Here is a 228,350-nt window from a genome sequence, read left to right as displayed (position 1 = left end):
CTACATTGCCGCCTGCCGCGATCTGTTCCCACGTCGCGCGTTCATCACCACCGCCAGCGGGAAGGGGCTGACGGCGTTGGCGGGCGTGGTGGAGCAACTGAATCCTTCACCCCTGCCGTTGAAAACGGGGCGTCTGGAGCTGCCGTATCCTACGGCGCGGGTGATGGATATGGCGTTGTTTCAGTATGGGCTTGGGTTGTAAGCCTTGTGTGGAAAACGCAGAAATAGGGGCAGACCATCATTATTGAAAACGTGGTCTGACCCCCGGCACCTGACCCCCGGCACCGTAGACATCTCCAGCCTATGATTGAATGGTCCCTAGTCTCCTAGACACCTATGAGCAGCTGCTTTTAGCCGTTTTCTGCCTCTCGCCAAGGGCAGCGATCGGCCAGAAGCTGACGGTGGCTACAGGCAGAAATCGACCCAAAGCGGCCCTTCACGGAAAGCAATTAATAGCCAATTCCGTCGAGATGGGCAGCAAATGCCCAATAGTAGACAGGGTGCGGTCAGGCAGATTCGTCAATGTTTTTGGAGGCTCTGGCATTAAGGACGATGCAGCCCCGTAGCATCCCGCCAGTACAATGTTTCTTCAAACTGGAAGCTTATCAGGAAGAGGGACGAGCACACCTGAGCGATGGATTGGGCTATTTTGTCCAGATCTTCCATAGCAGACTGCCCCTCCGGCTCAGGGCCTTTGATTCTGATGGTACAACGCATAGCGACACTGAAGTCGACACCCTTCATATCCTCAGCGTAAATCATAGAGTCAGCGATTACGCCATCGGTACTCAGCATTAGTCCCGAGATAAAGGCAGCTTCCAAACCGCCGCCAACTGCGTTGATTTCCCAGGCGCCAGCATTCTGTAAGGCTTTTCCCAGTATCGGGGCTGTGAGCGCATTATCAGCTTCCAGGTACAGATCAAGACTCATTTGAAACCCTTCTTCCTGCGGGAGCATTTGCACTAAAAGTTTTGAGTACGATTGTCGCGGCAGTGTATTGGTCAGCGGTTCGAATGTCTGCTCCTGGCCGAAAGCAGACCCGGAACTTCATCGGTAAAGTCGAAGGCTTAGCCCGGCTCCGGAATTGATCAATTTCATGGGTAGCAAAGTCGCCGAATCATAACTGCCGCATACGACGATTCGGCGAGCACTCAGCTAGTGGCTGGAATTTGTGTTATTCAACGAAGGCACGGTTCTTCGCGGTCGAGGAGTCTTGCCGTCATGAGCACACCCAATTCGCTCAGTTGGTGAATCGCCAGTGCAATGTCACGGTGCTTACCGCTGAGGTCTTCCGAGAGATCGAGCAGAAGAGTGCTAACCGAGCTAAAGGTCTCGTAGCTATTGGTAATGAGGCTTTCAGTACTGGCGTCGGAACTGACGGTAAAGAGGATGGTTGGGTCAGATGAGGCTTTGCACATATTCGTAATTCCCTAGTTTGGCCGTCACCCCATCGCTACTAAACGAGAGGGTGGCAGCTGTACGCAGGTTAGTAGACCGGGGAATTACGCAAAGCCGGCGCGCCCGAGGGCGCCCTACGCACAGCCACCATCAAGCACAGACAGGAACGTCAGATGGATGAAGCTTGTGCACTCAACGTAATTGAACCATCAGGCTACTAAACCCGATCACCGAGAAATTCAGCGACCGCGCCACCTTAGTTTCGACCATCCCAGCGCACAAGCCGGCGGATTCTGACCCACGCGTAGGCAATCGGGCAAGCCACTGCCCAGCTTTGGGAATTGTCCTAGGACACCGCCCTCACACCGTCACCACGATTTTCCCCACCTGCTGGTTCGCCTCCAAAAACCGATGCGCCTCCTGCACCTCATCCAACGCAAATGTCTTCGCAATCACCGGCGCCAACGCGCCCGACGCCAGCCCGTCCAGAATGAACGCCTTGGCCCGCGTCAACGCCGCCGGGTCGGCGACGATTTCGGCGTACAGATACCCTTTGAGCGTCAAGCATTTGCCCAACACGGTAAACAACGGAAACGGCGTCGGCTCCGAGCTCAGCGCGCCGTACTCCAGCAAGATGCCGCCTCGGGCCATGCTCTGGGTGAGGGCTTCGAAGCCCGGCCCGCCGATGGGGTCGAACACCACGCGGGCGCCTTGGTCGTGGGTGAGTTGCATCACGCGTTCGGCCAGGTTTTCTTCGTCGCTGACGATGACGTGCGCTGCGCCGGCATCCAGCAGCGCCTGTTTTTTTGCACGGGTGCGGGTCACGCCGATGGCGGTGGCGCCGACGCTGCGGGCGATCTGGAAGGCGGCGAGGGCGACGCTGCTGGAGGCGGCGGTGACCAGCACGGTGTCGCCCTGGGTCAGTTTGGCCTGTTCCACCAGGGCGCCCCAGGCGGTGACGTATTGCATCCAGCATGCGGCGGCTTGCACAAAGCTGATGCTTTGCGGGTGTTTAACGGTGAGGTGGGCGGGCACGTTGGCGACTTCGCCATAGGTGCCCCAGCGGGCGATGTCCAGCGGTGGGATGACGCTGACGGCGTCGCCCACCTGCAGGTCGGTGACACCGGTGCCGACCGCTATCACCACACCGGCCGCTTCGTAGCCCAGGCGGCTGGGGAATTCGGCTTCCTGCAGGTAGGCGTGGTTGCGGAACATCACTTCGGCACGGTTGAGGCCGAAGGCTTTGACGTCGATTTGGACCTCATCGGCGGCGGGGGCGGGGACGTCTACGTCTTCGAGTTTCAAGACGCTGGCGTCGCCGTAGGCGTGAATCCGGACGATGCGTGCCATGGGGGCTGACCTCGGGGTTGATCGATAAGGCGTTCAATGTAGGCCGCAGGCGGGTGGAGATAAAGCACAAACGCCTGCCCGTGCCTCAAGCCTTGGCCAACCTGCGCGCCTCAATCCGCTCAAACAGCCACATCCCCAGCGCCATCGCCAACACGAACACCCCCACCTGCCATTGCCCGGTCAGCAACAACGCCACCGCCGGGCCGGGGCACAGCCCGGCGATCCCCCAGCCGACACCAAACACCACACTGCCGAGCACCAGCCGCCGGTCGAGGGTGCGCCTGGTCGGCATCTGTATCGGCGCGCCCATCAACGCGGTGCGGCGCTGCCTGGCGACGTAGAAGAACACGCTGCTGACGGCGAGCGCGCCGAGCATGACCAGCGCCAGGGACGGGTCCCATTCGCCGGCCAGGTCGAGAAACCCGAGCACCTTGGCCGGGTTGGTCATGCCGCTGAGGTACAGCCCCAGGCCGAAGAGCAGGCCGGCGATCAAGGCGGTCAGTTTGCGCACGCTCAGGCTCCCATCAGATGGCGGATGATGTAGACAGTGGCAAACCCGCTGCCCATGAAGCACGCCACCGCCACCAGCGAGCGCAGCGACAGGCGTGACAGCCCGCAGATCCCGTGCCCACTGGTGCAGCCGGCGCCGTAGCGGGTGCCGAGGCCCACCAGCAGCCCCGCCAGCACCAGCGCGGCGCCACCGGCCTGGATCGACGCGCCGGGCAAGGTGGCGAACAGTGACCACAGCCAGGGCGAGGCGAGCAGGCCTAGCAGGAACAGGGCTTTTTCGGCGCGGCCTTCAGCGTGTTTGGCCAGCAGGCTGCCGAGCAGGCCGCTGATACCGGCGATGCGCCCGTTGAGCAGGATGAACAGGCCGGCGCTGAGGCCGATCAGTGTGCCGCCGAGCAGGGAGGCCCAGGGGGTGAAGTCGGGGGAGAGCGTCATGGTGCAGGGCCTGCGGGGCGGGTGGGGGATCCAGCTTAGCGCTATCACGGTGTTGTGGGGCAGTGTCATGAAAAAAGGCCGCTCGGTGAGCGCGATATGCGCAAAAGCCGCGCCTTTCTGTGCCAGCCGGTCTACCATGCCACCCCGGCAGTGGTTCCACGCGCTACCGAATTCTCTCTTTTAAGGTATCGCCCATGTCCATCGACCAGATCAGCCTGCCCAAGGGCGTCGGCCCCCACGCCACCAAGCTGTTCGACGCCATCACCGGCGCCGCCACCCCTGAGGAACTCAATCGCGCCGGCGGCAAGGCCGAGGGTTTTGTGCTGGGCCTCGAGTCCACCAAGGCCATCAAGAGCCAGGTCGCCGAGTCGTTGTATGTGGTTTACGACGACGCGGCGGCGCATCGGGCTAGTGAGTTGAAGGGCTGAGATCAGAAGCCCTGGCTGACGCTGATCCCGCGTGAGATCGAAAAGCGCGGGTCGATCAACTGCAACCCTGGTTCACCCTTCACCCGGCCGACGGTCACGTGGTAGGTCTTTGGCGCTTCGGAGAGGTTTTCCGGGTGGCGCGTGAGTTTCTCAATCGCCGGGTTTTTCGCCCACGGGGCGACGGGCTTCTGGCGGATGTCCACGGTCACCTGCCAGGATTTTTCCACGGCCGGTCCCATCTGGTCAGTGTTGACCTCGGTGCTCTGGACCCTGGCGATTTCATAGCCCTGGGCGTAGCAGAACCCGGAGGCCTGGGGCACGTGGGCGGCTTTACCTGGTTCGGTGAGGGTGTAGGTCTGGTCGCTCTTGACCAACAGGCCTGCATCGACCAGCGCATCGAAGGCCGGTGCGTTGCCCTTGGACACGCTGCGGGTGAAGCTGTCGCCCAGGGTTACGGGGAAGTCTTTGAACATCGGCGCGCTGATGCAGGAAGCCCCTTCCAGGCGGGGTTGCAGGGCGGCTTGAATGTCGGTGTCGGAAGGGCTCTCGCTGCAGGCGGTTAGCAACAGGCTGCTGGTGGCAACGAGGGCCATGGTGGTGATTCGCATCGTTTTATCCTTGACGATTGGGGCCGGTTTTTAGCCCGCGGCAAAGTGTATAGAAATCCTGCTGTCACGAAACCCTCCACACCGTGGTGTAACCTCTGCCGTTCGAGCGCGTCACGGATAACGGAGAGCCCATGACATTGACTGTCGAAACCTTGCTCAACCTGGCCATGGCCAACCCCATCAACGCCGAAATCACCGCGCGCCTGCCCGACCTGGGTGTGGACCAGTGCTTTCTCACGGCGGGCTGCCTGTTCCAGGCGGTGTGGAATCATCAGTCGAATTTGCCGGCGGCCCATGGCGTAAAGGACTACGACGTTTTCTACTTCGATACCGACCTGTCCTACGAGGCTGAAGACGCAGTGATCCGTGCGGCCGAGCGCTTGTTCCAGGACCTGGGCGTCAACGTCGAGGTGAAGAACCAGGCGCGGGTGCATCTGTGGTACGGCGAGCGCTTTGGCCGGCCTTACCCGCAGTTGCACACGGCCAGGCAGGGGATTGACCGTTACCTGGTGGCGGGCACGTGCATCGGCCTGGAGATTGCCACGGGCGAGGTGTATGCGCCTTATGGCTTGGAAGATGTGGAGCAGGGCGTGTTGCGCATCAACCCACTGCATCCTGAGCGGGCGTTGTTTGTGCAGAAGGCCCGCAGTTATCAGGCGCGCTGGCCTTGGCTGAACATCGTGATGCCCTGAATCGCAGTGAACTTTTACCCGCGTCCTACGCGTCAAAGTTGAAATACCCAGCCAAGGACCGTCCATGACCTTCTTCATCTTCCTGCTCGCCTGCGCCGCCGCTGCCAGTACCGGCATTATCTTCAAGCCGGGAGCCTGGTACGAATCCCTGGTCAAACCCAGCTTCACCCCACCCAACTGGCTGTTCCCGGTGGCCTGGACGATCATCTATCTCTTACTGGCCTGGGCCGGTTACCGCCTCAGCCTCATCCCGGGCAGCCAAATGGTGCTGGCCTTGTGGGCCGCGCAGATTGCGTTGAACACCTTGTGGACGCCGGTGTTCTTCGGCGCCCATCGCATCCTGGCCGGGATGGTGATTATTGCGGTGCTGTGGCTGACCGTGGCGACCATGGTGGTACTGGCGGTGCAACTGGATTTGATCACCGGCTTGATCCTGTTCCCCTACCTGGCGTGGCTGTGCGTGGCAGCGGCGCTGAACTTTTCGATCCTGCGGAATAACCGCTGATGGCCCACAGAATCTGGCCCGCCAGTGACCCGGAACTGGCCGAGATGCGCCGCTTCAACCAGAAGCTGGCCTGGATGCCGCGCTTCAAGATCCGTAATCGCGTCACACCGCGCCTGATCCAGGCGCTGTTGCGCACCAGCCAAATGCTTAAGAAAGCGCCGGCTGCTGAATGCAAACTGGTCGACTCCGTACCCGTGCGCATCCTGCGGCCGAGCGGCAAGCCCAAGGGCGTGGTGCTGGATATCCACGGTGGCGGTTGGGTGATCGGCAATGCGCAGATGGATGACGACCTCAACCTGGGCATGGTCAACGCCTGCGAGGTGGCGGTGGTGTCGGTGGATTATCGGCTGGCGGTGGACACGCCGGTGCAAGGGCTGATGGATGACTGTCTGGCGGCGGCGCGTTGGTTGCTCACGGCCGATGAATTTGTCGGCCTGCCGGTGTTCGTGGTCGGCGAATCGGCCGGCGGGCACTTGGCGGCGGCGACATTGCTGGCGTTGAAGCAATGGCCGCAACTGCTCCAGCGCGTATGCGGGGCGGTGTTGTATTACGGCGTCTACGACCTTACCGGCACCCCAAGCGTGCGCGCGGCGGGGCCGGACACCTTGTTGCTGGACGGCCCGGGCATGGTCGAGGCGCTTCGCATGCTGACCCCGGGGTTGAGTGATGACGAGCGTCGGCAGCCGCCGTTGTCACCGTTGTATGGCGACTTCGAGGGCCTGCCGCCTGCGTTGATGTTTGTGGGGGAATTGGACCCGCTGAAGGATGACACGCTGTTGATCGCGGAGCGGTGGCCGGGGGCTGAGGCGCATTTGTTGCCGGAGGCGGCGCATGGGTTTATTCATTTTCCGGTGGTGATGGGGGGCGAGGTGCTGGAATATAGTCGCCGGTGGATTACGGCACAGATGGATGGCCTGAGTTCGCGGAACCGATTGGAAGACTAAAGTACGCGCAGAGGCTGTTGAAATGGGGAACATCGAACTATCAGGGATTGAGCTCGACGTCGATGAGCTAAGCGTGCTGTGGGATAGAGTGGTTGTCGATTTTTTGAAAGCGCCACGTTCACGCACGTTTTTGAACTGCTATATCCAACATCCGCAGTTGGCAGAACATACAGTAAAAGCCATACGTCGCTCGATTAGTATCACGGCTGAGCCGGGAAAGATTTTTTTGCGCGAGCTGAAGGATGAAACGCGTGACTTTTCACGCTATTACACAGACTACTTGTCCTGTCCGATTGCGTTCGTTTCATTTGAGATGTGGGCCATTATTCAAGTGGTGCAAGAAGCGGAGTTGGCATTTATAGAAGTTTGCTCCAAGAAGAACATTGAAGTTCAACTCTCCGGGCACTTGATCCAACTGCTGGCCTCCAAGGCTGACCTTGTGCAACTTCGGTATGAAAAATATTTTGCCGCATCGGGCGCTCAGCTTAATGTTCAAAAGCTGGAGCTGCAGGTCAAGAAAAGGGAGAAGAAAACCGGCGGGGATTTCGCATTGCTTTTCGAGTGGAAAGATGTGCAGGGCACGCTGAAGGTGTGCCCAGTGATTTTTCAGGCTAAAAGAACCGACGCCATAGACGTGGACATCAGCCAGTCAAATACCGAGTCGGGGCCGCAGGTGGCTGTCCTGGCGAAATCGAAATGCAATCCTTCGTTTATTTTTTATCATTGTGACTCGCAAAATGATTTGCCGGAGCCGCGATTCGCTACCGTAAAAAGTGTCGCAAGTGTTATGTCAGAAGGCTCGCTGTCCAAGACGAGTGCTGTGCATGATTCGTTGAGTTTGTCGGTGTTTATTCTCGATATCTTGAGTTCTGGAAATTACGTCGTTATGGATTCCAGAAAAGCGGCCCTTAATGCCATTTTGCCGTATGCCGAGTCGTCGGAGTTGTCCGAGATTATTACCTTTGGTAGCGACTCCACGGCCATTCTCGAGTACCAGCAGGAGTACAAGCGTTATTTGACTCGCCGAAAGCAGTTAACTTCCATGTTCGGGAATAACAAATGACGGCACTGGTATTGCGCCCGGCCCTAGTGACTGACCTCCCTTCGATCTACCGCGGCGAACTGGGCTACATCCAGCAATGGGAGCCGGCCCACCTAGTCGGATGGCGGCGCCAGATGGAGCGTCACCTGACCCGTTGGGTCGATAACTTTGAGCGTATGACCGTAGTGATGCGGGACGGGCAGTTCGCCGGATATTCGCTGTGGGCTGCGGAGGACGGTTTTGCCGAACTGAGCACGATCAATGTCGGCGCCGCATTCCGGCATCAGGGCATCGGCCGCGTGCTGTTGGACGCCTATGTGCTGGCAGCGGGGCGGGCGGGTTTTACCCGATGGCGTTTGAGCGTGCACCCGGATAATCCCGCCCGCAGGTTGTACGAGGGCGCGGGGTTCGTGTGTGTGGGCACTGACTCCAATGGCTACCTGCGTTATGAGCGAATGGTCGGATGATGGACGTTCAAGTGGTCACCGCCGGCGATATTCCCGACGTGCTGGATTTTGTTCTGCAGGCCCGTGCCGAACTCTTCCCCAAGCTCGGCACAACTGGTCTACCGGCTGATCTGGCGCAGTTTGAGGCCAGCTACCTTCACGGTGACGGACGTTTCTTGATTGTGCGCCAACAAGGCCAGGTCGTCGCGGCTATTGGCTATCTGCCCTATGACGGGCGTTTCCCTCAGCTGGATTACCAAGGCCGCAAGACGGTGGAAGTGGTGCGCTTGTTCGTAGCGCCAGGGTGTCGCCGTTTTGGCCTGGCGAGGCAGTTGTACCGCGCATTGGAAGCGCTGGCGCAGGCGGATGGGGTTGAGGTGATGTACCTGCATACCCACCCATTTTTGCCGGGGGCGATTGAGTTCTGGGTTCGGCAGGGGTTCGAGGTGGTGGATGTGGAAGCAGACCCGGTGTGGCGGACGACGCATATGCAGCGGTCCCTGTAGGCCTGTTGTGGCGAGCGGGCTTGCCCCGCGTTGGGCTGCGCAGCAGCCCTGAAACCCTGCGCCCCAGTTCGACCTGGAGGAATGCAGCGGCCTTATTGGGGCTGCTTCGCAGCCCAACGCGGGGCAAGCCCGCTCGCCACGATAAACCGCTATTCCAGTATCAAGCGGAACGCAGCCGCAGGATCTGCGCCCCATCAAACGGGTCCGTCAGGTAATGCGCCTGCACGCCGAATGTCTCGTGCAACCGCTGCGGCGTCAGCACTTGCAGCGGTTTGCCCAGCGCCACCAACCGCCCGCGATCCAACACTGCCAGGCGGTCACAGGTCAGTGCCTGGTTAAGGTCATGCAGCGCAATCAAGGTCGTCACGGGCAGCGCCTGCACACCCTTCAAGATCGCCAGCTGATGCTGGATATCCAGGTGATTGGTCGGCTCATCCAGCAACAGAATCTGCGGCCGTTGCGCCAAGGCGCGGGCGATGTGCACGCGCTGGCGTTCACCGCCCGAGAGGCTGCGCCAGGCGCGGTGGCTCAGGTGGGTGGCGTCGACGTCGTGCAGGGCCTGGCGCACGATGGCATCGTCCTCGCTGGACCACGGGCTCAGCGCCGACAACCATGGCGTACGGCCCAGCGCCACGGCGTCGAATACGCGGATGGCGTCGTCGGTGTCGGCCTGTTGCTCCACCACGGCCAGTTGCTGGGAGATGGCGCGGCGGGACAGCGTGCCCAGGCGCTGGCCGCCCAGCAGCACTTCGCCGGACGCTGGTGCACGTAGCCCGGCCAACAGCTTGAGCAAGGTGGATTTGCCGGAGCCATTTGGGCCGACGATGCCGAGGGTTTCACCCAACTGCACGTCCAGATGAACATCCCGCAGCAACTCGGCCTCGCGCACCTTGAAGCCCAACCCGCTGCAACTGAGTACCGTCATCGCGCATTCCTCCGGCCGATCAGGATCAGCGCAAACACCGGTGCACCGACCAGCGCGGTGACCACGCCGACCGGAATCACCTGGCCCTTGATCAGCGTGCGCGACAGCACATCCGCCGCAATCAGGAATAACGCGCCACCCAAGGCGCTGGCGGGCAACAGCCGCGAATGCCCGGTGCCAAGCAACAGGCGCACAGCATGGGGAATCACCAGCCCGACAAAGCCGATAGAGCCGACAATCGACACCATCACTGCCGTCACCAGCGCCGCGCAGCCCACCAGCACAAATTGCACGCGGCGCACCGGAATACCGAGTGACGCCGCCGAGTCGCTGCCAAAGGTAAACGCATCCAGCGCCCGGCGGTGCCACAGACACACGGCCAAGCCGGCGACCGCCACCGGCACCGCCAGCCACACCGAGGGCCAACGCACGCCGCTTAGATTGCCGAGCAGCCAGAACAGGATGCCGCGCGCCTGTTCGGAGCTGGCCGACTTGGTGATCAGGAACGCGGTGAGCGCATTGAACAATTGCGAGCCGGCAATACCGGCGAGGATGATCTGGCCGGTGCCACTGACCGAACCGCTGGCCCGCGCCAACAGGATCACCAGGGCAAACGCCGCCATCGCGCCGATAAACGCGCCCGCCGACAACGACACCAAGCCGCCGCCCACACCCATCAACGCCACCAGCACCGCACCGGTCGAAGCGCCGGCGCTGATGCCCAGCAAGTAGGGATCGGCCAGCGGGTTGCGCAACAGCGATTGCAAAATCACCCCGCAGGTGGCCAGCCCGGCACCGCAGGCGGCGGCGACCAGGGCGCGGGTGAGGCGGTAGTTCCACACCACGCCTTCATCGATGGGGTCGAGCACGTAGCCGGCGCCCCACAGTTTGTTGGCGAGTACCTGGAGCACCACCTGTGGCGAGATGGCGGTTTCACCAATGGCCACGCCGGCGAGGACGGCAACCAGGAGCAGGGCCAGGGCGAGCAGGGTGCGCATCATTTTGGCAGGTCGTAGCCGTCGATGGCCGTGGCCAGTTGTTCAAGGCCGTCGAACATGCGGATGCTGGCCTGCAACGCCAGGGCGTCGAGGATGATGATGCGGTTGTTTTTCACCGCGTCCATGTTGCGCGTTACCGGGTCGCTGCGCAGGAAGGCGAGTTTCTTTTCATGGTCGTCGGCCGGGTAGCGGCGGCGGTCCATGCGCGCGATGACGAGGAAGGTCGGGTTGGCCTTGGCGATGGTTTCCCAACCCACGGCGGGCCACTCTTCATCGGACTGCACCACGTTGGAAATGCCCAGGGTTTGCAGCATGAATTCGGGGATGCCCTTGTGGCCGGCCACGTATGGATCGCTGGCCATCTCGGCACTGGAGAACCACACCAGCGCGCTGGCCTGCTTGAGGCCTTTGCCCTGCACGGTGGCGACGGATTTGGCCAGGCGCGCCTTGAGTTCGTCGTTCAGCTGCTGGCCGCGCTCCTGCACGTCGAATATCTGCGCCAGTTGGCGGATGCTTTTATAGATAGTCTCGATGCGAAACGGCTCCAGCCGCGTGCCGTCGGCGCCCACCAGGTTGTCCTTGCCTTCGCAGTCGGAGGGCAGCAGGTAGGTGGGGATCTTCAGTTCATGGAACTGCTCGCGGGTGCCGACCACACCTTGCGCGCCGACCACCCATTCCAGCTCGGCGGCCACCAGTTGCGGGCGCTTGGCGATCACGGCTTCGAAGCTCGGTTCGTTGTTGGCCAGGCGCTCGATTTTATCGTTCTGTGCCTTGTACTGCGGCAATACACTGTTGAACCACAGCGAGGTGCCGACCACTTTATCGGCCACGCCCAGGGCATACAGCATCTCGGTGGCGGCCTGGCCGATGGTCACGCTGCGGGCGGGAGCTTGCGCAAAGGTGATCTGGCTGCCGCAGTTTTCCACCGTCAGCGGGTAGTGAGTGGGCGCGGCTTGGGCCAGGGCACAGAAGCCAACGCCTGTGAGCAGGGCGGTAACGCGTGGCAGCATGGGGCGATCTCCGAGTGAAGCGTACGTGCCATTCGGAAATTCACTCTCGGGCTCCGGGGGAGCGACAGGCAAGAATGTCCTTCCCGGACACCCCGCCGGTTAGTGATTGAGCTTGGGCCGGCAGGTCTCCTGACTGATGCGTCGTCGCCAGGCTCCAGCCTTCCCGGACGAGGTCCAGTGGCATCGAGGAGCAGGCTCGGCATCTACAGTTGCGGGGGCAGTTCCGGTTGGCGCGGGTGTACCGCGCCTCGGATTCCCTATTAGTCCCGTTTGGGAACCGGCGCGGTATGGTAGTTGATTAAGGCGGGGCGACATAGCCCACGGCGTGCCCGGTCAGAGACGAATGTCCTCGGGCCCCTGGATCAGCGCTTCGATGCGCGTGCCGGTGGCGCGTTCTTCGTTGCTGAAGCCGTCGTAGTCGGCCAGGTTGCCGAAGCGGATGCCGGTCAGGCGCTCGATCTGGATCACGCTGCGCTGGTAGGTGCGCAGTTGGCCGAATACCAGATCCAATTGGCCCAGTTCGCGGCTCTGATCGATCATGTAGGCGCTGGCCGAAGGCTTGCCGTCATCGCTCAGGTAGGCGACCACCTTCCAGAACGCCTTGGGGATCTGCACGCCCCGGTAAATGCGGTCGTCGTCGGCGAACACCGGGCCGCTGAACACCGTGGCCCGGGCTTTCCAGCGTTGGGTGTTGTCGAGGATGTAGTCTTCGAGTTCCAGCCAGGTCTTCTGGTTGAACCCGCTCATCTGCGGCGAGCAGTTGGTGAAGTGGAAGGTGTCGAGGTTGGCGGTTTGCGCCACGTCGCCCCAATTGGGGTCCTGGCGGCGCACCAGGTGGCCGCGGTCCAGGCCATTGCCGGCGTAGAGCGCTTCGCCGACTTGGGCGTCGACCGGCAGGCGGCCATCGTAGGCCCAGGTGTCGTTGCTGCGGATGATGTCCACATGCTGGCCGCCGTCGATGTTGACGCCCACATACAGCGCGAGGCGCTTGGCGCGTGACATCGTTATGGAGAAGTGCGTGTAGTCCAGGCGCTTCTGGGCATCGCTCGCCAATGCTTCTTCCAGTGTGGGCCAGGGCACCCCGAAGCTGCCGAGAAAGTCTTCTGCGTAGCCACTTCGGTCCTTCAAGTCTTTGGCCGGTGTGACGCGGGGTGTCGCTGCCCTGGCCTCCAGCAGCGTGGGGCTCGGCGCGATCAACGGGCGCAGGTCGGCGAGCCGGGGGCGGTAGGCGAGGTCGATTTTGGTTTTACGTGCGGGCATCGGTCAGTCCTCCTTGGATAAACACGACTGCAACATAGATTAATGACAATTGATCATACGCACTAACCCCTGGGGGCTATCCTCAAACGGTCACCCGGACGTTCAGCACACGCCAACAAGGAGCCAGCCCATGTGTGATCGCCATTACCGTAACCCGATTTTCTGCCTGATCCCGCCCTATATGCTCGACCAGATCGCGCGTAACGGTGACAAAGCGCAACGGGATGTCGCGCTGCGTACCCGCGCCAAGGACAGCACCTTCCGCTCGCTGCGCATGGTCGCGGTGCCCGCCAAGGGCCCGGCGCACCTGGCGCTGGCCATGGGCGCCGACAAGCGACGCTCGATCTACAGCGCCGAGGGCAGCGACAGCCTGCCGGGCAAACTCATCCGTGGCGAAGGCCAGCCCGTCAGTGGCGACGCGGCGGTGGACGAGGCCTATGATGGGCTGGGTGCCACCTTCGACTTTTTCGATCAGGTCTTCGACCGCAACTCCATCGACGATGCCGGCATGGCCCTGGACGCTACCGTGCACTTTGGCCAGAACTACAACAATGCGTTCTGGAACTCGACCCAGATGGTGTTCGGGGATGGGGACGGCGAGCTGTTCAACCGCTTCACGGTCGCCCTCGACGTGATTGGCCATGAGCTGGCCCACGGTGTGACCGAGGATGAGGCCAAGCTGATGTATTTCAATCAGTCCGGCGCGTTGAACGAGTCGTTGTCGGACGTGTTCGGTTCGTTGATCAAGCAATATTCGTTGAAACAAAAGGCCGAGGACGCCGATTGGCTGATCGGCAAAGGGCTGTTTACCAAGAAGATCAAAGGCACCGCGCTGCGCTCGATGAAAGCCCCCGGCACCGCGTTTGACGACAAGCTGCTGGGCAAGGACCCTCAGCCCGGACACATGGATGATTTTGTGCAGACCTACGAGGACAATGGCGGGGTGCATATCAATTCCGGTATTCCCAACCATGCGTTTTACCAGGTGGCGACGAAAATCGGCGGGTTTGCCTGGGAACGTGCCGGGCGCATCTGGTACGACGCGTTGCGTGATGCGCGGTTGCGGCCGAACTCAGGGTTTTTGCGCTTTGCACGCATTACCTACGATGTTGCCGGTCGCCTCTACGGCGCGAACAAGGATGAGCAGAAGGCGGTCAAGGAGGGCTGGAAGGCGGTCGGTATTTCAGTCTGACGTGAGGAGCAACCATGCAAATTTCGCTGAAGGAAAACGGCGGGCCTGCTTTTTTTCCGGGCCTGGCCAAGCCGCGTACGGTTGAGCTGGACAGCCTGCCCGAGCAGGACCAGCAGGAGTTGCGGCAGTTGGTCGAGGCGTGCGACTTCTTTCAACTGCCGCAAAGCAGTGAACCCGCACCCGGTAACCCGGGCCAGGTGCATTACACCCTGACGGTGAAGGAGGACCAGCGCGAACACACGGTCTGTGTGCTCGCGCCAGTGAAGTCGCAGGCGCTGGAGGGGTTGGTGCAGTGTGTGCGGCGGCATATTCGTGCATAAACAATTTCAGGCCACCGCATGCCTGTAGTGAGCCACAGGTCAGGCGCTGCTCTGATTTATGTGCGATCCAGCCACACGGTCTGCGCGTTGCAGAATTCGCGGACACCGAAGTGCGACAACTCGCGGCCGAACCCGCTTTTCTTGATCCCGCCAAACGCCACCCGAGGGTCGGAGACACTGAAGGCATTGACGAAGATGCCGCCGGTTTCCAGCTGATTGGCGATGTCCCGCGCCTTCGCCGGGTCGCGGGTGAAGATGCTCGCGGTGAGGCCGAACTCGCTGTCATTCGCCAGGGCCACGGCGTGGTCGGCGTCGCGGGCGGTGATGATCGAGGCCACGGGGCCGAACAGTTCCTGTTTGAACGAGGTCATCTGGTCGGTGACGTTGGCCAGTACGGTCGGCGCGTAGTAATTGCCGGTGCCGGGTACTTTATGGCCGCCCAGCAGCAGGGTCGCACCTTCTTCCAGGGTGGCCTGGACCTGGCCATGCAGCTCGTCGCGCAGGTCGAAGCGGGCCATCGGGCCGATGTAGGTGGTGGCTGAAGTCGGGTCGCCCATCACCAGGGCGCGGCTGGCTTCGAGGAATTTGGCGGTGAAGGCTTGCACCACGCCTTCCTCGATGATCAGGCGCTTGGCGGCGGCGCAGACCTGGCCACTGTTCTGGAAACGGCCGATCAGGGCGGCTTGTACGGCGGCATCGAGGTCGGCGTCGTTGAGCACGATGAACGGGTCGGAGCCGCCCAGTTCCAGCACGCATTTTTTCAATGCGGCACCGGCTTGGGAGCCGATGGCGATACCGGCGCGCACGCTGCCGGTGAGGGTGACGGCGGCGATGCGTGGGTCGGCGATGGCTTGGGAGACACCGTCGTTGGTCACGTTGACCACTTCAAACAGGCCTTTGGCAAAACCGGCGGTGTGGAACGCCTGCTGGATCAGGTAAGCGCTGCCCATCACGTTGGGTGCGTGTTTGAGCACGTAGGTGTTGCCGGCCAGCATGGTCGGCACGGCGCCGCGCAGCACTTGCCACACCGGGAAGTTCCACGGCATCACCGCGAAGATCGGACCCAGTGGGCGGTATTCGATCTGGGCGCTGCCGTTGTCCACCTGCGTCGGTTCCGGGGCGAGCATGGCCGGGCCGTGGGCGGCATACCACTCGCTGAGCTGCGCGCATTTTTCGATTTCGGCACGGGCCTGGGCGATGGGTTTGCCCATTTCCAGGGTGATCATCTGCGCCATGTCTTCGGCTTGTTCGCGCAGGGCGCTGGCCAGGCTCAGCAGCAACTCGGCGCGCTGGCTGACCGGCTGGCGGCGCCAGGTGCGGAAGGCGAGGGTGGCGCGCTCAAGGGCGGCATCCAGTTGCTGCGTGGTTTCATACGGGTAGCTGCCGACCGTTTCGCCGTTGGCCGGGTTGATCGAGAGGGCGTGGGTAGTCGCGTTCATGGCACCGTCCTGCTGAATGATGAGGTTGGGTTCAGCCTACGGGGCTATATCTTTTCTGGAAACTGAATAATATTAAGCAATATATTCACGATTGGAGAATGACTTGGACCTGGTGCAGCTGGAAATCTTCAAGGCCGTTGCCGAGCAAGGCAGCATCAGCGCCGCCGCGCAGTTGATTCACCGCGTGCCGTCGAACCTGACCACGCGCATCAAGCAACTGGAGCAGGACCTGGGCGTGCAATTGTTTATCCGCGAGAAAAGCCGCTTGCGTCTATCGCCGGCGGGCTGGAACTTCCTCGGCTATGCGCGGCGCATCCTCGACTTGGTGCAGGAGGCCCGTGCGACAGTGGCGGGGGAGGAGCCCCAGGGTGCGTTTGCCCTCGGTTCGCTGGAGAGCACGGCGGCGGTGCGTATCCCGGCGTTGCTCGCGGCGTACAACCAGAAACACACCAAGGTCGAGCTGGACCTGAGCACCGGGCCGTCGGGCACGATGATCGAAGGCGTGTTATCGGGGCGGTTGGCGGCGGCGTTTGTCGACGGGCCGGTGCTGCATGCCACCTTGGAAGGCGTGGCGGTATTCGAGGAAGAGATGGTAGTGATCGCGCCGCTGCATCACGCGCCGATCACCCGGGGGCAGGATGTGAATGGCGAGAACATCTACACCTTCCGCTCCAACTGCTCGTATCGGCACCATTTTGAGCGCTGGTTCTCACAGGATGGCGCGGTGCCGGGCAAGATCTTCGAGATTGAGTCGTACCACGGCATGCTCGCCTGCGTCAGTGCCGGCGCCGGGCTGGCGCTGATGCCGCGCAGCATGCTCGAGAGCATGCCGGGGTCGGCGGCGGTGAGTGTGTGGCCGCTGACGGACAACTTCCGGATTTTGAATACCTGGCTGATCTGGCGGCGCGGGACGGTGTCGCAGAGCCTCAACAGCTTTGTAAAGCTGTTGGAGGAACGCGATCTGGTTGCTTCCTAGATTGTGATTGGTATCAGCCGCCGAATTGCAGGGTGCCCATGGCCAGTTTTGCCATGATTGCAGTTGCGCCCAACTGCACCAGCCACAGCGCCAGGCCGCCAAGGAATACACCGAGCGCCACTTGCAGTACCAGGCTTTTCTGGCGCTTTGCTTGCGGTGCACGCGGGGGGAAGTGGTCCAGCTCGTCGCGGTCGGCACGCAGGTCTAGGTCGTCGTTTCTCATAAGGTACTCACAGCAAAGGGGCGGTCGAGGTTCAGTCTAGGGGCTGGAGACGAAAAAGGGGAAGCCATCGGCTTCCCCTTCTGGTGCAACGGCTACAGGTTTACAGCACCTGAACGATTGCCTTTGTGACTGCATCAATGTTCGACTGGTTCAACGCCGCCACACAGATACGACCGGTATCCAGTGCGTAGATGCCGAATTCGCTGCGCAGGCGGGTAACTTGCTCAACGGTCAGGCCGGAGTAGGAGAACATCCCGCGCTGGCGGCCGACGAAGCTGAAGTCGTGCTCCGGAGCAGCCTTGGCCAGGGTGGCGACCATCTGCTCACGCATGCCACGGATGCGCAGGCGCATTTCAGCCAGTTCGGTTTCCCACTGGGCGCGCAGCTCAGGGCTGTTCAGCACCGCTGCCACGATGGCCGCACCGTGGGTTGGCGGGTTGGAGTAGTTGGTGCGGATCACACGCTTGACCTGGGACAGGATGCGCGCGCTTTCTTCCTTGGACTCGCCGACGATGGACAGTGCGCCCACGCGTTCGCCGTACAGGGAGAACGACTTGGAGAACGAGCTGGACACAAAGAAGGTCAGGCCCGATTCAGCGAACAGGCGCACAGCGGCGGCGTCTTCGTGGATGCCGTCGCCAAAGCCCTGGTAGGCCATGTCGAGGAACGGCACCAGGTTCTTGGCCTTGACCACGTCCAGCACGTTCTGCCAGTCGGCCGGGCTCAGGTCGACGCCGGTCGGGTTGTGGCAGCAGGCGTGCAGCACCACGATGGATTGCGGCGGCAGGGCGTTGAGGTCTTCGAGCAGGCCGGCGCGGTTCACGTCATGGGTGGAGGCGTCGTAGTAGCGGTAGTTCTGCACCGGGAAGCCGGCGGTTTCGAACAGCGCGCGGTGGTTTTCCCAGCTCGGGTCGCTGATGGCGACGACGGCGTTGGGCAGCAGTTGCTTGAGGAAGTCAGCCCCCAGCTTCAGCGCGCCAGTGCCGCCGACCGCTTGTACGGTGGTGACGCGACCAGCGCTGAGCAGTGGCGATTCAGCGCCGAACAGCAGGGTTTGCACAGCCTTATCGTAGGCTGCGATGCCATCGATCGGCAGGTAGCCACGGGCGGCGTGTTGCGCCACGCGAATGGCTTCCGCTTCGGCAACGGCACGCAAGAGTGGAATCTTCCCCTCCTCGTTGCAGTAAACGCCCACGCCAAGGTTGACCTTGGTGGTTCGTGTATCGGCGTTGAATGCTTCGTTGAGGCCCAGGATAGGGTCGCGTGGTGCCATTTCGACAGCGGAGAACAGGCTCATTTTTGCGGCAGCTCTATGGGGGGTAGGAGGGACGTGTCGCGCTCCAGCCGAATGCACTAGAGCGGTGCACAAACGGGGAGCTAGTATAGAGGCCATCACCGTCGAGGGCGACAGCCGAAATGGCTTTTCGGCCAAGTTTTTCGGTTTATTTGCTGACCGTTAGTCTTATTGCAACATTGATCCGGCACGGCACGTAGGACGATGGTCTTGAAACCCGTCACATTCGGCACCACTTCTACAGCTATCATGGTTTTTTCCTGCAACCTGCGATGATCATTCGCGGGTTGCCGAGCTATTTCGTCCCTGGCGGTTTCGAGTCTGGGGTGACTTCACGAGGTACGTTATGTCGGATTTCCAACTCGTCACCCGTTTTGAACCCGCCGGCGATCAGCCGGAAGCCATTCGCCAGATGGTCGAAGGCATCGAGGCCGGCCTGGCCCACCAGACGCTGCTCGGGGTGACCGGTTCGGGCAAGACCTTCAGCATCGCCAACGTGATCGCGCAGATCAATCGTCCTACCCTGGTGCTGGCGCCGAACAAGACCCTGGCCGCGCAGCTCTATGGTGAGTTCAAGGCGTTCTTCCCGAACAACGCGGTGGAGTACTTCGTTTCCTACTACGACTACTACCAGCCCGAAGCCTACGTGCCGTCCTCCGATACCTTTATCGAGAAGGATGCGTCGATCAACGACCACATCGAGCAGATGCGATTGTCGGCGACCAAGGCGCTGCTGGAGCGCAAGGACGCGATCATCGTCACCACGGTGTCGTGCATCTACGGCCTGGGCAGCCCGGAAACCTATTTGAAGATGGTGCTGCACGTCGACCGCGGCGACAAACTCGACCAGCGCGAACTGTTGCGTCGCCTGGCCAGCCTGCAATACACGCGCAACGACATGGACTTTGCCCGCGCCACCTTCCGGGTGCGCGGCGATGTGATCGACATCTACCCGGCCGAATCCGACCTGGAAGCGATCCGCATCGAGTTGTTCGACGATGAGGTCGAGAGCCTGTCGGCCTTCGACCCGTTGACCGGCGAGGTGATCCGCAAGCTGCCGCGCTTCACGTTCTATCCGAAAAGCCACTACGTGACCCCGCGTGAAACCCTGATGGGCGCTATCGAAGGCATCAAGACCGAGTTGGCCGAGCGCCTGGAGTACCTGCGTTCCAACAACAAGCTGGTGGAAGCCCAGCGCCTGGAACAGCGCACCCGTTTCGACCTGGAGATGATCCTGGAGCTGGGCTACTGCAACGGCATCGAAAACTACTCGCGCTACCTGTCGGGGCGCGAGTCCGGGGCGCCGCCGCCGACGCTCTACGATTACCTGCCGCCGGATGCATTGCTGGTGATCGACGAATCCCACGTCAGCGTGCCGCAGGTCGGCGCGATGTATAAGGGCGACCGGTCGCGTAAGGAAACCTTGGTGGAATACGGTTTCCGCCTGCCGTCGGCGCTGGATAACCGGCCGATGCGCTTTGATGAGTGGGAAGCCATCAGCCCGCAGACTATTTTTGTGTCCGCCACGCCGGGCAACTATGAGGCCGAGCATGCCGGCCGTGTGATCGAGCAATTGGTGCGGCCGACCGGCCTGGTCGACCCGGAAATCGAAATCCGCCCGGCGTTGACCCAGGTCGACGACTTGCTGTCGGAAATCACCAAGCGCGTGGCCCTGGATGAGCGGGTGCTGGTCACCACGCTGACCAAGCGCATGTCCGAAGACTTGACCGACTACCTGGCCGACCACGGCGTGCGCGTGCGCTACCTGCACTCGGACATCGACACCGTGGAACGCGTGGAAATCATCCGCGACCTGCGCCTGGGCACCTTCGATGTGCTGGTGGGGATCAACCTGCTGCGCGAAGGCCTGGACATGCCGGAAGTGTCGCTGGTGGCGATCCTCGATGCGGACAAGGAGGGCTTCCTGCGTTCGGAGCGCTCGCTGATCCAGACCATCGGCCGTGCCGCGCGTAACCTCAATGGCCGGGCGATCCTGTACGCGGACCGCATCACCGGTTCCATGGAGCGGGCGATTGGCGAGACCCAGCGCCGTCGCGACAAGCAGATCGCGTTCAATCTGGAAAATGGCATCACGCCCAAAGGCGTGTTCAAGGACGTCGCCGACATCATGGAAGGCGCCACCGTGCCAGGCTCGCGCAGCAAGAAGCGCAAGGGCATGGCCAAGGCTGCCGAGGAGAGTGCCAAGTACGAGAACGAACTGCGCTCGCCGAGTGAGATCACCAAGCGGATTCGGCAACTGGAAGAGAAGATGTACCAGCTGGCGCGTGACCTGGAGTTCGAGGCGGCGGCGCAGACGCGGGATGAGATTGGCAAGTTGCGCGAGCGCTTGCTGGCCGTTTGATTGGTGGTGGTTTCATCGGGGGCAAGCCCCCTCCCACATTTGACGGTGTTCACATATCGACTGTGGGAGGGGGCTTGCCCCCGATAGCCGCGCCTCGGTTTTCCAGAAATCCCCCAGGCTGTTACCATTCGCCCCTTGTTTCAATTTTCAGTTTTATCGCCCATTCGAGACCTGCCATGACCACCGTCCGCACGCGCATCGCGCCATCGCCTACTGGGGATCCCCACGTCGGCACTGCTTACATCGCCTTGTTCAACTACTGCTTTGCCAAGCAGCACGGCGGTGAATTCATCCTGCGGATCGAAGACACCGACCAACTGCGCTCCACCCGTGAGTCGGAACAGCAGATTTTCGATGCCTTGCGCTGGCTGGGCATTACCTGGGCGGAAGGTCCGGACGTTGGCGGACCGCATGGCCCGTATCGCCAGAGCGAGCGTAGCGATATCTACAAGCAATACACCCAGCAACTGGTCGACATGGGCCATGCGTTCCCGTGCTTCTGCACCGCAGAAGAACTGGACCAGATGCGCGCCGAGCAACAGGCCCGCGGCGAAACCCCGCGCTACGATGGCCGCGCGCTGCTGCTGTCGAAAGAAGAAGTGGCCCGTCGCCTGGCCGCTGGCGAGCCTCACGTGATCCGCATGAAGGTGCCGAGCGAAGGCGTGTGCGTGGTGCCGGACATGCTGCGCGGTGACGTCGAGATCCCGTGGGACCGCATGGACATGCAGGTGCTGATGAAGACCGACGGCCTGCCGACGTACTTCCTGGCCAACGTGGTCGATGACCACCTGATGGGCATCACCCACGTATTGCGCGGCGAAGAATGGCTGCCGTCGGCGCCGAAGCTGATCCTGCTCTACGAGTACTTCGGCTGGGAACAACCGCAGCTGTGCTACATGCCGCTGTTGCGTAACCCGGACAAGAGCAAGCTGTCCAAGCGCAAGAACCCGACCTCGGTGACCTTCTACGAGCGCATGGGCTTCATGCCGGAAGCGATGCTCAACTACCTGGGCCGCATGGGCTGGTCGATGCCGGACGAGCGCGAGAAGTTCTCGCTGCAGGAAATGGTCGATAATTTCGACCTGTCCCGCGTGTCACTGGGCGGGCCGATCTTCGACATCGAGAAGCTGTCGTGGCTCAACGGCCAGTGGCTGCGTGATCTGCCGGTGGAAGAGTTCGCCAGCCGTGTGCAGCAGTGGGCGTTGAACCCCGAGTACATGATGAAGATCGCGCCGCTGGTGCAGGGCAGGGTGGAGACGTTCAGCCAGGTCGCACCGTTGGCCAACTTCTTCTTTGCCGGAGGCGTGAACCCGGATGCCAAGCTGTTTGAATCCAAGAAACTCTCGGGCGACCAGGTTCGCCAACTGATGCAGTTGATCCTGTGGAAGCTCGAAAGCCTGCGCCAGTGGGAGAAGGATGCGATCACTGCCACGATCCAGGCGGTGGTGGAGTCCCTGGAATTGAAATTGCGTGATGCCATGCCGCTGATGTTTGCCGCGATCACCGGGCAGGCCAGTTCCGTGTCGGTGCTTGATGCGATGGAAATCCTCGGCCCGGACCTGACCCGTTTCCGCCTGCGCCAAGCCCTTGATTTGCTTGGTGGTGTATCGAAGAAAGAAAACAAAGAGTGGGAAAAGCTGCTGGGCGCCATCGCCTGAGCACACGGTTGAAACGACGAAACCCCGGTTTTCCGGGGTTTCGCTGGTAAGTGATTGTTATCCCGGCAAAAAATTTTGGAAATTGTTGAAAATAAATTTGACACGTTTCCAAACCGCCATTAAGATTCGCCCCGTCCTCACCGATGAGGGGCTATAGCTCAGCTGGGAGAGCGCTTGCATGGCATGCAAGAGGTCAACGGTTCGATCCCGTTTAGCTCCACCAATTTACAGGTTCAAGGTCTGGCCACACCGTCCTTGAATCGATCAGTTCTCAGCGCTGATCAGATGTACAGAAGGTTTTGTCCCCTTCGTCTAGTGGCCTAGGACACCGCCCTTTCACGGCGGTAACAGGGGTTCGAGTCCCCTAGGGGACGCCAGTTTCACCAAGCAGTTCGAAAGGTCTGCTGCGTCGCGAGACGAAAAATCCGGGGCTATAGCTCAGCTGGGAGAGCGCTTGCATGGCATGCAAGAGGTCAACGGTTCGATCCCGTTTAGCTCCACCAATTTACAGTTCCAAGGTTCCGGCCACACCGTCCTTGGATCGATCAGTCTCAGCCTGATCAGTGTACAGAAGGTTTGTGTCCCCTTCGTCTAGTGGCCTAGGACACCGCCCTTTCACGGCGGTAACAGGGGTTCGAGTCCCCTAGGGGACGCCACGATTACCCGCTCTGCGGGATTTTTAAGGGTCATTCAATTATTGAATGGCCCTTTTGTTTGTCTGGCGTTTGGCCAATTCTTTTTCCTTTCCTACTTTTCTTCTGACCAGCGGTCATGCCCGTCGCTTGCCAAATATTATTATGGTAATAATATTCAACCCATGAACATCGGAGGCGATGATGAGCGATAAAAAAGCGCAAACCCGCGAACGCATTTTGCAGGCCGCCAGCGCCGCGCTGATCCAGCGTGGCCCGGCTGAACCGAGTGTGGGCGAAGTGATGGGCGCGGCGGGGCTGACCGTCGGTGGTTTCTACGCGCACTTCGAAAGCAAGGATGCGCTGATGCTGGAGGCCTTCACCCAGTTGCTGGCCAAGCGTCGAGCGTCGATTGATGACATGGACTCACAGCTGACCGGAGAGGAGCGCAGAAGCCTGGTGGCGGCGTTCTACCTGTCGCGCAAGCACCGCGACTCCACTGCCCAGGCTTGCCCGATTCCCGCCACGGTCGGCGAGATGAGCCGCCTGCCGGATGAGTTCCGCCAGGCGTTGAACGAGCACTGTGAGCTGATGGCTGCGCAGTTGGCTGCCAGCCCCGAAGACACCGACAAAGCCCTGGCTGACATGGCGCTGATGATCGGTGGTCTGGCCCTGGCCCGCGCCTTGGGGCCGGGTGAGTTGTCTGACCGTGTGCTGCGCGCCGCCAAGTCGGCCGTGCGCTAGAAGAGGGCTGCATGATGGGCACGCTTACCTGGGTTCGTCGCTTCAACAGCACGCTGGGCCACTTGGTACCGCAAACGGTGGCCAACCGCATGCGTCGCGCCTTCATGACGCCCCGCGACCTGCCGCCGCGTGACTGGGAACTGCCGCTGCTGGCGCAATCGGAGCGCATCACCCTGCGTTTCGGCTTGTCCGCGTTGCGCTGGGGCCAGGGGCCGGCGGTGTTGCTGATGCACGGTTGGGAAGGGCGTCCTACCCAATTTGCCAGCTTGATCAGCGCATTGGTCGACAACGGTTATTCCGTGATTGCCCTTGATGGTCCCGCCCATGGCCGTTCGCCGGGGCGTGAAGCCCATGTGCTGCTGTTTGCCCGCGCCATGCTTGAAGCTGCCGCCGAGTTGCCGCCGCTGCACGCCGTGATCGGCCATTCCATGGGCGGCGCCAGTGCGATGCTGGCGGTGCAGTTGGGGCTGCGCACCGAGGCGTTGGTGAGTATCGCCGCGCCGTCGCGCTTTCTGGATGTGCTGCGCGGCTTTACCAGGATGGTCGGTTTGCCAGCGCGGGCGCGTTCGGCGTTTATCCAGGAGGTCGAGTTGACTTTCGGAATGCCGCTCAAACACCTGGACGTGGCGCATTACCAGATGAATATTCCCGGCCTGATCGTGCACGCCGAAGATGACACCTTCGTTCCGGTCAAAGCCTCGCAAGCCATCCACGAAGCCTGGTTCGACAGCCGCTTGCTACGCCTGGAGCAGGGCGGTCACCAGAAAGTCCTGGCCGATCCGCGTGTGATCGACGCTGTACTGGCGTTGCTGGCCGGCTGTCGTCTACAGGAGCGGCAGAGCGCCTGATACACTCTCCTCGCCGACATTAATCGACTGGGAGCAAGGCATGGGCTGGGATTTGGCAACGCCATTCATCATCGATCTGCAGGTTGCGCCTGAAGACATCGACGGCCTGGGGCACGCCAATAACGCGGTGTACGTGTCCTGGCTGGAGCGCTGCGCCTGGCGCCACTCCCAGCGCCTGGGCCTGGACCTGACCGAATATCGGCGCCTGGACCGCGCCATGGCCGTGGTGCGTCATGAGATCGACTACCTGGCCGCCGGTTATGAAGGCGACGAGCTGCAACTGGCCACCTGGATCGTCGACTGGGACCAGCGCCTGAAAATGACCCGGCGCTTCCAACTGGTCCGCCCCCGTGACGGCGCGACCCTGTTGCGTGCGCAAACCACCTTCGTCTGCATTGAGCTGTCCACCGGCAAGCCCAAGCGCATGCCGGCTGAATTCCTCGACGGTTATGGCCCCGCCCTGACAGGGGGTTAACGGTTGCTGTGGGAAACCCAGTAAACTGCGCCACGATTTTTGTTGAGTGTTTTCCATGCAAATTGCTTTGGCGCCCATGGAGGGGTTGGTCGACAACATCCTGCGGGACGTGCTGACCCGTGTCGGTGGTATCGACTGGTGCGTGACCGAGTTCATCCGCGTCAACGACCGCCTGCTCACCCCGGCGTATTTCCACAAACTCGCCCCGGAACTGCTGCACGGTGCCCACACCGCTGCCGGTGTGCCGCTGCGCGTGCAATTGCTCGGCTCTGATCCGGTGTGCCTGGCGGAAAACGCTGCGCTGGCGTGTGAGCTCGGTTCGCAGGTCATCGACCTCAACTTCGGCTGCCCGGCCAAGACCGTCAACAAGTCCCGTGGCGGTGCGGTGCTGCTCAAGGAGCCGGAGTTGCTCAACCAGATCGTCGAGCACGTGCGGCGTGCTGTGCCGGCGCACATCCCGGTGACTGCCAAGATGCGCCTGGGTTTCGACAGCCCGGACGGCGCCCTGGTGTGCGCTACGGCCCTGGCGGAAGGCGGCGCGGCGCATATCGTGGTGCATGCGCGTACCAAGACCGACGGCTACAAGCCACCGGCGCACTGGGAGTGGATCCCGCGTGTGCAGGATGTGGTCAAGGTGCCGGTGTTCGCCAATGGCGATATCTGGAGTGTCGAAGACTGGAAGCGTTGCCGTGAAATCACCGGTGCCGAAGACATCATGCTGGGTCGGGGCCTGGTGGCGCGTCCGGACCTGGCGCGGCAGATCGCTGCCGCGCGGGCGGGTGAGGAGGTGGTCGAAATGACCTGGGCGCAGATGCAGCCCCTGCTCCAGGACTTCTGGACCCAGTCGGTGGCGCAACTGACCGAGCGACAGGCGCCAGGTCGATTGAAGCAGTGGCTGGCGATGCTCACGCGCAACTACCCGGAAGCGGTGGAGCTGTTTACGGCGATGCGTCGGGAAACCGAGCTGGCCCAAGTGAGCCGTTTGCTCGGTATGGTGCCGGTAGACAGTCAGTGAGTGACGGCGCTGAAAAATAGCGTTGATATTTAATAAGTTTTCAAATACATCGATAAATGGGCGCCCTTGGCGCCCTTTTTTTGGGCTGTGTTTAAGTGAAAGTTCCGGGTTGTCAGGGGTGCAGCATTAATGTTTATCGAGGGTGATAGCGCGTTCTGAATGTATGCAGTTATTTGATTGATACCTTGATTTTCAGGAAGAATACAGTTTAATTAACTTCTGGTACGCGCTTGTGCGCAATTAACATAAGTGTGAAATCTTTCCGGAGTAAATGGTTTCATTATTTTAGATTTGGGCTTGGTTGTTACCTTGTTTGTCCATGGAATACTCGCTGGTGCAGTGGATTTAGAGCGGTTTCTTGAATAGTCATAGGCTAAAACCTGATTCTTGATTTTGTTTGCCTTTTGTGAAGTTGGATTGTTGGAACTTGATTGCGTTTCGGTCCACGAAAATAGGGACTGCGAGATGATGATTGTTTCCAGTTTTACATTAATTGCTGTCCGGATTTCTAAATGCTTCGAGGCAGCACATAACTAATCATGAGGTTACAAGATGTCTAATGTATCGCTTGGCACTCCTAAGGCTTTTATTCCGGAACTCCCGTCGGCGAGCAAAAGTTCGACCGGTCTTGTGAAAGATGTTGAGCGCGTCGGCACGCTCGCTACGGATCTCGGTATTAAAGGGGTTGCACGAGACGTTAATCAAACTGTGACGGAGGCAAAGGAGATTTCCGTTAACTCCGATGCGCTGGAAAAATTATTTGAGATGTTTGATCTGGTCTTCAAAGCCATGCGCAGCCTGTTGTCCGGCAGGGGATTCAGTTCTCATGCCACGACAGTAGTACCGCATGCAGCCAAGGCGGAGAGTGGTGTTGAAGTGTCTGTGGAGGGTGGTTCGAATTCCCAAGGGAAGTCGTCACCTTTTGCCAGGAAAGGTGAACGGGTCTCCGGCGGCATTGCGGGCGTGACTATCAATGCAGACGGCTCCACGCAAATGAAGACTGTTGACGATAGTAAGAAATCGACAGTCACTGCGGATAAGGAAGCTAAAGTCAATGTTGGTACTGACGGCTCTGTGCAAGTGAAGACTGCTGGTGATGGTACTAAATCGACAGTCACCGCAGATAAGGGCGCTAAAGTCAATGTTGGTGCTGACGGCTCTGTGCAAGTGAAGACTGCTGGTGATGGTACTAAATCGACAGTCACCGCAGATAAGGACGCTAAAGTCAATATTGGTGCTGACGGCTCCGTGCAAGTGAAGACTGCTGGTGATGGTACTAAATCGACAGTCACCGCAGATAAGGACGCCAAAGTCAATGTTGGTGCTGACGGCTCTGTGCAAGTGAAGACTGCTGGTGATGGTACTAAATCGACAGTCACCGCAGATAAGGACGCCAAAGTCAATGTTGGTGCTGACGGCTCCGTGCAAGTGAAGACTGCTGGTGATGGTACTAAATCGACAGTCACCGCAGATAAGGACGCTAAAGTCAATGTTGGTGCTGACGGCTCCGTGCAAGTGAAGACTGCTGGTGATGGTACTAAATCGACAGTCACCGCAGATAAGGACGCTAAAGTCAATGTTGGTGCTGACGGCTCCGTGCAAGTGAAGACTGAGGTGATGGTACTAAATCGACAGTCACCGCAGATAAGGAAGCTAAAGTCAATGTTGGTGCTGACGGCTCCGTGCAAGTGAAGACTGCTGGTGATGGTACTAAATCGACAGTCACCGCAGATAAGGAAGCTAAAGTCAATGTTGGTGCTGACGGCTCCGTGCAAGTGAAGACTGCTGGTGATGGTACTAAATCGACAGTCACCGCAGATAAGGACGCCAAAGTCAATGTTGGTACTGACGGCTCTGTGCAAGTGAAGACTGCTGGTGATGGTACTAAATCGACAGTCACCGCAGATAAGGACGCTAAAGTCAATGTTGGTGCTGACGGCTCCGTGCAAGTTAAAACCACAGGCGATAATAAAGCGGCGACAGTCACTGTGGGCAAGGACGGCAATGTAAGCGTTGGTGCTGATGCCTCCATGGGAGTGAAGACTGCTAGCGATCATACTCAATCGCCGACAGTCACTGCGGGTAAGGACGCTCAAGTCAATGTTGATTCCAGCGGCGGTGCACACGTCAATACGGCGGGCGGTAAAAAATCGACCTCAGTGACTGCCGGCAAGGACGGTGATGTTAAAGCGAACGCGAGTGGCGGCAAGCAGATGAACATCACTGGTTTTAGCAATAGTTCGTCGGCGGAGACTGTCGGAAATAGCGTTCAGGGCAAAGTTGGCAGTGACGCGCAGGTGGGCACGTCGGGTAGTGATGCCCAAGTGCAGGTCATGCCAGATGGCAGTACGCAAGTGAGCCTTACACCTGAGGAAGGCAAACAATTCAGGGTGCGTGTGGAGGCCGGTGTCAACGTGCGGATCAGTTCGGAGGGTTGGGGGGAGAACCAACCAGTAAAAATCCGTGACATTACCCCGGGGCAGTCGACGCGTGTGTCGCTGGATACGCAGCCGGAGGCGGAAGTAAAGACCATTTCTCAGTTGAAGGCAGAGGCGAGAGTGGGGACTGAATCCAAGGTGAATGGCGAGTCGAACCCGGAGCAAAAGGTCGAGGTGAAGGTCGAGTCTGAACCCAAGGTACAGACGCCGCCTAATCCAGAGCAAAAACCTTCGGACAAGGTTGATGCAGGGCCAACTGTCGAAGTGAAAAACCCCACCGCCCCGCGCCGGGTCATGAATCCTCGACTGGAGGGGGTAAGGGCCTGATGTGCAGGCGAGCCTTGATAACACCCGGCTCGTCTTAAGGGTTTGATGAGGGATCCAGCCTCCCCGATCACAGGTGCGATTGGGGAGGGCTGGTTGGGGGGCAGCGTTTTTTCACTCATTCAATTTGGTTTCGGAGGGTTTATGACCTTTGCTGTCTTTGCTCCTCCTGTCGGCTGGGGAAATTCACCGGACTACAGGCACGTTACCCACGCTACGGAGCAGGCGGTTGCCAAACCGACCGCAAAGGGCGTTGGCTTTGAGGCTTCTCGGCGGCATTTTGGCGAGAACTTTGATACCAGCACCCTTGCGGCGGTCATCAAGATGATGATGGCAACCTTTGGGCCAAGACCTGAAGACATGTTTGCCTGGTTCGCACCGGCTGCCGGGGGGTATGCCTTCACCATGAAGGATGAGTTCAAGGGAAAGATTTCCCACCACGAACTCGAACAGACAAGGCGCGCCTCCCGTTTCACCGGCGCAGACAGCGACGCAGTCGACAGCGCCAACGTCGCGCTCGCCGCCTATGTTAAACGTAAGCAGGTGATGGGCGGCTATCACCGCTTTGAGGACGCTCTGGCTGACACTCTGCAGGGTGAGACGACGCTGCGAGGGCTGCAGGGCATGGGTGTGTACGGGCTGTCGCAATATGTTCCGGCACATCAGATGGTGGGTGATGGGGGGGCGGGTGTGCTCGAGACGCATAGCCGAGGCAGTGCGTTTGTTCTCGATGGCGTCAGGCACGACTGCAACGGTAGGCGCCGTGTTGACCGCGGGTACGGCTACCGGCTGTTCAACGACAAAGCCCAACCCGGCACGGCTTCGCCGAATGGCAGAAACACGGTTGTTTCACAGATGCCGGTCGGCATGAAACCCAAGAATATATGGAGCGGCTTTTATCAAGGTGCCGAAGGTAATTGTGTCGCGGTGTCGGCGATCAAAGCCGCGATGATGAGGTTTGGCCAGAATCCCGCGGGCATTTACAAAAGTCTCAGCGCTGTACCCGGTGGTTTTGAGGTGATCATGCGTGATGGCTACAAGGTGTTTCTCAGCCATGAAGAGCGGCGCAAGGCCGAGCATGGGGCAAACCTGGATGGTTCTGACCAGGCGCTCAAGGACGACGCTATTTTTTTGTATGCCGTGAGCGCCAAGCGTGCGCAAATGGAGAACAATGACATGCGTGCTGGCCGCAGTTTCGAGGACGCCATGCATTCGTTGAACGACGGAGAAGCGCCGGGCCAGGTGTTGCGCAGGTTGGGGTTGTCTGCCTACGTGCGGCAGAGCAGTCCACAAGAGTTGGCCAGAGGCGCCATTGGCACCCTCGCAGACCACTGGCATTCGGTTGTGGCCATAGGCGGCTCGGTGGACAACTACGGCCAAAAGCTCGGCTTGATGGCATCGGGGTGGTCCGATAGAGCAATGTGGGCATTGAAGCTGGTGTGAGGGGCTACTTCAACAGTTGCCGGAATCCCTCGATCGGCAAGGGTCGGCTATGCAAATAACCCTGGAACAAATGGCAGCCCAGTTTTTGCAGGAATGCCAGTTGCTCCGGGGTTTCCACGCCTTCGGCGATCACTTCCAGGTTCAGGCTGCGGGCCATTGCCACAATCGCACGGATGATTTCAGCGTCGTTGGGGTCATGGGTCGCGTCGCGCACAAAGGACTGGTCGATCTTCAGCGCATCCACCGGCAGCCGCTTGAGGTAAGTGAGCGATGAATAGCCGGTGCCGAAGTCGTCCATGGCAAAACTCACGCCGAGTTTTTTCAGGCGGCGCATTTTGCTGATGGTGTCGTCCAGATTCTGGATCACGATGCCTTCGGTGATCTCCAGTTTCAAAAGGCTGAACGGCAACTGATGTTGCTTGAGGCTGCGCTCCACCCGCTCCACGAAGTCGTTCTGGCGAAACTGCCGGGGGCTGATGTTCACGCACAGGCTGAAATTCAGTGGGTCTACCAAGCCTTCGTGGATCAGTTGTTGAAAGGCCGCGCAGGCTTCATCCAGGATCCAAGTGCCCACCTCAAGGATCAGGCCGCTGTCTTCCAGCACCTTGATGAATTCGGAAGGTGACTGAGCGCCCAATTGCGGGTGTTGCCAGCGTACCAGGGCCTCGGCGCCGACGATCTTGTTGCCCCGCGCGTCCACCTGGGGTTGGTAATGCACGCTGAACTCGCCACGTGATAAGGCCAGGCGCAAGTCTGTCTCCATGCGCAGGCGTTCGCTGGCGGTTTTTTGCATGCTGTTGTGAAACATCTGCGTGGTGTTGCGCCCTGAATCCTTGGCGCGATACAGGGCGATGTCGGCACGCTTGAGCAAGTCCGCTGGCGTGGAGCCGTGATCGGGAATCAATGCCACGCCAATGCTTGGCGTGACCTGCAGGCGATGACCGTCCAGGAACATCGGCTCCGAGAGCAACTCACGCAGGGTGTCGGCCAACTCCTGCACCTGGCCGCTGACTTCCATGCGCGAGCCTTCCAAGCCGCTGAGCAGCACCACAAACTCATCTCCCCCCAGGCGCGCCACGGTGTCTTCCATGCGCACGCTGGCTTCCAGGCGCGCGGTGACAATCTTCAACACCGTGTCACCCACCGGGTGGCCGAGGGAATCATTGATGTGCTTGAAGTGGTCGAGGTCGAGGAAAAGCAGTGCGCCGCGCAAATTGTGGCGCTTGAGCAAGGCGATCTGCTGGCTCAGGCGGTCCATCAGCAGGGCGCGGTTGGGCAGGTTGGTCAGCGGGTCGTGATAGGCCAGGTGGCGGATCTGCGCCTGGGCGTTTTTCAGCAGGCTCACATCGCGGGCGGTCAGCAACAGGCACGGGGTTTCATTCAGGGTGATGGGCTCCACCGAGACTTCCACCGCCAGCAACTCGCCGCGCTTGTTGTGCCAGAGCATTTCCAGGTGATGAATGCGGCCCTTGATCTGCAACTCGGCCAGCAGCGCGGCGCGCTGGTTTTCATCGGCCCAGATGCCGATCTGATACAGCGTCAGGCCAATGGCTTCCTCGGCGCGGTAGCCGGTCAGGCGGCAGAAGCCGTCGTTGACCTCCACATATCGACCGGTGTCGCGCTCAGTGATGGAAATGGCGTCGGGGCTGGAATGGAAGGCCTTGGCGAACTTCTCTTCGCTGGCCTTGAGCGCCGCTTCCGAGCGCTGCTGCTGGGTGATATCGCGCAGCGTGGTGACGATGCACGACTGGTCGCCCACCTTGATCAGACGGCTGGATATCACGCAGGTCAGGCTTTGGCCGCTCTTGTGATGCACCACGATCGCCACATTGTTCAATGCCTGCTCGCGGATCACCCGCTCGATACGCTGCAGGCGCTTGCTCGACTCGTCCCACAGGCCGATCTCTTCGGCGCTTTTGTCGATGACCTCGGCGGCCGTCCAGCCAAAGGTCTGGGTAAACGCGGGGTTGATCTCGATAAACGCGCCGCCCTCCAGGCAGGTGACGCAGATCGGGTCCGGGCTGGCCTGGAACAGGCTGGCAAATTTTTCTTCGGAAGCGGTCAGGCGTTGTTCGCGTTCCACCTGGTCGGTGATATCCAGCAGAGTGCCGGCCATACGCAGGGGCGCCCCGTGCTCATCGCGGTACAGGCGGGCGCGGCTTTCGAGGTAGCGTGAGCTGCCGTCTTCCATGGGCACGCGATACGTCAGCTGATAGTTGCCGGCCGGGCCTTCGCGTAGGGTGCGGTAGGCGTTGCGCATGCTATCGCGCTCTTCATCGGGCATGCCCTCGAAGAAGGCGTCGAAGGACTCATGGAATGGCTCCGGCGGCAGGCCGTGCAGTTGGGCGGCGCGCGCCGAGCCGTAGAGCATGCCGGTGGGAATGTGCCAGTCCCAGGTGCCCAGTTGCGCCGAGTCCAGGGCCAGGTCGAGGCGCTCCTGGCTGTCCTTGAGGGCCTGCTCGGCGTTTTTGCGCTCAGTGGTGTCGAGAAACGTACTGATCAGGTAGGCCTCGCCCTCCAGTTCGACTTTTTGTGCGCTGAGCGTGCCATCGTGGATTTGGCCGTTACTGGCGCAAAATTGCACCTCCATGGTGATGGGCTCGCCCTTGCGCTGGGTGGCCTTGACCAGCTGCGCGCGTTGCTCGGGGTGGCGCCACAGGCCCAGGTCCAGGGTGGTGCGGCCGATGGCATCGGCGACCGGCCAGCCGAAGAGCATCTCGAAATACTGGTTGGCTTCACTGATCAGTCCGTCGGACTGGCGCGTCAGCAAGACCATGTTGGGGCACAAGTGAAACAGCGTGGCGAAGCGCTTTTCGGAGTGGCTGAGGGCGCTTTCCCGCTCGCGTTGGTGGGTGATTTCGCGGATCACGCCGATCATGCGCCGGCGTCCGGCCTTGTCCGGTAACAGGCTGCCGTTGATTTCCAGCCAGTGGAAGCTGCCGTCGGGCCATTGGATACGGTGGTGCATGGCCTGCTCGAACGGCTCGCCCGCCAGCACCGCGTGAAAGGCCCGTACCACCCTGGCGCGATCCGCCGGTGCCAGCAGGTCCAGATAGTCCAGGTCCTTGGGCAGTGGCTGGCGCGGGTCAAAGCCGAACAGCGCCTGGGTGCCCCGCGACCAGCTTATCCTGCCGGTGTCGATTTCCCAGCACCAGGCGCCCAGCCGGGCAGCGTTGAGCGCGGCCAGCAGTTGCGGGGCACTGTCCCAGCTTTGTTCCGCCTCTTGGGGGTCCAGGGCGTAAATGCGGGGCAGGGGTGGCACGGAGTCGACGGGGTTGCGCATTATCAAAGGGCCTTGGCTCGATGGGCGTATGGCGCGGTACAGTTCAGACCTTGAGGCCGCACGGTTTCATGCCGGTATCCCTGGCAGATCGACCTGTGCATCCAATAGGCTCATGAAAGCCCGCGCAGCATTCGACAGCGTCCTTTCGGTGTGCACGATATAGCCTAGCTGGCGACTGAGCTGTATGCCCGGCAAAGCGATACTTGCCACCTGATCATCGAGCATGGTGCGCGGCAACACGCTCCAGGCCAGGCCGATCGACACCATCATCTTGATCGTTTCCAGGTAGTTGGTGCTCATCGCGATATTCGGCGTGAGGCCCTGGGCTTCGAACAACCGGCTGACGATATGGTGGGTGAAGGTGTTGCCGCCGGGAAACACTGCCGGGTGGCCGGCAATATCGGCCAGGTTGACGTGGCCGTTGCTGATCAGGCTGTGCTCTGGCGCCACCACGAAATCCAGTGGGTCGTCCCACACCGGGGTGGCGCGCACCAGGTTGTGGGGATCGGGCGCCAGGGTGATCACCGCCACTTCGGCGCGGCCGTGGAGGATTTCTTCGTAGGCCACTTCCGAATCGAGAAACTGAATATCCAGCGCCACATTCGGGTATGCCCGGGTGAAGGCGCGCAGCACCGGCGGCAGGCGATGCAGGCCGATATGGTGGCTGGTGGCCAGGGTCAGGCGCCCGCTGACTTCGCCGGTGAGGTTGGTGAGGGCGCGGCGCGTGTCGTCCAGCACGTTGAGGATCTGATAGGCGCGTGGCAGCAAGGCCCGTCCGGCCTCCGTCAGGCCGACTTCACGGCCCAGGCGATCGAACAGGCGCACCTTCAATTGTTGCTCCAGGCCGGCAATGCGCTTGCTGATGGCCGGCTGGGTCAGGTGCAGGCGCTCACCGGCGCCGGAGAAGCTGCCGGTCTCGGCGATGGCGATAAAGGCATTGAGGTTGGCCAGGTCCATGGTGTATTCCAGTTGGTAATCCAAAGCATAAAAAATATGAATTTGAGTTATTTAATGTAGCGCCATACCATCAGCCTCACAAGCCAAAGGGTTATTGAAAAGCCCGGCATAGAGAAACACCGCTGATGAGGACCGACTGATGGCCGGCAAAACGCTTTACGACAAGCTTTGGGATTCCCATGAAGTGAAACGGCGCGACGATGGTTCGTCGCTGATCTATATCGACCGCCACATCATCCATGAAGTGACCTCGCCCCAAGCGTTCGAAGGCCTGCGGCTGGCCGGGCGCAAGCCTTGGCGCGTCGACTCCATCATCGCCACCCCGGACCACAACGTGCCGACCACCCCTGAGCGCAAGGGCGGCATCGAAGCCATTGCCGACCAGGTGTCGCGTTTGCAGGTGCAGACCCTCGATGACTACTGCGACGAATATGGCATCACTGAATTCAAGATGAATGACGTGCGTCAAGGCATCGTGCACGTGATCGGCCCGGAGCAGGGCGCCACCTTGCCGGGCATGACCGTGGTGTGCGGCGACTCCCATACGTCCACCCACGGTGCGTTCGGCGCCTTGGCCCACGGCATCGGCACCTCCGAGGTGGAACATGTGTTCGCCACCCAGTGCCTGGTCGCCAAAAAGATGAAGAACATGTTGGTTAAAGTCGAAGGCCAGTTGCCGTTCGGCGTGACCGCCAAGGACATCGTGCTCGCCGTCATCGGCAAGATCGGCACCGCCGGCGGTAACGGCCATGCCATCGAGTTCGCCGGCAGCGCGATTCGCGACCTGTCCATCGAAGGCCGCATGACCATCTGCAACATGTCCATCGAAGCCGGTGCCCGCGTGGGCATGGTGGCGGCGGACGAAAAGACCGTTGAATACGTCAAGGGCCGTCCATTTGCCCCACAAGGCAAAGATTGGGACGCCGCTGTGCAAGCCTGGAAAGACCTGGTCTCCGATGCCGATGCGGTGTTTGACACCGTGGTCGAGCTCGACGCTGCCCAGATCAAGCCGCAAGTCAGCTGGGGTACCTCGCCGGAGATGGTCCTGGCTGTCGACCAGAACGTGCCGGACCCCGCGCAGGAAGCCGACCTGGTCAAGCGCGGCTCCATTGAGCGCGCCTTGAAGTACATGGGCTTGAAGGCCAACCAGGCGATTACCGACATTCAGTTGGATCGCGTGTTCATCGGTTCCTGCACCAACTCGCGGATCGAAGACCTGCGCGCCGCGGCGGTGATCGCCAAGGGCCGCAAAGTGGCTTCGACTATCAAGCAAGCCATCGTGGTGCCGGGCTCGGGCCTGGTCAAGGCGCAGGCTGAAGCCGAAGGCCTGGACAAGATTTTCCTCGAGGCCGGTTTTGAATGGCGTGAGCCGGGCTGCTCCATGTGCCTGGCGATGAACCCGGACCGCCTGGAGTCGGGTGAGCACTGCGCGTCTACCTCCAACCGTAACTTCGAAGGGCGTCAGGGCGCCGGTGGGCGTACCCACCTGGTCAGCCCGGCCATGGCCGCCGCCGCTGCCGTCAACGGTCGTTTCATCGACGTTCGCGAATTGATCTGAGGAATACCCGATGCGTGCTTTTACCCAACACACCGGCCTTGTCGCCCCTTTGGATCGCGCCAACGTCGACACCGACCAGATCATTCCCAAGCAGTTCTTGAAGTCGATCAAGCGCACCGGCTTCGGCCCGAACCTGTTCGACGAGTGGCGCTACCTGGATGTGGGCTACGCCTACCAGGACAACTCCAAGCGCCCGCTGAACAAGGACTTCGTGCTCAACGCCGAGCGTTACCAGGGCGCCAGCGTCTTGCTGGCCCGGGAAAACTTCGGCTGCGGTTCCAGCCGTGAACACGCGCCATGGGCCCTGGAAGAGTATGGCTTTCGCAGCATCATCGCGCCGAGCTATGCCGACATCTTCTTCAACAACAGCTTCAAGAACGGCCTGCTGCCGATCATCTTGAGCGATGCCGAAGTGGACGAGCTGTTCAAGCAGGTGGAAGCCGAAGAGGGCTACCAACTGACCGTCGACCTGGCCGCGCAGACTGTGACCCGTCCAGACGGCAAGGTGTATCACTTTGAAGTGGATGCGTTCCGTAAGCACTGCCTGATCAACGGCCTGGACGATATCGGCCTGACCTTGCAGGACGGCGATGCGATTGCCGCGTTTGAAGCCAAACACCGGGCGAGCCAGCCTTGGTTGTTTCGCGATGCCTGATTGGCGGTAACCGTGCGGGCCCCATCGCGGGCAAGCCCGACTCCTACATTGGAATGCATTCCAACTGTGGGAGCTGGCTTGCCTGCGATAGCGCCAGTACCAACACCCCAAAACCCAAGGAAACCACCATGACCACCACCGCCCACACCCAAGTTGTGCAAAAACAATTCGGCGAGCAAGCCTCCGCCTACCTGAGCAGTGCCGTGCACGCCCAGGGCACCGAATTCGCGCTGCTCCAGGCCGAACTGGCCGGGCAGGGCAGTGCGCGACTGCTGGACCTGGGCTGCGGTGCCGGTCATGTCAGCTTTCACGTCGCGCCGCTGGTCAATGAAGTGGTCGCCTACGACCTGTCCCAGCAGATGCTCGACGTGGTCGCCGCCGCTGCGACGGACCGTGGTCTGGACAATATCCGCACCGTGAACGGCGCCGCTGAGCGCCTGCCGTTCGCCGATGGCGAGTTCGACTTCGTGTTCAGCCGTTATTCGGCCCACCACTGGAGCGACCTCGGCCTGGCCCTGCGTGAAGTGCGTCGGGTGCTCAAGCCGGGTGGCGTGGCGGCCTTCGTCGATGTCTTGTCACCGGGCAGCCCGCTGTTGGACACTTACCTGCAAACCGTTGAAGTGCTGCGCGACACCAGCCACGTGCGCGATTACTCTGCCGCCGAGTGGATGCAGCAGCTCAGCGAATCCGGTCTGCATGTACGAACCAGCAGTCGCCAGCGCCTGCGCCTGGAATACACCTCGTGGGTCGAGCGCATGCGCACGCCGCAGGTGCTGCGCGCGGCGATCCTCGAGCTGCAACAGGCGATGGGTCAGGAAGTGCGCGATTATTACGAAATTCAGGCTGACGGCACCTTCAGCACCGACGTGCTGGTGGTCTTCGCCGAACGCTGATTGTTTTTTCCCGACCTGCCCACGGGCGGGTCGCTTGATGAAATGAGGAACGCATGAGCAAGCAGATTCTGATTCTCCCTGGCGACGGTATTGGTCCGGAAATCATGGCCGAAGCGGTCAAGGTGCTGGAACTCGCCAACAGCAAGTACAGCCTGGGTTTCGAGCTGAGCCACGATGTGATCGGCGGCGCGGCCATCGACTTGCATGGTGTACCGCTGGCCGATGAGACCCTGGAGCGTGCGCGTGCGGCCGACGCCGTACTGCTCGGCGCCGTGGGCGGCCCGAAATGGGACAAGATCGAACGTGACATCCGCCCTGAGCGCGGCCTGCTGAAAATCCGTGCGCAACTGGGCCTGTTCGGCAACCTGCGCCCGGCGATCCTCTACCCGCAACTGGCCGACGCCTCGAGCCTCAAGCCGGAAGTGGTCGCGGGCCTGGATATCCTGATCGTGCGTGAGCTGACCGGCGGTATCTACTTCGGCTCGCCACGCGGCGTGCGCGAGTTGGAAAATGGCGAGCGCCAGGCCTACGACACCCTGCCGTACAGCGAGAGTGAAATCCGCCGTATCGCCCGTGTCGGCTTCGACATGGCCCGCGTGCGTGGCAAGAAGGTCTGCTCGGTGGACAAGGCCAACGTACTGGCCTCCAGCCAACTGTGGCGCGAAATCGTCGAAGAAGTGGCCAAGGACTACCCGGACGTCGAACTGAGCCACATGTACGTCGACAACGCCGCCATGCAACTGGTGCGTGCGCCGAAGCAGTTCGACGTGATCGTCACCGACAACCTGTTCGGCGACATCCTGTCCGACCAGGCGTCGATGCTCACCGGTTCCATCGGCATGCTGCCGTCGGCGTCCCTGGACACCAACAACAAGGGCATGTACGAGCCTTGCCACGGTTCGGCGCCGGACATCGCGGGCCAGGGCATTGCCAACCCCCTGGCGACCATTTTGTCGGTGTCGATGATGCTGCGTTACAGCTTCAACCTGAGCGACGCGGCGGATGCCATCGAGAAGGCCGTGAGCCTGGTGCTGGATCAGGGGTTGCGCACCGGCGACATCTGGTCGCAGGGTTGCACCAAGGTCGGTACGCAAGAAATGGGCGACGCAGTAGTCGCCGCGCTGCGGAATCTGTAATCTCTCGGGCCCGCTTGCAGTTGTTGCTGCAAGGCGGCCCACTTTTTAACAAGGTGTAGTTGCGATGAAACGTGTAGGTCTGATCGGTTGGCGCGGTATGGTCGGTTCCGTGCTCATGCAGCGGATGCTGGAAGAGCAGGATTTCGATCTTATCGAGCCGGTGTTTTTCACCACTTCGAATGTGGGTGGCCAGGGGCCGTCCGTGGGCAAGGATATTGCTCCGCTCAAGGACGCCTACAACATTGAAGAGCTGAAAACCCTCGACGTGATTCTGACCTGTCAGGGTGGCGACTACACCAGCGAAGTCTTCCCCAAGCTGCGCGAAGCCGGCTGGCAGGGTTACTGGATCGACGCCGCCTCGAGCCTGCGCATGCAGGACGACGCGGTGATCATCCTCGACCCGGTGAACCGCAAGGTCATCGACCAGCAGTTGGATGCCGGCACCAAGAACTACGTCGGCGGCAACTGCACCGTCAGCCTGATGCTGATGGGCCTGGGCGGCTTGTTCGAAGCTGGCTTGGTCGAGTGGATGAGTGCCATGACCTATCAGGCGGCCTCTGGGGCCGGCGCGCAGAACATGCGTGAGCTGATCAAGCAGATGGGTGCGACCCACGCCGCGGTCGCCGATCAACTGGCCGACCCGGCCAGCGCGATCCTCGACATCGACCGCCGCGTGGCCGAAGCCATGCGCAGCGATGCCTACCCGACCGAAAACTTCGGCGTGCCGTTGGCCGGTAGCCTGATCCCATGGATCGACAAGGAACTGCCGAACGGCCAGAGCCGCGAAGAGTGGAAGGCCCAGGCCGAGACCAACAAGATCCTCGGCCGCTTCAAGAGCCCGATCCCGGTGGACGGCATCTGCGTGCGCATCGGCGCGATGCGCTGCCACAGCCAGGCGCTGACTATCAAGCTGAACAAAGACGTGCCGATCACCGATATCGAAGCGTTGATCAGCCAGCACAACCCGTGGGTCAAGCTGGTGCCGAACAACCGTGATATCAGCATGCAGGAACTGAGCCCGACCAAGGTCACCGGCACCCTGAATGTACCGGTGGGTCGTCTGCGCAAACTGAACATGGGCAGCCAGTTCCTCGGTGCGTTCACCGTGGGCGACCAGCTGCTGTGGGGCGCGGCCGAGCCGCTGCGCCGCATGTTGCGGATCTTGCTGGAGCGTTGATCGCGTGAAGCAATGATGGAAACCCGCGCTCTGGTGACAGGCGCGGGTTTTTTGTTGTTTGGTCGGGCCTCATCGGGGGCAAGCCCCCTCCCACATTTTGACCTGCGAACCCGTTCGAGTGTGGGAGGGGGCTTGCCCCCGATAAGGCCATCAGCCCTACCACAAATGCCAGCTTAATTGCCTCACCCCCCACCACCCGGTAAAGTGCCGCTCCCCCCCGCAATGCCCGAGGCAGCCCCCATGACCCAGACCTTTGAAATCGCCGTGATCGGCGCCACCGGCACCGTCGGCGAAACCCTGGTGCAGATCCTGGAAGAGTTGGATTTTCCGGTGGGCACTCTGTATTTGCTGGCGGGCAACAACTCGGCGGGCGCCTCCGTGCCCTTTCGTGGCAGGAATGTGCGGGTCAAGGAGGTCGACGAATTCGACTTCAGCAAGGCGCAGTTGGCGTTCTTTGCGGCGGGGCCGGCGGTCACCCTGAGTTTTGCGCCGCGTGCCACGGCGGCTGGGTGCTCGGTGATCGACTTGTCCGGCGCCTTGCCGGCCACGCAGGCTCCGCACGTGGTGCCGGAGGCCAATGCCCACGTGTTGGAGGGGCTGAAGAAGCCGTTCCAGCTCGGCAGCCCCAGCCCGTCGGCGACCAACCTGGCGGTGGTGCTGGCGCCTCTGCGGGGCTTGCTGGATATCCAGCGGGTGAACGTCACCGCCAGCCTGGCGATGTCGGCCCAAGGGCGTGAAGCCGTCAGCGAACTGGCCCGGCAAACCGCCGAGCTGCTGAATATGCGCCCGCTGGAGCCGAAGTTCTTTGATCGGCAGGTCGCCTTCAACCTGTTGGCGCAGGTTGGCACGCCAGACGCCCAGGGGCATACGGCCCTGGAAAAACGCCTGGTCCATGAGTTGCGTGCAGTGCTGGAATTACCTTTGCTAAAGATTTCCGCAACCTGCGTTCAAGCCCCGGTGTTTTTTGGCGATAGCCTGACAGTGTCCTTGCAACTGGGGGCGGCGGTCGATCTGGCGGCGGTGAGCCGCGCACTTGACGCTGCGCCGGGCATCGAGCTTGTGGATGAAGGGGATTTTCCTACAGCCGTCGGCGATGCAGTGGGCCAGGATGTGGTCTACGTCGGTCGCGTCAGGGCAGGTGTGGATGACCCGGCGGAACTAAATCTGTGGCTGACGTCAGATAACGTACGCAAAGGCGCCGCACTGAATGCCGTGCAGCTGGCGCAGTTGTTGATAAAAGGCCTTGCGTAAAAGATACTTGGCGGCAATTTGTAGATTGATTCTAGCCAGGCGCTATGCTTGGTCCCAGGCAGGAAAAGTTGCGCGTCGGTGACCTATCGGCTCGCCATGCCTTATGGCAGCGGTTACCAACCTTCTCGCAGGCCGGGGAGTGTTCAAACAAAGGATGAGGCTATGGTTCAAGTTCGCAAACTGGTGTTAGCAATAGCGGCCGCCTCGGCGCTGTCCTCCGGTATGGCGCAGGCGCTGCAGCTGGGGGAGATGACCCTCAAGTCGAAGTTGAACCAGCCGTTGGCGGTGGAAATCGAATTGCTCGATGTCGGTGGCCTCACGGCCTCCGAGATCACGCCAAGCCTGGCTTCGACCCAGGCATTTGTGGACGCGGGCGTTGATCGCCAGGCGTTTCTCGATGACCTGACGTTTACCCCGGTGGTCAATCCAAACGGCCGCAGCGTGGTGCGCGTCACCTCCAGCAAGCCGTTGCCTGATTCCTACGTGCGTTTCCTGTTGCAGGTGCAATGGCCTAATGGCCGTTTGATGCGTGACTACAGCGTGTTGCTCGACCCGGCCAAGTTCGAGCAGCCGGCACCCACCGCTGCCGCGCCTGCGCCGCGTCTGGCTGCGCCGACCAACGCCGCGCCCGCCGCGCCCGCCGCGAGCAAACCGGCACAGCACACCACCACCTCCCGCGACACCCTGTGGGAAATCGCCGCGAAGCACCGTAATGGCGGCTCCGTGCAGCAGACCATGCTGGCGATCCAGGCGCTGAACCCGGATGCGTTCATAGACGGCAATATCAACCGGCTGAAAACCGGCCAGGTCCTGCGTCTGCCGGATGCCGTACAAAGCACTGCACTGCCGCAACCCCAGGCAATTGCTGAGGTGAGCGCGCAAAATGCCGCCTGGCGCCAGGGCCGACGCGCCGCCACCAACCCGGCAGCGGGCAAGCAGCAACTGGACGCCACCAAGCGCACCCAGGCCGGTAACGCGCCCGCAAGTACCAACACCAAAGACAACCTGAGCCTGGTGTCGGCCGAGGCCGCCAAGAAGGGCGCCAAGGGCAAGGCGGGCGACAGCGCGGCACTCAGCGACAAGCTGGCGATGACCCAGGAGCAACTGGACACCACCCGTCGCGACAACGAAGAGCTGAAAAGCCGCGCGGCAGACCTGCAAAGCCAGTTGGACAAGCTGCAAAAACTGATTCAACTGAAAAACGATCAGCTCGCCCGCTTGCAGGCTGAAAAGGGTGTTCCGGCTGCTCCGGCGACTGCCGCGATGCCCGCGCAGTTGGCAGGCGAGCCATCCACTGCACCTGCTACGCCCGAGGTCGCCACCCCTGCACCCGTCGCGCCAGCGCCTGAGCCGGTCAAGGCGGACGCGGCACCGGCCAGCGCCGACGGCAAATTCAATGAACTGCTGACCAACCCGATTGTTCTCGGTGTGATCGGGGGGGCGGCGGGCCTGCTGGTGCTGCTGCTCCTGCTGTTGTGGGCGCGCCATCGCAATGCGCGCCGCGAAGAGGAAAAACACCTGCGCATGGCGCGGGCCCTGGCTGAAGAGCCGGAGTTCACCTCGAACCTTCATGACGACCTGCCGCCGAGCAGCTTCGAAGGCCTGGAGACGCCGCCGCCCAGCGTAAAGCTGGCCGCCGCACCGGCCCCGGCTCCGGTGGTTGAACCGGCGGTTGTTGTGCCGACTGTTGCTTCCGTACTTGCGCCGCTGGCGGTTGCCGTGGCCCCGGTGAATTCAAACGATGCGCTGGCCCAGGCTCAGTCTCATATCGATCGTGGCCACCTGAACCAGGCTGCCGACGTGCTGGAGCAAGCGATCAAGCATGAGCCCAAGCGCAGCGACCTGCGCTTGAAGTTGATGGAAGTCTACGGCCTGCAAAACGACAAGGACGGCTTCGTGACCCAGGAGCGTCAACTGGTGGCCAATGGTGAAAACCACGCCCAGGTCGAGCAGCTCAAGACTCGCTTCCCGGCCATGGCCGTGTTGGCGGCGGGTGTCAGTGCCGCGGTGGCGGCTGCTGCCCTGGATGCTCAATACGTCAAGGATTTGCTCGAAGACAAACCGGCGCCTGCGCAGCCGGAGGCCTTTGACACTGATTTCGATCTCAGCCTGGACGATCTTGAAGAAGCTTCCCCGGCTCAGATCAAGGACGATCAGCAGACCTTCGAGTCGCTGTTGCAGCAGCAGACCGAAGCCAAGGCCGCGACGGACGACTTGTCGGACTTCGATCTCGACCTGCAACTGGATGCCCCGGCTTCGGCACAATCCGACGACGACTTCCTCTCGGGCCTGGAAGAGCAGATGAAGGACGTGCCGGCCGTCGAGCCGCCGACCCTCACGCCTGCGGCGTTGGACGACTTCGACTTGCCGGAAGACTTCGACCTGTCCTTGGCCGATGAGCCGGAAGCGGCCGCCAAGCCCGATGCTTTCACGTCGGAACTGGATGATGTCAACGCCGAGCTGGATCGCCTGTCCCAGAGCCTGGAACATCCGTCCATCGAGCCGTCCTTTACCGCGGAAGACGCGGCGCTGGGCGATGATGAGCCGGAATTCGACTTCCTCTCCGGCACGGATGAGGTGGCTACCAAGCTCGACCTGGCCCAGGCCTATATCGACATGGGCGATGCGGACGGCGCGCGGGATATCCTTTCCGAAGTGTTGACCGAAGGCGATGAGGTTCAACGCGGCGAAGCCAAGGAAATGCTCGGTCGGTTGGCTTGACAGCCCGTTGTTCAAACAGCGGCGACCTTCGGGTCGCCGTTTTGCTTTTGTGGGCTCTCCTGCAAACCGGCATAATGGCCGCCTTCGCGCAACTCATCAGGCTCTCAGTTCTTGGCAAATATAGATAACCCGACCGCCGAAATGGCGGCCGCAGGCTTTTACCGCATCGCCTTGGGCGTGGAATACAAGGGCTCGCGCTATCGCGGCTGGCAGCGTCAGGCGTCCGGCGTGCTGACGGTGCAGGAGACCCTGGAGAACGCCCTGTCGAAAGTCGCCGATTCACCGGTATCGCTGATGTGCGCCGGGCGTACCGACGCCGGTGTGCATGCCTGTGGCCAAGTGGTGCATTTTGACACTCAGGCCGAGCGGTCAATGAAGGCCTGGGTGATGGGCGCAAATATCAATTTGCCCCATGACGTCAGCGTCAGTTGGGCCAAGGTCATGCCGGCGCATTTTCATGCGCGTTTCAAGGCCATCGCCCGGCGCTATCGCTATGTGATCTACAACGACCAGATCCGCCCGGCGCACCTCAACGAAGAAATTACCTGGAACCACCGCCCGCTGGATGCCGAGCGCATGGCCGAGGCCGCGCAGCACCTGGTGGGTGTGCATGATTTCAGCGCCTTCCGTGCCGGCCAGTGCCAGGCCAAGTCGCCGATCAAGGAGGTCCACCACCTGCGGGTGACTCGTCACGGCAAGATGATCGTGCTGGATATCCGTGCCGGTGCCTTCCTGCATCACATGGTGCGCAACATCGCCGGGGTGCTGATGACCATCGGCACTGGCGAGCGTCCGGTAGAGTGGGCCAGGGAAGTGCTGGAAAGCCGCGTTCGTCGCACGGGAGGGGTCACGGCACACCCGTTCGGCCTTTACCTGGTGGATGTGGAGTACCGCGACGAGTTCGAGTTGCCGGAGCGTTTCATCGGACCACACTTCCTCACAGGTTTCAGCGAACTTGGCGGCTGACGCCCGGAAAAGCTTTTGTTACCATCCGGGGCTTTCTCGGTCCAACCCTGGAGGTTTCCACGACATGTCAGCCGTTCGCAGCAAGATTTGCGGGATTACCCGCATAGAAGACGCGCTGGCGGCGGTCGAGGCAGGGGCGGATGCCATCGGTTTCGTGTTTTATGCCAAGAGCCCACGGGCGGTGAACGTGCTGCAGGCGCGAGCGATCATCGCCGCATTGCCGCCGTTCGTGACCACCGTGGGTCTGTTCGTCAATGCCAGTCGCTGCGAGCTCAACGAAACCCTGGATGCCGTAGCCTTGGACATGTTGCAGTTCCATGGCGACGAAACGCCTGAGGAATGTGAAAGTTACCAGCGGCCGTATATCAAGGCGCTGCGCGTCAAGGCCGGGGATGATATCGCGGCGGCGTGTTCCGCCTACGGCAGTGCCCGCGGGATTTTGCTGGACACCTATGTCGAAGGCGTACCCGGCGGTACTGGCGAAGCGTTCGACTGGTCGCTGATTCCCGCAGGCTTGAGCAAGCCGATCATCCTGGCCGGCGGGCTCAACCCCGCAAATGTCGGGGCGGCAATCGAACAGGTGCGGCCGTATGCCGTGGATGTCAGCGGTGGGGTGGAGCAGGGCAAGGGCATCAAGGATCACAGCAAGATTCGCGCATTCATGCAGGGTGTGCGCAACAGCAGGGGTGCAATGTGACGGCTGGCAGTCTGCCGCCGTCCATAACTACCACTGTGTAAAACAGCCCGGCGCCGCCTGTGGTGGCCCGGAAACGAAGTGGCAACCCTGCGCTGGCAGGTTGTCTGGAAGGCTGAGGATACAGGCAGGAAAAGGCCGGTCGAACGTCTGACCCCGTCCAGCCTGTGTCATCGCCACATATGAATTTAGCTCAAGGGCATACGCGGGGCTGTGTTCAGGCCACCGGTACTGGAGAAAGAAAGCATGAGCAACTGGTTAGTAGACAAACTGATCCCTTCGATCATGCGTTCCGAGGTGAAGAAAAGCTCGGTTCCTGAAGGTCTGTGGCACAAGTGCCCCTCCTGCGACGCGGTGCTGTACCGCCCGGAGCTGGAAAAGACCTTGGACGTTTGCCCCAAGTGCAACCACCACATGCGTATCGGCGCCCGCGCCCGCATCGACATCTTCCTCGACGCCGAAGGCCGTAACGAGTTGGGCGCCGACCTGGAGCCGGTTGACCGTCTGAAGTTCCGTGATGGCAAGAAGTACAAGGACCGCCTGACCGCTGCGCAAAAGCAGACCGGTGAGAAAGACGCCCTGATTTCCGTCAGCGGCAAGCTGCTGGGCATGCCGGTCGTGGTGTCGGCATTTGAGTTCTCCTTCATGGGTGGCTCCATGGGCGCCATCGTCGGTGAGCGCTTTGTCCGCGCCGCCAACTATGCCCTGGAAAACCGTTGCCCGATGATCTGCTTCGCGGCCTCCGGTGGTGCGCGCATGCAGGAAGCCCTGATCTCCCTGATGCAAATGGCCAAGACTTCTGCGGTCCTGGCACGCCTGCGTGAAGAAGGCATCCCGTTCATCTCCGTGCTGACCGACCCGGTCTACGGCGGCGTTTCCGCCAGCCTGGCGATGCTGGGTGACGTGATCGTCGGTGAGCCCAAGGCGCTGATCGGCTTTGCCGGCCCGCGCGTGATCGAGCAGACCGTGCGTGAAAAACTGCCGGAAGGTTTCCAGCGCAGCGAGTTTCTGCTGGAGCACGGTGCGATCGACCTGATCATCCCGCGCGGTGAGCTGCGTCCACGCCTGGGCAACCTGCTGGCGCAAATGATGGGCCTGCCGACTCCGGTGTACGTCGCGCCTAAAGTCGAGCCGATCGTCGTGCCGCCGGTGCCTGCAAACCTATGACCCAACGTACCCTGGGCGAGTGGCTCGCCTACCTTGAGCAGTTGCATCCGTCCGCCATCGACATGGGCCTGGAGCGCTCGCAACAGGTAGCGGCCCGCCTCGGGTTGGGCCGCCCGGCGCCGCGAGTGATCACGGTGACCGGCACCAACGGCAAAGGCTCTACCTGTGCCTTTGTCGCGGCGCTGCTGCAGGCCCAGGGGCTGAAAGTCGGCGTCTACAATTCCCCGCACCTGCTGCGTTATAACGAGCGGGTGCAGCTCAATGGTGTCGAAGCCACGGATAAGCAACTCTGCGAAGCCTTCGCCGCACTCGATGCGGGCCGGGGCGAGATCTCCCTGACTTACTTCGAGATGGGCACCCTGGCGGCGTTCTGGCTGTTCGAGCGTGCGCAACTGGATGTGGTCGTGCTGGAAGTCGGCTTGGGTGGGCGCCTGGATACGGTCAACGTGGTGGATGCCGATTTGGCGTTGATCACCAGTATTGGCGTGGACCACGCCGACTATCTTGGCAATACCCGTGAGTCCGTGGCCTATGAAAAGGCCGGGATCTTCCGCCAGGGCAAGCCGGCGTTATGTGGTGATATCGATCCTCCGCACACCTTGCTGGACAAGGTGCGTGAGCTGGATTGCCCATTTTTCCTGCGTGGCCGCGAATTCAATCTCCAGATCGGCGCCTTTGACTGGCAGTGGCGTGGGCGTGATGCCCGTGGCCAGGTCGTCGAGCTGAGCGGCCTGCCGCTGCTGAACCTACCGATGGAAAACGCCGCGCTCGCGCTGCAAGCCTATCTGCTGCTGGATCTGCCGTGGAATGCCGAACAGATCGCGGCCACCTTGCTGGCGACTCGCGTGGTAGGGCGTCTGGACCGACGTGAATTCGAATGGCAGGGCAAGCGCCTGAACCTGCTGCTGGACGTGGGGCATAACCCCCATGCGGCCGAGTACCTGGCGCAGCGTCTGTCACGTACGCCGCCGGTCGGTCGTCGCTTGGCCGTGTTCGGCCTGCTGGCCGACAAGGACCTGGAAGGTGTGGTCACGCCCTTGCTGGGCAGTGTCCAGGCCTGGGCCGTCGCGCCGCTGGATACACCGCGCAGCCGCCCGGCCGCCGAGCTGGAAGCGGCCTTGCAGAACCTTGCTGCGCCGGTGACGTCGTATGCAAGCGTGACCGATGCCCTTGAAGCACAGTGCGCCATTGCCACGCCCGACGATGAGATTCTGTTGTTCGGGTCATTTTATTGTGTTGCCGAGGCGCTTGAGTGGTTAGCCCGGCGCTCCACGGAGGAAGCTGCACATGGCATTACTGGATAGCGCATACAAGCAGCGAATGGTCGGTGCCCTGGTGCTGGTGGCATTGGCGGTGATCTTCCTGCCAATGCTGTTTTCTCGCCAGGATGAAGAGCGTCAGGTCGTTGTCGAGGCGCCGGCCGCGCCCCAGGCGCCCACGGTGCCTCAGGTGCAGGTTGAGCCAGTGGTGGTTCCAGAGCCTCAGGCCTTGCCGGAGGAGGAGCCGGTGCCGACTGAGGCTCAGGTAGCCGCACAGCAAGCGCCGTCGATGCCGGTGCAGCCGAGCGTGCCGGTGGTCAAGCCGGCGCCTGCGCCGACCGTAGCGGCCAAGCCTGCTGCGCCGGCACCTGCGCCCAAGCCGGTAGCGCCGCAGCCCGTCGCGCCGGGCAAGCCGGATGTCGGCCAGAGCCGCATCGATCCGAATGGCTTGCCGATCAGTTGGTCGATCCAGGTGGCCAGCCTGGGCAGCCGCGAGGGCGCCGACGCGTTGCAGAAGAAGCTGCGTAGCCAAGGCTACAACGCCTATATCCGTAGTGCCGATGGCAAGAACCGGGTGTTTATCGGGCCGCTGATCGAGCGTGCCGAGGCAGACCGCCTGCGGGATTTGCTGGATCGCCAGCAGAACCTCAAGGGTTTCGTGACCCGGTTCCAGCCTGAGCGGGGTTGAAAGCGGATTTGCTCACCCCAAACTACTGATTTGCAAGGCAGCCACAATCACAGCTTACCGACAGCCCGACGCTCTGCTAAAATGCGCCGCCTCATCTGTCCGTAGGCTCCAACGTGCCATTTACCTGGGTTGATTGGGCGATTGTTGCAATCGTCGCCATCTCCGCTTTGATCAGTCTAAGCCGCGGCTTCGTCAAAGAAGCACTGTCGTTGCTGACCTGGATCATCGCAGGAGTCGTAGCCTGGATGTTCGGTGGTTCATTGTCGGTCTACCTGGCCGGATACATCGAGACACCTTCGGCTCGCGTCATCGCGGGCTGCGCCATCATGTTCATCGCCACGCTGCTGGTGGGGGCAATGGTCAATTATCTTATTGGCGAGTTGATACGTGTCACCGGCCTCTCCGGGACCGATCGATTTCTCGGCATGGCCTTCGGCGCCGCGCGTGGCGCGTTGCTGGTGGTCGTGGCGGTCGGGCTCTTGAGCCTGGGGCCGGTACAGCAGGATTCGTGGTGGCAGGAGTCGGTACTCGTGCCAAAATTTCTATTGGTTGCAGACTGGTCCAAGAACCTCATTCTGGGGTGGAGCAGTCAGTGGCTGGCCAGCGGAATCAGCGTACCCGCTGATCTTCCGTTCAAGGAACACCTCTTGCCGGCCAAAACGCCTCAGTAAGTTGTGTTCAGTCAAGATTCATTAAGTAGGGGTTGCGTCGCATGTGTGGCATCGTCGGTATCGTCGGTAAGTCGAACGTCAATCAGGCGCTGTATGACGCGCTAACCGTCCTCCAGCACCGCGGCCAGGACGCTGCCGGTATTGTGACCAGCCACGACGGCCGGTTATTCCTGCGCAAGGACAATGGTCTGGTACGTGACGTGTTCCATCAGCGTCACATGCAGCGCCTGGTCGGGCATATGGGCATTGGCCATGTGCGTTATCCGACTGCCGGTAGCTCGACGTCGGCCGAAGCTCAACCTTTCTACGTCAACTCGCCTTACGGCATCACCCTGGCGCACAACGGCAACCTGACCAACGTTGAACAACTGGCCAAGGAGATCTACGAATCTGACCTGCGCCACGTCAACACCAGTTCCGACTCGGAAGTGCTGCTCAACGTGTTCGCCCACGAGCTGGCCCAGCGTGGCAAGCTGCAGCCGACCGAAGAAGACGTCTTCGCCGCCGTTACTGACGTGCATAACCGTTGCGTCGGTGGTTACGCGGTAGTGGCCATGGTCACCGGCTATGGCATCGTCGGTTTCCGTGACCCGCACGGCATCCGCCCGATCGTGTTCGGCCAGCGTCACACCGACGAAGGCGTCGAGTACATGATCGCTTCCGAAAGCGTGTCCCTGGACGTGCTGGGCTTCACCCTGATTCGCGATCTCGCGCCAGGCGAAGCGGTGTACATCACTGAAGACGGCAAGCTGCACACCCGTCAGTGCGCCGTGGCGCCGAAGCTCACCCCGTGCATCTTCGAACACGTCTACCTGGCGCGTCCGGATTCGATCATCGACGGCGTTTCGGTCTACAAGGCGCGCCTGCGCATGGGCGAGAAGCTGGCCGAGAAGATCCTGCGCGAGCGCCCAGAGCACGACATCGACGTAGTGATCCCGATCCCGGACACCAGCCGTACCGCTGCGCTGGAACTGGCCAACCACCTGGGCGTCAAGTTTCGCGAAGGCTTCGTGAAGAACCGCTACATCGGCCGCACCTTCATCATGCCGGGCCAGGCAGCGCGCAAGAAGTCGGTACGCCAGAAGCTCAATGCCATCGAGCTGGAGTTCCGCGGCAAGAACGTGATGCTGGTGGATGACTCCATCGTGCGCGGCACCACCTGCAAGCAGATCATCCAGATGGCCCGCGAAGCCGGTGCGAAGAACGTGTACTTCTGTTCCGCAGCGCCTGCCGTGCGTTACCCGAACGTGTACGGCATCGACATGCCGAGCGCCCACGAGCTGATCGCGCACAACCGTTCGACACAGGACGTGGCCGACCTGATCGGCGCCGACTGGTTGATCTACCAGGACCTGCCAGACCTGATCGAGGCGGTCGGCGGTGGCAAGATCAAGATCGAGCAGTTCGACTGCGCGGTGTTCGACGGCAAGTACGTGACCGGCGACGTCGACGAGGCCTACCTGAACAAGATCGAGCAGGCGCGCAACGACTCGTCGAAGATCAAGACCCAGGCGGTCAGCGCGATCATCGACCTGTACAACAACTGAGTGACAACCGGCCCTGAGGGGCCGGTTTTGTATCTTAAATAAAGAATTGAGTAAGGAGTGGCAGCATGAGTCAGGAATGGGATGCCGGTCGGTTGGACAGCGACCTCGATGGCGTAGCTTTCGATACCCTGGCTGTGCGCGCCGGCCAGCACCGCACCCCGGAAGGTGAGCACGGTGATCCGATGTTCTTCACCTCCAGCTACGTGTTCCGTACTGCGGCCGATGCCGCTGCGCGCTTTGCCGGCGAAGTGCCGGGCAACGTGTATTCGCGTTACACCAACCCGACCGTGCGTGCGTTCGAAGAGCGTATCGCGGCGCTGGAAGGCGCTGAGCAGGCGGTTGCAACGGCGACCGGCATGGCCGCCATCCTGGCGGTGGTGATGAGCCTGTGCAGCGCTGGCGACCATGTGCTGGTGTCGCGCAGCGTGTTCGGGTCGACCATCAGCCTGTTCGAGAAGTATTTCAAGCGTTTCGGCATCGAAGTCGATTACGTGCCCCTGGCGGATCTGTCCGGCTGGGATGGGGCGATCAAGGCCAACACCAAGCTGCTGTTCGTCGAGTCGCCGTCCAACCCTCTGGCCGAACTAGTGGATATCGCTGCGTTGTCCGAAGTGGCGCACGCCAAGGGCGCAATGCTGGTGGTGGACAACTGCTTCTGCACTCCGGCGTTGCAACAACCGTTGAAGCTGGGCGCGGATATCGTTGTGCACTCGGCCACCAAGTTCATCGATGGCCAGGGCCGTTGCATGGGCGGTGTGGTGGCGGGTCGCAGCGAACAGATGAAGGAAGTCGTCGGCTTCCTGCGCACCGCTGGCCCGACCTTGAGCCCGTTCAACGCCTGGATCTTCCTCAAAGGCCTGGAAACCCTGAGCCTGCGCATGAAGGCCCATTGCGCCAACGCCCAGGCCCTGGCCGAATGGCTGGAGCAACAGGACGGCATCGAGAAGGTGCACTACGCCGGCCTCAAGAGCCATCCGCAACACGAATTGGCTCAGCGTCAGCAGCGCGGTTTCGGTGCTGTGGTGAGTTTCGAAGTGAAGGGCGGCAAAGAGGGCGCCTGGCGCTTTATCGATGCGACACGCCTGATCTCCATCACCGCCAACCTGGGTGACAGCAAAACCACCATTACCCACCCGAGCACCACGTCTCACGGCCGCCTGGCGCCGCAGGAGCGTGAGGCTGCGGGCATTCGTGACAGTCTGATCCGCATTGCGGTAGGCCTGGAAGACGTGACGGACTTGCAGGCTGACCTGGCTCGCGGGCTGGCAGCCTTGTGATCGAGTGGTCCATGGAAGCCGCAGTTGCCAGTAACGGCCGTGTTGCGCTGGTCACCGGCGCGGCACGGGGCATTGGCCTCGGGATTGCCGCATGGCTGATCAGCGAAGGCTGGCAGGTGGTATTGACCGACCTGGACCGTGAGCGCGGTTCCAAGGTGTCCAAGGTGCTGGGTGAGAATGCCTGGTTTATCAGCATGGACGTGGCCGACGAGAAGCAAGTCGCCCAGGGGGTCGCCGAGGTGTTGGGGCAGTTCGGGCGCCTGGACGCGTTGGTCTGCAACGCGGCGGTGGCCGACCCGCGCAACATCACGCTGGAAAGCCTGGACCTCGCGTACTGGAATCGGGTGCTGGCGGTGAACCTCAGTGGGCCGATGTTGCTGGCCAAGCACTGTGCGCCGTATCTGCGCGCCCACGGCGGCGCTATCGTCAACCTGGCGTCGACGCGGGCTCGCCAATCGGAGCCGGACACCGAGGCCTATGCTGCGAGCAAGGGCGGCTTGCTGGCCCTGACACACGCCCTGGCGATGAGTCTGGGGCCGGAAGTGCGGGTCAACGCGGTCAGCCCCGGCTGGATCGATGCGCGTGACCCGGCGGCCCGGCGTGCCGAGCCGTTGAGTGACGCCGATCACGCCCAGCATCCTGCGGGCAGGGTAGGCACCGTGGAAGACGTGGCGGCAATGGTGGCGTGGCTGTTGTCGCGCCAGGCGGGGTTTGTTACCGGGCAAGAGTTTGTTGTGGATGGCGGCATGAGCAAGAAGATGATTTACAGCGAGTAGGGTGGATAGCTGTCTTGAAGCAATTTTGTCTTTTTCAGAAAAACTTCAAGCGGGCTATTGACTTAGGTCCGCTACCTGCGTAAATTTCGCGGCCTCAACGAAGCAAAGGGTGATTAGCTCAGCCGGGAGAGCATCTGCCTTACAAGCAGAGGGTCGGCGGTTCGATCCCGTCATCACCCACCACTTCTTGAGAGTTTTGCTTCAGGGCAAGACGCAACGTTAAAGGTTGCACCGACGCGCAGCGGTAGTTCAGTCGGTTAGAATACCGGCCTGTCACGCCGGGGGTCGCGGGTTCGAGTCCCGTCCGCTGCGCCATATTTTCCAGGTTCGATGTGTCGGACTTGAGATTGAACAGCCAAGGCTGATCGATCAGATGTTTAAAGACGGTTGAGTCCTTATGTTCAGCCGGTCAAGCGATACGCAGCGGTAGTTCAGTCGGTTAGAATACCGGCCTGTCACGCCGGGGGTCGCGGGTTCGAGTCCCGTCCGCTGCGCCATATCTGTCTCAAGGCCTACTGAACGCCTTGGAGCACAAAGCAAGCCTCTGGCTACTTTGATCCGATAGCAAAGACCCTGGTCGAAAGACCGGGGTTTTTTGTGCCTGTGATTTGATAAGTGCGACCTGTAGGAGCCTGCAAACGGGCTCCTACAGGTTCGAGTCAGAATCCCAATTTGTCGCGTAGCCCGTAGTACCAGGCACCCATTGCCGCAAATGGTGTGCGCAACAGTTGCCCACCCGGGAACGGGTAGTGCGGCAGGTCGGCAAACGCGTCAAAACGCTCTGCCTGGCCTCGCAGTGCCTCTGCCAGTACCTTGCCCGCCAGGTGCGTATACGTCACGCCATGGCCGCTGCAGCCCTGTGAGTAGTAGATGTTGTCGCCCAGGCGACCCACCTGCGGCAAACGCGACAGGGTCAGCAGGAAATTGCCGGTCCAGGCGTAGTCTATCTTCACGTCCTTGAGTTGCGGGAAGGCCTTGAGCATCTTCGGGCGGATGATCGCTTCGATATTCGCCGGGTCGCGCGCGCCATACACCACGCCGCCGCCGAAGATCAGGCGCTTGTCGCGGGTGAGGCGATAGTAGTCGAGCAGGTAGTTGCAGTCTTCGACGCAGTAATCCTGCGGCAGCAACGTTCTCGCCAGCTCATCGCCCAAGGGGGCGGTGGTGATCACTTGTGTGCCGCACGGCATGGACTTGGCGGCCAACTCCGGCACCAGGTTGCCCAGGTAGGCATTCCCCGCGACGATGATGAACTTGGCCCTGACCTTGCCCTCGGCGGTATGCACCACCGGGTTGGCGCCGCGCTCGATACGCACGGCAGCGGATTGCTCGTAGATCGTGCCGCCCAGGGACTCCACGGCGGCCGCTTCGCCGAGTGCCAGGTTGAGTGGGTGGATGTGCCCCCCGCTCATGTCCAGCAAGCCGCCGACGTAGTTGTCACAGGCTACTACTTCGCGAATACGGCGTTCGTCCAGCAGCTCCAGTTGGGTGTGGCCGTAGCGCTCCCATAGACGCTTCTGTGACTCCAGATGGCCCATGTGCTTACTGTTGAGCGCGGCGAAAACACCACCATCCTTCAGGTCGCACTGAATCTGATACTTGGCCACCCGCTCACGAATGATCTTGCCGCCTTCAAACGCCATCTGCCCCAGCAGTTGCGCCTGCCTGGGGCCGACACTGCGCTCGATTACATCAATATCACGGCTGTAGCTGTTGACGATCTGCCCGCCATTGCGGCCCGAGGCGCCAAACCCCACCTTGGCGGCTTCCAGCACCGTCACGCGAAAACCGCTCTCCAACAGGAACAGGGCGCTGGAGAGGCCGGTGTAGCCAGCGCCGATCACGCACACATCGGTTTCGACGTCGCCTTGCAGGACTGGGCGAGGTGGAGCTGCATTCGCGGAAGCGGCGTAATACGACTGGGGGTAGGGGGTGTTCGCCATCCTGGAACCTCTGTTTTATATTTTTTACGAGTGCGCCGATCCTACCTGAGTTGAAAATTGCCTGCCAGCCACCCGAAATCCGCAGGTGTACCCCACGCAAATAAAAAATTCGCATATTCATAGGGTTAGCTGCAAAAAAGATGTTGACACCCCTCCGGAATTCCGTAGAATGCCGCCTCACAGCAGGCACGTAGCTCAGTTGGTTAGAGCACCACCTTGACATGGTGGGGGTCGTTGGTTCGAGTCCAATCGCGCCTACCAAACAAAATCCGCTCTGCTGGGCGGTCTAGAAGGGCTCACCGAAAGGTGGGCCCTTTTTTGTTGCCTGCGATTTGAAAAACTTTTGCAAACCCTCTCTTCAGCCCGTATCTCCAAGAAAAATCTGCAGCAACACCAGTTCAACTACCGCCACCAGCAGTAAAAACATCACGAACCCGAGTGAGAACACGCGTTTTCGCCGTGGTGGGGTGTAGTCGCCTGCGAACTCAAGCAGCTTCCAGATGAATTCGAAAAACTCGCTCATGATGAGGGCTTACTTGGCCTTGGCGTTCTTGATATCGCTGATCATCTGTTTGGCAATCGCCTGCACCTGCTTCTGCGTCATGGCCGAGGCAATGCCTTCCCAGGCGGATGACGAGGTGTCGTAGGTGCGCGAGCCAATCGGCGTGCCGGATTTCAGGTCGAAGTAATCCGCGCGGGAGAACACCCAGGCGTTGCCTACCAGCGCACCGGCTACATACCGTGAGCCCGGCTCGATGTAACGAAACTTGCTCACATTGATCTTGATGCCGACACCCTCTTCACCACTTGGTGCTACCGCCGTGCTTTCGGTGACGTTGAAGCCGGCCTGTCGGGCTTCGACCTGAAGCGCGTTGTTCCAGTCGCGCTTGAGCAGGTTCCAGTCCGGGTTTTGCTCGACTTGGCCTTCGCCCTTGATGCTCACTACGAGGTTGTGTTTCGCGGAGTCCGGGATCGCCAGCGCTGCGCTGCTGCCACTTTTTACCTTGGCGGCGCAACCACCCAGCATGGACAGCGCAACTGCGCAGGAGAGGGCGATCAGGGCCTTTTGGGTTTTCATTGAATTTCCGTATCCACAGCAGTTAGGAGGGAGAGGCGTGCGCAGGCCATTCGCGCAGGCCTGTTAAATAAGCGGCGCCAAGATGCGCGAATCCCTGCGGGTCTGTCCACATCTCGTTACATGCAGGCTGTGCAATCACCCACAAAATTTATTGGTTCGCAGCAACAATTTTTCTTGTTGGACACCTCCCGCCCCCAGGCAGCAAAGTTGCCGCCACTGACGCTCGACCTTCTGGGTCAACAATAAAAAAACCGAGCCGACTGCACGCCACTTCCTGCTGTGAACCCTTTGTTCACATCCTGCTGTAATGGCGCCGCAGCGCGCACTTAAGGACCTCACCGCCATGCAAACTGTTGTGAACTTATGGCCGTTGATCGGCGTACTGGTGATCGTGGTTGGCTTTGTATTGCGTATCAACCCTCTGTTGGTGGTCACCGCCGCCGCTATCGCCACCGGGCTTGCCGCCCATTTCCCCCTGGAAAAAATCCTCGCCACCATGGGCGATGGCTTCCTTCAGACCCGTGCCCTGCAATTGATTCTGTTGCTGCCCTTGGCGGTCATTGGACTGCTGGAGCGGCATGGGCTGCGCCTGCATGCGCAGAATTGGATTGCACGGTTCGAGCGCGCCACGGTCGGGCGCTTGTTGATCATCTATCTGTTTGTGCGTGAATCCACGGCCGCCATGGGCTTGACCAGCCTGGGCGGGCATCCGCAGATGGTGCGTCCGCTGCTGGCGCCGATGGCTGAAGGTGCAGCGGAAAAACGCTACGGCAAACTTCCCGACAAACTGCGTCATAAAGTGCTAGCGATGTGCGCGGCAACTGACAATGTCGGCCTGTTTTTTGGTGAGGATATCTTTGTCGCCTTCGGTGCAATCGCCTTGATGCACACCTTCCTGCTGGGCTCGGGGATTGATGTGGAGCCGCTGCATATTGCGGTATGGGGGATTCCTACGGCGATCTGCGCCTTCATCATTCACGCGATCCGCCTGCATCGGTTTGACCGAAGGCTCACCCGAGAGATGACGCCGGCCGCTGCACCCGTGGAGGCCGCACAATGATTATTTCCATTCAATACCTGTATTGGCTGGCCGGGGTTCTGCTGCTGATCACGGCGGGCATGATCCTGATGGATCGCACCCATCCCAAACGCTGGACCAGTGCATTGTTCTGGCTGTTGTTCGCCATTCCATTCCTGATCGGTGAGCGTCTGCCGTCGGTGGCTATCGGGGTAGGCATAGTGGTCATGGCCTTGATAGCCGGCATGGGCGGCGTCGGCCGTGGCAAGCATGCCGAGCTGCACGACAAGGCATCCCGTGCCAGTGCTGGTCGCCTGGGGCACAAGCTGTTCATCCCGGCGTTGGCGATCCCGCTGACCACGGTGATCGGATCGGTGTTGCTCAAGCACACCGAGATCGGCGGAGTGCCGTTGCTGGACCCGAAAAACACGACCTTCGTTTCTCTCGGTATCGGCTGCCTGATCGCCCTTGGCTTGGCGTGTTGGTTGACCCGTGATACGCCGGTGCAGGCCTTGCGTGAATCCCGTCGCCTGACTGAAGCGCTGGGCTGGGCCATGGTGCTGCCGCAGATGCTGGCAATGCTGGGTTTACTGTTCAACGAAGCCGGGGTTGGTACGGCTGTCGCGCATGTCACCACTACCTATATCAACCTTGATTTCAAGTTGGTGGCGGTGATCGTCTATGTGCTGGGCATGGCGTTGTTTACGGTGATCATGGGGAATGGCTTTGCAGCTTTCCCTGTAATGACCGGCGGTGTCGGCGTGCCGGTGTTGGTGGGTATCTATGGCGGTAACCCCGCGGTGATGGCGGCGATCGGTATGTTCTCCGGCTACTGCGGTACCCTGATGACCCCGATGGCAGCCAACTTCAATATCGTCCCGGCGGCGTTGCTCGAGCTGCCGGACAAGAATGCGGTAATCAAGGCCCAGCTTCCGACCGCGTTGATGATGCTGGTGGTCAATATTGTGCTGCTTTATCTGTTGATGTGAGGCCGTGATGCAAATTGTACTGCTGACGGGTTTCGAGCCCTTTGATCAAGACCGGGTGAACCCCTCCTGGGAAGCCGTGCGCCAACTGGACGGCGTGCGACTGGGAAGCGATGTGCAGATTGTTGCGCGATTGCTGCCTTGCGCATTTGCCACGGCGGGCGCTTGCCTGACCGGGCTGATCGACGAGTTGCACCCGGCGATGGTGATTGCGACTGGCCTGGGGCCTGGGCGTAGCGATATCTCAGTCGAACGGGTGGCGATCAATATCAATGATGCACGCATCCCCGATAACCTCGGGGAGCAGCCTATCGATACGGCTGTCGTAGCCGGCGGCCCGGCGGCCTACTTCACGACCTTGCCGATCAAGGCGATGGTCAAGGCTGTGCGCGACGCGGGAGTCGCGGCCTCGGTATCGCAGACGGCTGGGACATTTGTGTGCAACCAGGTGTTTTATCTGTTGCAGCATGCGCTCGCAGGTTCTGGGGTACGCAGTGGGTTTATCCACGTACCTTTTCTGCCAGAGCAGGTGGCAGATTCACAGCGGCCCTCAATGGCGTTGGATACATTGGTTGCGGGGCTGCAGACAGCTGTGCTGGCGGCGTGGCAAACACCGGTGGATGCAGAGGAAGCGGGCGGGCAGGTCAGCTGATCGCCCCGACGCTCCTCAAATCGCAAACAGTCGGGTAAGCCCGAAGGTGATAGCGCAAGCCAGGCCTGTCATGGCGAATGCGGTTGCCACGTACCATTTGATAAGGTTCAGTTCAGTAGTTGCCAGGTCTGCCTTGGAAGCGAAGTGCTTGTCCATGGCGTCTGCCTTGCTCGAAACGGTGATCAGCTTCTCATTCATTTCAGCCAGCCCCTTTTCCAGTAAACCTAATCGCATTTCCATTTCAGGATCTCCATAATTTTACCGCTGCCGGCTCTCCCTTGAGCCCCTTGGGAAGCGAGACTAGTCTGGCTCGCGACCAGTGTTAAGAGACAAACCTTTGCAAAATAACACCGGGCGTTTGCGCTCAATCTTCCCGTCTAGGAAAGAACAACTCAAAACACGTCACACCTGCCTCACTGCTTACGCTGTACCGCCCGTTATGCAGTTGCATGATGGTTGCCACAATCGATAATCCCAACCCGTTGGACTGTGCAGAACGTTCCCGTGACTCATCCACCCGGTAAAACCGTTCGAACAGCCGCGGCAGATGCTCGGCGGCGATGGTCTCGCCCTGATTGCTGACCCTCAGGTGAATGCCATCGGCGCTTGGCACCGCGCGGATCTCCAGCTCGGTACGTGGCGCACCATATTTGATGGCGTTGGCGCACAGGTTCGCCAGCGCCCTGCGCAGCAGCATCGGCTCCGCCCAGATCACGCCTTCACCTTCGGCGTGAATGCTGATATCCGCATCACCCGCCAAGCCCTCAAAGTACTCGGCGATGCGCTCCACCTCGTCCCAGGCACTGAGTTCCTGGCGTTGCCGCAAAGCACTGGCCGGGTCGGTGCGCGCGAGGAACAGCATGTTATCGAGCATCCGCGCCAGGCGTTCAAGCTCTTCCACATTGGACGCCAACAACTGCTGATAACTTTCAATGCTGCGGTGCTGTTGAAGGGCGACCTGTGTTTCCCCCAGCAAATTGTTGATGGGGGTGCGCAGCTCGTGGGCCATGTCGGTGGACACCTGACCCAGTTGGACAAAGCCCTTGGCCAGCCGCTCAAGCATGGTATTGAATGAATCAATCATCGGCAGCAGTTCTTTAGGCGCACCGTGGCTGTCGAGGCGTTCAGCGAGGTTGCCGACGCCAATGCCTTGAGCGTGCCGGGCCAGGCGTCGCAACGGTAACAGCCCGCGATGAACCAGCAGGTAGCCGACCAGGGCCAGGATGAGTGCGGCAATGCTCGCCAGGATATAAACGCTCAGGCGATAGCTGGCGAGTACGCTGGTGCGCTCGGTCATCAGGCGCCCCGTGGTGACTTGCAGGCTGCCCAGGTCGCCGGAGTCGATGGACGCGGCGACGGTGGCGAAGGGTACGCCGTTGATGCTGGGAAAATGGTGTACGTCGGCGAGCGTCAGTTCGTGGTTCTTGGGGACCGGGGGTATGGAAGGCAGGTCGATATTGCCGGGATTGACCGTCAGCAATGGCTTCTGTCCTGGCGCGGCGATGCTCAGTACCGATTCGCGGTTGCCGAGCATGTTCTGGAACAACTCCGGCTTGGTCTTGATCAGGTCCAGGGTGTTGCTGTCATTGAGCAGGTTGCGCAACTGATCGATGCGGTAGATCAAGGCCGCGTCGTCACGCATGATCAATTCCCGCTCCAGTTCGCGATACAGCGCCACACCGAGGGTCGCCAGCAGGGCGAAGGCGAGGAGGGCGAAGATCAACGCCAGGCGCAGGGTCAGGGAGTAATGACGGCGTGTGTTCATGGCTGGGTATCGAAACGGTAGCCGATGCCACGCACGCTGTGGATCAGCTTGAGCTGGAACGGGTCGTCGATTTTCAGGCGCAGGCGCCGTACGGCCACGTCGACCACGTTGGTGTCGCTGTCGAAATTCATGTCCCACACCCGCGAGGCGATCAGCGAGCGGGACAGCACCTGGTCCTGATGAGTGGCGAACAGGTGCAGCAAGGCGAACTCTTTGTTGGTCAGGGTGATGCGGGTGCCGGCGCGGGTGACACGGCGTTTGAGCACGTCGATTTGCAGGTCGGCGATCTGCAGTTGTTCCTCTTCCCGGCTTGGGCCGCGACGGGTCAGGGTTCGTAAGCGTGCCACCAGTTCAGCGAAGGAAAAAGGCTTGATCAGGTAATCATCGGCACCCAGCTCCAGGCCCTTGATGCGGTCGGCAATGTCGTCGCGAGCCGTCAGGAAAAGTACCGGCGTATCGGCTTCCTTTCGCAGGCGGCGCAGCACCTCCCAGCCGTCCATTTTCGGCATCATCACATCCAGCACGATCACGTCGAACGCTGTTTCCAGGGCCTGATGCAAACCGTCCACGCCGTCACGGGCGAGGCTGACGGAGTAACCCAGTTCCTGCAGGCCGTTGAGCAGGTAATTGCCGGCCTTGGGTTCGTCTTCGACTACAAGAATGTTCATGGGAAGTGCCCTGTCTCAATGCGTGGCGCAAGTGTAGCCCGATCAATTGTCGCTGGCGCAACCGATGCCCTGGACCTGGTAGTCCAACACATGTTCGCGACCCTGGCTGTCCAGGTAGTCGAGGCGCGCCGGGACGATGCCGCATTGGCCGTAGGTGTCGGTGCTCGACAGCACTTTGGCCACATCCAGGTGCACGAAGAAGCCGGTTTTGTCATGGATCACAGGTTCTGCGGCAAGCACGGAACCGGTAGCGAGCAGAGCGGTAAAACCGAGGACAAACAGTTTCATGGTGGTATCTCTCTTAAAGGGTTGGCTGCCAGATCGTGACAGTGAGTTCACGGTAACCAGGCACCCCGAACAGCCAACCAACAGGATGATGACAAGTTTGTAATGCGCGGCTCAGGGCTGGCGGCCAGAGGCCTCGAGGATCAGGTCGGTGATTTCCTTGGCGTGGGACACCAGCGACAGGTGGCTCGAAGGCAGCTCGATGGTGGTGGCGTTCATGCGCTTGGCGAGGAAGCGCTCCAGGTCCGGATTGATGGTCTGGTCATTCGCCGACACTGCATACCAGGAAGGCTTGGTGTGCCAGGCGGCGTTGACGGTGCGACCGCTGAACAGGGTCTTGGCGATGGGCTGCTGCACGGCGTACAGCTCCATGGCCTTGGCATGCGGCACATCGCCGGCAAAGTATTTGAGGAAGGCCTCCTGGCTCAGGGTGAGGTAGCCGTCGTGGTCTTCAACGCCGGCCCGCACCGGCATGCTCGGATACTTTGCCGAGAGTGCGACAAAGTCTTCATTGGCGTCCGGCGCGCGGGCGGCCACGTACACCAGGGCGCTGACCTTCGGGTTGGCCCCGGCGTCGCTGACCACGGTGCCGGCGTAGGAGTGGCCGACCAGCACGGTGGGGCCGTCTTGCTGGTCCAGTACACGGTTGGTGGCGGCCACGTCGTCGGCCACCGAGGTCAGCGGGTTCTGCACGGCAGTGACATGCAGACCGGCGGCCTGGAGGCGGGTGATCACCTCGGACCAGCTCGAGCCGTCAGCCCAGGAACCATGCACCAGCACCACGTTATCGGCTTTGACTGGCGCCACGTTGCCGGCCATGGCGGTGCCCGTGCCCAGCATCAGCAGGCTGGCGGCGATCAGGCAGAGTTTGCTTGCAGGTTTCATGGGGGGACCCTTTTCATCAGTAGGAAGTGGCGTCATCCGGTGTGGGTGACTGACGATTCCACTGTATGAAGTGAGGGTGCTGGTAAGACTTACCGCTCCATTACAAACCTGTAATGCAATCTACGGATCACCTCGGTAGCGTTTACAAGCACCGAGGTGATCCGTAGATTGCATCGGCCTATCATTTTTCCGCCCATGAGGAATTCGCTCAGTGTCTATCCGAGCTTCAGCCGTGTTCAACCGCCGTTACCGTGCCTTTTTGTTTGATATGGATGGGACCTTGCTCAACTCCATTGCCGCTGCCGAGCGGGTGTGGAGCATCTGGGCTGAACGTCATGGGCTGGATGTGGCGGCTTTTTTGACGACTATTCACGGCGCCCGCGCGATCGACACCATTACGCGCCAGGCATTGCCGGGCGTCGATCCCGAGGTTGAAGCGCAGTGGATCACCGAGGCTGAAATCAATGATGTCGAAGGTGTTGTGGCGATTTCCGGCGCCGTGGCGTTTCTGAACCGTCTGCCGGGTGATCAATGGGCGTTGGTCACTTCTGCCCCCAGGGAGTTGGCGTTGCGCCGACTGCAAGCAGCGGGCATTGCGCCGCCGGCGGTATTGGTGACGGCTGAAGACGTGGCCGTCGGCAAGCCGAATCCGGCTTGTTACGTTTTGGGGGCGCAACGCCTGGGTGTGCCGGTGCAGGAATGCCTGGTGTTTGAAGATGCGGCGGTGGGTATTCGTGCGGGAGAGGCCGCAGGCGCGGATGTGATGGTCGTGACGTCGACGCATCACACGCCTGTGGCCACTGACCACCCTTCGATAGACGGGTACCAGCAGTTGGACGTACAGCGTGACGCAGACGGCTTGTTGTACTTGCAGAGTCGGGCGGGCTGATACGAAAAGGCCAAACTCGTGCTGTGACGCTGTTGATAGCGGTGCCTGCTAGCGATGAGCGCGATATCACTGACGCGTTTGCCGGCACAACCTGCGTTGCACGGACTTCTGGATAGGTTTGAGACAAAACAGGAACAAGTACCCGCAAAGCAGCAGCGCCAAGTCCAGCCCCGAATGAGGAGCGGCGGAGCCGGAGCCTTCGATTGCATACTTCAAACCATAGGCCAGCCCTGCGAAGACCCATCCTATCGATAAGGCGATCATCCAAGACGTGTAGGCAAATGGCGGTGGGGGCCTGGGCCGCATCGACATGCTCCTGAATGCACACGGATGGCTGAGTGTCAGTCAGAAGATTCGGCTGAGAATGAAACAACAAGTTCCGGGCGTGAAGACAGTTTCATCTTTCCATGAAGATGAACGCATTGGTGGCGTCAGTCACGCAGCAATGACAAGAGCGGTGTGAAGAGGTTTTCGCCAGCCATTACAGTGCACGAAAGGGCTGGCTACTGAGGGCGCTTCAAGGCGTCTGGTTTTTGTCCGGGGCAGTCAAACCGGCCTGGATGCGCTGGTAGATCTCCTCGCGATGCACGGCAACATCCTTGGGTGCGTTGATGCCGATTCTTACTTGCTGGCCGCTGACGCCCAGGATGGTGATCGTGATGTCATCACCGATGTTTATGCTTTCACCAACTTTGCGGGTGAGTATCAGCATGGACTTCTCCTTGATTACTTTTAAGGACACATGTTTCAGACAGGGCAGGTGTCGGATGTGTGTAGCTTACTGCTAAGCGCTTCCCTGTGACTGCCTCTTTTTAGGACGCATAGAGGCGACATTAATTCCCATGGCGGCATCATACAGGTCTGCGATACATGATTCGCATTGTTTAAGCCAACGTTTATGACGGCCAGAATAGACAGTGAATGATAAAGTCGCCTCTTTATCTTTAAAGGAGCAGGGCAGTGCGTAAAGTAGCGATGGCAATGGCGGTGTTGGCATTGGCCGGTTGCGGTGAGGGCAAACGCGTGGAGGCCCCCAGGAGCAAGCCTGTCGTGACCGAAAACCAGCCTCGAACCGGCGCGATTGCTGCCCAGGAATGGGATGTGTGGGTCGGGCCGCCGGACCACAAGCTACAGGCCATCACCGACCTTACGGCCTGGTTGCTGGAACATGGTTTCAACTTTTACATCGTGAAGGTTGACGGCAAGGACGAAGTCTTGCTGGGGCCGTTCGCGACCAAGGCTGAAGCGGAGGCCAAGCAGGCACTGCTCAACGAGAAAATGGCGCGCGCCAAGAAAACCGATACCGAATCGCAGGTTATCGAGCACAAGGCGGCACAGTAACGCGCCGGGTGGGCGGGAGTTTCGCCCATTTTCAACTACAGGCTTTCAGATTCACCGGGCCGACAAACTCATTGCCGCGCCCCATCACACACGCCACTGTCTGGTTACGCTGGCGCTCCCAGGCCTGCACCGGGTAGGTCTTGTTCCAGGCTTCGTACAACTGGCGATCCTGTTTCGACAGTCGCAAGCCGTACTGTTTGCTCATATAAAAATAGGTGCGGGCGATCATTCCCCGGATGGAAGGGCGCGGCATGACCTTCTTGGCCTTGAAATCCACTTGAGTCAGGCAAGACCCATACTGCCCGCTTTGTACCGGCAGCCAGCCAAAACTGAAGTTATTTCGGTCACCGTTGACCTCACCGATGCTGGGTACCAGGTTGTGCAGGTCCGCTTCGGCACGCTTGAACACGTCATCATGGCGCGTGCAGTTCTTACGCCCACCGTCCTGCCAGCATTGGCGCTGATGCCCGATCTGCCAGGCGGGAACAATGTGCTCCCATTCGATGCGTGCGGCACGATTGGCGTTTTTGCGGGGGATGTAGCCACAGGCTTTCAAGTCCACGCGATTGCCCGTGTACTTGCAACCGCAATAGAACTCGGTGGATTGTGGAGCGTAGAGCTTCCAGGCGATTTTCTTGGCTTCACTGAACGTGCGTGGCGCCTGGGCGTGGGCGGTGACAGCAAAAAACAGGCAGCACACCGCGATAAAACGGACACTCATTGAATCAATCTTCCTTCGGTACAACCCAGAAAATCTGTACGCCACCGTCGTCACGATAGGCGAGGGTGACGTTGTCGTTCTCTGCTATTTCCTCCAGCAAGCGCGCCCATTCATCCTCGGGCTCGTCCGGCAAACGGAAGATCAACGCTGCCTTGGCTTTCTGGGCGTTGGTTGAATTGATGATCTTTTGCACGCGAATAGCCAGGCGTTCGTAGGCATCAGGTGCGGTTGGCACTGCGGAAGAGGACTTTGCCACGGAGTATTCCTTAATAGGCTGTACGCACATACAGTATTTAACTGTAGGCGATTTCGCAACTACTTAAAATTCAAGAAGTTCGTCTTACAGCAATTCAGGCAATTGGGTGTAGGGCGGGGCGGGATGGTGCAGGAGCGAGCATGCTCGCTCCTGCAGGGGGACAGTCAGGAATCAGTATTCCCAGAACATGCGCTGCAGCTCTTTGCTGTCTTGGGTCTTGGTCAAGGCGACCATGGCCAGGATGCGGGCTTTCTGCGGGTTCAGGTCGAGTGCAGCCACCCAGTCGTATTTGTCGTCAGGCTGTTCGGCGTTGCGCAGAACCATGCCACCGGCATTCACGTGGGAAGAGCGAATGATCTGTACACCCTGTTTGCGCAGTTCCACCAGGGCAGGTACGACTTTGGAGGACACGGAGCCGTTGCCAGTGCCGGCGTGGATGATGGCTTTGGCGCCTGCTTGAGCCAGGGCCTTGTAGGCAGTGTCGCTCACGTTGCCGTAGCCATAGGCGATCTCGACGTCCGGCAGGCTCTTGATGTTCTTGATATCGAATTCCGAATCCATGGTGTGACGCTTGGCCGGCAAGCGGAACCAGTAGGATTTTCCTTCAACCACCATGCCCAGTGGGCCCCATGGGCTCTTGAACGCTTCGGTCTTGATATTGATCATCTTGCTGACGTCGCGACCCGACTGGATCTCGTCGTTCATGGTGACCAGCACGCCTTTGCCGCGTGCATCCTTGCTGCCGGCCACGGCCACAGCGTTGTACAGGTTGAGCATGCCGTCCGCCGACATGGCGGTGCCTGGTCGCATGGAGCCGACCACCACGATTGGCTTGTCGGTTTTCTCCACCAGGTTCAGGAAGTAGGCGGTTTCTTCCAGGGTGTCGGTACCGTGGGTGATCACGATGCCGTCCACATCCTTGCTGTCGGCCAGTTCGGCGACGCGGCGACCCAGTTGCAGCAGGTTGTCATTGTTGATGCTTTCGGACGCAATTTGCATCACTTGCTCGCCACGCACATTGGCGATCTGGCTAAGCTCAGGAACACCAGCGATCAATTGCTCGATACCGACTTTCGCTGCCTGGTAGGTGGCGCTGTTGGCTGCGCTGGCACCGGCGCCGGCAATGGTACCGCCGGTGGCGAGGATCACCACGTTGGACAGTTTGGTCTTGGTTTCAACTTCCTTTGCCTGGGCGGCAACGGGGAACAACAGCAGGAGGGCTAACGCGCCCGGAACAAAAGTCTTCAGTGCAGATTTCATTATTTTTCTCTCTGGTTTTTGATGAGTGCTGTAGCAGGTTCATCTAGAACACCCGTGCGGTTCTGAATGCCACGAGGTGATGAGGTAGAGCAGGATCTATACCAGGCTCAGCGTAAACGCTAAAACAATTTAAATTATTGATTTATAACAGTTAATATTGATTTTTCGAGCTTGTTGATCATGTGGGTGTCCGGCTTTCCGAACATCGCACTGCATTGCGTTCGGTTGTCCGAAAAAGTTGATCGCCTGGCTCTGGGGGATGCATGAATGGTGCGTTCCAGCCTGTCGTTTCAGACAACGATAGGAAGTGTGTGATGTTTAGCTGCATCTATGCCCAAGCGTGAGGGACGGCCTGGATGAAAGGCTGTTTTCAACCGTTGACAAATCTCGACAAGGTTCTCATAGTTTGAACAACGCAAACGTTTGCGAGATGTTTCACGGAGTACTCATTGAGTATCGTGACAGCTCGTATCAGTCCCCCGGGTGGGAAGGCTGCCGAAGGGGTCTTCGGTGCAAGCGTTGCTCACAATAATCATAAGATCGGAGTGAACCCATGAAGCTGCCATTCGCTGGACGTCTTCTTGCTGTCGCTGTGCTTGCCGCCGCATCCGCTGCCCTGCCTCTCTCCTCTGCATTTGCCGATGACGCCGCCAAACCCAAGGTCGGCCTGGTCATGAAATCCCTCGCCAATGAATTCTTCGTCACCATGCAGGACGGTGCCAAGACGTATCAGAAAGAGCACGCCGCCGATTTCGACATGATCACCAACGGGATCAAGAACGAAACCGACACCAGCGCGCAGATTGATATCGTCAACCAGATGATCCTCGCCAAGGTCAACGCCATCGTGATCGCGCCTGCCGATTCGAAGGCACTGGTCACCGTGCTGAAGAAGGCCTCGGATGCCGGTATCAAGGTCGTCAACATCGATAACCGCCTCGACCCGGATGTGCTTAAAAGCAAGAACCTCGATATCCCGTTCGTAGGCCCGGACAACCGTAAAGGCTCGAAACTGGTGGGTGACTACCTGGCCAAGCAACTGGCCTCGGGTGACAAGGTCGGCATCATCGAAGGTGTGCCGACCACCACCAACGCCCAGCAACGTACCGCAGGCTACAAGGACGCGATGGACGCTGCCGGCATGAAGATTGTGTCCACTCAATCCGGCAACTGGGAAATCGACCAGGGCCAGAAAGTCGCGTCCGCCATGCTGAGCGAATACCCGGACCTCAAGGCCCTGCTGGCCGGTAACGACAACATGGCCCTGGGCGCGGTCTCCGCCGTGCGTGCGGCAGGCAAAGCCGGCAAGGTGCTGGTCGTAGGCTACGACAACATCGAAGCCATCAAGCCGATGCTGCAGGACGGTCGTGTGCTGGCGACCGCTGACCAGGCCGCTGCGCAGCAAGCCGTGTTCGGTATCCAGAATGCGCTCAAGCTGGTCAAGGGTGAGAAAGTCGATGCCAAGGACGGCGTGATCGAGACCCCGGTCGAACTCGTCCTCAAGAAGTAATTCCGGCAATACCCCAACAGCGCCCGCTCGTCCTGGGCGGGCGCCTGGAGATTTTCCTATGTCATCTTCCGCCCCGAACGCTGTCCTCTCGGTCAGCGGTATCGGCAAGACCTATGCCCAACCGGTTCTGTCCGACATCACCCTGACGCTCAATCGTGGGGAAGTGCTGGCGCTGACCGGTGAAAACGGCGCAGGCAAAAGTACCTTGTCGAAGATCATCGGCGGGCTGGTCACGCCGACCACCGGGCAGATGCAGTTCAACGGCCAGGATTATCGCCCTGGCAGCCGCACCCAGGCTGAAGAGCTGGGCGTGCGCATGGTCATGCAGGAACTCAACCTGCTGCCGACGCTGACCGTTGCCGAAAACCTGTTCCTGGATAACCTGCCCAGCCACTGCGGCTGGATCAGCCGCAAGCAACTGCGCAAGGCGGCGGTCGAGGCCATGGCCCAGGTCGGGCTGGACGCTATCGACCCTGACACTCTGGTTGGCAGCCTGGGCATTGGTCATCAGCAAATGGTCGAAATCGCACGCAACCTGATCGGCGATTGTCACGTACTGATCCTTGACGAACCCACGGCCATGCTCACGGCCCGTGAAGTCGAGATGCTGTTCGAACAGATCACCCGTCTGCAGGCCAGGGGCGTGGCGATCATCTATATTTCGCACCGGCTGGAAGAGCTGGCCCGTGTTGCCCAACGTATTGCGGTACTGCGCGACGGCAAGCTGGTCTGTGTCGAGCCGATGGCCAACTACAACAGCGAGCAACTGGTCACCTTGATGGTCGGTCGTGAGCTGGGCGAGCACATCGACCTGGGCCCGCGAACCATCGGGGGGCCGGCGCTGACCGTAAAAGGCCTGACCCGCTCGGACAAGGTCCGCGACGTGTCCTTTGAAGTGCGTGCGGGCGAGATCTATGGCATCTCCGGCCTGATCGGTGCCGGCCGTACTGAATTGTTGCGCCTGATCTTCGGCGCCGACCTGGCCGACAGCGGCACCGTGGCGCTCGGTTCGCCGGCCCAGGTGGTGAGCATCCGCTCGCCCGTGGACGCGGTAGGCCACGGCATTGCCCTGATCACCGAAGACCGCAAGGGTGAAGGGCTGCTGCTGACCCAGTCCATCAGCGCCAACATCGCTCTGGGCAATATGCCGGAAATCTCTGGCGGTGGGGTGGTCAACAGCCGCGACGAAACCGCCTTGGCCAAGCGTCAGATTGACGCCATGCGCATCCGCAGTTCCAGTCCGGCGCAGTTGGTCTCCGAACTGTCCGGCGGTAACCAGCAGAAGGTGGTGATTGGCCGCTGGCTGGAGCGCGACTGCTCGGTGATGCTGTTCGACGAGCCAACCCGCGGCATCGACGTGGGTGCCAAGTTCGATATTTATGCCTTGCTGGGCGAGTTGACCCGCCAGGGCAAAGCGCTGGTGGTGGTGTCCAGCGACCTGCGTGAGCTCATGCTGATCTGCGATCGCATCGGTGTATTGTCCGCCGGGCGCTTGATCGAGACGTTCGAGCGCGACAGCTGGACCCAGGATGAATTGCTCGCCGCCGCCTTCGCCGGCTATCAGAAACGTGATGCGCTGCTCAACGACGCAGTGCTTAGGGATACCCCATGAAAACCACAACTTCCCCTGGCAAGACCGGCGGCAACTTCTATGGCCTGGGTACCTACCTGGGTCTTGCGGGTGCCTTGCTGGCGATGATTGCGCTGTTCTCGGTGCTCAGCGATCACTTCCTGTCCTATGACACCTTCAGTACCCTGGCCAACCAGATTCCGGACCTCATGGTGCTGGCGGTGGGCATGACTTTCATCCTGATCATCGGCGGGATCGACCTGTCGGTGGGCTCGGTGCTGGCACTGGCTGCATCGGCCGTCAGCGTGGCGATCCTCGGCTGGGGCTGGAGCGTGTTGCCGGCTGCCGTACTGGGCATGGGCTGTGCGGCCTTGGCCGGCACCATCACCGGCTCGATCACCGTGGCCTGGCGCATTCCGTCGTTTATCGTCTCCCTCGGCGTGCTGGAAATGGCCCGGGGCGTCGCCTACCAGATGACCGGCTCGCGCACCGCCTACATCGGGGATTCGTTCGCCTGGCTGTCCAACCCGATTGCCTTTGGTATCTCGCCGTCGTTCATCATCGCGTTGCTGGTGATCATCGTCGCGCAGCTGGTGTTGACCCGTACTGTGTTTGGTCGTTACCTGATAGGTATCGGCACCAACGAAGAGGCCGTGCGCCTGGCGGGGATCAATCCAAAGCCCTACAAGATCCTGGTGTTCAGCCTCATGGGCCTGCTGGCCGGCGTGGCGGCGCTGTTCCAGATTTCGCGCCTGGAAGCGGCGGACCCGAACGCCGGCTCCGGCCTGGAGCTGCAAGTGATTGCGGCTGTGGTGATCGGCGGCACCAGCCTGATGGGCGGGCGCGGCTCGGTAATCAGTACTTTCTTTGGTGTGTTGATTATTTCGGTACTGGCGGCTGGCCTGGCGCAGATCGGTGCCACGGAACCGACCAAGCGCATCATCACCGGTGCCGTGATCGTGATTGCCGTGGTACTCGATACCTACCGCAGCCGGCGCGCCAGTCGGCGGGGTTGAACCATGGCAACCATCAAGGATGTGGCAGCGCTTGCGGGTATTTCCTACACCACGGTGTCCCATGTGGTGAACAAGACCCGCCCGGTCAGTGAGCCGGTGCGCATCAAGGTTGAAGCGGCGATCAAGCAGCTCGACTACGTGCCCAGTGCCGTCGCGCGCTCACTCAAGGCCAAGACCACGGCCACCATCGGTTTGCTGGTGCCCAACAGCCTCAACCCGTATTTTGCGGAGTTGGCTCGCGGCATCGAGGATTACTGCGAGCGTAACGGCTACTGCGTCATCCTGTGCAACTCCGACGACAACGCTGAAAAGCAGCGCAACTATTTGCGCGTGTTGCTGGAAAAGCGCATCGACGGCCTGATCGTCACATCGGTGGGCGGCGATGACAGTGGCCTCGCCGCCGGCTTGAGCGCAGTGCGCACGCCCATGGTGATCGTCGACCGGGCGCTGGATGGCATTGATGTGGACCTGGTGCGTATCGATCACGAGGAGGGCGCCTACCTGGCGACCCGGCACCTGCTCGAATTGGGCCATCGCGACATTGCTTGCATTGGCGGCCCTGCCCATACCCGTGTCGCGCAAATGCGTTTGGCGGGCTTTCACCGTGCGCTGCGCGAGGCCGGTGTCGAGGTGGCCGCCAACCGCACCCAGGAAAGCGATTTCACCAGCACGGGCGGTTATGCCGCCGCTGTGCAATTGCTGGCGCAAAACCCGCCCAGTGCGATTTTTGCCAGTAACGACATGATAGGTTTCGGCGTATTGCGTGCAGCGGCAGAGCGCAATATCCGCGTACCCGGCGAGCTGTCTGTGATCGGTTTCGATGACATTCAAATGAGCCGTTACGTCTACCCGGCGCTGACCACGGTCGGGCAGTCGATCGTGCAGCTGGGCGAGACGGCCGCCGAGCTTTTACTGCGAAGAATTGCAACACCCCAAATGCCATTCGATCAACGCATCGTGACGCCGAGCATCGTGTTGCGTGAGTCGACGACACCTGTCTCCGGTACGTTCGCCCAATACCGCTGAACCGAATTGATGAGTACTGATGTATGCCAGCAAAAGTAGTGGTAATAGGCAGCTTGAACATGGACCTGGTCACCCGTGCCAGCCGTTTGCCCCGTGCCGGTGAAACCTTGATCGGCCAGACATTCTCAACCGTACCTGGCGGCAAGGGTGCGAACCAGGCGGTAGCCTCCGCACGCTTGGGGGCCGATGTGTCGATGATCGGCTGTGTCGGCAGCGATGCCTATGGCATCCAGTTGCGCGATGCGTTGGTGGTGGAAGGCATCGATTGCCAGGCCGTCAGCACCGTGGACGGTTCCAGTGGCGTGGCCTTGATCGTGGTCGACGACAGCAGTCAGAACGCGATTGTGATCGTGGCGGGCAGTAACGGCGAACTGACGCCAGCCTCATTGCAGGCGTTTGATGCGGTGCTGCAGACGGCTGAGGTGATCGTCTGCCAGTTGGAAGTGCCGATGAATACGGTAGGCTATGCCCTCAAGCGCGGTCGTGAGCTGGGCAAGACGGTGATCCTCAACCCTGCACCGGCCAGCGCGCCGTTGCCGGCCGAGTGGTACGCCTCGATCGACTACCTGATCCCCAATGAAAGCGAAGCTGGCGCACTGAGTGGCGTGGCCGTCGACTCCATTGACAGTGCCAAGGCCGCGGCCACCCAACTGATCCAGGCGGGCGCCGGCAAAGTCATCGTCACCCTGGGTTCTCAGGGCGCACTGTTTACCGACGGCCAGAATTTCGAGCACCTGCATGCGCCCAAGGTCAAGGCGGTAGACACAACGGCAGCGGGTGATACGTTCGTCGGTGGCTTTGCTGCGGCGTTGGCCAACGGCAAGAGCGAGGCCGAGGCCATTCGTTTTGGCCAGGTCGCGGCGGCATTGTCGGTCACCCGCGCCGGTGCGCAGCCCTCTATTCCAACGCTGCATGACGTACAAGGTTTTGTGCCCTCATGAAAAAGACACCTCTGCTCAATATTGCCCTGTCGCGTGTGATCGCCTCCCTGGGGCACGGTGACATCCTCGTGATCGGTGACGCTGGCCTGCCGGTGCCGCCGGGTGTCGAGTTGATCGACCTGGCGTTGACCCAGGGCATTCCGGATTTCATCAGCACCTTGCGTATCGTGCTCAGCGAGATGCAGGTTGAACGCCATGTGCTGGCGGAAGAAATCCTGCTCAAGCAACCACCGGCGCTGGTCGAGCTCAATGCGCTCACAGAGCAGGCGGCCCTCGGTGAGCGGCGCCTGGTCAGCCATGACGAATTCAAGCAGCTCAGCCACAAGGCGCGCGCGGTGGTGCGCACTGGCGAATGCCAGCCTTACTGCAATATCGCGCTGGTGTCCGGCGTAACGTTCTAGCGTTCTCAACGACAAGGAGTGTTTTATGCAATATGGTCTTCCCACCCTGAAAAACCTGTTCCGGAGTGTTCTGCTTTTGTCTGCACTCACTGCTGCAAGCGCCCAGGCGGCGGAAAAAATCGACCTGATCATCGACACCGACCCAGGCGCCGATGATGTGGTGGCATTGTTGTTTGCCATGGCCTCCCAGGATGAGCTGAACATTCGCGCGCTCACCACCGTCGCCGGCAACGTGCGCCTGGACAAGACCTCCCGCAATGCACGCCTGGCCCGTGAATGGGCGGGGCGCGAGGACATCCCGGTGTACGCCGGTGCGCCCGCACCGCTGCTGCGCACGCCGATCTACGCCGAGAATATCCACGGTAAGGAGGGCATTTCCGGCGTCACCGTGCATGAGCCGAAAAAGGGCCTGGCGGACGGCAATGCCGTTGATTACCTGATCAATACCCTCAGCACTGCCAAGCCGCACAGCATCACCATCGCGATGCTCGGCCCGCAGACGAACCTGGCGCTGGCGCTGACCCAGGCACCGGAAATCACTCAGGGCATCAAGGAAGTGGTGGTAATGGGCGGCGCGCACTTCAACGGCGGCAATATCACGCCGGTGGCGGAGTTCAACCTGTTCGCCGACCCGGTCGCGGCTGAGATTGTGCTCAAGAGCGGTGTCAAGCTGACCTACCTGCCGCTGGACGTGACCCACAAGGTTCTGACCAGCGAAGCGCGCCTGAAAAAGATCGCCGACCTCAAGAACAACGCGAGCAAGGTGGTTGGCGATATTCTCAATGAATACGTCAAGGGCGACATGGAGCACTACGGTATTCCCGGCGGCCCGGTGCATGATGCAACCGTTATTGCCTACCTGCTCAAGCCTTCGCTGTTCAGCGGACGTGAGGTCAACGTGGTGGTGGACAGCCGTGAAGGCCCAACCTTCGGCCAGACCATCGTCGACTGGTACGACGGCCTGAAACAACCGAAGAACGCGTTCTGGGTGGAGAACGGTGATGCCCAGGGCTTCTTCGATCTGCTGACCGAGCGCCTGGCGCGTCTGAAGTAATGGGTTGACCGGTCCGGCCGGTTTTTATTCGCGCTCGGGGTTGTGTGCCCCCATGTGATCGGCCGGGTATTTCTCGAATATCTGGCCGATGAACGCTTGGGCTGCCTGCGTACCCAGTTCCTTGACCAGCAGGTCGATGCCGATGATTGCCAATTCCTCTGGGCTGCCGGGGCTGTAGGAGCTTTGTCCTTGGGGCCACTTGGCTTTGATATCGGCTTGGAGCGTTACGGTGGTCATGTAGGTCTCACGGGGCTGAAAGTACTGGGCAATGCGCTGGAACGCGGTTCTTACCGGGCCAGTTAACCATTTTGCATCGCGTTTGGCACTGATACTTAGGCATGAGTCGATTCGGCATGACGCTGCTGCTGTGCGACACTGTCCGCCTGTTTAATTGCCGGGGACACCACGTGCAGATCGATTTGAACAACCCCGAGAACCTGACGCTGGCGAATGTGCGCCAGCTCCTCGCCAGTGCCAGTGACGATGAACATGCTCAGTTGCGGGTGACCAAGGCCGGAATTGCCTATATCTCTTCAGGGAGGGTTGTCGGTGGCGTGGATATCGATGGGCTGCTGTTCCGGCTGGAGACTTGGGCCAAGGGTTCCGGATACGTAGGGAATGTGGCCGCCAGTGATGAAGTCTGGGTGACACAGATCTTCAATGCACTGAAGGAAAACTGGCCGAAGCCTGCGTTCGACTACATCGATATCTATTGAGCACATTCATATCCGGTCACGATTGAGCGGGCGAATGCCTGTCCCGACTCAGGCAAACTTGCCCGGTGGCGGTTTACGTCTTGAAACCAATCCGCACAATCGCTGTCGCACGATCTCTGTCCATTTTTATCATAGGAGGCTTCATGCCTTGGAAGCTCGCATCATTCGGTACTTTGTTGGCGGCACTTGCGTTGGCGGGTTGCAGCACCCCGGGTGCCTCTGAGCCAGCCAAAGACGCCACGGTGACCGACGCCGGTCATAGCCGCTGTGAGTCGAAGGCCGCCGAATTCACGATCGGCCAGAAAGCCTCGCCCCAGTTGCTGGAGCAGGCGCGTACCCGTGCCGGCGCGCAGAACGCGCGGATCCTCAAGCCGAATGACATGATCACCCTGGAATACCGCTCCGACCGCCTCAACCTGAACACCGATGACAACCTGGTGATCACGCGGGTCAATTGCGGCTAAGTCTCTCAAGGCTTTTGCAGTACCCATAAAAAACCCCGTCACATGGACGGGGTTTTTTTAGCTCAGCGGAGAATTACTCGCCGCGAACCTGTGCAGCTTGCATACCCTTTTGGCCTTTCTCAGCCACGAAGGAAACGGTTTGGCCTTCTTTCAGGCTTTTGAAACCGTCGCTTTCGATAGCTTTGAAGTGTACGAACAGGTCGTCACCGCCACCTTGAGGAGTGATGAAGCCGAAGCCTTTTTCATCGTTGAACCATTTAACGGTGCCGGTTTGGCGATTAGACATGGTGTATCTCCAAGAAACATATATTTTCAGTAGTGCTGTGCTGCTCAGGCCAACTGGGCACACCGGGCTATCATAGTCGAAATGTTCGGCTTGGGAGCCCCCCCAAGGCATTGTTTGCTAATCAATAGCGTTGCGTTTAGTCCCTGTTCCGGCTGAAAGCCCCGATCTACGGGGCTTGCGCCCGAAATATCAACTGGTAAAAAAAGCCGTAAAAGCTGCGTAATTTGTGAGAAATGGCAGTTTTACAGCCGTTTTACCGGTAAAAAAACCGTCTGATCTGTGGCAGATCTTACTTTTTCTTCACGACTTTGCAGGACGAAATAGCCGCGACTGCTTTGTTTTTAAGCTCCGGGCTGGCGTTCTGGTTGGTCATGAGCTCTTTGATTTCCGCAGTGCTCAATTCGGCGTTGATCTTGTCGGCGCCACATTCGCAGTGGGCTTTGGCAGTTTTGACGTCTACGTTCTGGCTGGCGGCTGCGCTGCAATCGCTGACGAAGCTGTCACGGGCACCGGCAGGCCAGTTGGACGGAGCGGCCGCCTGTGCACCGAGGGAAAGAAGGGTCAGGGAAGCGGCGAGAGCGAGGGTAGAGGTAAAACGCATCATGAGGATGCTCCTTTGGGTCGAGGACGAACGGCGATTCTCAGTGGGTTTGAGGCATTGCGTACAGCTCAAGTTCACTTTTGCAGCTATAAATGGCGGATTTTGTCGTAACGCAAGATAGCAGCGCCGCGATGACCGTTCATCTGTGCTAGCATCTTGCGCTTGGCTATTTCCAGGCGTGCTAATTGCCGCCTTGCCAGGTTCTTTTTAGCTCACTCCAGTCACTCTGGTTCGATTATCGGTTGGCCGAAAGGCTCCTGCCGCTGTAAGGCAGGCGTTCATCATTGAACGGCCTGGTGTTGGATCTTGTACTGGCTCATCCCAACCCACGTGACCTTTGGTAGGGGTCACCACTAGGAGAGGAGGCGCCATGCCAACTATTACTCTTCCCGACGGCAGTCAACGTTCATTCGATCATCCGGTTTCCGTAGCCGAGGTCGCCGCATCCATCGGTGCAGGCCTGGCCAAGGCCACTGTAGCCGGCAAGGTCGACGGCAAGCTGGTCGATGCCAGCGACCTGATCACCAGCGACGCCAGCCTGCAAATCATCACGCCCAAGGATCAAGAGGGGCTGGAGATCATTCGCCACTCTTGCGCGCACTTGATTGGCCATGCGGTCAAGCAGCTGTACCCCACCGCGAAGATGGTGATCGGCCCGGTCATTGAAGAAGGCTTCTATTACGACATTGCCTACGAGCGTCCTTTCACTCCGGACGACCTGGCTGCCATCGAACAACGCATGCACGCGCTGATCGAAAAAGACTACGACGTGATCAAGAAGGTCACGCCGCGCGCCGAAGTGATCGACGTGTTCACCGCCCGTGGCGAAGACTACAAACTGCGCCTGGTGGAAGACATGCCGGACGAGCAGGCCATGGGCCTGTACTACCACGAAGAATACGTCGACATGTGCCGTGGCCCGCACGTGCCGAACACACGCTTTCTCAAGTCCTTCAAGCTGACCAAGCTGTCCGGCGCCTACTGGCGTGGCGACGCGAAGAACGAGCAACTGCAGCGGATCTATGGCACTGCCTGGGCTGACAAGAAGCAACTGGCGGCCTACATCCAGCGCATCGAAGAAGCCGAGAAACGCGACCACCGCAAGATCGGCAAGCGCCTGAACCTGTTCCACCTCCAGGAAGAAGCGCCGGGCATGGTGTTCTGGCATCCGAACGGCTGGACCCTGTACCAGGTGCTCGAGCAATACATGCGCAAAGTTCAGCGCGAAAATGGCTACCTGGAGATCAAGACACCTCAGGTCGTTGACCGCAGCCTGTGGGAAAAGTCCGGGCACTGGGCCAACTACGCCGACAACATGTTCACCACCCAGTCGGAAAACCGCGACTACGCCATCAAGCCCATGAACTGCCCTTGCCACGTGCAGGTGTTCAACCAGGGCCTAAAGAGCTACCGCGAGTTGCCGATGCGCCTGGCCGAGTTCGGTGCCTGCCACCGTAACGAGCCATCGGGTGCGCTGCACGGCATCATGCGCGTGCGTGGTTTTACCCAGGACGACGCCCACATCTTCTGCACCGAGGAGCAGATGCAGGCCGAATCCGCCGCGTTCATCAAGCTGACCATGGACGTTTATCGTGATTTCGGCTTTACCGAAGTCGAGATGAAGCTGTCCACTCGTCCGGAAAAACGCGTCGGCTCCGACGAACTGTGGGACCGCGCCGAAGCGGCACTGGCCGCTGCGCTCGACAGTGCGGGCCTTGCGTACGACCTGCAACCGGGCGAGGGCGCTTTCTACGGTCCGAAGATCGAGTTCTCGCTGAAAGATTGCCTTGGCCGCGTCTGGCAGTGTGGTACCCTGCAGCTCGATTTTAACCTGCCGATCCGTCTGGGAGCCGAATACGTCTCCGAAGACAACAGCCGTAAGCACCCGGTTATGCTGCACCGGGCGATCCTTGGCTCGTTCGAACGGTTCGTCGGGATCCTGATCGAGCACTACGAGGGTGCATTCCCTGCGTGGCTGGCTCCGACCCAGGCAGTGATCATGAATATCACTGATAAACAGGCAGATTTTGCCGCTGAAGTTGAAAAAACACTCAACGAAAGCGGATTTCGTGCCAAGTCCGACTTGAGAAATGAAAAGATCGGCTTTAAAATCCGCGAGCATACTTTGCTCAAGGTTCCCTATCTTTTGGTTATCGGAGATCGGGAAGTCGAGATGCAGACTGTCGCTGTGCGTACTCGTGAAGGTGCTGACCTGGGCTCGATGCCCGTCGCCCAGTTCGCTGAGTTCCTCGCGCAAGCGGTTTCCCGGCGTGGTCGCCCAGATTCGGAGTAATTATTATTAAGCGTGAAATGAGACAAGATAAACGAGCTGCACCGAAAGCCCCGATCAACGAGAATATCTCGGCACGCGAGGTTCGGTTAATTGGCGCTGACGGCGAGCAGATTGGCATCGTCTCGATTGATGAAGCGCTTCGTATCGCTGAAGAGTCCAAACTGGACCTGGTGGAAATCTCCGCCGACGCAGTCCCGCCTGTTTGCCGGGTGATGGACTACGGCAAGTCGATCTTCGAAAAGAAGAAGCAGATTGCTGCGGCGAAGAAGAACCAGAAGCAGATTCAAGTAAAAGAAATCAAGTTTCGTCCAGGGACGGAGGAAGGGGATTACCAGGTAAAACTGCGCAACCTGGTACGTTTCCTGAGTGATGGGGACAGGGCCAAGGTATCCTTGCGATTCCGCGGCCGTGAGATGGCCCACCAGGAGCTGGGGATGGAACTCCTCAAGCGGGTTGAAGCTGACCTGCTCGAGTACGGTTCGGTCGAACAGCATCCTAAGATGGAAGGACGCCAGCTGATCATGGTCATCGCCCCGAAAAAGAAGAAGTAATCAACAGGGCACGGCAGGCCTTCTGATTATGTTTATCAACTGAATGCGGAGTATCCGAACATGCCAAAGATGAAGACTAAAAGTGGTGCTGCTAAGCGGTTTCTGAAAACTGCTAACGGTATCAAGCACAAGCACGCTTTCAAGAGCCACATCCTGACCAAAATGTCGACCAAGCGTAAGCGTCAACTGCGCGGTAGCAGCTTGCTGCATCCGTCTGACGTGGCAAAAGTCGAGCGCATGCTGCGCCTTCGTTAATTTTTGGATCAAGAATAGAGGAAGTAACTCATGGCTCGTGTAAAGCGTGGCGTCATTGCCCGTAAGCGTCACAAAAAAATTCTGAAACTTGCTAAAGGCTACTACGGCGCGCGTTCGCGCGTATTCCGTGTTGCCAAGCAAGCGGTAATCAAGGCAGGCCAATACGCCTACCGTGACCGTCGTCAGAAAAAACGTCAGTTCCGCGCTCTGTGGATCGCTCGTATCAACGCTGGTGCACGTGTTAACGGTCTGTCCTACAGCCGTTTCATCGCTGGCCTGAAAAAAGCGTCCATCGAGATCGACCGTAAGGTTCTGGCTGATCTGGCAGTGAACGAAAAAGCGGCGTTTGCTGCGATTGTCGAGAAAGCTAAAGCCACCTTGGCTTAAGTACCCCCGACAGTCACCCTGGGTTACGCTGTAGCCCAAGGTGTTAAACGTCATAAATAGGGGAAGAGCCTTCAAGCTCTTCCCCTATTTTGTATCTGGAGTCTGTACATGGAAAACCTGGACGCGCTCGTCGCTCAAGCCCTTGAGGCTGTGCAAAGCGCTGAAGATGTAAATGCCCTGGAGCAAATCCGGGTTCACTACCTTGGCAAGAAAGGTGAATTGACTCAGGTGATGAAGACCCTGGGGAATTTGCCGGCTGAAGAGCGCCCGCAAGTCGGTGCGCTGATCAACGTCGCCAAGGAGCGTGTCACAGAGGTGCTCAATGCGCGCAAGGCGTCGCTCGAGGAGGCCGATCTTGCGGCCAAGCTCGCCGCCGAGTCCATTGACGTAACCCTGCCTGGCCGTGGTCAGGCATCGGGCGGTCTGCATCCGATCACCCGGACTCTGGAACGTATCGAACAGTTCTTCACCCATATCGGCTACGGCATCGCCGAAGGCCCTGAGGTCGAAGACGATTATCACAACTTCGAGGCGCTCAACATCCCAGGCCACCACCCGGCCCGATCGATGCACGACACCTTCTATTTCAACGCGAACATGTTGTTGCGCACCCATACCTCGCCGGTACAGGTCCGCACCATGGAAGCGAACAAACCGCCGATCCGCATCGTCTGCCCAGGCCGTGTATACCGCAGCGACTCCGATATCACCCACTCGCCGATGTTTCACCAGGTCGAAGGCCTGCTGGTTGATCGCGATATCAACTTCGCCGACCTCAAGGGCACCATCGAAGAATTCCTGCGGGTGTTCTTCGAGAAGGAGCTGGCGGTACGTTTCCGTCCATCGTTCTTCCCGTTCACCGAGCCGTCCGCTGAAGTCGATATGGAATGCGTGATGTGCAGTGGTAAAGGCTGCCGCGTCTGCAAACAGACCGGCTGGCTGGAAGTGATGGGCTGCGGCATGGTTCACCCCAACGTGCTGCGCATGTCCGGCATCGATCCGGAAGAATTCTCGGGCTTTGCCTTCGGCATGGGTGTAGAGCGTCTGGCCATGCTGCGTTACGGCGTGAACGACTTGCGTCTGTTCTTCGACAACGACTTGCGGTTCCTCGCGCAATTTCGCTAGTCGTAACGAATCTTTAGGAGAGCAGGATGAAATTCAGTGAACAATGGCTGCGTGGCTGGGTAAGCCCGCAGGTTAGTCGCGACGAGCTGGTTGCGCGTCTGTCGATGGCCGGTCTTGAGGTCGATAGCGTTACGCCGGCCGCCGGTGTTTTCAGTGGGGTGGTGGTAGGCGAGGTGCTGAGCACCGAGCAACATCCCGACGCTGACAAGTTGCGCGTATGCCAGGTGAGCAATGGCGCGGAAACCTTCCAGGTCGTGTGCGGAGCGCCCAATGTGCGCCCGGGCCTGAAGATCCCGTTCGCCATGATCGGTGCCGAGTTGCCGGGCGACTTCAAGATCAAGAAGGCCAAGCTGCGTGGCGTTGAATCCAACGGCATGCTGTGTTCCCAGGCGGAGTTGCAGGTCGGCGAGGGCAATGATGGCCTGATGGAACTGCCGGCCGACGCGCCCGTGGGCCAGGACATCCGCGTTTACCTGGAACTGGAAGACGCCAGCATCGAGGTCGACCTGACCCCGAACCGTGGCGACTGCCTGTCCCTGGCCGGCCTGGCGCGTGAAGTGGGCGCTTTGTACAACGCCCCGGTCACTCGTCCGGTCGTTGCAGCTGTACTCGCTGTGCACGACGAAGTACGTCCGATCGACGTGCTGGCCCCCAACGCCTGCCCACGTTACCTGGGCCGGGTGATCCGCAACGTCGACCTGTCCAGGCCCACCCCGCTGTGGATGGTTGAACGCCTGCGCCGCGCTGACGTGCGCAGCATCGACGCTGCCGTCGACATCACCAACTACGTGATGCTGGAGCTGGGTCAACCGCTGCACGCGTTCGACCTTGCCGAAATCAACGGCGGCATCCGTGTGCGCATGGCGGAAGAAGGCGAGAAGCTGGTGTTGCTCGATGGTCAGGAAGTCAGCCTTCGCGCAGACACCCTGGTTATCGCCGACCACTCCCGCGCCCTGGCGATTGCCGGCGTGATGGGTGGCGAGCACAGCGGCGTATCCGCTACCACTCGCGACGTATTCCTCGAAAGCGCATTCTTCGACCAGATCGCTATCGCCGGCAAGGCCCGTTCCTATGGCCTGCACACCGACGCGTCGCACCGCTATGAGCGCGGCGTGGACTGGAACCTCGCCCGTGAAGCCATGGAGCGCGCCACTGGCCTGCTGCTGGAAATCACTGGCGGCGAAGCCGGCCCGATCACCGAAACCGTCAACAAGCAGTTCCTGCCATCGGTTGCGCCGATCACCCTGCGTGCCAAAAGTGTTGAGCAGATGCTTGGCCTGGTGATCGAACCGGCTGAAATCGAGCAACTGTTGTCCGCCCTCGGCCTGGGTATTTCCGCCGGTGGGGAAGGGCAGTGGAGCGTTGAAGTACCAAGCCATCGCTTCGATATCAGCCTGGAAGTCGACCTGATCGAAGAACTGGCCCGCCTCTACGGCTACAACCGCCTGCCGGTTCGTTACCCGCAAGCGCGCCTGGCGCCGCAACCCAAGGCCGAGGCGCGTGCGCACCTGCCTGAGCTGCGTCGCCTGCTGGTTGCCCGTGGCTACCAGGAAGCGGTGACCTACAGTTTCATCGATCCCAAGCAGTTCGAACTGTTCAACCCTGGCGTCGAGCCGCTGCTGTTGGCGAACCCGATCTCCAACGACATGGCGGCCATGCGTTCGTCCCTGTGGCCAGGCCTGGTGAAAGCACTTTCCCATAACCTGAATCGTCAGCAAGACCGCGTGCGCATGTTCGAGAGCGGCCTGCGTTTCGTTGGCCAGCTCGATGGCCTGAAACAAGAGCCAATGCTGGCTGGCGTGGTGTGCGGTAGTCGCCTGCCGGAAGGCTGGGCACAGGGCCGCGATGCCGTGGACTTCTTCGACGTCAAGGCTGACGTGGAAGCGGTGCTGGGCTTTGCCGGTGCACTGGACGCCTTCACCTTCGTACCAGGCAGCCATCCGGCGTTGCACCCAGGCCAGACAGCACGCATCGAGCGCGAAGGGCGTTTGGTAGGTTTCGTCGGCGCCCTTCACCCTGAACTGTCGAAAACCCTCGGTCTTGATCGTCCGGTGTTTGTGTTCGAACTGGTCCTGGCTGAAGTGGCTTCGGGCAAAATGCCTAAATTCAGCGAACTGTCGCGCTTCCCTGAAGTGCGCCGTGACCTGGCGCTGATTGCCGACCGTGACGTGGCTGCCACTGCCGTTCTGGATGTAATCCGTGAAAATGCAGGGGAATGGCTGACAGACCTCAGGCTATTTGACGTCTATCAGGGTAAAGGTATTGATCCGCATAGAAAAAGCCTTGCAGTTGGCTTGACCTGGCAGCATCCATCGCGCACTCTTAATGACGATGAGGTGAATGCCACGACACAAAATATACTCACCTCGCTCGAACAAAGGTTGAACGCCACGTTAAGGAAGTGACGTATGGGGGCTTTGACGAAAGCTGAGATGGCGGAACGTCTGTACGAAGAGTTGGGTCTGAACAAGCGCGAGGCCAAGGAATTGGTCGAGCTGTTTTTTGAAGAGATCAGACACGCTCTGGAAGACAACGAACAGGTCAAATTGTCCGGTTTCGGCAATTTTGACCTGCGGGACAAACGCCAGCGGCCTGGCCGCAATCCAAAAACGGGAGAAGAAATCCCGATCACGGCTCGCCGTGTGGTCACCTTTCGTCCAGGGCAGAAGTTGAAGGCCCGAGTTGAGGCTTATGCTGGAACCAAGTCATAACGACGAGCTACCCGTCATCCCAGGCAAACGCTACTTCACCATTGGTGAAGTCAGCGAGCTTTGTGCGGTAAAGCCGCATGTGCTGCGCTATTGGGAGCAGGAGTTTCCTCAGCTCAACCCCGTCAAACGCACCGGGAACCGTCGGTATTATCAGCGCCAGGATGTGCTGATGATCCGACAGATCCGAGCGTTGCTCTACGATCAGGGGTTTACCATCAGCGGCGCGCGCCAGCGTATGTCCGGTGATGAAGCCAAAGACGACACCACCCAATACAAACAAATGATCCGCCAGATGATCGCCGAACTCGAAGATGTGCTGGTGGTGCTGAAAAAGTAATTCCGGCTTTTAAAATACTTCCACATTTCAAAAGCTTGCGGTATATTCCGGTTCGCTTCGTCAAGAAGCAAACCCAGTAACACGCCTAGTCGGGGCGTAGCGCAGTCCGGTAGCGCACTAGCATGGGGTGCTAGGGGTCGAGTGTTCGAATCACTCCGTCCCGACCATATAATTCAAAGGGTTGCGAGATTTTATCTCGCGACCCTTTTTTATTTTCAGGTGTTTTTACCCCCACGAAACGCCCGGCTCTTGATGGACATTTCGATGTGATACCACTATCGGAGTTTGCCCAGTGGACTTCGATCCTTTTTCGATATTGAGCTGCGTCGGTCGTAATATGTGACGTTCGATGATGGGCAGAGAAACCAGTGACGACCAAAGGCACATTACGGCTGTCGCTATAAGAGATATCATCCCGCCATCAGCTCAATAGGAGCTCCCTGGCCGTTCAGTTTCGGCACTCCCTTGAGCATAACGACAAGGATTGTTGCGCATGGACGATATCGTTCAGCCCCTCACACCCCAAGAAGAAGCCCCGCCTAAGGAAGTAAAGGTCCTTGCCACCTTGGTAGCAAAGCTAAATCTTGCAGATTTCCAGAACGCTATCCCTGTGATTCGCGAGCTTCGTATCTCGAACGAAACGAGTAATCGTTTCGTCAATGCCACTCTTACGCTTAGCTCGGCCCCCGAGGTATTTAAGTCCAAGATCTGGCGGATCGACGAGATCGCTGCAGATAGCTTCCGGGTCATACCTGGGCTTGATCTTGTCTTGGACGGCCCGTTGTTGAGTCGCCTGACAGAGTCAGAAATGTCGACCTTTACATTTGTCCTCGAAGCCGATGACAAGGAGGCGGAGAGCGGTCGCAAGGAAGTTGCTCGGCTTGAACAGGTCGTAGACCTTTTGCCCAGAAACCAGTGGGGCGGATTGCGGCACTTACCAGATATGACTGCGGCTTTTGTTCAGCCGAATGATGCAGCGGTTGAGCGGTTGCTCAAACAGGCAGCCGAGTTGCTTCGTCTTAGCGATAAGCCGTCCGCACTTGACGGATATGAGGGTGGCCCCAAAAGAGCTTGGCAGTTGGCGTCGGCAGTGTGGGGCGCGGTGGCGCGCATGAAGCTCGACTATGCGTTGCCGCCGGCCAGCTTTGAACAATCAGGACAGAAGATTCGTAGCCCCAGTCAGCTTGCTGACTCCGGGTTGGCTACTTGTCTCGACCTGACTCTGCTTTTCTGCGCAGCATTGGAGCAGATTGGTCTTAACCCCGTGATCGTATTCACCCATGGTCATGCTTTTGCTGGTTTGTGGCTTAAGCCAGAAGAGTTTACGACTGCCGTGGTGGATGATGTCACTGCAGTACGTAAGCGGGTGAAGCTTCAGGAGCTCGTGCTGTTTGAGACCACTCTTATTACCCACGCCTCGATACCGCCATTCTCTTATGCGGTAGAGATGGGCACGAAACAGGTAGCCGAAGACGCTGAAAGTGTTTTCGAGATGCTGCTAGATATCCGTCGCGCCCGTTTGCAACGTATCAAACCGCTCGCCAGCTCAGAGGCTCAGATTGCACGTGTCGCCGTTGCTGAGTCTGATGAAGCCCCATCGCTTCTTGTGGAGGAAGGGATTGGCATCGCCGATGACAATATTAAGGTGCAGGTTGAGGATCTGTCTAAGCTCGACCCAGCAGATCGCCTCGGCCGGTGGCAGCGAAAGCTTCTGGATCTGTCGCTTCGAAATAACTTGCTCAATTTCAAAATGGGTAAGCGAGCGCTGAAGCTTGAATCTCCTGATCCCGGTGCTCTCGAGGACATTCTTGCAAGTGGACAGTCTCTGAAGCTGCTTACCAGGCCTGAACTGATGGATGGCGCAGATCCGCGTGAGCGCACACTCTATGAACAGCGTGAGCGAGAAGATGTTCGCCGTCGTCATGCTGAAGATGCTCTCAAGCGTAGGGAAGTATTCGTTGCGCTGACGTCCGCCGAAATGGATGTCCGGTTAACTGAGTTATATCGAAGCGCTCGTACTGCTTTGCAGGAAGGTGGCTCCAACACGCTTTTCCTGGCCATCGGTTTCCTTAGTTGGACGCGTGAGGATAGAGCTGGGCAGAAGTACAAAGCGCCACTGGTCTTGGTTCCTGTCACTTTGGAGCGTAAGAGCGCACGCTCCGGATTCACCATGGTGCTGCACGATGATGAGCCTCGTTTTAACCCGACTCTGATCGAGATGCTGCGTCAAGACTTTGAGCTGGGCTTAGGTTCGCTGGAGCAGGAGCTGCCTCGGGACGACTCCGGTCTGGATATCGTAGGCATTTGGAACAAAGTTGGTCATGCGATTAAGGACATCGCTGGCTGGGAGCTGAACGAGGACGTTGTGCTCTCGATGTTCTCGTTTGCCAAGTATCTTATGTGGAAGGATCTTGCCGAGAATGCAGAGCACCTTCGACAGAGCCCTGTAGTCCAGCACCTTCTGGATACGCCACGTGATTCGTTCATCTCCGATACCCCGTTTCCGGAGGCTGAGTCTCTGGACCGTGATTACGGCCCGACTGATGTGTTCTGCCCACTGCCATCTGATTCATCTCAGCTTGCGGCTGTGATGGCCGCAGCCAAGGGTAAAGACTTCGTTCTCATCGGCCCACCTGGCACGGGTAAAAGCCAAACGATTTCCAACATGATCGCCCAGTCGATCGCTCAAGGGCGCCGGGTGCTGTTCGTGTCTGAGAAAATTGCTGCCCTGGATGTCGTGTACCGGCGCTTGCGTGAAATCGGTCTGGGTGAGTTCTGCCTTGAACTTCACTCTAGCAAAGCTCGGAAAACGGATGTCCTTGCTCAGTTACAGTCGGCTTGGGAAGCGAAAGGGCAGGTAGATGCTGCCGCATGGGAGGTGGAAGCGCAGCGGCTCGCGTCCCTGCGTGACAGCCTCAATATTTATGTCGAGCGTCTGCATCGCCGGCACCGCAACGGCTACACCATCTACGATGCCATCGGGACGGTGACATCGGGTGTTGATGAGGCAGTAGCTCCACTTGGTTGGCCATCTCCGGAAACGCATGATCAGAAGGCCATGCTTGAACTTCGAGAGCTGGGCGACCGCCTTGAAGTGAACGCACAGGCTGTGGGTTACAGTCAGCTGGCAGGCAACGCTTTGTCCGGGGTAGGCCAAGCAGAGTGGTCGCCTCATTGGCAGCAACAATTCGTGCAGGCGGCTCGTGACGTGCTTCCCGCTGTGCTTGAAGTCCAGAGAGCTGCCGATCGCTTTGTTGAGCTGTCTGGGCTTCCTGTTACGGAGTACACCCCAACAGCGCTTGAGGGGCTATCGATCCTTTCTCGAGCACTTCCCGCTGCCGCTGGGCATGATTGGCGTTTCGCACTGCGCCCCGATGCTCGCTCGATTTCTAAACGTCTGAGTGACGGCTGCACTTGGGTCGACGAACACCGGGACATTAACTCCAGACTCTCATCCCTCTGGTCCTCTCGTATTATTGCTGAAGCTAAACAAGGCATTGATTTGCTGCAGCAACGCCGCGCTACGTTCGTTGATCTAGGCTCGGCCTGGCCAGAAAATGTCACTGACGTTCTCGGGCAAGCTGTCACATTGCTGTGTCAGATAGACGACCTCAAGCACCAGCTAACGGCGTCCTACGTTGATGCGATTGAAGTACTTGATACCGAACTCCTGCTGCGCGAGTGGAAAGACGCGGAGGAGTCTTTCTGGCCTAAGTCTTGGTTCGGAAAACGCCGCATTGCTGGGCTATTGGCTCCGACGCAGACGTCAACAGGTGAAGTCGACAATGGCAAGGATCTCGCTACTTGGGTAGAGATTCGGTCGGTGCGTCGAGCAATCGATGAGCTGGAGCCAGGTCATGAGTGTGTTGCTGTTTGGCAAGGTGCCAAATCCGAAGCAACGCATCTCGCGACAGCGATCAAGCTGCAAGAGGCTATGCGACTTCAGAAAAGTAATTCTGCCTGGATCGATGACGGCTTGCAGTTGGTTGAGCAGGGCCAGCTAGGTGATGGCCTGAAGGAGGAACTCCGCCGGCTGCGTGCGCTGACTCGTCTCGATGCTGGGTTAGATGAGCTGGTTGATCTCAGCTCAGCAACTAGCTCTCTCTGGAGCGGTTTGACCACGGATATTGACGTGCTGACTGCAGCTCTGCGCTTCCAGGCTGAACGACGTGGCATAGAAGAACGCGGTCGGCTTGTCGACGACCATCCTCATGTAGAGGAGGGGCGTTGTGGCTCGTCGTTAAAAGCTGATTTTGAGTTGCTCAAGAACAGAGCAGCAGTTGAGCGAGAGTTGGTGGATCTGGCCGATCTGCGAGAAATCGTTCCTGTCTGGAATGACTTGAAAACGAAAGTTGATGTCGTGCGTAGTGCGGCAGCGTTTCAGGGGGAGATGGCTACCGCGGTGGCGAAGCTGGCACTCAATCCTGAGCAGGTCGCGGCCTACAAAACACCGCTTCAAACTCTGTTGGGGGATGGTAACGCACTACTTGAACCGGAGGCTGCTATAGCCAATGCCGGTGTTGCTCTTCGAGAAAAGCTTGAGTTGCTACAGGCGCGAGCGGCGCACCTGACGGCTGTCGGTCATTTCACCGAAATGGGCGTCATCGAAACTGCTCACCTGGCGCTAAGTGATATCAAGACAAACTGCGAAACTGTCGTCTCGTCTGAATCGCGCCTTAAGGCATGGTGCGCTTGGCGGAAGGTTCGCGATGAAGCCTACGCTGTCGGCCTGGCGCCGATTGTTCAAGCGATGGAAGCAGGAGCTATCAGCTCTGGAAAAGTCCGGCGTGTATTGGAAGTAAATTATGCTCGCTGGTGGCTGAATACGACGGTCGACAACGAAGAGGTGATCCGGACGTTCGTCAGCGTGGAGCATGAGCAACGCATTCGCGATTTCCGCGCTTTGGACGACAAGTTCACCGAGTTGACCAAAGACTGGCTCCGAGCTCGGCTGTGTTCCGACCTACCAAGCCAAGACAGTGTAAGTCGCTCTTCAGAGTGGGGAGTCCTGCGACATGAGATGGGCAAGAAGACCAAGCACATTCCATTGCGGGAGCTGATGAGTCGTGCGCCAGAAGCGCTAACCAAGCTGACTCCATGCTTGCTCATGAGTCCTCTATCCATTGCTCAGTATCTGCCTCCTGCCTCAACGCCATTCGATCTCGTTATCTTCGATGAGGCATCTCAAATACCTGTCTGGGATGCCATCGGCGCCATGGCCCGAGGGAAGCAAGTGGTGATGGTGGGCGACCCCAAACAGCTCCCTCCAACTTCGTTCTTTAACCGCGCTGAGTCGACCGCTGAAGATGAGGATGTAGAGGCTGATCTCGAGAGTATTCTGGACGAGTGCATCAGTGCCAATCTGCCAATGCGTAATCTTAACTGGCACTACCGTAGCCGCCACGAAAGTCTGATCGCTTTCTCGAACCAGCGATACTACCAGTCGAAGCTGGTGACCTTCCCATCACCGTTTACGGCCGACAAAGCAGTACGGTTATGCCCAGTCCCGGGTGTATATGACAAGGGCGGGTCGCGAACAAACTTAATTGAAGCAAGATATTTAGTTGCTGATTTGGTTGCTCGCCTACAGTCTCCGGCCTTCCGCGAAAGCGGGCGGACCGTGGGGGTCGTAACCTTTAACGGCGAGCAACAGAAACTCATCATGGACATGCTGGATGAGGCTTGCCGGAAAGACCCATCACTCGATTCGTATTTCGCTGAGTCCGAGCTGGAGCCTGTGTTCGTCAAGAACCTTGAGAGCGTTCAAGGCGATGAGCGAGACATCATCTATTTCTCGACCACCTACGGAAAAGACGCTGCCGGTGTGCTGTCCATGAACTTCGGTCCGATGAACCGCCCTGGTGGTGAGCGTCGACTGAACGTGGCAATAACCCGTGCTCGCCAGGAGCTAGTGGTGTTTTCGACCTTGCGCCCAGAGCATATTGATCTAGCTCGTACGCAAGCGATCGGGGTTCGAGATCTTAAGCACTTCTTGGAGTTTGCAGAGCGTGGCCCACGGGCTCTCGCAGAGGCTGACTTTGGTAGCGTGGGTAGTTTCGACAGCCCATTCGAAGAGGCGGTTGCAGCGGCCTTGGCTAAAAAGGGATGGCAGATATTTACCCAGATTGGCGTTTCCTCCTTTCGGATAGACCTTGGAGTTGTTCACCCTGACGCACCTGGACGATACCTTGCCGGGATTGAATGCGACGGTGCTACCTATCACCGCAGTGCGACCGCTCGTGATCGTGACAAGCTCCGTGAGTTTGTACTGCGTGGACTTGGCTGGGAGATCGTTAGGATATGGTCGACGGACTGGTGGGTTGATGCAATTGGAACTGCCGAAAAGGTACATCAACGTCTGACCGAACTCCTTGCTGAGTCCCGAGCCAAGCAGGCTGTCATCGATGCCGCTCAAGAGGCAGAGCGACTAAAAATCGACGCAGCTATGGCTGAGGTCATTGAGGTAGTAAGTCAGGTTACTGTGGTCGCCACAGTGGATAGTGTGGGGTCATCCAATGACCCCTCAGGTGCATTCCCTGATTTGAAGTACGCCAAGGCTGCATCTATCAAACCAGATGAGGATGTCCTGGCTTTTGCTCGTCCCCTTGAATATTTGATTTATAAAGAATCCGACCCTCGTCAGGCTGTAGGGTTGGTCGATCCAGATCGGTTCTTTGAGGCGAGTTACACGGAAACGTTGGAGCAGATGATTGCTCATGTCGTGGCGGAAGAGGGACCGGTTCTGGACACGGCGCTTGCAAGGCGCATTGCACGTGCTCATGGCTGGGTACGAACCGGCTCACGGATACGTGATCGCGTTGACCAACTTGCCCGGGCTCGATTCCGCTCACATGAAGAGGAGCAGACAGGAGTCTTTTTCTGGCCTACTCATATCGAGTCGGACGCCAGTGTCGTCTTCCGTAAGCCCGGCGACGAAGACTCCACGAGAGGGCTATCTGAAATCTGCCTGCCAGAACTGCGTGCTTTGGTTGATGAGATGGTGCAACGGGGGCACGAAGGGGAGTCCTTGATATACGCGGTCGCGAAGGAAGCTGGTGTAAGCAAGCTTGCTCATGCAGGACGTCAGCGAATTGAGAAGGCCATACGTCAAACGGCGGAGTAGCGAGAAGAAAGGGGGGCCGTGAAGGTACCCCTTATTTGTGAATAAATGGCCCAGCCCTCGCTCTGTGATGCGTGGAGTACATATGCCCTCCTTCTGGGTTCCCTGGTATTTTCAGTTTCCAGGTGTTCAGGTGATTCAGGCAGATCCAGGAGCTATGTTAATGTGCCATCACATTAACGGTATGGAGAGTCGTGATGGGTTGGAAAGGGACTGTACGTTCGCTGCAAGCGTCTGCACGGCGATCAGAGCGCAACGCTCATCGCCGGCAGCGTGAACTTGAAAAACGACAGAAAGAGTACGCAAAGATGGAAGCGCTGGAACAAGCAGCGTATGAAGTTGAGGTGTACGAAAATCACATAGATATCCTCCTTTCGATGCACAAGGAGTGTGCAGAGCCTGTGAAATGGAAGCGGCTTCTCTCCAATCCTGAACCTAGACAGCCACTCAAGAGCAATACTCTTGAGCAAGAAGCTAAGCATGCTGCCGCTACGTATCACCCCAATTTCTGGGCTCGGCTCTTCAAGCTAGAGGCTCGTCAACGCGCAGTCCTGCTCGGCAAGATTGGCACCGCACAGGCGGAAGATGAAAGGCAGTATCAGGCTCAGCTTGATGAATGGAAGACTGCCAATACCGAGTGGGCAGAGGAGCGGGACATTGCGATCCGTATCCTTGATGGTGACCGTCAAGCCAAGCTCGATGCCATCGAAGCTTTTGAGTCGTTTGCAGAAATCTCGCACCTCGGCTCAGCCATTCAGATGATTGTTCATGAAGGTGGTGTCCTAGAAGCCAGACTCGCTATCCATGGCTCCGACGTGATTCCGACTGAAATCAAATCTCTACTCAAAAGCGGCAAGCTGTCGACTAAAGCTATGCCTGCTGGGCGGTTCAACGAGCTTCACCAGGACTACGTGTGCAGCTGCGCTCTGCGAGTAGGTCGAGAGTTGTTGGCAATCCTGCCGGATGACCTAGTCATCGTCACCGCTCTGGACAATTTGCTCAACAGCTCGACAGGTCATATGGAGGAGCAGCCAATTCTGAGTGCTGCGTTCTCTAGGCCAACTGTTGACGGACTTAACCTCGAAACCATCGACCCGTCTGATGCGATGAAGAATTTCGTCCATAACATGAGCTTCAAGAAGGGTGCTGGATTCTCGGCCGTTGCTGCTCTTGATGCTCAGCGTTTCGCCCTAACCGTATAACTGAATCATCTGAGAATCCAGAGAATGAAATGGCAAACATGAAACAAATTGGCTTGTACACAGGCATATCGGGAGCCTTGGCATCAGTGGCGGCGCTCGTCCTGCCGACCCAGGCGGTTTCGCACAGCTCCAGCGGTAACAACAGTCCGGTCATTTCTGGCAACGGCAACAACGTCAGCTATCAATCCGGGTTTCCCGATCTTGAAACGATAAGAGCCCAGCGTCCCAACATCAGTGACCAACAATACGCTGCAATTATGCCCGGCATGACATATGAACAGGTGCTGGATATCGTCAAGATTCCTGGTAAGGAGGCCTCCAGTGGCGGCAACGTGCAGATCTATACGTGGGGGACGGAGGTGTACGTATATATGGCGGTGACCTTGGTAAACGGCAAGGTTGAATCCAAGTCACATTGACACGGTTCCATGGTATTGCATCGCCAGGTAACGTCATGGATACCAGGCGACGCAGTTCAGCATTGATCTATTTGCCCCGAGGCTTACCCGCGTCACTCCGCTTGTCTCGAATTTGACCATCTTGATTTCGCGAGCGAGGCTGTTGGCCACCGCCGGGCTTCGGAACGGTCACATCTTTTGATAGGGCGTCGATCTGTCATCGTAAATCTCCTACGAGTGTGGGGTTTTTACACCTAATCTCCTAAGCTGACTTACACTAAAATACATCATGTTGTGGTTTGTGCTTGTCGTAAGCACAATATAGAGCGTTTCTTCACGTTGGCAATGACTGGTGTATGTTTGTGTTCTCGCGGGGGGATTTTGTCTACTTGCGCATGAAATGTCATGAGCCTGTTAAATGAGCGCTTGGACTTGGTTGTGTGCCTTGCGGATGTCCGTCAAGGATTGGCACTCCCAAGACTCGCGGGCGTACTCTTTGTTCTGCTTGCCCCACCGATAGCGATAGAAGAGGCTGATCGACACACTGTTCTTGCGGACTGAGATTCGACCGGCCAGATTGCCATCCTCTCGGAGGATTCGGCCGGCATCATTGGCGGTCAGCGACTCGAGTTCTTTATGGTGATTTTGGCGATGAAACGGACTCCCCCTACTTTTACCCCCACAAAAACGCCGGCTCTTGATGGACGTTACTGGAGTCTCGTAGAGCAGAACACCGCTGGAGCTCAAGTAAATACTAGCTTAGAAAAATCCAGAGCAGAATTTTCGAAGCTATCAAGAAGTGTAAAAAAGAAGATGGGGTGCTAGGGGTCGAGTGTTCGAATCACTCCGTGCCGACCATTATTCCTGAGTAAAATCAGACTCTTAAGCCGATCAGTTAGATCGGCTTTTTTGTGCCTGCACAAAACTTCTCGTTGATTTCGCTGATGTTCAGATCCGGAACTGCCTCGGACCAGATGATTTCCCCATGGGTCCCGCTGATAGTTCTTGGTCATGCCCTCAATTTGCGCCATGAGACGCCGATACGATAGGTATGACCCAAGAGGCGGTGTCCTATGTTCAATGCAAGCCTTAAGAAACAGCTTCAATCTCAGACCAGTGAACTGTTAGAGCTTCGCCAACTGCGCGATGGTCTGAACCGTGAAATGCTGACGTTGAGTATCGACTCGTCGTTTAACATCACGGCCTGCAACGAAAACTTTGGAAATACGCTGGGCTACGCTCCGGATCAGCTTGTCGGTCGCGCCATGGCCGAGATTGTTCCCTCGTATGTCTCCAAACTGCCGTGCTTTCATAACTTTCGAGCGGCGGTGGCCGCGGGTAAGTCAATCAGCGACGATTACAGATACCTTCATGCCAATGGTTCGTTGGTGTGGATTCATGCACATTGGCAGCCAATCATGGACGCGAGCGGCCAGTTGAGTCATGTCACTTGCTACGCGACGAACATTACCTCCCGAGTGGAAAAAGCCTCGGAAAACGCGTCGTTCATTGAGGCGTTATTACGTTCTACTGCGGTGATCGAGTTTGATCTCTCCGGGCATGTACTGATGGCGAATGATCAGTTTCTACAAGCCATGGGCTACAACCTGGGACAGGCAAAAGGGAGCCATCACCGGGTTTTCTGTAAACCGGAGCTGACTTCGTCCCAGGCGTACAAGGACTTCTGGGCAAAGCTGAACAGAGGTGAATTTGTTGCCGGCCGGTTCGAACGTATAGACAGTCGCGGCCAAACGGTGTGGCTGGAAGCGACCTACAACCCGGTTTACGACACCGAAGGCAATCTTTGCAAAGTGGTGAAGTTCGCCACGGTAGTGACCGATCAGGTGGCCCGTGAGCAAGAAGTGAGCGGGGCCGCCCAGACGGCATTTGAAATTTCTCAGCAAACGGATGTCAGCGCTCAACGAGGCGCAGTCGTCGTCAACGATACGATGCATACCATGCGTAAGATCGCCGTTGATATGCAGGCGGCCTCCGGGGGAGTAGAAGCGCTGGGCAAACAGTCATTGTTGATCAGCTCAATTATTCAGACGATCAGCAGCATCGCGCAGCAAACCAATCTTCTTGCTTTGAATGCTGCGATTGAAGCGGCTCGCGCAGGTGAACAAGGTCGAGGATTTGCCGTTGTGGCTGATGAGGTTCGACAATTGGCGGGCAGAACCAGCACGGCGACTGAAGAAATCGCGTCGGTTGTCTTGCAGAATCAGAAGTTGGTCGATGAGACCGTCGCTGAGATGGCCAACAGCAAGTCCCAAGCCGAGCAAGGCCTGGAACTTGCCACTCAGGCAGGCCAGGTGATTGTTGAAATCCAGGACGGTGCCAAGCAAGTAGTCGACGCCGTGGGCAGGTTTGCGACCCAGTTGGCTTAGGGAGCGAAAGGGCGCGCCAAAGCTGTCATCAAGGATGGGGCCTGGACACGGCCCTGCGCTGAAACGCCGGCCGGCTCAGCACAGGAACCATCCGCCCCTAAGTCATGTGTCGAGTGCGTGCTGTTTGGCTATTTCCTGGTTACGCAAAATAAACCGCTGCAACTTTCCACTCGGTGTCTTGGGTACTTGTTCGACGAATTCGATTTCCCGCGGGTAAGCATGTGCAGCCAGGCGCTCTCGCACGTGCAGGCGCAGGATTTCCGCCAATTCGGCGCTGGGCGAATACTGGCCATGCAATACGATAAACGCCTTGATCAGTTCAGTGCGCTGCGGGTCGGGTTTGCCGATCACCGCGGCCTCGACCACCGCCGGGTGTTCGATCAACGCGCTCTCGACATCGAAAGGCCCGACGCGATAGCCCGAGGTGGTGATCACATCGTCGTTACGGCCGACGAAGCTGATACTGCCGTCGTCATTCAACTCCACGATATCGCCGCTCAAGTAATAGCGGCTGACGAAGGCGTTGGTCAGCATCGCGAAGTAGCCGTTGAACCAGCACTGCGGCGAACGCTCGCGGTCCACCGCCAGCACGCCAGGCTGGCCAGTCGGCAATTCCCGGTGGGCGTCATCCAGCACGACAATCCGGTATCCCGGCACCGCATAGCCGGCCGAGCCCTCACGTACCGGGTGGCATAGCCCATGATGATTGCACAGCACCATGCCGATTTCGGTCTGGCCGTAATGGTCGTGGATGACCACGCCGAGCTGTTCGGCAAACCAACGGATGACTTGCGGGTTGAGCGGCTCGCCGGCGCTGCTGACGATACGCAGGTGGCCGCGCACGGCGTCGGCGAACTCGGCTCCTGCCGCGATCAGCAGGCGATAGGCTGTCGGCGAGCCGGCCAGGTTGCGGATGCCGTATTTGGCGATGATCCGGCAGGTACTCTCCACCGAAAACGGCCCGTCATAAAACAATGTGGCATGGCCACATGCCAATGGACCGGTCACTGCATAGTACAGGCCATACGCCCAGCCAGGGTCGGCGAGGTTCCAGAATGGCTCGTCCTCACGCAGGTCGATTGCATCACGCATATAGCCCTTGAAGGCCAGGAGGGCGCTTAAAGGCACTTCCAGCGGTTTGGCCGGCCCGGTGGTGCCCGAGGTGCACATCAGCAGAAAAGGCGCACTGGCATCCAGCAACTCGGGTGCGCATTCGGTGTGTTGATGATCCAGTGCACTCCAGAAATCGTAATCGCCTGGGGCCCGTGCATGGTCGCCGGTCACCAGGATGCCTGGGCAGTCCGGGATGTCATCCAGCTTGGAACGGTTGTGCGCGTCGGTCACGATCCAGCGTGCCTTGGAGCAGCCCAATCGCTGCTCGATCGCCTTGGGACCGAATGCGGTAAAAAGCGGCTGGTAGACCGCGCCGATACGCCAGGTGCCCAAGATGGCGATCAACAGTTCAACCGTGCGTGGCATCAGACCCGCGACACGCTCTCCGGGCTTGACTCCCTGTTCCCGCAGAAAGTTGCCGAAGCGCGCAGCATGGGCCTGCAGTTCGCTGAAGCGGTAATGCGTGGCACGGCCATCCCGCGTTTCGCAATACAACGCCACGGCATTTGCGTCGGCGTGGCGGTCGCAGCATTCGACGCAGGCATTCAAGGCATTCAGCTCGCCCTGCAAATCCTGCGCGGCCAGGCGTAAAAAATCGAAGGAGCTCACTGCTGAGTCGTAATCGCGCATAACGTACCTGATTGTTATTGTTGGATTAGGTGCTTTGCCCACGCCCATGGTGCGGGGGGGAGGTTGCCCCAGCGTGCAAGGCGGCCGACAGGGCCTGTGCGTCAAAGGCAGCCGCCCCCGGCAGGGCTCGCCAGGCCGACGGCCCGGCGGCGATTTCCTCGGCACTGAGCAGGCAGTGGTCGAGTTCACGCTGCAAAGCATGGGTGTCGAGATCCTGGCCGATGAACACCCACTCCTGCCGACAGTCACCGACGATGCTGTCCCACTTGGCCATGATGCTCTGCAACCGGTATTCATCCCGCGGCCACTGCGACTGCTCGATGAAGTTCCACCAGTGCCCGACGTAGTCCCACTGGAACTGCGCGCCGCTTTGCGCCAGCAGGCCGGTTTCCAAGTGTCGGCTGGCCAGCCAGAAATACCCTTTGCTGCGTAACAGGCGGCCGTTGCTCCAGGGCCGTTGGAGGAAATCGAGCAAGCGTTGTGGATGGAAGGGCGCGCGTTCGCGGTATACCCAGGACGTCACGCCATAGGTGTCCGACTCGGAGGCCGGAGCGTCTTCAACCTTCATTTTCCTCATCCAGCCCGGCGACGCCGCAAGGCTGGGCAAGTCAAACAGATGGGTGTCGAGGAGGCGGGTCAATTCGACCTGGCCGTGGGCCATCGGCATGATCCGGGCGGTCGGATTAAGGCTTGCGAGAATCGCCCGCACAGCCTGATAACCCGGCTCGTCGATCAGGTCCCGTTTGTTGACGAGAATGACGTTGGCGTATTCCACCTGCTCGATCAGCAGGTCCGCCAGAGGACGTGCAGGGGTGCTCTCCTGTGTGTCGTCGCGGGCCACGGTGTCCGGTGACGTGAGCAATGCCTGAAAACGGCTGCCATCGACCACCGTCACCAGGGTGTCGAGCCGTGCCAGTTCGCTGAGGCTGAAGCCTTCAGCGTCAAGGAAGGCGAACGTCTCGGCGACCGGCATTGGCTCCGAGATGCCCGTGGATTCGATGAGCAGGTAATCGAAACGCTGCTGACGCGCCAGGGCACTGATCTGTTCGAGCAGATCGGCGCGCAGCGTGCAGCAAATGCAGCCGTTGCTCATTTCGATGAGTTCATCGCGACCACGGTGCAGCGACACGTCGCGCTGCACCTCGGCGGCATCGATATTGACCTCGCTCATATCATTGACGATGACCGCCACCTTCAGGCCTTCGCGATTGCGCAGGATATGGTTGAGCAGGGTGGTCTTGCCGGCACCGAGGAAGCCGGAGAGCACCGTCACCGGCAGTCGGCCCGCCTGGGTGCCGTCCCTCATACGTTCACCGCTCGAGGGGCATCGACGCGGTCCAGGTAGCTTTCGAACAGATCGACCACCACGAAGCCGTCGTCTGCCGCATCGCCCCACAGATCTTTCACGGAAAACTCCACATGGTAGGTCGGCTGATGCGCCGCGCTTGTATCGCCGTGGCCGATCGCGTCCGGGAACGGCCATTTTTCCGACGTGCGATGCAACACCACGCCTTGCTTGCCGCGCACATAGGCCGGCATGCGGATATGCCCGGCCACGTACTCGTCGCGCACGACCACGCGGTCACCGACCTCAAACGGCGCTCGACCGGTGATCGCCGCACGACCTCCAGCCTGTGCCGGGTTTGCCAGCTTGAAGTGAGAACCCAAGGCCTGGTCGAGCTCCGCCTGGGTGATGACGCCCGTTTCGACCAGCAGGGTGGCGGTCGCGATGACGTAGCGTTCGTAGTACTGGGTGCCGACATGTTGGCGAACGTCCAGGCGTTCGACGGCATGACGCACTTCGTCCACGCTGAACTTCTTCAAATGATCGGCCCCGACGAACATCAAGCTGTAGGCCAGGTGCTCCCAGTCCTGCTTGAATACCTGTTTGTAGTCCAGGCTATTGATGGTGTGAGGGACTTTGCCAAAGCCTTGGAAACCGCCGAGATCGTGAAAGCCATCCATAATAGAAACTCCGGGAGTTGAACGATGATGCGTGGTTTTTCTCAGCCAACGCGGGGCAGGGCGACGCCGATCAGCACGTCTTTGGTCACGAGTGCCTGAAGCTGCTCCTCACTCATGTGCTCGGAACCTTCAGGCCTTACCGGCAACACCAGGTAGCGGGTCTCGGCGCTGGTATCCCAGACCTTGACCACCACGTCGGTTGGCAGCTCCGTCCCCAGTTCTTGCAGCACCGTGCGCCCCTCCCGGACCAGGCGTGCACGGAACTCGAAGCCCTTGTACCACTCGGGCGGCAGGCCGAGCACCGGCCAGTTGGTGCAGGAGCACAAGCTGCAGACAATGACGTTCTTCACCTGCGGCGTGTCTTCCAGCGCGACGATGTATTCGCCCTGCGGTCCGGTATAGCCGAACCGGGCACACGCAGCGGTGCCGTCCTTGAGCAACAGCGCCCGGAATTGCGGATCGACCCAGGCCTTGGCGACCACACGGGCGCCGTTCTCCGGGCTCCAGCCGTGCTCCATCAATTGCGTGAGCTGCTCGACGTAGCCCTCTGGGATAAGGTCCTTGCTCTTGAGGACTTGAAACAATGCCCAGGCTCGTTCACCCGGGGTTGAAGTGCCCGCAGGCGTGGAATTGGATGGACTCATGGGGTATCTCCTATCAGTCAACGCGGTTGTGGAGTGGTTGAAACGTGCCGGTGTTTCTTATTGTTTTCCAGGTTGGGCGCTCAGAGCGTGCGCCAGTCCACCGTGGCTTCGAACGCCGCCGCGGCCTGGTAGATCGTGCCTTCGCCGTAGTGCCTGGCGACCAGCATCAGCCCGACGGGCAGCCCGTCCACCAGGCCGCAGGGAATCGACATGGCCGGATGCCCGGTGATGTCTTGTGGCGCGATATTGCCGATCATTTCCAGGGCGCGGGCCACGTATTCAGTGATCGAACAGCCCGCTGGCGGGTGGGGCTGGGCGGTGATGGGCGTGGTCGGCATCACCAGCAGGTCATAGCTCTGCAAGGCCTTGTCATAGCCTTGCCGGGCGAAGCGGGCGAGGTTCTGGGCCTTGGCGTAATACCGCCCGTTGTAGTGGGTCAGGCCGTACTGGCCGACGAACATGCACAGCTTGAGCGACGCGGATAATTGGTCCGCCTGTTCGCGCCAACCGGCCTGTTTGTCCAGCAGGCCGACGTCGTACAGGCCTTTCCAGTTAAAGCCCGCACCGTTGCCGTGCATCATCTGCATGGTCAAGCCTTCGCAACCGATGGGATGCCACAACGAACCTGCCAGGTTGTGTTCGGGAACGGACACCGGCTCGACATGGGCGCCCAACGCTTCGAGACGGGCGATAGCGTCGCGCACCTTGTCCGCCACGCGCGGGTCCTGATTGGCCAGCGCGAACCCTTCCTGCAACACGCCGATTCTGAGCCCGCTCACGCCCCGCGCCAGGTAACTGCAATAGTCATCGACCTGGGGCGCCGCCTGGCGTGGGTCGAGGCCATCGGAACCGGCCATGGCCTGCAGCATCAGCGCGTTGTCGTGCACGTTGGCGGAAATGGGGCCGACATGATCGATCGTCGCTTCAATCGCCATGATGCCGGTGTAGGGCACCAGGCCATGGGTGGGTTTCATGCCGTAGGTGCCGCAGAAGGCCGACGGGATGCGGATGGAGCCGCCTTGATCGCCGCCCACGGCGATGTCGACTTCACCAGTGGCGACCAATGCCGCGCTGCCCGATGAAGACCCGCCGGCGGCATACCCGTGACGATGGGGGTTGTGTACCGGGGCTGGGTCAGAGGTATGGCTGCCGCCCGACAGACAGTAGTGCTCGCAAGTGGCTTTGCCGAGGATGGTCGCGCCGGCATCGAGCAAACGCGTGACCACGGTGGCATCGAAGCCCGGCACAAACCCTTCCAGCGGTGCGGCGCCGTTCATCATCGGGACGCCGGCCAGGGCGATGTTGTCTTTGAGCGCGACGGTTTTACCGGCCAGCAGGCCGCCACGGGCGCCATTTACTTCAGTCCGGTAGTACCAGGCGTTGAGCGGGTTTTCCTTGGCCGAGGGACGATAGCCTGAGCTGCGCTCGTAACGTATCGGCGGAACGAAATCACACAGTTCGTCGACCAGGTCGTATGCATCGAAACTCGGTTGCATCAGGTCCAGGTAGGACGCTGCCTGTTCGTGGGTCAGTTGCATGTTCAACTGGGCCGCAATGGCTAACAGCTGATCAAGCGTGGGACGAGTAATGGCCATGATTTTCCTGTCTTTTTATCGATTCAGTCCGGGTAGCAATGGACACCAAATTAGGCCTCTATCACTGTGTTCGCATGGTTGAGCAGGACACGCATTTGGCTGAAAAGGACAGCGGCACTCAGAACACTTTCAAGACGCGCAGATTCAGGCGTGCACCTTCCCTGAAGCCTTGCTCCACCTCGAGATCCCTGCCGAGCTGCGCCTGGACCTGCAAGGTTGGATCGATAAAGTGCGTGACCGTGAAACGTGCATAGGACGTCGATACGCCATCGTGCTGGTCAACGCCGTCGACGCTGGTTGCGGCCCCGATGACATAGCCTCCGCCGAGGGCGAACGTGGTGCTTGGGGTCCAGTTGTAGCGCACGGCGGCCTGGTACTCGTAGCGCGTGTTTTCTTCGAGTTTTGCGCTGCTGGCGCCGTAGTCGTGATTGGTCGAAACCCAGGACACGTCTGCTACGGTGTCCAATGCCCACTGCGCTGAGAAGTGGTGGATGTAGGCTGCTTGTAGCGTCGCCCGCCAGCGATTCTCGCCCAGGTTCAAGGCATCGTTTTTGTCGTAGCTGCCCACGGGGATGTACAGGTAGGGGGCCAGGGCAAATACATCTTTGTTGGCGGTGGGCAGTGTCCACTTGAGCGGGGCGGTGAGAATTGGGTCGCCCACGCCGTGGGCATCGCCCAGTGCGCCGACATCACCAGCGGCGTTCATGTAGCCGAACGGCAGCAATATCTGCGGTTCCCATGAAAGGTTTTCGCCGAGGCCTACGGCATGGATGTAACGCAGGATCCCTACATCGGAGCTGAGCTTGGCGTTGTCCGAGGTTCGATGGCCGTTCTGATACAGCTCGGACCGGTCGGTGTGCTGGTAGTAAAACAGCACCGCATCGGCCCCGGCGGGCAGCGGCTCGAAATCCCCCGGCGCGACTTCAAGGGCCTGGCTTTTGGCAAATGGCAACATCCCCAGCACCAGCACGAGTCGACTCACGTTCATGGCCGTTCTCCTTGTGCGGCAGCGGCATCGCGCAGCATTCCGGTGTGCGGATGGCAGTTGATGTACTCGAAGATCTGGCTGTTGGCGTCTGACACTGACACTTCGTGGTACAGCCGCAACTTTTTCAAACCGGCGGCCACGCGGAAGAACGTCACGAAAATACACAGGTGGGTCGGGTGGGATTCGGCCCAGCGCTCGAGTTTTTCCACCGAGCGCCAGTGGCCGATGTTGTAGCTGATGTCGAGAAAGTTGCCGTCCAGGTCGATATTGCGCACGAACCGATTGCTGTAGCAGCCCAGCGGCTGGCCGTTGTCACGCAGGAAGTCCATGCCGTCCTGCAAGGTTGGCAGAATTTCGTCGAGGTACAGCGCGCGCTCATCCGCCTCGGCGTCCGCCCAATCCTGGCCGGAACGAATCAGCGTGAGGTTGTCATGCCCCAGCACCACCACCCGTCCGCCCCTGGCAGGATCACCGCTGATCACTTGCAGCTCACTGGTAGGCTTCATCCAGTCGGTCTGGGAGATCGGAAAGCGGTCGCGCATCGAGCCCCAGTAACCGTGCTCTTCGATTTCGCCGCTGGTCTTGTCCATGACTGCGCCGACACCGGGCAGATTGTCCTGGAAGGCGTACAGCGTCTCGAACTGCTCCGCGCGCGGTGCGCTGATTTCACGAAAATAGCCCAGCCCGTCGTCGAGGCGATCCTGGGAGGCCCACCAGTCGTTGACCGGTGCGCAGCGTAACCAGCGGCAGTGAGCTGCCGGGTCTTTCCAGTAGCCGACCACCATCAGGTTATCGAAGCCGCTGTTGTCGGTGTGGTGGGTCACGTCATGGTTCTGCGGGCCATCGGCGAGGCTGAAGCTGCCGACGATGTGACGCATGGCCTGGAGCGCGGCTTCGCGCTGCGTCTCCCCTCGGTACTGCACGCCGAAGTAAGCCATCACCACCTGTTCCAATTGCTCGTCGGCGCGTGCAACCCACATGGCAAAGGGTGGCTGGTACTCTTCGGGCACACGGCGAGACAGGGTGCGTGGGCATTTGAGATGTGTGTCGATTGCAGATTCCATGTTGAGCTCCTCGTTATTTTCGTTCAGGCCTACGGGCGGGCATCAGTGCTGGGGCGACGGGTCGCGCTTGGCGGTCTGTCGTCGGCGCAGCAGCTTCATGGCCCCCCACTCAATCAACCAATAAGCCGACTCTTCAGGCACGAGGTCGCGCCTCTGCAAGAGCCAGGAGGCATCAGCCGAAGGGTGTGAACAGTGTCGATGCATGGCGTGCCTCATCAGCGGGGAGTTGAGCTGCTGTGAGGTGGAAATTAGGCGTGACGGCAAGGCGGCGCTTGGTTCGTCGAGACAACCGTTTGGCTGGAAGAGACAACTCCGGTGGGGACTGCCACGGGTGATCGGCGTTGGTGCGCCCGTGTCGAAAGCTCAGGCCTCTGTGCCTCTTATTGGGGACGACGAGGGCGTTGAAAGCCACGCTTGGGTGCAGGAAACCGATAGGCGTACGTGAGGGCGAGCGTCAATGTGCCTGGCCTGTTAATTGCTAGCGCTGAAAAGCCGGTAACACCTTTTCGAGCTCTTACTGCATCGCTGTACCGAGGTCAGTGCCATGAATCCAAGCACTCAGTATTCGACCCTTGCCGTTGCTGCACCACGTCGATTTGATTACTGGAAAGAAGTGGTCTGTCGCCATTGCTTGGCGGCCGATAGCAAACCCCTGTCCCAGAGCAGTTTCGATGGCGTTCTTGCGGTCAATTCCCTGGGCGCTCTCGATCTCTGTTCCCTGTCATCGCCCCTGCATTACTGGGAGCGTTCCGAGCAGCATCTGCGCAGCGGTCCGGCCGACGATCTATGGTTGGGGTTTGCCCGAAACGGTTATGGACAGATCGAACAGAGCGGAAGAAAAGCCAGCCTGGCAACGGGCAATTTGTTTCTTTATGACGCAACGCAACCGTTCCGATTCAGCCTTGGTGGTACCGAAAACCACCTGGTGCGTATTCCGCGGGCATTGCTGACCGAACGCCTGCCGCGTATTGCGGAGCACACCGCGATGGTCCTCGATGATCGGCGGCCTGGTGTGATTCCCTTGCGGGAAATGCTGCGCCAAGCAGCGATTACGCCGGCATCCTTACAGGATCAGGGCATCTCCAGTCGCTATTCAGGGGCGTTGCTCGACCTTCTGGTGATCAGCCTGGAACTCCAGGACCTGAAGGCCACTCACCAGGAACTGGACCTTTACGGCCGCATCATGCAGTACATCCAACGGCATCTGGCCGAGCCGGACCTGTCGATTGAGGTCATCGCCCAAGCCCACAATGTGTCCACCCGCACCGTCACGCGCGCCTTCGCGCGGCACCAGAAAACCCCCGCCGCAGAAATCTGGAGGGAACGCCTGAATGCCAGCCGTGAAGCGATCGAGCGCGGCCAGGTGCGCAGTATCTCGCAAGCCGCACTGGACTTCGGGTTTTCTGACTTCTCCCATTTCAGCCATGCGTTCCGCAAAGCGTTCGGCGTCGCGCCTAACACCCTGTTGCAGCGAAATTGAGAGGGCTTATCCAAGGAAATGAGCGGTCAATGCAATAGGGTCAAGCAGGGGGAGCGCTAGCCTGCGCTCCTGTTCCTGGACATATCAACCTCAAACGTTATCTCCTCTGCAAGCTGCTGTACGCTCGAGCTGTCTGCAAGCTTGGCCAGGTTGATACCCGTAGTGCAGAACATTGATTCAGTATCTGGCTGCCTGACAAAGACGGTAGCAGTCCAGCCATTGATCAGAACGCAATCGACCTTATGCCCCGGCAGACTCTGCTCCAGACCCTCGGTCAGCGATATTTTCTTCCAGCTGTGCATGATGACGTACTGACGTGGGTAGTGATGCACGGTTGACCTGCGCATCTTCAAGAAGTGCCACTAGGCCATCATTTTCAATCTGAACAACCTTTATACCTGATTGATCAAGACCCCGAATATTCCTGCTCGGCGCTTGCCAGCAGGTTGGCGCCAGTGCTCAGTGCCAGCACCGTGAACAACAGCACCAGGATCAGCGCTTTGTTCTTGAACAGCATGTTCGGATGACCTCACCTGAACCTGAAGGAAAGCGGCCGCAAGGGCCGCGATCGTCGACTTACCAGAGGGCAATGTCATAAGTGAGGTAAAGGCGGTTGCTGTCGCGGCCCCGGGAGAATTCAGAGCGATAGACATAGTTGCGCATGCGCACCCCCAGCCCCTTGAACGTGCCGGCCTGCACCACGTAGGCCAGCTCGGTATCACGCTCCCATTCCTTGACGGTGGTTGCGGACTTACCGTCATTGCCGCTCAGGTAGCGCGTTGAAAAGGTCAGGCCGGGCACGCCGACGGCGGCGAAGTTGTAGCCGTAGTTGAGCATCCAGGTCTTCTCGTCCTCCTCGATGAATTTGCCGATGCCGGCGTTGCTGAACGAGTAGACGGTGGCGCCGCTGATGTAGGGCAGACCGGCATCTCCGCGAAGGGTCTGGTAGCCGCCGCCGACGGTATGGCCTGCGATCACGTAGGACAGCTGGCCGCTGAACATGTCGTTGTCGATTTTGCCTGCGTAGGCAGAGCCGCTATCGACACTGTTGAAGTAGCGCAGGTCGCTGGTCAGCACACCACCGGCCAGTGGCAGGTCGTGTTGGATACCGGCGAAATTCTGTCGGTAGAAGTTCTCGAGTTCTCCATAGAAATAACTCAAGCGAAGGTTTTTGCCCCATTTGTACTCAGCCCCGGCGTAGTTGAAATCCCCCGATTTTTCCCCGCTGTAGCCATCGGGCACGATCGGCACGCTGTTGGTGGAGTCGCGTAACTTGAAGCGCTCCAGGTGCCCGCCGGTGACGGTCAGGTTGTCGATGTCGGTGCTGCTGACCTGAGTGCCCTGGTAGGTCTGGGGCAACAAGCGTGCATCGTTGTAAATCAGTACCGGCGTCTTGGGCAGCAAGGTGCCGTACTTGACGGTGGTTTTGGCGAACCTGGCCTTTGCGGTTGCGCCGGCGCTGGCGAACTCGTCGGCTGCTCGCCCATCGTCATGCACCGGCATGAGCCCGGTGCCACTGCGACCGCGCCCCGAATCGAGCTTTACGCCATAGAGCCCCAGGGCGTCCACACCAAAGCCAAGGGTGCCCGGCGTGAATCCGGACTGATAGTCCAGCAGAAATCCCTGGGCCCACTCGGTACGCTCGCTTTTTGCCGTTCTGGCGGCTCGCGCACTCAAGCCGTGCTCGTCGCGAAAGTTCTCGTTGAAATACACATTGCGCAGTTGCAGCTTGAGTTTGCTGTCGTCAATAAAACCTTCGGCGTTCGCACTTGCGACCGGTACCAGGGCAAACGCGCAAAACAACGCCCGATGGGCATACACATGGTTCATGGCAAATGACTCTTTGTTGTTATTTGGGGTGCAGGGCGACACGCGCCCCGTGAGCGAGGCGCGCTGAAAGACAGCGGAGGTTGTGGGTGGATCAGGTGAACAGGCTGATGGCCCCGGTCAACAAGGCCAGCGCGGTGACGACCAGCGAGGTCAGCACGGCCCATTTGACGGTGGCCTTCTGGAAGTCGCCGATATCGCGATCGACCATGCCCACCAGCAACAGGGTCGAGGCCACCAGCGGGCTCATGAGGTGGACGGGCTGCCCCAGGATCGAGGCGCGCGCGATTTCAACCGGGTCGATGCCATACGCCGCGGCGGCATTGGCCAGGATCGGCACCACGCCAAAATAGTAGGCGTCATTGGACAGCACGAACGTCAGCGGCATGCTGGTGATCGCCACCACCAATGGAAACAGGTGGCCCCAGGACGGCGGGATCCAGTCGACGAGGGTCTGCGCCAGGGCGTCCACCATCTTTGTGCCGGAAAAAATCCCGGCAAAGATCCCGGCGGCGAATACTAGCAACACCACGGTCATGGCGTTACCCGAGTGCGCCAGGATGCGTTCTTTCTGAATATCCAATTGCGGGTAGTTGATCATCAGCGCGAGCACAAAGCCGATCAGGAACAGGATCGCGGAGTGCATCAACCCCATCACCAGGGCCGCCATCACCGCAATGACCAGCACCAGGTTGACGTAGGCCAGTTTCGGACGCTTGTGGGGGGTGTCCTCAAGAATCGCGTTGATGTAGCAATCGCCGCCACCGCTCTGCAGTTGGACGTTGCCGATCCGCTTGCGCTCGGCACGCCCCAGCAGGAAGGCGGTGAAGATCACCCACAGGGCGCCGCCGATCATGGTCGGCAGCAACGGCACGAAGTATTCGCCGGCATCCAGGCCCAACGCGGCAATAGCCCGTGTCGCGGGGCCGCCCCAGGGGGTCATGCCGCTCATGATGCTCAGCGACAGCATGGAAATGGTCGCCAGGATCATCGGGTTCATGCCGATGCGCTTATACAGCGGCAGCATTGCCGCACAGGTGATCATGTAGGTCGTGGTGCCGTCGCCGTCGAGTGCGACCAGCAACGAGAGCAGGGCAGTGCCGACCGCGATCTTCATCGGGTCGCCATTGACCCGCTTGAGGATCTTGCGGATCAGCGGGTCGAACAAGCCTGCGTCGATCATCAGGCCAAAGAACAGGATCGCGAACAACAGCAGTGCGGCAGACGGTGCGACCATTTTCAGGCCGTCGAGCATCATCTTGCCGGTGGTGCCGCCGAAACCGCCAAGCACCGCGAAGACGATAGGTACAACGGTAAGCGCGACGATTGGCGACAAACGCTTCGTCATGATGAGGACGGTAAATACGACCACCATGGCCAGGCCAAGGAAAGCGAGCATAGGACGATTCTCTTGTTGTTATCGTAATAGTGGCTGACGCCGAGGCGCACGCGCCCTGATCCGCCGGGCGGCCGAAGGCGCCTGGCGGAGGAGGGGTCAAGTCAGGGAGGGGCGTTGCCCGGTTATTGTTAAGCGCGCTTGGGGACTTTCAAGTCTTCCCAGGCTTCTACCGGCGTCGCAGAGGGTTTTGCGTCGAGCATCCGGTGCAGCGTTTCGCGATGGCAGGCATTTTCCGATAGGGAAATCACTACCGTCGCGACGGCGTTGCTGGCCAGGCTGGTCAGGGCGCGCGCTTCGGACATGAAGCGGTCAACCCCGATCAGCAGCGCCAGGCCGGCCAACGGGATATCGTGAATGACCGTCAAGGTCGAAGCGAGCGCGACGAACCCGCTGCCCGTCACGCCGGCGGCACCTTTGGAGGACAACAGCATGATCGCCAGCATGGTGATGATTTGCGTCAGGCTCAGGTCAATGTTGCAGGCCTGGGCAATGAAAATCGCCGCCAACGACAGGTAAATAGCCGTGCCGTCCAGGTTGAACGAGTAGCCGGTGGGGAGTACCAGGCCTACGACGCCTTTCTTGCAGCCCAGCGCTTCGAGTTTTTCCAGCATGCGTGGCATGACCGGTTCCGTGGAGGACGTGCCCAGCACCACCAGGAATTCTTCGCGAAAGTAGCGCAACAGTTTCCACAGGCTGAAGCCGTTGCTACGGCAAATGCTGCCCAGGACCACGAACACGAAGAAGCCGCAGGCGATGTACAACGTCATGATCAACTTCGCCAGCGAACCCAGCGAAGTGATGCCGTACTGACCCACGGTGAACGCCAGGGCGCCGAAGGCACCGACCGGGGCAAAACGCATCAGGTACGCGAAGATCTTGAAGACCATCTGCGAAGCGGCTTCGAGTACGTCGAGTACCGGCTTGCCACGCTCGCCCAGGGATGACAAGGCAAACCCGGACAACACTGCAATAAAGAGCACCGGCAGCACTTCCCCCTTACTGAAGGCACCCACGAAGGTTTCGGGGATGATGTGCATGAAGAACTCCACAACCCCAAGCTTTGCCGCCGACTCGGTGTACTGGGCCAAGCCTTTGGTGCTCAGTTGGGTGGGATCAATGTTCATGCCGACGCCCGGCTGGAACACATACACCGCCACCAGGCCAATCACCAGGCTGATCACCGTAAGGCCAAAAAACAGCAGCATGGTCTTGCTGAGCAGGCGTCCAAGCGAGCGTTTGTCGCTCATTCCGGCAATGCCGGTGACGATGGTGCAGAACACCACGGGGGCAATCATCATCTTGATCAGCTTGATGAACGCATCACCCAGTGGTTTGAGCGCGATGGCCTGCTGAGCCCAGAAATGCCCGACCACAATGCCCAGCACCACGGCGCAGAGGATCTGGAAGTAGAGCGATTTAACAACTTTCATGGCATCACCCATTTTTAGAATTGTGCGGATGCAAAAATGCCAACGACCGCCGGAATTATCCGGCGAGGCGCTGTGACTCAGTGGCGTAGACGTAACCGGAGAAAAGCCTGCGCGCGGTGCGTACGACGGACGCTTGAATTGTCTCACCATTGCTGCCGGTGTAGGACAATACGACATCAATCCCGCCGCTTGGATGTTCGATACGCACCGCTTCACGACGCGGCGTGCTGACCCCGCCAAGCATCTGCGCGACGATACTGCCTTCTATCACGCACGCGGTGGCCAGACCAATCGAGCCGGTAATGGCGAGCGCGCGGTGGCAGTTGTGCGGCATGAAATAGCGAACCTGAATCGTACCGCCAGCTTTCGCGGGCGAGACCAGCACCGGCTTGGGAATCACTTTGCCGCTGACATCGCCCAGGCCCATGGCCAGGCCGGCCTGGAGCCGCAATGTCTCCAGGCGTCGCAGGAACTCCTTATCGGCGTCCAGTTCCGCTGGGCTCTCATCGCCTCGCTTGCCCAGTTGGCTGGCTTCGACGAGCACCATGGGCATCGCCATGTCGATACAGGTCACTGCAATGCCATCAAAGACGTCCTGCGTGTTGCCGGTGGGAAAGAGCTTGCCCGTCTTGCTGCCGGCTGCATCCAGGAAGGTCAGTTGCACCGGCGCCGCAGTACCGGGCACGCCATCAATGGCGGTATCGCCCTCATAACTGACTTTGCCATCCGGTGTGTACACCTGGGAATGGATGAAGGTCCCGGTGTTGACGTTGCGAATGCGCACGCGGGTGCGTCCGGGGGTGGCTTTGACCAGGCCCTGTTCGATGGCGAATGGGCCAACCGCACACAGCATGTTGCCGCAATTGGGTGCGCTGTCGACTCTGCGCTGAGACACCATCACTTGGACAAACAAGTAATCGACGTCCGCATCCGGGTGCAGCGAAGGGCTGACAATCGCAACCTTGCTGGTTTGCGGGCTGCCACCACCGATTCCGTCGATCTCCAGTTCATGACCGGAGCCCATCAGGTTGAGTAGCAGTTCGTCGCGGGCCTCGATGGACGACGGCAAATCCCAGTCGAGAAAAACCGGACCTTTGGAGGTACCACCGCGCATCAGCACACAGGGGATTCTTTGCATAATACTGACTCTTGTTGATCAATCGAGGTAATTGATGCTCTGTGAGCAAGAGTCTCAAGCTTTGAAAAATGTTTCCAATGCAAAAATTGACGTTATTATTGCGTTTGGCGAATGATGAATGTGCGCTAAACGACTTCCCAATTTCCTTGGCTGATGAGACTGGACATGGACTATGAGCTGAATGACATACGATCTTTCGTGAAAATCGCCGAATTGGGGAGCTTTCACGAAGCGGCCGATGCTTTGCATCTGTCTCAACCTGCACTCAGCCGGCGGATAAAAAAACTCGAAGAGGGGCTGGGCACGGCGTTGCTGGATCGCACCACCCGCAAAGTCAGCCTTACCAGCGTCGGGCGTGACTTTCTTCCCAAGGCGCGCCGGTTGCTGGATGACTTCGACGAGTCGATTCTTAATATCCGTGAACTGGCCGAACGCCAGATCGGCCGTGTAACCCTGGCGTGTATCCCTACCGCCGCGTTCTATTTCCTGCCTTCAGTGATCCGTCTGTACAACGAGCGCTACCCGAAAATCCGCATCCGTCTGCTGGATTTGAGTGCGAATGAGGGGCTTGAAGCGGTGCTGCGCGGGGAAGCCGACTTCGGTATCAACATGATGAGTGGGCAGCACCCGGACATTGAGTTCGTGCCATTGGTCAGTGAGCCCTTTGTATTGGCGTGCCGGCGTGATCACGAGCTGGCAGGGCGCAGTTCGGTCACCTGGTCTGAATTGAGCGATTACCGCCTTATCGGGGTAGGGCGTTTGAGCGGCAACCGCATGCTGCTCGACCACGCTTTGTCGGGCTTGAGTTGGCGGCCGCAATGGTTCTATGAAGTCCAGCACCTTTCGACTTCATTGGGCCTGGTGGAGGCCGGCCTGGGGGTTTCGGCGATGCCAAGCCTGGCCATGCCGGCTGATGATCATCCCACCCTGGTCAGCGTTCCATTGATCGAGCCCGTGGTGAACCGCTCTTTGGGCCTGGTTTACCGCCGAGGGTCATCGCTTTCGCCGGCGGCGGAAAAATTCGTCTCGATACTGCTTGAGCAATGGCCACAGTGACCGGCCGCGTGTTGCCGTTCGCCGGCGGTCATCGTCATGAATGCGAGGTGGGCATGCTCTGAGTTGTTACTTCTGCCCACTGAGGGGGCGTTTTCTGAGCGGTCTGGTAGCAAGCTTGTGCACGATCCCTTCACGGTTTCCGCTGATGCAATGGGCCTATTTCATTTGAATCAAGCGCTTGGATCATAGAGCCGTGATTTGGCATGCTTCCTGCTTTTTCGTATCCATGGATAATTGGATACAAAAATTCAAAAGGTGCTGCCGATGCAATTTGCCCCCGCTTACGTTGACCGCCAGCCCCTCACCGCCGAGGAGGAGGCCTACAACTTCCTGCTCGATGCCATTTGCGGCGGTCGTTACCGCAAAGGCGACCGTCTGATCGCCGAAGATATCGCCAGCGAAATCGGCATGAGCCGCATGCCGGTGCGCGAAGCCTTTCGCCGCCTGGACGCCCAGGGCCTGGTGACCTTGCGGCCCAATCGCGGCGCCATCGTCAGCGGCCTGGATATCGATGAACTGCACGAAGTGTTCGAAATGCGCAGCGCCCTCGAAGGCCTGGCGGTGCGCGTCGCGGTGGGGCGTATCGGCGAGCGCCAGTTGGCCGCGCTGGAGCGCTTGCTCGACGCGATGGACGACTACCGCGACGACAGCGCCGCCTGGGTCAGCCGGCACCGCGCTTTCCACGAATACCTGTGCAGCCTCAGTGGCCGCCCACGCCTGATGAAGCAGATTTCGGCGCTGTACTCACTGGTCGAAGCGCCCATGCGCCTGTGGTTGCAGCACGGCGAAAAACCCCTCAGTGCCCGCCAGGAACACGCGGTGATCCTCGACGCGATCCGTGCCGGTGACGCCGCCCGCGCCGAGGCCGTGGTGCGCGAACACATCGAAGGCACCGTGCCTGCACTGATCCAGTTCCTGCAAACCGAACAACAATAAGAAACACCTGCTGTGTGTTGACGTTGAGTCCTGCCCCGTTAATCAACGAACTGGAGTGTCTGGTCATGCATAAACACCGCGCCTTGCTGGTGGCTGTCTCCCTCGGCCTCTGTACCCAATGGGCCGTTGCCGCGCCCCAGGTGCCGGAGCGCCTGAAGAACGTCGACAAACTCATCTACTGCTCGGGGATGGATTCACCGCCGCTGGTGTCCTTCGATGAAGCACAGAAACCCCGCGGGCTCACCATCGACCTGGGCCTGGAGATCGCCAGGCGCCTGGGCGACAAGCAGGTGCAGTGGCGAGTGATTCCGTTCTCTGGCCTGGTGCCGGCATTGCTCGCCCAGCAGTGCGACATGATCGTCGACCAACTGTTCGACAAGCCTGAGCGACGCCAGGTGATCGACATCGTCAACTACATGTATTCCAGCCAATCGGTGGTGGTGCCCAAGGGCAACCCCAAGGGCATCAAGACCCTGGATGACTTGTCCGGACACAAGGTCGCGGTGCTCAACGGCTCCACCATCAAGACCCTGCTGGACGCGCAGAACGACAGCCTGGCCAAGGCCGGCAAACCGCCGATGAAACTGGTGGTGTACAACACCGACACCGACGCCTTCCAGGCCCTGCGCATCAGCCAGGTCGACGCCTACGGTACCACCGTGGAAACGGCCGGCTATTACGCCGCCATGGCCCCGGACCTGTTCCAGGAAGGCGTGCCAGCGTTCAGCCGCATCCTCACCGGTTTGGGCATGCGCAAGGACGACCCGCAACTCACCGCCGCCGTGCAGCAGGTGATCAGCGACATGCGCAGCGACGGCAGCTACGTCCAGTTGCTGAACAAATGGCATGTCAGCAGCGACACACTCGACTGAGGCATACCGGCGATGAATTTCAATTGGGATGTGTTCTGGCAGTACCTGTTGCAGCCGAGCGGGGTGTACCTCACCGGGCTGTGGCTGACCTGCCTGATCGCGGTGTCGGCGATGCTGCTGGGCTGCGTGCTGGGGCTGGCGGCGGCGCTGCTGCGCTTGTCGAAGAACCCGCTGTTGCACTTGCCGGTACGCTTTTATGTGTGGCTGATGCGTGGTACGCCGCTGCTGGTGCAGATCGTATTCCTGTACACCGCGCTGGCGGCGGGCGGGATTTTCCGTTTCGAGGACATCGCGCTGTTCGGCCTGGTCATCCCCGGCAATATCCAGGCGGCGATCATCGCGCTGGGCTTGAACGAAGGCGCGTACATGGCCGAGATCATCCGCGCCGGCATCGGCGCGGTGGACAAGGGCCAATACGAAGCCGGGCGTTCCCTGGGCATGGGCTTTGCCAAGCTGATGCGGCGCATCGTGCTGCCCCAGGCGTTTCGCGTGATCGTGCCGCCGCTGGGCAATGAGTTCAACGTGATGCTCAAGAACACCACCCTGGTCAGCGTGATCGGCGTGCAGGAATTGCTGCTGAGCACGCAGATGGTCACCTCGGCGACGTTCCGCGTGTTCGAGTTGTACCTGGTCGTGGCGATTTACTTTTTGATGCTTACCACGCTGTGGGGCTTTTTCCAGCGCTGGCTGGAGGCGCGCTTCGGCCAGTCCGACCGGCCATCCGCGCCGCCACCGGCGTCCAGCCGCATGTTCGGGCGCAGCACCTTGAAACTGCTGAGGGGACGATAACCATGGCGCACCAGAGTGAAGAACTGATCATCGAGGCGCTGGACATCCACAAGTCGTTCGGCACCCTGCAGATCCTCAAGGGCATCTCCCTGCAAGTGCGGCGCGGCGAAGTGGTGGTGCTGATCGGCGCCTCCGGCTCGGGCAAGACCACCTTTATCCGCTGCATCAACCTGCTGGAAGACATCCAGAGTGGGCGCATCCGCGTCAACGGTCGTGCCATGGGCTATCGCGAGCGCAGCGATGGCAGCCTGGTACGCGATTCGGAGCGCAACATCGCGCGCCAACGCCGCGACATCGGCATGGTGTTCCAGCGTTTCAACCTGTTCCCCCACATGACCGCGCTGGAAAACATCATCGAAGCGCCGATCCAGGTGCTCGGCACATCTCGCGCCGAAGCCTTGGAGCAAGCCCGTGGATTGCTGGCGCGGGTCGGCCTGGCGGACAAGGCCAGCCATTACCCGTCGATGCTTTCCGGCGGCCAGCAGCAGCGGGTGGCGATTGCCCGCGCCCTGGCGATGAAACCCCAGGCCATGCTGTTCGACGAACCCACCAGCGCCCTCGACCCGGAAACCGTCGGCGAGGTGCTGCAGGTGATGAAGGAGCTGGCCGAGGAGGGCATGACCATGGTGGTGGTCACCCACGAAATGGGCTTTGCCCGTGAAGTGGCCGACCGCGTGGTGGTGCTCGACCAGGGCGAACTCATCGAACAAGGGCCGCCGGAACAGATTTTCAGCCGCCCCAGCCATCCCCGTACCCGGGCCTTTCTCAGTCGTGTGTTGTGAGTCTTTCCATCACCCTGTGTTGACGAGTCTTAGCCATGTTGAAATTTTCTGCTCACGAGTACCCCTATCCCTCGCAGCGCCAAAGCGTGTTTGCCCGTCGCGGCATGGTTGCGGCGTCCCAGCCCCTGGCGGCCCAGGCCGGTATCCAGATCATGCAACAGGGCGGTAACGCCATTGATGCGGCGATTGCCACGGCGGCCGCGCTCACGGTGGTGGAGCCCACCGGCTGTGGCCTGGGCGGCGACGCGTTCGCGCTGGTCTGGTGCAAGGGCCGGCTGCACGGCCTGAACGGCAATGGCCACGCGCCGGCGGCCTTGAGTATCGAGGCGGTCAAGGCGGCGGGGCACGACCGGATGCCGCTGTATGGCTGGACACCGGTCACCGTGCCCGGTTGCCCATCGGCCTGGGCCGAGCTGTCCGAGCGCTTCGGCAAGTTGCCGTTTGCCGAGTTGCTGCAGCCCGCCATCAGCCTGGCGCGTGACGGCTTCCCGTTGTCGCCGGTGATCGCCCAGCTCTGGCAGGCCGCGCTGGATGAATTCGGCCCCCATCGTGACCCGGCCCTGGACGCCTGGTTCGACACGTTCCTGATCGACGGCCGTGCGCCCCGGGCGGGTGAGATATTCCGCAACCCGGCCCAGGCACGTACCTTGGAAGAACTCGCCGCTACCCGTTGCGAAAGCTTGTATCGCGGTGCCCTGGCCGAACGCCTGGATGTGCATTCCAGGGCCAGTGGCGGTTACCTGCGCGCCAGCGACCTCCAGGATTATCGCGCCCAATGGGTGGACCCTATCCACGTCAACTACCGAGGGGTGGACGTCTGGGAAATCCCGCCCAGCGGCCAGGGCCTGGTGGCGCTGATGGCGTTGAAAATCCTTGAAGGCTTCAGCTTCGATCACCGCGACAGCCAGCAGACCTGGCACCGCCAGTTGGAGGCGATGAAACTCGCCTACAGCGACGGCCTGCACCACATCACCGACCCGTTGCACATGCGCGTGGCCGTCGCCGACCTGCTCAGCGATGCCTACAGCACCCGCCGCCGTGGGCAGATCGGCGAACAGGCGCAGCCGCCCAAGCCCGGCGACCCCCATGCCAGCGGCACGGTGTACCTGGCCACGGCGGATGCCGAGGGCAATATGGTCTCGTTCATCCAGAGCAACTACCACGGCTTCGGCTCCGGCGTGGTGCTGCCCGACAGCGGCATCGCCCTGCAGAACCGTGGGCAGGAATTCAGCCTCGACCCAAGTCACGCCAACTGCCTGGCACCGGGCAAGAAAACCTTCCACACCATTATTCCCGGCTTCCTCACCAAGGACGGGCAGGCCCTCGGGCCATTCGGCGTGATGGGCGGCTACATGCAACCCCAGGGCCATGTGCAGATGGTGATGAACCTGGTGGACTTCGGCCTCAACCCGCAAGCGGCCCTGGACGCGCCGCGCTGGCAATGGCTGGGCGACATGAAGGTCGGCATCGAACACGGTGCCTCTAGTGACCTGGCCAATGCCCTGGCGCGACGCGGGCACCAGGTGCAGATCGCCAGCGACCTCACCGACTACGGGCGTGGCCAGATCATCCTGCGTGATCCGGTCAGTGGTGTATTGTGCGGTGGAACGGAGCCAAGGACGGATTCAACGATCGCAGTGTGGTAAGCGAAAAAAATTGGCTGAAGCCTGTCCCTTTTTTTCACCTCGCCTGTCATTCCAGGCAAGTGAACAATATCGAGAGCTTCCGCCAATGCCCGCAGTCCGCCCCTTGCTCAAACTGAGCCTGATGCTGAGCCTCAGCGCCAGCCCGTTTTTCGCCGCCGTCAGCTACGCCGAAGACACCGCCGCCCGGCGCAGCTACCAAGTGCCGGCGGGCAGCCTGAGCGCGGCGCTGACGCGTTTTGCCGGGCTGTCGGGGGTCAACCTGTCGGTGGACCCGGCGCTGGTCAGCGGGCGCAGCAGCACTGGCTTGTCCGGCGAATACGGCGTGGAGGAGGGCTTTGCCCGCCTGCTGCAAGGTTCCGGCCTGCAACTGCAAGCCATGGGCGAGCAGGCCTACATGCTGGTGCCGGTGCCGGAGGGCAGCAGCCTGGAACTGGCGCCCACGTCGATCCTTGGCACCACCGGCCTGTACGACGGCGACACCTACGCCGGTGGCCAGGTGGCGCGCCGCACGGCGCAGGGCTTGCTGGGCACGCGGGATTTCATGGAGACTCCGTTCAGCATCACCACCTACACCCAGGAGGCGGTGAAAAACCAGCAGGCACGCACCCTCGGCGACCTGATCGCCGCCGACCCCTCGGTGCGCGCCACCAACCCGGCCGGTGGGCGCTACGAGCAATTCACCATTCGCGGGTTCAGCCTGTTCAACAGTGACGTGGCCTACAACGGCTTGTACGGCGTGCTGCCGACGTACACCATCGACATGGAAATGGCCGACCGCGTCGACATCCTCAAAGGCCCGAGCCAGTTGATCAACGGCATCTCGCCGCGTGGCAGCGTGGGCGGCGGGATCAACGTGGTGCCCAAGCGCGCCACCGACAAGGACATCAACTCGTTTACCGGCAACTGGGCGTCCGACAGCCAGGCCGGCGGTGCGGTCGACATTGGCCGACGCTTTGGCGAGGACAACCAGTACGGCATTCGCTTCAACGGCGTGAAGCAATCCGGCGACACCGCCTGGGACCACCAGAGCGTCGACCGCGAAATGGCCGTGCTGGGCCTGGATTTTCGCGGCGAGCGCCTGCGCCTTTCCACCGATATCGGCCACACCGAGCGCGACACCGATGCCCCCCAGGAGCGCGTGCAGGTGGCGGCCGCTGCGCCGGTGCCGAGTGCCAGCGATGTGCGCCGCAACTATGCGCAGTCGTGGAGCAAGGCTCGCACCAATGACACCTTTGGTACGGTCAACGCCGAGTACGACCTCAGTGACAACGTGATGCTCTACGGTGGCGTGGGCGCGCGCAAAAGCAACCACGACTTCCTGCGCCACGCGGTTTCGGTGACCAATGCGGCCGGCGATTTCAGCGTGCAGCCGCGGGATTTCACCCGCGATGAAAACGTGCGCACCTACACCGCTGGCGTGCGCAACTGGTTCCATACCGGGCCGGTGAGCCATGAGGTCAACCTGGCCGCCAGCTACTTCGACATGGACTTCACCAACGGCGGTGCGCGGTATACGGCGCCGTCGAGCAATCTCTACAACCCTGTGCAGTCGCCGACGCCGTCACGGCCGACGCGCTTCGATCCCAAGGTCTACACCGAAAACAAATTCAGCGGCGTGGCCTTGTCCGACACCCTGGGTTTTTTCGACGACCGCCTGTTGCTCACCCTCGGTGCGCGCTGGCAGCGGGTCAAGGTGACTGACTGGAGCGACGGGATCAAAGGCGACACCGCCTATGACGAAGAAAAGGTATCGCCGTCGGGCGGCCTCCTGTTCAAGGCCACCGACAAGTTGTCGCTGTACGCCAACTACATGGAGGGCCTGAGCCAGGGCAAGATCGCGCCGTCGACCTCGAGAAACGAAGACGAGATCTTCCCGCCGTTCATCAGCCGCCAGGTGGAAGTGGGCGCCAAGTACGATGCCGGTGCCTTCGCGGTGACCGCCGCCGTGTTCCGCATCAAGCAACCGGCCTATGAAACCAATGCGACCACGCGGCTGTTTGGCCCCAACGGCAAGCGCGAGAATGCCGGTGTGGAATTGAGCGTGTTCGGCGAACCGCTCAAGGGCTTCCGCCTGCTGGGCGGGGTGATGTACATCGACAGCAAACTCAAAGACACCACCAATGGCACCTGGGACGGCAACCGTGCGCCGGCCACGCCCAAGTACAACGTCAACCTCGGCGCCGAATGGGACGTGCCGGGCCTGGAAGGCCTGACGTTGACCAGCCGTGGCATCTACTCCAGCTCGCAGTACCTGGACCAGTCCAATGTCAAGGAAATCGACGCCTGGAACCGCCTCGACGTCGGCGCACGCTATGGCTTCAAGGTGGATGACAAGCACATCACCCTGCGGGCGAATGTGGAGAACGTCGCCGATAAACGCTACTGGAGCTCGGCCGGTGCATCGGATGACAGCGAGCCGGGGCTGACCCTGTCGACACCGCGCACCTACCTGCTGTCGGCCACCGTCGACTTCTGACACTGGGCTGTGCAGGTTATAAATGAGAATGTTTTTTGATCACGCCGCGCCGATATGGAATAGTACCCGCCGTTTTCCCCGGCCTGCCTAGCCGGGGTGTTTTAACGCCGAGGTCCTTGTCATGCGAATGCTGCGTTCCATCCCCACCCTGGCCGCCTGTGTCCTGGCGTTCTCGTCCAGCCTGCTGAGCGCCGCCCCCATCGACCTCAACGACGGCCAGCACGCCGTGCATCTGCCCGATGCCCCCAAGCGCGTGGTGGTGCTGGAGTTTTCCTTTCTCGACAGCCTGGCCGCCGTTGACGTCACCCCGGTCGGCGCCGCCGATGATGGCGATGCCAACCGCGTGTTGCCCCGCGTACGCCAGGCCATCGGCCAATGGCAGTCGGTGGGCCTGCGCTCGCAGCCGAGCATCGAGGAGATCGCCCGGCTCAAGCCCGATCTGATCGTGGCCGACCTCAATCGCCACCAGGCGCTGTACAGCGACCTGGCGAGCATCGCGCCGACCTTGCTGCTGCCGTCCCGTGGCGAGGATTACCAGGGCAGCCTCAAATCCGCCGAACTGATTGGCAAGGCCCTCGGCAAGAGCGCGCAGATGGAGGCGCGCATCCAGAAGAACCGTGAAAACCTCAAGGCCATTGCGCAACAGATCCCGGCCGGCGCCAGCGTGTTGTTCGGTGTGGCGCGTGAGGACAGCTTCTCCGTGCATGGCCCGGACTCCTACGCCGGCAGCGTGCTTGAGGCCATCGGCCTGAAAGTCCCATCGGTACGCGCCAACGCCGCGCCCACCGAGTTCGTCAGCCTGGAACAGTTGCTGGCCCTCGACCCGGGTTGGTTGCTGGTCGGTCATTACCGTCGCCCCAGCATCGTCGACAGCTGGAGCAAGCAGCCGTTGTGGCAAGTGCTCGGCGCCGTGCGCAATAAGCATGTGGCCGAAGTGGATGGCGACAGCTGGGCGCGCAACCGTGGCGTGCTGGCGTCGGAGCAGATCGCCGAGGATGCGCTGGCGATTCTCAAGGGCGGTAAAGCCGTATTGAGCCAATAACCGTGCAACGCAGTTTCGCCGCCGTTGGCATTCTGCTGTCGGGTGCCGGGTTGTTCTGGCTGTCGCTGTACAGCTGGTCGCCATTTACCCTGACAGCGACGGATGCGTGGAATGGCCTGGTTCACCAGGGCCGCGTCGGCGGCAACATGGCCTATATCGTCGCCCAGTTACGTGTGCCACGGGCCGTGTGTGCCGCGTTGGTCGGTGCCTGCCTGGGCCTCGCGGGGGCGCTGATGCAGGGCATTACGCGCAACCGCCTGGCCTCGCCGTCGCTGTTTGGCGTGACGGCGGGCGCCGCGCTGGGACTGGCCCTGTTTTCCACCGGCCTGGTCGCGCCGCCCTTTGCCGGCGGTGCGCTGTTGATGACCTGCCTGGGCGGCGCGCTGGCCTGGTTCACCGTGTTCAGCCTGGGCGGTGCCTGGTCGCCGACCACGGCCCAGGGCCGTCTGGTTTTGGCTGGCGTGGCCGTGGCGGCGTTGTGCGCCGCGTTGACCCGGCTCACAGTGATCCTGGTCGAGGCCCAGGCGCAAAGCGTGCTCAACTGGCTGGCCGGTTCACTGGCCAATGTCGGCGCTGCGCAGGTGCAACTGCTCTGGCCATGCACCTTGATCGGCGGCCTGTGGGCACTCTGGTGTGCGCCGCGCCTGAACCTGATCAACCTTGGCGAAGACGCCGCACGCTCGCTGGGCGTCGGCATCGCCAGCCTGCGGCTGCAGGTGTTTGTCGCCAGTTTGCTGCTGGTGGGCGCCACCGTTTGTGCGGTGGGGCCGATCGGGTTTGTCGGGCTGATCGCGCCGAATATCCTGCGTCAGTTTCTGGGCAATGACTACCGCTGGCTGATCCCGCTGAGCGCCACATTGGGCGCGGTGATCGTGCTGGGGGCCGACCTGCTCAGCCGCGCCGTTGCCTTCCCGGTGGAAACGCCGGCGGGGGTGGTCACCGCGCTGATCGGCGCGCCGTTTTTCCTCTTTCTTGCCAGGCGCGCCCTATGATCCGCCCACGACTGCGCTTGTGGCTGCTGCTCGGCCTGTTGCTGCTGGCAACCGGGGTCAGCCTCAGCGCCGGCACCCTGTGGCTCACGCCGCACACCGTTTTCGAACGCCTGCTGGCCCACGACGTCCTTGACTTCGAAGTGTGGAACCACCGCCTGCCGCGCAGCCTGATCGCGATTCTTGCCGGTGCGGCCTTCGGCCTGGCCGGGGCGATTGTGCAGGGCGTGATCCGTAATCCGCTGGCCTCGCCGGAGATCCTCGGCGTAACCCAAGGCGCCGGGCTCGCGCTGACCGTGGCGATCATCAGTTGGCCACACCTGCCGATTGCGTGGCTGCCGCTGGTGGCTTGCCTGGGCGGGGCGGGTGGTGCGCTGTTATTGGCGCTGTACAACACCGGCGTGAGTTTTTCCGGGGTGCGCTTTGCGTTGTCCGGGGTGGCGATTGCGGTGACCTTGTCCAGTGTCACCGAGTTTCTGATTCTCTCTCACCCCTTGGATATCAACACCGCGCTGCTCGCGCTGACCGGCAGCCTGTGGAGCCGCAACTGGCACCATGTGGCGCTGGTGTTGCCGTTCCTCGTATTGATCCCCGTGGGCCTGTGCCTGGCCAAGCCGCTCAACCTGATCGCCTTGGGCGATGAGGCGGCCCACAGCCTGGGCACCGCGCTGAGCCGTACGCGTTGGTCGGCGATGGCCTGCGCGGTGTTGCTCACCAGCCTGGGCGTGGGGGTGATCGGTCCGATTGGCTTTATCGGCCTGGTCGCGCCGCACATGGCGCGCCGGCTGGTGGGCGGGCATCACCAGTACCTGCTGCCGGCGGCGATGCTGATCGGTGCGTTGCTGCTGGTGCTCGCCGATACGCTGGGGCGCACGCTGATCGCGCCCAGCGAAATCCCCGCCGGGGTGCTTACGGCGGTGATCGGCGCGCCGTATTTTCTTTGGTTGCTGGCACGGTTCAGGGGTTGATGACATGAGTATTCTCCAGGCACGTGAGCTGGACATCGGCTACGGCGCCACCCGTATCGTGCAAGGTCTGTCCTTTGCACCGCCCGCCGGCAAGGTCACCGCGTTGATCGGCCCCAATGGCTGCGGCAAGTCCACCTTGCTCAAGGCCTTCGCGCGCATCCTCAAGCCGACTCAGGGCGAGCTGACCCTGGATGGCCAGGCCTATGCCAGCCTGTCTGCCCGCCAGTTGGCCCGGCACATCGCATTCTTGCCGCAAGTGTTGCCGGTGCCGGAAGGCGTCAGCGTGCGCCAGTTGGTTGCCTATGGCCGCAGCCCGCATAACTCGCTGTGGGGACGCCTGAGCGGCAGTGATCAAGCTCACGTGAGTCAAGCCATGCAGCGCCTGGAACTGGACGTGCTGGCTGATCGCGCCCTGGCGGACCTGTCCGGCGGCCAGCGCCAGCGTGCCTGGCTGGCGATGGTGTTGGCGCAGAATGCGCCGGTGGTGCTGCTGGATGAACCCACCACTTACCTCGACATCAGCCATCAGGTCGAACTGCTCGACCTGATGGGCGAACTGGCTGCCGAGGGTAAAACCGTGATCACCGTGCTGCATGACATCAACCAGGCCTGCCGTTATGCCGATCACCTGGCGGTGATGCACGGCGGCAAACTGGTCGCTGATGGCACACCGGCGGAGGTGGTCAGTGCCGAGTTGATGCGGCGGGTATTTGAGGTGCAGGTGCAGGTGATGCAAGAGCCGGTCGCCGGCACGCCGATGTGCCTGGTTGAAAAAAGCACTCGGGCCAAGGCCTGATCAAGATCAAGACCGACTCGCTTCGCATCGTGGCTACGGTTTTCGTTCTGTGTAGCCGGCATGCTGTGGCGAGCGGGCTTGCCCCGCGTTGGGCTGCGAAGCAGCCCCAAAAACAGTCACGCAATCCAATCAGCGCGCTCCCACATTTCAACGCTCGATAATCCTGGTGAACGGCCACTCGAAAGTGCGAGTGTGCTCCGCGTCGCAGGTGAAGTAAGTCCTGTGAATTTATTGGGCTGCCGTTTAATTGTGGCAAAGCGCACAAGTGGCTAATTGCAACTAGCGAAGTAGTGGCTATTAGCTGCTAAGGCTCTGTCACGGGGTTCTTGGTCATTGTGTTTATTTTATTCCCCTCTTTCAGGAACTAGCGCTATAACTTCCAGTCGATAACCCCGGCTTGCTCTCGCTTGGGTTATGGCTAACTAATGGCATGTTTAAGTAGTTCCAAATAGCCATACTTTCTCGTAATACTAGATACCTCAACCTTATGTCGTCAGCGCCTATCGATGCCTGCCAGATGCAGATCCCGCACACCGACCAGGTGTGTGAGTGGTTGATGCAGCATGCTGGGCTGAAAACGGTAGACCTGGAGCGCGCCCGGCGCTTGCCGTCGGATGACCTGCTAAGCCTGCTGACCCGCCTGGGCCTGGTTTCCGATATCGAACTGGCCCGCGCCTGGGCGGCGTTGCTCGGTGCGCCGCTGTTGCTGGCGGACGCCGCGCCGCCGTTGCTCGATCCCTTGCCTGCCCTGACTGAACGCTTCATGCGCCATTACCAGGTCGCGCCCATGGGCTGGACCCAGGGTGGCCTGCGCGTGCTGGCCGCCAACCCGGCGCTGCGCTATCCGTTCCAGGCCCTGGCCTATGCATGCCAGGTGCCGGTGTGGCTGGCCATCGGTCCGCGCACTGAGGTCGATACACTGATCGAGCGCTACTACGGCCAGGGCCGTTCGGCCATGGGCACGCTGATCGAAAACCTCGATGAACAGGGCGGCGCCCAGGACGATATCGAACACCTCAAGGACCTGGCCTCCGAAGCGCCGGTGATCCGCCTGGTCAACCTGATCCTGCAACGCGCCGTGGAGCAACGTGCTTCGGACATCCACATCGAACCCTTCGAACACCAACTCAAGGTGCGCTACCGCATCGACGGTGTGCTGCATGACGCCGAAGCGCCGCCCGCCAGTTCCTCGGCGGCGGTGATTTCGCGGGTGAAGATCATGGCGCGGCTGGACATCGCCGAGCGCCGGTTGCCGCAGGACGGGCGCATCATGCTGCGTATCCAGGGCAAGGAACTGGACCTGCGGGTGTCCACGGTGCCCACCAGTTTCGGCGAGTCGGTGGTGCTGCGCCTGCTGGACCGGCAAACCGTGCAGTTCGACTTTCCCAGCCTGGGCTTCGACGGCCAGCGGCTGGCCGCCTTCCTCGACCTGCTGGAACGGCCCCACGGCATCCTGCTGGTCACCGGGCCCACCGGCTCCGGCAAGACCACCACGCTCTACACCGCGCTGTCGCGGCTCAACACCGCCGAGCGCAAGATCATCACCGTGGAAGACCCGGTGGAGTACCAGCTCGAAGGCATCAACCAGATCCAGGTCAAGCCCGCCATCGGCCTGGACTTCGCCGGGGCGTTGCGCTCCATCGTGCGCCAGGACCCGGACGTGATCATGATCGGCGAGATCCGCGACCTGGAAACCTGCCGCATCGCCATCCAATCTTCCCTTACCGGGCACCTGGTGCTCTCCACCCTGCACACCAACAGCGCCGCCGCGAGCATCACGCGGCTGCTGGACATGGGCGTGGAAAGCTACCTGATCGCCTCGACCGTCAGCGGCATCCTCGCCCAGCGCCTGGTGCGGCGCCTGGACCCGGCCACGCGTGTCGCTTTCGAAGCGCCGCCCGAACTGATCGCCGAACACGGCCTGGATCGCCTCACCGAACAACGCCCGATCCTGCTCTATCGCGGCGCCTATCACGGCCGCAGCGCCCTCACCGAACTGCTGGTGATGAACGACGAACTGCGCAGCCTGCTGATGCGCCACGCCGATGCCTCGACCCTGGAGCAGGCCGCGCGCCGCGCCGGTTTGCGTACCTTGTATGAAGAAGGTTTGCGCCAGGCACTGGCGGGGATTACTTCGCTGGAAGAAGTGCTGCGCGTGACCCGTGGAGAGGACGCGTGAGCCTGTTCAGATACCGCGCCCTGGACAGCCAGGGCACGCCGCAGAACGGTACGTTGGAGGCCACCGATCAAACCGCTGCGGTGGCGGCGCTGCACAAGCGCGGGTGGCTGCTGTTGCACATCGAACCGGCCGGCAGCCTTGGCCTGCGCACGGCACACAGGCCGTTGAAGGGCCAGGCGTTGGTGAGTTTTACCCAGCAATTGGCGACGCTGCTGGGAGCGGGCCAGCCGCTTGAGCGCTCGTTGAGCCTGCTACTCAAGCAGCCCGGCCCACCCCAGGTACGTGCGCTGATCGAGCGCCTGCGCGACCGCGTCAAGGCCGGCAAGCCATTGTCCGCCGCGCTGGAGGAAGAGGGTGCGGCGTTCTCGCCGTTGTACCTGAGCATGGTGCGCGCCGGTGAGGCCGGTGGCGCGCTGGAAGGAACCCTGCGCCAACTCAGTGATTACCTGGAACGCAGCCAATTGCTGCGTGGCGAAGTGATCAATGCGCTGATCTATCCGGCGTTCCTGGTGGTGGGCGTGCTGGGATCCCTGGCGTTGCTGCTGGCGTATGTGGTGCCGCAGTTCGTGCCGATCTTCCAGGACCTGGGCGTGCCGATTCCACTGATCACCGAGGTGATCCTGGCCCTTGGAACGTTTCTCGGCGCCTATGGCCTGGCGCTGTTGGCCGGGTTGATCGTGATCGTCTGGTTGGGGGCCGCGCGCTTGCGCGATCCGCTGTTTCGCGAGCATTGCGACCGGCGGCTGCTCGGTATTCGCGTGGTCGGCCCGTTGCTGCAACGCGTCGAGGCGGCGCGTCTGGCACGCACCCTCGGCACGCTGCTGAGCAATGGCGTGGCGTTGCTGCAGGCTTTAGTGATTGCGCGGCAAGTCTGCACCAACCACGCTTTACAGGCGCAGGTCGGGCGTGCGGCGGAATCGGTAAAAGGCGGCGGCACCCTCGCCAGCGCGTTCGGCAGCCAGCCGCTGTTGCCCGAACTGGCCCTGCAAATGATTGAAGTCGGCGAACAGGCCGGCGAACTCGACGGCATGTTGCTCAAGGTGGCCGACATCTTCGACGTCGAAGCCAAGCGCGGCATCGACCGCCTGCTGGCCGCGCTGGTGCCGTCCCTGACAGTGGTCATGGCGGTGCTGGTGGCGGTGATCATGCTGGCGATCATGCTGCCGCTGATGAGCCTGACCAGCAATCTATAAAGGAGCTGACCCCATGAGAAAACCACGCCGCCAAGGCGGTTTCACCCTGTTGGAAATGCTCGCGGTGATCGTGCTGCTGGGCATCGTCGCCACCATCGTCGTGCGCCAGGTCGGCGGCAATGTGGACAAGGGCAAGTACGGTGCGGGCAAGGCCCAGTTGGCCAGCCTGAGCATGAAGATCGACAGCTACGCCCTCGACGTCGGCGCACCGCCCACCAGCCTGCAACAGTTGGTGGACAGGCCCGGTGGCTATGCCAAGCCGTCGGACCTCAAGGACCCGTTCGGACACGCCTTCGGTTATCGCTTTCCCGGCGAACACGGCGCGTTCGATCTGATCTTCTATGGCCAGGACGGCCAGCCGGGCGGCGAAGGCTACAGCGCCGACCTGGGCAATTGGGAGTAGGGCCGCCATGTTGCAGCGCGGCTTCACTCTGCTGGAAATGCTGGTGGTGATCCTGCTGATCGGCCTGGCTGCCAGCGTGCTGGGGCTGGGCGTGCGCCAGGGCTTGCAGGTGGCGCAGGAACGCCGTGCGGTGGGGCAGATGGTGGAGGCGCTGCGTACCACGCGGGCGGGGGCGATTGTCAGCGGGCAGCCTGCGCGTACCGTATTCGATCTGAGCGACCGTACGTTCCAGGCGCCGGGGCGTGCGTTGCAACGGTGGCCGTCGCGGTTGCATGTCACGCTGCACACTGCCGAACAGATCGGCCCTGGCGTCGAGTTCTACCCCGACGGCAGCTCCACCGGCGGCAATCTTCTGGTGGCCAGCGGCGCCCGGCGTTGGCGTATCGATATCGGCTGGCTCACCGGCAGCGTGCAATCCAAGGCGCTGCCATGAAGCGCCAGGCCGGTTTCACCCTGCTGGAAATGCTCGCCGCCCTCACGCTGATGGCGGTGTGCAGCACGGTGCTGCTGGTTGCGTTTGGCCAGAGTGCGCGCTCGTTGTCCCAAGTGGCCCACAGCGACCGGTTGACCCACGCGGCGCTGACGATTTTCGACCAGGAAGCGGCGGGGCGCTTGAGCAACGGTGTCAGTCAGGGCGAACTCGACGGCATCCACTGGCAGTTGACCAGCACCCGGCAGCAGGCACGGATTGTGCGCCTCGACCTGGTCCTCAGCGAAGGCTCGCACCAGGCCCGCTTCAGCACCTTGAAGGCGCGCCTGTGAAGCGCCGTGAACAGGGCTTCACCTTGCTGGAAATCCTTGTGGTGCTCAGCTTGCTCGGCGTGTTGCTGGTGCTGGTCGGCGGTGCATTGCTGGGGGCCAATCGTGCCGTGTCCAAGGCCCAGGCATACACAGTGAACCTGGATGAAGTGCGTGCCGCCCAACAGTTCTTGCGCACGGCGATCAGCGAAGCGTTGCCGCTGGCGGTGGGCGAGGGCGATGGTTTCTTTGTCGGCACGGCGCAGCGCCTGGAGTTCGTCTCGACCTTGCCCGGCGTGCTCGGTGGCGGGATCCATCGGTTCAGCCTGCAATGGGTCGAACAGGCGTTGCAGGTGCGGTTTTCTCAACGTGAACCCCAGGTGCTGCTGAACAACATCGAGGCGTTGCAGTTCAGCTATCGCGGTGAGTCGCCGCTGGGCCAACCCACCGGCTGGGTGAGTGAATGGCCCTGGCCCAGGCGCTTGCCTTCGGCCGTGCGTATCGCTGCCAGCGTGGAGGGGCCGGTGCCCTGGGTCACCCAGGTGATTGCCCTGCGCCTGAACCTGTCCAGCGGAAGCGTTGAAGAATGAGGCGCCAACGCGGTGCTGCGTTGCTGCTGGTGCTGTGGGTACTGGCGCTGCTCAGTGTGTTGCTCGGCGGCCTGGCTGGCTGGGTACAGCTGGAAAGTCGCCAGGCCCTGTGGCTGCGCCAGCACACCCAGACCGTATTGGCCGCCGAAGCCGGCATCGCGCTGGTCATGGCCGAGCGGCACTGGGTTGCCGATGGCCGCGATATCCCCCTGAGCTTTGACGACGCCATCTTGCACGTGAGCCTGCGCAGCGAGCGCGGCAAGCTCTACCTGATCAACGCTGATGCCCAGGACTTCACGCGTCTGGCCCTGGCCTGTGGCGCTACGCCGGCCCAGGCCAGGCAACTGGCCACGGCCCTCGAAGCACGACGCAACCAGGGCCTGGCGCCGTTGCGGGTGCTGGAAGAAGTACGCCAGTTGCCCGGCATGACGCAAACCCTCTACAGCCGCTTGCTGCCCGAAATCACCTTGTGGAGCGACCTGGACCGCCCCGATCCCGCCTTCGCCAGCCCGCTGATGCGCAAGGCGCTGAACCTGCCGCGCCAGGACGCCGAAGGCGTGGACCCCGGCGAAGTGCTGGTGGTGGACAGCCGCGCCGAGCGGCCCGGCGGTTATCAGGCGCGGCTGCAAGTCACCGTTTTATTGAGCCCATCGGAGGACAGCGCACAACCCTACCGGGTGTTGCGTTGGCAAGAATGAATCGACTGGAACCCATCGCCCGGCACTGGCGCGGCAGCCTGCTGCAACAGGGTTGGCAGGCATGGATCGCGGAGTTGCGCGCCTGTGTACCTGCGTGGCTGGCGTGGCAAGAGCCGCCCGAGCAGATCCATCACTGGCCATTGAGCGCGCCGGTCGCAGCAGCCAGCACGCGCCAGGTGCTGATGCTCGGCGCCGACGCTGTGCTGGTGCAAACCGTACAACTGCCCCTGGCGGCCGCGCGCAACCTCAGCGCCGTGGTCGGTTATGAGCTGGACCGCTACACGCCATTCGAGGCGGACCAGCTCTACTTTGTGGCGCGTCAGGAGCGGCGCACGCCCACCCACCTTGAGGTGACAGTGGTGGCGATCCTGCGCGAGCGCCTGGACCGGATCCTTGCCGACTGTGCCACCCTCGGCCTGCATCCCCACCGCGTGGATGCGGCCGACCTCGGCGTTGATCTGCTGCCCGCGCCACTGCGCCCGCAGCGGCCCACCGGCATGGGCCTGCAACGCAGCCTGCCGTGGCTGTGCGGGGCGTTGCTGATCGCGGCGATGCTGCTCTGGCTCAACGACCGCCAGCGCGTTATCGACGTGATGCACGCCAGCGTCCAACGGCAAAAAGCCGAGGTCGCCGAGGTGCACGCGCTGCGCCAGCAACTGCTCAATACCCGCGGCGCCGCACAGTACCTCACCCGGCGCAAACTGGCGCAACCGCCACTGGCGGCGCTGCTCAACGACCTGACCACCTGCCTGCCCGCCGACACCTGGCTGGATCAACTGGACGTGAAGGATGGTGAAATTTCCATCTCCGGCCAGAGTGCCAAGGCCAGTGCGCTGATCACCCGCATCAAGGGCTGCCGCAGCCTGGAAAACGCCCAGTTCGAAGGGGTGATCCAGCCCGATGCGCGCACCGGCAAGGACCAGTTTGCCTTGCGCGCCCACCTACGCCAGGAGACCGCCGATGCGCCGACCCCTCACACCCCGTGAACGTCGCGGCGCGGCCTTGCTGCTACTGGCCGTGGTGGTCGGCGCGGCCTACTGGCTGTTGGTCGACAGCTGGTTTGCCGGCCCCTTGCGTGACATGGGCGAACAGGCCGAACAACTGCGCGAGCAACAGCAACGTTATGCCGGTGTGTTGCGCCAACGCGATGCGTTACGCCAACAGCTTGAGCAAGCCCGCCAGGACCCCGCCAGCAGCACCAGCCTGCTGCCGGGGGACGACCCGGACGTGGTCGCCGCCGATCTGATGCAGCGCCTCGCTGACCTGATCAATAGCCACGCCAACCTCGGCGGCGGGTGCAGCCTGACCCAGCGCAAGCCCATCACCGCGGAGCAGGACGATGGCGAGCCTTATCGCCAGGTCAAGGTCAGCCTGACACTCGATTGCGCCATCGAACCCCTGGAAGCGCTGCTGCATGAGCTGGAGTACCAGCCGCCGTTCCTGTTTGTGGATGAGCTGCGCATCCGCCGCAGTCAGCAGGCGCCGGCCAGTGGTGGTGCGGGCAAGCTGGTGGTGCACTTGCTGGTGCGCGGCTACCTGCAACCGTCGCGGGTGACGCCATGATGAGCCGGTTGCGCCCCGTGGAGTGGGGCTTGCTCGGCCTGTCGGGGTTGCTGGGCGTGTTGATGGCGGTGATCCTCAGCAGCCTCGGTGATGAACCGCAATGGCTGCCCGAAGCGCCTGTGCGCGCCCATCCCACTCCTCGAGTACAAGGGCTGCCCAGTGTGCAGTTGGACAACCTGGCCGCGACATGGCAAGCGCCGCTGTTCAGCCCGGATCGCAGCCCGGATCGTGTGGTGGGCAAGGCACAGGTCAGCAGCCTGGCCCATCTCACCCTCAGCGGCATCATGATCACCGGCAACCTGCAGATGGCCATGCTCAAGCAGGTCGACGGCCCGCTGCTGACCGTGCGCCTGGGCCAGACCCTGCCCAACGGCTGGCGCCTGGAACACCTCACTCCGCAATCCGCCCGTTTCAGCCTGGACGGCCGCACCCAGACCTTGAGCTTCTACGCCAAGCGCTTGCCGCCACCGTCCAAGCGCCCCCCCCTTACTTTGCCCCGCGAGCCCCTCCCTTGATCGACATGCGCACCTCCACGTTATGCCTGGCCACCGCCCTTGCCCTGGGCGGCTGTGGCAGCTTCCCCGACCGTCTCGAACCGGATGATGAGCTTCTGCATGAGGCCATGCAGGGCACTGGCTCGCAACGCCCGCCCGGCGAGGCGCCCCCAGTGGAAGTTGCCCAGCCCTTGGTCAAGCCCCCCGCGCAGCGCCAGTTGATGCGGGGCAACCAGCAGTTCGTGCGTCCGCCGGCGACCGCGCCGGGTGTGAAGGCAGAAGGCGGCGACATCGTGTTCAACTTCGCCGACCAACCCATCGAAGCGGTGATCAACAGCGTGATGGGCGACCTGCTGCACGAAAACTACAGCATCGCCCAGGGCGTGAAGGGCAACGTCAGCTTTTCCACCTCCAGGCCGGTGGACAAGCAGCAGGCCTTGTCGATTCTCGAAACCCTGCTGTCCTGGACCGACAACGCGATGATCAAGCAGGGTGACCGCTACGTGATCCTGCCGGCCAGCCAGGCGGTGGCGGGCAAGCTGGTGCCGCAGATGAGCGTGGCGCAACCTTCCAGCGGCTTGTCGGCGCGGCTGTTTCCGCTGCGCTACATCTCCGCCACCGAGATGCAGAAACTGCTCAAGCCCTTCGCCCGCGAGAATGCGTTTCTGCTGGTCGACCCGGCGCGCAATGTGCTGAGCCTGGCCGGTACGCCGGATGAACTGGCCAACTACCAGGACACCATCGACACCTTCGACGTGGACTGGCTCAAGGGCATGTCGGTGGGCGTGTTCGGCCTGCAACGCGCGTCGGTGGCCGAGCTGATGCCTCAGCTGCAAAGCCTGTTCGGCCCGGACAGCGGCATGCCCCTGGCGGGCATGCTGCGCTTTCTGCCGATTGAACGGACCAACTCGGTGGTAGCGATTTCTTCCCAGCCCCAGTACCTCAGCGAAGTCGGCGACTGGATCCGCACCATCGACGAAGGCGGCGGCAACGAGCCACAGATGTACGTCTACGACGTGCGCAACATGAAGGCCGCCGACCTGGCCAAGTACCTGCGGCAGATCTACGGCACTGGCGCGATCAAGGACGACACGCCGGCCAAGGTTGCGCCTGGCCTGCGCACGACAACCCTGTCGTCACTCAATACGGGTGGCTTGCAGAACAACCCGCCCGCTGCCGAAGAACCGGAGCCGGAGGAAAAGGTGATCGCGCCCACCAACGCGCTGGAGGCGGGTACCCGTATCACCGCACAAAAGAGCAGCAACCAACTGTTGGTGCGCACCCGTCCCGCGCAGTGGAAAGAGATCGAAGCGGCGATCAAGCGTCTCGACAATCCGCCCCTGCAAGTGCAGATCGAGACACGGATTCTTGAGGTCAAGCTCACCGGTGAACTGGACCTGGGTGTGCAGTGGTATCTAGGGCGGCTGGCGGGCAATTCCGGCAGCACCACGGTGGCCAATGCCTCCGGCAGCCAGGGTGCGCTGGGCGGTGGCGGGGCAGGGCTGGGGGCGACGGACTCGTTGTTCTACTCATTTGTCAGTTCGAATCTGCAGGTGGCGTTGCATGCGCTGGAAACCAATGGACGCACCCAGGTGCTCTCGGCGCCGTCGCTGGTGGTGATGAACAACCAGCCGGCGCAGATTCAGGTGGGGGACAACATTCCCATCAGCCAGACCACCGTCAACACCGGGGATGCCGATACCACGTTGAGCAGTGTCGAGTATGTGCAGACCGGGGTGATCCTGGATGTGGTGCCGCGGATCAATCCGGGGGGGTTGGTATACATGGATATCCAGCAGCAGGTCAGTGATGCCGAGAGTCAGAGTGGTACTAGCGATACGCCGGTGAATCCGCGTATCTCGACGCGTTCGGTGTCGACGCAGGTGGCGGTGCAGAGTGGGCAGACGGTGTTGCTGGGAGGGTTGATCAAGCAGGACAACGGGGAGAGTGTCAGTGCCGTACCGTATCTGGGAAAGATCCCGGGGTTGCGCTGGTTGTTTGGGAGTACCAGTAAGTCGAAAGATCGGACGGAGTTGATTGTGTTGATTACGCCCAGGGTGATTACCAGTAGTGGGCAGGCGCGGCAGGTGACGGATGATTATCGGCAGCAGATGCAGTTGTTGCGGCCTGGGGGAGGTAGGTAGTGCGGTGTACATATCCGTTATTTAGGTAACGGCGGCTTATGGTTCCGCTCTTACAGCGGCTCACTTTTGGAAAGGCCCAAAAGTAAGCAAAAGGCCTTCGCCCCAGATCAAGAGCAAGAGCAAGAGCAAGGGCACGGCGGCCTGATAGCCGACCTGAGTGGTGTAGATCAAAAGCAGAGCTGGTTGATTCCTCAGCCCAGAGTGGCCGGTATTTTACTGTCGATCTCGGTTAAATGTGGGAGGGAGCTTGCTCCCGATAGCGGTCTGTCAGTTGATGCATCTGTGCCTGCTTCACTGCTATCGGGAGCAAGCTCCCTCCCACAGTTTGATCTCCATACAGCAGTCAGATATCCGCCTGCTTTTGATCTGGCTTTTGATTTTGATCTTAGGCGGCCCCCCAAATCACTGTCGGATTACGGGCACACCGAGCCTAGGCGAGGTGCCGAGTGTTGGGGCAAGAGCCTTTTGGTTACTTTTGGGCTCTTTTCAAAAGTGACCCGCCGTAAGGGCGGAACCATAAGCCGCCGTGACTCAAGTAACGGATATGCCCCAATCCCCAAATCGCAAAAAACATTACTTATATGAATAACAAAATTCATAAATAATGAAATACAAGAATATTAGCTTATGCCCAAATAGCATTATATTTTCAAAACCCATTCCGTTATGTTTGAACTCAACAGCCTACCCCTGACCTCGGATGGTACCAATCTAGACTCGGATTCTGCGCTGCCACCCCGCAGCAGAACCGTTGGAAGGGAGTTCAACGTATGTTGCCAATTCAAACCTCGCCCCACACCTAGCCCCAAATCGCCCTGACACCCCAGAAAAAAACCGAGCACCGCGCCCACCCGCGTGACGGCCCGACTTCGCGATTTGGAAACGCAGGAACCCCTATGAAGCGAGTGCTACAAGCCACCGCCGCATTCACCCTGGCCATCTTGGCCAACACCGCACACGCCCAGGATGACAGCACCCTGTCCACCGTGGTCGTCACCGGCAACCGCGGCGCCGAGCAGCGTACCGTCACCAGCAGCCCGGTGCCGATCGATGTGGTCAGCGCCAAGCAATTGCAGAACACCGGCAAGCCCGGCCTCATGGAGGCCCTGAGCGCAGTGATCCCCTCGCTGACCCTGCCGGAAAAAACCGGTTGGGACGCCAGCGGTATTGCCCGAGCCCCCAACCTGCGTGGCCTGAGTGCCGCCGAGGTGCTGGTACTGGTCAACGGCAAGCGCCGTCACACCGCCGCCACCTTGAACATCAACGGGATCAATATCGGTGCGGCCCCGGCCGACCTCGACCTGATCCCCATCAGCGCCATCGACCATGTGGAAGTCCTGCGCGACGGCGCCGCCGCCCAATACGGTTCCGATGCCATCGCCGGGGTGATCAACGTGATCCTCAAGGCCGACACCAGCGGCACCGCGGTGACCAATATCGGCCAGGGCTATGACGGCAAGAAACAGACGGTGCAGCAAAGCCTCAACAAGGGTTTCGAGATCAGCAACGGCGGCATTGTCCAACTGGCCCTGGACGCCCGCAGCCAGAATGATGACAACAAGGCCAGCGCCAACGGCTACACCTACGCGCAAGCCTACGAGCAAGCCGGGCGGTCGACTTATGGTGGCTACGGTACGCCCAAGACCAACCTGCTGACCCTGGGCTACAACGCCGAGCTGCCGATCGATGACAGCTTCAGCCTGTACTCCTTCACCACCTATTCACGCCGTAAGGCCGAGCAGGGGCAGAACTTCCGCCTGCCGACCATCACCAACACCATCACCACCGGGCCCAACGGTTATCCCGGCGGCTACACGCCGACGTGGTTTATCGACGAGGATGATTTCCAGGCGGCATTCGGCGGCAAAGGCACGGTGGGCGAGTGGGACTGGGACCTGTCCACCACCTACGGGCGCAACGAGGCGGAGCAGGGCACCACCCATAATCAGAACCCGTCCCTGGGCGAGGCCACGCCGAATCACTTTACCTCCGGTACCTGGATCGCCACCGAGCTGACCACCAACCTCGACTTCAAGCGCGGCTTCGACATCGGCCTGCAAAAGCCTCTGGACCTGAGCGTCGGCTTCGAGCATCGGCGCGACACTTATGAGGTGCAGGCCGGTGACTATGAATCCTATGCCAACGGCGGCTATTGCGTGGCGCCGGGCAATTGCGCGTCGTCGGGCGCGCAGGTCACCAACGGCATTTCGCCGGACGAAGAAAGCAGCGCCTCGCGCAACAGCCTGGCCAGTTACGTCGACGTGGGCTTCAACCCGGTGCCCGACTGGTACGTCGGCACGGCGTTTCGTTACGAGCACTACAACCAGGGCGTCGGCGCCACGCGCAGCGGCAAGCTGACCACCCGCTATGACTTCACCCCGCAGTTCGCCGTGCGCGCCACTGTCAGCAACGGTTTCCGAGCGCCTTCCCTGGCCAACAGCCTGTTCAGCGCACGCTCCACCACCTATGGGGTGGTGGACGGCGTGTACCAGTCGATCAACTACGGCGTGTTGCCCGTGGGTTCCGCCGCGGCCCAAGCCCTCGGTGCCCAGCAATTGAAGCCGGAGCGTTCGACCAACTTCAGCCTGGGTTTCACCCTCACGCCCACCGACCGCCTGAGCTTCACCGCCGACGCCTACGTGATCAACCTGCGCGACCGCATCACCCTCACGGGCACCTTGCTCGGCCCCGAGATCACCCAGGTATTGCAGAACAATGGCATCCACTCCACCTCCGGCGGGCAGTACTTCATCAATGGCGCCGACACCCGTACCAAAGGCCTGGACCTGGTCAGCAACTACAGCCAGGACCTCGGCCGGTACGGTTCGGTGAAATGGACCGCAGCATTCAACTGGAACCAGACCAGAATCCTCAACTACAAGGAATCCACGGACATCCTCGGCACCTCCTACGAGCTGATGAACCGCGAGGCGCGCAACCTGATCACCGGCGTGCAGCCCAACACCAAGTTGATCCTGGGCGGCGACTGGAGCATCGATCGCTTCAACCTCAACCTGGCCCTGACGCGCTACGGCTCCTACAAGGAAGTGAACTCATCGGCCAATCGCGACCTGGACCGCATCTACAGCGCCAAGTGGATCACCGATCTCGACCTTGGCTACAACCTCACCAAAGACCTGAACATCGCCGTCGGCGCCAAGAACCTGTTCGACATCTACCCCAAGAAACAAGGGGTGCCGAGCAGCACCATGGTCAGCAGCTATGGCGTCTATTCGCCCTACGGTTTTACCGGCGGGTACTACTACACCCGCTTGACCTATGCCTTCTGAGGCCGAGGAATACACCATGCCTATCGTCGCCAAACCCTATGACCTGATCGACGCGCCCAGTCCGGTGCGCCAGGCCCGTGTCTCCACGCCGATCAAGGCCCTGCAGGTGGTGCCCGCCCGGCATCCCTGGCGCTGGGCCGGGTCGATCTTTGCGGCGCTGGTGCTGCTGGCCATCGTGCACTCGCTCGCCACCAACCCGCGCTGGGAGTGGGGCGTATTCGGCCAGTGGTTTTTTTCGCCGTCGGTGCTGCGTGGTCTGGGGCAGACGCTATTGCTGACCCTGCTGAGCACGCTGTTCAGCATTATCCTTGGTACCGCGCTGGCGTTGGCGCGGCTGTCGGGCTCGCCGCTGCTGGCGGCATTGGCCTGGGGCTATATCTGGTTTTTTCGTTCGATGCCGGCGTTGCTGGTGCTGATCATCCTCTACAACTTTGCCTACCTGTATGACCACATCGTGCTCGGTGTGCCGTTCACCGGCCTGGTGTTCGCCGAGTGGTCGACGGTGGATGTGCTCAGCCAGTTCACCGTGGCCGTGCTGGGCTTGAGCCTGATGCAGGCGGCGTATGCGGCGGAGATCATCCGTGGCGGCCTGATCGGCGTCGACGCCGGCCAGCATGAAGCCGCTGCGGCCCTGGGGTTGCCGGTCTCGCGGCGCATCTTCCGGATCATCCTGCCTCAGGCGCTGCGCTCCATCCTGCCGTCGGGTTTCAACGAGATCATCGGTCTGGTCAAGGGCACGTCCATCGTCTATGTGCTGGCCCTGCCGGAGCTGTTCTACACCGTGCAGGTCATCTACAACCGCACCCAGGCGGTGATCCCGCTGCTGATCGTAGCGACGGTCTGGTACCTGATCATCACCACCGTGCTGACCAGCGCTCAGTACTACGTCGAACGCCACTTTGCGCGGGGCACCGCACGGGTGCTGCCACCCACGCCGCTGCAACGCATTCGCGGCTGGATCAAGGAGAAGACCCATGGCTGAAGCACGCGCCGGGCGCATCCAGATCCAGGGCGTGGGCAAGCGCTTTGGCAACCAGCAGGTGTTGAAAGACATCGACCTGACCATCGACCCGGGCAAGGTCACGGTGATCCTCGGGCCGTCCGGCTCGGGCAAGTCGACCTTGCTGCGCACCATCAACCACCTGGAAAAGATCGACAGCGGGCATATCACCATTGACGGTGAATACGTCGGTTACCGTCGCAAGGGTGATCTGCTCTACGAACTCAAAGAACGGGAGATTCTCAAGCGCCGTATCGACGTCGGTTTCGTGTTCCAGAACTTCAACCTGTTCCCCCACCTCACCGCCTGGGAAAACGTCGCCGAAGCGCCCCTGGCCCACAAGCGCTGGAGCAAGGCCGAGGCCCAGGCCAAGGCGGCCGGGTTGCTGGCCAAGGTCGGCCTGGCGGACAAGGTCGATGCCTATCCACGCCAGCTCTCTGGCGGCCAGCAACAGCGCGTGGCAATCGCCCGTGCCCTGGCGCTGGACCCCAAAGTGCTGCTGTTTGATGAACCCACCTCGGCCCTCGACCCGGAACTGGTGGGCGAAGTGCTCGACGTGATCAAGGGCCTGACCCAACTGGGCGTGACCCTGGTGATCGTCACCCACGAGATCGGCTTTGCCCGCGAGGTGGCCGACCACGTGGTGTTCCTCTGCGACGGCCAGTTGATTGAAGAAGGCCCGCCCGAACAGATTTTCCGCCAACCGCGACATCCCCGCACTGTGGCCTTTCTCGGCAAGGTGCTGTAGTTCAAGGAGTGACTGCCCATGTTTATCTCTACTGCCCGCGTGGCCCTGCTGGCGCTTGCCGTCAGCACCGCGCAACACGCATTCGCCGTGCAACAGGTCGACCTCAGCCCCGACCGCCCGCGCATCCATGTGCCGCGTAACGAGGCGGCCATCGCACAGATCCCGCCGGGCTTCAAGTTCGCCCAGCCGGGCAAGTTCACCGTGGCCGTCTCCGGCGTGGCCGGGCCGCCCCTGGCGCTGTTGGCCAGCGACGACAAGACCACCATCGGCAGCGAGGCTGACACCGCGCAGCTTGTTGCCGATAGCTTGGGCCTGCAACTCAATGTGGTGCAGACCAGTTGGGAGGACTGGCCCCTGGGTGTCAGTTCGGGCAAGTACGACGCGGTGATCAGCAACGTCACCGTGACCGAGGCGCGCAAGAAGCGCTTTGACTTCGCCACCTACCGCCAGGATGTGCTCGGCTTCTACGTGAAGAGCACCAGCAAGATCAGCGAGATCAAGCAGGCGGCGGACATCGCCGGGTTGAAGATCATCGTCGGTTCCGGCACCAACCAGGAAAAAGTCCTGCTGGCCTGGAACGAGGCCAACGAGAAGGAGGGGCGCAAGCCGGCGCTGTTGCAATACTTCGACGACCAGGCTGCCGCCCAGTTGGCCGTGCAGTCCGGGCGCAGCGATGCGCTGTTCGGGCCTAACTCGGTGTACGCCTATTCGGCGGCAGTCACCGGCGGTATCAAGCTCGTCGGCACGGTGAATGGTGGCTGGCCGTTGAAGGCCGATATCGCGGTGACCACGCGCAAGGACAACGGCCTGGTCAAGCCGATCCACACCGCCCTGGAAGGCGCGATTGCCGGCGGCCAATATGAGCAGGTGCTGCAACGCTGGGGCCTGGACATCGAGCGGGTCGACACGTCGCTGATCAACCCACCGGGCCTGCCGGATTAAGGAGCATCGAGCATGGGACTGACACGACGTGAAGCGCTGTCGAGCATCGCTGCGGTAGGGGGCGAGCTGGCGGTCAAGGACGCGCTGGCGGCATTGGGCCTGGGGCCGTCGTCACACCGCCGTCCGCAACCGTTGAAACTCAAGGAAGGCCTGGGGCAGGGCACGCGTGTGCTGGTGCTGGGTGCGGGGATTGCGGGGCTTGTCACAGCCCTGGAACTGACCCGCGCCGGCTTCGAGGTGCAAGTGCTGGAGGCCCGTGAGCGGGTGGGCGGCCGCACCTGGACGATCCGCAACGGTGACCGCGTGGACTACAAGGACGGCCGCACGCAAACCGCCGCGTTCGACCCAGGGCATTACTTCAACGCCGGGCCGGCACGGATTCCCAGCCAGCACCGCACGATTCTCGACTATTGCAATGAGCTGGGCGTGCCGCTGGAAGTGCTGGTCAACAGCAGTCATGGCGCCCAGGTACGGCCTGATGTGGGCAAGCCTGCATTCACGGTCGGCCAGGCCATCAACGATGCGCGCGGGCACCTGTCCGGCTTGCTCGCCAAGGCCGTGCAGCGCGATGCTCTCGATGATCTGTTGAGCGGTGAAGAGCGTACGCGCTTGCTGGCGTTCCTGCGGGTGTATGGCGACCTGTCCCAGGAGCTGGCTTTCGAGGGCACGATCCGTTCGGGGCACCTGGAATCGCCAGCCCACCCCGGCGCCTTGCCCGCCAGCCGCCGCCCGTTGGCGCTGGACCAACTGCTGCATCCGGAACTGTGGGGCGCGTTGCTGCACACCGAATTCCCGGAGTTCTCTGCCACCATGTTCCAACCGGTGGGCGGCATGGACCGCATCACCGACGCCTTCTACCAGCGCGTCAGCGGTCATGTACAACTGGGCGCCCAGGTGCGCCGTATCCGCCAGTTGGAAGACGGCGTGGCGGTGACCTATCACGACCAGCGCAGCGGCCGCGAGCAGGTCGTGCGCGCCGACTACCTGATCTCGACGTTGCCGCTGCCGTTGCTGGCCAGGCTCGACACCGACTTCAGCGACCCGATCAAGGCCGCCCTGCTCAGCACCCGCAGCGACCAGGCGACCAAAGTGGCGTGGCAGTCGCCGCGCTTCTGGGAGACCGACTACCGCACCTACGGCGGCCTGTCGTGGATCGAACACCCGGCGCGCCTGCTGTGGTACCCGAGCAATGACCTCAACACTCGCGAAGGCCTGCTGGTGGCGGGCTATGTGACCGGGGAGGGCGCCGATGTGTTTGGCGCGCAACCGTTCGACAAACAGTACGCCACCTCCAGGGAGGCCGTGGAACTGCTGCATCCCGGGTATTCCAAGCACCTGCGCAATCCGCTGGCGGTGTCCTGGGAGCAGATTCCCTACAGCGAAGGCCCGTGGCTGCAGCGCGAGCATTTCCCGGCCGACGCCAGCGCCTTGCTCGAAGCCGGGCATGGTCGGGTCTATTTCGCCGGCGACGGGCTGGTGCAAAGCGGCGTGGGTATCTGGCAGGAATCGGCGGCCAACTCGGCGCGCCATGTGGTGGGGCAACTGGCTGAACGGGTGACTCAACACCGTCATAGCGCGGCATTGGCCGCTTCATAAGGAGATTCATCATGAGCGACAGCATTCAACGTACCAGCGTCGGCGACTTCCCGATTTCCCAGACCGTCACGGTGCCGGCATCCGCCAGCCTGATCTTCATCAGCGGCACCTTGCCCGACCTGCACAATGCCAGCGCCCCGGCGGGCACACCGGCGGCCTATGGCAATACCGAAGTGCAGACGGTGTCGGTGTTCAACAAACTGCGCACGATCCTGCGCCGGCAGGACCTTGACCTGGGCGATATCGTGCAGTTGCGGGTGTTCCTGGTGGGGGCCGATGAGACGGGTGGCAAGCTGGATTTCGCCGGCTTGCAGGCGGGGTACACGCAGTTCTTCGGTACACCTGAGCAACCGAACAAGCCGGCACGTACGGCGCTGCAAGTGGTGGCGTTGCCATTGCCCGGTGCGTTGATTGAGGTCGAGGCGGTTGCTGCAAGAGCGGTGTGAGGCTCAACGAGTATTGGCAATCACATCGCTCATGTATTGATTCAAATCGCGGAAGTCGCTAACCCTCCATGCGAACGGCGCTAGCTTCACGCCGTTCTCTCGCAACGTCCTTGGGATCAGGTCGCCATTGGGGCGAAGTATGATTGAAGAGACGATAACGCCTGGGTAGTCATTCAGGCGTTTTTTGAACGCGGCGGTGGTCAGGTCAGGGGTGGGGGGATTGCTCTTGTTGGCCAGGGGGCCTGTGCCTTTGATATCCGCGCCGTGACACATCGCACACCGCTGGGTGAAGAGGGTTTTCCCGTTGGTGTTATCCGCTGCAGAGAATGACGGTTGGAGGAGCGATAAAGCGCCGAGCGATGCGATAAGTACTCGTTTCATTTCCATATGGCCTTAGTGTGTCAATCAGATGTGAGCCGATGGCGTCAAGGACGGTGGGCCAGTCAAGGCAGATTACTCCTGCAACTGCAACGCCCGCTGCTTGAGCTTGCGCTTTTGCTCGAACGGCAGCTTCTCATCATCCCCATACGGCGCGCTGTACCAGTTGCCATAGGTCGGGTTGGGCAACAAGAACCAGCGTTGCCCCAACCAGTTCACATAGGGCTCCACCGCCTTGCGCTGATCCGCGAGGGTGTTGTGCTCGGCCTGCACGAAATCCCCCAGGGAATCCCCGGCCATCAATAACACGCGGGCATGGGCGGCGACCCATTGGCGGCGGCAGTTCTTGCCGTAGCCGGCGCTTTCGCAGTGGCCGGTGGGGGTGCTGGCGGCCAGGACCTGTTGGTCGCTTTCAACCGGGAAACCGCGCAGGCGCAGGTTCTTCACCGTGGCGGCGACCTGGCTGTGTTCGCGGTTGGTCAGGTAATACAACTTGATGCCTTTTTGCCGGGCTGCCTGCAGGAACGCCACGGCACCGGGCAAGGCCTGGGCCCTGGCCTGGTCGACCCAGGTGTTCCAACGGTCGTAGGAATAGACCTGGTTGTTGACCACATCGCGGGCGTTGAGCGGTACGTTGTCCAGCAGCGTCTCATCGATATCGACCACCACCGCCGGCGGTAACCCGTTCAGGTTGCGTGGGGGAAAGGGCAGGGCATCCCAGGTGGGATCGGCCAACGCCACGTCAAGTTGACGGGTGGCATTGGCGAAGAGCTGGCGGTAAATCAACTCATGCTCGATGGAGGTCTGGGTCCAGAGCACGGCATCGAGTTGGTCATTGGCCGGCGGCGTTTGTTGGCAGCCCGCCAGCAGAAGCAGGCTGGCGAAGATCAGGTTGCGCATGGGCAGTCTCGCAAATGAGGGGTGAATGGGCAGCACGTTAGCGTAATCACGGGCGCCATACAGGCATGATGTGTTCATCAATCGCCCAGTGGGGTTGGCGAGGTCGCAAGCATATGCCACCCACCCATCGCACATGGCTGGCGTGATCCAGCCAGTTGGCGTCACCGTTCAACACGGTCTGCCCCAGCGCAGTCAACGCCAGCACCTGGCGTGGCCAGTCCAGGTGCGTCTCGGTGGCGGTCAGTAAAGGGTTGTCGCCATCGATCAGCGGTCGCAACAGCGCATGAAACATCATGTCCCCCAGGAACGGCAGCGGTTCACGCTTGGCCATCAGTTCGGCGAACACTCGACCGAATGGCGTTGGCCCGTTCTCGGCGAGGTACGTCAGGGCCAGGCGCTCGGTCAGCGACAGGCCGTCGTGCAGGCCGGGCAATTCCTGTAATTGACGCAACAACGCCGGGGCAAGCAACGGCAAGGCGGTGTGGCTGTCGTGGGCTATTTGCGCCCATCTGACTGGCGAGCTGTCGCAGTACGCCGACCAGGCCTGTTTGGCCAGTTGCACGGCGTCCTCCTCGAGCAAGCGCCGTTGCGGCCATAGCCACGCCAATACATCCGGCGCCAGTTGGCCGATGCCGATAAAACGCTGCACGCCGGGAATGCGGTCCACCTCGATGAGCTCCAGTTTGTGCGGCACCTGTTCAAGACCGGTGAGTGCGCGGATCAGGAACAGCTGGTCATAGGCATCCGCTTCGCACCACAGCACACTGTGGTCGGCGCTGGCCAATGCGTCGAGGTGGTCATATTCAACGTCGACGCGACGAGCTGCATCGGCTTCATCGATGGCGAAGGCCTGGCTGATAAAGGCACTGCGCAGGGCGCGGAACGCCTGGCGGGGCAAATCGCGGACCGGGCCCATGCACAGCGGGTCGGCGAGCATCCGGAACTGCCCTTTGAACCCCGCCAGTTGCAGGCTGTGGGCAATGTCATTGCCGCAGCGCCAATGGGTGGTACGGGCTTCATCGCTGGCGGTGAAATCGGGGTGGCGGGCGGCGAAGTCGATGGCATCGATATGGGCCTTGAGCTTTGGCCAACTGCTGAAACCCAGCTGCCTGGCGATTGCCCATTGGGCCAGGGACAGGGTAGCGTTCGGGTTTTCGGCTTTCAGGCGTGGCAGCAGTTCCTTGGCACGCTTGCGCTGTTGCTCAAGGTTGAGACGGCCATCGGTGTTGAGTGGTTGGGACATACGATCTCCTTGCACAAACCTTTTCCGCTTCAAGGTGGGGAGTCGTAGAAAAAGAGGGTGTTGCAGTGTCCTGGGCGCAGCCCTTTCCGCGGAAGGTGGCGTAGAGAGCGCCAGGCGGGAAATATAGGCAGTGCCGCGCTCGTTTGCAAATCAGTGTTGCGCGTCTGGCGTGTGATCAACCCAATGGGTCTTGATCCCCTTCGCCCACGCCACCGTGTAGAAACAGCTCAGCAATACAATCCCCCACTGTTCGGCATTGATGGATGACCAGAACCAGAACGGCTGGCCCGCCATGCCGAACAGGCAGGCGTAGCGGCGCACTTTCAAGCGTTTGCTTTGGCTGAACCAGATGGCAACGACGCCGAGGGCGGCGATCATGATTTGGGCTATCACGGGGGGCTCCTTGAATGGGAAAAGGCAGCCTTGGCGCAAGGCTGCCAAGGCATTACTTGTCCTTGCGCGCATCCATGGTCTTCTGATGCTCAGCCAAAAACGGCTGCTCTGCCGGATCAAAGCGGTCGATCCCGGCGGTAAAGCGATGCCAGTAGGGGTACAACGGCTGGCGACGCGTCACGGCTTCGATGCGTGAAGATTGTTCCTGGGTCAGCTTCAACTCAGTCGCAGCGAGGTTGTCGCGCAAGTGTTCTTCAGTGCGAGCGCCGACGATCAGCGACGTGATCCCCGGTCGATCCTTGAGCCATGCCAGGCACGTGCGGGCTACCGAGACACCGTGTTCATCGCCGACCGCCGCAAGGGTTTCGATGATATCGAGCGCCCGCTCCTGATCATGCACATAGGGTTCCGGCCAACCGCTGCCCTGGCGGGTGTTGGCGGGCGGCTTGTGACCCCGACGGGTAGACCCGGTCAACAGGCCTTCGCCCATCGGGCCCCACACCAGTGTGCCCACCGACTGGTCCAGCGCCAGTGGCAGCAGTTCGTACTCGGCCTCGCGGGATTCCGGGGTGTAGTAGATCTGCTGGGTGACAGGTTTGAGCATGCCGTGCAGTTCGGCCTTGCCCAGGGTTTTCATCATCTGCCAGGCGGTGAAATTGCTGGTGCCGAAGTAGCGTATTTTCCCCGAACCTACCAACAGCCGCAGCGCTTCGAGGGTTTCCTCGATGGGGGTCATACCGTCCCAGTTGTGCAGTTGATAGAGGTCGATATGGTCGGTGCCCAAGCGTTTCAGGCTGGCTTCGCACGCGCGAATCAGATGGTAGCGCGAAGAACCGGAGTTGTTGGGGTTGTTGTCCACCGGGCTGCGGCCCTTGGTGGCCAGCAGGATATCGTTGCGTTTGGCGCCCAAGGCTTTGCCGACGACTTCCTCGGCCAGGCCGTGGGAATAGAGGTCGGCGGTGTCGACCATGTTCACACCCGCGTCGAACGCGATATCGAACATGCGTTTGGCCTGGGGGACATCCACCGATCCGCATTGCTCAAACTCGGCGCGACCGCCGAAGGGCACGGTGCCCAGGATGATTTCGGATACCAGCAGGCCGGAATGGCCCAGTTGTCGGTATTGCATGTCGCCTCCTCGGTAACGTTGAATCTAAAGCTCTGAGCCACACCGGATGCGATAGTTTGAATTTTTTGCATGAAATCCTGGCGAGTGTGCCTCACCATTGCATCATCCGGATTGAGAGGAACACCGCGTCCATGAGCGCACTGATTGAAACCCGCGCCCTCACGCGCCTGGACGAGCGTCGCCAGGTGCCGTTGCTCCAGCCCACCGATTTCAGCCTGCAGGCCGGCGACCGGGTGTCGATCACCGGCTCATCCGGCTCCGGCAAAAGCGTATTCCTGCGCGCACTGGCGCTGCTGGATGCGCCCATGTCCGGGCAGATCCTGTGGAACGGCGAGCCGATCGGCAACGCGCAGATTCCTCACTACCGCTGCCATATCAGCTACCTCTCCCAACGTCCGGCGCTGCTCGACGGTACGGTGGAAGACAACCTGCGTTTTCCCTACAGCCTCAAGACCTCGCGCAAGCGCAGCTTCGACCTGGCGACGGTGACCGCACTGCTGGGCCACGCCGGCAAGACGCCGGACTTTCTGGCCAAACACGCCGCCGACCTCTCAGGCGGTGAGTCCCAGGTGGTCTCGCTGATCCGCACCCTGCAACTCAACCCCGAAGTGCTGCTGCTGGACGAGCCCACCGCCGCCCTCGATCCCACCTCGTCCCGCGAAGTGGAAGCGCTGATCGACGCCTGGTTTGCCGAGGACAGTTCCCGTGCCTGCATCTGGGTCTCCCACGACCTGGACCAGGCCCGGCGCATGAGTGACATCCACTTGCAGATGAGCGCCGGTGTACTGAGCGGAGTGGCCCAGCCATGAATTACCAGAACCTCACCGCGCTGGACATGGGCATTGCCGCCTCGCTGATCCTGATCAATGGCGCGCTGTCGCTGCTGTTGCGCCTGGGCCTGGGCCGCCAATTGCTGTGGGCGGCGGTGCGCACGGTGGTGCAACTGCTGGCCATCGGTTACCTGTTGGGCTGGGTCTTCGAGTTCGCTTATTGGTACGTGGTGCTGCCGCTGATGTGCGCCATGACCCTGATCGCCGGTCTCTCCGCCGCCGGGCGAGGACGGCGGACTTACCGGGGCCAGCGGGTCGACAGCATCCTGTCGGTGTGGGGCAGCTCATGGCTGGTCACCGCCGTGGGGCTGTTTGCGGTGATCCGCATCCACCCCTGGTACGAGCCGCAGTACGCGATCCCGATCCTTGGCATGATCCTCGGCAACACCCTGACTGGGGTCTCCCTGGGTATCGAACGCATGACCCAGGAACTGACCTCGGGGCGCAACACCATCGAAATGATCCTGGCCCTCGGCGGCTCACGCTGGGAGGCCGCGCAGGACGCCATCCGCCAGGCGGTGCGCGCCGGCATGATCCCGACGCTGAACCAGATGACGGTGGTCGGCATCGTCAGCCTGCCCGGCATGATGACCGGGCAAGTGCTGGCGGGAGAAAGCCCGGTGGACGCGGTGCGCTATCAGATCGTGATCATGTTCCTGATTGCCGCGTCGTCGGCGTTGGGTACGGTGGGGGCAGTGTTGCTCACTTACCAGCGGTTGTTTTCTGCGAGCCATCGGTTTTTGCGCGACAGACTCGAGGAACGCTGAGCGGTATTGTTTCACTGGGTGAAATGCTCGATTGTAGAGCGTGGTGATTCCAACGTCAGGGGCCGGCGGTAGAGCATGTGCGGCGTTGCCATCCCATTCTCTTGGAGCCTTTCATGATCAAACTCTATGGTTTCCCGTTGTCCGGCCACTCTCATCGGGTCGAGCTGATGTTGTCCCTGCTGGGCTTGCCCACGGAATTTATTCTGGTGGACCTCAAGCAAGGCGCCCATAAGTCCTCGGACTATCTGGCCACGATCAACAGCTTCGGCCAGGTGCCGGCGATTGATGACAACGGCGTGGTGTTGGCCGACTCCAATGCGATCCTGGTCTACCTGGCCAACACCTACGGCAAAGGCCAGTGGCTGCCAAGCGATCCGGCAGGGCAGGCTCGCGTGCAGCGCTGGCTCTCGGCCGCCGCCGGTCAACTGCACGTCGGGCCCGCGTCGGCGCGGTTGGCCACGGTGTTTGGCGCGGACATCGATACCTGCGTCGCCATTGCCCGTTCCCACGCCTTGCTGAAACTGATGGAGACGCAACTGAGCCAAAACCGCTTCCTGGCCGGCGAGCAACCGACCATCGCCGATGTCGCTTTCTACACCTACACCGCCCATGCGCCGGAAGGCAATGTGTCCCTGGCCGACTACCCTCAGGTGCGTGCCTGGCTCGCCAGCATCGAAGCGCTGCCGGGATTTGTCGGCATGCCTCGCACAGCCGTGGGCTTGCAATCCCACTAACGCGAACCCTGGTTGTGGTCAGTGAGCCTGTTGTGGCGAGCGAGCTTGCCACAGGGGAATAGCGATATGCAGTTGCTTGAGAGGAGTGCCGATGGACCGATTTCATGAAATGCAGGTGTTCCTGGCGGTGGCCGAGGAGGAGGGTTTTGCCGCCGCCGCACGCCGCCTGAACACCTCGCCACCCAGCGTGACCCGGGCCATCGCCGCCATGGAGGAACGTATCGGCACCCAACTGCTGGCGCGCACCACCCGCAGCGTGCACCTGACCGAAGCCGGCCAGCGTTACCTGGAGGATTGCCGGCGTATCCTGGCAGACCTCGATGAAGCCGAAGAAGCGGCGGCCGGCAGTTACTCCATCCCCTGCGGCCACCTGACGGTCACGGCGCCAGTGCTGTTTGGCGAGCTGTATGTGGCGCCGGTGTTGGGGGAGTACCTGGACCGCTTTCCGTTGGTGAACATCAATGCCTTGCTGGTCGACCGCGTGGTCAACCTGGTCGACGAAGGCGTCGATGTCGCAGTGCGTATCGGTCATCTGCACGAGCCGGGCCAGCAGGCGATCAAGGTCGGCGAAGTGCGCCGGGTCGTCTGTGCAGCGCCAGCCTATCTCGACCAGCACGGGCGACCGGAGCACCCGTCGCAGTTGCGTGAGGCCAAGCTCGTCACGTCATCGTCGAGCCAGCTGGTGAGTGGCTGGGAGTTTGTCGACGCCGGCCAACCCTTGACTGTGCCCATCGAACCGCGCCTGGTCGTTACGGCAAACAATGCCGCGATCAACCTGGCGCGCCTGGGCTGGGGCATGACGCGGGTGCTGTCCTACCAGGTCGCAACGGCGGTGGCAGCGGTCGAGTTGGAGATCGTCCTTCAAGCGTATGAGGCCGAGCCGTTGCCGATCCAGGTGGTGTTCCAGAAAAGCGGCCGCGTGCCGGCCAAGATCAACACCTTTGTCGACTTTCTCAGCCATCGCCTGGGCCAGGACGCCGCCCTGAACCCTGCGATGAAACGGCGCGGTTGATGGAGCGCTATCGCGATATGCAGTTGTTCGCCGCACTGGCCGGACACTCGAGCCTGGCCGGCGCAGCGCGCAGTGCGCAGGTGTCCGGGCCGACCCTGGTCCGTGCGGTGGCCCGCCTGGAAGCGCGCCTGCGCGTGCCATTGCTTGAACGCAGCACGCAGGGCGTGAGCCTGACCGACGCCGGCAACGCGTACCTGGCCGATTGCGTGCGCCTGCTCGCCGCCGTGGACGCTGCCGAAGCCTCGGCCAAAGGCTTGCATGTGCAGGCCCAGGGCAACCTGCGGGTGTTTTTGCCCTTTCTGTTCAGCGCTCATGTGATGGCGCCGGTCTTGGCCGACTACCTGGACCGTTATCCCGAGGTGAGCCTCGCGGCGCACTACCACGACTATTATCCCAACCTGCACGAAGAAGGGCTGGACGTGGCGATCCTCGTCGGTGAGTTGCCCGACTCGTCGTTGATCGCGCGGCCGGTGGGGCAGGTGCGGCATATCCTTTGCGCCAGCCCCGGTTATCTGGCGATTCACGGTGAGCCTCAACGCCCGGACGACCTCCAGCACCATCGGCTGATCGCCACTGCCGACCAGGTGCATTGGGATTTCCAGGGCTACCCACTCAAGGCCCGTGCGCGCCTGGGCTGCGCCACGGTGCAGGGCGCGATCAATGCGGCGGTGCATGGGGCGGGGGTGATTCGCTGCCTGAGTTACCCGGTTCACGAGCATGTGCAGAGCGGGCAATTGCGTCGCCTGTTGCCGGGTTTTGAACAGCCGCCGTTGCCCGTGCACGTGGTGTACCGCGAAGGCCGCAACGCACCGATGCGCGTGCGCAGCTTTGTCGACCACTGCGTGGCGGCGCTGCGTGAACACACGGCATTTCAACTGGCGTAACAGTGGATTGCCTGGCGTGGTGATTCCCTCGGTGGCGAGCAGGGCGCAGCATCGGGCTATCCAACATGAGGTGCTTGCCATGAACCTGATCGAACCATCGCCCTGGCATGCCGGTGAACGGCACATGCAACAAGCAGTGGGGGTCGCCGAGCGCATGGCCGTGGTCGGGCCCAAGGTGATCCGTGATCATTTGCCCGAACAGCATCGGGATTTCTACCCTTTGTTGCCGTACCTGATGCTGGGTGTGGTGGACGAGCAAGGCATTCCCTGGGCGACGCTGCTTGAAGGCGCCCCGGGCTTTGCCCACTCGCCGGACCCGCAGACCTTGCAGGTCGACAGTCTGCCGTCGGCCAACGACCCGGCCCGCAACGCCTTGCGTGAAGGTGCATCCATCGGCCTGCTGGGCATCGACCTCAACACCCGCCGCCGCAACCGCATGAACGGGCATATCGGTGCGCTCGATCACGAAGGCTTTTCGGTCGACGTGGTGCACACGTTCGGCAACTGCCCCAAGTACATCCAATTGCGGCCGGTGGATGCCATCGCACGCAAACCCGGCAGCGTGGCCGAACGTTCCAGCAGCCTGGATGACGCGGCCCAAGCGCTGATCCGCAATGCCGACACCTTCTTCGTCGCCAGCTACGTCGAGGTGGATGGCCAGCGCTCGGTGGACGTTTCCCATCGCGGCGGCAATACGGGTTTTGTGCGGGTCGAAGGCAACGTGCTGACCATCCCTGACTTTGCCGGCAACCTGTTCTTCAACACCCTGGGCAATCTGCAGGTGAACCCGGTGGCGGGGTTGTTATTCATCGATTTTGAATCGGGGGATGTGCTGCAGGTGGCCGGGCGCACTTCACTGATCCTCGACGGCCCGCAAGTGGCGCTGTTCGAGGGCGCCCAGCGCTTGTGGACCGTCACCGTGGAACATGTGGTGCGGCGCCCGGCGGCGTTGGCGTTGCGGTGGCAGTTCGCGGAGTTTTCGCCGTTCAGTCTGGCGATGGGAAGTTGGTAGCCAGCACCCCTCGATGATCCCCGATATGTTGCGGGATGTTGAACCGCCGGATTGAACGATTGCTTTGGGTTAGCCTTGTTTTCCTACCGACAACAAGGAAATGTCATGCAGAGAAAGGTCATTAATCCCACAACGGTATTCAACGCCCTGCAATACGGCTTCAGCCAGGCCATGGAAGTGCCGGAGGGTCGGCGCATCATGCTGTCCGGCCAGGTGGGTGTCGATGCCGACGAGCGCACCGTCGGCCCGGGTATTGCGGAACAGACCGCCGCCGCTTTGGACAACATCGAAAAGGTGTTGGCCGAGGCAGGCGGTGATTTGTCCCATGTGATCATGTTGCGGCTGTACATCACCGAGTCCGCCCGTGACCAGCAGGAGCCGATCGCGCAAGCGCTGCGCGAACGCTTCCCGCACAACCCGCCGCCGTCTTCGTGGATTATCGTCAGCGGGTTGTCGTTGCCGGATTGGTTGATCGAAATCGAGGCGGAGGCGGTGATTGCGCAGGCGTAGATACAGTGAGGGCTAGGGGCACGTGAGCTTACTGTGGTGAGCTGATTTGTTGGGTGAGCAGGCCTAATGCGGCAGTCGGGCTTGCGCTGACACCCCACGCGCCGCCCAGCGCTGTATACAACTTCACTTCCGCCACCAGTTGCGCCAGGCGATCGACGATCAACGCCTGTTGCGAGGTGAACAACGTACGTTGCGCATCCAGGAAGGTGAGGTTGCTGTCGACGCCACTGCGGTAGCGATGCTCGGCCAGGTTGTAATACTGCTGATTGGCCGCGACGAAATCCCGTTGCGCCTCCAACTGGTCGGTATAGGTCTGCCGCGCCGCCAGGCCATCGGCGACTTCCTGGAAGGCGGTCTGGATCGATTTTTCGTACTGCGCCACGCTGATGTCTTTTTGCAGTTTGGCGTAGTCGAGGCTGGCGCGCAGGCTGCCGGCGTTGAAGATCGGCAGGTTGATCTGCGGCTGGAACGTCCAGCTGCCCGAGCCGCCCTTGAACAGCCCCGCCAGTTCGGTGCTGGCGCTGCCGGCGTTGGCGGTCAGGCTCACCGACGGGAAAAACGCTGCACGTGCCGCGCCGATATTGGCGTTGGCGGCGCGCAACTGGTACTCGGCCTGGAGGATATCCGGGCGGCGCTGCAGCAAGTCCGAGGGCAGGCCGGCCGGCACGCGGGCCACCAGGTCGGCGGCGAGTGGACGCGACGGCAATTGTTCGTCCACCGGGCCGCCCACCAGCAGGGCGAGGTTGTTGAGGTCCTGGGCGACCTGGCGCTCATAACGGGCCACGCTGGCGCGGGTGCTTTCGACGCTGGTGGTGGCTTGCACCACGTCCAGCGCCGAGGCTTTGCCGGCGGTTTTGCTGCGGCTGGTGAGGCGCAGGCTATGCTCGTTGGCCACCAGGGTTTGCCGGGCCAGGGCCAGCAATTCCTGGTCGGCACGCCAGGTCAGGTACGCATTGGCGACGTTGGCGACCAGGCTCAATTGCGCACTGCGCCGCGCCTCTTCGGTGCCCAGGTAGGAGAGCATGGCCTGTTCGCTGAGGCTGCGGATGCGGCCGAACAGGTCCAGCTCATAGGCGCTGATGCCCAGGGTCGCGGAATAGCTGGAGGTGATGGCGGCCTTGCCGGTGCCGGTCACGTCCCCGGGCACACGCCGACGCTGGCCGGCGCCGGTAGCGGACACCGCCGGGAACAGGTCGGCACGCTGGATACGGTACTGCGCCTGGAACGCCTCGACGTTCAACGCAGCCACGCGCAAGTCGCGGTTATTGACCAGCGCATCGCCAATCAACCCTTGCAGCGCCGGGTCGTGGAACAGCTGCTGCCAGTCCGATGTGCCGGACTGCGCCAGCGCATACACGCCCGCCTGGGGATACTGCGCAGGCACGGGCGCCGCAGGCCGTTGGTAGTCCGGGATCAGCGAGCAGCCGCCAAGCATCCAGGCCATCGCAAAGGTACTCAATTTATGCATCAGGCGCCCACCATCCACTTGGCCAGACCGTGCCTTCCACTCACGCCCAACTTGGCGGCGGCGCGCTTGAGGTAGGTTTCGATGGAGCTGTTCTTCACGCTGAGTTTCTCCGCGATCTGCGGCACGGTGCCGCCGGTCAGCAAGCCGAGGCACACCTCTTGCTCGCGCGCCGACAAGGTGATGTCGCCCAGGGACAGGCGCTTGTAGAACTCACGTTGCAATTGCGATTGCTCCAGCATCGTGTGGGCCGGTTCGACCTCGGTGTGCGGTGCCTGACGCAGGCTCTGGGCGTGGCACTCGATCAGCGGCAGCAGGGTGTCCGACAGGCACTTGAGAAACGACAACTCGGCCAGGGAAAACCCGCGCTGGGTCGGCGGGCGATAAAACGAAATCACACAGCGCCGGTTGCCCTGGCGCGACACCAGGTTGCACTGGTGTGAGGTGTCACGCGGGTCTGCGCTGTTGGCCTTGGCTTTCAACTGGATCAGCAGCGGGTCCTGCATGCCGAGCATTTCGCGCAACAGCGGATGGTCGTCCATGGAATTCAGGGCCAGGGGCGGCAGGTCCTGCGTCTGGCCGGCGCTGCCCAGCAGCGTGATATCGAGCACACGGTCGCGTAGCTCGTCGAGGGTCCATTCGCTCAGATCCACCAGGTGGATCGGCACCCACTTGTCCACCAGGTGCAGCATGTGGGCGGCAAAGCCCGGGTGGCCACTGCTGGCAATCAACTCGCCCATTTCGGCGTAGAAATGGGGGCTTTGGGTGTTGGCAATACTGCTGGTCAAACTCATAGCCTTCTCATCCTTGATATCGAAAACCGTGTACAGACCCTCTGGGCCTCTGCGGGGCGATCCGTTGCTCACACACCAGAGTCGGTATTCGAAAGTGTATTTAGCCAGTGGATTTGTCCTACGTATGTAGCGGAAACGTGGGACATAACCTGCCATAAAAACCGCGTCATTAATTCGACGTTTCTGACAGGTAATTCCCACTACGAATAGCCAATGGAGATTTTTATGTTTAAGTAACTCTTTGATATATAAGTAAAATATTGTTTTTAGAAAGCATTCGCATAAAAAAGCATCGGCCAGATATAGCCAATGTCCTACAACTCTTTAATCGTTTCAGCAATGAACCATCAGCCACGCCCGGTCTATCCATTCGGATGTCCGGGTTTAGGGTGACAGACAGCCCCTGGCCACCATGCTCCAATCCGGCCCATTCGTCGTAATGGGCACCCCTGCGCGGCCAGTGCCTGACCTCCATGAGAAGGATCTTATGAAGCATTCACCCAGCTTCCCCCTCACCGCCGCCCAGCAGGACATCTGGCTCGACCAACTGCGCGCAGGCGACTCGCCGCTGTACAACATCGGTGGTTATGTGGATTTTGCCGGCGCCATTGACCCCGGCCTGATGCAGCGCGCCGTTGAATGCCTGGTGGCCAGGCACGATGCGTTGCGCACGCAACTGCACAGCGACGCCGACGGCCTGCCTCGCCAGACCTTCGCTGCCACGTTGGCTGCGGACCTGGCGCTGCATGACGTTTCCAAGGCTTGCGATCCGCAGGCCGCGAGCCACGCCCTGATGCAGGCGCAAATGGCCCTGCCTTATGCGATGCAGGGTGCGCCGTTGTTCCGCTTTTTCCTGGTCAAGCTCGACGACGATCATTACCGCCTCGGCACCCAGGCGCATCACCTGATCCTCGATGGCTGGGGCTTCGGCCAGATGCTGCAATCCCTCGCGCAGCTGTACACGGCCCTGGCGCAAGGCCGGCAACCGGACTTGCCGGCGCCGTCCTACATCGATTTTATCGACGCAGACCGGCACTACCACGCGTCAGCCCGTTATGCCCGCGACCGCGCCTATTGGCTGGACAAATACCGCTTGATTCCGGAGCCGCTGCTGACCCCACGGCACACGGCCAAGGCCGCGAGCAATACCTTGGTGCAGGCGTTTCCGGTGGCACTGCTCAACCGAATGGAACAGGTGGCCAACCGTTACCAGGCGTCGGCGTTTCATGTACTGCTGGCGGCGCTGTATGTGTATTTCACCCGCACCGCCCAACGCGAAGAATGGGTGGTGGGGGTGCCGATTCTCAACCGTTCCAATGCACGGTTCCGCTCCACCGTCGGGTTGTTCACCCAGGTCAGCGCCGTGCGCTTGCAATTTGATGAGCAGTCGCCGTTCAGCGCGGTGGTGCGTGGGGTGCGCGACCAGCTCAAGCAGGACTTCCGCCACCAGCGTTTCCCCCTCAGCGAGATGAACCGTGAGTTGGGCCTGCGTCGCAGCGACCGCGGCCAGTTGTTCGACCTGTCGGTGTCCTTCGAGCAGGACGACCATGAACTGCGCTACGGCACGACAGTGGCCCGTGCGGTCAAGGTGTCCAACCATCACGAGCCGCTGCCCCTGGCCCTCCACCTGCGCAGCAATCGCTACCAGGACACCGCATGCCTGCATTGCGTCTACAACGAGGCGTACTTCCAGCACGATGAAGTGGCGGCCCTGGCGCAGCGCTTGACCTGGCTGCTGGAGCAGGGGCTGGAAGACACCGCACTGACGATCAGCGATTTTTCCCTGGTGACACCCGCCGAGCAGGCGCGGTTGCAGCAATGGAACGCCACCAACCAGCCTGTCACCCAGCCACACACCCTGCACGCGCGCATCGAAGCCCAGGCCGCGCGCGCACCGGACGCCGTGGCGGCGGTGTACCAGGGGCGGCACCTGAGCTATGCCCAACTCAACCAGCAGGCCAACGCGCTGGCCCATCAACTGCTGGAGCGCGGCGTGCAGCCTGACGACCGGGTGGTGATCCTGGCGCGGCGTGGTCTGGATACGCTGGTGGGCTTGCTGGCGATCCTCAAGTCCGGCGCCTGCTACGTGCCAGTGGACCCGGCCCATCCCGCCGAGCGCCTGAATTACCTGCTGCAAGACAGCGACCCGGTGGTGGTGCTGACCCAGCACGATTTGCTGCATCGTTTGCCTCAGTTGACGGTGCCGGTGATCCAGCTCGACCGCCCGACCTTCCACCTGGGCACCAACCCCCGCGTCGCGGTCAGCCCCTCTCACCTGGCCTACGTGATCTACACCTCCGGCTCCACCGGTTTGCCCAAGGGCGTGATGGTCGAGCACCACAGCGTCTCGAACCTGGTGGACTGGCACTGCCGGGCCTTCGACCTGCATGCCGGCAGCCACACCGCCAGCGTCGCCGGTTTCGGTTTTGATGCGATGGCCTGGGAGGTCTGGCCGGCGTTGTGCGTGGGCGCCACGCTGCACCTGCCGCCGGCCCATGATGGCGCCGAAGACATCGACGCGCTGCTCGGTTGGTGGCGGGCACAGCCGCTGGACGTCTGCTTCCTGCCGACGCCCGTGGCCGAATACGCCTTCAGCCAGGGCCTGCACCACCCGACCCTGCGCACCCTGCTGATCGGCGGCGACCGCCTGCGTTCCTTCACCCAGGCGCAGTCCTGCGCCGTGATCAACAACTACGGCCCTACCGAAGCCACGGTGGTCGCCACCTCCGGCCCCATGGCCGTCGGCCGGCCATTGCATATCGGCGCGCCTGTCGCCAATGCCAGGGTGTATGTGCTGGACGCGCAGCGACGGCCGCTGCCCATCGGGGTGGCAGGGGAACTGTACGTGGGCGGCAAGGGCATCGCGCGGGGTTACCTCAAGCGTCCCGAGCTCAGTGCCGAGCGATTCCTCGACGACCCCTTTACCCAGGGGCGCATGTACCGCACCGGCGACCTGGTGCGCTGGCTGCCGGACGGCAACCTTGAGTACCTGGGGCGCAATGACGACCAGGTGAAAATCCGTGGCGTGCGCATTGAGTTGGGCGAAATCGAAACGGCCCTGGCCACGCATCCGCATATTCAGGACGCCGTGGTGCAAGCCCGCGAAGGGCAGTTGCTGGCCTGGTTCGTGCCCCGTGAAGTCGTGTCGATAGAAGCCTTGCGCGCCCACCTGCAAGCATCGCTGCCCGACTACATGCTGCCGGCTGCCTACATGCAGTTGGACGCGTTGCCCCTGACCGCCAACGGCAAGCTTGATCGCAAGGCGTTGCCCGCACCGACCCAAGAGGCGTTCGTCACCCGTTTGTATGAGGCGCCGCACCTCGGCGTGGAAAGCGTACTGGCGCAGATCTGGGCCGAGCTGTTGCAGGTGCAGCAGGTTGGGCGCCACGACCACTTCTTCGAACTGGGCGGGCATTCGTTGCTGGCCGTGCAATTGGTGCAACGCATGCGCCAGGTCGGGTTGCATGCCGATGTGCAGGTGCTGTTCGGCCAGCCGACCCTGGCGGCCCTGGCGGCGGCAAGTGAGCTCAGCGACGTGGACGCCCCCGACCTGGCCGAACTCGACCCTGCCAGCTTTGATCTGATCGTCGAGAGCATTCCCGGCGGCGTGGCCAATGTGCAGGATATCTACCCGCTGGCGCCGTTGCAGGAAGGTTTGCTTTACCACCACATCACCGATGAGCGCGATCCGTATCAGCAGCAGGCGCTGTTCAGCTTTGCGCAGCGCGAGCAGTTGGACGCGTTTGCCCAGGCCCTGCAACAAGTGATCAACCGCCACGATATCCTGCGCACCAGCCTGGTATGGGAGGCCCTGGAGCAACCGATGCAAGTGGTGTGGTGCCAAGCGCGATTGCGTGTTGAACCGTTGCGCGAGGACCCTGCGCCGCTGGATTTGCGCCAGGCGCCGCTGATGGCCCTGGACTATGCCGAAGAGCCGCAGCACTCGCGTTGGGTTGCGCGGCTGCGTTTCCATCACCTGGTCAATGACGCCACCTCGACCACCATCCTGATGCAGGAAATCCGCGCTCACTTGCTCGGCCAACAGGCGCAACTACCGGCGTCGGTGCCGTATCGCAATGTGGTGGTGCAAGCCCGTTCGCCGGCACGTCAAGCGGCGCACGAGGCGTTCTTTCGCGAGCAGTTGGGCGATGTCGACGAGCCGACCCTGGCCTTCGGTCTCCAGGAGCGCCAGGCGGATCGGGCGCACACCGAAGAAGCCGAACGTGGCTTGAGTGACAGCCTCAATCAACGTTTGCGTGCCCAGGCGCGTGGTATGGGAGTGAGCACCGCCAGTCTGTTCCACCTGGCCTGGGCCCAGGTGCTCAGCCGTATCGCCGGCCGCGATGACGTGGTCTTCGGCACCGTGCTGCTCGGCCGTTTGCAGGCGGGCGAGGGTGCCGATCGCGCCCTGGGCATGTTCATCAACACCCTGCCGCTGCGGGTGCGCCTGGCCGGGCGCACGGTGACCGAAGCTCTCACGCATACCCACGCACGCCTCAGTGCCTTGCTTGCCCATGAACAAGCCTCCCTGGCGCTGGCCCAGCGTTGCAGCGGTGCGTCGCCATTGTTCAACAGCCTGCTCAACTACCGCCACACCGACGCCGAGCGTGACCTGACCCTGGTGCCGGGCATTGCCTTGCTCAGCAGTGAGGACATCCTCAGCTACCCGCTGATGCTGACCGTGGACGACACGGCCAACGGTTTCCGGATCAAGGCCAAGGCGCCGCAGCAAATTGGCGCCGGTCGGCTGCTCGACTACCTCGAAACCACACTGATCAACTTGGCGGACACGCTGGACCAGGCGCCACAGACACCTTTGCGCGAGGTTCAGGTACTGCCCGCCGGCGAGTTGAAAACCCTGCTGGTGGACTTCAACGCGACCGACACCGACTACCCCGACACCTTCACGGTGCAGGCGCTGTTCGAAGCCCACGCACGGCATATCCCCCATGCCATCGCCGTGCAGGCCGGCGAGTTGCAACTGACCTACCGCGAACTCAACGAACGCGCCAACCAACTGGCCTTCCACCTGCGTGAGCGCGGTGTGCAGCCGGACGCCCGCGTGGCGCTGTGCGTCGAGCGTGGATTGGAGCTGGTGGTGGGCCTGTTGGCCATCCTCAAGGCCGGTGGCGCCTATGTGCCGCTGGACCCGGGTTATCCGCGCGAGCGCCTGGCCTACATGCTCCACGACAGCCAACCTGTGGCGCTGCTGGTACACGCCGCCACCCGTGACGTGCCGGGTGACGTGTCTATCCCGGTGATCGACTTCGACCACTGCGCCTGGAGCCAGGCACCTGTCGGCAACCCGCTGGTGCCAGGGCTGAGCGTGGCCAACCTGGCCTACGTGATGTACACCTCGGGCTCCACCGGTACGCCCAAGGGCGTGATGATCGAACACCGTGGCCTCGGCAACCTGATGCACTGGGGCTCGCAGCTGTGCCCCAATGCCGAGGGCGGCGCGCTGTTGCAGCGGGCGCCGTTCAGCTTCGACGGTTCGGTGTGGGAGCTGTTCTGGCCGCTCTCCAACGGCATGCGCCTGGTGTTGGCACGGCCCGATGGTCATCGCGAACCGGCCTATCTGGCGCAGGTGATTCGCGAGCAGAAGATCACGGTGATCAAGTTCGTGCCGGCGATGTTGCAGCAGTTCCTTGAGCTGGAAGAGTCCGCGCTGTGTACCAGCCTCACTGATGTGCTGTGCGGCGGTGGCGAACTCACCGAAGCCCTGGCTCGTGGCGTGCAGGCGCGCTTGCCCAAGGTGCGCCTGCATAACGTCTACGGCCCCACCGAAGCCACGGTGGACAGCAGCGCCTGGACCCTGGAACCCGGCGCGCCGGTGCCGGCATTGCAGTTGCCGATCGGGCGGGCGATCAACAACACACGCCTGTATGTTCTGGATGAGCACGATGCGCCGGCGCCCATGGGCGTGAGCGGTCAGTTGCACATCGGTGGGGTCGGCGTGGCGCGGGGTTACCTGGGGCTGCAGCAGATGACCGCCGAGCGTTTTATCGACAGCCCGTTCGTGGCCGGAGATCGCCTGTATCGCACTGGCGACCTGGTGCGTTACCTGCCTGACGGCAATCTGGAGTTCCTCGGGCGTAACGACTTCCAGGTCAAACTGCGCGGTGTGCGCCTGGAACTGGGGGAGATCGAGTCACGGCTGCTGGTGCATCCGGCGTTGCGTGAAGTGGCGGTGTTGATTCGCGATGAACGCCTGGTGGCGTACTTCACCGTGCGTGCCGAGGCGCCGAGCCCGGATGCGTTGCGCGCCCATGTGCTGGAGCAATTGCCGGAATACATGGTGCCGGCGGCGTTTGTGCAGCTCGACGAATTACCGCTCAACCCAGCGGGCAAACTCGACCGCAAGGCCTTGCCGGAGCCGGGGTTGGGGGCGGTGGTGAGCCGAGCCTATGCCGCGCCGGTCGGAGCCGTGGAGAGCTTGATGGCCGGGATCTGGGCTGAGGTGCTGAAGTTGGAGCGGGTGGGGCGGCATGATCATTTCTTTGAGCTGGGCGGGCATTCGTTGTTGGCGGTGAACCTGGTGGCGCGGATGCGCAAGGCGGGGGTGGAGGTGGATGCGCGGGCGTTGTTCAGTCATCCGACGGTGGCGCAACTGGCGGGGTGTGTGTTGACGCAGGTGCAGCGGGTGGAGGTGCCTCAGGCGGCTATTCCGCAGTTGGGGCGGCGGCGGCGGATTTGACGGGGCGCCTCAGATCAAAAGCAAGATCAAGAGCGACTCGCTTCGCATCGTAAATACGCTGCTTTTGTAGTCATTACATGAATGAGCGAAGCCGGCGTTAGCGTCGCGCAGAGAGCAGGCCTTTAGCATTATGCAGTGCCGTTTGTCGGGTTCTTTTTTTCACGTCTGTAGGAATAAGTTCCGTTTTGCAAGATATACCTGCGGTGGTGTTGGATTTTTCGATTATTTGGATAGTTTCTAAGGTGTTAAATTTACATGGATTGATTTTTTGAAGCACGGTTGGTGAGGGGCCTGATATTTTTGGCAATGGTTGATCTTCCGAAGTTCGTGAGTGAAATTTCCTAAATCTAGTAGTTATATTTCCCGCATAAGATTTTTATTGTTGTTGCGATATTCTCACGCTGGGCTAGATTTGGTTTTATTGCTTGATGAAGGGCAGCTCAAAGTCAATGTATGCACAAAGCTGGAGATTTGAGATGAACAGTGAAGTGTTCGGAGCGCTTGTTTATAGTTTCGAAAGTGAAGAAAGTTTCAACCCGTACGCCGGTAATGCAGGTGCGTCAGGCATTCAAGGCGGGTGCGGTGGTAATGGAGGATGTGGTGGGGCGGCAGGTATAATGGGGTAGGTGGGGCCTGCCATAACTCCATAATAGAGCCTTCATCGACAGAAAAGTAAATTCAGTATTCACAGAAGCTTGAGTCGTCGATGCTCAGCTCTAGACTAGGCATGATGGTCCCGTTTTCGTGAGGTCAATCATGGACTTTTATTTCGTATCGAGGCCGGCTTTGCTAGCGGCGTTATTCATAAAAGAACAACTCAGAGAACCTGTTGCATTATTTTGGACAGTGGTATCTCCAGTGGTTACCTATTATTTGCTTACCTACGCGCGTGCGCCACTGAGTAGTGAGGCCGTGGATTACCTGTCGAAGACTTCATGGTTTTACGCCTTTGTTTCCTCAAATGTTGCACTGTTCGGGCTTGCCTTTTACATAGTTGGTCGAAGGGAAAGTGGTTTTCTTCGGTCTTTTGTTTACACGGATCGTACGAAGGTTGTTTTTTTGATTGGGCAGTTTTCTGCATATTCAGTTGTTTCAATATTGTATTGCTCCGTATTTTATATGCTCACTCGAGTTTTTTCAGGGGAGTTTGATGTCGCGGAGTATCTTGTGATCGTAGGGCGATTTTATGTTTGCTTTCTTCTTTTTTCTATACCCGCGCTGTTGCTGACGCTTGTCCCATTAGGCTTTCAAAATGCGAGCACCCTTTTTTCAATTTTGTCCCTTACGATGTTGGCTCTCGGGGTTATCAGTATGGGGCCAGTGAGTCCCGCCTTAGCTATTGTCGGTTTTTTTAACCCGATGTGGTGGGCGAATAAGATTATGTTGGACGGCGTGGTTGAATGCGGTTTGGTTTTCTGGGTTGTTGCCATTTCACTTGTGTTTTTGTTTTTAGTGATGTGTCGTTATTTATTAATTGATCCTGTTTGGAGTCGTTATTGATGGCAAGGCTTCTCGTAGACTCTCTTGACGTCAGGTATGGAACTCATATCGTGTTTCATAAGGCTTCTCTGACAGTCACCGCCGGCTCCATATCAGGTCTTCTTGGCCCAAACGGCTCCGGCAAAACCACCTTTTTTGATGTGCTGTGCGGCCTGAAGAAAAGAGAGGGTGGTGAAATAAGCAGCGCCTTTTCCAAGCTGCTGTACCTGTCACAGATCATCAGCACCCCCCCTGTATTTCGCATGTTCGACATCTTCAAAATGACCATGCTGTTTTGCTCCGACACCAGGGTCACCCAACAACATGCACTCGACAAAATCAAAAAATGGAGCCCCGGCATCGCCGATCGGTATTGCGAGATCTGGAACAAAAAATCTGCGCTCTGCAGCTATGGAGAGAAACGCTGGTTTTTTACGTTGTCGTTGCTCTGTGCCAACGCGGACCTGGTGATACTGGATGAGCCCACCGCGGGTGTGGATCCAGAGTTTCGTTATCACATCTGGCGTTGTCTGGAGGGGGCGGCGGCAGAGGGTGTCGCGGTGTTGGTTTCATCACACAACGTCGATGAAATCGTCGCGCATTGCGATGACTTTTACATGCTGAGCCAAAGGCGATTCAACCGTTTCACTGATGCGCAAGGCTTCATGGGCGCCTACGACGCCCAAAGCCTGGATGAGGCATTTATCCATGCCGCCAGCCTGCCAAAAGGATAAGACCGCTTCTATTCAGGCAAGGGAACGAACGCCACGTTGCCGTCCTGCCGTTGTTGAAACAAACGCTCGCCATTGTCCGGCTGGGTGGTGATGACCTGGTGATCCGCGCCCAGGTACGCCAACGGCGTCGGATCATCCTTGGAATACTGCGTGACGATGATCGTGCGCTGCGGGTCGAAGGCCTTGCCGCTGGTTTTCTGCAGCCAGGCCATGAACGCCGCGCTGTCGCCCTGGCGCGGGAAGTCCTGGGTCTCGGCCACGTAGTAGAAAGGCTTGCCACTGTTTTGCAGGTACATCGGCACCTTGTTGTCCACTTCCACCAGCACCATTTGCCACTCATCCCAAGGCGCGCTTTTGACCGCTTCGGTACGCACATCCTCGGCCAGGCGGGTGACGCCGCCATTGCCGTTGCTCCATGGATAGGCCACGCCAATGACCAGCAGCATCAACACCGCGGCGCAGGCGAACCCTTTGTACCAGCGCGGTCGGCTGGCGGGCCTGGCTTGCAGGCGTTCGCTGAGCCACCAGGCGCCGAGCAACTGGGCGAAGGGCACCAGTGGCAACACGTAGTAGCTGCGCCGGCTGCCACTGGCGGTGAAGAACACAAACAACAGGCCCAGGCCCCACACCAGCCATCGCACGTTGGGCGGGGTCTGGCGCCAGTGCCGCAGCGCCAGCCGCAGGCCGAGCAGCCAGCACGGCAGCCACGGCAGGGTGTAGGCGGGCAGGTAGATCAGGTAGGTGTAGATCGGCCCCATGTGGTCGAAGGGGTCGAAGAATCGCACCACGTTTTCGCGGAATACCAGGGCCAGGCCGCTTTGCCCATAGGTCGGCGCACCGTAGACATGCGACAGCACGAACGGCACGGCATACACCGCGGCGGCGATCAGCAGGGCGAGCACCAGGCGCAGGTTGAGATGCTGCTTGTAGCGCTGCTCGCCGAGCAGGTGCGGCAGCAGGACCAGGCCTGGCAGCACAAAGCCGATCAAGCCCTTGAACAGCGAGGTCACGGCGAGCAACAGGAAAAACACGGTATAGCGACCCAGCCGGGTGTCCTCTGGTCCACGCCAGTACCACCAGACCGCGGCCAGCACGCCACACACCGTCAGCACATCCGCCGTGGCCACCCGCGCCCAGAACAGAAAGTAGAAGGTGGTGGCGAGCATCCAGCCGGCGATCAGCCCGGTGCCTTTGCGCATCAGTTGCTCACCGAGCAGGTAGACCAGCCACACGCTCAGCCAGGCGCCGATCACCGAGGGCAAGCGCAGTGACCACGGCCCGAGGCCACCCATCAGGTGGGCCGTGGCGGTGATCAGCCAATAGGAAGGCAGGGGCTTGTCGTAATAGGGCGCGCCCTTGAGGTAGGGGTCGAAGTAATTTCCGCTCTGCAGCATCTGCAAGGCGATGTTCGCCCAGCGGGTCTCCGGGCCCCACAGGTCGCGTGCGCCGAGGCCGGTGAGCAGCAGCAGCGCGGTGACGCCCAGCAATAGCAGCAGGGCGCCGCGCTCGGTCTTGCAGAATGTCGTCATCAGGGCAGGCTCGGGTAGATGATCAGCTCGAGATAACCCTTGTAGTAACGTTTTCCGCCGGGCGGCAGTTGCCCGGCTTCGCGCATTTCACTGGTGCTGTTGACCCGCAGCAGCACGCCCACCGAGCCGTGCTGGCGCGCATCCTTGAGCCAGGCCTGGACTTCCTCCAATTCCACCTTGCGGTGCACCGAGCCTGCATACTGCAAGCCGTAGCGCAGCTCGCCCTCGGTGTCGTACAGCGACACTTGCGGGCGTTTCAGGCGCCAGGCCAGGGCGCTGGCACTGCCCAGGTCGTTGCTGAGCAGGGCTTGGGTCTGTTGCAATTCGTCCAGGTGTTCGAGCACAAATTGGTCGGGCATTTCGTTGTCCGCGATCCACGACGGCATGCTTGCCGGCAGCAGGATCACCAGAACGCCGATACCCATTGCAGGCATTGCCCACAGCGTCAGCGGGCGAATCACTTGCAGCAGGTTGGCCAGAATCCACACCAGCAACACGATGAACGCCAGGGACAGGCTGAACATCTCGGCGTGACTGTTGCTGTACAGCGGCCGGGCGATTTGCAGGTAGATCAGGCCGATCATGGCCGCCATGCCGATCACGAAGTTGAACAGGCCATTGAGGCAGATGGTGCGGGCTTTGCCCTGCTTCACCAGGTCGGTCAGCGTATGACCCATCAGCAAAGCCAAGGGCAGCAGGCACGGCATGATGTAGGTCGGCAGCTTGCCTTTGCTCAAACTGAACAGGCCCAGGGGCAACAGTAGCCATAACGCCAGGAAGGTAATCGCCGGCTGGCGTTTTTCCTGCCAGGTCTTGTGCAGGGCGGACGGCAGCAGCCCGGCCCACGGCAGGCTGGAAACGGCGATGATCGGCAGGAAGAACCACCATGGCCGCACATGCTGGGCGTTGTCGGCGCTGAAACGGCGAATGTGTTCATTCCAGAAAAAGAAGCGCCAGAAGTCGGGTTCCTGAAGATGGATGGCCAGCACCCACGGCAGGCCCACCAATACCGCGACCGCCATCGCCAGCGGGCCATAACGCAGCAGCTCTCCCAGGCGGCGTTGCCAGAGCATGTATGGCACGGCAATCAGCACCGGCAACACCAGGGCCAGGAAACCCTTGGTCATGAAACCCATGGCGCAGGCGAGGCCCACGATGACCCAGGCCCCGAGGCGGCCGCGCAGTGTGGTGCTGTCGAGCGCAAACCACAGGGCTACCAGACTCAGGTTGACCCAAAGCGTGAATTGCGGATCGAGGTTGGAGTACCCCGCCTGCCCGGCGACCAGGCCGAAGCTCAGGTAGAGCAGGGCACAGGCGAAACTCTTGCGCGGGTCATTCCACAGTCGACGGGCGATCAGGTAGGCCAGCAGCACGCTCAAGCCCGTGGTCAGCGCCGAAGCGATGCGCACGCCGAACAGGTTCTGGCCGAAGACCGCCTGGCCCAGGGCAATCAACCAGTAGCCGCCTGCGGGTTTTTCGAAGTAGCGGATGCCCATGAAGTGCGGCGCCACCCAGTTACCGCTCTGGAGCATTTCCTGGCTGATCTGGGCGTAGCGGGTTTCATCCGGGATCCACAAGCCATGCAGGCCCAGGGGCAGCAGGTAAAACGCAACGAAGGCCAGCAATAACACCGGCAGGGGTTTTAATCGGGTCATGCAAACGTCGCTCCCTGACGCTCAGTGATGTAGGTTTCAAGTTGTGAATTAATAGTTGGAAAAGTCACAGCGTTCACGCAATTGCAGAAAATATTCATGATGTCCTTATTTAAAAGGCGCAACTAAACATGCCAGAACAGGGCTGTCTTTTTGCTGAACAGGGCGAGGGGTAAGTTAGTGAGTCTGTTTTAGCGCGGCGGGCCAATCCGGGTTGTTGACGATGCCCAGGATCTTCAATTTGCCGTTGGGCAACGCCTGCACGAACAACGCGCTGCCATATTCGGGGAACGCGGCATGGGGGAAGCCCTGGGTTTTTTCGAAGTCGGCGATGCAACCACTGTGGGTGACGAACACCAGGTTGCGTCCGGGGGTCTTTTGACTGAGCAATTCCTCGCCCATGGCCGTGCCGCAGATGGCCTGTTGGCCCGAGGTCAGCTCGTTTTTGTCGAACATGAAACGCAGGGTCTGCGCCGTGCGGATAGCCGGGCTGGCAAGCACATCGCTGGTGTCCATCCCCATGGATTTAAAGGCGTTGCCGAGCTTTTCGGCCTGTTGGCTGCCGTGCACTGTGAGGCCTTCCACCGGGCCCAGGCACGGGTTGGTGGAGCGGTCGCAGCGCTCTTCATGGCGCACCAGTACGATCAGGTCGCCGTCGCGCCACAGCGGCATCACTTGCGAGGTCAGCAGGCGGTCGCCGATGCCCAGGTCTCGTGGCGACGCCGGCCAGAACAGGCTGCAAACCAGCAGCAGGCCAACCACCGCAAGTCCCAGCCAGAGTCGTTGCAAACGCTTGAAAAAGTCCCGGGGCGAGCGCGGTTTGGTCAGGGTAAGGTCAACCACTTCATTCACCATGGGCATTGTTGGCAGTGTTGTATTAGTTAGGCGCAACGTTTTAGCGAATGTCCTTAGTGGGACCAGAGGCTGTCACACGACGGCTGTCTTTTCGCTGAACACCTTGCATGTAAAAAGTTGTGAAAAAGGGCAACTAACAAGTTGCCGACAAGTGATGCTTGGTGGGTAATTTAAAGAGGCGCGGGTGGGCAGCCGGTGAAATCCATGTGAAAAATTTGCGTGGCCTTGGGCGGTAGCCGTTATTCTCGATGGCCGCCCATCAAACGAGTGTTGTCATGTTGCAGGTGCAAGGTGTGACCAAAAGCTATGCCACCCCCCAGGGGCCTTTGGCAGTGTTGGCCGGTGTCGATCTGCACCTGGGCCGGCGCAGCAGCCTGGCGCTGATGGGCGAGTCGGGCAGCGGCAAGAGCACCTTGCTGCACCTGGTGGCCGGGCTCGACCGTGTGGATGGCGGCAGCATCCAGGTGGGCGAGCAGCGCCTTGACCAACTGAGCGAAGCGCAACTGGCCCATTGGCGACGTACCGAAATCGGTCTGGTGTTCCAGCAGTTCAACCTGATCGGCAGCTTGCCGGTCGAGGATAACCTGGCGTTCCAGGCGCGGCTGGCGGGGCGCTTTGACCCGCAGTGGCAGGCGCAATTGGTCGAGCGCCTGGGCCTGGGGGATTTGCTCAAGCGCTACCCGGAACAACTCTCCGGCGGCCAGCAGCAACGGGTGGCGGTGGGGCGCGCATTGGCGTCACGCCCGGGCCTGTTGTTGGCCGACGAGCCCACCGGCAACCTGGACGAGGCGACCAGCGACGAAGTGCTGCAACTGTTGCTGGACCTCTTGCGCGACAGCCCCACCAGCCTGTTGATGGTCACCCACAGCCCGCGCATCGCTGCACGACTGGACCGGCAGGTGGTGTTGCAGCGTGGGCGCGTCCTAGCCGCAGGCGCCGCCTGAGATGGCGGTATTTCAGTGGACCTTGCGCGCATTGCTCAGCCACTGGCGACGGCATCCCGTGCAGTTTTTCAGCGTGCTCACCGGCCTCTGGCTGGCCACCGCGCTGTTGATTGGCGTGCAAGCCCTCAACAGCCAGGCGCGAGACAGCTATGCCCGCGCCAGCCAATTGATCGGCGGCGAACCCCAGGCCAGCCTCGGTGCGCCGGACGGGGCGAGTTTCCCCCAGGCGGTCTTCGCTCAATTGCGCCGCGCTGGCTGGCCGGTGTCTCCGGTGGTACAGGGGCGGGTGCAGCTCAAGGGGCAGGAGGATGTACGCCTGCAGTTGATGGGCATCGATCCGTTGTCGTTGCCCGGCAGCGGCGCCGTGGCGGGGCAGCGCTTGAGCCAGGCGCAGATGCTCGCGTTTTTTGATCCGCCGGGGCGTACCTGGATCGCGCCGCAGACCTTGCAGGTCTTGGGGCTGCGCGAAGGCCAGCAACCGACCACTGTGGGCGGCCGCACACTGCCGCCATTGCAAGCCCAACCAGACATGGCGCCCGGCCTGTTGCTCACCGACATCGGTTTTGCCCAGCCTGTGCTGGATATGTCTGAGCGCCTGTCGCGGCTGCTGGTGGACAAGCCATTCGCCGCCAGCCAACCCACGCCGCCCGTCGGGTTGCAACTCAAGCAAGGCGAGGACAATAACCTCGCTCGCCTCACCGAGAGCTTTCACCTGAACCTCGACGCGTTGGGCTTCCTGTCCTTCGTGGTGGGGCTGTTCATCGTGCATGCCGCCATCGGCCTGGCCCTGGAGCAACGGCGCGGGCTGCTGCGCACGTTGCGCGCTTGTGGGGTCAGCGTGCGCCTGCTGATTGTGAGCTTGAGCGTGGAATTGGGCGTGCTCTCGCTGCTCGGTGGTGTGCTGGGCGTCGCCAGCGGCTACCTGTTGGCCAGTCTGCTATTGCCCGATGTGGCCGCCAGCCTGCGTGGCTTGTATGGCGCTGAAGTACCGGGACAGTTGAGCCTCAGCCCGTGGTGGTGGGGCGCGGGGCTGGGCTTGAGCCTGCTCGGTGCGGTGCTCGCCGGTGCCGGCAGCCTGTGGCGGGCGGCGCGCCTGCCCTTGCTGGCGCTGGCCAACCCCCAGGCCTGGCATGAAGCTCACGGGCGCTGGTTGCGTCGTCAAGCGTGGGTGGCCGCGGCTGCGTTGCTGATCGCCGTGCTGGCGCTGTGGCTGGGTAACAGCCTGGCTGCCGGCTTTGTACTGATGGCGGCATTGCTGCTTGGCGCCGCCCTGGAGTTGCCGGTGCTGCTCAACGGCCTGCTCAAGGCCGTGTTGGGGCGTAGCCGTTCGGTGCTCGGCCAGTGGTTTCTCGCCGACTGCCGCCAGCAGTTGCCGGCCTTGAGCCTGGCCCTGATGGCGCTGCTCTTGGCCCTGGCCGCGAACATCGGCGCGGGCTCCATGACCTCGGGTTTTCGTCATACCTTCAACAACTGGCTGGAGCAGCGCCTGACTGCCGAGTTGTATCTCAACCCACAAAGCCCTGCCCAGGCCGAACAACTCGGCACCTGGCTGGCGCAACAGCCGTTAGTGCAGGCCGTGCTGCCCACCTGGCAGGTCGCCGTGCAAGTGCAGGGCTGGCCGGCGGACCTGTTTGGCGTGGTCGACGATCCCACCTACCGTCAGCATTGGCCGCTGCTGGAGGCCACGAGCGAACCCTGGGACCAGTTGCAGAAGGGCAACACCTTGATGCTCAGCGAGCAACTGGCGCGCCGGCTCGGGGTGAAACTGGGCGATGCCGTGAACATCCCCACGCCCCAGGGTGTGTGGTCGCCGAAGGTGGTGGGGATTTACGCCGATTACGGCAATCCCAAGGGGCATGTGCTGGTCAACTCACAACATCTGCTGGCGCACTGGCCGACGCTGTCACCGGCGCGTTTCAACCTGCGGGTGTCACCGTCGGACGTGGCGCCGCTGGTACGTGAGGTGCAGCGCGCCTTTGTCCTGGACGACAGCCGTATTGTCGATCAAGAACAACTCAAGGGCTGGTCGAGCCAGGTGTTCGAGCGCACCTTCGCCGCCACCGCTGCCCTGAACAGCCTGACCTTGGGCGTGGCCGGCGTGGCGTTGTTCATCAGCCTGTTGACCCAGAGCCAGAGCCGCCTGGGCCAGCTCGCACCGCTGTGGGCATTGGGCGTCACGCGTCGGCAATTGATGCTGCTCAACCTCGGCCAGACCTGGCTGCTGGCGGTGCTCACATTGGTGCTGGCCGTACCGCTCGGCCTGCTGTTGGCGTGGTGCCTGGATGCGGTGATCAACGTGCAGGCGTTTGGTTGGCGCCTGCCATTGCAGGTGTTCCCGTGGCAGCTGGCGCAATTGCTCGGGCTGGCGATGCTGGCGACCCTTCTGGCGTCGGCCTGGCCGTTGTGGCAGTTGTACCGCAGCCGTCCTGCGGATTTGTTGAGGACGTTTGCCCATGAAGATTAAGCCCCTGTTGGTGGCGTGCCTGTTACTGGCTGCTTGCGACAAAGTGCCTGCGCCACAGGAAAGCTTTGCCGGCCTGGGCAGCGACGCGGCGGACTTTGCCCAGGTGGTACCGGGCAAGGTGTTCAGCTTCCCCGAGGATCATGGCCCCCATGCGGACTTCCGTATCGAATGGTGGTACGTCACGGCCAATCTCAAGGACGCGCAGGGTAATGTATTTGGCGTGCAATGGACGTTGTTTCGCAATGCACTCAAGGCCGGTCCGGTGCAAGCAGGCTGGCATGACGCCACCGTGTGGCTCGGCCACGCGGCCGTCACGTCCGCCACCCACCATTACGCCGCCGAGCGTTACGCACGCGGTGGCGTCGGCCAGGCCGGGGCCCAGGCAGTGCCGTTCAACGCCTGGATCGATGATTGGAATTTCGCCACCCGCCCGGGTGCACTGGGCGCCTTGTCGGACATGCAACTCAAGGCCAGCGGTGCGCAATTCGCCTACGACCTGCACCTGACATCCAGCCGTCCATTGGTGCTGCAGGGCGACAGCGGTTACAGCCGCAAATCCGACCAGGGCCAGGCCTCGTACTACTACAGCCAACCGTTTTTCAACGCCAGCGGCAGCGTCAGTCTTGATGGCCGGGTGTATCAAGTCAGCGGCCCGGCCTGGCTCGACCGCGAATGGAGCAGCCAACCGCTGACCGCCAGCCAGACCGGCTGGGACTGGTTTTCCCTGCACCTGGACCGGGGCGAGCAATTGATGTTGTTCCGAGTACGGCAAACCGATGGCGCGTCCTACCTGACCGGCACCTGGATTGATCGCGAGGGCCATACACAAACCCTGCACAACGCGGATATCCAACTGACGCCGCTGGAAACGACGGCCATAGAAGGGCGCAAGATCCCCACCCGCTGGTCGCTGAAAATCCCCGGCAAGCAGCTGGATATCACTACGCAAGCAGTCAACCCGAATGCCTGGATGAACCTGAGTATCCCGTACTGGGAAGGCCCGGTGCAGTTCGAGGGTGGGGTGGGTTACCTGGAAATGACCGGGTATTAGGATTGTTTCCGTAGGCTGTATTTCTTTGCTGCGTAGGCAGCTTCCCAAATGTAAATCGCCCCCCCTGGACGTGTGTCCGGGGCCTAGGCGCTTGCTTATATTTCGACGCCATCTTCATTGCTCACCGGATGTGAGGCATGGCGCAAAGCTTTATCAACGACCGCGCGACGGACTATCAGAGCTTGAAAAACCGACTGATGGGCGGCGCCCCGGGCCGCCAGCGTTCCGCTCATTTTGACGTGCTGAATAGGCACCTGCGCCCCGGTTTGGTGGCGCCGGGACAACTGGTGATTATTCCCGACAGCCACAGCGTGAATTGCTCGGTCGAGGAGGCCTGGTTGATGCGGCATGCCGAGGAGGTAAGTCGTCACTTGCAGAGGCGTGCAGCGGTCGGTACGGAGGTGATCGACAACTATGACTTGCTGCAGAGTTTCATGGCGAAGGGCTCGGTAGGCATCGGCAGTGCGACGTCGGCCTGGGCGCGACATCTGGATGACGTGGCGCAGACGCTGGAGGAGATCGAGCGGTTGCATCAGCGCTTGAAGGACGGTGCGTTGGACAGGACGGCGTTTATCCAGCGGCGCCAGGCGTTGTTCCGGCGGTTGGAGGTGCAACTGCAAGGCGCGGCGCGGTTGGGGACGGGGTTGCAGGGTAATGAGTCGTTGAAAAAGGTGTTGGGCCTGTCGACCAAGAGCTATCTGCATAAAGGTGAGATTGCGGGGTATGCGAAGCGGATGCGGGAGATTGCGCAGATGTCGAAGTGGTTGGGTAAAGGGACTTATGTGGGGCTGGCGCTGGACGTGGGGGTGGCGGGGTTGGAGATCAGGGAGGCATGTGTGGAGGGGCGGGAGGCGCAGTGTAGAAGGGCGAAGTATGTGGAGGCGGGAAAATTTACGGGTGGGGTCGTGGGGGCGGCGGGGGTAGGGCTTTTGGGGGCGGAGCTCACTCGTCGCGCGTGCACTATTTTTTTAGGTGTCGCAGCGAGGGGAAGCGGAGGTTTGACATGCGCAATTATTGGGGGCGCTGCTGGAGGGTACGCAGGAGGGAGTCTAGGTGGCGCTGGTGGGGCGTTTCTGGGCGGTGCGGTCATAGAGATTGATGGTGACTTGATCTTTCAACCAGAGGGGGGCTTAACGATGTCGTGGTTTTTTGCCTTCACCAGCGTGATGGTGATTGGGACGTTCGCTTTTGTGGGACTGATGCGTTACGCCATGCGCACAAAACTCGAAGAGGTGGAAAGTTACTTCAGTGAAAATTCAGAGGTACGCAAACTTCAACAACGCTGGGAAAACCAGCGGTTCCCTAGATTTAGTCGTATGTGCTTGATGATCGACATCCTATCTATGCCAAAACGCCACGTGAAAGACGGTGTTGTGACAGAGGCAGAGTTAGCCTCCGTACCTTTACCCCTCAGGCGTCGTTTTGTGTGGTTGTTTCGTCTTGCGATATTTTTGGCTGCCTATTGGGGCTATTGGTGCACTTGGCTCTAAGTCAGACCTGAATACTCCGTACTGGGAAGGTCCTCTGCAGTTCGAGGGTGGGGTTGGCGCTGGATGTGGGAGGGGGAAGTATGGTGCCAAACTTGCGATTCGTGGTTGTCGCATGTTTTTGGGTATTGCGATGAAGGGGCGCGGTGAGCTTGCATGCGCAATCATTGGTGGCGCTGCGGGTGGGCAGACCGTAGGTAATGCTTTTAGTCATGAAAGTGCTTTATTGGGTGGAAAGATCCAAGAAGCCAATGGCGACGTGATCTTTGCACCGGAGGGAGCTTAACGGTGTCGTTTTTTCTTGCCTTCACCCTTGTGCATTTTGCAGGAGTGTTTGTCGTTTTGGGGCTGGGTTTTTTTGTCGAATATACAAAGCTCGACGAGGTGGAGAGTTACTTCAGCCAAAACGAAATGGTCTGCGGCAATAAGCGATTTTGGAGCCGAAACCGTTGGATCGACAGGCAATATCGCATGATGCTGATTGCTGAAATACTTTCAGATTCAAAGCGCCATCTGAAAGCTGGGTTGGTGACTGAGGCCGAACTGGCTTCCATTCCCTTATCGCTTAAGCGCTGGGTGGTTTGGCCCTATTACCTTGGGTTCATGTGGTTGATTGCAACAGCTGTCTGGAGCTTCTGGCGCTGGTGGTGCGACATCCCCATTCCATAGAATCTGAAAATTTCTTCAAAAAAATACTGTACATCCATCCAGTCATATCCTACATTCCATCCCAGGTGACCGGACGTCACCTGAGCTTCACTTTTTAACTATGGATGGATAAAAAATGAAATCGAAAAAAGCCTTTATGCTGGGCGCGGCCATGGCGGCCTCCTGCTTCGTTTCGGCCTTCGCCCTGGCCGAGCAAACCCCTCACACACTCAGCGCCGAAGCGGTCAAGCAGGCCGTGGAAAAAGCGCTCAAATCCGGCGGCAAGCTGGACGCGGCGAAGGTGCCGACCAATCTCAAGCAAAAACTCCATGCAGCCAAGACCGGCCAGTCCAAGGCCATCACCCAGGCGGTCAAGTCCGCACCGTTCAACAGCGTAGTCAGCGAGTTGAAAAAACCGAGCCAAGCCGAGCCGAAAAGCGCTGCTGTCGCCGACTTTGTGCCGCTGTTCCCCACCTTGGATATCAACACGCTCTACACCATCAACGGTGTGGCCCAGGGCGAAGAGTTCGCCTACCACTTCAACCTCCCACAGAATGCGCGGGTCCAAGTGCAATTGGTCAACCAGAGCGCGGGCACCGACATGTCGCTGACCCTGTTTCAGGACGATGGCCAGGGTAATTTGAGCGTGGTGGGTTCCTCGGATGCCGCAGGCAATGCCGATGAGTACCTCAACGGGGTTCTGCCGGCCGGTGATTATTACTGGTACATGGTGGCCAAGGTCGCGAACAACTCGCAGTTCAGCTTCGGCGTGGCGGTGGACACCAACATCGATGCCTACGAGCCCAATGACACGCCACAGACTGCCTTTGTGCTGCCGGATTCGATGAACAAGGTCTCCGGAAACCTCGATAACGCCAACGATGTCGACTACTTCGACTTCAAGGCCGTGCGTGGCCAGAGCGTGAGCATGTACCTGGCCGGTGACGCGAGTGGCAGCCGTAACCAGTGGATTTTCGACCGTTTTGACGGCGTCAACTGGGTTACCGTTCCTGCGGGCTCGACCTCGACCTACCCGAGTGTCACCCCGGGCACCACTGTGAAGGTGCGTGTGCGGGCCAACCCGGCTGTGGCTCAGGACCCGACCAAGCACTATCAACTGAGCCTCGGCTCTACGCCGCGGTTGAACACGTCGGATGTGAAGGGTGACAACATCGTGCGGGTGCCTGCATCGATATTCTGGATGGCGACCCAGGCTGCGCGTACGGTGAACTGGACCACTAACTGGTCCGACTCCACGGGTGCGCCGCTGCTGGGTGTTACGCCGGTACTGCGCATCGATAAACGCTTCGAAGGTGCCGAGTTCAACTGGACCGACTTCAAGGCCACCACCAACAGTGCGGGTACCTCCCAGGCCAGTGCTGCTATCGGTGACTGCTTCGGCGATTACCGTGTGCAGTATCCGGACAGCAGCACCGGTGTGACGTACACCTGGGACACCACCTTCAACTTCGGCGGCTGGCGTATCGAGCTGGATGAGTTCCCCGGTGTGGGGGTTGGCGGCGAGAATGTGCCTTACGTGACTTTCGGGCACATCTGCACCCAGAACATCGTTCACTGATTCTAGGGTGTGAGTGAGGAGGGGCAGCCTGATGAGGCTGCCCCTTTTCTATTCTCCCGCCAACGCCTGTGCCAACGGCAACCGCGCCATGCTCGTGCCCTTCAACGAGCCCAGGTACAACCACTCGCCATATTCCCGAGCGGTAGTAATGGGCGAGTAATTCCCCGCGCTGCCATCCTGCAAATTGGCAATCACCTTGCCTTGCGTATCCAACCCCAGCACAAAGGCTTTGCGCTCGATCGGCTTGGGCACCACCATCAACGCCCGCACCATCACTTTGCGCAGCAAGGGGTAGCCGGCGAAGCCGTCCAGCAACGGGTTACGCGGTGAATACAGTGCTACCCAGAAACGGTCCTGGCCGTTGAAACTGAGGTTGTCCGGCAGGCCGGGCAGGTTGTCGATAAACAGGTCATGGCTGCCGGCACGTTCGCCCTTGAGCCAATACCGGCTGATGCGATAGGCGCCGGTCTCATTGACCAGTACGTAATGTTCATCCGGGCCCAGGGCCACGCCATTGGCGAATTGCAGCTGGTCGAGCAGCACCTCGGTGGTGCCGTTGCTGAAGTCATAGCGCAGCAACCGGCCATCGCCACCATGCTCGATCACCGCTTCGCCGTCCTGGCCGTAACCCCAGCGGCTCGATGCATCACTGAAGTAGGCATAACGCCCGCTGGCGTCCACGGTGACGTCATTGGTGAAACCGAAGGGGACGTTATTGGCGCCCGTGCTCAAGGTAGTGAGTTGGCGGTTTGCATCCAGGGCGAGCAGGCCCTTGATGCCATCGGCAATGATCAAGCGCCCATCCGGGTGCAGCGCCAGACCCAGGGGCCGCCCGCCGGTGTTGGCCAGCACCTCCAGGCTGCGGCTGTCGGGCGCGGTGCGGATGACGCGCCCGTCATGCAGGCCGCTGATCAGATAACCCTGTGCATCCAGCAGCAACGCCTCTGGCCCGGCGATGTCCTGGGCGCCGATCTTCTGCACGCCCTTGAGGCGCTGGTTTTCGGCGTAGGGGCCGTCCTTCATCGACGGTGGCTTGGGCGGTGTCCAGTTCACCGGTTGCACTTTGGTGGGCATCAGCAGCAAGAAGACGATCACCAGCAGAAACAGTACAAACAACAGATGACGCAGTTTTTTGGGACGGGTACTCATGACGATTCCTGGTTGTCGTGGGGGCCCGGCTCCCAGTACAGGGTGCCGAACAGGTAATCCATCAGCGGGAGGACGATATTGAAATTGCGCCCCTGCATCAGCTCACGGCGGTGATGCAGGGCGTGCAACTGGTGCATCTGGCGGATCCACGGCATGCGTGCCACCGGGTGGTCGGCGGGCAGGTGCTCACAGGCGTGAAACAATTCGTAAAGCAAATACCCGAGGATCATGCACCCGGCGAACAGGCCGGCGACGTTGGGGCTCAGTTGCTTGATCAACCACCACGCGGGCAGTGTGATCGCCAGGCTGTGCAACACGATCAGCCAGGCCGGGAACAGGATGACGCGCCAGTCCCGGGGGCTGTCGTAGGTCATGTGGCCGGGGGTGAAAAAGCTGTGGTGATCGCCAGTATGGCGCGCATAAAACAGACGGGCCAAGGCGTGTTTGTGGTGGCCAAGGTGGCGGTGCACCAGGTAGATACACAGGTTGAAGAACACCAGCGTCGCCGGCACGGTCAGCCATTGCAGAGCAGTAATGTGATGTGTCGATGACCAGGCCAGGCTGATGCACACAATGCCGTAGCCGAACACGAAACCGGCGTGAAGCCAGGGGTTGTAGTGGGGCGCGACGTGGGCGCGGTAACGGGCGCGAAAGGTCTCGGTGGGATGGGCCATGGCGGGCAGCTCGGTATTTTTTATTGGAGGCTGAGCTTAGTTGGTACTCAAGATTGTGCGAGGTTTTGTGGTGCGCACATGAACACGTGTGGGAGGGGGCTTGCCCCCGATGGTGGCGGGTCAGTCACTTACATCGCCAACTGACACTCCGCCATCGGGGGCAAGCCCCCTCCCACATTCCGACCGAAGCCGACCAGTGGCCCCTTGCGTCACGCGAATTTCCTTGTTAGCTTCTCGCAAAATGTTAACGATAACATTTGCTCTAACAATAAAAACAAAACAGAGAACCACGCCATGAAAATGCTCCCGAAAACCCTGTGTTTATTGGCTGTAAGCATCACCCTCGGCACCGCTGCCCCTGCTTTTGCCGACGCCGCCAAGCCGATCCGCATCGGCGCGTCCTTCCAGGAAATCAACAACCCCTATTTCGTCACCATGAAAAACGCCCTGGAAGAAGCCGGGGCGAGCATCGGTGCGAAACTGATCATCACCGACGCCCGCCACGACGTGTCCAAGCAGGTCAGCGACGTCGAAGACATGCTGCAAAAAGGCATCGATATCCTGCTGATCAACCCCACCGATTCGGTCGGCGTGCAATCGGCCGTCAAATCCGCCCATGCCGCCGGTGTGGTGGTTGTCGCGGTCGATGCCCAGGCGGATGGCCCGCTGGATTCCTTTGTCGGTTCGAAAAACTTCGACGCCGGCTTCCAGGCCTGTGAATACCTGGCCAAGAGCATCGGCGACAAAGGCAACATCGCCATCCTCGACGGCATCGCCGTGGTGCCGATCCTGGAGCGTGTGCGCGGTTGCAAGGAAGCCGTGGCCAAGCACCCGGCCATCAAGATTGTCAGCATCCAGAACGGCAAGCAGGAGCGCGACCAGGCGCTGACCGTCACCGAAAACATGCTGCAGGCGCAACCGACGCTCAACGGTATTTTCAGCGTGAATGACAACGGCTCCCTCGGCGCACTCTCGGCCATCGAAGCCAGCGGCCTGGACGTGAAACTGGTCAGCGTCGACGGCGCGCCGGAAGCGATCAAGGCGATCCAGAAGCCGGGCAGCAAGTTCATCGCCACCTCGGCGCAATACCCCCGCGACCAGATCCGCCTTGCCCTGGGCATTGCCCTGGCAAAGAAGTGGGGCTCGCAAGTGCCGGCCACCATTCCGGTGGACATCACCTTGATCGACCGGGACAAGGCCAAGGATTTCAGCTGGTAAATCACCCAGGCCCCACGCCATCCGTGGGGCTTGCGGTCTCCTTCTGAATACGAGGTCGGCGGTATGAGCAGTCTTCTGAAGCTTGAAAATATCTGCAAGCGTTACCCGGGCGTACAGGCCCTAAAGTCCATCAACCTGCAGGTCGAGCGCGGCGAGATCCATGCCTTGCTCGGCGAAAATGGCGCGGGCAAATCGACCCTGATGAAGATCCTCGGCGGCGTCGAGCATCAGGACGAAGGCCAGATCCTGATCGATGGCCAGGCCCGGCAGTTCGCCACCTACCGCGATGCAATCGCCGCTGGCATCGGCATCGTGTTCCAGGAATTCAGCCTGATTCCCTACCTCACGGCAGTGGAAAACATCTTCCTCGGCCATGAGCTCAGCAACCGTTTCGGCCTGCTGCGCAAGCGCGAAATGGTCGAGGCCAGCGAGGCCTTGTTTAAGCGCCTGGGCGTGGCCATTGACCTGCAATGCGCAGTCAAGCACCTGAGCGTGGCTGAGCAGCAGTTTGTCGAAATCGCCAAGGCCCTGGCCCTGGATGCGCGCCTGCTGGTGCTCGACGAACCCACCGCCACCCTCACGCCCAGCGAAGCCGAGCTGCTGTTTGAGATCATGCGCGAGCTCAAGCGCCAGGACGTGGCAGTGATATTCATCTCCCATCACCTGGAGGAGATTTTCCAGGTGTGCGACCGCATCAGCGTGTTGCGCGACGGCGGCAATGTCGGCGTCACCGAGGTGGCCGACAGTGACATCGACCGCCTGGTCGAGATGATGGTCGGGCGGCGCCTGGAATGCAGTTTTCCGCCCAAACCGAGCAGCGCACGCGGCCCGCTGTTGCTGGAGGTCAGGGACATCCAGCTGGTGCGCAACGGGCCCCGCAACAGCTTCCAACTGCACAAGGGCGAGATCCTCGGTTTTGCCGGTCTGGTCGGCTCCGGTCGCACCGAACTGGCGCTGGGCATGATGGGCGCGCTGCCGTCAGTGAGCAAAGACGTGTGGCTGCGCGGTGAGAAAATCACCCTCGATGACCCGGCACAAGCGCTCGCCCACGGCATCGGCCTGCTGCCGGAAAGCCGCAAGAGCGAAGGGCTGATCACCGATTTCAGCATTCGTGAAAACATCTCGCTGAACAACCTGCCCAAATACCAGAACGCTTCGGGCCTGATCGACAAGGCCAGGGAAAGCGCCAGCGTCGAAGACCTGATGCGTCAGCTGTCGATCAAGGCCCCCAGCGGCGAAAGCCGGGTGTTCAACCTCAGTGGCGGTAACCAGCAGAAGGTGGTGATCGCCCGCTGGATCAACCACCACTGCGACGTGCTGGTGTTCGACGAACCCACCCGTGGCATCGACGTGGGGGCCAAGGCGCAGATCTACGCGCTGATGCGCAGCCTCACCGAACAGGGCTACGCAATCATCATGATTTCCTCCGAGTTGCCGGAAGTCATCGGCATGTGCGACCGCGTCGCCGTGTTTCACAAGGGCGCCATCGTCAAGGTACTCGAAGCGTCCGCCGTCAATCCTCAAGAGGTCATGCGCCATGCAACAGGGGGCTCAAGTGAATACGTCCATTAACACCGTCGACAGCAGTCGGCTGCGCCTGAACCTGGCGCGGCTGGTGCGCTCGCCGGCGTTCTACCCGTTCGTGGGGCTGGTGGTGGTGACCCTGGTGATGATCCTGGCCAGCGACACCTTCCTCTCCGCCAGCAACCTGTCGAACATCGCCCGCCAGGTGTCGATCAACGCGATCATCGCGGTGGGCATGACCTGCGTGATCCTCACCGGCGGCATCGATCTGTCGGTGGGGCCGGTGATGGCGTTGTCCGGCACGCTCACCGCCGGGTTGATGGTCGCGGGCCTGCCGCCGGGCCTGGCGATTGGCGCGGGGATGTTGATCGGCGTGGCCTTCGGCGTCGGCAACGGCCTGTTCGTCGCCTACCTGCACATGCCACCGATCATCGTGACCCTGGCGACCATGGGCATCGCCCGGGGCCTGGGCCTGATGTACACCGACGGCTACCCGATTTCCGGGCTGCCGGAGTGGTTCGGCTTCTTTGGTCGCCAGAGCCTGTTTGGCATCGAAGTGCCGATCCTGATCATGCTGGTCACCTACGCCGCCGCCTATGTGCTGCTGCAACACACGCGCATCGGCCGCTACATCTACGCCATCGGCGGCAATGAAGAAGCGGTGCGCTTGTCCGGCGTGCGCGCCGCGCGCTTCAAGTTGCTGGTGTATGGCATCAGCGGCCTGACGGCGGCGATTGCCGGGCTGGTACTCACCTCACGCCTGATGAGCGGCCAGCCGAATGCCGGCGTGTCGTTCGAGCTGGATGCGATTGCCGCCGTGGTACTCGGCGGCGCGTCGATTGCCGGCGGGCGCGGGGTGATCGTTGGCACTTTGCTCGGCGCCATGCTGCTCGGCGTGCTGAACAACGGCCTGAACATGCTTGGCGTTTCACCCTACGTCCAGAGCGTGATCAAGGGCGGGATCATTTTGCTGGCGATTTTCATCAGCCGTCAGCGCCACAAATAAACTCCTAACAAGCACAGGACTCCACACCATGGACAAGCACACCGACATGCAAGCCGTCGTCTGCCACGGCCCCAAGGACTATCGCCTGGAACGCATCGGCAAACCCCAGGCCCGCGTCAACGAACTGGTGATCCGCATCGCCGCCTGTGGCATCTGCGCCAGTGACTGCAAGTGCCACTCGGGCGCCGCGATGTTCTGGGGCGGCGACAACCCCTGGGTCAAGGCGCCGGTGGTACCGGGGCACGAATTTTTTGGTTATGTGGTGGAAGTGGGCGAGGGCGCCGCCGAGCACTTTGAGGTCGCGGTCGGCGACAAAGTGATCGCCGAGCAGATCGTGCCCTGTGGCAAGTGCCGCTTCTGCAAATCCGGCAAGTACTGGATGTGCGAAGTGCACAACATCTTCGGCTTCCAGCGTGAAGTGGCCGAAGGTGGCATGGCCCAGTACATGCGCATTCCCAAGACCGCCATCGTGCACAAGATTCCCGAGTCGGTGTCGCTGGAAGACTCGGCGCTGGTGGAGCCGATGGCCTGCTCGATCCACACCGTCAACCGTGGCGATATCCAGCTCGATGATGTGGTGGTGATCGCCGGTGCCGGCACCCTCGGCCTGTGCATGGTCCAGGTCGCCGCGTTGAAGACCCCGAAGAAACTGGTGGTGATCGACATGGTCGACGAGCGCCTGGAACTGGCGAAGCAATTTGGCGCCGACGTGGTGATCAACCCGGCCCGCGACAACGCCCGCGAGATCATCAATGGCCTCACCGACAACTACGGTTGCGACGTCTACATCGAAACCACCGGCGTACCGGCCGGTGTCACCCAGGGCCTGGACCTGATCCGCAAGCTCGGGCGTTTTGTCGAGTTCAGCGTGTTCGGCGCCGAGACCAGCGTCGACTGGTCGATCATCGGCGACCGCAAGGAACTGGACGTCCGCGGCGCGCACCTCGGCCCCTATTGCTACCCGATCGCCATCGACCTGTTCGAGCGCGGCCTGGTCACCTCCAAAGGCATCGTCACCCATGACTTCCCGCTGGACGACTGGGCCGAAGCCTTCGAGCTGGCCAACTCGACCAAGTCGATCAAGGTGCTGTTGAAGCCGGTGGTTTGAACATGAATTACGTGATGGGGGTCGACATCGGAACCCAGAGCACCAAGGCGCTGCTGGTGGATGGTCACGGCACGATCATCGCCCAGCACAGCCAGGGGTATCGCGTGGATACCCCGAAAGTGCGCTGGGCCGAACAATGGCCGCAGGTCTGGCTGGACGCGGTCGAGATCTGTGTGGCGCAGTGCATGGCCAAGGCCGGCGTGGCGAAAGACCAGGTCAAGGCGCTGTGCATCAGCAGCCTGTACGGCGGCTCGGGGATTGCGGTGGATGCGCAGCTCACACCGCTGCACCCGTGCCTGATCTGGATGGACCGCCGCGCCGGCGAGCAGGTGGCCTGGGTGCGTGAGCATGTGGACCTGGAGCGCCTGTTCGAGGTGAGCGGCAACTCGGTGGACAGCTACTACGGTTTCACCAAGATGCTCTGGCTCAAGCAGCACCAGCCCGAGGTGTGGGCGAAAACCCGCTACCTGCTGCCACCGAACAGCTACATCAACTGGTGCTTCACCGGTGAGTTGGCGGTGGACCACAGCAGTGCCGGCAACATCGGTGGCGTCTACGACGTGAAGACGCGTGGCTGGTCTGGCGAAATGCTCGATGCATTGGGCATACCGCCGGCGATGATGCCGGAGCGCCTGGTGTATTCCGGGGAGGTCGTCGGTGGGTTGCTGGAGGGGTGGGCTGCGCGTCTGTGCCTGCAGGCGGGGACACCGATCCTGGCCGGTGGCGTCGATGCGGCCATGGCAACCTTGGCGGCGGGAGTGACTCAGCCAGGCAATCACGTGGCAATGATCGGCACCAGCATGTGCTGGGGGTACCTCAACCAGCAGGTGGATGCACACCATGGCCTGGTGAGCATGCCCCACGTCTACAACGGCCACCGCGACCTGTATATCTTTGGCGGTGCGATCACCGCCGGGGCTTCGGTGAGCTGGTTTCGCGAGCAGTTCTGCCAGGCCGAAGAGCAGCAGGCCAAGGCCAGCGGCCAGGACAGCCTGGCGTTGCTGGAACAGCGTGCGACGCATATCCCGGCGGGCAGCGAAGGGTTGTTGTTCCTGCCCTACCTGATGGGTGAGCGCAGCCCGGTGTGGGACGACCGCGCCAGTGGCAGTTTTGTCGGCTTGAACCTGTATCACAGCAGAATCCACCTGTACCGCGCAGTGCTGGAAGGGGTGAGTCTTGCCCTGCGGCACAACATCGAAGCGGGCACGCGCGGCGCGCATTCCCTGGACCCGCGCTTGATCGTGGTGGGCGGGGCGAGCCATTCGGACCTGTGGATGCAGATCATCGCGGACGTTACGCGGTATCCGGTTTACACCATCGTGCAGGAGGTTGAGGCGGCGTTGGGCGCGGCGTTGCTGGCGGCACATACGGTGTGGTTGGTGAGCGATGGGGAGATGGACAAGGGCTGGGTACAGCTGGAGTTGCGTGCTGAGCCCAAGGCGGAAAATGTCGAGGCGTACGACCGTGCGTTCGGCGAATACCTGAAGCTGTATCCGGCCCTGAAACCGATCATGCACAGCCTGCAGGAGAATTGAATGAACGCAGCCTTCGACTTCACCCACCACCGCATCCTCGTCACCGGCGCCAGCAGTGGCATCGGCCGTGAAATCGCCTTGCAACTGATTGCCAGCGGCGCCGATGTGTTTGCCCTCGGCCGCGACGCCCAAGCCTTGGCCGAACTCGGCTGCCATAGCCTCTGCCTGGACATCGCCGACAGCGCCGCCCTCGACAATGCCCTGCAAGACCTGCCGCCGCTGCACGGCCTGGTCAACTGCGCGGGTATCTCGCGCCTGGAGCCCGCCGCTGCCATCAGCGCCGAGGCGTTCGACCAGGTGATGAACGTCAACGCCCGCGCCGCCGCGCAGGTCGCCAGCCGCGTGGCGGCAAAAATGATCGAAGCGCAGATCGCCGGCAGCATCGTCAACGTCTCCAGCCAGGCGTCATTGGTGGCGCTGGACGATCACCTTGGCTACTGCGCCTCCAAGGCGGCGCTGGATGCGATCACCCGTGTGCAATGCGCCGAGTGGGGCCGCTTCGGCATTCGCGTCAACAGCGTCAACCCCACGGTCACACTCACGCCGATGGCAGCCATGGCGTGGTCCGCGCCGGCCAAGCGCGACCCGGCGCTGGCGGCAATTCCCTTGGGGCGGTTTGCTGAAACTGCGGAAGTGGCCCTGCCGGTGCTGTTCCTGCTGAGCTGCGCGGCCAGCATGATCAGCGGCGTCAGCCTGCCCATCGACGGCGGCTATACCAGCCGCTAGCCGTTTTCCAACTGGCCGGCGATGACCACCTTGTCCCGGGGCTTGCCCGGGTCTTCGAGACGGTCAAGCAGCAGGCGTACCGCGCTGCTGCCGGCCAGGGACGCGTCGTGGGCCACGCAGGCGATGGGTACGCCGAAGATATCGGCGAAGGGCAGGCGGTCGATGCCGCAGATGGTCAGGCTGTCGTGGGGGATATTGTGCATGCGCAGCGCACGCAGGGCGCCGAGGGTGATCAACTGGTTGAACCCCATGATCGCGTCCGGCGCCGAGTGTTCGGCCAGGTAGTCGAGGGTGTGCAGGTAGGACGGCATCAGCGTGTAGTCGCCGGCCTGCACTTCGACCTGCACCTGCGGGTGTTCGGCCAGCACTTCACGCAGGCCTTTGAGGCGCTCCACAGTGATGCGTGAATGTTCGGGGCCGGTCAGCACCAGCAGGCGCCTGAGGTCGGGCGTCTGGCGCAGCAGGTAGTGCGCGGCCTGGATGCCGCTGTGGTAGTTGTCGAGCACCACGCGGCTGAACGGACTGTCGTGGATCGTGCGGTCGAGCAGCACCACCGGGGTCTTGCCGTTGGCCAGGCGTTCCAGGTAGTCGGGCTGGTAGCCCGGCTCATCCGAGACCGGCGACAGGATGATCCCCGCCACGCGGTAGCCCAACAGGGTGTCCACGGCCTTGCTTTCCAGTTCTTCCAGCTCATCGGTGTCCACCAGCATGATGGTGTAGCCGTGCTGCTTGGCCTCGCGGGAAATTGCCTTGATCATTTCGCTGTAGAACGGGTTGTCTACCGAGGCGGTGATCACGCCGATGATCAGGCTTTCGCTGCGCTTGAGGCCGCGGGCGAATGCGTTGGGCACATAGTCCAGCTCCCGCGCTACTTCGAGGATGCGCGCCAGGGTGGCCGGCTTGACCAGGTCAGGTTTGCTCAGCGCCCGGGACACCGTGATGGTGGTCATGCCGACCTGTTTGGCGATGTCGCTGATGGTGACGGACTTTTTCTTGTTCATCGGTAAGGCTGCAAAAGGAAACACCCGCAGGCTAGCATGCGCGGCGGATATTGTTGCTTCAAATCAGCGGGTCCCAGCGCTGCGACCAGTCGCTTTCGGCCTTGACCACCTCGCGCAGCAACGCCAGTGCCTGTTGCAACACCGCCGAATCCCGCGCCCGTGAATACACCAGGTACGTGGGGAAGCTGAACTCCGGCGCCTTGGGCACGCGTTGCATCACGCCGCTGTCCAGGTAGCTCTGCACCACGCGGGTGCGAAAATAACCGGCGCCGCCATTTTCCAGGATGTACTGCAACGCCAGCGGCCCCAGGTTGAAACTCAGTGCGGCGCGGGCCTTGTCGGGCAGGGCGGCGTCGTGTTGTTGACGAAAGCCGGGTCCCCAATCGATGTACACATAGGGCGCCGGGTTGCTCACCAGCTGCACCAGGATCAGTTTTTCCTCCAGCACCTGCTCCACCTGCAAGCCCGGCCAGTATTGCGGCTGGAACACCAGCGCGGCGTCCAGCACACCCAGCTCCAGTTGGCGCAGCAGGTATTCGCCTTCGCGGATTTCGGTGCGCAGGGCATGGCCGGGGATGTTCTGGCGCAGGGCCTGGGCCCAGCCGAGCATCAACGGGTTGCACAGGCTGACCTCGCCGCCGATGTGCAGCACGTTGCGATAGCCATCGGGCAACGGCAGGTCGCGTTTGGCCGCTTCCCAGGTTTGCAGCAACTGGTTGGCGTACACCACGAAGGCCTCGCCGTCGGCGGTCAGCCTGGCGCCGGCGCGGTTGCGGATGAACAGCGTGCTGCCCAATTGGCTTTCCAGGCTCTTGACCCGTGCGGTGATGGCGGTCTGGGTGACGTGCAGTTTCTCGGCCGCTGCGGCGAGGCTGCCGCAGCGGGTGATTTCGAGGAAGGTGCGTGCCAGTTCAATGTCCATGAAGCCCCCGGGGATGAATGGGGGACAGTGTAATGGAATGGGGTTGAAACTGTGGGAGGGGGCTTGCTCCCAAGGTCTTCAGGTAGAACTGGCGAAAAGTACCCACAGTTGCAGTGTTCGTCCTCAGCCAGATAGGGCCAGGACCATCGGCGTGTACCCCCTCCCACATGCGGTCCTACGGTGTTCTGATGATTGGCGCTTGCAGGTGCTTGGTCGGGAATGCCTTTGCATACGCCTGGCACACCCGCAACACCTGCTCATCGGCAAACCGCGCCCCCACCACATGCAAGCCCACCGGCAAGCCATTCGCCGCCAGCCCGCACGGCACCGATGCCGCCGGTTGCTGGGTCAGGTTGAACGGGTAGGTGAAGGGCGTCCACTGCGTCCATGCCTGCAAGCCGGAGCCGGGCGGTACGTCGTGCCCGGCTTCGAATGCGGTGATCGGCATCATCGGCGACACCAGCACATCGTAATGCTCATGGAACGCGGCCATGCGCGCCACCAATGCGGCGCGGGCTTCAAGGGCGGCGCTGAAGTCGTCCAGGCTCAACTGTTCGCCGCGTTGTGCAATCCTTGACAGTCCGGGGTCCAGCAGTTGTTTTTGTGTCTCGCTCATGGCGCCGGTCAGGCGTGCCGCGCCGGCTGCCCACAAGGTGCTGAAGACGTCCAGCGGGTCGCTGAAACCGGGGTCGATCTGCTCGACATGGGCGCCCAGTTGTTCCAGGCCTCGCACCGCCTCCGCGACCACCTTGGCCACTTGTGGGTCGACCTTCACGTAACCGAAGTTCGGACTGTAGGCCACACGCAACCCTTTCAAATCCGTACCCGGCGTCAGCCATGGTGTGGTGCGTGGAGCACCGATCAACCCATCCCGTGGGTCTGGCTGGGCGATGGTTTGCAGCATCAGCACACTGTCTTCCACCGTGCGGGTCATCGGCCCCAGGTGCGACAGAATGGTCATGGAGCTGGCCGGCCACTGCGGCACATAACCGAAGGTCGGCTTGATCCCGAAGGTGCCGGTAAACGCGCAGGGAATGCGGATCGAGCCGCCGGCGTCGCTGCCCTGGTGCAACACGCCGAGGTTCAACGCCGCCGCTGCGCCCGCGCCGCCGGACGAGCCGCCCGCCGTGGTGCGGGTGTCCCAAGGGTTGCGGGTGATGCCGTACAGCGGGTTGTCGGTGACGCCTTTCCAGCCGAATTCCGGGGTGGTGGTCTTGCCCAGCAGCACCGCGCCGGCCCTGCGCATAAAGGCTGTGAAGGGCGCGTCGACGTCCCACGGCCCTTCGGCGGATGAGGTGCGCGAGCCCTTGCGGGTCGGCATGCCGATGGTCAGCGTCAGGTCTTTGATCGACGCCGGCACACCGTCCAACGGCCCGCAGGGTTGGCCCTTGAGCCAGCGTTGTTCCGAGGCGCGTGCGGCGTTCAGCGCACCTTCCGGGTCGACGTGGCAATAGGCGTTCACCACCGGGTTGTAGCGCTCGATGCGCAACAAAGCGTCCTCGGTGACTTCCACCGGCGACAAGGTCTGGTCGCGAAAATGCTGCAGCAGTTGCACCGCTGTCAGTTGGCCGATGTCGCTCATGCCACGTCCCCCTGTGCCGCATTGACCATGGCGCGCAGCAATACCGCGCAGCCGGCTGCCAGGTCGTCCGGCGCGGCGTTTTCGATTTCGTTATGGCTGATGCCGCCTTCGCACGGCACAAAGATCATGCCGGCCGGGCCGAGTTCGGCGACAAAAATCGCGTCGTGCCCGGCCCCGCTGACGATGTCCATATGGCTCAGGCCCAAGGCTTCGGCGCCGTCACGCACCGCATTGACGCAGGCCGGGGCGAAGTCCAGTGGTGGAAAGTCGGCGGTAGGCGTCAGCTCAAAGGTCAGGCCGTGTCGCTGGGCAGTGGCTTCGATCACGCCGCGCACTTCATCGACCATGGCTTGCAGCTTGTCCGCGTGCAGGTGGCGCAGGTCGATGGTCATGTGCACCTGGCCGGGAATCACGTTGCGCGAGCCGGGGTGCAGGCTCAGGCAACCCACCGTGCCGCAGGCGTGGGGCTGCTGTTGATGGGCGATGCGGTTGACCGCGCTGACCACCTCGGCGGCGCCGACCAGGGCGTCCTTGCGCAGGTGCATCGGCGTCGGGCCGGCGTGGGCTTCGACGCCGGTCAAGGTCAGGTCGAACCATTTCTGCCCCAGGCACCCCATGACCACGCCAATCGTGGTGGCCTGGTCTTCGAGCACCGGGCCCTGTTCGATATGCGCCTCGAAATACGCGCCCACCGGGTGGCCGAGCACGGCGCGCGAGCCGGCATAGCCGATACGCTGCAATTCGGCGCCCACCGACAGGCCCCGGTCATCGACTTTGTCGAGGGTGTCCTGCAAGTCGAACTTACCGGCAAACACCCCGGAGCCCATCATGCACGGCGGAAAACGCGAGCCTTCTTCGTTGGTCCACACCACCACTTCAATCGGCGCTTGGGTTTCGATGTCCAGGTCATTGAGGGTGCGGATCACTTCCAGCCCGGCCATCACCCCGTAGCAGCCGTCGAACTTGCCGCCAGTGGGTTGGGTGTCGATATGGCTACCGGTCATCACCGGGGGCAGGGCGGGGTTGCGCCCGGCGCGGCGGGCAAAGATATTGCCGATGGCGTCGACACTGACGCTGCACCCGGCATCCTCGCACCATTGCACAAACAGGTCACGGGCCTGGCGGTCGAGGTCGGTGAGGGCGAGGCGGCACACGCCGCCCTTGGCGGTGGCGCCGAGTCGGGCCAGGTCCATCAGCGATTGCCACAGGCGGTCGCGGTTGATCAGCGGGGCGTTGCTCTGGAGCGGTTGCGTAAAACTGTTCATGTGCAATCTCCGGTCAGGCACTCAGGGCCAAATAACGGTTTTTGATCGTCGGGTCGGCGCGGAAGGCTTCGGCGCTGCCTGCGTATACGACGCGGCCCTGTTCAAGCACGTAATGGCGGTCGGCGAGCTTGTCGCAGACCATCAGGTTCTGTTCCACCAGCAGCACCGGCAGGCCGTCGTCCTTGACCTTGCGCAGGATTTTCACCAGTTCGTCGACGATCACCGGGGCCAGGCCTTCGGTGGGTTCATCGAGGATCAGCAGCTTGGGGTCGTTGAGCAGGGCGCGGGCGATGGCGAGCATCTGCTGCTCGCCGCCGGACAGCGCGTGGCCGGCGTTTTTGCGGCGCTCCTTGAGGCGCGGGAACATGGCGTACACGTCTTCGAGCTGCCAGCGACTGGTCTTGCGTGCGGCGATGCGCAGGTTTTCCTCGACGGTGAGCAAGCGGAAAATCCCACGGTTCTCCGGGACCAATGCCAAACCCTGACGGGCGATTTCGAAGATCTTCTGCCCGACCAGCGCCTGGCCGTTGAAGTGGATCTGGCCCTGGCGCGGGCAGATGATGCCGAGGATGCTGCGCAGGGTGGTGGTCTTGCCGGCGCCATTGCGCCCCAGCAGCGTTACCAGTTCGCCGGGGTTGACGGTCAGCGACACGCCTTCCAGCACGTGGCTCTTGTCGTAGTAGGAATGGATATTCTCGACGATCAGCATCAGGCAGCCTCCCCAAGGTATGCGGTGCGCACACGTTCATCGGCGCGCACGAATTCCGGCGCGCCTTCCACCAGGATCTGGCCGTGGCTCATCACCGTGATGCGTTGGCTGATGGACATGACAATGCTCATGTTGTGTTCGATCAGCAGTACTGTGTGATCGCGGCCAAGGTCGCTGATCAACTGAGTCATGATCGGGATATCGTCGATGCCCATGCCCGAGGTGGGCTCATCCAGCATCAACAGTTTCGGCTTGGAGCAGATCGACATGCCCACCTCCAGTACCCGTTGCTGGCCGTGGGACAACTCGCCGGCCAGGGTGTCGGCGCGGGCGGTGAGTTGCAGGCGTTCGAGCACCTGGTCGGCCATCTCCAGGTGTTCGCGCTGGCTGTCCACGCGACGCCAGAAGTTGAGGGCACGTGCGCCGTCACGGCCCTGAGCGGCCAGGCGCAGGTTCTCGCGCACGCTGAGGTTCTGGAACAGGCTGGTCAGCTGGAACGAGCGCGCCATGCCCAGGCCCACACGGCCGTGGGCGGGCTTGCGCATCAGGTTTTTACCGTCGAAATGAATTGCTCCAGCGGTGGCCTGGCGCTCGCCGGTGAGGCAGTGGAACAGGCTGGTCTTGCCGGCACCGTTGGGGCCGATGATGGTGTGGATGGTGCCGGCCTCGACCTTGAGGTTGACGCCATTCACTGCGTGGAACGCGCCGTAGGCCAGTTCCAGGTCCTGGGTTTCCAGCAGGATGCTCATAGCCCTTCCTCCTTGGCGATAACCACGTTCTTGCGGCTGCCGCGTACCTTCTCGAACAGCGACGCCAGGCCGCCCCACAAACCACCGCGCATGAAGATCACCACCAGGATCAGGATCACCCCCAGCAGCATCAGCCAGCGCGGCCACAGGTCGGAGAGGAAATCCCCGAGCAGCACGATGGAACCGGCGCCCAGCAACGAGCCAAACAGCGAGCCGGTGCCGCCGACGATGGTCATGATCAGGATGTTCTCGGACATCGCCAGGTCGATGTTCGACAGCGGCACAAAGTGCAGCAGCATGGCGTACAACGCCCCGGCAATCCCGGTGACGGCGCCGGACAGCACGAACACCAGGATCTTGAAGTGCCGCGTGTCGTAGCCGATGGCCGAGGCGCGGGTTTCGTTTTCGCGGATCGCCATCAGCGTGCTGCCGAACGGCGAGGCGATCACCCGGCGCGCACCGATGAAGATCAGCAGGAACAGCACCGCGACAAAACCGTAGAACGCGCGGGCGTCGGCCAGGGACAGCAGCACGGTGTCGCCGAGGCGGATTTCCGGGCGCGGCACGCTGAGCAGGCCGTTGTCGCCGCCGGTCCAGTCGCTGAGGGTGTAGGCGACAAAATACGCCATCTGGCTGAAGGCCAGGGTCAGCATCACGAAATAGATACCGGTACGCCGGATCGCCAGGGCACCCACCAGCAAGGCCAGGAACCCACCCGCAATGGCGGCGCCGAGCAACGCGGTGAACAGGCCCAGTTGCAGGTGGATCATCAGCAGCGCCGCACAGTACGCGCCGGCCCCGAAGAAGATGCCTTGGCCGAACGACAGCAGCCCGGTGTAGCCCAGCAACAGGTTGCAGGCCAGGGCGGCCATGGCAAAGATCAGGATCTCGGTGGCCAGGGTCGCCGATGGCAAGATCAGCGGCAGGCCGATCAAGACTGCCAACACCCACAGCAGCATTGCGCGCGATTGCGTCTTGGCAAACGGCAGGGGATTTTTCTCGCTCATGTCAGGCTCTCCCGAACAGGCCGTGGGGACGGATCAGAATCACCACGGCCATCGCGCCGTAGATCATCAGGCTCGCACCCTGGGGCCAGAGTGTGGTCATCAGGCTTTGCACCACGCCCACCAGCAAACCGCCGACCAGCGCACCACTGAACGAGCCCATGCCGCCGATCACCACCACCACGAAGGCCACGCCGAGGATCTCCGGGCCGACAAAGGGCTGCGCGCCGCGCAACGGTGCGAACAGCACACCGGCGACGCCGGCCAGGGCCACGCCGAGGGCGAAGGTCATGGAGAACAGGCGGAAAATATTGGTGCCCAGCAGCGACACGGTTTCGGTGCTTTCACTGCCGGCGCGCACCAGGGCACCGAAGCGCGTGCGTTCCAGCAGCAACCACAGGCCCAGGCCGACCAGCCCGGAAAACACAATGAGGAACAGGCGGTAGTAGGGGTACACGAAGTCACCCACCACCAGCACGCCGCGCAGCAGTTCCGGTACCGCGACGCTCTTGCCCACCGGGCCCCAGATCATCACGCTGGCCTCCTGGATGATCAGTGCAATCCCCAGGGTCACCAGGATCTGGAACATGTGCGGCAAGTGGTAGATCCGCTGGATCAACAGGCGCTCGATCACCCAGGCCAGTGCAGCCACCACCAGTGGCGCGATCAGCAACGCCAGCCAGAAGTTGCCGGTGAGGCTCACGGCGGTGTAGCAGATGTAGGCACCCAGCAGAAAGAACGCGCCGTGGGCGAAGTTGACGAAGTTGAGCAGGCCGAAAATGATCGTCAGCCCGACCGCAATGAGGAAGTAGATCATCCCCAGCCCAAGGCCGTTGAGGATCTGGAACAGGTAAAGATTAAGCATGCAGGAACCCTCGGCAGGACGCCGCTTGCGCGGCCCTGCGCTACAAAATTCAGGGGATCAGCCGAGCGTGCAGCCCGTGGCGTCCACCGGCGGGAACGATTGGCCGGCGCTGAGCACCTTGGCCAGGTCGTCCTTGTCGGCCATCTCGCTGCTGGCCTTGCCGATCAGCAGGTAGTAGTCCTTGATCACCTGGTGGTCGCCGGCGCGGATCGATTCCTTGCCGGTGGGCCCTTCGAAACTCAGGCCCTGCATGGCCTTGGCCACGGTCGGCCCGTCGAAGCTGCCGGTGGCGATGATGGTTTCGAGCATGACCCTGGTGCTGATGTAGTCGGCGGCCAGCGGGTAGGTGGGGTTGATGCCGTACTTGGCCTGGGTCAGCTTGACCAGTTCACGGTTGAGCGGGGTGTCGACCTGGTGCCAGTACTGTGCGCCAAGGTACACGCCCTCGAGTACATCGCTGCCCAGTTCCTGGAATTGGTCGAGTCCGGCGGACCACACCAGCAGCACTTTCATGCGCTCCTTGATGCCGAAGTTGACCGCCTGGCGCAGGGTGTTGGACGACTGGCTGCCGAAGTTGAGCAGCACCAGCACGTCGGGTCTGGTCGAGATGGCGTTGGTCAGGTAGCCGGAAAATTCCTGTTCCTGCAGCGAGTGGTAGCTGTTGCCGACGTGTTCCAGGCCGTGTTCCTTGAGCACGTTTTTGGCGCCTTCGAGCAGGGCTTCGCCGAACACGTATTGCGGGGTGATGGTGTACCAGCGCTTGGCGTCGGGCAGCAGTTTGATCAGCGGCACCATGGTTTCGCGGATTGCGCCGTAGGTGGGCACGGACCAGCGGAACGTCGCCTTGTTGCAGTCCTTGCCGGTGACTTCATCGGCGCCCACCGGGGTCATGAACACGCCGCCGACCTTGTCGACTTCCTTGGCCACCGCCAGTGCCGACGAGGACAAGGTGCACCCCTGGAAGAACCGCGCGCCGTCCTGCTGGATGGCTTCCTGGACCTTGCGCACCGCCTTGCCGGCGTTGCCTTCGGTGTCGATGACCTTGTAGTTCAACGGGCGACCCAGCACCTCCGGGTACTGCTCCACCGCCAGGCGCGAACCCATGTCGGCAAACTTGCCATAGCTGGCAAACGCGCCGGACATGGACTTGAGGCCGTAAAAGGTAAAGGGCTCGGCGGCGAATGCCGAGCGCACGCTCAGCGGGAGGCTGAGGGCGGCTGCGGCGGTGAGACTGGCTTTCAACAACGTACGACGCTGCATGGGGTGACTCCCTGGTTTAGTTATTGGCAGGAGTGGCAATGGCGATACGGTGGAGCAAGGGCCTGTGGGCAGGCCTGTTATTGGATGAAACGATGTGTGGTTGAAATGCTGCCCACATGGGGTCTGTGGTGTTCTTTAAGAGTGATCGAACTCCAGTAGAAAATGCGGGCTGACCTGGCCTTCAAGGGCGGTCATGTGGTGTTCGGCATCGCACATGTGTTCATGCATCAAGCTGCGTACCGCGCTTTCATCCCCGGCACGAAAGGCGATCAGCAACTGCTTGTGATAATCCAGGTTGGCCGCGTCGAACTGCTTGCGCTTGGGCTTGTAGGCTTTTTTCAGCACCACCAGGTCGCGCAGCAGGTCGTTGAGAAACTGCGCCATGAAACTCAGCAGCGGGTTGGGGCAGGCCTTGGCCAGCAGGTTGTGGAACTCCAGCTCCGCCAGGCGTTGTTCGCGCTGGCCGGCCTCGCTGTCTTCCGGGGCGCTGCAGAAGTCCACGTTGTCTTGCAGGGCCTGGTAGTCGTCTTCGCTGAGGCGCCCGAGCACCGACACCGCCAGTTCCACTTCGATGACTTTGCGCAGTTGGTACACCTGTTCGCCGTCCAGGTGCTGGAAGTGCAGGTAGTTGCGCAATGCGCGGCTGGCCGGTTCGGTGCCGGCCTGGTTCAGGTAGGCGCCACCGCTGGGGCCGGTGCGGGTGCTCACCAGGCCTTCCACTTCCAGGGCCTTGAGTGCTTCGCGGGCAGAGCCCTTGGAGCACTGGAAGCTTTCCATCAGCTCACGCTCGGTGGGCAGGCGGTCGCCGGGCTTCAAGGCGTCGGTGACGATTGAGCGCTTGACCGACTCGACAATCACATCGGACAGCTTCTGGCGTTTGCGTCGTAGCGGGCGGCTTAGCATGGGTTCGATTTATCGTATTAATGCGGATAAATAGCACTTAATAACGATCGACCCCCAACGTCAACGCCAGGTGTCGTTTTTGAGGACAACAGGTCGCAAACGAGGGTTACTGTCCTTCGGCGGAATCCAGGCAGCGGGTGGCCCGGGGTGGTTGCTTGCCGTAGATCAGGAAGTCGCCCACCCAGCGGTTGATGCAACGGCTGGCGTCCTGTGTGGACGAGTCTTTCAGGCGCAGTTGTTCAACGAAGGGTGCCGCCATTTCGCTCGCGTGCGCGTTGACCAGTACCATGCGCGTGACCCGTTCGGGAAACAGCGTGGCGTAGCGGTTGCCCAGGCGTGCGCTGTCGGCATTGCCCAGGTAGCGCAATTGAGCTTCACCGAGTTGGGTACGTACGAACTCCAGGTCCTGGGCCGCCTGCTCGATGCCATTGTCGGTACTGAGGTCGCGGGTGCTGAGCTCGATGACGTCATAACGGTCGACCAGCCGGCGATAGGCCGGGTGGGAGTGGGAGCCCCACAGGCTGGCCAGGTGGATGACGAAGGTGCCGACCTGAGTCTTCTTGGCCGCGTCGCCGGCCTGGGCAATGATCACGCCTTCACGGTTCAACGGGTCGCGGGCACCGACGCGGGTTACGTACAAGCGCAACCTGCCCTGGCGGGGTGCGGCATGATTGCGCGGTACGCTCACGGTGCCGCATTGGGTCCGTTCCAGTACCGCAGGGTCCAGGCGTTCAACGGAGGGCAGGGGACAGTCCAGCAACCAGTCGATGGCAGTGGGGGGGATCAACGGCTGGGCTGTAGCAAGGTTTGCCATCAGCCAGAGGCAGGCGCCCGTCAGGTGTTTTGCAGCAGTCATCGAGAGGTCCCGGGCAACCGTGTGATAGCGGCTTTTTTACCAAGGACCTTGGGTCGAAGAATGTAGGCTGAAAGAACGTCTGTTGTATGAAATTGGAGTTTTGTTTATCGGATCTCTGTCTGCCAGCCACCACCCAGTGCTTTGTACAGGGCGATACTGGCCTGTAGGCGTGACAAGCGCAGTTGCACGTTCTGGTCCTGGGCTGCGTACAGGGTGCGCTGGGTTTCCAGCACGGTGAGCAGGTCTTCGGCGCCGGCCTGGTAGCGGCTTTCGGCAATCTGGAACGCCGTCTGCGCCTGTTGCAGTTCTTCACGCTGCCATTCGCGTTGCTGGTCGAGGCGGGTGATGCTGCTGAGGGCTTTTTCCACATCGGCAAAACCGTTGATGATTGCGCCGCGATAGGTTTGCAGCAGTTCATCCTGGCGGGCGCGGGCCTTGTCGCGTTCAGCGCTTAAACGGCCGTTGTTGAAGATCGGGCCGACCAGGCCGGCGGTCAGCGTGTAGTAGGGGCTGCGCAGGATATCCAGGGCCTTGTAGGCATCCGAGCCCAGGGTTGCGCCCAGGGTGATGGCAGGCAGCATGGCGGCGCGGGCCACGGTGACGTCGGCCTGTGCCGCCGCCAGTTGTGCTTCGGCCTTGGCGAGGTCGGGGCGGCGGCTGAGCAGTTGGCTGGGCATGCCCGCGCCGATGGTTGGCCAGGTCAGCGCCTGGAAGCTCTCGGAGCCCAGGTCCAGGCCTTGTACCGGCTGGCCGAGCAGGGCGGCCAGGGTGATCCGCGACTCTTCGCTCAGTTGCTGGATCAGCGGCAATTGGCGTTGCTGGCTGGCCACCAGGCTTTTTTGCTGGGCCAGTTCCAGCGCGGTGGCGGAGCCGGCGTCATAGCGGGTCTGCACCAGCGCGAGCACGTTGCGCGCATTGGCCAGGTTCAGCTCGGCAATCTGCTCGCGCTGCCGGGCGGCCAGGGTTTGCGCGTAGCGGTCGGCGACGCTGCTGAGCAGGGTCAGTTCCACCGTGGCCTGGTCGAACGCGCTGGCGCGCAGACTCTGTAAGGCGCTGTCGCGGGCGGCGGCGCGGCCACCCCAGAAGTCCACTTCGTAACTGGCGGTGAGGTTGGCGCTGTAGTTATCGACGGTATCATCGCTGCGTGTTGCGTCCAGGTCCGGGCCACCCGGGCCGCGCAGCAATTTCTGGCGGCTGGTGGCGAGGTTGAATTTCACCTCCGGCAGCAGCGGCGCGCCGGCGATCACTGCGCTGGCCTGGGCCTGGCGCACGCGGGCCGTGGCGGCGGCCACGTCGAAGCTGTCCCGGCGGGCCTGGTCGACCAGGCGATTGAGCTGCGGGCTGCCGAACTGGGTCCACCATTGCTGCTGGGTGGCCTGGGCGGCGCTGCGCTCGGTATATTGCCAGGCAGCCGGCGGTGCAATGCCGCTGTCGATGGCAGGCGGGTTGCCGGTGCAGGCGCTGAGCAATACGCAGAGGCCGGGCAGGTAAAGGGATCGTTTATTCACTGGTCAACGCCTTAACCGGATCGAGCCGGGCAGCTTTACGGGCCGGCATAAAGCCGAATACGACGCCGGTGACAAGGGCGCAACCGAATGCACCGAACACCGCCACCAGGGAAAACTGCACCGCCACCTTGGCGAGCACTAGCACGCCGCCCACCAACAGCGCGAGGGCGATGCCGCACAGGCCGCCGACCACCGAAAGCATCACCGCTTCGGTGAGGAACTGACGCAGGATGTCGCGCTGGCGTGCGCCGGTGGCCATGCGGATACCGATTTCACGGGTACGCTCGCGTACAGTCATCAACATGATGTTCATCACGCCGATGCCGCCCACCAACAGGGAAATCGCGGCAATCGAACCGAGCATCAGCGACAGTGTGTTCTGCGTGCGCGCCTCGGCCTGGATCATCGCGGCGTTGTTGGTCAGCTCATAGTCGCGCTTGCCGTTGTGCAGTTTTTGCATCAACTGGTCGATGGCCACCTCGGCCTCGCGGACCTTGCGCGCGTCCGCCGCGGCGATCACCACATACTCGGGGTTGTAGCTGCCGAACAGGCGCACGCTGGCGGCGGTGTAAGGGATGGCAACGCGATCGTCGCTGTCCTTGTTGCCGGAGCTGGCGCCTTTTTCCGCCAGCACGCCGATCACCTGGAATGGCACGTTTTCAATCAGGATGTACTGGCCGATGGGGTCGACCTCACCCTTGAACAGCTTCTCACGCACACGATGACCAATCACCGCCACGGTGGCAGCGGCACGCTCGTCGGCGGCAGTGAAATAATTGCCCTCGACCACCGGCCAATTGAAAATCTCCGGGAAGTTGGTGTCGTTGCCGCCCACGTAAGCCATGTAGTCGACATTGCCGAAACGCACCCCGGCTTCGTTGCCGTTGACCGGCATGATGCGCTGCACCTGCGGCAGGGCCGCCAGCGCATGCACGTCATCGAGCGTCACGATCCCCAGCGGCGTGCGCGGATTCGGCGATGAACCGCTGAGGTAGATGATGTTGGAGCCGAACGCGCCCATCTGCGCCATGACCTGGCGCTTGCTGCCTTCGCCCACTGCCAGCATCACCACCACCGACGCCACGCCGATGATGATGCCCAGCAGGGTCAGCGCGGTACGGAAGCGGTTGATCCACATCACACGCCAGGCAGCTTGCACCGCGTCCACCAGTTCGGCTTTCCAGGCGCCGTTGTGCTCGGCGCCGTCGGCCAGGCGCTGGCGCAGGTCCACGGCTTGCAGGGCGCCGGTGGTGGCTACGGGCCTGGTGTCGCTGTCATTGGCCGAGTCACTGATGATCAAGCCATCGCGAATTTCGATGATGCGGTTGGCCCGCGCAGCCACTTCGCGGTCGTGGGTGATCAGGATCACTACGTGGCCCTGGCTGGCCAGTTCGTCCAGCAGGGTCATGACCTCGGCGCCGCTGTGGCTGTCGAGGGCGCCGGTGGGTTCGTCGGCGAGGATGATATGGCCGCCGTTCATCAACGCACGGGCGATGGACACTCGCTGCTGCTGACCGCCGGACAGTTGGTGCGGACGGTTGCCGGTGCGCTCGGCCAGGCCCAGGCGGGTGAGCAGGGCGTTGGCGCGGGCATGGCGTTCGGCGGCGCTGATACCGGCGTAGATGGCCGGCATCTCGACGTTTTCCTGGGCCGTGCCCGAGGGGATCAGGTGGTAGCCCTGGAACACAAAACCAAAGGCTTCGCGGCGCAGCCAGGCCAGTTCGTCGCTGTCCAGGTGCGCGACGTTTTCCCCGGCGAACAGGTAGTCGCCGGTGCTGGGGCGGTCAAGGCAACCGAGGATGTTCATCAACGTGGACTTGCCGGAGCCGGAGGCACCGACGATGGCGACGAATTCCCCGGCATGGATCGCCAGGTCGATGCCGCGCAACACGTCGACCTGCGGGCTGTCGCCGCCGCCGTAGGACTTGCGGATGTCCTTGAGTTCGATCAGGGGCGTGTTCACCTCAACCCCCGTTGCCGTCGGCCGGGCCGACCAGCAGTTGATCACCTTCGTTCAGGCCGTCGAGTACCTGCACGCGCAGGCGGTCGCTGATGCCGACCTGCACCTGGCGCTGCTCGATACGGCCGTTCTTGCCCACCACCCGGGCGATCTGCTGGTTGGCGTTGGCCGTGCCCTGTAGCGCAGCGATCGGCGCCGTCAGCGTATCCTGGGCCTGGCTGGCGACGAAAAATACCTGGGCGGTCATTTCCGCCATCAACGCGTTGTCGCTGTTGTCCACATCCAGCAACACGGTGTACAGCACCACGCGGCCGCTGCCGCTTTTATTCGAACTGTTGGGGCTGCCGCTGCCCTGGGTTTCGTTCAACGGCTTGGGCGGGATCGGCAGGATCTGCCGCACGGTGCTGGTCCAGCGCCGGTTGCCGCCGCTCAGGGTGGTGAAATAGGCGGTCATGCCCGGTTTGACGTGGCCGATATCCGCTTCCGAGACTTCCGCCCAGACGGTCATCGGCGACAGCTTGGCGATCCGCAGGATCAACGGTGTCTGCTGCTGTGCGTTGAGGGTCTGGCCGACCCGCGCGTCCACCGCGACCACGGTGCCGGTCATCGGCGCATAAATCCGCGTGTAGCCCAACTCGGCTTCATCACTGCGCAGGCTGGCCTGGGCTTGCAGGATCTGCGCCTGGAACATATCGACCCGGGCCTGGGTGGCGCTCAGTTCCGCCTTGGCGGTTTGTACGTCTTCCTCGCGGGTGGCGTTGCCGGCGACCAGGCGCTGCTGGCGCTGGTATTTCTGGCGCGCCAGTTCGTGCTGGGCCTTTTGCTCCTGCAACTGGGCCTTGAGGTTTTCGATGGCGTAGCGGCTGGCGTCGAGCTTGGCCTTCTGCGTGGACGGGTCGATCTCCACCAGCAGTTGGCCTTCCTGCACCTGGTCGCCGGCCTCGACGTGGATCTTGCGGATCTGCCCCGATGCCTGGGCGCCCACGTCCACATAACGACGCGGTTGCAGGGTGCCCAGGGCGGTCACGCTGTTTTCGATATTGCCGCGGGTGACGGTGACGGTGGTGAGGGTGTCACGCCCCGGCGGCAGCACCTGCCAGGCCGCGACGGCGATAATGGGGATCAGGCACGCGATAACGAGCAAGGCGCGTCGGGCAGGTCGAGGGCGTTTCATGCGTGGGTTTCCAGCCAGGAAAGTTCGGACCGCAGTTGCGGGGAGCTGACAAGTAAACGAGAGAATTGCGCGGGGATTTAGGCGGTTACATAAGCAGTTACAGCTCCCTTGAAGAAAAAAATCGTCCGTTGATGCGAGTCTGCTTTAAAAGTAGATGAGAATTACTATAAATTGCACACACTCAAACTGCCATCACCTGAACGCTGTCTTTTTTGCACCCGGGGACCTAATGCCGCCACCCCGCGGCCGGGAGTCATGTTGGAAAACTACTATCGCGAGCTGGTGTGTTTCCTCAACGCCAAGCTGGGCAACCGTCAGGTGGCCGAGGATGTGGTGCATGACGCGTATGTCCGGGTGCTGGAACGTTCCAGCGACACCCCCATCGAACAACCCCGTGCCTTTTTATACCGCACCGCGCTTAACCTGGTGATTGACGGCCACCGGCGCAACGCCCTGCGCCAGGTCGAACCGCTGGACGTACTCGATGCCGAAGAACGCTTTGCCAGCAGTTCGCCGCACACCACCCACGACCACGGCCAGCGCCTGGAACTGCTCGAACGCGCCCTGGCCGAGCTGCCGCCGGCCTGTCGCGACAGCTTCCTGCTGCGCAAGCTCGACGGCCTGACCCACCTGCAGATTGCCGAACGCCTGTGCATTTCCCGCGCGTTGGTGGAAAAACACATCGTCAACGCCATGAAGCACTGCCGGGTGCGCATGCGCGAGTGGGAAGCGCACTGATCACCGATCAGTTAAATTTTATTTCACTGTCCTCGTTTCCTATCAACACACGGCCTGATGTGCAGGCCTTGAAAGGTATTCCCGCCCCACCGCCAAGGGGCTTATCCAGAGGACACTGGAATGACACAGGCAATTGCTTCGCCCGCGGTTCACGACCTGATCGGTATCGGTTTCGGCCCTTCGAACCTGGCGCTGGCCATCGCCCTGCAGGAGCGCGAAAAGGCCCAGGGCAAACTGGACGTACTGTTCCTGGACAAACAGGCCGACTACCGCTGGCACGGCAATACCCTGGTCACCCAGAGCGAGCTGCAGATCTCGTTCCTCAAGGATCTGGTGACCCTGCGCAACCCCACCAGTCCGTACTCCTTCGTCAATTACCTGAAAGCCCACGACCGCCTGGTGGAGTTCATCAACCTGGGCACCTTCTACCCGTGCCGCATGGAGTACAACGATTACCTGCGCTGGGTCGCCGGCCAGTTCCAGGCCCAGGCGCGCTACGGCGAGGAGGTGCTGGCCATCGAGCCGATCCTGCACCAGCAGCAGGTCGAAGCCCTGCGCGTGATCTCCCGCGATGCACTGGGCGAGCAGCATGTGCGCACCACTCGTTCGGTGGTGGTCAGCGCCGGTGGCACGCCACGTATTCCTGAGGCGTTCAACGCGCTCAAAGGCGACAGCCGGGTGTTCCACCATTCCCAATACCTGGAGCGCATGGCCAGCCAGCCGTGTGTCGACGGCAAGGCCATGCGCATCGCCATCATCGGCGGCGGCCAGAGTGCGGCCGAAGCCTTTATCGACCTGAACGACAGCTTCCCGTCGGTGCAGGTCGACATGATCCTGCGCGGCTCGGCGCTCAAGCCGGCCGATGACAGCCCGTTCGTCAACGAAGTGTTCTCGCCGGCCTTTACCGACCTGGTGTTCCAGCAGGAGGGCGCCGAGCGCGAGCGCCTGGTGGCCGAGTACCAGAACACCAACTATTCGGTGGTGGACCTGGACCTGATCGAGCGCATCTACGGCATTTTCTACCGCCAGAAAGTTTCCGGCATCGCCCGCCAGGCGTTCCGCACCATGACCGTGGTCGAGAAGGCCACGCCGGGCCCGCTGGGCATCGAGTTGGCGCTGCGCAACAACGCCAACGGCGAAACCAGCCTCAACCATTACGACGCGGTGATCCTGGCCACCGGCTACGAGCGCCAGACGCACCGCGCCTTGCTCGCGCCGCTGGAAGACTACCTGGGCGACTTCGACGTGGCGCGCGACTACCGCATCGTCACCGACGAGCGTTGCAACGCCGGCATCTACATCCAGGGGTTCAGCCAGGCCAGCCACGGTTTGAGCGACACCTTGCTGTCGGTGCTGCCGATCCGCGCCGATGAAATTGCGGCGTCGTTGTATGCCCTGGACCGTGGGCGCGGCAAGGGGCGCTCGGTGCAGGACCGATTGCTTGCCACCGCCAGCTGACCAACTGCGCTTGTGACCGGGAGGGCTGCCTGATACTGTACAAAAAACCAGTATCGGTAGCCCTCCATGCAGTTGATCGAAAAACTCAGCATTCTCGCCGACGCCGCCAAGTACGACGCGTCCTGCGCCAGCAGTGGCGCGCCCAAGCGCAGTTCCGAGGGCAAGACGGGGCTGGGTTCCACCGATGGCATGGGCATCTGCCACAGCTATACGCCGGACGGGCGTTGCGTGTCGTTGCTCAAGGTGCTGCTCACCAACTTCTGTCTCTACGACTGCCAGTACTGCGTCAACCGCCGCTCCAGCGACGTGCCCCGCGCACGGTTCAGCCCGGAGGAGGTGGTGACCCTGACCCTGGATTTCTATCGGCGCAATTGCGTCAGCGGGCTGTTTCTCAGCTCCGGCATCATCCGTTCGTCCGACTACACCATGGAGCAGTTGGTGCGCGTGGCCAAGCTGCTGCGCGAAGAGCACGACTTTCGCGGCTATATCCACCTCAAGACCATTCCCGACGCGGACCCGGCGCTGATCGCCGAGGCCGGGCGCTATGCCGACCGGCTGAGCGTGAACATCGAACTGCCCACCGAGGCCAGCCTGCAGACCCTGGCGCCGGAAAAAAAGATCGGCTCGATCAAGCAGGCCATGCAGACCATCTACACTGGCGAGCAGACGGTCCGTAACGAACCGCGTGCACCGCGTTTTGCCCCGGCCGGGCAGAGCACGCAACTGATCGTCGGCGCCGACGACACCGATGACAGCACCATCCTCCACGGTGCAGAGGCGTTGTACGGCAACTTCAAGCTGCGTCGCGTGTATTACTCGGCGTTCAGCCCCATCCCCAACAGCCCGAAAAGCGTGCCCCTGGCCGCGCCGCCGCTGATGCGCGAGCACCGCTTGTACCAGGCCGATTTCCTGTTGCGCAGCTATGGGTTCAACGCCAATGAGCTGTTCAAAGGCCCCGGCCACCTGGCCCTGGACATCGACCCCAAGCTGGCCTGGGCCCTGGACAACCGCGATGTGTTCCCTCTGGACCTGAATCGCGCCGAACCGACCTTGATCGCACGCATTCCAGGCATTGGCCTGCGCACCACCCAGCGCCTGGTGGACCTGCGTCGCGAACGCAAGATCCGCTTCGAAGACCTGGCGCGCATGCGCTGCGTGCTGGCCAAGGCCAAGCCGTTTTTCATCACCAGCGACTACCATCCGCAACAGGCCGACAGCACCAGCGTGCTGCTGCGCGAGCAACTGCGCGACCGCCCGCAACCTGAGCAGATGGGGTTGTGGGGGTGATCAGCCTGGAATGCGACAACCTGTTCGCCACCTGGCGCGACCAGGCACGCTGGCTGCTCAGCCATCAGGTCGATCCCAGTCAGGTGAGCTGGGGCGAGGCGGAGGTGGCGGACCTGTTTGCCACTGACCAGTCGATTCCCGAGGCGCCCGGGCCTTTCCAGACGCGAGTGCCCAAGGCCCTGCTGGAACTGCTGGAATCGGCTGCCTGCTACCACGGCGACCAACGCTGGAGCCTGCTGTATGAGGTGCTGTGGCGCGTCAGCCATGGCGACCGCACCGCGATGCTGGCCGGGGACAAGCTGGGCAGCGAGTTGCAGCGGCGGATCAAGCAGGTCAGCCGCGAGGCGCACCACCTGCATGCATTTGTGCGGTTTATCGCGCTGCCGGCGGGAGCGGGGCCGGAACTGCCGGAATACGTGGCCTGGCATGAACCGGCCCATGACATCCTGAAATCCGCCAGCCAACATTTTATCGGGCGCATGGGCCGTCATCGCTGGATGATCGCCACGCCGTTGGATGGGGTTTACTACGATGGCGAGCAGTTGATCCACCAGCGCGAGTGCCCCGAGGCGTGGCGGCAGTTGGCGCAGAATGTCGAGGACCCCCATAGCGCGATGTGGCTGACCTATTACAGCCACATCTTCAACCCGGCACGGTTGAACCCCAAGGTGATGGAAGGGCATTTGCCCAGCCGGTTCTGGAAGAACCTGCCGGAGGGCAAGTTGATACCGGGGTTGATCAGCGAGGCAAGGACGGGGAAGCAGAAGGATGGGCAGGCCAGGCTGATTGGCGCCAAGCCTGGCAAGAGAATCTTAAGCGGGCAGGGTTGAATATGTGGGAGGGGGCTTGCCCCCGATGAGGGAGTGTCAGTCACAGATGCATAGACTGACACACTGCTATCGGGGGCAAGCCCCCTCCCACATTCGATCGGCAGTGTTTTGGAGAGATAAGATCAGGCCAACTCGGTGGCGGTGTTCTTGACCACTGCCAATTCCGGATGCGCCACCAACTTATCGATGTGCAACTCATCATTGTTCAGCCAGGTCTCTGTCAACACCCGGTAATGCTCCATGTCCCGGCAACGCATGCGCAGGCTGTAGTCGAACGGCCCGCTGATCAGCTGGCATTCGAACACCTGCGGGCAGGCCTTCACACAGGCTTCGAAGGCCTTTTGCGCCGAGCGCCCGCTTTGGTTGGACAAGGCCACCAGCACCAGCAATGACAAGCCTGGCGAGACCATCTGCACATCGATGATCGCCCCATACCCACGGATCACCCCGCGCCGCTCCAGCTTGCGCACCCGTTCCAGGCAGGGCCGGGGCGTGAGGTGTACCAGCGACGAGAGCTTTTCGTAGGTGATGCGCCCCTGATGGCGCAGCACTTCGATAATGGCTTCATCGATGCGGTCCAGCGCAGGGGAGGAATGGGGTCCGTTGGCCTTGGTATCCATGGGTTTCACTTCAAACGGTTGGAAAGAAATTGCTGCAGGCGCTCACTGCTGGGGTGGTCGAGGATCCTGGCGTCGCCTTGTTCCTCAACCTTGCCCTGGTGCAAGAACAGCACTTGGCTGGACACCTGGCGGGCAAAGCCCATTTCGTGGGTGACCATCAGCATGGTACGACCTTCCTCGGCCAACGTCTGTATGACTTTGAGGACTTCTCCTACAAGTTCTGGGTCGAGCGCGGAAGTCGGCTCATCGAACAGGATGATCTCCGGTTCCATCGCCAAGGCCCGGGCAATCGCCACGCGCTGCTGCTGGCCGCCGGACAGGAACGCGGGGTACTGATCCGCCACGCGGCCCGGCAGGCCGACCTTTTCCAGGTACAGGCGTGCGCGTTTTTCCGCCTCGGCGGCGCTCACGCCCAGCACCCGGCGCGGGGCCATGGTGATATTTTCCAGCACGGTCATGTGGCTCCACAGGTTGAAGTGCTGGAACACCATGGCCAGGCGTGTACGAAGGTTCTGCAGTTGGGCCTGGTGCGGCGCGCGTGTGCCGGCGCGGCCTTGCTGCATTTCGATGCTGATGCCGTCCAGGGTGATCACCCCGGCGTCCGGCTGTTCGAGGAAGTTGATGCAGCGCAGCATCGTGCTTTTGCCGGAGCCGCTGGCGCCGATCAGGCTGATCACATCGCCATTGCGCGCATTCAGCGATACGCCCTTGAGCACTTCGTGTTCGCCGTAGCGTTTGTGGATGCCTTCGACTTGCAGCTTGATAGCGGCGGTGGCGGGTGTGGCAACGGGTTCGTCAACGGGATAAGTGGCCAGGGCCTGCGCGGACTGATTCATGGGTTAGCCTCGGGTAGGAACAAGAAAACGCATCCAGCGACGTTCGGCCAGTCGGAACAGGCCCACCAGTGCAAAGGACAGCAGCATGTAGAGCAGGGCGGCGATGCCGAAGGCCTGGAACGTCAGGAACGTCTCTGCATTGGCGTCGCGGGCCACCTTGAGGATGTCAGCGACGGTGGCGGTAAACGCCAGGGAGGTTGCGTGCAGCATCAGGATCATTTCATTGCTGTAGGCCGGCAATGCGCGGCGCAAGGCCGCCGGCACCACCACAAACAGGTTCAGCCGCCAGCCATGCAAGCCATAGGCGCGGGCCGCTTCGATTTCGCCATGGGGAATATTGCGGATCGCCCCGGCGAAGATTTCCACGGTGTAGGCGCAGGTGTTGAGCACGAAGGCGAGCAGGGTGCAGTTCAGCGCGTTGCGGAAAAACTGGTTGAGCAGGGCGTTGTCCTGCACCACTTCCAGGCTGTACAGCCCGGTGTAGCAAATCAGCAGTTGGATATACAGCGGCGTCCCGCGGAACAGGTAGGTGTAGACCTCCACCGGCCAGCGCAGCCAGAAGTGCTCGGAAACCCTCGCCAGTGCCAGTGGAATCGACAGCACGAAGCCGAACACCACCGAGATGATGAACAGCCACAGGGTCATGGCCACGCCAGACAGCCCCGCGCCATCGCTGAACAGGTAGGCCAGGCCGTATTGCTGGAACAGTTCTATCATCGCGCCATCCCCTTGATGCCGAGGTTGTAGCGCCGTTCGAGGCGCTTGAAGATGCGGTTGGATAGGGTAGTGATCACCAGGTACACCAGGCCGGCGAGGATCAGGAAGTACAGCGGCTCGTTGGTGGTCTTGCCGGCGTTCTGCGCGGCCTTGACCAGGTCCGACAGGCCGATGATCGACACCAGCGCCGTGGACTTGAGCAGCACCAGCCAGTTATTGCCCAGGCCCGGCAGGGCAAAACGCATCAACTGCGGGAACAGCACCAGGTGAAAACGCTGCCAGCGGCTCAGCCCATAGGCGGTCGCCGCTTCCAGTTGGCCGACCGGCACGCTGAGGATCGCGCCCCGGAAGTTCTCGGTGAAATACGCGCCGTAGATGAAGCCCAGGGTGACGACGCCTGCGGTAAACGGGTCGATTTCAAAGTAGCCCCAGCCGAACATTTCGCTCAGGTCGTTTAGCCACAGTTGCAGGCTGTAGAAAATCAGCAGGATCAGCACCAGGTCCGGCACGCTGCGGATCAGCGTGGTGTAGAGCGTGGCCGGTACCCGTAGCCATTTGGCGCTGGAGAGCTTGGCGCCGGCGGCGATCAGACCAAGGGCGAGGCTCAGGGCCAGGGCGAGGAAGGACAGCTTGAGCGTCATCCACGCACCCTGGGCGAGCATCGGGCCGTAGCCCTGCAAGTTGAGGAATTCATTCATGGGAAGAATCTCGTTGGCGCGCACAGATTTACTGTGGGAGAGGCTTTTTGTGGGAGGGGGCTTGCCCCCGATGATGGTGTGTCAGTGACACCTGTATCAGCTGACCCACTGCTATCGGGGGCAAGCACCCTCCCACACAAGCCAGAGCCCACAGAGGGCAAGGGGGTTACTCGTGGTAGATGTCCTGATCGCCGAAGTACTTCTTCTGGATCTGCGCGTAAGTGCCATCCGCCTGCACGGCAGCGATACCCTTGTTGATCAGCGTGCGCAGTTCCTGGTCGTTCTTGCGCAGGCCCATGGCGATGTCCAGGGGCAGGGTCGGGTCCTTGAACGCCGGACCGGTCTTGAAGTCGGCACCTTCGGGCTTGGACAGGAAGTTGAGCTGGGCTTCGAGCTTGTCGGTCAGGGTCGCGTCGAGGCGGCCGTTCTGCAGGTCGGCGTAGTTCTGGTCCTGGGACTGGTACGCCTTGATCTGCGCGCCAAGCCTGGCCAGGTGCGCACGGGCATAGGCCTCCTGCAACGAACCTTGCAGTACGCCGACCTGCTTGCCCTTGAGGGATTGCGGGGTGTCGCCGAAGTTGGCGCTCTTGCGGGTGATCACCGAGGTCGGGCTGAGGAACAGCCGGTCGCTGAAGTCGATGATTTTTTCACGGGCGGGGGTGACGGCCATGGACGACATGATCGCGTCGAACTTGCGCGCACGCAGGGCCGGGATCATGCCGTCGAATTCGTTGTGGACCCAGGTGCATTTCACTTCGAGCTTGGCACAGATCGCGTTGCCCAACTCGATATCGAAGCCTTGCAGGCTGCCGTCGGCGGCCACGGATTCGAAGGGTGGGTATTCGGGGAATACGCCGAAGCGGATTTCTTTCCAGTCCTGGGCGTGGGCGGCGCTTGCGCAGAGTGGCAACAGCAGCGCGGCGAAGAGTGATCGCAATGGAGTCATGTGCAGGTCCCTATATTTTGTAATTGATGTCAGGGCAGTGAATAACTGGGAGCAGAGAATGCTTCATGATGGTGCGTTTTTTGTGTCGTTTACCCCGTGCATAAAGCGCGAATTGCGCTGTTAAAACCGGCAATGCAGCGGAATCGGCTGTGACACCCGCTGAATCGGCTTTTCATCCCTGAAAAACCGGCCTGCCATCGACGCAAAGCAGCAGGCCAGAGCGGTCTCAGGCGCGCTTTTTCTGCTGTACGCGTGGCTGTTGGGCCAGGCGTGCGAACAGGTCTTTCGGGTCGGCCAGGTCCGGCACCAGCTCCAATTCGCTGCCCACCTCCAGCGCCTTGGCTACGTCGAGTACGTAGCGCAGGGCCGAGTAGTCTTCGATGGCGAAACCCACCGAGTCGAACAGCGTGACCTGGCGCGCATTCTCGCGGCCTGGCTGCTGGCCGTTGATCACTTGCCACAGCTCGGTCACCGGCGAGTCTTCCGGCATGTGCTGGATTTCACCTTCGATACGGCTTTGTGGTTCGTACTCGACGATCACACGGGCGCGCTCGACGATACGTCGGTCCAGTTCGGTCTTGCCTGGGCAGTCACCGCCGACGGCATTGAGGTGCATGCCCGGCTCGATCATGTCGTCGGTGAGGATGGTGGCGTAGGCCTTGTCGGCGGTGACGGTGGTGACAATGTCGGCGCCTTTGACCGCCTCGGCCACGCTGCTGGCCAGGATCACTTTGATTGCCGGGAAGGCTTTGAGGTTGGCCGCCAGCTTGGCGGTGGCCTTGGCGTCGATATCGAACAGGCGGATTTCATTGATGCCGAGCATGGCGTGGAAGGCCAGGGCCTGGAACTCGCTCTGCGAGCCGTTGCCGATCAGCGCCATGCTGCGGCTGTTCTCGCGGGCCAGGTAGCGGGCGACCAGCGCCGAGGTGGCGGCGGTGCGGATCGCGGTGGTCAGGGTCATTTCCGCCAGCAGCACCGGCAGGCCGGTATCGACATCGCCCAGCGCACCGAAGGCCATCACGGTGAGCATGCCGGCCAGGGTGTTTTTCGGGTGGCCGTTGACGTACTTGAACGCATACAGCGACGCGTCGGACACCGGCATCAGCTCGATCACGCCGTCCGGCGAGTGGTTGGCCAGGCGCGCGCATTTCTCGAAATCCTGCCAGCGCAGGTAGTCGGCGCGAATGTACTTGGCCATCTCGGTGATGCAGGTGGGCAGGCCTTTTTGCGAGACCAGGTAGCAGAGATCGTTGACGTCGATATAGCGGGTCATGGCAAGACTCCTTATTGAAATGAGGGACGGGCAGGCAGGTGCACTTCCGCCAGCATGCAGCGGGCACTGCCGCCGCCGATGCGTTCGATGTTATCGATGTTCACCACCACCGGCCGGGTGTGGCGTTCTATGTGTTGGCGCTGGGTCGGTTGCAGGGCGCCCCAGGCGCTGGCCGACATCACCAGCAGCGGCTGGCCGTCGCGGTCGTGGACTTCGAGCATGTTGCCGGCGAAGGCTTCCAACTGGTCGAAGTCGAGGGCGACGATATCCTTGCCAGTGTCGCGCAGGGAGCGCTCCAGGGCCTGGCGCTCATCGGCAATCGGCAGGGCTTGCAGGCACACCACCGAGAGGTCGCGGCCGACGCTCATCATCACGTTGCTGTGGTAGATCGGCGCGTGGTGGCGGTCGACCGCATGGAACACGCAGAGCTGGTAGTCGAGGCGTTCGGCGAACTGGCGCAGGGCGTCGTGGTGAGTGCGCCCGGAGTGGCAGGCGTAGCTGATGCGGTGCTGGCGGTCGAGCACCATGCTGCCGGTGCCTTCGAGGAAGATGTTCTGTTGTTCGAGGTGGCTGAGGTCGATGGTGCTGTTGATCGCAAAACGTTGCTCCAGCACTTGCAGCACGCCTTTGTCGCGTTCCAGTCGTCGGTTCTGGCCTTCCATCGGGTACAGCACCAGGCTGCCGTCGGCGTGGCTGCTCCACCAGTTGTTGGGGAAGATCGAGTCGGGGGTGTGCGGCGCCGGGGTGTCCTGCACCACCAGAACCTCCACGCCGTGATTGCGCAAGGTGGTGACATAGCCGTCGAACTCCTCCAGCGCTTTCTGCTGTGCGTGGAGCGGGTCGAGGGGCGGGCGTTGGAAACGGTTGTTGATCGCGGTGTCCGGGTTGAAGGCAAAGCGCGCCGGGCGAATCATCAAGACGGTGTTGGTGGTTTGCATGGGGGCACGAATTCCATGGGGTGAGCAGTGCGGCTATTTTGTGGGTTGTGCGGGATGAATCCCGGCTGAAACCGAGGGGTGGTTCAGCCGGGAAAGCTGAAAAGTGGGGTAGGGCAGCCGAATCGGCTGCCGGAGTGAAATGCACGCAACCTGTGGGAGGGGGCTTGCCCGCGACAGCGGTGGGTCAGCCAGAAAATCTATATCTGAAAGCATGCTATCGGGGGCAAGCCCCCTCCCACATGGGTAGAGTGGTGTTTGTTGCAGCTGTGTCAGCCAGGAGGAATTATGTCTACCGTCGTTCGTTTAGCCCAAGCCACCGATGCCGAGGGCATCAGCCAGGTCATCCTGGCCGCCCTGCACAGCAGCAATGCGCGGGACTATCCGGCGCATGTGATTGCGCGGGTTGCCGCTAACTTCACGCCGGAGGCGGTGCTGGAACTGCTCAAGCGTCGCGTGGTGCTGGTAGCGATTCAGGATCAGGTGATCGTCGCCACCGCAGCGCTGGATGCGAATGTGGTGCGCTCGGTATTCGTCAACCCGGCGCTGCAAGGGCAGGGCATTGGGCGATTGTTGATGATCGAGATTGAGCTACGCGCCCGCGAAGCCGGGGTGACGGTGCTGAGCGTGCCGTCATCACTGACAGCCGAGCCGTTCTACACCAAATTGGGGTTTCACACCGTGCGCGACGTTTATCACGGCAGCGAACGTACGTTGGTGATGGAAAAGGCCCTGCTGTCCCGGCATCCCATCGGGCCGTATCGCGACCGTCAGCACCGGGCGCAGGTGGTAGCGTTATGGCAGGAGGCATTCGGCTACGAAACGGCGCACAACCTGCCCGCCCTGGCGATTGATAAGAAGCTGGCGGTCGACGATGGGCTGTTCTTTGTCGCGACGGACAAAAAAACCGTGATCGGGACCATTCTGGCCGGGTATGACGGGCATCGTGGCTGGCTGTATTCAGTGGCGGTGCATGGGGACTATCGGCGGCAGGGTTTGGGATCGTCGCTGGTGCGGCATGCGGAACAGGTATTGACGGCGCTGGGCTGCATGAAGATCAACCTGCAGATCACCAGTGGTAATGAGGCGGTGGTGGGGTTCTACGAGGCATTGGGGTATGGGGTGGAACCCAGGATCAGCATGGGCAAGAAGCTAGTGGTGAATATCCCCGAACAATGAAAAAACCCGCCAGATGGCGGGTTTTTCCAGGTGGCTCAGACCTTGACGATCCAGCCTTGCGGCGCTTCGACGTCACCGGTCTGCACACCGGTCAGCTCTTTGTAGAGCTTCTGGGTGATCGGGCCGACTTCGGTCTCGCTGTGGAACACGTGCAGCTTGCCGTTGTACTGGATGCCGCCGATCGGCGAGATCACCGCCGCCGTACCGCAGGCGCCGGCTTCCTTGAACTGGTCCAGTTTGTCGATGAACACTTCGCCCTCGATCACGTCCAGGCCCAGGCGGGTCTTGGCCAGTTCGATCAGCGACAGGCGGGTGATGCCTGGCAGTACCGAAGGCGACTTCGGCGTGATGAACTTATTGTCGTGGGTGATCCCGAAGAAGTTGGCCGAGCCGACTTCTTCGATTTTCGAATGGGTCATCGGGTCCAGGTAGATCGCGTCGGCGAAACCGGATTTCTTCGCTTCCGAACCCGGCATCAGGCTGGCGGCGTAGTTGCCACCGACCTTGGCGGCACCGGTGCCCTGTGGTGCGGCGCGGTCGAAGGTGGAGATCTGGAAGTTGTGCGGCACCAGGCCGCCCTTGAAGTAGGCGCCGACCGGGATGCAGAACACCGAGAAGATGAACTCCGGCGCAGTGCGCACGCCGATGTTGTCACCGGTGCCGATCACGAACGGGCGCAGGTACAGCGCGCCACCACTGCCGTACGGCGGGATGAAGCGCTCGTTGGCCGCGACCACTTGCTTGCAGGCGTCGATGAAGTCTTCGGTCGAGACGTGCGGCATCAGCAGGCGGGCGCAGCTGCGCTGCATGCGGGCGGCATTCTGGTCCGGGCGGAACAGGTTGATCGAACCGTCCTTGCAACGATAGGCCTTGAGGCCTTCGAAGCATTGCTGGCCGTAGTGCAGGGCGGTGGAGCCCTCGCTGATGTGCAGCACGTTGTCGTCGGTCAGGGTGCCTTCTTGCCATTCGCCGTTTTTCCAGACCTGGAGAAACCGCTTGTCGGTCTTGATGTAGTCAAAACCCAGCTTGTCCCAATTGATGCTTTCGTTACCCATGACACCCTCTATCGTTGGTCAAGTCGGTTTTTTTCTGGATGGGCGCAACAATACTGCATTCTTGGCTTGTGTGGGAGCCACTGGGTGGACGCCTTCGGCCCCTGTATTGACCGATCCACCGCTATCGGGGGGCAAGCCCCCTCCCACATTTGGAATGCATTCCCCTGTGGGAGGGGGCTTGCCCCCGATGGCCTCACCGCGTTTTTACAGATGCAGTGCGTGCCCCAACGCCCGCAGCGCGGCTTCCTGTACGGCTTCGCCGAGGGTCGGATGCGCATGGATGGTGCCCGCCACGTCTTCCAGGCGCGAACCCATTTCCAGGCTCAGGCCAAAGGCGGTGGACAGTTCCGAGACGCCCACCCCCACGGCTTGCCAGCCGACGATCAGGTGGTTGTCACGGCGTGCCACCACCCGCACGAAGCCGGTCTTGGACTCCAGGGTCATGGCCCGGCCATTGGCTGCGAACGGGAAGCTCGACACGATGCAGTCAAGGCCAGCGGCCTTGGCTTCGTCGGGCGTCTTGCCGACCACCACCAGTTCCGGGTCGGTAAAGCACACCGCCGGAATGGCCGCCGGGTTGAATTCGCGATGCTTACCGCTGATCAGCTCGGCGACCATCTCGCCCTGGGCCATGGCCCGGTGCGCCAGCATCGGCTCGCCGCTCAGGTCGCCAATGGCATACACGTTGCGCATGCTGGTCTGGCAGCGATTGTCGATCTTGATCGCCGCGCCGTTCATGTCCAGGTTCAGCGCTTCGAGGTTCCAGCCCTGGGTGTTGGGTTTGCGACCGACGGCAACCAGCACCTGATCAGTGGCCAACGACAAGGTGTCGCCGTTCGGGTCGCGCACTTGCAGGCTGCCATCGGCAAAACCGGTAACACTGTGCTTGAGGTAAAGCTTCACGCCCAGTTGCCTGAGGGATTCGTTCACCGGCTGCGTCAGCTCGGCATCATAGGCCGGCAGGATGCGATCCTGTGCTTCGACCACACTCACGTCGGCGCCGAGCTTGCGGTAAGCGATGCCCAGTTCCAAACCGATGTAACCGCCGCCCACCACGATCAGGCGCTTGGGCACGCTTTTCGGTGCAAGGGCTTCGGTCGAGGAGATGATCGGCCCGCCAATCGGCAGCATCGGCAGGTTGACGCTTTTCGAGCCGGTGGCCAGCAGCAAGTGTTCGCACTGGATGCGCTGGTCGCCGACGTCGACGGTCTTGCCGTCCACCACCTTGGCCCAGCCGTGGATCACTTGCACCTTGTGCTTTTTCAGCAGCGCCGCGACGCCAGTGGTCAGGCGATCGACAATGCCATCTTTCCATTCCACGCTCTTTCGGATGTCCAGGGTCGGCACATCCACTTCGATGCCCAGTTGTGAACCCTGGCTGTGGTGCACGGTTTGCTGGAATTGCTCGGCCACATGGATCAGGGCCTTGGATGGGATGCAGCCGATATTCAGGCACGTGCCGCCCAGCGCCTGGCCCTCCACCAGGATGGTCGGGATACCCAGTTGGCCGGCACGGATCGCCGCCACATAACCGCCAGGGCCGCCACCGATAATCAGCAGGGTGGTATTCAATGTCTGCGTCATGCCTTACTCCAGGAACAGGCTGGCGGGTTGTTCGAGCAGGCCGCGAATGGCCTGGATGAATTGCGCCGCGTCCATGCCATCGACCACGCGGTGATCGAAGGAGCTGGAGAGGTTCATCATCTTGCGCACCACGATCTGGCCCTTGATCACCATCGGCCGCTCGACAATGCGATTGACGCCGACGATGGCCACTTCCGGCAGGTTCAGCACCGGCGTGCTGACAATGCCGCCCAGCGCGCCCAGGCTGGTCAGGGTAATCGTCGAACCCGATAGCTCATCGCGGCTGGCCTTGCCGTTGCGCGCCGCCGTGGCCAAGCGTGCGATTTCCTCGGCATTGCCCCACAGGCTGCGGGCTTCTGCGTGGCGCACCACCGGCACCATCAGGCCGACATCGCTCTGGGTGGCGACGCCCACATGCACCGCGCCGAGGCGGGTGATGACCTGGGCTTCGTCGTCGTAACGCGCATTGATCTGCGGGAAGTCGCGCAACGCCACGACCATGGCGCGCACGATGAACGGCAGCAGGGTGAGCTTGCCGCGTGTGGCGCCGTGTTTCTCATTGAGGTGCACGCGCAACTCGTCGAGGGCGGTAACATCGATTTCTTCAACATAGCTGAAATGCGCGGCGCGCCGGGTGGCGTCCTGCATGCGCTGGGCGATCTTGCGGCGCATGCCGATCACTGGGATCTGTTCCTCGGTGTTGCGTTCGGCATAAGGGTTGGCCGTTGCCGAAGACTTTGCCGCGCCTTGTTGCAGGTAGGCGTCGAGATCTTCGTGCAGAATCCGCCCGGCGGGGCCCGTGCCCTGCACCAGGCGCAGTTGAATCCCGGCGTCCAGGGCGTGTTTGCGCACGGCGGGGGAGGCCAATGGGCGCTCGTCGGCGGCACGTGCCACGGGGGCCTGGGCCGCGACAACCGGTGCTGGCTTGCTTTCAACCACGACCGGTGCAGGCTTGGCTTCCATCACCGGTACGGCCTTCGGCGCCTCTTTGACGACCGGCGCATCCTTGGCGTTGCCCGCGCCTTCCACTTCAATGCTGATCAGAATACTGCCCACCGCCATGACCTCACCCGGCTCGCCGCCGAGGGAGATCACCTTGCCGTGCACCGGCGAGGGAATGTCCACCATCGCCTTGTCGGTCATTACGTCCGCCAGCACCTGGTCTTCGACCACCATGTCGCCGACCTTCACATGCCACACCGACAGTTCAACTTCTGCGATGCCTTCGCCAATGTCCGGCATCTTGATAACGTGCGTGCCCATTCAGACCTCCATGACCCGTTTCAACGCCGCACCCACGCGGGACGGCCCTGGGAAATACGCCCACTCCTGCGCGTGCGGGTAGGGGGTGTCCCAACCGGTAACGCGTTCGATCGGCGCTTCCAGGTGGTGGAAGCAATGCTCTTGCACCAGCGACACCAGCTCGGCACCAAAGCCGCAGGTGCGGGTGGCTTCGTGTACCACCACGCAACGGCCGGTCTTCTTCACCGATTTGACGATGGTTTCCAGGTCCAGCGGCCACAGGCTGCGCAGGTCGATGACTTCGGCGTCGATGCCGGTTTCTTCGGCGGCGACTTGCGACACATACACCGTGGTGCCGTAGGTCAGCACGGTGACGGCCGAACCCGGACGCACGATGGCGGCCACGTCCAGCGGCACGGTGTAGTAACCGTCCGGCACCTGGGCTTGCGGGTGTTTCGACCACGGCGTTACCGGGCGGTCGTGGTGGCCGTCGAACGGGCCGTTGTACAGGCGCTTGGGCTCGAGGAAGATCACCGGGTCATCGTTTTCGATGGAGGCGATCAGCAGGCCCTTGGCGTCATAGGGGTTGGACGGCATCACCGTGCGCAGGCCGCAGACCTGGGTGAACACCGCTTCGATACTCTGGCTGTGGGTCTGGCCGCCGTAGATACCGCCGCCGCAGGGCATGCGCATGGTCAGCGGCGCGGTGAACTGGCCGGCCGAGCGATAACGCAGGCGCGCCGCTTCCGAGATGATCTGGTCGGTGGCGGGGTAGACGTAGTCGGCGAACTGGATTTCGGCAACCGGGCGCAGGCCATAGGCGCCCATGCCTACGGCCACGCCGATAATGCCGCTTTCCGAGATCGGCGCGTCAAACACCCGCGAGCTGCCGTACTTGGTCTGCAAGCCTTCGGTGCAACGGAACACGCCGCCGAAATAGCCCACGTCCTGGCCAAACACCACCACGTTATCGTCTCGTTCGAGCATCACATCCATGGCCGAGCGCAAGGCCTGGATCATGGTCATGGTGGTGGTGGTCATGGCGGTTTCCACTTCAATGCTGTTGTTGTGATCGTTCATGTCAGACCCCCAACTCTTGACGCTGGCGCTTCAAGTGCTCCGGCATCTCTTTATAGACGTCTTCGAACATGGTCGCGGCGCTTGGAATCTGGCCACCGGCCAGGGTGCCGTACTGTTCGGCCTGCTTTTGCGCGGCAATCACTTCGGCTTCAAGTTCGGCACTGACCGCCGCGTGTTCCTCTTCGGACCACTGGCCAATCCTGATCAGGTGCTGCTTGAGGCGGGCAATCGGGTCGCCCAGGGGGAAGTGGCTCCAGTCGTCGGCGGGGCGGTATTTGGAAGGATCATCCGAGGTGGAGTGCGGACCGGCGCGGTAGGTCACCCACTCGATCAGCGTGGGCCCCAGGTTGCGGCGCGCGCGCTCGGCAGCCCAGGCCGAAGCGGCGTACACCGCGATGAAGTCGTTGCCGTCCACCCGCAGGGAGGCGATGCCGCAACCGACGCCGCGTCCGGCGAAGGTCGTTGCTTCACCACCGGCAATCGCCTGGAAGGTGGAGATGGCCCACTGGTTGTTGACTACATTGAGGATCACCGGCGCACGGTACACGTGGGCGAAGGTGAGGGCGGTGTGGAAGTCGGATTCGGCGGTGGCGCCGTCGCCGATCCAGGCGGAGGCGATCTTGGTATCGCCCTTGATCGCCGAGGCCATGCCCCAGCCCACGCCCTGGACGAATTGGGTGGCGAGGTTGCCGGAAATGGTGAAGAAGCCGGCGTCTTTCACCGAGTACATGATCGGCAACTGGCGGCCCTTGAGCGGGTCGCGTTCGTTGGACAGCAACTGGCAGATCAGGTCCACCAGTGGCACTTCACGGGCCATCAGGATGCTTTGCTGGCGGTAGGTGGGGAAGCACATGTCGTCGATGTTCAAGGCCAGGGCCTGGGCGCTGCCGATGGCTTCTTCGCCAAGGCTCTGCATGTAGAACGACATTTTTTTCTGACGCTGGGCGACCACCATGCGGTTGTCGAAGATCCGCGTCTTGAGCATGGCGCGCATGCCTTTGCGCAGGATCTGCACCGGGACGCCTTCGGCCCACGGACCGAGGGCCTGGCCCTGGTCGTCGAGCACGCGGATCAGGCCCTTGGCCAGGTCGGCGGTGTCGGCGGGTTCTACGTCGATGGCGGGTTTGCGCACGGTGCCTGCGTCGGTCAGGCGCAGGTACGTGAAGTCGGTCTTGCAGCCTGGACGGCCCGAGGGTTCAGGGACGTGCAGACGCAGTGGTTCATACTGCTGGGTCATGGCTTTCTACGCTCTATCTTGTGAATTTCTTGTAGTGGGCGCGCTAGCTGACAGTCAGTCCCCGGGTAGGGGAAATCTTGTCCTACAACAATCATAGGCGTGGCGTAGAAGAATATTTATCTCTGTTTCGTTGCGCCCGCGGTCATTTGCGGATAAAAAACCTGCATAAACATAATAAACAGGTGAATTTGTCTCATGCGCAAACTGGACCGTACCGATATCGGCATTCTCAACGCTCTGCAGGAGAATGCACGGATCACCAACGCCGACCTGGCCCGCTCGGTCAACCTGTCGCCCACGCCGTGTTTCAACCGGGTGAAGGCGATGGAAGAACTGGGCCTGATTCGCGACCAGGTCACGCTGCTGGACGCCGACCTGCTGGGGCTGCACGTCAATGTGTTCATTCACGTGAGCCTGGAAAAGCAGAATGAGTTGGCGTTGCAGCAGTTCGAAGGGGCGATTGCGGACCGTCCGGAAGTGATGGAGTGCTACCTGATGGCCGGCGACCCGGACTACCTCATCCGCGTGCTGGTACCGACGATCCAGTCGCTGGAGCGTTTCATGATGGATTTTTTGACCAAGGTGCCAGGCGTCGCCAACATCCGGTCCAGTTTTGCACTTAAACAAGTGCGATATAAAACAGCGCTGCCGTTGCCACGGGATGGACTAATGGTATGAATATCGGAGAGTCGCAACAGCCGTTAATTATAATGGTTAGCTAAGCAATGATCTGCGTCATGTTTATTTGCCACTATTCATAAAAAAATACGTAAGTAGTCACGTTTTTTTCACACTCGGTTAAACAAAGTTGTACCCGTAAGGCCGTGTACAGCACGGCCAAGGGGAAGGGTGAGCCGAGATGTCCATGAGAGCCTTGAAGTTGAACTTTCGTACCACATTGTGCTTCGGTGTGGTGTGTTTCCTGCTGTTAATACAAGGCGCAATGACGCTGATAAAAGTCGATAAGGTGTATTCATCGACGGTCGAAATACAAAACAACTGGCTGCCCAGTATTCGCCTGGCGGGCCAGATCGATTCCACGTTTTACAAACTTCGTCTGGACCTGCGGCGTTACGCCATGGAATACGCGGACAAGGACCCCGCCTCCCTGGAAAAACTCAAGGCGGTTCGCGCCGAAGTGCTGCAAGTTGCCGAGCATTATGGAACGCTGGTATCGAGCCCCGAGGAGCGTACCAAGTACGACCAGGCACTGAGCGAGATAAAAAACTACAGCCAGAAGATGGATGAATTCCTCGCGCAAGCCTCCAGCTTTTCCGAGGAACAAATGGCGGTGTATTTGCGCGACGTCAACGGCCCCATTGCACGCCAAGTGCAGGCCTCCATCAGCGATTTGATTGCGATCAATGAACAGGGCTCGAAGACCGCGGTGCAAGCCGCCGCCAGTGAGCATGATGCGGCACGTTTGTTCACGTGGGTGTTGATGGTCAGTTCGGTGCTGATCGCCGTGGTGGTGGCTCGCTTGCTGACCCGCAGCATTATCAATCCGGTGCGGGAGTTGCTGGTGTCGACCGGCAAGATCGCCGACGGCGATTTGCGTGTGGCAATTGCCATCAGCGGCAATGACGAACTGACTGAGCTGCAACGGTCGACCGCCACCATGCAAATGAACCTGAAAAGCACGTTGCAGCACATCTCGGAGGCGTCCGGGCAGTTGGCGTCGGCAGCCGAGGAGATGAGTGCGATTACCCGTGAATCCACTGCCGGTATTGAACGCCAAAGCCAGGAAACGGATCAGGCTGCCACGGCGGTCAACCAGATGACGGCGGCGGTCGAGGAAGTGGCCAGGAATGCAGTGTCTGCTTCCCAATCGACGCAGGACTCGCAGCGTTCGGCAAACGTGGGGATGGAGCGTGTGACGCAAACCATTGCTTCGATCGAAAAGTTGAGCACTACGGTGCAGCAGACCGGGGTGGAAGTTGAAGGGCTGGCTAAACAGGCCCAGGACATCGCCCGGGTCGTCGAGGTGATCCGTTCCATCGCCGAGCAGACCAACCTGCTTGCCTTGAACGCAGCGATTGAAGCAGCGAGGGCGGGAGAGCAAGGCCGGGGCTTTGCGGTGGTGGCCGATGAAGTGCGGGCGCTGGCCCATAGAACGCAAACATCGACCCAGGAAATCGAACAGATGATTGCGAAAATCCAGAGCTGTTCGAGCGAAGCAGTGGCTTCCATGGCCCTCAATCGCAATGAAGCGGTAGACTCGCTGAAAGTTGCCCACGAAGCCGGCGTGGCAATCACCCAGATCACCCAAGCCATTACCGACATCAATGAGCGTAACCTGATGATTGCAACCGCGTCGGAAGAGCAGGCGCAAGTGGCGCGTTCCGTTGACCAGAACCTGATCAGCATCCGCGATCTGTCCATCCAGAGCTCCTCGGCCGCCGGTCAGACGTCGGTGGCCAGCCAGGAACTGTCCAGGCTCGCCGTTGACTTGAAGCAGATCGTGGCGAAGTTTGCGGTGAGTTGATCGCCAGGCAGGTCATGCCATTGGGGGGATGATAAATGCTCAAGTGTATTGCGTGTTCCCAAGTGATGCTGGGAATGTATCTACACAAACTGGACGGCCCGTGGATCGGCCATGGGTTCTGGAAGAGCAGCTTTTTATTGGACCGTGAAGAGGACCGGCAGCGTTTGCTGACGTCGCAGGTCCAGCGGGTCTGGATCGATACCGCAAAAGGCTGCGACGAACCCCAACCGGCCCCACCGGCGCCGGTCACGGTCAAACAACCTGCCACACCCCGCGCTCGGGTGCCTGCCCCGGTGGAGATGAAAGCGGAGGTGGCGCGCGCAGTGAAGGTGTGCGCGGTCGCCAAGCGTGCCGTGGTCAGTATGTTCAGTGACCTGCGCATGGGGCGGGCGGTGGAGGTTCGTCAAGTGGCCAGCCTGGTGGAGGACATCTCCCGCTCCATGCTGCGTCATCCCCATGCCTTGCTTAGCCTGGTGCGCCTGAAAAAGGCCAATGAATACACCTATATGCATTCCGTCGCGGTCAGTGGCTTGATGATCGCGCTGGCGCGGCAATTGAACCTGTCGCCGGAACTGGTCCAGGAAGCCGGGTTGGCGGGGCTGTTTCATGATGTTGGGAAAATGGCCATTCCCGAGCAGATCTTGAGCAAGCCGGCCGGGCTGACCGAGGCGGAGTTCTGTACCGTACGCCAGCACCCGGTGGAAGGCGCGCAGATGTTGCGGCTATGCCCGCAGATCAGCGCCCTGGTGCTGGATGTGTGCTTGCATCACCACGAGAAATCCGACGGCAGCGGCTATCCCCTTGGCCTGGCGCAGGACCAGATCAGCCTGTTCGCGCAAATGGGCGCGGTGTGCGATGTCTATGATGCGATCACCTCGGAGCGCCCCTACAAACAAGGGTGGGGGCCTGCGGAGGCGATCCAGAAAATGGCCGAATGGAAGGGACACTTCGATGCCCGGGTGTTCCAGGCGTTTGTCCGTTGCGTAGGTATTTACCCCATCGGCGCCTTGGTGCGCCTGGAAAGCGGGCGCATTGGCGTGGTCGTCGAACAAAGCCCCGCGTCGCTGCTGACCCCCAAGGTCAAGGTGTTCTTTTCGGCGCATTCAGGCATACCGATTCCCCAGTCGGTGCTGAACCTGGCTGAGCAACCGGACAAGATCATCGGCCGTGAAAGCGCCGAGGAGTGGGGCTTCAAGCATGTCGACGAATTGTGGTCGGGGCTTGCGCCCTCCAAGTCGTCGTACTTTGAGTAAGCGCGATTCAGAGCTGGTTGAGCGGAATCTTCAGGTACACCACCCCGTTATCTTCCGCCGGCGGCATATTCCCCGCCCGCACATTCACCTGGATCGCCGGCAGCAGCAGCGTCGGCATCCCCAGCCCGGCGTCGCGTCGGGTGCGCATTTCTACAAACGCCGCTTCATCCACGCCGTCATGCACATGGATATTCCCTGCGCGTTGCTCGGCCACTGTGGTCCGGCACTTCGCCTCGCGGCTTTCGGGCGGGTAGTCATGGCACACGTACAGTTCGGTTTCCAACGGAAAGGCCAGCAACTTGCGCATCGATGCATACAACTGCCGCGCATCCCCGCCGGGGAAATCACAGCGGGCGGTACCGACATCCGGCATGAACAGCGTGTCACCCACCAGGATCAATCGGCCGTCGATCAGGTAGGCCATGTCCGCCGGTGTATGCCCTGGCACATGCAGCGCCTGGGCCTTGATATTGCCGATATGAAACACCTCATCCGGCGCAAACAGATGATCGAACTGCGAGCCATCCACACGGAATTCCGGCTCCAGGTTGAACAGGTGCTTGAACACACCCTGGACTTTGCTGATGGCCTGGCCAATCGCGATCTTGCCGCCCAAGGTGCGGCGCAGGTAGGGCGCCGCCGACAGGTGGTCGGCGTGGGCGTGGGTTTCCAGCAGCCACTGCACCTGCAAGCCGTGCTCGCGCACGAACGCGATGACGTTATCGGCCTGGGCGGTGTCGGTGCGCCCCGAGGCCGGATCGTAGTTGAGCACTGAGTCGACAATGGCGCACGGGCCGCCGTCGGTTTCATAGACGACGTAGGTGTAGGTCGACGATGCCTCGTCCAGAAAGGCTTGAATCAACGCTGGCATGGCGAACGTCCCCGATGGAGAAAAAAGTAGTTACAATCAGTTTACGTTTTCACATAATGTTTCGAGCTTAAGTGACACAAAGGACCCGAGGCAAATGGAATCTACTCTGAGTGAAGGCGAAGTTGCCCAGTTGCGCGCATCGGCGTCCAAGGCCTGCTCCTTGCTCAAGGCCCTGGCCAATGAGGATCGCTTGCTCATCCTGTGCCAGCTGACCCAGGGCGAGCGCAATGTCGGCGAGCTGGAAGCCCTGACCGGCGTGCGCCAGCCCACGCTGTCACAACAGTTGGGCATCCTCCGTGACGAAGGGTTGGTGGCCACCCGTCGGGAAGGCAAATACATTTTCTACGGGCTGGCCAGCCATGAAGTGATTCAAGTGATGAAGACCCTGTCCGGGCTGTACTGCGGCGCGGTCATAAAAAGCTGGGCGTGACGCCATCCGGCAGCGACCCTTGTGTGCATGTATTACAAAGGCGATAGACCATGACCGACCAACACTGGGGCCCTACCATCAGTGGCGATATCGTAGTCATCGGCGGCGGCTCGGCGGGCATCGGCCTGCTGGCCAGCCTGCTCAAGCGCGATCCCCACCTGCATATCACCCTGATCGAACCGAGCGACCACCACTGCTACCAGCCCGCCTGGACCCTGGTCGGCGGCGGTGCCTACGACGTGAAGAAAACCCGCCGCCCACTGGCCGACGTCCTGCCCAATGGCGTCACCTGGGTACAGGCCGCCGTCACCGAACTGCTGCCCGATGCGCAGACCCTGGTGCTCGACAGCGGTCAGCGCGTCACCTGGAACAACCTGATCGTCTGCCCCGGCCTGCGCCTGGCCTGGGAAAAGGTCGAGGGGCTGCAAGACACCCTGGGCAAACATGGCGTCACATCCAACTACAGTTACCAGCACGCTGCTTACACCTGGCAGTTGGTGCAGCAACTCAAGGGCGGCAAGGCGATCTTCACCCAGCCGGCCATGCCGATCAAATGCGCGGGTGCGCCGCAGAAAGCCATGTACCTGTCCTGCGATCACTGGCTCAAACAGGGCACGCTGAACAATATCGACGTCGAATTCAACCTGGCCGGCGCCGCACTGTTCGGGGTGGCGACCTTTGTGCCGCCGCTGATGAAGTACGTGGAAAAATACAACGCCCGCCTGGCGTTCAATGCCAACCTGGTGAAAGTCGATGGCCCTGCGCGCAAGGCCTGGTTCGAGGTGAAGGACGCCGAGGGTAACGTCCGCGTCGAGGAGAAAACCTTCGACCTGCTGCACGTGGTGCCACCGCAAGTGTCCCCGGATTTTATCCGCCAAAGCCCACTCGCCGACGCCGCCGGTTGGTGTGAGGTGAACCCCCATAGCCTGCAGCACCTGCGGTATCCGCATATCTTCGGCCTGGGCGACGTGTGCGGCACCACCAACGCCAAGACCGCCGCAGCGGTGCGCAAGCAAATCGTGGTGGTTGCCGAAAACCTGCTGGCCCTGCGCAAACAGGCGCCGTTGCCGCTCAAATATGACGGCTACGGTTCCTGCCCCTTGACGGTGGAGAAGGGCAAGGTGGTGCTGGCCGAGTTTGGCTATGGCGGCAAGCTGCTGCCGACCTTTCCCCTGGACCCGACCCGGGCGCGTCGTTCGATGTGGTTCCTCAAGGCGACCTTGCTGCCGTGGTTCTACTGGAACGGCATGCTCAAGGGCCGCGAATGGCTGACCCGCCTGAGCAAGGTGGACTGAATGCTGCTCGCCAGTGTGTTGGGATTGTTGATGGGCCTGGTCATGGGCCTGACCGGCGCCGGTGGCGGCATCCTCGGGGTGCCGGCGCTGGTGCTGGGCCTGGGTTTGAGCATGACCCAGGCGGCGCCGGTGTCACTGCTCGCCGTGGGCGCGGCGGCTGCGGTGGGGGCGGTCGATGGTTTGCGCCATGGCCTGGTGCGCTACCGCGCCGCGTTGCTGATCGCCTTGCTTGGCGCGCTGTTTTCGCCGGTGGGGGTGTATCTCGCCCACCAATTGCCGGAAGCCCTGTTGATGGGGCTGTTCAGCGCATTGATGGTGCTGGTGGCCTGGCGCATGTTGCAGCGGGAAAAACGCGAGGCAGGGCCGAGTGACCACGGCACCGCCTCCTGGGGCCAGAAGAACTGCATGCTCGACCAGCACACCGGGCGCCTGGCCTGGACTGCCAAATGCAGCGCGACCCTGGCCGCTCTCGGCGCAGTGACCGGTGCGGTGTCCGGCCTGCTTGGTGTCGGCGGTGGCTTCCTGATCGTGCCGGCATTCAAGCAACTCACCGACGTGCAGATGCGCGGCATCGTCGCCACCTCCCTGATGGTGATCAGCCTGCTGTCGTTGATCGGCGTGGCCGGCGCGTTGCATGCCGGTGTGCGCATCGAGCCGGTGGGTTGGGTGTTTATCGCCGCGAGTATCGGCGGCATGCTCGCCGGTCGGCGCCTGTGTTCGGTGATTCCTGCGCGTACCTTGCAAGTGGGGTTTGCCAGCCTGTGTGTCGTGGTGGCGGCTGGAATGCTGTTTAACGCCTTGCGTTGAGACTTGTGGCGTGGGAGCGAGCAAGCCACCTCGCCATTTATGGGCGCCGGCAGCCTGTCTCTTCAGAGGTTGCGACCCTTCATCCCATCGAATCCCCCACCCAGTACCCAAGTAGCATAGGCCCATGCCCAGGCCCTTCGTACACTGATGCTTCAGAGGGGGAGGCAACGATGCACAACAGTGAAGGCGTAGTCAGCGCCATGTCCCAGGCCACCGATGCCGGGCAGGCCGCCGAGGAATTGGCCCAGCAACTGCTGCACCCGTACCTGGGTTTTGTGCTGTTTTTCTGTTCCGCGTCCTACGACCTCCAGGCCCTTGGCCAGGCCCTGCAACAGTGCTTCGGCAAGGTGCGGGTGGTCGGCTGCACCAGCGCCGGAGAAATCACGCCCCAAGGCTACGGCCGTAATTGCATCACCGCGATGGGCTTTAACCACGCGCACTTTTCCATCGCCACCGAGCTGATCGATCAGGTCGAGCACTTCAGCCTGATCGGTGCCCAGGACATGGTCGAACGTCTGGTCGGCGGCTGTCGCAGCAACACCCTGGCGCCGATCAAGGGCAACACGTTTGCGCTGACCCTGCTTGACGGCCTGTCCAGCCGCGAAGAAATGGTCCTCGCCGCCCTTAGCGCGGCCCTTGGGGATATCCCGCATTTCGGCGGTTCGGCCGGTGACGACAACTTCCTCACCCACACCCACGTGTACTTCAACGGCGTGTTCCACAGCGGCGCGGCGGTGGTGATGCTGGTCAACACCTGGCTGGATTTCGAGGTGTTCACCACCCACCATATCCTGCCGCGCACGGAAAAGCTGGTGGTGACCGGCGCCGACAGCGCGTCACGCCGCGTGTTCGAGCTCAACGCCGAGCCCGCCGCCGAAGAGTACGCGCGGCATATCGGCGTGGCGGTGGCCGACCTCGACCACCGCACGTTCGCCGCCCACCCGTTGGCGGTGCGTATCCACGACCAATACTACGTGCGCGCTATCCAGCAGGTGCATGAAGACCTCAGCCTGAGTTTCTACTGCGCGGTGGAAAACGGCATCGTGCTGACGGTGATGACGCCCGGCCCGCTGCTGCCGAACCTGCAGGCTCTGTTCGACGGCCTGCAAGCGCGCCTCGGCGACCTGTTGCTGACCATCGGCTGCGATTGCTTTTTGCGCCGCCTGGAGCTGGAGGACAACGGCACCCTCGAACAGCTCGGCGGTTACTTGCGGGACCAGCGGGTGATGGGTTTCAACACCTACGGAGAACAGTTCAATGGCATGCACATCAACCAGACCTTCACCGGGGTCGCCATTGCCCGAGGCCGGCGCTGACCTGCCCGCTCAACTGGCCCGGCTGCAACAGGACAACCTCAAGCTGGCGCGGATCAATGTGGCGCTGATCGAGCGCATCGAGTCCGGCATGCCCCAGGGCAACAACCCCTACACCACCTTCCAGCATTCGGTGGTGCTGGCCGAGCAAGTGCGCGAGCGCACCGACGCGTTGAACCAGGCGATGGCCGAACTCAAGGCCAGCAACCACCTGCTGATCAACGCCCGCCTGCGCGCCGAAACGCTGCGTGGCGAACAGGCGGCGGCGCAGAAAGCCCAGGAGAGCGAGCGCTGGATCCGCCTGATCACCGACAACGTGCCGGCGCTGATCGGCTACCTGAATGCCGACCTGGTTTATGAGTTCACCAACAAGGTTTATGAAGAATGGTACTGCTGGCCGCGCGGCATGATGCTCGGCCAGAGCCTGCGCGAAGTGCACAGCGAGCAGCATTGCCAGCGCCTGGACGCCTACGTCGCCCGTGCCTTGGCGGGGGAGAGCGTGACCTTCGAGTTCGCCGAAACCAACATCAACAACCAGGAACGCTACATGCTGCGTTCCTATGTCCCGAATATGCTGGCCAGTGGCGAGGTGGTGGGGATCTTCGTGTTGATCCGCGATATCACCGAACGCCGCCGCACGGCCGAAGCCTTGCACCAGGCCTACCAGCATCTGGAACAGCGCGTGGCCCAGCGCACCTCGGAGCTTACGTCGCTCAATGACCAGTTGCTCAAGGAAATTGACGAGCGCCGTCGCATGGAAACCCGCCTGCGCGAAGCCAAGCTCGAGGCCGAGCAGGCCAACCTGTCGAAAACCAAGTTTCTCGCCGCCGTCAGCCATGACCTGTTGCAACCGTTGAATGCGGCGCGGCTGTTCACCAGTGCCTTGCTGGAGCGTCCCAGCGAAGCCCTGGTGCGCAATGTGAGCAACTCCCTGGAAGACGTGGAAAACCTGCTGGGGACCCTGGTGGATATTTCCAAGCTGGATGCTGGCGTGATCAAGGCCGATATCGCGCCGTTCGCCTTGAGTGAGTTGCTCGACAACCTCGCCGCCGAGTACACCCAGCTGGCCCGCGCCGAAGGCCTGGCGCTGCACTTTGTCGGCTGCTCCGCGTTGGTGCGCAGCGACATCCAGTTGCTGGCGCGGATCCTGCGCAACCTGCTCAGCAATGCCATTCGCTACACCTACCAGGGGCGGGTGGTGCTGGGTTGCCGGCGTCAGCAGCAGCGCCTGTTGATCCAGGTGTGGGACAGCGGCATGGGGATTGCCCAAGAGCGCTTGGAGGAGATTTTCCAGGAGTTCAAACGCGGCGACGTGCAGCGACCGGACCAGGACCGCGGCCTGGGCCTGGGCCTGGCCATCGTGGAAAAGATCGCCGGGATACTCGGCCATCGCATCAGCGTCAGATCCTGGCCGGGCAAAGGCTCGATGTTCTCGGTGGAGGTACCGTTGAGCGCCACGGCCCCCAAGTCGCTGCCTGCGCCTTCCATGAGCGAGCCGTTGCTCGAGCGCCTGCAAGGTGCCCGGGTGTGGGTGCTGGATAACGACGCGGCGATCTGCGCGGGTATGCGTACCTTGCTCGAAGGCTGGGGCTGCCGGGTGATCACGGCGCTGTCGGAACAGGACCTGGCGCGGCAGGTGGACAACTACCATGCCGAGGCGGACCTGTTGATTGCTGATTACCATCTGGACGACGACCAGAACGGCGTGGACGCCGTGGCTCGCATCAACGCCCGGCGCGGGAGCGCGGTGCCGGCGTTGATGATCACCGCCAACTACAGCAATGAATTGAAGCAGCAGATACGTGAGTTGGGGCATACCTTGATGCACAAGCCCGTCAGGCCCATGAAGCTGAAAACCGCCATGAGCCACCTGCTCAGCCGGCCCTGACGAAATGCAGATCAACTGTGGGAGGGGCTTGCCCCGATAGCGGTGCATCAATCAATGGATGTGCTGACTGACACTCTGCCATCGGGGGCAAGCCCCCTCCCACAGTTGATTTGTGGTGTGTCAAAGGGTCAGCGACGCAGGTACGAGCCGAGAATTGAAGCAGCAGATACGTGAGTTGGGGCATACCTTGATGCACAAGCCCGTCAGGCCCATGAAGCTGAAAACCGCCATGAGTCACCTGCTCAGCCGGCCCTGACAAAATGCAGATCAAATGTGGGAGGGGGCAAGCCCCCTCCCACAGTTGACTGGTGGTGTGTCAGACCGTCAGCGGCGCAGGTACGAGCCGAAATAGATATCCCCGGCACTGAGTATCGCCTGCACCCGGTTATGCACATTCAACTTGCGCAAAATCGCCGACACATGGGCCTTCACCGTGGTCTCGGCAATCTCCAGCGTATAGGCAATCTGCTTGTTCGATTCGCCCTTGGTCATCCGCTCCAGCACCAGCAATTGTTTACGGGTCAGTGCCTGCAACAGCTCCGGGGCAAACCCCGGGCTGTCATTCATCCGCCGCTGCCCGGTGTTTTTCTGGGTGCGGATGATGTCCGGCGGCAGGTACACATTGCCGTTGAGAATCTGCTGGATCGCCTCGGTCATTTGCAGGCGCGGTGATGACTTGGTGATAAAACCCACGGCGCCGTAGGTGATGGCCTGCAGCACGATCTGTTTGTCCTGCTCGGCCGAGACAATCACCACCGGGATGGTCGGCGACTCGTTGCGCAGGTTGATCAGGCCGTTGAGGCCGTGCATGCCGGGCATGTTCAGGTCCAGCAGGATCAGGTCGAGGTCGTCATGTTCCTGGGTCAGGGCGAGGGCGCTGTCCAGGTCGGCGGTTTCCAGCACATCGCTGCCGGGGAAACCGTCGCTGATGACGTTGTGGATCGCCTCGCGAAACAGCGGGTGATCATCGGCGATCAGGATTTTGTACATGGCCGTTCACCTTCTTGTTGTGGTTTTTTATTCAAAGGGTTCGGGTGTCGCAGCCATCACTGGCAGGTTTGCCGCTTCCCATGCATCCAAACCATCGCGGTACCAATACACAGAGGTATAGCCCAGGTTGGCGGCCCGTTTTACCGCGTTCCAACTCAGCCAGCAATCAGCGCGGCAGTAGAACACCAGCGGGCGGTCCAGGTTGCCGCCCGTGTATTTGTAAAGGTGGCGCACAAAGTAACCTTGCCACTCGGGCGTGAGGTCGCCGTCGCCGGTATTGGCCAGCCAGTGACTGCCGGGCAGGTTGGCGTGGGGCTGGTCTTCGATGAAACGACCCTGTAGCCACGGGCGGCGGTACACGTCGATCAATACCGGTGCGGGCATCTGGGCCAACAGCGTTTGCAGGGCAGGTGTGTCGACAATGACGGCCCCGGGCAGGTGTTCGGGCGTGGGGCTGCGGTACAGGCTGATGCGGTAGCCATCGGCGGAAAACAGTGGAGTGTCGGCCTGTACGTGCGTGATGAACAGGCACAACAGTGCCGCAAGTGGCAGTCTAGCGGGCAGCATGGCGG

208 protein-coding genes, 9 tRNA genes, 4 pseudogenes and 1 riboswitch (1 of these 222 only partly in view) are annotated in these 228,350 nt (G+C 61.2%); of the genes and pseudogenes, 138 read left to right on the top strand and 83 right to left on the bottom strand.

Features of this window, described 5'->3' with window-relative positions:
- A protein-coding gene (locus K5K89_RS19785) for a hypothetical protein (RefSeq protein ID WP_071490203.1) crosses the window boundary here: on the top strand, positions 1–202 show its end. The gene continues 482 nt to the left of window position 1, outside the view; 202 of the gene's 684 nt are visible here — the last part of the coding sequence; the start codon falls outside the window, past its left edge; it ends in the stop codon at positions 200–202.
- A gap of 341 nt (positions 203–543) precedes the next feature.
- On the opposite strand, the gene K5K89_RS19780 is transcribed toward K5K89_RS19785, so the two are convergent.
- The 5 genes from K5K89_RS19780 to K5K89_RS19760 form a co-directional block, all read right to left on the bottom strand.
- Positions 544–930 (bottom strand): hypothetical protein, encoded by a 387-nt coding sequence (locus K5K89_RS19780; RefSeq protein WP_222540104.1) that lies wholly within the window; start codon positions 928–930, stop codon positions 544–546.
- A 248-nt stretch (positions 931–1,178) separates the two neighbouring features.
- On the bottom strand, positions 1,179–1,418 hold the full coding sequence (locus tag K5K89_RS19775) for a DUF6124 family protein (protein WP_071490138.1): 240 nt from the start codon (positions 1,416–1,418) through the stop codon (positions 1,179–1,181).
- Between the two features lie 340 nt (positions 1,419–1,758).
- Complete coding sequence (locus K5K89_RS19770; RefSeq protein ID WP_222540103.1) at positions 1,759–2,748, bottom strand: zinc-dependent alcohol dehydrogenase family protein; 990 nt, start codon at positions 2,746–2,748, stop codon at positions 1,759–1,761.
- A gap of 85 nt (positions 2,749–2,833) precedes the next feature.
- Positions 2,834–3,259, bottom strand: a complete 426-nt coding sequence (locus tag K5K89_RS19765; RefSeq protein WP_222540102.1) for a DUF6691 family protein — start codon at positions 3,257–3,259, stop codon at positions 2,834–2,836.
- A gap of 2 nt (positions 3,260–3,261) precedes the next feature.
- Positions 3,262–3,693 (bottom strand): YeeE/YedE family protein, encoded by a 432-nt coding sequence (locus tag K5K89_RS19760; protein WP_222540101.1) that lies wholly within the window; start codon positions 3,691–3,693, stop codon positions 3,262–3,264.
- A 194-nt stretch (positions 3,694–3,887) separates the two neighbouring features.
- Between K5K89_RS19760 and K5K89_RS19755 the strand changes: the two genes are divergently transcribed.
- A complete protein-coding gene (locus K5K89_RS19755) occupies positions 3,888–4,121 on the top strand; it encodes a hypothetical protein (RefSeq protein ID WP_058425621.1) in 234 nt (77 codons plus the stop codon).
- A gap of 2 nt (positions 4,122–4,123) precedes the next feature.
- Here the strand turns inward: K5K89_RS19755 and K5K89_RS19750 are convergent, their stop codons facing one another.
- On the bottom strand, positions 4,124–4,729 hold the full coding sequence (locus K5K89_RS19750; protein WP_071490129.1) for a hypothetical protein: 606 nt from the start codon (positions 4,727–4,729) through the stop codon (positions 4,124–4,126).
- A 131-nt stretch (positions 4,730–4,860) separates the two neighbouring features.
- Here K5K89_RS19750 and K5K89_RS19745 point away from each other — a divergent pair, with 131 nt between their 5' ends.
- From K5K89_RS19745 to K5K89_RS19720, 6 genes are all read left to right on the top strand, one after another.
- Positions 4,861–5,421 carry a nucleotidyltransferase family protein gene (locus K5K89_RS19745; RefSeq protein WP_092250294.1) on the top strand — a complete coding sequence of 187 codons (561 nt, stop codon included), beginning with the start codon at positions 4,861–4,863 and terminating at the stop codon, positions 5,419–5,421.
- Positions 5,422–5,485: 64 nt separating this feature from the next.
- Complete coding sequence (tspO, locus tag K5K89_RS19740) at positions 5,486–5,926, top strand: tryptophan-rich sensory protein TspO (RefSeq protein ID WP_222540100.1); 441 nt, start codon at positions 5,486–5,488, stop codon at positions 5,924–5,926.
- Positions 5,926–6,870: an alpha/beta hydrolase fold domain-containing protein gene (locus tag K5K89_RS19735; protein WP_222540099.1), complete on the top strand. Its 945-nt coding sequence runs from the start codon at positions 5,926–5,928 to the stop codon at positions 6,868–6,870. The genes tspO and K5K89_RS19735 overlap by 1 nt, the downstream gene beginning before the upstream one ends.
- A 22-nt stretch (positions 6,871–6,892) precedes the next feature.
- Complete coding sequence (locus tag K5K89_RS19730; protein WP_222540098.1) at positions 6,893–7,933, top strand: hypothetical protein; 1,041 nt, start codon at positions 6,893–6,895, stop codon at positions 7,931–7,933.
- 26 nt (positions 7,934–7,959) lie between these two features.
- The gene (locus K5K89_RS19725) at positions 7,960–8,379 is read left to right on the top strand and encodes a GNAT family N-acetyltransferase (protein ID WP_261400713.1); all 420 of its coding nucleotides are present in this window, start codon (positions 7,960–7,962) and stop codon (positions 8,377–8,379) included.
- Complete coding sequence (locus K5K89_RS19720) at positions 8,376–8,864, top strand: GNAT family N-acetyltransferase (RefSeq protein ID WP_409996278.1); 489 nt, start codon at positions 8,376–8,378, stop codon at positions 8,862–8,864. Before K5K89_RS19725 ends, K5K89_RS19720 begins: the two co-directional genes overlap by 4 nt.
- 160 nt (positions 8,865–9,024) lie before the next feature.
- On the opposite strand, the gene K5K89_RS19715 is transcribed toward K5K89_RS19720, so the two are convergent.
- The 4 genes from K5K89_RS19715 to K5K89_RS19700 all read right to left on the bottom strand — a co-directional run bounded on the left by K5K89_RS19715 (position 9,025) and on the right by K5K89_RS19700 (position 13,057).
- Entirely contained in the window at positions 9,025–9,789 is a 765-nt protein-coding gene (locus K5K89_RS19715; RefSeq protein WP_222540096.1) for an ABC transporter ATP-binding protein, read from the bottom strand.
- A complete protein-coding gene (locus tag K5K89_RS19710) occupies positions 9,786–10,790 on the bottom strand; it encodes a FecCD family ABC transporter permease (RefSeq protein ID WP_092250303.1) in 1,005 nt (334 codons plus the stop codon). Before K5K89_RS19710 ends, K5K89_RS19715 begins: the two co-directional genes overlap by 4 nt.
- Positions 10,787–11,797 carry an ABC transporter substrate-binding protein gene (locus K5K89_RS19705; RefSeq protein ID WP_222540095.1) on the bottom strand — a complete coding sequence of 337 codons (1,011 nt, stop codon included), beginning with the start codon at positions 11,795–11,797 and terminating at the stop codon, positions 10,787–10,789. Before K5K89_RS19705 ends, K5K89_RS19710 begins: the two co-directional genes overlap by 4 nt.
- A 101-nt stretch (positions 11,798–11,898) precedes the next feature.
- Positions 11,899–12,094: riboswitch (cobalamin riboswitch) on the bottom strand.
- A gap of 36 nt (positions 12,095–12,130) precedes the next feature.
- Positions 12,131–13,057: a DNA/RNA non-specific endonuclease gene (locus K5K89_RS19700; protein ID WP_071490121.1), complete on the bottom strand. Its 927-nt coding sequence runs from the start codon at positions 13,055–13,057 to the stop codon at positions 12,131–12,133.
- Between the two features lie 130 nt (positions 13,058–13,187).
- Between K5K89_RS19700 and K5K89_RS19695 the strand changes: the two genes are divergently transcribed.
- Positions 13,188–14,249 carry a M4 family metallopeptidase gene (locus tag K5K89_RS19695; RefSeq protein ID WP_071490120.1) on the top strand — a complete coding sequence of 354 codons (1,062 nt, stop codon included), beginning with the start codon at positions 13,188–13,190 and terminating at the stop codon, positions 14,247–14,249.
- A 14-nt stretch (positions 14,250–14,263) separates the two neighbouring features.
- A complete protein-coding gene (locus K5K89_RS19690; RefSeq protein WP_071490119.1) occupies positions 14,264–14,569 on the top strand; it encodes a protealysin inhibitor emfourin in 306 nt (101 codons plus the stop codon).
- 56 nt (positions 14,570–14,625) lie between these two features.
- Here the strand turns inward: K5K89_RS19690 and K5K89_RS19685 are convergent, their stop codons facing one another.
- Positions 14,626–16,008: an aldehyde dehydrogenase family protein gene (locus K5K89_RS19685; RefSeq protein ID WP_222540094.1), complete on the bottom strand. Its 1,383-nt coding sequence runs from the start codon at positions 16,006–16,008 to the stop codon at positions 14,626–14,628.
- Positions 16,009–16,111: 103 nt separating this feature from the next.
- On the opposite strand from K5K89_RS19685, the gene ptrR reads away from it, so the two are divergent.
- Complete coding sequence (gene ptrR / locus K5K89_RS19680) at positions 16,112–16,984, top strand: putrescine utilization regulator PtrR (RefSeq protein ID WP_222540093.1); 873 nt, start codon at positions 16,112–16,114, stop codon at positions 16,982–16,984.
- 13 nt (positions 16,985–16,997) lie between these two features.
- Here the strand turns inward: ptrR and K5K89_RS19675 are convergent, their stop codons facing one another.
- Positions 16,998–17,207 (bottom strand): hypothetical protein, encoded by a 210-nt coding sequence (locus K5K89_RS19675; protein WP_092250320.1) that lies wholly within the window; start codon positions 17,205–17,207, stop codon positions 16,998–17,000.
- A gap of 100 nt (positions 17,208–17,307) precedes the next feature.
- A complete protein-coding gene (locus K5K89_RS19670; protein WP_222540092.1) occupies positions 17,308–18,504 on the bottom strand; it encodes an amino acid aminotransferase in 1,197 nt (398 codons plus the stop codon).
- A gap of 343 nt (positions 18,505–18,847) precedes the next feature.
- Here K5K89_RS19670 and uvrB point away from each other — a divergent pair, with 343 nt between their 5' ends.
- From uvrB to K5K89_RS19605, 13 genes are all read left to right on the top strand, one after another.
- Entirely contained in the window at positions 18,848–20,863 is a 2,016-nt protein-coding gene (uvrB, locus tag K5K89_RS19665; protein WP_071490114.1) for an excinuclease ABC subunit UvrB, read from the top strand.
- Between the two features lie 176 nt (positions 20,864–21,039).
- Positions 21,040–22,521 (top strand): glutamate--tRNA ligase, encoded by a 1,482-nt coding sequence (gltX, locus tag K5K89_RS19660; RefSeq protein ID WP_222540091.1) that lies wholly within the window; start codon positions 21,040–21,042, stop codon positions 22,519–22,521.
- A 147-nt stretch (positions 22,522–22,668) separates the two neighbouring features.
- Positions 22,669–22,744: transfer RNA gene (locus K5K89_RS19655), tRNA-Ala, on the top strand.
- A gap of 78 nt (positions 22,745–22,822) precedes the next feature.
- Positions 22,823–22,898 (top strand) — tRNA-Glu (locus tag K5K89_RS19650).
- A 50-nt stretch (positions 22,899–22,948) separates the two neighbouring features.
- A tRNA-Ala gene (locus tag K5K89_RS19645) sits at positions 22,949–23,024 on the top strand.
- 77 nt (positions 23,025–23,101) lie between these two features.
- A tRNA-Glu gene (locus K5K89_RS19640) sits at positions 23,102–23,177 on the top strand.
- 180 nt (positions 23,178–23,357) lie between these two features.
- Positions 23,358–23,897: a TetR/AcrR family transcriptional regulator gene (locus tag K5K89_RS19635; protein WP_058426896.1), complete on the top strand. Its 540-nt coding sequence runs from the start codon at positions 23,358–23,360 to the stop codon at positions 23,895–23,897.
- Between the two features lie 14 nt (positions 23,898–23,911).
- The gene (locus tag K5K89_RS19630; protein ID WP_222541731.1) at positions 23,912–24,745 is read left to right on the top strand and encodes an alpha/beta hydrolase; all 834 of its coding nucleotides are present in this window, start codon (positions 23,912–23,914) and stop codon (positions 24,743–24,745) included.
- Between the two features lie 40 nt (positions 24,746–24,785).
- On the top strand, positions 24,786–25,220 hold the full coding sequence (locus K5K89_RS19625) for an acyl-CoA thioesterase (protein WP_033901813.1): 435 nt from the start codon (positions 24,786–24,788) through the stop codon (positions 25,218–25,220).
- Positions 25,221–25,275: 55 nt separating this feature from the next.
- Positions 25,276–26,235 carry a tRNA dihydrouridine synthase gene (locus K5K89_RS19620; protein ID WP_071488108.1) on the top strand — a complete coding sequence of 320 codons (960 nt, stop codon included), beginning with the start codon at positions 25,276–25,278 and terminating at the stop codon, positions 26,233–26,235.
- A 552-nt stretch (positions 26,236–26,787) separates the two neighbouring features.
- On the top strand, positions 26,788–27,927 hold the full coding sequence (locus K5K89_RS19615; protein WP_222540090.1) for a hypothetical protein: 1,140 nt from the start codon (positions 26,788–26,790) through the stop codon (positions 27,925–27,927).
- Positions 27,918–29,000, top strand: coding sequence for a hypothetical protein (locus K5K89_RS19610; protein WP_222540089.1), 1,083 nt, complete (start codon positions 27,918–27,920; stop codon positions 28,998–29,000). Before K5K89_RS19615 ends, K5K89_RS19610 begins: the two co-directional genes overlap by 10 nt.
- A gap of 141 nt (positions 29,001–29,141) precedes the next feature.
- Entirely contained in the window at positions 29,142–30,440 is a 1,299-nt protein-coding gene (locus tag K5K89_RS19605; protein ID WP_222540088.1) for a hypothetical protein, read from the top strand.
- A gap of 4 nt (positions 30,441–30,444) precedes the next feature.
- Here the strand turns inward: K5K89_RS19605 and K5K89_RS19600 are convergent, their stop codons facing one another.
- Both K5K89_RS19600 and K5K89_RS19595 read right to left on the bottom strand, forming a co-directional pair.
- Positions 30,445–33,723 (bottom strand): EAL domain-containing protein, encoded by a 3,279-nt coding sequence (locus K5K89_RS19600; RefSeq protein WP_222540087.1) that lies wholly within the window; start codon positions 33,721–33,723, stop codon positions 30,445–30,447.
- 66 nt (positions 33,724–33,789) lie between these two features.
- On the bottom strand, positions 33,790–34,680 hold the full coding sequence (locus tag K5K89_RS19595; protein ID WP_071492224.1) for a LysR family transcriptional regulator: 891 nt from the start codon (positions 34,678–34,680) through the stop codon (positions 33,790–33,792).
- Positions 34,681–34,819: 139 nt separating this feature from the next.
- Between K5K89_RS19595 and leuC the strand changes: the two genes are divergently transcribed.
- The 19 genes from leuC (at position 34,820) to K5K89_RS19500 (ending at position 53,613) form a co-directional block, all read left to right on the top strand.
- Positions 34,820–36,238, top strand: a complete 1,419-nt coding sequence (gene leuC, locus K5K89_RS19590; protein WP_222540086.1) for a 3-isopropylmalate dehydratase large subunit — start codon at positions 34,820–34,822, stop codon at positions 36,236–36,238.
- Positions 36,239–36,248: 10 nt separating this feature from the next.
- A complete protein-coding gene (leuD, locus tag K5K89_RS19585) occupies positions 36,249–36,893 on the top strand; it encodes a 3-isopropylmalate dehydratase small subunit (RefSeq protein ID WP_015884976.1) in 645 nt (214 codons plus the stop codon).
- Positions 36,894–37,021: 128 nt separating this feature from the next.
- Positions 37,022–37,786 (top strand): class I SAM-dependent methyltransferase, encoded by a 765-nt coding sequence (locus tag K5K89_RS19580; protein ID WP_222540085.1) that lies wholly within the window; start codon positions 37,022–37,024, stop codon positions 37,784–37,786.
- 53 nt (positions 37,787–37,839) lie between these two features.
- Entirely contained in the window at positions 37,840–38,922 is a 1,083-nt protein-coding gene (leuB, locus tag K5K89_RS19575; RefSeq protein ID WP_071492222.1) for a 3-isopropylmalate dehydrogenase, read from the top strand.
- A 64-nt stretch (positions 38,923–38,986) separates the two neighbouring features.
- On the top strand, positions 38,987–40,099 hold the full coding sequence (gene asd / locus K5K89_RS19570) for an aspartate-semialdehyde dehydrogenase (RefSeq protein WP_092250344.1): 1,113 nt from the start codon (positions 38,987–38,989) through the stop codon (positions 40,097–40,099).
- Between the two features lie 240 nt (positions 40,100–40,339).
- Complete coding sequence (locus K5K89_RS19565) at positions 40,340–41,350, top strand: aspartate-semialdehyde dehydrogenase (protein ID WP_222540084.1); 1,011 nt, start codon at positions 40,340–40,342, stop codon at positions 41,348–41,350.
- A 162-nt stretch (positions 41,351–41,512) separates the two neighbouring features.
- Entirely contained in the window at positions 41,513–44,071 is a 2,559-nt protein-coding gene (locus K5K89_RS19560) for a FimV/HubP family polar landmark protein (RefSeq protein ID WP_222540083.1), read from the top strand.
- A 141-nt stretch (positions 44,072–44,212) separates the two neighbouring features.
- Positions 44,213–45,037 (top strand): tRNA pseudouridine(38-40) synthase TruA, encoded by an 825-nt coding sequence (gene truA, locus K5K89_RS19555; protein WP_071492219.1) that lies wholly within the window; start codon positions 44,213–44,215, stop codon positions 45,035–45,037.
- Positions 45,038–45,101: 64 nt separating this feature from the next.
- Positions 45,102–45,734, top strand: a complete 633-nt coding sequence (locus tag K5K89_RS19550; protein WP_222540082.1) for a phosphoribosylanthranilate isomerase — start codon at positions 45,102–45,104, stop codon at positions 45,732–45,734.
- A gap of 243 nt (positions 45,735–45,977) precedes the next feature.
- The gene (accD, locus tag K5K89_RS19545; RefSeq protein WP_025856447.1) at positions 45,978–46,898 is read left to right on the top strand and encodes an acetyl-CoA carboxylase, carboxyltransferase subunit beta; all 921 of its coding nucleotides are present in this window, start codon (positions 45,978–45,980) and stop codon (positions 46,896–46,898) included.
- On the top strand, positions 46,895–48,202 hold the full coding sequence (folC, locus tag K5K89_RS19540) for a bifunctional tetrahydrofolate synthase/dihydrofolate synthase (protein ID WP_222540081.1): 1,308 nt from the start codon (positions 46,895–46,897) through the stop codon (positions 48,200–48,202). The genes accD and folC overlap by 4 nt, the downstream gene beginning before the upstream one ends.
- Entirely contained in the window at positions 48,186–48,845 is a 660-nt protein-coding gene (locus K5K89_RS19535; protein WP_222540080.1) for an SPOR domain-containing protein, read from the top strand. The genes folC and K5K89_RS19535 overlap by 17 nt, the downstream gene beginning before the upstream one ends.
- A 113-nt stretch (positions 48,846–48,958) precedes the next feature.
- Complete coding sequence (locus K5K89_RS19530; RefSeq protein WP_003192538.1) at positions 48,959–49,516, top strand: CvpA family protein; 558 nt, start codon at positions 48,959–48,961, stop codon at positions 49,514–49,516.
- A gap of 41 nt (positions 49,517–49,557) precedes the next feature.
- Positions 49,558–51,063, top strand: coding sequence for an amidophosphoribosyltransferase (gene purF / locus K5K89_RS19525; RefSeq protein WP_058426877.1), 1,506 nt, complete (start codon positions 49,558–49,560; stop codon positions 51,061–51,063).
- Positions 51,064–51,128: 65 nt separating this feature from the next.
- Positions 51,129–52,340 (top strand): O-succinylhomoserine sulfhydrylase, encoded by a 1,212-nt coding sequence (locus K5K89_RS19520; protein WP_071492215.1) that lies wholly within the window; start codon positions 51,129–51,131, stop codon positions 52,338–52,340.
- 11 nt (positions 52,341–52,351) lie between these two features.
- A complete protein-coding gene (locus K5K89_RS19515; protein WP_071492214.1) occupies positions 52,352–53,116 on the top strand; it encodes an SDR family oxidoreductase in 765 nt (254 codons plus the stop codon).
- Between the two features lie 107 nt (positions 53,117–53,223).
- A tRNA-Val gene (locus tag K5K89_RS19510) sits at positions 53,224–53,299 on the top strand.
- Positions 53,300–53,354: 55 nt separating this feature from the next.
- A tRNA-Asp gene (locus K5K89_RS19505) sits at positions 53,355–53,431 on the top strand.
- A gap of 105 nt (positions 53,432–53,536) precedes the next feature.
- Positions 53,537–53,613: transfer RNA gene (locus K5K89_RS19500), tRNA-Asp, on the top strand.
- 162 nt (positions 53,614–53,775) lie between these two features.
- Here K5K89_RS19500 and K5K89_RS19495 read toward each other — a convergent pair.
- Entirely contained in the window at positions 53,776–55,059 is a 1,284-nt protein-coding gene (locus K5K89_RS19495) for an NAD(P)/FAD-dependent oxidoreductase (protein ID WP_222540079.1), read from the bottom strand.
- 184 nt (positions 55,060–55,243) lie between these two features.
- Between K5K89_RS19495 and K5K89_RS19490 the strand changes: the two genes are divergently transcribed.
- Positions 55,244–55,320: transfer RNA gene (locus K5K89_RS19490), tRNA-Val, on the top strand.
- Positions 55,321–55,417: 97 nt separating this feature from the next.
- On the opposite strand, the gene K5K89_RS19485 is transcribed toward K5K89_RS19490, so the two are convergent.
- Both K5K89_RS19485 and K5K89_RS19480 read right to left on the bottom strand, forming a co-directional pair.
- Entirely contained in the window at positions 55,418–55,582 is a 165-nt protein-coding gene (locus K5K89_RS19485; RefSeq protein ID WP_156792149.1) for a hypothetical protein, read from the bottom strand.
- 9 nt (positions 55,583–55,591) lie between these two features.
- The gene (locus K5K89_RS19480) at positions 55,592–56,137 is read right to left on the bottom strand and encodes a hypothetical protein (protein ID WP_222540078.1); all 546 of its coding nucleotides are present in this window, start codon (positions 56,135–56,137) and stop codon (positions 55,592–55,594) included.
- Positions 56,138–56,480: 343 nt separating this feature from the next.
- On the opposite strand from K5K89_RS19480, the gene K5K89_RS19475 reads away from it, so the two are divergent.
- Genes K5K89_RS19475 through pcp form a run of 3 tightly spaced genes read left to right on the top strand, consistent with a single transcriptional unit; the run spans position 56,481 to position 58,793 of the window.
- The gene (locus K5K89_RS19475) at positions 56,481–57,197 is read left to right on the top strand and encodes a DUF969 domain-containing protein (protein ID WP_222540077.1); all 717 of its coding nucleotides are present in this window, start codon (positions 56,481–56,483) and stop codon (positions 57,195–57,197) included.
- Complete coding sequence (locus K5K89_RS19470) at positions 57,194–58,144, top strand: DUF979 domain-containing protein (RefSeq protein WP_071492205.1); 951 nt, start codon at positions 57,194–57,196, stop codon at positions 58,142–58,144. Before K5K89_RS19475 ends, K5K89_RS19470 begins: the two co-directional genes overlap by 4 nt.
- A gap of 7 nt (positions 58,145–58,151) precedes the next feature.
- Positions 58,152–58,793, top strand: a complete 642-nt coding sequence (gene pcp, locus K5K89_RS19465) for a pyroglutamyl-peptidase I (protein ID WP_093124617.1) — start codon at positions 58,152–58,154, stop codon at positions 58,791–58,793.
- Positions 58,794–58,808: 15 nt separating this feature from the next.
- On the opposite strand, the gene K5K89_RS19460 is transcribed toward pcp, so the two are convergent.
- The 5 genes from K5K89_RS19460 to K5K89_RS19440 form a co-directional block, all read right to left on the bottom strand.
- The gene (locus K5K89_RS19460; RefSeq protein WP_058426270.1) at positions 58,809–59,033 is read right to left on the bottom strand and encodes a hypothetical protein; all 225 of its coding nucleotides are present in this window, start codon (positions 59,031–59,033) and stop codon (positions 58,809–58,811) included.
- A gap of 124 nt (positions 59,034–59,157) precedes the next feature.
- A complete protein-coding gene (locus K5K89_RS19455) occupies positions 59,158–60,558 on the bottom strand; it encodes a heavy metal sensor histidine kinase (protein WP_222540076.1) in 1,401 nt (466 codons plus the stop codon).
- Complete coding sequence (locus K5K89_RS19450; protein WP_071492202.1) at positions 60,555–61,226, bottom strand: heavy metal response regulator transcription factor; 672 nt, start codon at positions 61,224–61,226, stop codon at positions 60,555–60,557. Before K5K89_RS19450 ends, K5K89_RS19455 begins: the two co-directional genes overlap by 4 nt.
- A 42-nt stretch (positions 61,227–61,268) precedes the next feature.
- The gene (locus K5K89_RS19445) at positions 61,269–61,514 is read right to left on the bottom strand and encodes a DUF2790 domain-containing protein (protein ID WP_071492201.1); all 246 of its coding nucleotides are present in this window, start codon (positions 61,512–61,514) and stop codon (positions 61,269–61,271) included.
- A gap of 111 nt (positions 61,515–61,625) precedes the next feature.
- Positions 61,626–62,396, bottom strand: coding sequence for an alpha/beta fold hydrolase (locus K5K89_RS19440; RefSeq protein ID WP_222540075.1), 771 nt, complete (start codon positions 62,394–62,396; stop codon positions 61,626–61,628).
- Positions 62,397–62,607: 211 nt separating this feature from the next.
- Here K5K89_RS19440 and K5K89_RS19435 point away from each other — a divergent pair, with 211 nt between their 5' ends.
- Positions 62,608–63,285 carry an HAD-IA family hydrolase gene (locus K5K89_RS19435; RefSeq protein WP_222540074.1) on the top strand — a complete coding sequence of 226 codons (678 nt, stop codon included), beginning with the start codon at positions 62,608–62,610 and terminating at the stop codon, positions 63,283–63,285.
- Positions 63,286–63,802: 517 nt separating this feature from the next.
- On the opposite strand, the gene csrA is transcribed toward K5K89_RS19435, so the two are convergent.
- A complete protein-coding gene (gene csrA, locus K5K89_RS19430) occupies positions 63,803–63,997 on the bottom strand; it encodes a carbon storage regulator CsrA (RefSeq protein ID WP_003192511.1) in 195 nt (64 codons plus the stop codon).
- A 263-nt stretch (positions 63,998–64,260) separates the two neighbouring features.
- Between csrA and K5K89_RS19425 the strand changes: the two genes are divergently transcribed.
- The gene (locus tag K5K89_RS19425; RefSeq protein WP_071492197.1) at positions 64,261–64,626 is read left to right on the top strand and encodes a penicillin-binding protein activator LpoB; all 366 of its coding nucleotides are present in this window, start codon (positions 64,261–64,263) and stop codon (positions 64,624–64,626) included.
- Between the two features lie 31 nt (positions 64,627–64,657).
- Here the strand turns inward: K5K89_RS19425 and K5K89_RS19420 are convergent, their stop codons facing one another.
- From K5K89_RS19420 to K5K89_RS19410, 3 genes are all read right to left on the bottom strand, one after another.
- Positions 64,658–65,347, bottom strand: coding sequence for an endonuclease (locus tag K5K89_RS19420; RefSeq protein WP_071492196.1), 690 nt, complete (start codon positions 65,345–65,347; stop codon positions 64,658–64,660).
- 4 nt (positions 65,348–65,351) lie between these two features.
- Positions 65,352–65,603, bottom strand: a complete 252-nt coding sequence (locus K5K89_RS19415; RefSeq protein WP_083351486.1) for a DUF1654 domain-containing protein — start codon at positions 65,601–65,603, stop codon at positions 65,352–65,354.
- Between the two features lie 171 nt (positions 65,604–65,774).
- On the bottom strand, positions 65,775–66,863 hold the full coding sequence (locus K5K89_RS19410) for an asparaginase (protein WP_071492194.1): 1,089 nt from the start codon (positions 66,861–66,863) through the stop codon (positions 65,775–65,777).
- Positions 66,864–67,416: 553 nt separating this feature from the next.
- Between K5K89_RS19410 and K5K89_RS19405 the strand changes: the two genes are divergently transcribed.
- From K5K89_RS19405 to K5K89_RS19375, 7 genes are read left to right on the top strand one after another with little or no spacing between them, the layout of a single operon-like run.
- Positions 67,417–68,373, top strand: coding sequence for a sugar ABC transporter substrate-binding protein (locus K5K89_RS19405; protein WP_016978157.1), 957 nt, complete (start codon positions 67,417–67,419; stop codon positions 68,371–68,373).
- A 58-nt stretch (positions 68,374–68,431) separates the two neighbouring features.
- Positions 68,432–69,985: a sugar ABC transporter ATP-binding protein gene (locus K5K89_RS19400; protein ID WP_071492193.1), complete on the top strand. Its 1,554-nt coding sequence runs from the start codon at positions 68,432–68,434 to the stop codon at positions 69,983–69,985.
- A complete protein-coding gene (locus tag K5K89_RS19395; protein ID WP_017528200.1) occupies positions 69,982–70,959 on the top strand; it encodes an ABC transporter permease in 978 nt (325 codons plus the stop codon). Before K5K89_RS19400 ends, K5K89_RS19395 begins: the two co-directional genes overlap by 4 nt.
- A 3-nt stretch (positions 70,960–70,962) precedes the next feature.
- Positions 70,963–71,985, top strand: coding sequence for a LacI family DNA-binding transcriptional regulator (locus tag K5K89_RS19390; protein ID WP_222540073.1), 1,023 nt, complete (start codon positions 70,963–70,965; stop codon positions 71,983–71,985).
- A 23-nt stretch (positions 71,986–72,008) separates the two neighbouring features.
- Positions 72,009–72,926, top strand: coding sequence for a ribokinase (rbsK, locus tag K5K89_RS19385; RefSeq protein ID WP_071492191.1), 918 nt, complete (start codon positions 72,009–72,011; stop codon positions 72,924–72,926).
- Positions 72,923–73,327, top strand: coding sequence for a D-ribose pyranase (rbsD, locus tag K5K89_RS19380; RefSeq protein ID WP_071492190.1), 405 nt, complete (start codon positions 72,923–72,925; stop codon positions 73,325–73,327). The genes rbsK and rbsD overlap by 4 nt, the downstream gene beginning before the upstream one ends.
- Before the next feature lie 25 nt (positions 73,328–73,352).
- Positions 73,353–74,381: a nucleoside hydrolase gene (locus tag K5K89_RS19375; protein ID WP_071492189.1), complete on the top strand. Its 1,029-nt coding sequence runs from the start codon at positions 73,353–73,355 to the stop codon at positions 74,379–74,381.
- A gap of 24 nt (positions 74,382–74,405) precedes the next feature.
- Here the strand turns inward: K5K89_RS19375 and K5K89_RS19370 are convergent, their stop codons facing one another.
- Entirely contained in the window at positions 74,406–74,618 is a 213-nt protein-coding gene (locus tag K5K89_RS19370; RefSeq protein ID WP_015884938.1) for a hypothetical protein, read from the bottom strand.
- Between the two features lie 170 nt (positions 74,619–74,788).
- Between K5K89_RS19370 and K5K89_RS19365 the strand changes: the two genes are divergently transcribed.
- The gene (locus K5K89_RS19365) at positions 74,789–75,097 is read left to right on the top strand and encodes a hypothetical protein (RefSeq protein WP_071492213.1); all 309 of its coding nucleotides are present in this window, start codon (positions 74,789–74,791) and stop codon (positions 75,095–75,097) included.
- 143 nt (positions 75,098–75,240) lie between these two features.
- A complete protein-coding gene (locus K5K89_RS19360) occupies positions 75,241–75,561 on the top strand; it encodes an I78 family peptidase inhibitor (protein ID WP_222540072.1) in 321 nt (106 codons plus the stop codon).
- A gap of 73 nt (positions 75,562–75,634) precedes the next feature.
- Here the strand turns inward: K5K89_RS19360 and K5K89_RS19355 are convergent, their stop codons facing one another.
- Positions 75,635–75,847: a cold-shock protein gene (locus tag K5K89_RS19355; RefSeq protein WP_003234260.1), complete on the bottom strand. Its 213-nt coding sequence runs from the start codon at positions 75,845–75,847 to the stop codon at positions 75,635–75,637.
- A gap of 289 nt (positions 75,848–76,136) precedes the next feature.
- A complete protein-coding gene (locus K5K89_RS19350; RefSeq protein ID WP_016978147.1) occupies positions 76,137–76,451 on the bottom strand; it encodes a hypothetical protein in 315 nt (104 codons plus the stop codon).
- A 367-nt stretch (positions 76,452–76,818) separates the two neighbouring features.
- On the opposite strand from K5K89_RS19350, the gene thrS reads away from it, so the two are divergent.
- The 12 genes from thrS to K5K89_RS19290 all read left to right on the top strand — a co-directional run bounded on the left by thrS (position 76,819) and on the right by K5K89_RS19290 (position 92,848).
- On the top strand, positions 76,819–78,741 hold the full coding sequence (thrS, locus tag K5K89_RS19345; protein WP_003192490.1) for a threonine--tRNA ligase: 1,923 nt from the start codon (positions 76,819–76,821) through the stop codon (positions 78,739–78,741).
- Positions 78,741–79,292, top strand: a complete 552-nt coding sequence (gene infC, locus K5K89_RS19340) for a translation initiation factor IF-3 (RefSeq protein ID WP_169850653.1) — start codon at positions 78,741–78,743, stop codon at positions 79,290–79,292. Before thrS ends, infC begins: the two co-directional genes overlap by 1 nt.
- A gap of 60 nt (positions 79,293–79,352) precedes the next feature.
- A complete protein-coding gene (gene rpmI / locus K5K89_RS19335) occupies positions 79,353–79,547 on the top strand; it encodes a 50S ribosomal protein L35 (protein ID WP_002553160.1) in 195 nt (64 codons plus the stop codon).
- 30 nt (positions 79,548–79,577) lie between these two features.
- The gene (gene rplT / locus K5K89_RS19330) at positions 79,578–79,934 is read left to right on the top strand and encodes a 50S ribosomal protein L20 (RefSeq protein ID WP_002553161.1); all 357 of its coding nucleotides are present in this window, start codon (positions 79,578–79,580) and stop codon (positions 79,932–79,934) included.
- 108 nt (positions 79,935–80,042) lie between these two features.
- A complete protein-coding gene (gene pheS / locus K5K89_RS19325; RefSeq protein ID WP_003192486.1) occupies positions 80,043–81,059 on the top strand; it encodes a phenylalanine--tRNA ligase subunit alpha in 1,017 nt (338 codons plus the stop codon).
- A gap of 26 nt (positions 81,060–81,085) precedes the next feature.
- Entirely contained in the window at positions 81,086–83,464 is a 2,379-nt protein-coding gene (gene pheT, locus K5K89_RS19320) for a phenylalanine--tRNA ligase subunit beta (protein ID WP_092250402.1), read from the top strand.
- A 3-nt stretch (positions 83,465–83,467) separates the two neighbouring features.
- Complete coding sequence (ihfA, locus tag K5K89_RS19315; protein ID WP_002553164.1) at positions 83,468–83,770, top strand: integration host factor subunit alpha; 303 nt, start codon at positions 83,468–83,470, stop codon at positions 83,768–83,770.
- A complete protein-coding gene (locus K5K89_RS19310; RefSeq protein WP_010209127.1) occupies positions 83,751–84,107 on the top strand; it encodes a MerR family transcriptional regulator in 357 nt (118 codons plus the stop codon). The genes ihfA and K5K89_RS19310 overlap by 20 nt, the downstream gene beginning before the upstream one ends.
- A gap of 90 nt (positions 84,108–84,197) precedes the next feature.
- Positions 84,198–84,274 (top strand) — tRNA-Pro (locus tag K5K89_RS19305).
- A 326-nt stretch (positions 84,275–84,600) separates the two neighbouring features.
- The gene (locus K5K89_RS19300) at positions 84,601–91,230 is read left to right on the top strand and encodes a DUF3320 domain-containing protein (protein ID WP_222540071.1); all 6,630 of its coding nucleotides are present in this window, start codon (positions 84,601–84,603) and stop codon (positions 91,228–91,230) included.
- A 305-nt stretch (positions 91,231–91,535) separates the two neighbouring features.
- On the top strand, positions 91,536–92,429 hold the full coding sequence (locus K5K89_RS19295; protein ID WP_315901960.1) for a hypothetical protein: 894 nt from the start codon (positions 91,536–91,538) through the stop codon (positions 92,427–92,429).
- 29 nt (positions 92,430–92,458) lie between these two features.
- A complete protein-coding gene (locus K5K89_RS19290; protein WP_222540069.1) occupies positions 92,459–92,848 on the top strand; it encodes a hypothetical protein in 390 nt (129 codons plus the stop codon).
- A 396-nt stretch (positions 92,849–93,244) separates the two neighbouring features.
- Here the strand turns inward: K5K89_RS19290 and K5K89_RS28720 are convergent.
- A pseudogene (locus K5K89_RS28720) lies at positions 93,245–93,480 on the bottom strand (site-specific integrase); the annotation flags it as partial.
- A 420-nt stretch (positions 93,481–93,900) separates the two neighbouring features.
- Between K5K89_RS28720 and K5K89_RS29035 the strand changes: the two are divergent.
- Both K5K89_RS29035 and K5K89_RS29030 read left to right on the top strand, forming a co-directional pair.
- Positions 93,901–94,677, top strand: a pseudogene (locus K5K89_RS29035) (PAS domain-containing protein); the annotation flags it as partial.
- A 99-nt stretch (positions 94,678–94,776) separates the two neighbouring features.
- The gene (locus K5K89_RS29030; protein WP_371322063.1) at positions 94,777–95,214 is read left to right on the top strand and encodes a methyl-accepting chemotaxis protein; all 438 of its coding nucleotides are present in this window, start codon (positions 94,777–94,779) and stop codon (positions 95,212–95,214) included.
- Positions 95,215–95,316: 102 nt separating this feature from the next.
- Here the strand turns inward: K5K89_RS29030 and K5K89_RS19280 are convergent, their stop codons facing one another.
- The 7 genes from K5K89_RS19280 to K5K89_RS19250 form a co-directional block, all read right to left on the bottom strand.
- Positions 95,317–96,957, bottom strand: a complete 1,641-nt coding sequence (locus K5K89_RS19280; protein ID WP_222540068.1) for an AMP-binding protein — start codon at positions 96,955–96,957, stop codon at positions 95,317–95,319.
- Positions 96,958–96,982: 25 nt separating this feature from the next.
- Positions 96,983–98,263, bottom strand: coding sequence for a GTP-binding protein (locus K5K89_RS19275; RefSeq protein WP_222540067.1), 1,281 nt, complete (start codon positions 98,261–98,263; stop codon positions 96,983–96,985).
- Positions 98,260–98,922: a nitrile hydratase subunit beta gene (nthB, locus tag K5K89_RS19270; RefSeq protein ID WP_222540066.1), complete on the bottom strand. Its 663-nt coding sequence runs from the start codon at positions 98,920–98,922 to the stop codon at positions 98,260–98,262. Before nthB ends, K5K89_RS19275 begins: the two co-directional genes overlap by 4 nt.
- A 41-nt stretch (positions 98,923–98,963) precedes the next feature.
- The gene (gene nthA, locus K5K89_RS19265; protein WP_071492182.1) at positions 98,964–99,566 is read right to left on the bottom strand and encodes a nitrile hydratase subunit alpha; all 603 of its coding nucleotides are present in this window, start codon (positions 99,564–99,566) and stop codon (positions 98,964–98,966) included.
- Between the two features lie 80 nt (positions 99,567–99,646).
- Entirely contained in the window at positions 99,647–101,161 is a 1,515-nt protein-coding gene (locus K5K89_RS19260) for an amidase (RefSeq protein WP_222540065.1), read from the bottom strand.
- A gap of 118 nt (positions 101,162–101,279) precedes the next feature.
- Positions 101,280–102,149, bottom strand: a complete 870-nt coding sequence (locus K5K89_RS19255) for a transporter (RefSeq protein ID WP_222540064.1) — start codon at positions 102,147–102,149, stop codon at positions 101,280–101,282.
- A complete protein-coding gene (locus K5K89_RS19250; RefSeq protein WP_222540063.1) occupies positions 102,146–103,213 on the bottom strand; it encodes a phenylacetaldoxime dehydratase family protein in 1,068 nt (355 codons plus the stop codon). The genes K5K89_RS19255 and K5K89_RS19250 overlap by 4 nt, the downstream gene beginning before the upstream one ends.
- A 544-nt stretch (positions 103,214–103,757) precedes the next feature.
- On the opposite strand from K5K89_RS19250, the gene K5K89_RS19245 reads away from it, so the two are divergent.
- Positions 103,758–104,693, top strand: coding sequence for a helix-turn-helix domain-containing protein (locus K5K89_RS19245; RefSeq protein WP_222540062.1), 936 nt, complete (start codon positions 103,758–103,760; stop codon positions 104,691–104,693).
- A 576-nt stretch (positions 104,694–105,269) separates the two neighbouring features.
- On the opposite strand, the gene K5K89_RS19240 is transcribed toward K5K89_RS19245, so the two are convergent.
- From K5K89_RS19240 to K5K89_RS19225, 4 genes are all read right to left on the bottom strand, one after another.
- Positions 105,270–106,523, bottom strand: a complete 1,254-nt coding sequence (locus K5K89_RS19240) for an OprD family porin (RefSeq protein ID WP_222540061.1) — start codon at positions 106,521–106,523, stop codon at positions 105,270–105,272.
- A gap of 91 nt (positions 106,524–106,614) precedes the next feature.
- Entirely contained in the window at positions 106,615–107,919 is a 1,305-nt protein-coding gene (locus K5K89_RS19235) for a CitMHS family transporter (RefSeq protein WP_092250438.1), read from the bottom strand.
- Between the two features lie 128 nt (positions 107,920–108,047).
- Positions 108,048–109,361 carry a dicarboxylate/amino acid:cation symporter gene (locus K5K89_RS19230; RefSeq protein ID WP_071492174.1) on the bottom strand — a complete coding sequence of 438 codons (1,314 nt, stop codon included), beginning with the start codon at positions 109,359–109,361 and terminating at the stop codon, positions 108,048–108,050.
- Positions 109,362–109,404: 43 nt separating this feature from the next.
- Positions 109,405–110,487: a 4-oxalomesaconate tautomerase gene (locus K5K89_RS19225; protein WP_071492173.1), complete on the bottom strand. Its 1,083-nt coding sequence runs from the start codon at positions 110,485–110,487 to the stop codon at positions 109,405–109,407.
- Positions 110,488–110,652: 165 nt separating this feature from the next.
- Between K5K89_RS19225 and K5K89_RS19220 the strand changes: the two genes are divergently transcribed.
- From K5K89_RS19220 to K5K89_RS19085, 28 genes are all read left to right on the top strand, one after another.
- Positions 110,653–111,543, top strand: coding sequence for a LysR family transcriptional regulator (locus K5K89_RS19220; RefSeq protein ID WP_071492172.1), 891 nt, complete (start codon positions 110,653–110,655; stop codon positions 111,541–111,543).
- A gap of 264 nt (positions 111,544–111,807) precedes the next feature.
- Positions 111,808–112,479, top strand: coding sequence for a GntR family transcriptional regulator (locus K5K89_RS19215; RefSeq protein WP_071492171.1), 672 nt, complete (start codon positions 111,808–111,810; stop codon positions 112,477–112,479).
- A gap of 65 nt (positions 112,480–112,544) precedes the next feature.
- On the top strand, positions 112,545–113,351 hold the full coding sequence (locus K5K89_RS19210) for an ABC transporter substrate-binding protein (protein ID WP_071492170.1): 807 nt from the start codon (positions 112,545–112,547) through the stop codon (positions 113,349–113,351).
- A 12-nt stretch (positions 113,352–113,363) separates the two neighbouring features.
- A complete protein-coding gene (locus K5K89_RS19205) occupies positions 113,364–114,140 on the top strand; it encodes an amino acid ABC transporter permease (RefSeq protein WP_058426249.1) in 777 nt (258 codons plus the stop codon).
- Between the two features lie 2 nt (positions 114,141–114,142).
- Positions 114,143–114,922 (top strand): amino acid ABC transporter ATP-binding protein, encoded by a 780-nt coding sequence (locus K5K89_RS19200; protein WP_071492168.1) that lies wholly within the window; start codon positions 114,143–114,145, stop codon positions 114,920–114,922.
- 35 nt (positions 114,923–114,957) lie between these two features.
- Entirely contained in the window at positions 114,958–116,568 is a 1,611-nt protein-coding gene (locus K5K89_RS19195) for a gamma-glutamyltransferase family protein (protein WP_071492167.1), read from the top strand.
- 85 nt (positions 116,569–116,653) lie between these two features.
- Positions 116,654–119,044, top strand: coding sequence for a TonB-dependent receptor (locus tag K5K89_RS19190; protein ID WP_071492166.1), 2,391 nt, complete (start codon positions 116,654–116,656; stop codon positions 119,042–119,044).
- A 127-nt stretch (positions 119,045–119,171) separates the two neighbouring features.
- Positions 119,172–120,086 (top strand): Fe(3+) dicitrate ABC transporter substrate-binding protein FecB, encoded by a 915-nt coding sequence (locus tag K5K89_RS19185; protein WP_371322062.1) that lies wholly within the window; start codon positions 119,172–119,174, stop codon positions 120,084–120,086.
- Positions 120,087–120,088: 2 nt separating this feature from the next.
- Positions 120,089–121,078, top strand: coding sequence for an iron-dicitrate ABC transporter permease FecC (gene fecC / locus K5K89_RS19180; protein ID WP_222540060.1), 990 nt, complete (start codon positions 120,089–120,091; stop codon positions 121,076–121,078).
- The gene (locus K5K89_RS19175) at positions 121,075–122,043 is read left to right on the top strand and encodes an iron chelate uptake ABC transporter family permease subunit (RefSeq protein WP_222540059.1); all 969 of its coding nucleotides are present in this window, start codon (positions 121,075–121,077) and stop codon (positions 122,041–122,043) included. Before fecC ends, K5K89_RS19175 begins: the two co-directional genes overlap by 4 nt.
- A gap of 4 nt (positions 122,044–122,047) precedes the next feature.
- Positions 122,048–122,839 carry a Fe(3+) dicitrate ABC transporter ATP-binding protein FecE gene (gene fecE / locus K5K89_RS19170; protein WP_222540058.1) on the top strand — a complete coding sequence of 264 codons (792 nt, stop codon included), beginning with the start codon at positions 122,048–122,050 and terminating at the stop codon, positions 122,837–122,839.
- 517 nt (positions 122,840–123,356) lie between these two features.
- A complete protein-coding gene (gspE, locus tag K5K89_RS19165) occupies positions 123,357–125,018 on the top strand; it encodes a type II secretion system ATPase GspE (protein WP_409996329.1) in 1,662 nt (553 codons plus the stop codon).
- A complete protein-coding gene (gene gspF / locus K5K89_RS19160; protein ID WP_093528166.1) occupies positions 125,015–126,211 on the top strand; it encodes a type II secretion system inner membrane protein GspF in 1,197 nt (398 codons plus the stop codon). Before gspE ends, gspF begins: the two co-directional genes overlap by 4 nt.
- A gap of 13 nt (positions 126,212–126,224) precedes the next feature.
- Positions 126,225–126,614 carry a type II secretion system protein GspG gene (locus K5K89_RS19155; RefSeq protein WP_010209194.1) on the top strand — a complete coding sequence of 130 codons (390 nt, stop codon included), beginning with the start codon at positions 126,225–126,227 and terminating at the stop codon, positions 126,612–126,614.
- A gap of 7 nt (positions 126,615–126,621) precedes the next feature.
- The gene (locus tag K5K89_RS19150; RefSeq protein ID WP_222540056.1) at positions 126,622–127,047 is read left to right on the top strand and encodes a GspH/FimT family pseudopilin; all 426 of its coding nucleotides are present in this window, start codon (positions 126,622–126,624) and stop codon (positions 127,045–127,047) included.
- Positions 127,044–127,376: a type II secretion system protein gene (locus tag K5K89_RS19145; RefSeq protein ID WP_058427615.1), complete on the top strand. Its 333-nt coding sequence runs from the start codon at positions 127,044–127,046 to the stop codon at positions 127,374–127,376. Before K5K89_RS19150 ends, K5K89_RS19145 begins: the two co-directional genes overlap by 4 nt.
- Entirely contained in the window at positions 127,373–127,942 is a 570-nt protein-coding gene (locus K5K89_RS19140; protein WP_222540055.1) for a prepilin-type N-terminal cleavage/methylation domain-containing protein, read from the top strand. Before K5K89_RS19145 ends, K5K89_RS19140 begins: the two co-directional genes overlap by 4 nt.
- Positions 127,939–128,640 (top strand): general secretion pathway protein GspK, encoded by a 702-nt coding sequence (locus K5K89_RS19135; RefSeq protein WP_071492157.1) that lies wholly within the window; start codon positions 127,939–127,941, stop codon positions 128,638–128,640. Before K5K89_RS19140 ends, K5K89_RS19135 begins: the two co-directional genes overlap by 4 nt.
- Positions 128,637–129,626 (top strand): type II secretion system protein GspL, encoded by a 990-nt coding sequence (locus K5K89_RS19130; protein WP_071492156.1) that lies wholly within the window; start codon positions 128,637–128,639, stop codon positions 129,624–129,626. Before K5K89_RS19135 ends, K5K89_RS19130 begins: the two co-directional genes overlap by 4 nt.
- Positions 129,601–130,203, top strand: coding sequence for a type II secretion system protein GspM (gene gspM / locus K5K89_RS19125; RefSeq protein ID WP_102592727.1), 603 nt, complete (start codon positions 129,601–129,603; stop codon positions 130,201–130,203). The genes K5K89_RS19130 and gspM overlap by 26 nt, the downstream gene beginning before the upstream one ends.
- Positions 130,200–130,718 (top strand): general secretion pathway protein GspN, encoded by a 519-nt coding sequence (locus tag K5K89_RS19120; RefSeq protein WP_222540054.1) that lies wholly within the window; start codon positions 130,200–130,202, stop codon positions 130,716–130,718. The genes gspM and K5K89_RS19120 overlap by 4 nt, the downstream gene beginning before the upstream one ends.
- A 5-nt stretch (positions 130,719–130,723) precedes the next feature.
- Entirely contained in the window at positions 130,724–132,841 is a 2,118-nt protein-coding gene (gspD, locus tag K5K89_RS19115) for a type II secretion system secretin GspD (RefSeq protein WP_222541730.1), read from the top strand.
- 896 nt (positions 132,842–133,737) lie between these two features.
- A complete protein-coding gene (locus K5K89_RS19110; protein WP_222540053.1) occupies positions 133,738–136,131 on the top strand; it encodes a TonB-dependent receptor plug domain-containing protein in 2,394 nt (797 codons plus the stop codon).
- A gap of 16 nt (positions 136,132–136,147) precedes the next feature.
- Positions 136,148–137,113: an amino acid ABC transporter permease gene (locus K5K89_RS19105; RefSeq protein WP_222540052.1), complete on the top strand. Its 966-nt coding sequence runs from the start codon at positions 136,148–136,150 to the stop codon at positions 137,111–137,113.
- A complete protein-coding gene (locus K5K89_RS19100; protein WP_092244447.1) occupies positions 137,106–137,879 on the top strand; it encodes an amino acid ABC transporter ATP-binding protein in 774 nt (257 codons plus the stop codon). The genes K5K89_RS19105 and K5K89_RS19100 overlap by 8 nt, the downstream gene beginning before the upstream one ends.
- 18 nt (positions 137,880–137,897) lie before the next feature.
- A complete protein-coding gene (locus tag K5K89_RS19095) occupies positions 137,898–138,821 on the top strand; it encodes an ABC transporter substrate-binding protein (RefSeq protein WP_222540051.1) in 924 nt (307 codons plus the stop codon).
- Between the two features lie 12 nt (positions 138,822–138,833).
- On the top strand, positions 138,834–140,417 hold the full coding sequence (locus K5K89_RS19090) for a flavin monoamine oxidase family protein (RefSeq protein ID WP_071492148.1): 1,584 nt from the start codon (positions 138,834–138,836) through the stop codon (positions 140,415–140,417).
- Between the two features lie 11 nt (positions 140,418–140,428).
- Positions 140,429–140,863 (top strand): RidA family protein, encoded by a 435-nt coding sequence (locus K5K89_RS19085; RefSeq protein ID WP_222540050.1) that lies wholly within the window; start codon positions 140,429–140,431, stop codon positions 140,861–140,863.
- Between the two features lie 3 nt (positions 140,864–140,866).
- Here the strand turns inward: K5K89_RS19085 and K5K89_RS19080 are convergent, their stop codons facing one another.
- The 5 genes from K5K89_RS19080 to K5K89_RS19060 form a co-directional block, all read right to left on the bottom strand.
- Positions 140,867–141,244, bottom strand: coding sequence for a c-type cytochrome (locus K5K89_RS19080; RefSeq protein ID WP_409996277.1), 378 nt, complete (start codon positions 141,242–141,244; stop codon positions 140,867–140,869).
- 72 nt (positions 141,245–141,316) lie between these two features.
- Positions 141,317–142,141, bottom strand: a complete 825-nt coding sequence (locus K5K89_RS19075) for a 5'-nucleotidase, lipoprotein e(P4) family (RefSeq protein ID WP_222540048.1) — start codon at positions 142,139–142,141, stop codon at positions 141,317–141,319.
- A 46-nt stretch (positions 142,142–142,187) separates the two neighbouring features.
- Positions 142,188–143,384, bottom strand: a complete 1,197-nt coding sequence (locus tag K5K89_RS19070; RefSeq protein ID WP_222540047.1) for a DUF1835 domain-containing protein — start codon at positions 143,382–143,384, stop codon at positions 142,188–142,190.
- A 150-nt stretch (positions 143,385–143,534) separates the two neighbouring features.
- A complete protein-coding gene (locus K5K89_RS19065; protein WP_058426121.1) occupies positions 143,535–143,777 on the bottom strand; it encodes a hypothetical protein in 243 nt (80 codons plus the stop codon).
- Positions 143,778–143,829: 52 nt separating this feature from the next.
- A complete protein-coding gene (locus K5K89_RS19060; RefSeq protein WP_071492143.1) occupies positions 143,830–144,906 on the bottom strand; it encodes an aldo/keto reductase in 1,077 nt (358 codons plus the stop codon).
- Positions 144,907–145,037: 131 nt separating this feature from the next.
- On the opposite strand from K5K89_RS19060, the gene K5K89_RS19055 reads away from it, so the two are divergent.
- The 7 genes from K5K89_RS19055 to K5K89_RS19025 all read left to right on the top strand — a co-directional run bounded on the left by K5K89_RS19055 (position 145,038) and on the right by K5K89_RS19025 (position 150,655).
- Positions 145,038–145,715: an ATP-binding cassette domain-containing protein gene (locus K5K89_RS19055; protein WP_222540046.1), complete on the top strand. Its 678-nt coding sequence runs from the start codon at positions 145,038–145,040 to the stop codon at positions 145,713–145,715.
- The gene (locus K5K89_RS19050; RefSeq protein ID WP_071492141.1) at positions 145,712–146,503 is read left to right on the top strand and encodes an ABC transporter permease; all 792 of its coding nucleotides are present in this window, start codon (positions 145,712–145,714) and stop codon (positions 146,501–146,503) included. The genes K5K89_RS19055 and K5K89_RS19050 overlap by 4 nt, the downstream gene beginning before the upstream one ends.
- Positions 146,504–146,616: 113 nt before the next feature.
- Entirely contained in the window at positions 146,617–147,237 is a 621-nt protein-coding gene (locus K5K89_RS19045; RefSeq protein WP_071492140.1) for a glutathione S-transferase family protein, read from the top strand.
- A gap of 91 nt (positions 147,238–147,328) precedes the next feature.
- Positions 147,329–148,249, top strand: coding sequence for a LysR family transcriptional regulator (locus tag K5K89_RS19040; protein ID WP_222540045.1), 921 nt, complete (start codon positions 147,329–147,331; stop codon positions 148,247–148,249).
- On the top strand, positions 148,249–149,133 hold the full coding sequence (locus K5K89_RS19035; RefSeq protein WP_222540044.1) for a LysR family transcriptional regulator: 885 nt from the start codon (positions 148,249–148,251) through the stop codon (positions 149,131–149,133). Before K5K89_RS19040 ends, K5K89_RS19035 begins: the two co-directional genes overlap by 1 nt.
- Positions 149,134–149,212: 79 nt before the next feature.
- A complete protein-coding gene (locus tag K5K89_RS19030) occupies positions 149,213–150,145 on the top strand; it encodes a pyridoxamine 5'-phosphate oxidase family protein (protein ID WP_093124487.1) in 933 nt (310 codons plus the stop codon).
- Positions 150,146–150,250: 105 nt separating this feature from the next.
- The gene (locus K5K89_RS19025; RefSeq protein ID WP_222540043.1) at positions 150,251–150,655 is read left to right on the top strand and encodes a RidA family protein; all 405 of its coding nucleotides are present in this window, start codon (positions 150,251–150,253) and stop codon (positions 150,653–150,655) included.
- Between the two features lie 28 nt (positions 150,656–150,683).
- Here K5K89_RS19025 and K5K89_RS19020 read toward each other — a convergent pair whose 3' ends face one another.
- Together K5K89_RS19020 and K5K89_RS19015 are read right to left on the bottom strand one after the other, a co-directional pair.
- On the bottom strand, positions 150,684–152,123 hold the full coding sequence (locus tag K5K89_RS19020; protein ID WP_222540042.1) for an efflux transporter outer membrane subunit: 1,440 nt from the start codon (positions 152,121–152,123) through the stop codon (positions 150,684–150,686).
- Entirely contained in the window at positions 152,123–152,914 is a 792-nt protein-coding gene (locus K5K89_RS19015; protein ID WP_222540041.1) for a helix-turn-helix transcriptional regulator, read from the bottom strand. The genes K5K89_RS19020 and K5K89_RS19015 overlap by 1 nt, the downstream gene beginning before the upstream one ends.
- Positions 152,915–153,401: 487 nt before the next feature.
- Between K5K89_RS19015 and K5K89_RS19010 the strand changes: the two genes are divergently transcribed.
- The 3 genes from K5K89_RS19010 to K5K89_RS19000 all read left to right on the top strand — a co-directional run bounded on the left by K5K89_RS19010 (position 153,402) and on the right by K5K89_RS19000 (position 161,824).
- On the top strand, positions 153,402–159,611 hold the full coding sequence (locus K5K89_RS19010) for a non-ribosomal peptide synthetase (protein ID WP_222540040.1): 6,210 nt from the start codon (positions 153,402–153,404) through the stop codon (positions 159,609–159,611).
- Positions 159,612–160,367: 756 nt separating this feature from the next.
- Positions 160,368–161,111, top strand: coding sequence for an ABC transporter permease (locus K5K89_RS19005; protein WP_222540039.1), 744 nt, complete (start codon positions 160,368–160,370; stop codon positions 161,109–161,111).
- Entirely contained in the window at positions 161,111–161,824 is a 714-nt protein-coding gene (locus tag K5K89_RS19000; protein ID WP_222540038.1) for an AAA family ATPase, read from the top strand. The genes K5K89_RS19005 and K5K89_RS19000 overlap by 1 nt, the downstream gene beginning before the upstream one ends.
- Before the next feature lie 8 nt (positions 161,825–161,832).
- Here K5K89_RS19000 and K5K89_RS18995 read toward each other — a convergent pair whose 3' ends face one another.
- The 3 genes from K5K89_RS18995 to K5K89_RS18985 all read right to left on the bottom strand — a co-directional run bounded on the left by K5K89_RS18995 (position 161,833) and on the right by K5K89_RS18985 (position 165,860).
- Positions 161,833–163,353 carry an ArnT family glycosyltransferase gene (locus K5K89_RS18995; RefSeq protein ID WP_222540037.1) on the bottom strand — a complete coding sequence of 507 codons (1,521 nt, stop codon included), beginning with the start codon at positions 163,351–163,353 and terminating at the stop codon, positions 161,833–161,835.
- Entirely contained in the window at positions 163,353–165,008 is a 1,656-nt protein-coding gene (gene arnT, locus K5K89_RS18990) for a lipid IV(A) 4-amino-4-deoxy-L-arabinosyltransferase (RefSeq protein WP_071492129.1), read from the bottom strand. Before arnT ends, K5K89_RS18995 begins: the two co-directional genes overlap by 1 nt.
- Before the next feature lie 174 nt (positions 165,009–165,182).
- Positions 165,183–165,860 carry a histidine phosphatase family protein gene (locus tag K5K89_RS18985; RefSeq protein ID WP_071492128.1) on the bottom strand — a complete coding sequence of 226 codons (678 nt, stop codon included), beginning with the start codon at positions 165,858–165,860 and terminating at the stop codon, positions 165,183–165,185.
- Positions 165,861–166,135: 275 nt separating this feature from the next.
- On the opposite strand from K5K89_RS18985, the gene K5K89_RS18980 reads away from it, so the two are divergent.
- The 7 genes and pseudogenes from K5K89_RS18980 to K5K89_RS18950 all read left to right on the top strand — a co-directional run bounded on the left by K5K89_RS18980 (position 166,136) and on the right by K5K89_RS18950 (position 174,033).
- The gene (locus tag K5K89_RS18980; protein WP_222540036.1) at positions 166,136–166,804 is read left to right on the top strand and encodes an ABC transporter ATP-binding protein; all 669 of its coding nucleotides are present in this window, start codon (positions 166,136–166,138) and stop codon (positions 166,802–166,804) included.
- 1 nt (position 166,805) lies between these two features.
- A complete protein-coding gene (locus K5K89_RS18975) occupies positions 166,806–169,268 on the top strand; it encodes an ABC transporter permease (protein WP_222540035.1) in 2,463 nt (820 codons plus the stop codon).
- Entirely contained in the window at positions 169,258–170,319 is a 1,062-nt protein-coding gene (locus K5K89_RS18970) for a lipocalin-like domain-containing protein (RefSeq protein ID WP_071492125.1), read from the top strand. Before K5K89_RS18975 ends, K5K89_RS18970 begins: the two co-directional genes overlap by 11 nt.
- A gap of 137 nt (positions 170,320–170,456) precedes the next feature.
- Positions 170,457–171,446 (top strand): annotated as a pseudogene (locus K5K89_RS18965) (hypothetical protein); the annotation flags it as partial.
- 475 nt (positions 171,447–171,921) lie between these two features.
- Positions 171,922–172,092, top strand: coding sequence for a hypothetical protein (locus K5K89_RS18960; RefSeq protein WP_222540034.1), 171 nt, complete (start codon positions 171,922–171,924; stop codon positions 172,090–172,092).
- Between the two features lie 2 nt (positions 172,093–172,094).
- On the top strand, positions 172,095–172,475 hold the full coding sequence (locus tag K5K89_RS18955; protein WP_179029066.1) for a hypothetical protein: 381 nt from the start codon (positions 172,095–172,097) through the stop codon (positions 172,473–172,475).
- Positions 172,476–172,590: 115 nt separating this feature from the next.
- Complete coding sequence (locus K5K89_RS18950; protein WP_222540033.1) at positions 172,591–174,033, top strand: hypothetical protein; 1,443 nt, start codon at positions 172,591–172,593, stop codon at positions 174,031–174,033.
- A gap of 48 nt (positions 174,034–174,081) precedes the next feature.
- On the opposite strand, the gene K5K89_RS18945 is transcribed toward K5K89_RS18950, so the two are convergent.
- Together K5K89_RS18945 and K5K89_RS18940 are read right to left on the bottom strand one after the other, a co-directional pair.
- On the bottom strand, positions 174,082–175,182 hold the full coding sequence (locus K5K89_RS18945) for an SMP-30/gluconolactonase/LRE family protein (RefSeq protein ID WP_222540032.1): 1,101 nt from the start codon (positions 175,180–175,182) through the stop codon (positions 174,082–174,084).
- Positions 175,179–175,856: a sterol desaturase family protein gene (locus tag K5K89_RS18940; RefSeq protein WP_071492120.1), complete on the bottom strand. Its 678-nt coding sequence runs from the start codon at positions 175,854–175,856 to the stop codon at positions 175,179–175,181. The genes K5K89_RS18945 and K5K89_RS18940 overlap by 4 nt, the downstream gene beginning before the upstream one ends.
- Positions 175,857–176,150: 294 nt before the next feature.
- Between K5K89_RS18940 and K5K89_RS18935 the strand changes: the two genes are divergently transcribed.
- The 6 genes from K5K89_RS18935 (at position 176,151) to K5K89_RS18910 (ending at position 182,973) form a co-directional block, all read left to right on the top strand.
- The gene (locus K5K89_RS18935) at positions 176,151–177,074 is read left to right on the top strand and encodes a substrate-binding domain-containing protein (protein ID WP_071492119.1); all 924 of its coding nucleotides are present in this window, start codon (positions 176,151–176,153) and stop codon (positions 177,072–177,074) included.
- 63 nt (positions 177,075–177,137) lie between these two features.
- The gene (locus K5K89_RS18930) at positions 177,138–178,646 is read left to right on the top strand and encodes a sugar ABC transporter ATP-binding protein (protein WP_222540031.1); all 1,509 of its coding nucleotides are present in this window, start codon (positions 177,138–177,140) and stop codon (positions 178,644–178,646) included.
- A complete protein-coding gene (locus K5K89_RS18925) occupies positions 178,612–179,604 on the top strand; it encodes an ABC transporter permease (RefSeq protein WP_222540030.1) in 993 nt (330 codons plus the stop codon). The genes K5K89_RS18930 and K5K89_RS18925 overlap by 35 nt, the downstream gene beginning before the upstream one ends.
- 28 nt (positions 179,605–179,632) lie before the next feature.
- The gene (locus K5K89_RS18920; RefSeq protein WP_071492116.1) at positions 179,633–180,712 is read left to right on the top strand and encodes an alcohol dehydrogenase catalytic domain-containing protein; all 1,080 of its coding nucleotides are present in this window, start codon (positions 179,633–179,635) and stop codon (positions 180,710–180,712) included.
- Between the two features lie 2 nt (positions 180,713–180,714).
- Positions 180,715–182,247 (top strand): FGGY-family carbohydrate kinase, encoded by a 1,533-nt coding sequence (locus K5K89_RS18915; protein ID WP_222540029.1) that lies wholly within the window; start codon positions 180,715–180,717, stop codon positions 182,245–182,247.
- Positions 182,248–182,973, top strand: a complete 726-nt coding sequence (locus tag K5K89_RS18910) for an SDR family oxidoreductase (RefSeq protein WP_222540028.1) — start codon at positions 182,248–182,250, stop codon at positions 182,971–182,973.
- Here the strand turns inward: K5K89_RS18910 and K5K89_RS18905 are convergent.
- The 14 genes from K5K89_RS18905 to K5K89_RS18840 all read right to left on the bottom strand — a co-directional run bounded on the left by K5K89_RS18905 (position 182,970) and on the right by K5K89_RS18840 (position 198,731).
- A complete protein-coding gene (locus tag K5K89_RS18905) occupies positions 182,970–183,974 on the bottom strand; it encodes a LacI family DNA-binding transcriptional regulator (protein WP_092244607.1) in 1,005 nt (334 codons plus the stop codon). The two genes, K5K89_RS18910 and K5K89_RS18905, sit on opposite strands and share 4 nt — an antisense overlap.
- Positions 183,975–184,032: 58 nt before the next feature.
- Positions 184,033–184,896: a LysR family transcriptional regulator gene (locus tag K5K89_RS18900; protein ID WP_071492112.1), complete on the bottom strand. Its 864-nt coding sequence runs from the start codon at positions 184,894–184,896 to the stop codon at positions 184,033–184,035.
- A 175-nt stretch (positions 184,897–185,071) separates the two neighbouring features.
- Positions 185,072–186,478: an amidase gene (locus K5K89_RS18895; RefSeq protein ID WP_222540027.1), complete on the bottom strand. Its 1,407-nt coding sequence runs from the start codon at positions 186,476–186,478 to the stop codon at positions 185,072–185,074.
- Positions 186,475–187,743 (bottom strand): Zn-dependent hydrolase, encoded by a 1,269-nt coding sequence (locus tag K5K89_RS18890; RefSeq protein ID WP_222540026.1) that lies wholly within the window; start codon positions 187,741–187,743, stop codon positions 186,475–186,477. The genes K5K89_RS18895 and K5K89_RS18890 overlap by 4 nt, the downstream gene beginning before the upstream one ends.
- 13 nt (positions 187,744–187,756) lie before the next feature.
- Entirely contained in the window at positions 187,757–188,452 is a 696-nt protein-coding gene (locus K5K89_RS18885; RefSeq protein ID WP_071492109.1) for an ABC transporter ATP-binding protein, read from the bottom strand.
- The gene (locus K5K89_RS18880; RefSeq protein WP_222540025.1) at positions 188,452–189,201 is read right to left on the bottom strand and encodes an ABC transporter ATP-binding protein; all 750 of its coding nucleotides are present in this window, start codon (positions 189,199–189,201) and stop codon (positions 188,452–188,454) included. The genes K5K89_RS18885 and K5K89_RS18880 overlap by 1 nt, the downstream gene beginning before the upstream one ends.
- Positions 189,198–190,208 (bottom strand): branched-chain amino acid ABC transporter permease, encoded by a 1,011-nt coding sequence (locus K5K89_RS18875; protein ID WP_093124359.1) that lies wholly within the window; start codon positions 190,206–190,208, stop codon positions 189,198–189,200. Before K5K89_RS18875 ends, K5K89_RS18880 begins: the two co-directional genes overlap by 4 nt.
- Position 190,209: 1 nt before the next feature.
- Positions 190,210–191,070, bottom strand: coding sequence for a branched-chain amino acid ABC transporter permease (locus K5K89_RS18870; RefSeq protein WP_222540024.1), 861 nt, complete (start codon positions 191,068–191,070; stop codon positions 190,210–190,212).
- Positions 191,071–191,127: 57 nt separating this feature from the next.
- Entirely contained in the window at positions 191,128–192,330 is a 1,203-nt protein-coding gene (locus tag K5K89_RS18865; protein WP_222540023.1) for an ABC transporter substrate-binding protein, read from the bottom strand.
- A 135-nt stretch (positions 192,331–192,465) separates the two neighbouring features.
- A complete protein-coding gene (locus K5K89_RS18860; protein ID WP_015884774.1) occupies positions 192,466–193,233 on the bottom strand; it encodes a FadR/GntR family transcriptional regulator in 768 nt (255 codons plus the stop codon).
- Positions 193,234–193,339: 106 nt separating this feature from the next.
- Positions 193,340–194,089 (bottom strand): alpha/beta fold hydrolase, encoded by a 750-nt coding sequence (locus K5K89_RS18855; protein ID WP_071492104.1) that lies wholly within the window; start codon positions 194,087–194,089, stop codon positions 193,340–193,342.
- Positions 194,090–194,193: 104 nt separating this feature from the next.
- Positions 194,194–195,597 carry an efflux transporter outer membrane subunit gene (locus tag K5K89_RS18850; RefSeq protein ID WP_092244630.1) on the bottom strand — a complete coding sequence of 468 codons (1,404 nt, stop codon included), beginning with the start codon at positions 195,595–195,597 and terminating at the stop codon, positions 194,194–194,196.
- Complete coding sequence (locus K5K89_RS18845) at positions 195,590–197,560, bottom strand: MacB family efflux pump subunit (RefSeq protein WP_222540022.1); 1,971 nt, start codon at positions 197,558–197,560, stop codon at positions 195,590–195,592. Before K5K89_RS18845 ends, K5K89_RS18850 begins: the two co-directional genes overlap by 8 nt.
- Before the next feature lies 1 nt (position 197,561).
- Positions 197,562–198,731, bottom strand: a complete 1,170-nt coding sequence (locus K5K89_RS18840) for an efflux RND transporter periplasmic adaptor subunit (protein WP_222540021.1) — start codon at positions 198,729–198,731, stop codon at positions 197,562–197,564.
- A 255-nt stretch (positions 198,732–198,986) separates the two neighbouring features.
- Here K5K89_RS18840 and K5K89_RS18835 point away from each other — a divergent pair, with 255 nt between their 5' ends.
- From K5K89_RS18835 to K5K89_RS18820, 4 genes are all read left to right on the top strand, one after another.
- On the top strand, positions 198,987–199,469 hold the full coding sequence (locus K5K89_RS18835; protein WP_071492100.1) for a sigma-70 family RNA polymerase sigma factor: 483 nt from the start codon (positions 198,987–198,989) through the stop codon (positions 199,467–199,469).
- Between the two features lie 120 nt (positions 199,470–199,589).
- Positions 199,590–200,927 (top strand): lysine N(6)-hydroxylase/L-ornithine N(5)-oxygenase family protein, encoded by a 1,338-nt coding sequence (locus K5K89_RS18830; protein ID WP_071492099.1) that lies wholly within the window; start codon positions 199,590–199,592, stop codon positions 200,925–200,927.
- 66 nt (positions 200,928–200,993) lie between these two features.
- Positions 200,994–202,214, top strand: coding sequence for a putative DNA modification/repair radical SAM protein (locus K5K89_RS18825; protein WP_071492098.1), 1,221 nt, complete (start codon positions 200,994–200,996; stop codon positions 202,212–202,214).
- Positions 202,211–203,044, top strand: a complete 834-nt coding sequence (locus K5K89_RS18820) for a TIGR03915 family putative DNA repair protein (protein WP_102593086.1) — start codon at positions 202,211–202,213, stop codon at positions 203,042–203,044. The genes K5K89_RS18825 and K5K89_RS18820 overlap by 4 nt, the downstream gene beginning before the upstream one ends.
- Positions 203,045–203,166: 122 nt before the next feature.
- Here the strand turns inward: K5K89_RS18820 and K5K89_RS18815 are convergent, their stop codons facing one another.
- From K5K89_RS18815 to ctlX, 7 genes are all read right to left on the bottom strand, one after another.
- Positions 203,167–203,664: an Lrp/AsnC family transcriptional regulator gene (locus K5K89_RS18815; protein WP_016974875.1), complete on the bottom strand. Its 498-nt coding sequence runs from the start codon at positions 203,662–203,664 to the stop codon at positions 203,167–203,169.
- A gap of 5 nt (positions 203,665–203,669) precedes the next feature.
- Positions 203,670–204,500: an ABC transporter ATP-binding protein gene (locus tag K5K89_RS18810; protein ID WP_261400706.1), complete on the bottom strand. Its 831-nt coding sequence runs from the start codon at positions 204,498–204,500 to the stop codon at positions 203,670–203,672.
- 3 nt (positions 204,501–204,503) lie between these two features.
- On the bottom strand, positions 204,504–205,217 hold the full coding sequence (locus tag K5K89_RS18805; RefSeq protein WP_065903984.1) for an ABC transporter permease: 714 nt from the start codon (positions 205,215–205,217) through the stop codon (positions 204,504–204,506).
- Positions 205,214–205,915 carry an ABC transporter permease gene (locus tag K5K89_RS18800; protein ID WP_071492097.1) on the bottom strand — a complete coding sequence of 234 codons (702 nt, stop codon included), beginning with the start codon at positions 205,913–205,915 and terminating at the stop codon, positions 205,214–205,216. The genes K5K89_RS18805 and K5K89_RS18800 overlap by 4 nt, the downstream gene beginning before the upstream one ends.
- 166 nt (positions 205,916–206,081) lie before the next feature.
- On the bottom strand, positions 206,082–206,861 hold the full coding sequence (locus tag K5K89_RS18795) for an ABC transporter substrate-binding protein (protein ID WP_222540020.1): 780 nt from the start codon (positions 206,859–206,861) through the stop codon (positions 206,082–206,084).
- 226 nt (positions 206,862–207,087) lie between these two features.
- Positions 207,088–208,134, bottom strand: coding sequence for an ornithine cyclodeaminase (locus K5K89_RS18790; protein ID WP_222540019.1), 1,047 nt, complete (start codon positions 208,132–208,134; stop codon positions 207,088–207,090).
- 11 nt (positions 208,135–208,145) lie between these two features.
- Complete coding sequence (gene ctlX, locus K5K89_RS18785; RefSeq protein WP_222540018.1) at positions 208,146–209,072, bottom strand: citrulline utilization hydrolase CtlX; 927 nt, start codon at positions 209,070–209,072, stop codon at positions 208,146–208,148.
- A 285-nt stretch (positions 209,073–209,357) separates the two neighbouring features.
- On the opposite strand from ctlX, the gene K5K89_RS18780 reads away from it, so the two are divergent.
- Positions 209,358–210,248, top strand: coding sequence for a GNAT family acetyltransferase (locus K5K89_RS18780; RefSeq protein WP_222540017.1), 891 nt, complete (start codon positions 209,358–209,360; stop codon positions 210,246–210,248).
- A gap of 35 nt (positions 210,249–210,283) precedes the next feature.
- Here the strand turns inward: K5K89_RS18780 and K5K89_RS18775 are convergent, their stop codons facing one another.
- From K5K89_RS18775 to K5K89_RS18755, 5 genes are all read right to left on the bottom strand, one after another.
- Positions 210,284–211,303, bottom strand: coding sequence for a branched-chain amino acid aminotransferase (locus K5K89_RS18775; protein ID WP_093528047.1), 1,020 nt, complete (start codon positions 211,301–211,303; stop codon positions 210,284–210,286).
- Between the two features lie 204 nt (positions 211,304–211,507).
- A complete protein-coding gene (gene lpdA, locus K5K89_RS18770) occupies positions 211,508–212,887 on the bottom strand; it encodes a dihydrolipoyl dehydrogenase (protein WP_222540016.1) in 1,380 nt (459 codons plus the stop codon).
- 3 nt (positions 212,888–212,890) lie between these two features.
- Entirely contained in the window at positions 212,891–214,150 is a 1,260-nt protein-coding gene (locus tag K5K89_RS18765) for a dihydrolipoamide acetyltransferase family protein (protein WP_071492091.1), read from the bottom strand.
- The gene (locus tag K5K89_RS18760; protein WP_016978112.1) at positions 214,151–215,209 is read right to left on the bottom strand and encodes an alpha-ketoacid dehydrogenase subunit beta; all 1,059 of its coding nucleotides are present in this window, start codon (positions 215,207–215,209) and stop codon (positions 214,151–214,153) included.
- 1 nt (position 215,210) lies between these two features.
- Positions 215,211–216,446 (bottom strand): 3-methyl-2-oxobutanoate dehydrogenase (2-methylpropanoyl-transferring) subunit alpha, encoded by a 1,236-nt coding sequence (locus tag K5K89_RS18755; protein WP_222540015.1) that lies wholly within the window; start codon positions 216,444–216,446, stop codon positions 215,211–215,213.
- A 195-nt stretch (positions 216,447–216,641) separates the two neighbouring features.
- Between K5K89_RS18755 and bkdR the strand changes: the two genes are divergently transcribed.
- From bkdR to K5K89_RS18740, 3 genes are all read left to right on the top strand, one after another.
- Positions 216,642–217,124, top strand: a complete 483-nt coding sequence (gene bkdR / locus K5K89_RS18750; protein WP_058426744.1) for a Bkd operon transcriptional regulator BkdR — start codon at positions 216,642–216,644, stop codon at positions 217,122–217,124.
- A 181-nt stretch (positions 217,125–217,305) separates the two neighbouring features.
- Entirely contained in the window at positions 217,306–218,931 is a 1,626-nt protein-coding gene (locus K5K89_RS18745) for a methyl-accepting chemotaxis protein (RefSeq protein WP_071492089.1), read from the top strand.
- A 35-nt stretch (positions 218,932–218,966) separates the two neighbouring features.
- A complete protein-coding gene (locus tag K5K89_RS18740) occupies positions 218,967–220,184 on the top strand; it encodes an HD-GYP domain-containing protein (RefSeq protein WP_071492088.1) in 1,218 nt (405 codons plus the stop codon).
- A 7-nt stretch (positions 220,185–220,191) separates the two neighbouring features.
- On the opposite strand, the gene K5K89_RS18735 is transcribed toward K5K89_RS18740, so the two are convergent.
- Positions 220,192–221,055 carry an MBL fold metallo-hydrolase gene (locus K5K89_RS18735; RefSeq protein WP_071492087.1) on the bottom strand — a complete coding sequence of 288 codons (864 nt, stop codon included), beginning with the start codon at positions 221,053–221,055 and terminating at the stop codon, positions 220,192–220,194.
- 94 nt (positions 221,056–221,149) lie between these two features.
- Here K5K89_RS18735 and K5K89_RS18730 point away from each other — a divergent pair, with 94 nt between their 5' ends.
- The 6 genes and pseudogenes from K5K89_RS18730 to K5K89_RS29025 all read left to right on the top strand — a co-directional run.
- Positions 221,150–221,485, top strand: coding sequence for an ArsR/SmtB family transcription factor (locus K5K89_RS18730; protein WP_005789341.1), 336 nt, complete (start codon positions 221,150–221,152; stop codon positions 221,483–221,485).
- Positions 221,486–221,535: 50 nt separating this feature from the next.
- Positions 221,536–222,780: an FAD/NAD(P)-binding oxidoreductase gene (locus tag K5K89_RS18725; RefSeq protein ID WP_222540014.1), complete on the top strand. Its 1,245-nt coding sequence runs from the start codon at positions 221,536–221,538 to the stop codon at positions 222,778–222,780.
- Positions 222,781–223,587, top strand: a complete 807-nt coding sequence (locus K5K89_RS18720) for a sulfite exporter TauE/SafE family protein (RefSeq protein ID WP_222540013.1) — start codon at positions 222,781–222,783, stop codon at positions 223,585–223,587.
- A 170-nt stretch (positions 223,588–223,757) separates the two neighbouring features.
- Positions 223,758–224,903, top strand: coding sequence for a nitric oxide-sensing protein NosP (nosP, locus tag K5K89_RS18715; RefSeq protein ID WP_093124293.1), 1,146 nt, complete (start codon positions 223,758–223,760; stop codon positions 224,901–224,903).
- The gene (locus K5K89_RS18710) at positions 224,845–226,788 is read left to right on the top strand and encodes a NahK/ErcS family hybrid sensor histidine kinase/response regulator (RefSeq protein ID WP_222540012.1); all 1,944 of its coding nucleotides are present in this window, start codon (positions 224,845–224,847) and stop codon (positions 226,786–226,788) included. The genes nosP and K5K89_RS18710 overlap by 59 nt, the downstream gene beginning before the upstream one ends.
- A 151-nt stretch (positions 226,789–226,939) precedes the next feature.
- Positions 226,940–227,044 (top strand): annotated as a pseudogene (locus K5K89_RS29025) (hypothetical protein); the annotation flags it as partial.
- 68 nt (positions 227,045–227,112) lie between these two features.
- Here K5K89_RS29025 and K5K89_RS18705 read toward each other — a convergent pair.
- Both K5K89_RS18705 and K5K89_RS18700 read right to left on the bottom strand, forming a co-directional pair.
- Positions 227,113–227,778, bottom strand: coding sequence for a response regulator transcription factor (locus K5K89_RS18705; protein ID WP_222540011.1), 666 nt, complete (start codon positions 227,776–227,778; stop codon positions 227,113–227,115).
- A 27-nt stretch (positions 227,779–227,805) separates the two neighbouring features.
- Positions 227,806–228,345, bottom strand: coding sequence for a PQQ-dependent catabolism-associated CXXCW motif protein (locus K5K89_RS18700; RefSeq protein WP_071492079.1), 540 nt, complete (start codon positions 228,343–228,345; stop codon positions 227,806–227,808).
- Positions 228,346–228,350 lie beyond the last annotated feature (5 nt).

This window comes from Pseudomonas sp. DR208 (assembly GCF_019823005.1).
Lineage (GTDB): Bacteria > Pseudomonadota > Gammaproteobacteria > Pseudomonadales > Pseudomonadaceae > Aquipseudomonas > Aquipseudomonas extremorientalis.
This window is presented reverse-complemented; position numbering and strand designations above follow the sequence as displayed.

Excerpts from the sequence above, each read along its gene's own strand:
- K5K89_RS19780 (WP_222540104.1), bottom strand. The coding sequence starts at position 930 with ATGAGTCTTGATCTGTACCTGGAAGCTGATAATGCGCTCACAGCCCCG.
- K5K89_RS19775 (WP_071490138.1), bottom strand. The coding sequence starts at position 1,418 with ATGTGCAAAGCCTCATCTGACCCAACCATCCTCTTTACCGTCAGTTCC.
- K5K89_RS19770 (WP_222540103.1), bottom strand. The coding sequence starts at position 2,748 with ATGGCACGCATCGTCCGGATTCACGCCTACGGCGACGCCAGCGTCTTG.
- K5K89_RS19760 (WP_222540101.1), bottom strand. The coding sequence starts at position 3,693 with ATGACGCTCTCCCCCGACTTCACCCCCTGGGCCTCCCTGCTCGGCGGC.
- K5K89_RS19755 (WP_058425621.1), top strand. The coding sequence starts at position 3,888 with ATGTCCATCGACCAGATCAGCCTGCCCAAGGGCGTCGGCCCCCACGCC.
- K5K89_RS19750 (WP_071490129.1), bottom strand. The coding sequence starts at position 4,729 with ATGCGAATCACCACCATGGCCCTCGTTGCCACCAGCAGCCTGTTGCTA.
- K5K89_RS19745 (WP_092250294.1), top strand. The coding sequence starts at position 4,861 with ATGACATTGACTGTCGAAACCTTGCTCAACCTGGCCATGGCCAACCCC.
- tspO (WP_222540100.1), top strand. The coding sequence starts at position 5,486 with ATGACCTTCTTCATCTTCCTGCTCGCCTGCGCCGCCGCTGCCAGTACC.
- K5K89_RS19735 (WP_222540099.1), top strand. The coding sequence starts at position 5,926 with ATGGCCCACAGAATCTGGCCCGCCAGTGACCCGGAACTGGCCGAGATG.
- K5K89_RS19730 (WP_222540098.1), top strand. The coding sequence starts at position 6,893 with ATGGGGAACATCGAACTATCAGGGATTGAGCTCGACGTCGATGAGCTA.
- K5K89_RS19720 (WP_409996278.1), top strand. The coding sequence starts at position 8,376 with ATGATGGACGTTCAAGTGGTCACCGCCGGCGATATTCCCGACGTGCTG.
- K5K89_RS19715 (WP_222540096.1), bottom strand. The coding sequence starts at position 9,789 with ATGACGGTACTCAGTTGCAGCGGGTTGGGCTTCAAGGTGCGCGAGGCC.
- K5K89_RS19710 (WP_092250303.1), bottom strand. The coding sequence starts at position 10,790 with ATGATGCGCACCCTGCTCGCCCTGGCCCTGCTCCTGGTTGCCGTCCTC.
- K5K89_RS19705 (WP_222540095.1), bottom strand. The coding sequence starts at position 11,797 with ATGCTGCCACGCGTTACCGCCCTGCTCACAGGCGTTGGCTTCTGTGCC.
- K5K89_RS19700 (WP_071490121.1), bottom strand. The coding sequence starts at position 13,057 with ATGCCCGCACGTAAAACCAAAATCGACCTCGCCTACCGCCCCCGGCTC.
- K5K89_RS19695 (WP_071490120.1), top strand. The coding sequence starts at position 13,188 with ATGTGTGATCGCCATTACCGTAACCCGATTTTCTGCCTGATCCCGCCC.
- K5K89_RS19690 (WP_071490119.1), top strand. The coding sequence starts at position 14,264 with ATGCAAATTTCGCTGAAGGAAAACGGCGGGCCTGCTTTTTTTCCGGGC.
- K5K89_RS19685 (WP_222540094.1), bottom strand. The coding sequence starts at position 16,008 with ATGAACGCGACTACCCACGCCCTCTCGATCAACCCGGCCAACGGCGAA.
- K5K89_RS19675 (WP_092250320.1), bottom strand. The coding sequence starts at position 17,207 with ATGAGAAACGACGACCTAGACCTGCGTGCCGACCGCGACGAGCTGGAC.
- K5K89_RS19670 (WP_222540092.1), bottom strand. The coding sequence starts at position 18,504 with ATGAGCCTGTTCTCCGCTGTCGAAATGGCACCACGCGACCCTATCCTG.
- uvrB (WP_071490114.1), top strand. The coding sequence starts at position 18,848 with ATGTCGGATTTCCAACTCGTCACCCGTTTTGAACCCGCCGGCGATCAG.
- gltX (WP_222540091.1), top strand. The coding sequence starts at position 21,040 with ATGACCACCGTCCGCACGCGCATCGCGCCATCGCCTACTGGGGATCCC.
- K5K89_RS19635 (WP_058426896.1), top strand. The coding sequence starts at position 23,358 with ATGAGCGATAAAAAAGCGCAAACCCGCGAACGCATTTTGCAGGCCGCC.
- K5K89_RS19630 (WP_222541731.1), top strand. The coding sequence starts at position 23,912 with ATGGGCACGCTTACCTGGGTTCGTCGCTTCAACAGCACGCTGGGCCAC.
- K5K89_RS19625 (WP_033901813.1), top strand. The coding sequence starts at position 24,786 with ATGGGCTGGGATTTGGCAACGCCATTCATCATCGATCTGCAGGTTGCG.
- K5K89_RS19620 (WP_071488108.1), top strand. The coding sequence starts at position 25,276 with ATGCAAATTGCTTTGGCGCCCATGGAGGGGTTGGTCGACAACATCCTG.
- K5K89_RS19615 (WP_222540090.1), top strand. The coding sequence starts at position 26,788 with ATGTCTAATGTATCGCTTGGCACTCCTAAGGCTTTTATTCCGGAACTC.
- K5K89_RS19605 (WP_222540088.1), top strand. The coding sequence starts at position 29,142 with ATGACCTTTGCTGTCTTTGCTCCTCCTGTCGGCTGGGGAAATTCACCG.
- K5K89_RS19600 (WP_222540087.1), bottom strand. The coding sequence starts at position 33,723 with ATGCGCAACCCCGTCGACTCCGTGCCACCCCTGCCCCGCATTTACGCC.
- K5K89_RS19595 (WP_071492224.1), bottom strand. The coding sequence starts at position 34,680 with ATGGACCTGGCCAACCTCAATGCCTTTATCGCCATCGCCGAGACCGGC.
- leuC (WP_222540086.1), top strand. The coding sequence starts at position 34,820 with ATGGCCGGCAAAACGCTTTACGACAAGCTTTGGGATTCCCATGAAGTG.
- leuD (WP_015884976.1), top strand. The coding sequence starts at position 36,249 with ATGCGTGCTTTTACCCAACACACCGGCCTTGTCGCCCCTTTGGATCGC.
- K5K89_RS19580 (WP_222540085.1), top strand. The coding sequence starts at position 37,022 with ATGACCACCACCGCCCACACCCAAGTTGTGCAAAAACAATTCGGCGAG.
- leuB (WP_071492222.1), top strand. The coding sequence starts at position 37,840 with ATGAGCAAGCAGATTCTGATTCTCCCTGGCGACGGTATTGGTCCGGAA.
- asd (WP_092250344.1), top strand. The coding sequence starts at position 38,987 with ATGAAACGTGTAGGTCTGATCGGTTGGCGCGGTATGGTCGGTTCCGTG.
- K5K89_RS19565 (WP_222540084.1), top strand. The coding sequence starts at position 40,340 with ATGACCCAGACCTTTGAAATCGCCGTGATCGGCGCCACCGGCACCGTC.
- K5K89_RS19560 (WP_222540083.1), top strand. The coding sequence starts at position 41,513 with ATGGTTCAAGTTCGCAAACTGGTGTTAGCAATAGCGGCCGCCTCGGCG.
- truA (WP_071492219.1), top strand. The coding sequence starts at position 44,213 with ATGGCGGCCGCAGGCTTTTACCGCATCGCCTTGGGCGTGGAATACAAG.
- K5K89_RS19550 (WP_222540082.1), top strand. The coding sequence starts at position 45,102 with ATGTCAGCCGTTCGCAGCAAGATTTGCGGGATTACCCGCATAGAAGAC.
- accD (WP_025856447.1), top strand. The coding sequence starts at position 45,978 with ATGAGCAACTGGTTAGTAGACAAACTGATCCCTTCGATCATGCGTTCC.
- folC (WP_222540081.1), top strand. The coding sequence starts at position 46,895 with ATGACCCAACGTACCCTGGGCGAGTGGCTCGCCTACCTTGAGCAGTTG.
- K5K89_RS19535 (WP_222540080.1), top strand. The coding sequence starts at position 48,186 with ATGGCATTACTGGATAGCGCATACAAGCAGCGAATGGTCGGTGCCCTG.
- purF (WP_058426877.1), top strand. The coding sequence starts at position 49,558 with ATGTGTGGCATCGTCGGTATCGTCGGTAAGTCGAACGTCAATCAGGCG.
- K5K89_RS19520 (WP_071492215.1), top strand. The coding sequence starts at position 51,129 with ATGAGTCAGGAATGGGATGCCGGTCGGTTGGACAGCGACCTCGATGGC.
- K5K89_RS19515 (WP_071492214.1), top strand. The coding sequence starts at position 52,352 with ATGGAAGCCGCAGTTGCCAGTAACGGCCGTGTTGCGCTGGTCACCGGC.
- K5K89_RS19495 (WP_222540079.1), bottom strand. The coding sequence starts at position 55,059 with ATGGCGAACACCCCCTACCCCCAGTCGTATTACGCCGCTTCCGCGAAT.
- K5K89_RS19485 (WP_156792149.1), bottom strand. The coding sequence starts at position 55,582 with ATGAGCGAGTTTTTCGAATTCATCTGGAAGCTGCTTGAGTTCGCAGGC.
- K5K89_RS19480 (WP_222540078.1), bottom strand. The coding sequence starts at position 56,137 with ATGAAAACCCAAAAGGCCCTGATCGCCCTCTCCTGCGCAGTTGCGCTG.
- K5K89_RS19475 (WP_222540077.1), top strand. The coding sequence starts at position 56,481 with ATGCAAACTGTTGTGAACTTATGGCCGTTGATCGGCGTACTGGTGATC.
- K5K89_RS19470 (WP_071492205.1), top strand. The coding sequence starts at position 57,194 with ATGATTATTTCCATTCAATACCTGTATTGGCTGGCCGGGGTTCTGCTG.
- pcp (WP_093124617.1), top strand. The coding sequence starts at position 58,152 with ATGCAAATTGTACTGCTGACGGGTTTCGAGCCCTTTGATCAAGACCGG.
- K5K89_RS19460 (WP_058426270.1), bottom strand. The coding sequence starts at position 59,033 with ATGGAAATGCGATTAGGTTTACTGGAAAAGGGGCTGGCTGAAATGAAT.
- K5K89_RS19455 (WP_222540076.1), bottom strand. The coding sequence starts at position 60,558 with ATGAACACACGCCGTCATTACTCCCTGACCCTGCGCCTGGCGTTGATC.
- K5K89_RS19450 (WP_071492202.1), bottom strand. The coding sequence starts at position 61,226 with ATGAACATTCTTGTAGTCGAAGACGAACCCAAGGCCGGCAATTACCTG.
- K5K89_RS19445 (WP_071492201.1), bottom strand. The coding sequence starts at position 61,514 with ATGAAACTGTTTGTCCTCGGTTTTACCGCTCTGCTCGCTACCGGTTCC.
- K5K89_RS19440 (WP_222540075.1), bottom strand. The coding sequence starts at position 62,396 with ATGAAACCTGCAAGCAAACTCTGCCTGATCGCCGCCAGCCTGCTGATG.
- csrA (WP_003192511.1), bottom strand. The coding sequence starts at position 63,997 with ATGCTGATACTCACCCGCAAAGTTGGTGAAAGCATAAACATCGGTGAT.
- K5K89_RS19425 (WP_071492197.1), top strand. The coding sequence starts at position 64,261 with ATGGCAATGGCGGTGTTGGCATTGGCCGGTTGCGGTGAGGGCAAACGC.
- K5K89_RS19420 (WP_071492196.1), bottom strand. The coding sequence starts at position 65,347 with ATGAGTGTCCGTTTTATCGCGGTGTGCTGCCTGTTTTTTGCTGTCACC.
- K5K89_RS19410 (WP_071492194.1), bottom strand. The coding sequence starts at position 66,863 with ATGAAATCTGCACTGAAGACTTTTGTTCCGGGCGCGTTAGCCCTCCTG.
- K5K89_RS19405 (WP_016978157.1), top strand. The coding sequence starts at position 67,417 with ATGAAGCTGCCATTCGCTGGACGTCTTCTTGCTGTCGCTGTGCTTGCC.
- K5K89_RS19400 (WP_071492193.1), top strand. The coding sequence starts at position 68,432 with ATGTCATCTTCCGCCCCGAACGCTGTCCTCTCGGTCAGCGGTATCGGC.
- K5K89_RS19395 (WP_017528200.1), top strand. The coding sequence starts at position 69,982 with ATGAAAACCACAACTTCCCCTGGCAAGACCGGCGGCAACTTCTATGGC.
- K5K89_RS19390 (WP_222540073.1), top strand. The coding sequence starts at position 70,963 with ATGGCAACCATCAAGGATGTGGCAGCGCTTGCGGGTATTTCCTACACC.
- rbsK (WP_071492191.1), top strand. The coding sequence starts at position 72,009 with ATGCCAGCAAAAGTAGTGGTAATAGGCAGCTTGAACATGGACCTGGTC.
- rbsD (WP_071492190.1), top strand. The coding sequence starts at position 72,923 with ATGAAAAAGACACCTCTGCTCAATATTGCCCTGTCGCGTGTGATCGCC.
- K5K89_RS19375 (WP_071492189.1), top strand. The coding sequence starts at position 73,353 with ATGCAATATGGTCTTCCCACCCTGAAAAACCTGTTCCGGAGTGTTCTG.
- K5K89_RS19370 (WP_015884938.1), bottom strand. The coding sequence starts at position 74,618 with ATGACCACCGTAACGCTCCAAGCCGATATCAAAGCCAAGTGGCCCCAA.
- K5K89_RS19360 (WP_222540072.1), top strand. The coding sequence starts at position 75,241 with ATGCCTTGGAAGCTCGCATCATTCGGTACTTTGTTGGCGGCACTTGCG.
- K5K89_RS19355 (WP_003234260.1), bottom strand. The coding sequence starts at position 75,847 with ATGTCTAATCGCCAAACCGGCACCGTTAAATGGTTCAACGATGAAAAA.
- K5K89_RS19350 (WP_016978147.1), bottom strand. The coding sequence starts at position 76,451 with ATGATGCGTTTTACCTCTACCCTCGCTCTCGCCGCTTCCCTGACCCTT.
- thrS (WP_003192490.1), top strand. The coding sequence starts at position 76,819 with ATGCCAACTATTACTCTTCCCGACGGCAGTCAACGTTCATTCGATCAT.
- rpmI (WP_002553160.1), top strand. The coding sequence starts at position 79,353 with ATGCCAAAGATGAAGACTAAAAGTGGTGCTGCTAAGCGGTTTCTGAAA.
- rplT (WP_002553161.1), top strand. The coding sequence starts at position 79,578 with ATGGCTCGTGTAAAGCGTGGCGTCATTGCCCGTAAGCGTCACAAAAAA.
- pheS (WP_003192486.1), top strand. The coding sequence starts at position 80,043 with ATGGAAAACCTGGACGCGCTCGTCGCTCAAGCCCTTGAGGCTGTGCAA.
- pheT (WP_092250402.1), top strand. The coding sequence starts at position 81,086 with ATGAAATTCAGTGAACAATGGCTGCGTGGCTGGGTAAGCCCGCAGGTT.
- ihfA (WP_002553164.1), top strand. The coding sequence starts at position 83,468 with ATGGGGGCTTTGACGAAAGCTGAGATGGCGGAACGTCTGTACGAAGAG.
- K5K89_RS19310 (WP_010209127.1), top strand. The coding sequence starts at position 83,751 with ATGCTGGAACCAAGTCATAACGACGAGCTACCCGTCATCCCAGGCAAA.
- K5K89_RS19300 (WP_222540071.1), top strand. The coding sequence starts at position 84,601 with ATGGACGATATCGTTCAGCCCCTCACACCCCAAGAAGAAGCCCCGCCT.
- K5K89_RS19295 (WP_315901960.1), top strand. The coding sequence starts at position 91,536 with ATGGAAGCGCTGGAACAAGCAGCGTATGAAGTTGAGGTGTACGAAAAT.
- K5K89_RS19290 (WP_222540069.1), top strand. The coding sequence starts at position 92,459 with ATGGCAAACATGAAACAAATTGGCTTGTACACAGGCATATCGGGAGCC.
- K5K89_RS29030 (WP_371322063.1), top strand. The coding sequence starts at position 94,777 with ATGCATACCATGCGTAAGATCGCCGTTGATATGCAGGCGGCCTCCGGG.
- K5K89_RS19280 (WP_222540068.1), bottom strand. The coding sequence starts at position 96,957 with ATGCGCGATTACGACTCAGCAGTGAGCTCCTTCGATTTTTTACGCCTG.
- K5K89_RS19275 (WP_222540067.1), bottom strand. The coding sequence starts at position 98,263 with ATGAGGGACGGCACCCAGGCGGGCCGACTGCCGGTGACGGTGCTCTCC.
- nthB (WP_222540066.1), bottom strand. The coding sequence starts at position 98,922 with ATGGATGGCTTTCACGATCTCGGCGGTTTCCAAGGCTTTGGCAAAGTC.
- nthA (WP_071492182.1), bottom strand. The coding sequence starts at position 99,566 with ATGAGTCCATCCAATTCCACGCCTGCGGGCACTTCAACCCCGGGTGAA.
- K5K89_RS19260 (WP_222540065.1), bottom strand. The coding sequence starts at position 101,161 with ATGGCCATTACTCGTCCCACGCTTGATCAGCTGTTAGCCATTGCGGCC.
- K5K89_RS19255 (WP_222540064.1), bottom strand. The coding sequence starts at position 102,149 with ATGAACGTGAGTCGACTCGTGCTGGTGCTGGGGATGTTGCCATTTGCC.
- K5K89_RS19250 (WP_222540063.1), bottom strand. The coding sequence starts at position 103,213 with ATGGAATCTGCAATCGACACACATCTCAAATGCCCACGCACCCTGTCT.
- K5K89_RS19245 (WP_222540062.1), top strand. The coding sequence starts at position 103,758 with ATGAATCCAAGCACTCAGTATTCGACCCTTGCCGTTGCTGCACCACGT.
- K5K89_RS19240 (WP_222540061.1), bottom strand. The coding sequence starts at position 106,523 with ATGAACCATGTGTATGCCCATCGGGCGTTGTTTTGCGCGTTTGCCCTG.
- K5K89_RS19235 (WP_092250438.1), bottom strand. The coding sequence starts at position 107,919 with ATGCTCGCTTTCCTTGGCCTGGCCATGGTGGTCGTATTTACCGTCCTC.
- K5K89_RS19230 (WP_071492174.1), bottom strand. The coding sequence starts at position 109,361 with ATGGGTGATGCCATGAAAGTTGTTAAATCGCTCTACTTCCAGATCCTC.
- K5K89_RS19225 (WP_071492173.1), bottom strand. The coding sequence starts at position 110,487 with ATGCAAAGAATCCCCTGTGTGCTGATGCGCGGTGGTACCTCCAAAGGT.
- K5K89_RS19220 (WP_071492172.1), top strand. The coding sequence starts at position 110,653 with ATGGACTATGAGCTGAATGACATACGATCTTTCGTGAAAATCGCCGAA.
- K5K89_RS19215 (WP_071492171.1), top strand. The coding sequence starts at position 111,808 with ATGCAATTTGCCCCCGCTTACGTTGACCGCCAGCCCCTCACCGCCGAG.
- K5K89_RS19210 (WP_071492170.1), top strand. The coding sequence starts at position 112,545 with ATGCATAAACACCGCGCCTTGCTGGTGGCTGTCTCCCTCGGCCTCTGT.
- K5K89_RS19205 (WP_058426249.1), top strand. The coding sequence starts at position 113,364 with ATGAATTTCAATTGGGATGTGTTCTGGCAGTACCTGTTGCAGCCGAGC.
- K5K89_RS19200 (WP_071492168.1), top strand. The coding sequence starts at position 114,143 with ATGGCGCACCAGAGTGAAGAACTGATCATCGAGGCGCTGGACATCCAC.
- K5K89_RS19195 (WP_071492167.1), top strand. The coding sequence starts at position 114,958 with ATGTTGAAATTTTCTGCTCACGAGTACCCCTATCCCTCGCAGCGCCAA.
- K5K89_RS19190 (WP_071492166.1), top strand. The coding sequence starts at position 116,654 with ATGCCCGCAGTCCGCCCCTTGCTCAAACTGAGCCTGATGCTGAGCCTC.
- K5K89_RS19185 (WP_371322062.1), top strand. The coding sequence starts at position 119,172 with ATGCTGCGTTCCATCCCCACCCTGGCCGCCTGTGTCCTGGCGTTCTCG.
- K5K89_RS19175 (WP_222540059.1), top strand. The coding sequence starts at position 121,075 with ATGATCCGCCCACGACTGCGCTTGTGGCTGCTGCTCGGCCTGTTGCTG.
- fecE (WP_222540058.1), top strand. The coding sequence starts at position 122,048 with ATGAGTATTCTCCAGGCACGTGAGCTGGACATCGGCTACGGCGCCACC.
- gspE (WP_409996329.1), top strand. The coding sequence starts at position 123,357 with ATGCAGATCCCGCACACCGACCAGGTGTGTGAGTGGTTGATGCAGCAT.
- K5K89_RS19155 (WP_010209194.1), top strand. The coding sequence starts at position 126,225 with ATGAGAAAACCACGCCGCCAAGGCGGTTTCACCCTGTTGGAAATGCTC.
- K5K89_RS19150 (WP_222540056.1), top strand. The coding sequence starts at position 126,622 with ATGTTGCAGCGCGGCTTCACTCTGCTGGAAATGCTGGTGGTGATCCTG.
- K5K89_RS19145 (WP_058427615.1), top strand. The coding sequence starts at position 127,044 with ATGAAGCGCCAGGCCGGTTTCACCCTGCTGGAAATGCTCGCCGCCCTC.
- K5K89_RS19135 (WP_071492157.1), top strand. The coding sequence starts at position 127,939 with ATGAGGCGCCAACGCGGTGCTGCGTTGCTGCTGGTGCTGTGGGTACTG.
- K5K89_RS19130 (WP_071492156.1), top strand. The coding sequence starts at position 128,637 with ATGAATCGACTGGAACCCATCGCCCGGCACTGGCGCGGCAGCCTGCTG.
- gspM (WP_102592727.1), top strand. The coding sequence starts at position 129,601 with ATGCGCCGACCCCTCACACCCCGTGAACGTCGCGGCGCGGCCTTGCTG.
- K5K89_RS19120 (WP_222540054.1), top strand. The coding sequence starts at position 130,200 with ATGATGAGCCGGTTGCGCCCCGTGGAGTGGGGCTTGCTCGGCCTGTCG.
- gspD (WP_222541730.1), top strand. The coding sequence starts at position 130,724 with ATGCGCACCTCCACGTTATGCCTGGCCACCGCCCTTGCCCTGGGCGGC.
- K5K89_RS19110 (WP_222540053.1), top strand. The coding sequence starts at position 133,738 with ATGAAGCGAGTGCTACAAGCCACCGCCGCATTCACCCTGGCCATCTTG.
- K5K89_RS19105 (WP_222540052.1), top strand. The coding sequence starts at position 136,148 with ATGCCTATCGTCGCCAAACCCTATGACCTGATCGACGCGCCCAGTCCG.
- K5K89_RS19100 (WP_092244447.1), top strand. The coding sequence starts at position 137,106 with ATGGCTGAAGCACGCGCCGGGCGCATCCAGATCCAGGGCGTGGGCAAG.
- K5K89_RS19095 (WP_222540051.1), top strand. The coding sequence starts at position 137,898 with ATGTTTATCTCTACTGCCCGCGTGGCCCTGCTGGCGCTTGCCGTCAGC.
- K5K89_RS19090 (WP_071492148.1), top strand. The coding sequence starts at position 138,834 with ATGGGACTGACACGACGTGAAGCGCTGTCGAGCATCGCTGCGGTAGGG.
- K5K89_RS19085 (WP_222540050.1), top strand. The coding sequence starts at position 140,429 with ATGAGCGACAGCATTCAACGTACCAGCGTCGGCGACTTCCCGATTTCC.
- K5K89_RS19080 (WP_409996277.1), bottom strand. The coding sequence starts at position 141,244 with ATGAAACGAGTACTTATCGCATCGCTCGGCGCTTTATCGCTCCTCCAA.
- K5K89_RS19075 (WP_222540048.1), bottom strand. The coding sequence starts at position 142,141 with ATGCGCAACCTGATCTTCGCCAGCCTGCTTCTGCTGGCGGGCTGCCAA.
- K5K89_RS19070 (WP_222540047.1), bottom strand. The coding sequence starts at position 143,384 with ATGTCCCAACCACTCAACACCGATGGCCGTCTCAACCTTGAGCAACAG.
- K5K89_RS19060 (WP_071492143.1), bottom strand. The coding sequence starts at position 144,906 with ATGCAATACCGACAACTGGGCCATTCCGGCCTGCTGGTATCCGAAATC.
- K5K89_RS19055 (WP_222540046.1), top strand. The coding sequence starts at position 145,038 with ATGAGCGCACTGATTGAAACCCGCGCCCTCACGCGCCTGGACGAGCGT.
- K5K89_RS19050 (WP_071492141.1), top strand. The coding sequence starts at position 145,712 with ATGAATTACCAGAACCTCACCGCGCTGGACATGGGCATTGCCGCCTCG.
- K5K89_RS19045 (WP_071492140.1), top strand. The coding sequence starts at position 146,617 with ATGATCAAACTCTATGGTTTCCCGTTGTCCGGCCACTCTCATCGGGTC.
- K5K89_RS19040 (WP_222540045.1), top strand. The coding sequence starts at position 147,329 with ATGGACCGATTTCATGAAATGCAGGTGTTCCTGGCGGTGGCCGAGGAG.
- K5K89_RS19035 (WP_222540044.1), top strand. The coding sequence starts at position 148,249 with ATGGAGCGCTATCGCGATATGCAGTTGTTCGCCGCACTGGCCGGACAC.
- K5K89_RS19030 (WP_093124487.1), top strand. The coding sequence starts at position 149,213 with ATGAACCTGATCGAACCATCGCCCTGGCATGCCGGTGAACGGCACATG.
- K5K89_RS19025 (WP_222540043.1), top strand. The coding sequence starts at position 150,251 with ATGCAGAGAAAGGTCATTAATCCCACAACGGTATTCAACGCCCTGCAA.
- K5K89_RS19020 (WP_222540042.1), bottom strand. The coding sequence starts at position 152,123 with ATGCATAAATTGAGTACCTTTGCGATGGCCTGGATGCTTGGCGGCTGC.
- K5K89_RS19015 (WP_222540041.1), bottom strand. The coding sequence starts at position 152,914 with ATGAGTTTGACCAGCAGTATTGCCAACACCCAAAGCCCCCATTTCTAC.
- K5K89_RS19010 (WP_222540040.1), top strand. The coding sequence starts at position 153,402 with ATGAAGCATTCACCCAGCTTCCCCCTCACCGCCGCCCAGCAGGACATC.
- K5K89_RS19005 (WP_222540039.1), top strand. The coding sequence starts at position 160,368 with ATGGACTTTTATTTCGTATCGAGGCCGGCTTTGCTAGCGGCGTTATTC.
- K5K89_RS19000 (WP_222540038.1), top strand. The coding sequence starts at position 161,111 with ATGGCAAGGCTTCTCGTAGACTCTCTTGACGTCAGGTATGGAACTCAT.
- K5K89_RS18995 (WP_222540037.1), bottom strand. The coding sequence starts at position 163,353 with ATGACGACATTCTGCAAGACCGAGCGCGGCGCCCTGCTGCTATTGCTG.
- arnT (WP_071492129.1), bottom strand. The coding sequence starts at position 165,008 with ATGACCCGATTAAAACCCCTGCCGGTGTTATTGCTGGCCTTCGTTGCG.
- K5K89_RS18985 (WP_071492128.1), bottom strand. The coding sequence starts at position 165,860 with ATGGTGAATGAAGTGGTTGACCTTACCCTGACCAAACCGCGCTCGCCC.
- K5K89_RS18980 (WP_222540036.1), top strand. The coding sequence starts at position 166,136 with ATGTTGCAGGTGCAAGGTGTGACCAAAAGCTATGCCACCCCCCAGGGG.
- K5K89_RS18975 (WP_222540035.1), top strand. The coding sequence starts at position 166,806 with ATGGCGGTATTTCAGTGGACCTTGCGCGCATTGCTCAGCCACTGGCGA.
- K5K89_RS18970 (WP_071492125.1), top strand. The coding sequence starts at position 169,258 with ATGAAGATTAAGCCCCTGTTGGTGGCGTGCCTGTTACTGGCTGCTTGC.
- K5K89_RS18960 (WP_222540034.1), top strand. The coding sequence starts at position 171,922 with ATGTTTTTGGGTATTGCGATGAAGGGGCGCGGTGAGCTTGCATGCGCA.
- K5K89_RS18950 (WP_222540033.1), top strand. The coding sequence starts at position 172,591 with ATGAAATCGAAAAAAGCCTTTATGCTGGGCGCGGCCATGGCGGCCTCC.
- K5K89_RS18945 (WP_222540032.1), bottom strand. The coding sequence starts at position 175,182 with ATGAGTACCCGTCCCAAAAAACTGCGTCATCTGTTGTTTGTACTGTTT.
- K5K89_RS18940 (WP_071492120.1), bottom strand. The coding sequence starts at position 175,856 with ATGGCCCATCCCACCGAGACCTTTCGCGCCCGTTACCGCGCCCACGTC.
- K5K89_RS18935 (WP_071492119.1), top strand. The coding sequence starts at position 176,151 with ATGAAAATGCTCCCGAAAACCCTGTGTTTATTGGCTGTAAGCATCACC.
- K5K89_RS18930 (WP_222540031.1), top strand. The coding sequence starts at position 177,138 with ATGAGCAGTCTTCTGAAGCTTGAAAATATCTGCAAGCGTTACCCGGGC.
- K5K89_RS18925 (WP_222540030.1), top strand. The coding sequence starts at position 178,612 with ATGCAACAGGGGGCTCAAGTGAATACGTCCATTAACACCGTCGACAGC.
- K5K89_RS18920 (WP_071492116.1), top strand. The coding sequence starts at position 179,633 with ATGGACAAGCACACCGACATGCAAGCCGTCGTCTGCCACGGCCCCAAG.
- K5K89_RS18915 (WP_222540029.1), top strand. The coding sequence starts at position 180,715 with ATGAATTACGTGATGGGGGTCGACATCGGAACCCAGAGCACCAAGGCG.
- K5K89_RS18910 (WP_222540028.1), top strand. The coding sequence starts at position 182,248 with ATGAACGCAGCCTTCGACTTCACCCACCACCGCATCCTCGTCACCGGC.
- K5K89_RS18905 (WP_092244607.1), bottom strand. The coding sequence starts at position 183,974 with ATGAACAAGAAAAAGTCCGTCACCATCAGCGACATCGCCAAACAGGTC.
- K5K89_RS18900 (WP_071492112.1), bottom strand. The coding sequence starts at position 184,896 with ATGGACATTGAACTGGCACGCACCTTCCTCGAAATCACCCGCTGCGGC.
- K5K89_RS18895 (WP_222540027.1), bottom strand. The coding sequence starts at position 186,478 with ATGAGCGACATCGGCCAACTGACAGCGGTGCAACTGCTGCAGCATTTT.
- K5K89_RS18890 (WP_222540026.1), bottom strand. The coding sequence starts at position 187,743 with ATGAACAGTTTTACGCAACCGCTCCAGAGCAACGCCCCGCTGATCAAC.
- K5K89_RS18885 (WP_071492109.1), bottom strand. The coding sequence starts at position 188,452 with ATGCTGATCGTCGAGAATATCCATTCCTACTACGACAAGAGCCACGTG.
- K5K89_RS18880 (WP_222540025.1), bottom strand. The coding sequence starts at position 189,201 with ATGAGCATCCTGCTGGAAACCCAGGACCTGGAACTGGCCTACGGCGCG.
- K5K89_RS18875 (WP_093124359.1), bottom strand. The coding sequence starts at position 190,208 with ATGAGCGAGAAAAATCCCCTGCCGTTTGCCAAGACGCAATCGCGCGCA.
- K5K89_RS18870 (WP_222540024.1), bottom strand. The coding sequence starts at position 191,070 with ATGCTTAATCTTTACCTGTTCCAGATCCTCAACGGCCTTGGGCTGGGG.
- K5K89_RS18865 (WP_222540023.1), bottom strand. The coding sequence starts at position 192,330 with ATGCAGCGTCGTACGTTGTTGAAAGCCAGTCTCACCGCCGCAGCCGCC.
- K5K89_RS18860 (WP_015884774.1), bottom strand. The coding sequence starts at position 193,233 with ATGCTAAGCCGCCCGCTACGACGCAAACGCCAGAAGCTGTCCGATGTG.
- K5K89_RS18855 (WP_071492104.1), bottom strand. The coding sequence starts at position 194,089 with ATGACTGCTGCAAAACACCTGACGGGCGCCTGCCTCTGGCTGATGGCA.
- K5K89_RS18840 (WP_222540021.1), bottom strand. The coding sequence starts at position 198,731 with ATGAAACGCCCTCGACCTGCCCGACGCGCCTTGCTCGTTATCGCGTGC.
- K5K89_RS18835 (WP_071492100.1), top strand. The coding sequence starts at position 198,987 with ATGTTGGAAAACTACTATCGCGAGCTGGTGTGTTTCCTCAACGCCAAG.
- K5K89_RS18830 (WP_071492099.1), top strand. The coding sequence starts at position 199,590 with ATGACACAGGCAATTGCTTCGCCCGCGGTTCACGACCTGATCGGTATC.
- K5K89_RS18825 (WP_071492098.1), top strand. The coding sequence starts at position 200,994 with ATGCAGTTGATCGAAAAACTCAGCATTCTCGCCGACGCCGCCAAGTAC.
- K5K89_RS18815 (WP_016974875.1), bottom strand. The coding sequence starts at position 203,664 with ATGGATACCAAGGCCAACGGACCCCATTCCTCCCCTGCGCTGGACCGC.
- K5K89_RS18810 (WP_261400706.1), bottom strand. The coding sequence starts at position 204,500 with ATGAATCAGTCCGCGCAGGCCCTGGCCACTTATCCCGTTGACGAACCC.
- K5K89_RS18805 (WP_065903984.1), bottom strand. The coding sequence starts at position 205,217 with ATGATAGAACTGTTCCAGCAATACGGCCTGGCCTACCTGTTCAGCGAT.
- K5K89_RS18800 (WP_071492097.1), bottom strand. The coding sequence starts at position 205,915 with ATGAATGAATTCCTCAACTTGCAGGGCTACGGCCCGATGCTCGCCCAG.
- K5K89_RS18795 (WP_222540020.1), bottom strand. The coding sequence starts at position 206,861 with ATGACTCCATTGCGATCACTCTTCGCCGCGCTGCTGTTGCCACTCTGC.
- K5K89_RS18790 (WP_222540019.1), bottom strand. The coding sequence starts at position 208,134 with ATGACCCGCTATATCGACGTCAACGATCTCTGCTACCTGGTCTCGCAA.
- ctlX (WP_222540018.1), bottom strand. The coding sequence starts at position 209,072 with ATGCAAACCACCAACACCGTCTTGATGATTCGCCCGGCGCGCTTTGCC.
- K5K89_RS18780 (WP_222540017.1), top strand. The coding sequence starts at position 209,358 with ATGTCTACCGTCGTTCGTTTAGCCCAAGCCACCGATGCCGAGGGCATC.
- K5K89_RS18775 (WP_093528047.1), bottom strand. The coding sequence starts at position 211,303 with ATGGGTAACGAAAGCATCAATTGGGACAAGCTGGGTTTTGACTACATC.
- lpdA (WP_222540016.1), bottom strand. The coding sequence starts at position 212,887 with ATGACGCAGACATTGAATACCACCCTGCTGATTATCGGTGGCGGCCCT.
- K5K89_RS18765 (WP_071492091.1), bottom strand. The coding sequence starts at position 214,150 with ATGGGCACGCACGTTATCAAGATGCCGGACATTGGCGAAGGCATCGCA.
- K5K89_RS18760 (WP_016978112.1), bottom strand. The coding sequence starts at position 215,209 with ATGAACGATCACAACAACAGCATTGAAGTGGAAACCGCCATGACCACC.
- K5K89_RS18755 (WP_222540015.1), bottom strand. The coding sequence starts at position 216,446 with ATGACCCAGCAGTATGAACCACTGCGTCTGCACGTCCCTGAACCCTCG.
- bkdR (WP_058426744.1), top strand. The coding sequence starts at position 216,642 with ATGCGCAAACTGGACCGTACCGATATCGGCATTCTCAACGCTCTGCAG.
- K5K89_RS18745 (WP_071492089.1), top strand. The coding sequence starts at position 217,306 with ATGTCCATGAGAGCCTTGAAGTTGAACTTTCGTACCACATTGTGCTTC.
- K5K89_RS18740 (WP_071492088.1), top strand. The coding sequence starts at position 218,967 with ATGCTCAAGTGTATTGCGTGTTCCCAAGTGATGCTGGGAATGTATCTA.
- K5K89_RS18735 (WP_071492087.1), bottom strand. The coding sequence starts at position 221,055 with ATGCCAGCGTTGATTCAAGCCTTTCTGGACGAGGCATCGTCGACCTAC.
- K5K89_RS18730 (WP_005789341.1), top strand. The coding sequence starts at position 221,150 with ATGGAATCTACTCTGAGTGAAGGCGAAGTTGCCCAGTTGCGCGCATCG.
- K5K89_RS18725 (WP_222540014.1), top strand. The coding sequence starts at position 221,536 with ATGACCGACCAACACTGGGGCCCTACCATCAGTGGCGATATCGTAGTC.
- K5K89_RS18720 (WP_222540013.1), top strand. The coding sequence starts at position 222,781 with ATGCTGCTCGCCAGTGTGTTGGGATTGTTGATGGGCCTGGTCATGGGC.
- nosP (WP_093124293.1), top strand. The coding sequence starts at position 223,758 with ATGCACAACAGTGAAGGCGTAGTCAGCGCCATGTCCCAGGCCACCGAT.
- K5K89_RS18710 (WP_222540012.1), top strand. The coding sequence starts at position 224,845 with ATGGCATGCACATCAACCAGACCTTCACCGGGGTCGCCATTGCCCGAG.
- K5K89_RS18705 (WP_222540011.1), bottom strand. The coding sequence starts at position 227,778 with ATGTACAAAATCCTGATCGCCGATGATCACCCGCTGTTTCGCGAGGCG.
- K5K89_RS18700 (WP_071492079.1), bottom strand. The coding sequence starts at position 228,345 with ATGCTGCCCGCTAGACTGCCACTTGCGGCACTGTTGTGCCTGTTCATC.